General features: G+C 68.3%; 189 protein-coding genes and 2 pseudogenes (1 of these 191 running past the window's edge). 98 read left to right on the top strand and 93 right to left on the bottom strand.

The window, feature by feature from the left end; genetic code table 11:
- The first annotated feature begins 106 nt into the window (after window positions 1-106).
- Window positions 107-1426, top strand: a complete 1320-nt coding sequence (locus TMO_RS19920; RefSeq protein ID WP_014747493.1) for an enoyl ACP reductase FabMG family protein — start codon at window positions 107-109, stop codon at window positions 1424-1426.
- A gap of 79 nt (window positions 1427-1505) precedes the next feature.
- Here TMO_RS19920 and TMO_RS19925 read toward each other — a convergent pair whose 3' ends face one another.
- The 7 genes from TMO_RS19925 to TMO_RS19955 form a co-directional block, all read right to left on the bottom strand.
- A complete protein-coding gene (locus TMO_RS19925; RefSeq protein WP_014747494.1) occupies window positions 1506-2939 on the bottom strand; it encodes an amidase in 1434 nt (477 codons plus the stop codon).
- A 27-nt stretch (window positions 2940-2966) separates the two neighbouring features.
- On the bottom strand, window positions 2967-3659 hold the full coding sequence (locus TMO_RS19930) for an ABC transporter ATP-binding protein (protein WP_014747495.1): 693 nt from the start codon (window positions 3657-3659) through the stop codon (window positions 2967-2969).
- The gene (locus TMO_RS19935) at window positions 3653-4444 is read right to left on the bottom strand and encodes an ABC transporter ATP-binding protein (RefSeq protein ID WP_014747496.1); all 792 of its coding nucleotides are present in this window, start codon (window positions 4442-4444) and stop codon (window positions 3653-3655) included. Before TMO_RS19935 ends, TMO_RS19930 begins: the two co-directional genes overlap by 7 nt.
- Entirely contained in the window at window positions 4441-5439 is a 999-nt protein-coding gene (locus TMO_RS19940; protein ID WP_014747497.1) for a branched-chain amino acid ABC transporter permease, read from the bottom strand. The genes TMO_RS19935 and TMO_RS19940 overlap by 4 nt, the downstream gene beginning before the upstream one ends.
- A gap of 3 nt (window positions 5440-5442) precedes the next feature.
- Window positions 5443-6303 carry a branched-chain amino acid ABC transporter permease gene (locus TMO_RS19945; protein WP_014747498.1) on the bottom strand — a complete coding sequence of 287 codons (861 nt, stop codon included), beginning with the start codon at window positions 6301-6303 and terminating at the stop codon, window positions 5443-5445.
- Between the two features lie 90 nt (window positions 6304-6393).
- Window positions 6394-7614, bottom strand: a complete 1221-nt coding sequence (locus TMO_RS19950; protein WP_014747499.1) for an ABC transporter substrate-binding protein — start codon at window positions 7612-7614, stop codon at window positions 6394-6396.
- Between the two features lie 184 nt (window positions 7615-7798).
- A complete protein-coding gene (locus TMO_RS19955) occupies window positions 7799-8590 on the bottom strand; it encodes a FadR/GntR family transcriptional regulator (RefSeq protein WP_014747500.1) in 792 nt (263 codons plus the stop codon).
- Between the two features lie 695 nt (window positions 8591-9285).
- On the opposite strand from TMO_RS19955, the gene TMO_RS31765 reads away from it, so the two are divergent.
- From TMO_RS31765 to TMO_RS19970, 6 genes are all read left to right on the top strand, one after another.
- Window positions 9286-9450, top strand: a complete 165-nt coding sequence (locus tag TMO_RS31765; protein WP_187297844.1) for a hypothetical protein — start codon at window positions 9286-9288, stop codon at window positions 9448-9450.
- 155 nt (window positions 9451-9605) lie between these two features.
- On the top strand, window positions 9606-9737 hold the full coding sequence (locus TMO_RS32650) for a hypothetical protein (protein ID WP_267020364.1): 132 nt from the start codon (window positions 9606-9608) through the stop codon (window positions 9735-9737).
- Between the two features lie 55 nt (window positions 9738-9792).
- Window positions 9793-9945 (top strand): DUF5989 family protein, encoded by a 153-nt coding sequence (locus tag TMO_RS31770; protein WP_014747503.1) that lies wholly within the window; start codon window positions 9793-9795, stop codon window positions 9943-9945.
- Between the two features lie 44 nt (window positions 9946-9989).
- Complete coding sequence (locus tag TMO_RS31775; RefSeq protein ID WP_014747504.1) at window positions 9990-10136, top strand: hypothetical protein; 147 nt, start codon at window positions 9990-9992, stop codon at window positions 10134-10136.
- Window positions 10137-10183: 47 nt separating this feature from the next.
- Window positions 10184-11143: an SGNH/GDSL hydrolase family protein gene (locus TMO_RS19965; RefSeq protein WP_145978302.1), complete on the top strand. Its 960-nt coding sequence runs from the start codon at window positions 10184-10186 to the stop codon at window positions 11141-11143.
- Between the two features lie 16 nt (window positions 11144-11159).
- Window positions 11160-12515: an MBOAT family O-acyltransferase gene (locus TMO_RS19970; RefSeq protein ID WP_014747506.1), complete on the top strand. Its 1356-nt coding sequence runs from the start codon at window positions 11160-11162 to the stop codon at window positions 12513-12515.
- Here TMO_RS19970 and TMO_RS19975 read toward each other — a convergent pair whose 3' ends face one another.
- Window positions 12516-13547, bottom strand: coding sequence for an SGNH/GDSL hydrolase family protein (locus TMO_RS19975; protein WP_014747507.1), 1032 nt, complete (start codon window positions 13545-13547; stop codon window positions 12516-12518).
- A gap of 437 nt (window positions 13548-13984) precedes the next feature.
- Between TMO_RS19975 and TMO_RS31780 the strand changes: the two genes are divergently transcribed.
- On the top strand, window positions 13985-14128 hold the full coding sequence (locus tag TMO_RS31780) for a hypothetical protein (protein ID WP_014747509.1): 144 nt from the start codon (window positions 13985-13987) through the stop codon (window positions 14126-14128).
- A gap of 71 nt (window positions 14129-14199) precedes the next feature.
- Here TMO_RS31780 and TMO_RS19980 read toward each other — a convergent pair whose 3' ends face one another.
- Entirely contained in the window at window positions 14200-15231 is a 1032-nt protein-coding gene (locus TMO_RS19980; RefSeq protein WP_014747510.1) for a hypothetical protein, read from the bottom strand.
- 107 nt (window positions 15232-15338) lie between these two features.
- Here TMO_RS19980 and TMO_RS19985 point away from each other — a divergent pair, with 107 nt between their 5' ends.
- From TMO_RS19985 to TMO_RS20060, 17 genes are all read left to right on the top strand, one after another.
- Window positions 15339-15530 (top strand): DUF3008 family protein, encoded by a 192-nt coding sequence (locus TMO_RS19985; protein WP_014747511.1) that lies wholly within the window; start codon window positions 15339-15341, stop codon window positions 15528-15530.
- 19 nt (window positions 15531-15549) lie between these two features.
- Entirely contained in the window at window positions 15550-15816 is a 267-nt protein-coding gene (locus TMO_RS19990; RefSeq protein ID WP_014747512.1) for a hypothetical protein, read from the top strand.
- A gap of 7 nt (window positions 15817-15823) precedes the next feature.
- Window positions 15824-16345 carry a CinA family protein gene (locus TMO_RS19995; RefSeq protein WP_145978304.1) on the top strand — a complete coding sequence of 174 codons (522 nt, stop codon included), beginning with the start codon at window positions 15824-15826 and terminating at the stop codon, window positions 16343-16345.
- A gap of 92 nt (window positions 16346-16437) precedes the next feature.
- The gene (locus tag TMO_RS20000) at window positions 16438-17949 is read left to right on the top strand and encodes an acetyl-CoA hydrolase/transferase family protein (protein ID WP_014747514.1); all 1512 of its coding nucleotides are present in this window, start codon (window positions 16438-16440) and stop codon (window positions 17947-17949) included.
- Between the two features lie 33 nt (window positions 17950-17982).
- Window positions 17983-18111: a hypothetical protein gene (locus tag TMO_RS32655; RefSeq protein ID WP_267020375.1), complete on the top strand. Its 129-nt coding sequence runs from the start codon at window positions 17983-17985 to the stop codon at window positions 18109-18111.
- Window positions 18112-18328: 217 nt separating this feature from the next.
- Window positions 18329-19954, top strand: coding sequence for a GMC family oxidoreductase (locus TMO_RS20005; protein ID WP_014747515.1), 1626 nt, complete (start codon window positions 18329-18331; stop codon window positions 19952-19954).
- Between the two features lie 364 nt (window positions 19955-20318).
- Entirely contained in the window at window positions 20319-21341 is a 1023-nt protein-coding gene (gene dctP, locus TMO_RS20010) for a TRAP transporter substrate-binding protein DctP (protein ID WP_228382338.1), read from the top strand.
- Between the two features lie 61 nt (window positions 21342-21402).
- Window positions 21403-21909 (top strand): TRAP transporter small permease, encoded by a 507-nt coding sequence (locus TMO_RS20015; protein WP_014747517.1) that lies wholly within the window; start codon window positions 21403-21405, stop codon window positions 21907-21909.
- The gene (locus tag TMO_RS20020) at window positions 21906-23183 is read left to right on the top strand and encodes a TRAP transporter large permease (RefSeq protein WP_014747518.1); all 1278 of its coding nucleotides are present in this window, start codon (window positions 21906-21908) and stop codon (window positions 23181-23183) included. Before TMO_RS20015 ends, TMO_RS20020 begins: the two co-directional genes overlap by 4 nt.
- 31 nt (window positions 23184-23214) lie before the next feature.
- The gene (locus TMO_RS20025) at window positions 23215-24567 is read left to right on the top strand and encodes an MmgE/PrpD family protein (RefSeq protein ID WP_014747519.1); all 1353 of its coding nucleotides are present in this window, start codon (window positions 23215-23217) and stop codon (window positions 24565-24567) included.
- Window positions 24568-24593: 26 nt separating this feature from the next.
- Window positions 24594-25094, top strand: coding sequence for a MaoC family dehydratase (locus TMO_RS20030; protein WP_014747520.1), 501 nt, complete (start codon window positions 24594-24596; stop codon window positions 25092-25094).
- A gap of 26 nt (window positions 25095-25120) precedes the next feature.
- The gene (locus TMO_RS20035; RefSeq protein WP_041607176.1) at window positions 25121-26266 is read left to right on the top strand and encodes an acyl-CoA dehydrogenase family protein; all 1146 of its coding nucleotides are present in this window, start codon (window positions 25121-25123) and stop codon (window positions 26264-26266) included.
- 10 nt (window positions 26267-26276) lie between these two features.
- Entirely contained in the window at window positions 26277-26759 is a 483-nt protein-coding gene (locus TMO_RS20040; RefSeq protein WP_014747522.1) for a MaoC family dehydratase, read from the top strand.
- Window positions 26756-27991 (top strand): CaiB/BaiF CoA transferase family protein, encoded by a 1236-nt coding sequence (locus TMO_RS20045; RefSeq protein WP_014747523.1) that lies wholly within the window; start codon window positions 26756-26758, stop codon window positions 27989-27991. The genes TMO_RS20040 and TMO_RS20045 overlap by 4 nt, the downstream gene beginning before the upstream one ends.
- Window positions 27988-28911 (top strand): HpcH/HpaI aldolase/citrate lyase family protein, encoded by a 924-nt coding sequence (locus TMO_RS20050; protein WP_014747524.1) that lies wholly within the window; start codon window positions 27988-27990, stop codon window positions 28909-28911. Before TMO_RS20045 ends, TMO_RS20050 begins: the two co-directional genes overlap by 4 nt.
- Before the next feature lie 72 nt (window positions 28912-28983).
- On the top strand, window positions 28984-29736 hold the full coding sequence (locus tag TMO_RS20055; protein WP_014747525.1) for an IclR family transcriptional regulator: 753 nt from the start codon (window positions 28984-28986) through the stop codon (window positions 29734-29736).
- Between the two features lie 12 nt (window positions 29737-29748).
- Entirely contained in the window at window positions 29749-30927 is a 1179-nt protein-coding gene (locus TMO_RS20060) for an MFS transporter (protein ID WP_014747526.1), read from the top strand.
- A gap of 12 nt (window positions 30928-30939) precedes the next feature.
- Here the strand turns inward: TMO_RS20060 and TMO_RS20065 are convergent, their stop codons facing one another.
- The 8 genes from TMO_RS20065 to TMO_RS20100 form a co-directional block, all read right to left on the bottom strand.
- Complete coding sequence (locus TMO_RS20065; protein ID WP_014747527.1) at window positions 30940-31785, bottom strand: crotonase/enoyl-CoA hydratase family protein; 846 nt, start codon at window positions 31783-31785, stop codon at window positions 30940-30942.
- 101 nt (window positions 31786-31886) lie between these two features.
- Window positions 31887-32282 carry a hypothetical protein gene (locus TMO_RS20070; protein WP_014747528.1) on the bottom strand — a complete coding sequence of 132 codons (396 nt, stop codon included), beginning with the start codon at window positions 32280-32282 and terminating at the stop codon, window positions 31887-31889.
- A gap of 70 nt (window positions 32283-32352) precedes the next feature.
- A complete protein-coding gene (locus tag TMO_RS20075) occupies window positions 32353-32805 on the bottom strand; it encodes a hypothetical protein (RefSeq protein WP_014747529.1) in 453 nt (150 codons plus the stop codon).
- 99 nt (window positions 32806-32904) lie between these two features.
- The gene (locus TMO_RS20080; RefSeq protein WP_014747530.1) at window positions 32905-33384 is read right to left on the bottom strand and encodes a hypothetical protein; all 480 of its coding nucleotides are present in this window, start codon (window positions 33382-33384) and stop codon (window positions 32905-32907) included.
- Window positions 33385-33513: 129 nt separating this feature from the next.
- Entirely contained in the window at window positions 33514-34194 is a 681-nt protein-coding gene (locus TMO_RS20085) for a glutathione S-transferase family protein (protein ID WP_014747531.1), read from the bottom strand.
- Between the two features lie 51 nt (window positions 34195-34245).
- Window positions 34246-35391, bottom strand: a complete 1146-nt coding sequence (locus TMO_RS20090) for an acyl-CoA dehydrogenase family protein (RefSeq protein WP_014747532.1) — start codon at window positions 35389-35391, stop codon at window positions 34246-34248.
- Window positions 35392-35435: 44 nt separating this feature from the next.
- Window positions 35436-37430 carry an acetyl-CoA carboxylase biotin carboxylase subunit gene (locus TMO_RS20095; RefSeq protein WP_014747533.1) on the bottom strand — a complete coding sequence of 665 codons (1995 nt, stop codon included), beginning with the start codon at window positions 37428-37430 and terminating at the stop codon, window positions 35436-35438.
- An 80-nt stretch (window positions 37431-37510) separates the two neighbouring features.
- The gene (locus tag TMO_RS20100) at window positions 37511-39136 is read right to left on the bottom strand and encodes an acyl-CoA carboxylase subunit beta (RefSeq protein ID WP_041606923.1); all 1626 of its coding nucleotides are present in this window, start codon (window positions 39134-39136) and stop codon (window positions 37511-37513) included.
- A gap of 357 nt (window positions 39137-39493) precedes the next feature.
- On the opposite strand from TMO_RS20100, the gene TMO_RS31785 reads away from it, so the two are divergent.
- The gene (locus TMO_RS31785; RefSeq protein WP_187297845.1) at window positions 39494-39646 is read left to right on the top strand and encodes a hypothetical protein; all 153 of its coding nucleotides are present in this window, start codon (window positions 39494-39496) and stop codon (window positions 39644-39646) included.
- Window positions 39647-39708: 62 nt separating this feature from the next.
- Here the strand turns inward: TMO_RS31785 and TMO_RS20105 are convergent, their stop codons facing one another.
- The 6 genes from TMO_RS20105 to TMO_RS20130 all read right to left on the bottom strand — a co-directional run bounded on the left by TMO_RS20105 (window position 39709) and on the right by TMO_RS20130 (window position 44153).
- Entirely contained in the window at window positions 39709-40479 is a 771-nt protein-coding gene (locus TMO_RS20105; RefSeq protein ID WP_228382339.1) for a transglycosylase domain-containing protein, read from the bottom strand.
- 282 nt (window positions 40480-40761) lie between these two features.
- Entirely contained in the window at window positions 40762-41040 is a 279-nt protein-coding gene (locus TMO_RS20110; RefSeq protein ID WP_051045553.1) for a CopG family ribbon-helix-helix protein, read from the bottom strand.
- 281 nt (window positions 41041-41321) lie between these two features.
- Entirely contained in the window at window positions 41322-41507 is a 186-nt protein-coding gene (locus TMO_RS20115; RefSeq protein WP_014747538.1) for a hypothetical protein, read from the bottom strand.
- A 211-nt stretch (window positions 41508-41718) separates the two neighbouring features.
- A complete protein-coding gene (locus TMO_RS20120) occupies window positions 41719-43470 on the bottom strand; it encodes a hypothetical protein (protein WP_014747539.1) in 1752 nt (583 codons plus the stop codon).
- Window positions 43457-43750: a hypothetical protein gene (locus TMO_RS31325; RefSeq protein WP_145978309.1), complete on the bottom strand. Its 294-nt coding sequence runs from the start codon at window positions 43748-43750 to the stop codon at window positions 43457-43459. The genes TMO_RS20120 and TMO_RS31325 overlap by 14 nt, the downstream gene beginning before the upstream one ends.
- Window positions 43731-44153, bottom strand: coding sequence for a hypothetical protein (locus TMO_RS20130; protein ID WP_014747541.1), 423 nt, complete (start codon window positions 44151-44153; stop codon window positions 43731-43733). Before TMO_RS20130 ends, TMO_RS31325 begins: the two co-directional genes overlap by 20 nt.
- Before the next feature lie 250 nt (window positions 44154-44403).
- Here TMO_RS20130 and TMO_RS20135 point away from each other — a divergent pair, with 250 nt between their 5' ends.
- The 3 genes from TMO_RS20135 to TMO_RS20145 are packed head-to-tail and all read left to right on the top strand — an operon-like array spanning window position 44404 to window position 47933.
- A complete protein-coding gene (locus TMO_RS20135) occupies window positions 44404-45174 on the top strand; it encodes an enoyl-CoA hydratase-related protein (RefSeq protein ID WP_014747542.1) in 771 nt (256 codons plus the stop codon).
- A gap of 18 nt (window positions 45175-45192) precedes the next feature.
- Entirely contained in the window at window positions 45193-46047 is an 855-nt protein-coding gene (locus TMO_RS20140; protein WP_014747543.1) for a helix-turn-helix domain-containing protein, read from the top strand.
- A 50-nt stretch (window positions 46048-46097) separates the two neighbouring features.
- Window positions 46098-47933, top strand: coding sequence for an AMP-binding protein (locus TMO_RS20145; protein WP_014747544.1), 1836 nt, complete (start codon window positions 46098-46100; stop codon window positions 47931-47933).
- A gap of 10 nt (window positions 47934-47943) precedes the next feature.
- On the opposite strand, the gene TMO_RS20150 is transcribed toward TMO_RS20145, so the two are convergent.
- Both TMO_RS20150 and TMO_RS29785 read right to left on the bottom strand, forming a co-directional pair.
- Window positions 47944-48711 carry an SDR family oxidoreductase gene (locus TMO_RS20150; RefSeq protein ID WP_014747545.1) on the bottom strand — a complete coding sequence of 256 codons (768 nt, stop codon included), beginning with the start codon at window positions 48709-48711 and terminating at the stop codon, window positions 47944-47946.
- A 126-nt stretch (window positions 48712-48837) separates the two neighbouring features.
- Window positions 48838-50289: a CHASE3 domain-containing protein gene (locus tag TMO_RS29785; RefSeq protein ID WP_014747546.1), complete on the bottom strand. Its 1452-nt coding sequence runs from the start codon at window positions 50287-50289 to the stop codon at window positions 48838-48840.
- Between the two features lie 140 nt (window positions 50290-50429).
- On the opposite strand from TMO_RS29785, the gene TMO_RS20160 reads away from it, so the two are divergent.
- Entirely contained in the window at window positions 50430-50753 is a 324-nt protein-coding gene (locus TMO_RS20160) for a YnfA family protein (RefSeq protein ID WP_014747547.1), read from the top strand.
- On the opposite strand, the gene TMO_RS20165 is transcribed toward TMO_RS20160, so the two are convergent.
- Both TMO_RS20165 and TMO_RS20170 read right to left on the bottom strand, forming a co-directional pair.
- Complete coding sequence (locus TMO_RS20165) at window positions 50728-52386, bottom strand: AAA family ATPase (RefSeq protein ID WP_014747548.1); 1659 nt, start codon at window positions 52384-52386, stop codon at window positions 50728-50730. The two genes, TMO_RS20160 and TMO_RS20165, sit on opposite strands and share 26 nt — an antisense overlap.
- A 119-nt stretch (window positions 52387-52505) precedes the next feature.
- On the bottom strand, window positions 52506-52760 hold the full coding sequence (locus TMO_RS20170) for a hypothetical protein (protein WP_014747549.1): 255 nt from the start codon (window positions 52758-52760) through the stop codon (window positions 52506-52508).
- 263 nt (window positions 52761-53023) lie between these two features.
- Between TMO_RS20170 and TMO_RS20175 the strand changes: the two genes are divergently transcribed.
- From TMO_RS20175 to TMO_RS20195, 5 genes are all read left to right on the top strand, one after another.
- Entirely contained in the window at window positions 53024-56608 is a 3585-nt protein-coding gene (locus TMO_RS20175; protein WP_014747550.1) for an ATP-binding protein, read from the top strand.
- Window positions 56605-57570 (top strand): response regulator, encoded by a 966-nt coding sequence (locus TMO_RS20180; RefSeq protein ID WP_014747551.1) that lies wholly within the window; start codon window positions 56605-56607, stop codon window positions 57568-57570. The genes TMO_RS20175 and TMO_RS20180 overlap by 4 nt, the downstream gene beginning before the upstream one ends.
- Before the next feature lie 209 nt (window positions 57571-57779).
- A complete protein-coding gene (locus TMO_RS20185; protein WP_014747552.1) occupies window positions 57780-57962 on the top strand; it encodes a CsbD family protein in 183 nt (60 codons plus the stop codon).
- Between the two features lie 46 nt (window positions 57963-58008).
- The gene (locus tag TMO_RS20190; RefSeq protein ID WP_041606928.1) at window positions 58009-58494 is read left to right on the top strand and encodes an SRPBCC family protein; all 486 of its coding nucleotides are present in this window, start codon (window positions 58009-58011) and stop codon (window positions 58492-58494) included.
- Window positions 58495-58670: 176 nt separating this feature from the next.
- Entirely contained in the window at window positions 58671-59204 is a 534-nt protein-coding gene (locus TMO_RS20195; protein ID WP_014747554.1) for a GNAT family N-acetyltransferase, read from the top strand.
- Between the two features lie 21 nt (window positions 59205-59225).
- On the opposite strand, the gene TMO_RS20200 is transcribed toward TMO_RS20195, so the two are convergent.
- The 7 genes from TMO_RS20200 to TMO_RS20230 form a co-directional block, all read right to left on the bottom strand.
- Window positions 59226-63689 (bottom strand): hypothetical protein, encoded by a 4464-nt coding sequence (locus TMO_RS20200; protein WP_014747555.1) that lies wholly within the window; start codon window positions 63687-63689, stop codon window positions 59226-59228.
- Window positions 63689-71254: a LysM domain-containing protein gene (locus TMO_RS20205; RefSeq protein WP_014747556.1), complete on the bottom strand. Its 7566-nt coding sequence runs from the start codon at window positions 71252-71254 to the stop codon at window positions 63689-63691. Before TMO_RS20205 ends, TMO_RS20200 begins: the two co-directional genes overlap by 1 nt.
- A gap of 51 nt (window positions 71255-71305) precedes the next feature.
- Window positions 71306-72745 carry a hypothetical protein gene (locus TMO_RS20210; RefSeq protein WP_014747557.1) on the bottom strand — a complete coding sequence of 480 codons (1440 nt, stop codon included), beginning with the start codon at window positions 72743-72745 and terminating at the stop codon, window positions 71306-71308.
- Window positions 72745-76557: a hypothetical protein gene (locus tag TMO_RS20215; protein ID WP_014747558.1), complete on the bottom strand. Its 3813-nt coding sequence runs from the start codon at window positions 76555-76557 to the stop codon at window positions 72745-72747. The genes TMO_RS20210 and TMO_RS20215 overlap by 1 nt, the downstream gene beginning before the upstream one ends.
- Window positions 76554-79715: a hypothetical protein gene (locus TMO_RS20220; protein ID WP_014747559.1), complete on the bottom strand. Its 3162-nt coding sequence runs from the start codon at window positions 79713-79715 to the stop codon at window positions 76554-76556. The genes TMO_RS20215 and TMO_RS20220 overlap by 4 nt, the downstream gene beginning before the upstream one ends.
- A gap of 97 nt (window positions 79716-79812) precedes the next feature.
- Window positions 79813-81558 (bottom strand): Hint domain-containing protein, encoded by a 1746-nt coding sequence (locus TMO_RS20225; RefSeq protein WP_014747560.1) that lies wholly within the window; start codon window positions 81556-81558, stop codon window positions 79813-79815.
- A 224-nt stretch (window positions 81559-81782) separates the two neighbouring features.
- Complete coding sequence (locus tag TMO_RS20230) at window positions 81783-83015, bottom strand: MFS transporter (protein WP_014747561.1); 1233 nt, start codon at window positions 83013-83015, stop codon at window positions 81783-81785.
- Window positions 83016-83159: 144 nt separating this feature from the next.
- Here TMO_RS20230 and TMO_RS20235 point away from each other — a divergent pair, with 144 nt between their 5' ends.
- The 15 genes and pseudogenes from TMO_RS20235 to TMO_RS32660 all read left to right on the top strand — a co-directional run.
- Window positions 83160-84008, top strand: coding sequence for a metalloregulator ArsR/SmtB family transcription factor (locus tag TMO_RS20235; protein WP_014747562.1), 849 nt, complete (start codon window positions 83160-83162; stop codon window positions 84006-84008).
- A gap of 4 nt (window positions 84009-84012) precedes the next feature.
- The gene (locus TMO_RS20240; protein WP_014747563.1) at window positions 84013-85035 is read left to right on the top strand and encodes an ArsJ-associated glyceraldehyde-3-phosphate dehydrogenase; all 1023 of its coding nucleotides are present in this window, start codon (window positions 84013-84015) and stop codon (window positions 85033-85035) included.
- Window positions 85029-86279 carry an organoarsenical effux MFS transporter ArsJ gene (arsJ, locus tag TMO_RS20245; RefSeq protein ID WP_014747564.1) on the top strand — a complete coding sequence of 417 codons (1251 nt, stop codon included), beginning with the start codon at window positions 85029-85031 and terminating at the stop codon, window positions 86277-86279. Before TMO_RS20240 ends, arsJ begins: the two co-directional genes overlap by 7 nt.
- Window positions 86280-86375: 96 nt before the next feature.
- On the top strand, window positions 86376-87557 hold the full coding sequence (locus TMO_RS20250) for a serine hydrolase domain-containing protein (RefSeq protein ID WP_014747565.1): 1182 nt from the start codon (window positions 86376-86378) through the stop codon (window positions 87555-87557).
- A gap of 178 nt (window positions 87558-87735) precedes the next feature.
- Window positions 87736-87882, top strand: a complete 147-nt coding sequence (locus TMO_RS31790; protein WP_187297846.1) for a hypothetical protein — start codon at window positions 87736-87738, stop codon at window positions 87880-87882.
- A gap of 64 nt (window positions 87883-87946) precedes the next feature.
- Window positions 87947-88615 (top strand): cephalosporin hydroxylase family protein, encoded by a 669-nt coding sequence (locus TMO_RS20255; protein WP_014747566.1) that lies wholly within the window; start codon window positions 87947-87949, stop codon window positions 88613-88615.
- Window positions 88615-89442, top strand: a complete 828-nt coding sequence (locus tag TMO_RS20260) for a TylF/MycF family methyltransferase (protein ID WP_014747567.1) — start codon at window positions 88615-88617, stop codon at window positions 89440-89442. The genes TMO_RS20255 and TMO_RS20260 overlap by 1 nt, the downstream gene beginning before the upstream one ends.
- Before the next feature lie 178 nt (window positions 89443-89620).
- Window positions 89621-89773 (top strand): hypothetical protein, encoded by a 153-nt coding sequence (locus tag TMO_RS31795; RefSeq protein ID WP_187297847.1) that lies wholly within the window; start codon window positions 89621-89623, stop codon window positions 89771-89773.
- 24 nt (window positions 89774-89797) lie between these two features.
- Window positions 89798-90103, top strand: a complete 306-nt coding sequence (locus TMO_RS20265; protein WP_014747568.1) for a PqqD family protein — start codon at window positions 89798-89800, stop codon at window positions 90101-90103.
- A gap of 11 nt (window positions 90104-90114) precedes the next feature.
- A complete protein-coding gene (locus tag TMO_RS20270; protein WP_014747569.1) occupies window positions 90115-91050 on the top strand; it encodes a hypothetical protein in 936 nt (311 codons plus the stop codon).
- The gene (locus TMO_RS20275) at window positions 91044-92717 is read left to right on the top strand and encodes an O-linked N-acetylglucosamine transferase (RefSeq protein ID WP_014747570.1); all 1674 of its coding nucleotides are present in this window, start codon (window positions 91044-91046) and stop codon (window positions 92715-92717) included. The genes TMO_RS20270 and TMO_RS20275 overlap by 7 nt, the downstream gene beginning before the upstream one ends.
- 243 nt (window positions 92718-92960) lie before the next feature.
- Window positions 92961-93425: a MaoC family dehydratase gene (locus TMO_RS20280; RefSeq protein ID WP_041606933.1), complete on the top strand. Its 465-nt coding sequence runs from the start codon at window positions 92961-92963 to the stop codon at window positions 93423-93425.
- Window positions 93422-94339: an HpcH/HpaI aldolase/citrate lyase family protein gene (locus tag TMO_RS20285; protein WP_014747573.1), complete on the top strand. Its 918-nt coding sequence runs from the start codon at window positions 93422-93424 to the stop codon at window positions 94337-94339. The genes TMO_RS20280 and TMO_RS20285 overlap by 4 nt, the downstream gene beginning before the upstream one ends.
- 11 nt (window positions 94340-94350) lie before the next feature.
- Entirely contained in the window at window positions 94351-95274 is a 924-nt protein-coding gene (locus tag TMO_RS20290; RefSeq protein ID WP_014747574.1) for a 3-keto-5-aminohexanoate cleavage protein, read from the top strand.
- A 791-nt stretch (window positions 95275-96065) separates the two neighbouring features.
- Window positions 96066-96434 (top strand): annotated as a pseudogene (locus TMO_RS32660) (acetyl-CoA hydrolase/transferase C-terminal domain-containing protein); the annotation flags it as partial.
- Here TMO_RS32660 and TMO_RS20300 read toward each other — a convergent pair.
- The 5 genes from TMO_RS20300 to TMO_RS20320 all read right to left on the bottom strand — a co-directional run bounded on the left by TMO_RS20300 (window position 96424) and on the right by TMO_RS20320 (window position 101233).
- Window positions 96424-97404: a branched-chain amino acid ABC transporter permease gene (locus TMO_RS20300; RefSeq protein WP_014747575.1), complete on the bottom strand. Its 981-nt coding sequence runs from the start codon at window positions 97402-97404 to the stop codon at window positions 96424-96426. The pseudogene TMO_RS32660 and the gene TMO_RS20300 overlap by 11 nt on opposite strands.
- Before the next feature lie 164 nt (window positions 97405-97568).
- The gene (locus TMO_RS20305; RefSeq protein ID WP_014747576.1) at window positions 97569-98438 is read right to left on the bottom strand and encodes a branched-chain amino acid ABC transporter permease; all 870 of its coding nucleotides are present in this window, start codon (window positions 98436-98438) and stop codon (window positions 97569-97571) included.
- Window positions 98439-98451: 13 nt separating this feature from the next.
- The gene (locus TMO_RS20310) at window positions 98452-99165 is read right to left on the bottom strand and encodes an ABC transporter ATP-binding protein (RefSeq protein WP_014747577.1); all 714 of its coding nucleotides are present in this window, start codon (window positions 99163-99165) and stop codon (window positions 98452-98454) included.
- Complete coding sequence (locus TMO_RS20315; RefSeq protein WP_014747578.1) at window positions 99162-99953, bottom strand: ABC transporter ATP-binding protein; 792 nt, start codon at window positions 99951-99953, stop codon at window positions 99162-99164. The genes TMO_RS20310 and TMO_RS20315 overlap by 4 nt, the downstream gene beginning before the upstream one ends.
- A 47-nt stretch (window positions 99954-100000) precedes the next feature.
- Window positions 100001-101233, bottom strand: coding sequence for an ABC transporter substrate-binding protein (locus tag TMO_RS20320; RefSeq protein WP_014747579.1), 1233 nt, complete (start codon window positions 101231-101233; stop codon window positions 100001-100003).
- 204 nt (window positions 101234-101437) lie between these two features.
- Between TMO_RS20320 and TMO_RS20325 the strand changes: the two genes are divergently transcribed.
- The 4 genes from TMO_RS20325 (at window position 101438) to TMO_RS20340 (ending at window position 105773) form a co-directional block, all read left to right on the top strand.
- A complete protein-coding gene (locus tag TMO_RS20325; protein ID WP_014747580.1) occupies window positions 101438-103027 on the top strand; it encodes an AMP-binding protein in 1590 nt (529 codons plus the stop codon).
- 84 nt (window positions 103028-103111) lie between these two features.
- Entirely contained in the window at window positions 103112-103966 is an 855-nt protein-coding gene (locus TMO_RS20330) for a MaoC/PaaZ C-terminal domain-containing protein (RefSeq protein WP_014747581.1), read from the top strand.
- Window positions 103967-104021: 55 nt separating this feature from the next.
- Window positions 104022-104942 (top strand): SDR family NAD(P)-dependent oxidoreductase, encoded by a 921-nt coding sequence (locus TMO_RS20335; RefSeq protein ID WP_014747582.1) that lies wholly within the window; start codon window positions 104022-104024, stop codon window positions 104940-104942.
- 15 nt (window positions 104943-104957) lie between these two features.
- Window positions 104958-105773, top strand: coding sequence for an enoyl-CoA hydratase/isomerase family protein (locus tag TMO_RS20340; RefSeq protein ID WP_014747583.1), 816 nt, complete (start codon window positions 104958-104960; stop codon window positions 105771-105773).
- 49 nt (window positions 105774-105822) lie between these two features.
- Here TMO_RS20340 and TMO_RS20345 read toward each other — a convergent pair whose 3' ends face one another.
- The 5 genes from TMO_RS20345 to TMO_RS20365 all read right to left on the bottom strand — a co-directional run bounded on the left by TMO_RS20345 (window position 105823) and on the right by TMO_RS20365 (window position 109754).
- On the bottom strand, window positions 105823-106254 hold the full coding sequence (locus TMO_RS20345) for a MarR family winged helix-turn-helix transcriptional regulator (RefSeq protein WP_228382340.1): 432 nt from the start codon (window positions 106252-106254) through the stop codon (window positions 105823-105825).
- Between the two features lie 144 nt (window positions 106255-106398).
- On the bottom strand, window positions 106399-107322 hold the full coding sequence (locus TMO_RS20350) for an SDR family oxidoreductase (RefSeq protein WP_051045555.1): 924 nt from the start codon (window positions 107320-107322) through the stop codon (window positions 106399-106401).
- A 53-nt stretch (window positions 107323-107375) separates the two neighbouring features.
- Complete coding sequence (locus TMO_RS20355; RefSeq protein ID WP_041606935.1) at window positions 107376-108140, bottom strand: SDR family NAD(P)-dependent oxidoreductase; 765 nt, start codon at window positions 108138-108140, stop codon at window positions 107376-107378.
- Window positions 108127-108975: an enoyl-CoA hydratase/isomerase family protein gene (locus TMO_RS20360; RefSeq protein ID WP_014747587.1), complete on the bottom strand. Its 849-nt coding sequence runs from the start codon at window positions 108973-108975 to the stop codon at window positions 108127-108129. The genes TMO_RS20355 and TMO_RS20360 overlap by 14 nt, the downstream gene beginning before the upstream one ends.
- 23 nt (window positions 108976-108998) lie before the next feature.
- The gene (locus TMO_RS20365) at window positions 108999-109754 is read right to left on the bottom strand and encodes an SDR family NAD(P)-dependent oxidoreductase (protein WP_014747588.1); all 756 of its coding nucleotides are present in this window, start codon (window positions 109752-109754) and stop codon (window positions 108999-109001) included.
- Between the two features lie 113 nt (window positions 109755-109867).
- On the opposite strand from TMO_RS20365, the gene TMO_RS20370 reads away from it, so the two are divergent.
- Window positions 109868-111448: an AMP-binding protein gene (locus TMO_RS20370; RefSeq protein ID WP_014747589.1), complete on the top strand. Its 1581-nt coding sequence runs from the start codon at window positions 109868-109870 to the stop codon at window positions 111446-111448.
- A gap of 110 nt (window positions 111449-111558) precedes the next feature.
- On the opposite strand, the gene TMO_RS20375 is transcribed toward TMO_RS20370, so the two are convergent.
- The 3 genes from TMO_RS20375 to TMO_RS20385 all read right to left on the bottom strand — a co-directional run bounded on the left by TMO_RS20375 (window position 111559) and on the right by TMO_RS20385 (window position 115428).
- Window positions 111559-112743: an acyl-CoA dehydrogenase family protein gene (locus TMO_RS20375; RefSeq protein ID WP_014747590.1), complete on the bottom strand. Its 1185-nt coding sequence runs from the start codon at window positions 112741-112743 to the stop codon at window positions 111559-111561.
- Window positions 112740-113816, bottom strand: a complete 1077-nt coding sequence (locus TMO_RS20380) for an acyl-CoA dehydrogenase family protein (protein WP_187297848.1) — start codon at window positions 113814-113816, stop codon at window positions 112740-112742. The genes TMO_RS20375 and TMO_RS20380 overlap by 4 nt, the downstream gene beginning before the upstream one ends.
- A 70-nt stretch (window positions 113817-113886) precedes the next feature.
- The gene (locus TMO_RS20385) at window positions 113887-115428 is read right to left on the bottom strand and encodes an AMP-binding protein (protein WP_014747592.1); all 1542 of its coding nucleotides are present in this window, start codon (window positions 115426-115428) and stop codon (window positions 113887-113889) included.
- Window positions 115429-115794: 366 nt separating this feature from the next.
- Between TMO_RS20385 and dctP (TMO_RS20390) the strand changes: the two genes are divergently transcribed.
- From dctP (TMO_RS20390) to TMO_RS20400, 3 genes are read left to right on the top strand one after another with little or no spacing between them, the layout of a single operon-like run.
- Window positions 115795-116859, top strand: a complete 1065-nt coding sequence (gene dctP, locus TMO_RS20390; protein WP_014747593.1) for a TRAP transporter substrate-binding protein DctP — start codon at window positions 115795-115797, stop codon at window positions 116857-116859.
- A gap of 44 nt (window positions 116860-116903) precedes the next feature.
- Complete coding sequence (locus TMO_RS20395; RefSeq protein WP_014747594.1) at window positions 116904-117437, top strand: TRAP transporter small permease; 534 nt, start codon at window positions 116904-116906, stop codon at window positions 117435-117437.
- A 6-nt stretch (window positions 117438-117443) separates the two neighbouring features.
- A complete protein-coding gene (locus TMO_RS20400; RefSeq protein ID WP_041606936.1) occupies window positions 117444-118784 on the top strand; it encodes a TRAP transporter large permease in 1341 nt (446 codons plus the stop codon).
- A gap of 234 nt (window positions 118785-119018) precedes the next feature.
- On the opposite strand, the gene TMO_RS20405 is transcribed toward TMO_RS20400, so the two are convergent.
- Genes TMO_RS20405 through TMO_RS20415 form a run of 3 tightly spaced genes read right to left on the bottom strand, consistent with a single transcriptional unit; the run spans window position 119019 to window position 122703 of the window.
- On the bottom strand, window positions 119019-120179 hold the full coding sequence (locus tag TMO_RS20405) for an acyl-CoA dehydrogenase family protein (RefSeq protein WP_014747596.1): 1161 nt from the start codon (window positions 120177-120179) through the stop codon (window positions 119019-119021).
- Complete coding sequence (locus TMO_RS20410; protein ID WP_014747597.1) at window positions 120176-121378, bottom strand: acetyl-CoA acetyltransferase; 1203 nt, start codon at window positions 121376-121378, stop codon at window positions 120176-120178. The genes TMO_RS20405 and TMO_RS20410 overlap by 4 nt, the downstream gene beginning before the upstream one ends.
- A 29-nt stretch (window positions 121379-121407) precedes the next feature.
- Entirely contained in the window at window positions 121408-122703 is a 1296-nt protein-coding gene (locus TMO_RS20415) for a 3-oxoacyl-[acyl-carrier-protein] synthase III C-terminal domain-containing protein (protein WP_228382358.1), read from the bottom strand.
- Window positions 122704-123053: 350 nt separating this feature from the next.
- On the opposite strand from TMO_RS20415, the gene TMO_RS20420 reads away from it, so the two are divergent.
- The 3 genes from TMO_RS20420 to TMO_RS20430 are packed head-to-tail and all read left to right on the top strand — an operon-like array spanning window position 123054 to window position 126179.
- Window positions 123054-124163, top strand: a complete 1110-nt coding sequence (locus TMO_RS20420) for a CaiB/BaiF CoA transferase family protein (RefSeq protein WP_041606938.1) — start codon at window positions 123054-123056, stop codon at window positions 124161-124163.
- Between the two features lie 31 nt (window positions 124164-124194).
- Window positions 124195-125361 carry an acyl-CoA dehydrogenase family protein gene (locus tag TMO_RS20425; protein WP_014747600.1) on the top strand — a complete coding sequence of 389 codons (1167 nt, stop codon included), beginning with the start codon at window positions 124195-124197 and terminating at the stop codon, window positions 125359-125361.
- Between the two features lie 32 nt (window positions 125362-125393).
- On the top strand, window positions 125394-126179 hold the full coding sequence (locus tag TMO_RS20430; protein WP_014747601.1) for an enoyl-CoA hydratase/isomerase family protein: 786 nt from the start codon (window positions 125394-125396) through the stop codon (window positions 126177-126179).
- A gap of 133 nt (window positions 126180-126312) precedes the next feature.
- On the opposite strand, the gene TMO_RS20435 is transcribed toward TMO_RS20430, so the two are convergent.
- Window positions 126313-127119, bottom strand: coding sequence for a helix-turn-helix transcriptional regulator (locus TMO_RS20435; RefSeq protein ID WP_014747602.1), 807 nt, complete (start codon window positions 127117-127119; stop codon window positions 126313-126315).
- A 66-nt stretch (window positions 127120-127185) separates the two neighbouring features.
- Between TMO_RS20435 and TMO_RS20440 the strand changes: the two genes are divergently transcribed.
- The gene (locus tag TMO_RS20440) at window positions 127186-127725 is read left to right on the top strand and encodes a peroxiredoxin-like family protein (protein WP_014747603.1); all 540 of its coding nucleotides are present in this window, start codon (window positions 127186-127188) and stop codon (window positions 127723-127725) included.
- 76 nt (window positions 127726-127801) lie between these two features.
- Here the strand turns inward: TMO_RS20440 and TMO_RS20445 are convergent, their stop codons facing one another.
- Window positions 127802-129448 carry an AMP-binding protein gene (locus tag TMO_RS20445; protein WP_014747604.1) on the bottom strand — a complete coding sequence of 549 codons (1647 nt, stop codon included), beginning with the start codon at window positions 129446-129448 and terminating at the stop codon, window positions 127802-127804.
- A 277-nt stretch (window positions 129449-129725) separates the two neighbouring features.
- Here TMO_RS20445 and TMO_RS20450 point away from each other — a divergent pair, with 277 nt between their 5' ends.
- The 4 genes from TMO_RS20450 to TMO_RS20465 all read left to right on the top strand — a co-directional run bounded on the left by TMO_RS20450 (window position 129726) and on the right by TMO_RS20465 (window position 132721).
- A complete protein-coding gene (locus tag TMO_RS20450; RefSeq protein WP_041606940.1) occupies window positions 129726-130613 on the top strand; it encodes a crotonase/enoyl-CoA hydratase family protein in 888 nt (295 codons plus the stop codon).
- 83 nt (window positions 130614-130696) lie between these two features.
- Complete coding sequence (locus tag TMO_RS20455) at window positions 130697-131800, top strand: NADH:flavin oxidoreductase (protein WP_014747606.1); 1104 nt, start codon at window positions 130697-130699, stop codon at window positions 131798-131800.
- A 115-nt stretch (window positions 131801-131915) separates the two neighbouring features.
- Window positions 131916-132230: a hypothetical protein gene (locus TMO_RS20460; protein WP_014747607.1), complete on the top strand. Its 315-nt coding sequence runs from the start codon at window positions 131916-131918 to the stop codon at window positions 132228-132230.
- Window positions 132231-132325: 95 nt separating this feature from the next.
- Complete coding sequence (locus TMO_RS20465) at window positions 132326-132721, top strand: MliC family protein (protein WP_014747608.1); 396 nt, start codon at window positions 132326-132328, stop codon at window positions 132719-132721.
- A gap of 51 nt (window positions 132722-132772) precedes the next feature.
- Here the strand turns inward: TMO_RS20465 and TMO_RS20470 are convergent.
- Window positions 132773-133488, bottom strand: a pseudogene (locus TMO_RS20470) (SDR family NAD(P)-dependent oxidoreductase).
- A gap of 125 nt (window positions 133489-133613) precedes the next feature.
- On the opposite strand from TMO_RS20470, the gene TMO_RS20475 reads away from it, so the two are divergent.
- Together TMO_RS20475 and TMO_RS20480 are read left to right on the top strand one after the other, a co-directional pair.
- Window positions 133614-134534: a LysR family transcriptional regulator gene (locus TMO_RS20475; protein ID WP_014747611.1), complete on the top strand. Its 921-nt coding sequence runs from the start codon at window positions 133614-133616 to the stop codon at window positions 134532-134534.
- 104 nt (window positions 134535-134638) lie between these two features.
- Entirely contained in the window at window positions 134639-135250 is a 612-nt protein-coding gene (locus tag TMO_RS20480; RefSeq protein ID WP_014747612.1) for a gamma carbonic anhydrase family protein, read from the top strand.
- 16 nt (window positions 135251-135266) lie between these two features.
- On the opposite strand, the gene TMO_RS20485 is transcribed toward TMO_RS20480, so the two are convergent.
- Entirely contained in the window at window positions 135267-136637 is a 1371-nt protein-coding gene (locus TMO_RS20485; protein WP_051045556.1) for a tyrosine-type recombinase/integrase, read from the bottom strand.
- Between the two features lie 224 nt (window positions 136638-136861).
- On the opposite strand from TMO_RS20485, the gene TMO_RS20490 reads away from it, so the two are divergent.
- Both TMO_RS20490 and TMO_RS20495 read left to right on the top strand, forming a co-directional pair.
- Window positions 136862-139096: a sensor histidine kinase gene (locus TMO_RS20490; protein WP_014747614.1), complete on the top strand. Its 2235-nt coding sequence runs from the start codon at window positions 136862-136864 to the stop codon at window positions 139094-139096.
- Between the two features lie 28 nt (window positions 139097-139124).
- Window positions 139125-139838, top strand: coding sequence for a response regulator transcription factor (locus TMO_RS20495; protein WP_014747615.1), 714 nt, complete (start codon window positions 139125-139127; stop codon window positions 139836-139838).
- An 18-nt stretch (window positions 139839-139856) separates the two neighbouring features.
- Here TMO_RS20495 and TMO_RS20500 read toward each other — a convergent pair whose 3' ends face one another.
- From TMO_RS20500 to TMO_RS20515, 4 genes are all read right to left on the bottom strand, one after another.
- A complete protein-coding gene (locus TMO_RS20500) occupies window positions 139857-140822 on the bottom strand; it encodes a hypothetical protein (protein ID WP_014747616.1) in 966 nt (321 codons plus the stop codon).
- 14 nt (window positions 140823-140836) lie between these two features.
- Window positions 140837-142129 carry a TRAP transporter large permease gene (locus TMO_RS20505; protein WP_014747617.1) on the bottom strand — a complete coding sequence of 431 codons (1293 nt, stop codon included), beginning with the start codon at window positions 142127-142129 and terminating at the stop codon, window positions 140837-140839.
- A complete protein-coding gene (locus TMO_RS20510; protein WP_014747618.1) occupies window positions 142126-142656 on the bottom strand; it encodes a TRAP transporter small permease subunit in 531 nt (176 codons plus the stop codon). The genes TMO_RS20505 and TMO_RS20510 overlap by 4 nt, the downstream gene beginning before the upstream one ends.
- 163 nt (window positions 142657-142819) lie before the next feature.
- Window positions 142820-143827: a TRAP transporter substrate-binding protein gene (locus TMO_RS20515; protein ID WP_014747619.1), complete on the bottom strand. Its 1008-nt coding sequence runs from the start codon at window positions 143825-143827 to the stop codon at window positions 142820-142822.
- 265 nt (window positions 143828-144092) lie between these two features.
- On the opposite strand from TMO_RS20515, the gene TMO_RS20520 reads away from it, so the two are divergent.
- Together TMO_RS20520 and TMO_RS20525 are read left to right on the top strand one after the other, a co-directional pair.
- Window positions 144093-144875, top strand: coding sequence for an enoyl-CoA hydratase-related protein (locus tag TMO_RS20520; RefSeq protein ID WP_014747620.1), 783 nt, complete (start codon window positions 144093-144095; stop codon window positions 144873-144875).
- 131 nt (window positions 144876-145006) lie between these two features.
- Window positions 145007-147661 (top strand): M66 family metalloprotease, encoded by a 2655-nt coding sequence (locus TMO_RS20525; RefSeq protein WP_014747621.1) that lies wholly within the window; start codon window positions 145007-145009, stop codon window positions 147659-147661.
- 33 nt (window positions 147662-147694) lie between these two features.
- On the opposite strand, the gene TMO_RS20530 is transcribed toward TMO_RS20525, so the two are convergent.
- The 6 genes from TMO_RS20530 to TMO_RS29790 form a co-directional block, all read right to left on the bottom strand.
- On the bottom strand, window positions 147695-149368 hold the full coding sequence (locus tag TMO_RS20530; RefSeq protein ID WP_014747622.1) for an AMP-binding protein: 1674 nt from the start codon (window positions 149366-149368) through the stop codon (window positions 147695-147697).
- A gap of 64 nt (window positions 149369-149432) precedes the next feature.
- A complete protein-coding gene (locus tag TMO_RS32355) occupies window positions 149433-150077 on the bottom strand; it encodes a tetratricopeptide repeat protein (RefSeq protein WP_228382341.1) in 645 nt (214 codons plus the stop codon).
- Window positions 150017-150538, bottom strand: coding sequence for a DUF6817 domain-containing protein (locus TMO_RS32360; RefSeq protein ID WP_014747624.1), 522 nt, complete (start codon window positions 150536-150538; stop codon window positions 150017-150019). The genes TMO_RS32355 and TMO_RS32360 overlap by 61 nt, the downstream gene beginning before the upstream one ends.
- 146 nt (window positions 150539-150684) lie before the next feature.
- A complete protein-coding gene (locus tag TMO_RS20540; protein WP_014747625.1) occupies window positions 150685-151275 on the bottom strand; it encodes a nucleotidyltransferase family protein in 591 nt (196 codons plus the stop codon).
- A 287-nt stretch (window positions 151276-151562) separates the two neighbouring features.
- Window positions 151563-152432, bottom strand: a complete 870-nt coding sequence (locus TMO_RS20545; protein ID WP_014747626.1) for a sulfotransferase domain-containing protein — start codon at window positions 152430-152432, stop codon at window positions 151563-151565.
- The gene (locus TMO_RS29790; protein ID WP_014747627.1) at window positions 152429-153292 is read right to left on the bottom strand and encodes an Hpr(Ser) kinase/phosphatase; all 864 of its coding nucleotides are present in this window, start codon (window positions 153290-153292) and stop codon (window positions 152429-152431) included. The genes TMO_RS20545 and TMO_RS29790 overlap by 4 nt, the downstream gene beginning before the upstream one ends.
- Before the next feature lie 87 nt (window positions 153293-153379).
- Between TMO_RS29790 and TMO_RS30705 the strand changes: the two genes are divergently transcribed.
- Window positions 153380-154186, top strand: coding sequence for a sulfotransferase family protein (locus TMO_RS30705; RefSeq protein ID WP_081599047.1), 807 nt, complete (start codon window positions 153380-153382; stop codon window positions 154184-154186).
- Window positions 154187-155056: 870 nt separating this feature from the next.
- On the opposite strand, the gene TMO_RS29795 is transcribed toward TMO_RS30705, so the two are convergent.
- From TMO_RS29795 to TMO_RS20580, 6 genes are all read right to left on the bottom strand, one after another.
- The gene (locus tag TMO_RS29795) at window positions 155057-156181 is read right to left on the bottom strand and encodes a putative N-acetylglucosaminyltransferase (RefSeq protein WP_014747629.1); all 1125 of its coding nucleotides are present in this window, start codon (window positions 156179-156181) and stop codon (window positions 155057-155059) included.
- Between the two features lie 77 nt (window positions 156182-156258).
- Window positions 156259-157611 carry an MFS transporter gene (locus TMO_RS20560; protein ID WP_014747630.1) on the bottom strand — a complete coding sequence of 451 codons (1353 nt, stop codon included), beginning with the start codon at window positions 157609-157611 and terminating at the stop codon, window positions 156259-156261.
- Window positions 157612-157724: 113 nt separating this feature from the next.
- Complete coding sequence (gtdA, locus tag TMO_RS20565) at window positions 157725-158783, bottom strand: gentisate 1,2-dioxygenase (RefSeq protein ID WP_014747631.1); 1059 nt, start codon at window positions 158781-158783, stop codon at window positions 157725-157727.
- Between the two features lie 4 nt (window positions 158784-158787).
- Entirely contained in the window at window positions 158788-159102 is a 315-nt protein-coding gene (locus tag TMO_RS20570) for a non-heme iron oxygenase ferredoxin subunit (RefSeq protein ID WP_014747632.1), read from the bottom strand.
- A 16-nt stretch (window positions 159103-159118) separates the two neighbouring features.
- Entirely contained in the window at window positions 159119-159604 is a 486-nt protein-coding gene (locus TMO_RS20575; protein WP_051045573.1) for an aromatic-ring-hydroxylating dioxygenase subunit beta, read from the bottom strand.
- 5 nt (window positions 159605-159609) lie between these two features.
- Window positions 159610-160854 (bottom strand): aromatic ring-hydroxylating dioxygenase subunit alpha, encoded by a 1245-nt coding sequence (locus tag TMO_RS20580; protein ID WP_051045557.1) that lies wholly within the window; start codon window positions 160852-160854, stop codon window positions 159610-159612.
- A gap of 176 nt (window positions 160855-161030) precedes the next feature.
- Between TMO_RS20580 and TMO_RS20585 the strand changes: the two genes are divergently transcribed.
- Window positions 161031-162278: an NAD(P)/FAD-dependent oxidoreductase gene (locus TMO_RS20585; protein WP_014747635.1), complete on the top strand. Its 1248-nt coding sequence runs from the start codon at window positions 161031-161033 to the stop codon at window positions 162276-162278.
- Here TMO_RS20585 and TMO_RS20590 read toward each other — a convergent pair.
- Window positions 162238-163056: an IclR family transcriptional regulator gene (locus TMO_RS20590; RefSeq protein WP_014747636.1), complete on the bottom strand. Its 819-nt coding sequence runs from the start codon at window positions 163054-163056 to the stop codon at window positions 162238-162240. The genes TMO_RS20585 and TMO_RS20590 overlap by 41 nt on opposite strands.
- A gap of 102 nt (window positions 163057-163158) precedes the next feature.
- Here TMO_RS20590 and maiA point away from each other — a divergent pair, with 102 nt between their 5' ends.
- Both maiA and TMO_RS20600 read left to right on the top strand, forming a co-directional pair.
- Window positions 163159-163800: a maleylacetoacetate isomerase gene (gene maiA / locus TMO_RS20595; RefSeq protein ID WP_014747637.1), complete on the top strand. Its 642-nt coding sequence runs from the start codon at window positions 163159-163161 to the stop codon at window positions 163798-163800.
- A 44-nt stretch (window positions 163801-163844) separates the two neighbouring features.
- Window positions 163845-164534 carry a fumarylacetoacetate hydrolase family protein gene (locus TMO_RS20600; RefSeq protein WP_014747638.1) on the top strand — a complete coding sequence of 230 codons (690 nt, stop codon included), beginning with the start codon at window positions 163845-163847 and terminating at the stop codon, window positions 164532-164534.
- A 243-nt stretch (window positions 164535-164777) separates the two neighbouring features.
- Here TMO_RS20600 and TMO_RS20605 read toward each other — a convergent pair whose 3' ends face one another.
- Entirely contained in the window at window positions 164778-165698 is a 921-nt protein-coding gene (locus TMO_RS20605; protein WP_014747639.1) for a LysR family transcriptional regulator, read from the bottom strand.
- Between the two features lie 153 nt (window positions 165699-165851).
- Between TMO_RS20605 and TMO_RS20610 the strand changes: the two genes are divergently transcribed.
- From TMO_RS20610 to TMO_RS20635, 6 genes are all read left to right on the top strand, one after another.
- On the top strand, window positions 165852-167351 hold the full coding sequence (locus tag TMO_RS20610) for a CoA-acylating methylmalonate-semialdehyde dehydrogenase (protein WP_014747640.1): 1500 nt from the start codon (window positions 165852-165854) through the stop codon (window positions 167349-167351).
- Between the two features lie 342 nt (window positions 167352-167693).
- Window positions 167694-169859: a CHASE2 domain-containing protein gene (locus tag TMO_RS20615; RefSeq protein WP_145978315.1), complete on the top strand. Its 2166-nt coding sequence runs from the start codon at window positions 167694-167696 to the stop codon at window positions 169857-169859.
- Window positions 169860-169873: 14 nt separating this feature from the next.
- Window positions 169874-170248, top strand: a complete 375-nt coding sequence (locus TMO_RS20620; RefSeq protein ID WP_014747642.1) for a hypothetical protein — start codon at window positions 169874-169876, stop codon at window positions 170246-170248.
- A gap of 21 nt (window positions 170249-170269) precedes the next feature.
- Entirely contained in the window at window positions 170270-172054 is a 1785-nt protein-coding gene (locus tag TMO_RS29800) for a M48 family metalloprotease (protein ID WP_014747643.1), read from the top strand.
- Between the two features lie 39 nt (window positions 172055-172093).
- Window positions 172094-173056, top strand: a complete 963-nt coding sequence (locus tag TMO_RS20630) for a hypothetical protein (RefSeq protein ID WP_041606941.1) — start codon at window positions 172094-172096, stop codon at window positions 173054-173056.
- A 363-nt stretch (window positions 173057-173419) separates the two neighbouring features.
- Window positions 173420-173617: a hypothetical protein gene (locus TMO_RS20635; RefSeq protein WP_014747645.1), complete on the top strand. Its 198-nt coding sequence runs from the start codon at window positions 173420-173422 to the stop codon at window positions 173615-173617.
- 107 nt (window positions 173618-173724) lie between these two features.
- Here the strand turns inward: TMO_RS20635 and TMO_RS20640 are convergent, their stop codons facing one another.
- Window positions 173725-174897: a M20 aminoacylase family protein gene (locus TMO_RS20640; protein ID WP_014747647.1), complete on the bottom strand. Its 1173-nt coding sequence runs from the start codon at window positions 174895-174897 to the stop codon at window positions 173725-173727.
- A gap of 81 nt (window positions 174898-174978) precedes the next feature.
- On the opposite strand from TMO_RS20640, the gene TMO_RS29805 reads away from it, so the two are divergent.
- The 8 genes from TMO_RS29805 (at window position 174979) to TMO_RS20680 (ending at window position 183114) form a co-directional block, all read left to right on the top strand.
- On the top strand, window positions 174979-175512 hold the full coding sequence (locus tag TMO_RS29805) for a MarR family winged helix-turn-helix transcriptional regulator (RefSeq protein WP_051045558.1): 534 nt from the start codon (window positions 174979-174981) through the stop codon (window positions 175510-175512).
- Between the two features lie 132 nt (window positions 175513-175644).
- Window positions 175645-176793, top strand: coding sequence for a hypothetical protein (locus TMO_RS20650; protein ID WP_014747648.1), 1149 nt, complete (start codon window positions 175645-175647; stop codon window positions 176791-176793).
- Window positions 176794-177049: 256 nt separating this feature from the next.
- Window positions 177050-178069, top strand: coding sequence for a zinc-binding dehydrogenase (locus TMO_RS20655; protein ID WP_014747649.1), 1020 nt, complete (start codon window positions 177050-177052; stop codon window positions 178067-178069).
- Window positions 178066-179952 (top strand): AMP-binding protein, encoded by a 1887-nt coding sequence (locus TMO_RS20660; protein ID WP_014747650.1) that lies wholly within the window; start codon window positions 178066-178068, stop codon window positions 179950-179952. Before TMO_RS20655 ends, TMO_RS20660 begins: the two co-directional genes overlap by 4 nt.
- Window positions 179949-180803, top strand: a complete 855-nt coding sequence (locus TMO_RS20665; RefSeq protein ID WP_014747651.1) for a VOC family protein — start codon at window positions 179949-179951, stop codon at window positions 180801-180803. Before TMO_RS20660 ends, TMO_RS20665 begins: the two co-directional genes overlap by 4 nt.
- On the top strand, window positions 180800-181363 hold the full coding sequence (locus TMO_RS20670; RefSeq protein WP_014747652.1) for a TRAP transporter small permease subunit: 564 nt from the start codon (window positions 180800-180802) through the stop codon (window positions 181361-181363). The genes TMO_RS20665 and TMO_RS20670 overlap by 4 nt, the downstream gene beginning before the upstream one ends.
- Window positions 181360-182664 carry a TRAP transporter large permease gene (locus TMO_RS20675; protein WP_014747653.1) on the top strand — a complete coding sequence of 435 codons (1305 nt, stop codon included), beginning with the start codon at window positions 181360-181362 and terminating at the stop codon, window positions 182662-182664. Before TMO_RS20670 ends, TMO_RS20675 begins: the two co-directional genes overlap by 4 nt.
- A 15-nt stretch (window positions 182665-182679) precedes the next feature.
- The gene (locus tag TMO_RS20680; RefSeq protein ID WP_014747654.1) at window positions 182680-183114 is read left to right on the top strand and encodes a PaaI family thioesterase; all 435 of its coding nucleotides are present in this window, start codon (window positions 182680-182682) and stop codon (window positions 183112-183114) included.
- A gap of 39 nt (window positions 183115-183153) precedes the next feature.
- On the opposite strand, the gene TMO_RS20685 is transcribed toward TMO_RS20680, so the two are convergent.
- From TMO_RS20685 to TMO_RS20715, 8 genes are all read right to left on the bottom strand, one after another.
- Complete coding sequence (locus TMO_RS20685) at window positions 183154-183633, bottom strand: hypothetical protein (protein WP_014747655.1); 480 nt, start codon at window positions 183631-183633, stop codon at window positions 183154-183156.
- An 83-nt stretch (window positions 183634-183716) separates the two neighbouring features.
- Window positions 183717-186281 (bottom strand): TonB-dependent receptor, encoded by a 2565-nt coding sequence (locus tag TMO_RS20690; RefSeq protein WP_187297849.1) that lies wholly within the window; start codon window positions 186279-186281, stop codon window positions 183717-183719.
- A gap of 216 nt (window positions 186282-186497) precedes the next feature.
- On the bottom strand, window positions 186498-187427 hold the full coding sequence (locus TMO_RS20695) for a FecR family protein (RefSeq protein WP_014747657.1): 930 nt from the start codon (window positions 187425-187427) through the stop codon (window positions 186498-186500).
- Complete coding sequence (locus TMO_RS20700; RefSeq protein ID WP_014747658.1) at window positions 187427-187930, bottom strand: RNA polymerase sigma factor; 504 nt, start codon at window positions 187928-187930, stop codon at window positions 187427-187429. Before TMO_RS20700 ends, TMO_RS20695 begins: the two co-directional genes overlap by 1 nt.
- 173 nt (window positions 187931-188103) lie before the next feature.
- A complete protein-coding gene (locus TMO_RS31800; protein ID WP_187297850.1) occupies window positions 188104-188250 on the bottom strand; it encodes a hypothetical protein in 147 nt (48 codons plus the stop codon).
- Between the two features lie 76 nt (window positions 188251-188326).
- On the bottom strand, window positions 188327-188632 hold the full coding sequence (locus tag TMO_RS20705) for a PqqD family protein (protein ID WP_014747659.1): 306 nt from the start codon (window positions 188630-188632) through the stop codon (window positions 188327-188329).
- Complete coding sequence (locus TMO_RS20710) at window positions 188629-189585, bottom strand: HPr kinase (RefSeq protein ID WP_014747660.1); 957 nt, start codon at window positions 189583-189585, stop codon at window positions 188629-188631. The genes TMO_RS20705 and TMO_RS20710 overlap by 4 nt, the downstream gene beginning before the upstream one ends.
- Window positions 189585-191477 carry an asparagine synthetase B family protein gene (locus tag TMO_RS20715; RefSeq protein ID WP_041606942.1) on the bottom strand — a complete coding sequence of 631 codons (1893 nt, stop codon included), beginning with the start codon at window positions 191475-191477 and terminating at the stop codon, window positions 189585-189587. The genes TMO_RS20710 and TMO_RS20715 overlap by 1 nt, the downstream gene beginning before the upstream one ends.
- A 255-nt stretch (window positions 191478-191732) precedes the next feature.
- On the opposite strand from TMO_RS20715, the gene TMO_RS20720 reads away from it, so the two are divergent.
- Window positions 191733-194114, top strand: coding sequence for a penicillin acylase family protein (locus TMO_RS20720; protein ID WP_014747662.1), 2382 nt, complete (start codon window positions 191733-191735; stop codon window positions 194112-194114).
- A 206-nt stretch (window positions 194115-194320) separates the two neighbouring features.
- Window positions 194321-195142 (top strand): enoyl-CoA hydratase-related protein, encoded by an 822-nt coding sequence (locus TMO_RS20725; protein WP_014747663.1) that lies wholly within the window; start codon window positions 194321-194323, stop codon window positions 195140-195142.
- 23 nt (window positions 195143-195165) lie between these two features.
- Here the strand turns inward: TMO_RS20725 and TMO_RS29810 are convergent, their stop codons facing one another.
- The 4 genes from TMO_RS29810 to TMO_RS20745 form a co-directional block, all read right to left on the bottom strand.
- Window positions 195166-195798, bottom strand: coding sequence for a TetR/AcrR family transcriptional regulator (locus TMO_RS29810; RefSeq protein WP_051045559.1), 633 nt, complete (start codon window positions 195796-195798; stop codon window positions 195166-195168).
- A 191-nt stretch (window positions 195799-195989) separates the two neighbouring features.
- Window positions 195990-196484: an AAA family ATPase gene (locus tag TMO_RS20735; RefSeq protein ID WP_014747665.1), complete on the bottom strand. Its 495-nt coding sequence runs from the start codon at window positions 196482-196484 to the stop codon at window positions 195990-195992.
- 224 nt (window positions 196485-196708) lie between these two features.
- Window positions 196709-197731 carry a hypothetical protein gene (locus TMO_RS20740; protein ID WP_014747666.1) on the bottom strand — a complete coding sequence of 341 codons (1023 nt, stop codon included), beginning with the start codon at window positions 197729-197731 and terminating at the stop codon, window positions 196709-196711.
- Complete coding sequence (locus TMO_RS20745; RefSeq protein ID WP_014747667.1) at window positions 197718-199187, bottom strand: MBOAT family O-acyltransferase; 1470 nt, start codon at window positions 199185-199187, stop codon at window positions 197718-197720. The genes TMO_RS20740 and TMO_RS20745 overlap by 14 nt, the downstream gene beginning before the upstream one ends.
- 132 nt (window positions 199188-199319) lie before the next feature.
- Here TMO_RS20745 and TMO_RS31805 point away from each other — a divergent pair, with 132 nt between their 5' ends.
- Complete coding sequence (locus TMO_RS31805) at window positions 199320-199556, top strand: acyl carrier protein (RefSeq protein WP_014747668.1); 237 nt, start codon at window positions 199320-199322, stop codon at window positions 199554-199556.
- Window positions 199557-199567: 11 nt separating this feature from the next.
- On the opposite strand, the gene TMO_RS29815 is transcribed toward TMO_RS31805, so the two are convergent.
- Complete coding sequence (locus tag TMO_RS29815; RefSeq protein WP_014747669.1) at window positions 199568-200503, bottom strand: class I SAM-dependent methyltransferase; 936 nt, start codon at window positions 200501-200503, stop codon at window positions 199568-199570.
- A 104-nt stretch (window positions 200504-200607) separates the two neighbouring features.
- Between TMO_RS29815 and TMO_RS20760 the strand changes: the two genes are divergently transcribed.
- Window positions 200608-202644 (top strand): HAD-IIIC family phosphatase, encoded by a 2037-nt coding sequence (locus tag TMO_RS20760; protein WP_014747670.1) that lies wholly within the window; start codon window positions 200608-200610, stop codon window positions 202642-202644.
- A 29-nt stretch (window positions 202645-202673) separates the two neighbouring features.
- Here the strand turns inward: TMO_RS20760 and TMO_RS20765 are convergent, their stop codons facing one another.
- Genes TMO_RS20765 through TMO_RS20775 form a run of 3 tightly spaced genes read right to left on the bottom strand, consistent with a single transcriptional unit; the run spans window position 202674 to window position 204157 of the window.
- Entirely contained in the window at window positions 202674-203579 is a 906-nt protein-coding gene (locus tag TMO_RS20765; protein WP_014747671.1) for a LysR family transcriptional regulator, read from the bottom strand.
- Window position 203580: 1 nt separating this feature from the next.
- Window positions 203581-203871, bottom strand: coding sequence for a type II toxin-antitoxin system RelE/ParE family toxin (locus tag TMO_RS20770; protein ID WP_014747672.1), 291 nt, complete (start codon window positions 203869-203871; stop codon window positions 203581-203583).
- Window positions 203858-204157 carry a type II toxin-antitoxin system RelB/DinJ family antitoxin gene (locus tag TMO_RS20775; protein ID WP_014747673.1) on the bottom strand — a complete coding sequence of 100 codons (300 nt, stop codon included), beginning with the start codon at window positions 204155-204157 and terminating at the stop codon, window positions 203858-203860. Before TMO_RS20775 ends, TMO_RS20770 begins: the two co-directional genes overlap by 14 nt.
- A gap of 419 nt (window positions 204158-204576) precedes the next feature.
- Here TMO_RS20775 and TMO_RS20780 point away from each other — a divergent pair, with 419 nt between their 5' ends.
- Complete coding sequence (locus tag TMO_RS20780) at window positions 204577-208269, top strand: hypothetical protein (RefSeq protein WP_014747675.1); 3693 nt, start codon at window positions 204577-204579, stop codon at window positions 208267-208269.
- A gap of 1020 nt (window positions 208270-209289) precedes the next feature.
- On the top strand, window positions 209290-212949 hold the full coding sequence (locus TMO_RS20785; RefSeq protein WP_014747677.1) for a hypothetical protein: 3660 nt from the start codon (window positions 209290-209292) through the stop codon (window positions 212947-212949).
- Window positions 212950-213014: 65 nt separating this feature from the next.
- Here the strand turns inward: TMO_RS20785 and TMO_RS20790 are convergent, their stop codons facing one another.
- From TMO_RS20790 to TMO_RS20805, 4 genes are all read right to left on the bottom strand, one after another.
- On the bottom strand, window positions 213015-214283 hold the full coding sequence (locus TMO_RS20790) for a type II toxin-antitoxin system HipA family toxin (protein ID WP_014747678.1): 1269 nt from the start codon (window positions 214281-214283) through the stop codon (window positions 213015-213017).
- Window positions 214280-214522 (bottom strand): helix-turn-helix transcriptional regulator, encoded by a 243-nt coding sequence (locus TMO_RS20795; protein WP_014747679.1) that lies wholly within the window; start codon window positions 214520-214522, stop codon window positions 214280-214282. Before TMO_RS20795 ends, TMO_RS20790 begins: the two co-directional genes overlap by 4 nt.
- A gap of 197 nt (window positions 214523-214719) precedes the next feature.
- On the bottom strand, window positions 214720-216840 hold the full coding sequence (locus TMO_RS20800) for a catalase (protein WP_014747680.1): 2121 nt from the start codon (window positions 216838-216840) through the stop codon (window positions 214720-214722).
- 161 nt (window positions 216841-217001) lie between these two features.
- Window positions 217002-217490 carry a CBS domain-containing protein gene (locus TMO_RS20805; RefSeq protein WP_014747681.1) on the bottom strand — a complete coding sequence of 163 codons (489 nt, stop codon included), beginning with the start codon at window positions 217488-217490 and terminating at the stop codon, window positions 217002-217004.
- A 193-nt stretch (window positions 217491-217683) separates the two neighbouring features.
- Here TMO_RS20805 and TMO_RS20810 point away from each other — a divergent pair, with 193 nt between their 5' ends.
- Entirely contained in the window at window positions 217684-218394 is a 711-nt protein-coding gene (locus TMO_RS20810) for a UdgX family uracil-DNA binding protein (RefSeq protein WP_014747682.1), read from the top strand.
- Between the two features lie 208 nt (window positions 218395-218602).
- Window positions 218603-230686: the 5' portion of a non-ribosomal peptide synthetase gene (locus TMO_RS20815; RefSeq protein ID WP_014747683.1), read on the top strand. Its footprint extends 3564 nt past the window's final position; only the first 12084 of its 15648 coding nucleotides appear in the window; the start codon lies at window positions 218603-218605; its stop codon lies beyond the right edge, outside the window.

Raw genomic sequence — 230686 nt, forward strand, 5'->3', positions numbered from 1 at the left:
CGTGAATGTGAGCCCGGATCAATTCGACGTCGTCCTGTCATCCCAGGCGCCTGCGTCCGGGGCAGCAAGCTTTCGGCGTTCAGACGCCGGCAGACAGGATAAGATGATGGAACACCCTCTCGCGCTGAAATCGATCCCCGCGAACACCCTGTTCGGGGAGGGCGATGTCTTCGTGCTCTTCGGGGAAATGTTCGGGCGTGGCTATGCCACCGGCCTGATCGAGGCCGCGAAGGCGGCCGGCATGACGGTCATCGGCATGACCATGGGCCGGCGGGACAATGGCGGCGCGCTCAGGCCTCTGACCGACGAGGAACTGGCGGCGGCCGAGGCCGGGCTTGGCGGGCGGATCATCAATATTCCGCTGATGGCCGGCTTCGACATGGATGCCGCCCCCGGCGAGCCCACGCCCACCGACATGCTGGGCGAGATGACGCTTGAGAACTGGCAGGGCTTCAAGCTGGACCAGGACCGGATCGCCCGGGCCCGCGAGGTGGGCGTTGCCCGCTTCCGCGACGCCGTGACCCGGGTGATGGCAGAGCTGGACGGGATGATCCCCGCCGGCCGCAACGTGTTCTTTGCCCATACCATGGCCGGCGGCATCCCGCGGGCGAAGGTGTTCATGGCGATCGCCAACCGGGTCTATAAGGGCCGCGGCGCGCGCTACATGTCGTCTCAGGCGCTGATCGACAGCGATCTGGGCAAGCTGATCCTGCAGAATTTCGACGAGGTCACCGCCAACAGCTTCGGCCATCTGCTGGAGCTGAGCGGGCCCTTGCGCGCCCGCATCGAAGCCGAGGGCGGCCAGGTGCGCTATACCGCCTATGGCTATCACGGCACCCGGGTTCTGATCGACGGCGCCTATCGCTGGCAGACCTATACCAACTACACCCAGGGCTATGCCAAGATGCGGCTGGAAGGGCTGGCCCGGGCGGCATGGGACAAGGGCGTGAAGGCGGTGGTGTTCAACTGCCCCGAAATCCGCACCAATTCCTCGGACGTCTTCGCCGGCATCGAGCTGTCGCTGCTGCCGCTGCTGACGGCGCTGCGCCACGAGGGCGGCGGCGCCTGGGTCGACGACCTGTGGCAGTATTGCGAGACCCTGCTGCAGGACGGCATCAGCGTCGACACGGTGCTGCAGATGGTCCACGACTATCAGCACAACCCGGCCATGCAGCCCTATTACGATTTCGCCAGCTGGCCCAAGGCCAACAGCGCCGAGCAGGTGGAACAGACCGTCGGCACCTCGCAGGACATCGTGAACCTGCACAAGGACCGCAAGACCCTGGTCAGCGACGTGCTGAGCCAGCATGTGGTCGCCGCCACCGGCCGGCTGATCTTCGGCGCCACCAGCGCCCCCGAAGCGCCGGTGCTGTGGCTGGACCATGACATCGTGGCGCAGCAGCTGATCGCGATGCACGGCGCCTGACCACGGGTGCCCGATATGCGAAAAGGCCCGGCCGGGTAACGCCACCCGGCCGGGCCTTTCTTTTTTTTCCGGTCGCCTCTCAGCCCGGCACCACCGGTGCGGTGGGGAAGCGCGGCGGGCAGGTGAGTTCATAGGCGCGGGCCGCGCGCAGCACCAGCTCGTCGCGGAAGCGGGGGCCGACGATGTGCAGGCCGACCGGCAGCCCGTCATCGCCGAAGCCGCACTGAACCGAGGCCGCCGGCTGCTGGGTCAGGTTGAAGGGGTAGGTGAAGGGCGTCCACTGCATCCAGTGATCCAGCCCCGAGCCCGGGGGCACGTCGTGGCCGGCTTCGAAGGCGGTGATCGGCAGGCTGGGGGTGACCAGCAGGTCGTAGCGCTGGTGGAAGGCGGCCATGCGCTCGCCCAGCGCCACCCGGGCATCGACCGCGCGCATATAGTCGACGATGTCGATGCCCGTGCCCAGTTCCGCCACCCGGCGCAGCCCCGGATCGATCAACGCGCGCTGATCGGCCGGGGTATTGGCCAGGATCTTGGCGGCACCGGCGAACCAGTGGGCGTTGAAGATCTCGATCGGGTCTTCGAAGCCGGGATCGACCTCGTCCACGATCGCGCCGAGTGCCGCCAGGACCTCGACCGCCTTGCGGACCTCGCGCGCGACATCCTCGCGGACGTTCACGTAACCCAGGGTCGGGCTGAAGGCGATGCGCAGCCCGCGCACGCCCTGGTCCAGCCCCAGCCGCCAGTCGCGAGAGATCGGCGCACCCATATACCAGTCGCGGTCATCCGCCTGGCCGACCACCGTCATCATCAGCGCGACATCGGCGATGGTGCGGGCCATCGGCCCCAGATGCGAGGTGGTGCCCATGGCGCTGGCCGGCCATTGGGGGATGATGCCGAAGGTCGGCTTGATGCCGGCGGTGCCTGTGAAGCCGCAGGGAATGCGGATCGAGCCGCCGGCATCCGAGCCCTGATGCAGCACGCCCATATTGAGCGCCGCCGCCGCACCGGCACCACCGCTGGAACCACCTGCCGTGGTATTTACATTCCATGGGTTGCGGGTGATGCCGGTGAGCGCGCTGTCGGTGACCCCCTTCCAGCCGAATTCCGGCGTGGTGGTCTTGCCGAGCAGCACGGCACCCGCGCCCCGCATGAAGGCGGTGAAGGGGGCATCCACCTCCCAGGGGCCGTCGGCGGCGATGGTCTTCGATCCCTTGCGGGTGGGCCAGCCGCGGGTGAAGGTCAGATCCTTGATCGAGGACGGCACGCCGTCGACCGGCCCGATCGGCCGGCCGGCCATCCAGCGCGCTTCCGACGCCTTCGCATCGGCGCGGGCGCTGTCTTCATCGACCAGGACATAGGCGTTGACCGCGCCGTCGAAGCGGCGGATGCGATCCAGCGCCGCCTCGGTCGCCTCGACCGGCGAGGCCGCCTTGCGGGCATAGAGGCCGAGCAGTTCGCCCGCGCCGAGTTCGCCCAGATCTGTAGATGAGAGGGGGGTGGAGGACTGGGGCATGGGCTCTTATCCTTTTCTGAACGGCGTTCAGGCGTCGAGCGCCAGATAGCGGTCGCGGACGCTGCGGTCGGCGCGGAAATCGGCATTGCTGCCGGCATAGACGATACGGCCCTGTTCCAGGACGTAATGCCGGTCGGCCAGCTTCTCGCAGACCGCGAGGTTCTGTTCGACCAGCAGCACCGGCACGCCGCTTTCGCGGATCCGGCCCAGGATGCGGACGATTTCGTCCACGATCACCGGCGCCAGCCCCTCGGTCGGCTCGTCCAGCAACAGGATGCGGGGGGCGTTGACCAGCGCGCGGGCGATGGCCAGCATCTGCTGTTCGCCGCCCGAGAGCGCCTTGCCGCCATTGCGCCGCCGTTCCTTCAGCCGCGGGAACATGGTGTAGACGTCGTCGAGCGACCAGCGGCTGCCCTTGCGGACCGAGATCTTCAGATTTTCCTCGACCGAGAGCATGCCGAAGATGCCGCGATGTTCCTGCACCAGCGCGACGCCGCGGCGGGCGATGTCGTGCGAGGGGCGGCCGGTGATCGCGGTGCCGTCGAAGCTGATCGTGCCTTTCGTCTCCACCATGCCGGCGATGGATTTGAGCGTGGTGGTCTTGCCGGCGCCGTTGCGGCCGAGCAGGGTGACCAGCTCGCCGGGCCGCACCTCCAGCGACACGCCTTCCAGAACATGGCTTTTGCCGTAATAGGCGTGGACCTGATCCAGCGTCAGCATGCCCCGGCCTCCCCCAGATAGGCGGCGCGCACCCGCGGGTCGTTGCGCACGGTCCGGGGGTCGCCCTCGACCAGCACCTTGCCCTGATGCATCACCGTGATCGTGTCGCTGATCGACATCACGATGCCCATATTGTGCTCGATCAGCATGACCGTGTAGTCGCGGCCAAGCTCGCCGATCAGCTTCGTCATCACCGGAATGTCGTCGATGCCCATGCCCGAGGTCGGCTCGTCGAGCAGCAGCAGTTTGGGGCGCGCGGCCATGGCCATGCCCACCTCCAGCACCCGCTGCTGGCCGTGGGAGAGTTCGCCCGCCGCCACATCGGCGCGGGCGCCCAGCTGCAGCCGGTCGATGATCTCGTCCGCCACCTTCAGATGATCGGGCCGGGCGCCGACCGGGCGCCAGAAGGCGAGCGCCTTCGCCCCGTCGCGGCCCTGCGCGGCGAGGCGCAGATTCTCGCGCACGCTCAAGGTCTGGAACAGGCTGGTGATCTGGAAGGAGCGCGACATGCCGAGCCCGACCCGATCCTGCGACGGCTTGCGGGTGACGTCGCTGCCGTCGAACAGGATCCGGCCGGCGGTCGGCCGGCGTTCGCCCGTCAGGCAGTGGAAGGTGGTGGTCTTGCCGGCGCCGTTGGGGCCGATGATGGTGTGGATGGTGCCGCGGCGGATCCTGAGGTCGACCCCGTCCACCGCCTTGAAGGCGCCATAGGCGAGTTCCAGCCCGGAGGTCTCCAGGATCACGTCGCCGGTCTGCCGGGTGTCGGTCATCTGGCTGGTACTCATGCCTCGGGCCCTCCGCGCCGCTCGCGCAGTTTTGCGACCACGCCTTCGATACCGCCCCAGAGGCCGCCGCGCATGAAGATCACCACGCCGATCAGCGCGATGCCGAGCAGCATCAGCCAGCGCGGCCAGATGGCCGACAGCCAGTCGCCCAGCAGCACGATCGCGGTCGAGCCCAGCAGCGAGCCGAGCAGAGAGCCGGTGCCGCCGATGATGGTCATGATCAGGATGTTTTCCGACATCGGCAGTTCGATGTTCGAGAGCGGTGCGAAGTGCAGGAGCATGGCGTAGAGCGCGCCGGCGATGCCGGTGATGGCGCCCGAAAGCGTGAAGGCCAGGATCTTGAACTGGCGGGTGTCGTAGCCGACCGCGGCCGCCCGGTCGGGGTTTTCACGGATCGCGACCAGGGTGCTGCCGAAGGGCGAGCCGATGATCCGGCGCGCGGCCACGAACAGCAGCAGGAACAGGGCGGCGACGAAGATGTAGTACGAGACCGCCGGTTCCAGATCGGCGATGACCAGCCCGCCCAGCGCCAGCGGCGGCCGGGGCACGTCCAGCAGACCGTTATCGCCGCCGGTCCAGTCGGAGGCGGTATAGGCGATGAAATAGGCGAGCTGGGTGAAGGCCAGCGTCAGCATCACGAAATAGATGCCGGTCCGCCGGATCGCGAGCGCGCCGACCAGGGCGGCGGCAAGGGCACCGGCGATGGCGGCCACCACCAGCGCCGTGATCAGCCCGGCGCCCAGATGGATCATCACCAGCGACGACAGATAGGCGCCGATGCCGAAGAAGATCGCCTGGCCGAAGGAAAGCAGGCCGGTATAGCCGAGCAGCAGATTGCAGGCGAGCGCCGCCATGGCGAAGATCACGATCTCGGTCGCGAGCGTCGCAGACGGCAGGATCAGCGGCAGGGCGATGAGGGCGGCGAGTGCCGCCAGCGTGATGCCGCCGAAGAGAGAGGAGGAGGAAGCGGAGGCGGGAGAGCGTGTCGTCTGCATGGCTCACGCCCTTCCGAACAGGCCATAGGGGCGGAGCAGGATGACCGCGGCCATGGCGCCGTAGATCATCAGGCTGGCACCCTGGGGCCAGATGCTGGTCATCAGGCTCTGCACCAGCCCGACCAACAGTCCGCCGACCAGCGCGCCCCCGAACGAGCCCATGCCGCCGATCACCACCGTGACGAAGGCGATGCCGAGCACTTCGGTGCCGACGAAGGGATGGGCGCCGCGCAGGGGCGCCGAGAGCACGCCCGCCAGCCCGGCCAGTGCGACGCCCAGCGCGAAGGTGGCCGAAAACAGCCGGTAGATGTTGGTGCCGAGCAGGGCCACCTGTTCCGGGTTCTCGCTGCCCGCGCGCACCTTGGCGCCGAAGGTCGTGCGTTCAAGCAGCAGCCAGAGGGCGAAGCCGACCAGGGCCGCGAAGCCGATCATGAACAGCCGGTATTCCGGATAGGCGAAATTGCCGAAGCGGACCACGCCCTTCAGCATGTCCGGCGGCGGCACCGACTTGCCGACCGGACCCCAGATCATGATCGCGCTTTCCTGGATGATCAGCGCGATGCCCAGCGTGATCAGGATCTGGAAGGTGTGCGGCAGGTGATAGACCCGGCGCACCAGCACCCGTTCGGTGACCCAGGCGATGGCGCCGGCGATCAGCGGGCCTGCGACCAGCGCCGCCCAGAAATTGCCGGTGGCGGCGACGACCGTGAAGCAGAGATAGGAGCCGATCAGGAAAAAGGCGCCATGGGCGAAGTTCACGAAGTTGAGCAGGCCGAAAATGATCGTGAGCCCCACGGAGGTGAGGAAATAGATCATCCCCAACCCCAGACCGTTCAGGATCTGGAAGAGGTAGACGTTGAGCATGGGTGACCGGTCTCCGTCCCGTGACGTCGAGGCGGCAGGGCCGGCCCGTCAGACGGGCGCGGCCCCGCGGGGGGCGCGAAGAGTGTGTGGTCAGGCCATCTTGCAGGCGATGGCATCGCCCTCGGGGAAGGACTTGCCCGACGAGATCAGCTCGGCCAGATCGTCTTCGTCGGCCTTGGCGGAGGCCGCTTTGCCCTTCAGCAGGTAATAATCCTTGATCACCTGATGGTCGGCGGCGCGCACGGTTTCAGAGCCGGTCGGGCCGTCGAAACTCATGCCCGAGAGGGCGGCACGGACCGCGGCACCGTCGGCCGAGCCCGCCTTGGCGATGGCATCCAGGATCACCTTCGTGCCGATATAGTCGGCCGCCAGCGGATAGTTTGCGGTGATGCCATAGGCCTCGCGCACCCGGGCGACCAGCTTCTTGTTCATCGGGCTGTCGACCTGGTGCCAGTACTGGGCGCCCAGATACACGCCCTCGATCACGTCGGAGCCCAGTTCCTGGAACTGGTCGAGACCGGCCGACCAGGCGAGCAGGATGGTCATCTGGCTTTTCAGGCCGAAATTCACCGCCTGACGCAGGGCGTTGGACGACTGGCCGCCGAAATTCAGGATCAGCAGCACATCGGGTGCCGCCCCCATGGCATTGGTCAGATAGCCCGAGAATTCCTGTTCCTGCAGCGAATGATAGCTGTTGCCGACATGCTCGATGCCCTTCTCTTCGAAGATGCGCTTGGCATTGGCCAGCAGCGCCTCGCCGAAGACGTATTGGGGCGTGATGGTGTACCAGCGCTTCGCCTCGGGCATGCGTTCGATCAGCGGCCGGACGGTCTGTTCGATGGCGCCGTAAGTGGGCACCGACCAGCGGAAGGTGCCGGGGTTGCAGTCGGTGCCGGTCAGCTCGTCGGCACCGGCCGGGGTCATGAACACGCCGCCGGCCTTGTCGACCTCCTTGCCGACCGCCAGCGCCGAGGACGAGAGCGTGCAACCGTTGAAGAAGCGGGCGCCGTCCTGCTGGATGGCTTCCTGCACCTTGCGCACCGCCTTGCCGGCATTGCCTTCGGTGTCGATCGCCTTGTAGCCGACGGGGGCGCCGAGCAGGTCGCCGTAATCCTGAATGGCGAGCTTCGAGCCCATATCGGCGAATTTGCCATAGCTGGCAAAGGCGCCCGACAGCGACTTGACGCCGTGGATGGTGACCGCATCGGCGGCGAGGGCGCGCCTGCGGATGATGGCGGGGGCGGCGAGCAGCGTGCCGGCGGCAAGGCCGCCCTTGAGCAGCGTGCGGCGGGTGGTGGTGATCATCGTCATCGAGCCTCCATGTCACGTCCGGGGCGTGTGTTCCGCCCCTCGGACCCTTTTTTGATCGGAATACAGCGATTCCTCGGGTCATCCTCCGGTGCCGCCCGGTTCTGGTTCTGACATGCCGCCGCGCGCTCTCCCTGCGCGGGCCGCCGGTGCGGCAGGTGGTCGTCGTCTCGGAGCCCGCCGGGGGTCAGCCCGATCCGGGTTCCAGCAGGAAGCGGCGCGCGACTTCGGCCTCGAGCGCGTCGAGGTGATCTTCGGCGTCGCACATATGGTCCAGCATCAGCCGGCGGACCTCTGCCGCATCCTCGCGGCGGAGGGCGTCGATCAGCCGGCGGTGATAGTCGACATTGTTCAGGCCGAACTGCCGGCGTTCGGGCAGATAGACCTTTTTCAGCACGACGACGTCGCGCAGCAGCTCGTTCAGGAACCGGCCCAGAAAGCCGAAGATCGGGTTGGGGCAGACATCGGCGAGCACGTTGTGGAAATCGATCTCGGCGATGCGCTGGATCCGCTGTTCCTCTTCGGTCACCGGTTCATGGGCGCAGAGGGCGATATTGGCTTCCAGCACCTCGAAATCGGCGGGGCCGAGCCGGCCCACCGCCAGCACCGCCACCTCGGGCTCGATGAGCTTGCGCAGGGCGTAGATCTGGTGGCCGTCGGGATGTCGGAACTGCAGGAAATTGCGCAGCGCCCGCGAGGCATGGTCATGGGTCGGCCGGGCCAGCCAGGCACCGCCGCCGGGCCCCGTGCGGCTGACCACCAGCCCCTCCACCTCCAGCCCCTTCAGGGCCTCGCGCACCGTGCCCTTGGAACAGCCATGCAGCCGGATCAGCTCCGCCTCGCCGGGCAGCCGGTCGCCCGGTTTCAGCTGCTCGGTGACGATCCGGCGCTTCACATCCTCGACGATCAGCTCCGACAGCTTGGGGCGCCGCCGTGTGGGGGCGCCACGCCTGCCGCCTGCCGATCGCCCCTCAGCCATATGCCCCGTCTCCGCATCGATCCTATTTATTATGATAATTAGGTGCCGGGAAAAGACGCCCTGTCAAGCGGCTCTGACGGCTTCAGGCGCCGCCTGGGCGAAAGCGACTGCAGGCTGATAGCGTGATCGCGTGGTTTTTTGCTCCCGTATACTTTGGTAGAATTAAAATGATGTCGGCGGGTAAGGTGCAGTCGACGACCTTGGCATGATGGAGCCTGATGATGCAGATGGATAACTTGACTCCGGCCGTGGAAACGGCTGCGGTCCCTGATCGGGGCGCCTGGACGCGGCCGGTGCTGGAGGTGCTGTCGGCGGGTGAGACGGCGGGCGCTTTCGGCCCCGTATATGATGGGAGCGGCCAGTCCTGATCGTTTCCGGGACGAGATGATCACTCCCGAAACAACCATAGGAGGCATAGCCATGCGGGATAAAATCGAACGCCATCGTCGTCGCTTCCGGCCGGCTGCCGGTACCGGCTGGGCGCGGCCCGTGCTGACCGTGGTTCTCTACGAAGAAACCGCGGAGAATCCTGGCGCAGGGGGTGACGGCTCGGGACGATCCTGAGATCTCCACCGGCGGGCGTGCAGATGCGGCATCCTCGCGCATAAATCTGGTGTCCGACGTGTTTTGCCTGTTATGGTTGTGGTCTTTCAGGGGGGCCTTCCGGCCGCCCGGGTGGATAACACGGCCGGCAGATGCAGGATATCGACAGGCAAAAGCCCGCCCCCGGGGTGGCGGCCACGACCGACAGGATCAGTCGCCGGCACAAGCGCTGGAGCCGGCCCGTGTTCGACATCCTGTCGCTGAACGACACGGCGATCAGCGGGGCCACGATATCGGACTACTACAGCCTGTCCTGATCTGGTCCTGGCCTCTCCACCTGAGGGAGCACAGCTGCAGGTAAATGAACGTGAGCCTGTGGTTGCTGATCAGTGCCTGATGCGGTATGACCGAAAAAGATCGGTCGGCATGTGTCGCCGATCGGTCGCCGTTGTACTGGAGCGAGATGATGCAGATGAACGCCAAGCCGGTGACGACCGCCGCTTCAGTTCGTGGTGTCTGGAGCCGGCCCGAGCTTGAGGTGCTGTCGATCGACGAGACCGCGATCGGTGCTGGCGTCGTGAATGACGGTTCCGGCCAGTCCTGATCTCCGTCCCCGATCCATCGGGAAAGATGCCGGGCTGATCGGGGGGACCGCCTGCATGGGCAGCCTGATGGAAGTGTTACGACTTCTGTTCTCGCCGCGCGCACGGCTGGTGCTGATCCCCTTCGTGCTGGTGCTGCTGCTGTTTGCGGTGGTCCTCGTGGCCACCCAGGGGACCGCCTGGTCGCCTTTCCTGTATGCCGTGTTCTAGGCCGGCAACCCTGTCGAAAACCAATCGGACCCGGAGTTGGGCATATGCAGGACATGGACATGCAGAAGACCGCGCCGATGGCGACTGACGAGGACCGCAAGCTGTGGGGCCGGCCCGTGCTCGCGGTGTCGGCTGCGAACGATACGGCCTTCGCCGTTGCCGGTTCGGATGACGGCTCGGGACTTTCCTGAGCCCGCCCGTGCCGACCTGAACACCGCCGTCTGACCGGGGTGCGTCGATGCGTCGCGTGATGCGTGCCCTGGTGCTGGTGCTGGTCGGCATCATCTTCGGCTGCCTGGCTGGGGAAGGGCTGGTGCGGCTCGGCACCGCCAATCAGAAGAACTACGTCATCGAGATGTGGCGCTATGCAAAGCTGCTGAAGCGCCCGAGCGACGACCCCGCCATCGGCCATGAACATGTGCCGGGCGCATCCGCGCGCCTGCAGGGCGTCGAGGTCTCGATCAATTCCCTGGGGCTGCGCGGGCCGGAACCGGTGCCCGGTCGTCCGGCCGTGGTACTGGCGGGCGACAGCATGACGCTGGGCTGGGGTGTGGCGGAAAGCGGCACGCTGGCCGGTCAGCTTGCCCGCCGGCTGGGCGACGATGTTCAGGTGGTGAATGCCGGCGTCGGCAACATGACCGTGCCGCAGATCGTGGCCCACTGGCTGGAGATCCGCCGGCGGATCGGCGACGCCTTTCCGGTGCGGACACTGGTGCTGCTGCCCTCGTCGCGCGCCGGGCTGCCGCAGCCCGCGGGTGATGCCGGCTGGCTGGTGCGCCACAGCGAGCTGGCGGCGCTGATCGCGACCTTCTGGGCCCAGGCGACCAGCGGCGCCGCCGGCCGCGACGAGATGGTCGCCGCCTATCGCACCGCCTGGACCGGCCCCGAGGGGCAGGCGCGCATTGCGCAGGCCTTCGACCGGCTGGCCGCCGAAACCCGGGCCGACGGCATCCGGGTGATCGTGGCCCAGATGCCCGACACCAATGATTTCCGCGACTATGCCTTCGGCTTCGTGACCGGGACCACGGGGCGCGAAGCCGCCGCGCATGGCTGGGACTTCGTCGATCTTTACCCGCTGTTCGCCGGCGAGACGGCGGCGGACTTCTGGACGATGCCCGGCGACATCCACCCCAATGCCGCGGCCTATGCCCGGATCGCCGACCGGCTGGCGCCGCTGCTCGCCGCGCCGGCCTCGTGACCCCCGGCCAGGCCCCATGCTGTTCCAGCTGCCCAGCTTCTTCGTCTTTCTGGCGGTCTTCGCGGCCGGGCTGGCGCTCTGCCCCCGGCGGCTGGTGCTGGCCTATGTCTTCACGGCCAGCCTGGTCTTCTATGCCTGGTGGTATCCCCCCTATACCGCGCTGATCCTGGGCTATGTGGCGGCCGCCTGGATCGGCGGGCGGCTGGTCCGGGCGCATCCGCGGCTGCTGCCGGTGGTGGTGGTGACGGTGCTGCTGCCGCTGCTGCTGTTCAAATACACCGATTTCGTGATGACGACGCTGGAAGAGCTGACCGGCGCCGGGCTGCCGCATCTCGGTTGGGGCCTGCCGCTGGGCGTGTCTTTCGTCACCTTTTCGGTGATCAGCCTGCTGGTCGATACCGCGCATCACCCGAAACGCCCCTTCCCGCGTTTCGGCATCGTTGCGGTCTATGTCACCTTCTTCCCGCATCTGATCGCCGGGCCGATCCTGCGCCTGCACAAGATGGTGCCGCGGCTGTCGGATATCCGGATCGATCGGGAGGCGTTCACGGCGAATGCCGGGCTGTTCGCCATCGGTATGATGAAGAAGGTGCTGATCGCCGACCCGATCGGGCTGTGGATCGACGGGGTGATCACGGAACCCGGACAGCTGGGCCTCATCGAGGCCTGGTTCGTGATGCTGGGCTTCGCGGTCCAGATCTATTGCGATTTCAGCGCCTATTCCGATATGGCGATCGGGCTGGCCGGCATGTTCGGCGTGGCCTTCCCCGAGAATTTCCACAAACCCTATGCCGCGACCTCCATGACCGAGGTCTGGCAGCGCTGGCATATGACCCTCAGCTTCTGGTTGCGGGATTATGTTTATAAATACCTGCGCGAGCCGCTGGGGCGGGTGCTCGCCATCCTCGGCACCATGGCGGTGTCGGGGCTGTGGCATGGCGCCGCCTGGACCTTCGTGGTCTGGGGGCTGATCCACGGCACGATCATGATGGCGGAGGCCCTGACCGGCCATGCCGTCAGGGCGCGCCAGTCCCGCGGCCTGGCCCGGGCGGGCTTCATTCTGGCGACCTTCCTGACCTGGGCGGTGGTCACCACCTTCTTCCGCGCGCCGACGCTGGAGGTCGCCGCATCGGTGATCGCCGGCGGCTTCGGCGCGCATGGGCCGGGCCTGCTGCCGGCGGATGCCCCGCTGCTGGCCGGGCTGATCCTGGTGACTCTGGCCCTGCACCCGCTGGATACGATCAACCGCATCCGCAGCGCGACCGCCCGGGTGCCGGCGGCGCTGGCCCTGCCGGTGATCCTGGTCCTCGTCGCCGGCTGCGCGATGATCGCGGCCGGCCGGCCGCAGGCGTTTTTCTATTTCGACTTCTGATCAGTCCGGGAGGGGCGCGGGCGGCAGCTGCCGGTTCAGATCCTCTGCGATCCGCCGGGCCAGGAGCTGATTGCCCGCATCGCTGAGATGGCCGTAGAAGTCGGAGAACAGCCCCCGGCCGTCGGAGGGGAAAGCCTCTGAGAGATCCAGAACATCGGGCAGCCCTGCCGCCGCCAGCTTCTGTCGGAAGGCCGTGAGGGCGGGCCCGAGCGCCGTCGCATAGGCGCCCACCGCCGCGGGATCGCGGACCACCTCGGCCTCTGCGGGGGTGCCGAACGGCACCGGGGGGAGCACGAATGTGACCCGCACATTCCGGCGCTGCGCGTAATCGAGCAGGCCCCGCAGGTCTTCAAGCACGCGGGTCGCGGCGGTTTCGCGACCATCTGCCGTGGCACAGGGATCCTGGCGCAGGCCGTCTTTCCGATGCCGGCTGCCCGAGGACGTCAGCTGCCGGGCGATCTCTGCAATCACCGGCCGCGTGGCGGCGGGCGGCGGCAGCCTGGCGGCCAGCACGCAGACGCGGACAAGATCGACCGATCCGTTGACCACGATCACCCGATCATACGCTTCTCCGGCGGCGAGCCGGGCGTCGAGCATCATGACATTCGCAGGGATCGTGTGCCCGGGCATGCTGAAATTGCGCACCAGCGTGCCGGGCAGCTGGCGTTCCAGCGCAGCCGCGAGCGTCTCGTCATCGTCATTGGAGAAGCCGAAGGACTGCGAGGCCCCGAGCAGCAGGACCCGGCGTCGGGCGTCTTCGGGCGCGACCAGATGCCGATGCAGGCGCTCGCCCTCGGGGCCGATGGTCACGCCCGGCACTGCGGCCGGCAGAATGACGTCACCCAGGCCAGGGACGTATCGTTTGGGGAGCCCCCCGATCCGGGCCAGGCGGGTGGCTGTCGCATTGCCGTCGGTGCCGCCTGCGATCACCCCTTTCAGCCTGCCGGCGATACCAGACCCGATATCGAGCACGCCGTCGATCAGACAGACGACCAGGAACAGGCCGAAGAGCAGGGAGACGATCTTTTTCATCAGGTCGGTCGGTCCGGTATCGGAGGAGATCAGTCGGGGGCGAAAGCGCGGGGAACGGCGCGGGATCCTGATCGGATATGTCGTGTGTGGCCGGGGCCCGGCGGTCATCCCTTCCTGTCCGGTGCCTCATGCCCGGTGTCGGGCCAGTCTGCCCGCAGGGCTGCATCAGATCCAGTTGAAGCGCGCGGCCGTCTGGAAAAGCCTCGACCAGATCTGCGGGCCGACCAGATCTGCGGGCCTCTGCCGTGAACGCCGACGTCTTACCGGAGTTGCGCCGGAACGGGTGATGTGCCGGAAGGGGGGCAGCACATCGATGACGTGCCCGGATTCTCGATTGGCGACCATCATGACAACGGCTATGGTGTGATGCATGTGTGGAGGTGGTTTCACGGTCTGTCGTCGGATCGCCTTCGAGCGTCAAGCGGAGACGTATTGAAATGGACACGCAGATGAATGAAGACGTCGCCGTCGGCCGGCGGCCGGGCGGTATCTGGTCGCGGCCTGTGCTGGAGGTGATGCCGGCGGCTGAGACCGCAATCGGCATCGCTACCACTCTGGATGGCGGCGCCGGCCTGTCCTGACCAGCAGCGGCGGGCCGTGCGTCAGGCTGCTTGCGGTGGCGTTGGTCAGAGCACGGCCCTGAGAGACCCGATCAGTCGGGACGGGGCGCGGGCGGCTTCTGCCGGTTCAGCGCCCCGGTGAGCAGCGGGGCCAGGGCCTGATTGCCGGCATCGGTGAAGTGGCCGTGGAGGTCGATGAACATGCCGGGCCGGCCGGTGCCGAAGCCCTGCGTCAGATCGACGATCCCGTCCATATCCGCGATCCGCGCCCGCAGAGCGGTGTTCAGCGGATCGATGACCCGGCGATAGCGCTGAAACTGCGCCAGATCTGCGAATGTGCCGTCACCGGCATCGGCGACATAGGGCATGGGCACGATCGCCAGTATGGCCGGCAGGTTGTGGCGCCGTGCCGCCGACAGCACCTCGTTCATATCGGCCATCAGCCGGTTCAGCACGGCGGCCCGGCCTTCGGGCGTGGTGCAGCCGTCGTGGGATGCGGCAGCCGGACGGTCTGACGCTCCACCGGTCAGCCGGGCGGCGATTTCGGCCAGGACCGGCCGGGGGCGGGGCGCCGGATAGGCCTGCGGCAGGCAGTACATGATCAGGTCCAGCGTGCCGTTGACGATCAGCACCTGATCGATCCGGTCACCCGCGGCGATGCGCTGCTCCAGAACCATGGTGTTGCCGGGCAGCCGCTGGCCGGGGCTTGCGAAATTGCGGACCACCGTGCCGGGCATCGCGCGTTCCAGCGCCGCCGCCAGGCTGGCATCGTCCTGATTCAACGATCCGAAGGCCTGAGAGGCGCCGAGCAGCAGAACATGGCGGGTGGCCTCGTCCGGTGCCGTGACATGGGTATGCAGCCTCTCCCCATCCTCACCGATGGTCAGTCCCGGCACGGCGCCCGGCTGGTAGATGCTGCCGGTTCCCGGCACATAGCGCTGCGGCAGGGCATCCAGACGGGCCAGTGCCTCTTCCCTCATCTCTGCATAGGGGTCGGCATTGCGCGCGGCCTCGGCCATCCGGTTTCGCAGCCCATAGGCCAGCCCCAGCCCGATATCGAGCACGCCGTCGACCAGGGCTATGAGCAGAAACAGCCCGAAGATCAGGGAGGCGAGCTTTTTCATGGGGGGATCGATCCGGGAGGGGATGAGGGCCGGCCGCCATGAATACAGGGAGCAAATCCTGCCGTCGATGGTTAAGGGGGCACAGTCTTCGATAAAGGAGCCGGCTCATGCCTGCCAAATCCAAGGCCCAGCAGAAAGCCGCCGGAGCGGCGCTCTCCGCCAAGCGCGGCGAAACGAAGATGAGCGATCTTCAGGGCGCGTCGAAATCGATGGTTAAGTCGATGAGCGAGAAGGAGCTGCACGACATGGCCGCCACCCGACGCAAGGGCAAGCCAGAGCACGCCTCCAAATCCGACTGAGGGGAAGGACGACACCACCATGGCCAATGCGAGCAAAAAACATATCGGCATCGGATCCCAGGGCAAGGGCAGTGGTGCAGGCGCCATGACCGACCTGCCCGGGGATGTGGAGATGGGCGACAACGAGGTGCTGTCGAACCGCGACAAGGCCCAGGGTGCGAAGACCCGCGGCTTCGACGGCAAGGCCACCCGGACCGACCAATACCAGGACCACGAAGCTGACCGCCGGACGCGGGATGTCGGGGAGGGCCGGGGCGGGGGCCAGAGAGATGGGGACCACAGGTGACGGCGCCATGACCGACACGCTCTCCCCCGCCTTGCCGGCCGATCTGGACCGGAGGATTCACGAGGTGATGGGCCGGATCTGCGCGCGTGGATACCGCCTCGCCACCGCCGAGAGCTGCACCGGAGGGTTGATCGCATCGGTGCTGACCGACGTTCCTGGCTGTGCCCATGTCTTCGAGCGCGGCTTCGTGGTCTACAGCCCCGAGGCCAAGCGCGAGATCCTGGGGGTCTCGCAGCTGCTGCTCGACGGCCCCGGCCCGGTGTCGGAACCGGTGGCCCGGGCCATGGCCGAGGGCGCGCTGGCGCGGTCGATCACCGAGATGGCGATCGCCGTCACCGGCTTCGCCGGCCCGGGCGGGCCGGGCGATGAACCGGGGCTGGTGCACGTGGCCGTGGCCATGCACCGCCGCCCGACCCTGCACCGGGTCGCCCGCTTCCAGGACGGCAGCCGCGGTGCGGTGCGGCTGGGGGCGTTGAGCGTGGTGCTGGAGCTGATGGAGGCCCAGCTGGAGGGAGCGCCTGCGGCATAACGACCATGCATCCCGGACGCAGTGGTTGCCGGGCTCCCATCGGTGATATACCGTTCTGCGGAATTCGCCCTAACCGCAGACGGACAGTACCCGTGAGCACTGAGCAGACCATCCGCGCCGCCGCGTTTCGATCCAAGATCATGTCGGCCGATGATGCCGCGGCGCTGGTGCCGCCCGGCGCCAATGTCGGCATGAGCGGCTTCACCGGCTCCGGCTATCCGAAGGCGGTGCCGCAGGCGCTGGCGCGGCGGATCGAGGCCGAGCATGCCGCCGGCCGGCCGTTCAAAATCGGGGTCTGGACCGGTGCCTCGACCGCGCCCGAGCTGGACGGCGCGCTGGCAAAGGCGAAGGGGATCGAACTGCGCCTGCCCTATCAGTCCGATCCGGTCTGCCGGGAAGAGATCAATAGCGGGCGGATGGAGTATATCGACATCCACCTGAGCCATGTTGCCCAGTTCGTCTGGTTCGGCTTTCTGGGCAAGCTGGACGTGGCCGTCATCGAGGTGACGGAAATTCTGGAGGACGGCACGCTGGTGCCGTCGACCTCCATCGGTAACAACAAGACCTGGATCGACCTGGCCGACAAGGTGATCATCGAGGTCAATTCCTGGCAGAACCCCGCCCTGCGGGGCATGCACGACATCTATTACGGCACCCGCCTGCCGCCGCACCGCACGCCGATCCCGATCCTGGCCGCCGGAGACCGGATCGGCCAGCCGGTGTTCTCGGTGGATCCGGCCAAGGTGGTGGCGGTGGTGGAAACCCACGGCCCCGACCGCAACACCGCCTTCTCTCCGCCCGATGCCACCTCGCAGGCGATCGCCGGCCATATCCTGGAATTCTTCGAGCACGAGATCGCCCGCGGCCGCCTGCCGCGCGGCCTGCTGCCGCTGCAATCGGGGGTGGGCAATGTCGCCAATGCGGTGATGGCCGGGCTGGGGCAGGGCAGCTTCGAGGGGCTGACCGCCTATACCGAGGTGCTGCAGGACGGCATGCTGGAGCTGATCCGGTCGGGCAGGATGACGCTGGCCTCGGCCACCGGCCTGTCGCTCAGCCCCGAGGCGACCCGGATCTTCAACGACGAGGCCGAGGCGCTGAAGAAGCATGTCGTGCTGCGCCCGCAGGAAATCTCCAACCACCCCGAGGTCATCCGCCGGCTGGGCGTGATCGCCATGAACGGCATGATCGAGGCTGACATCTACGGCAACGTCAACTCCACCCATATCCGCGGCACCCGGATCATGAACGGCATCGGCGGCTCGGGCGATTTCGCCCGCAACGGCTATCTGTCGATCTTCATGACCCCGTCGACCGCCAAGGGCGGCACGCTGTCGGCGATCGTGCCGATGGCGACCCATGTCGACCATACCGAACACGATGTGCAGGTGATCGTCACCGAACAGGGGCTGGCGGATCTGCGCGGCCTGTCGCCCAAACAGCGGGCGCGGGTGATCATCGACAATTGCGCCCATCCGAGCTTCCGCCCGGCGCTGGACGACTATTTCGCCCGGGCGCGGGCGCGGGCGGCCGGCCAGCATACGCCGCATCTGCTGGATGAGGCGTTCCATTTGCTGACCCCGATGCCGTCTTCTGATAAAAGATGACATCAGGCTTGAGCAATGGGAGGGGAAACGATCATGAGTGAGCGCGCCGACGAAATCATGCAGCAGCCCGTCTGGCAGCGGCCGGTTCTGGAGATGATGCCGGCCGAAGACACCGCCAGCTCGTCCGGCGCCGTTGGGGACGGCAGTCTGGGCCTGTCCTGACCTTCTGTCTTTCCGACGGTTTTCAAACGCCCGGATGTCCGCCCGCATCCGGGCGTTTTCGTGCGCAGAAGCGGCCCCATGCGCATGTTTCGCGATCGCTGTGCGGGTTTGCAGGGTCCGGATGTTGCAATACTCATCTGGAAAACCATGCCCGGGGGGACTATTCCTGGGTCAGGAGTGAGACGCCCCCTAAGAACGCCAGGCCGGAAAGAGACGCATGACCACCACCCCCGCCTTCGACACGATCATCGTCGGTGCCGGAACGGCCGGCTGCCTGCTCGCCAACCGGTTGAGCGCCGATCCCGGCCGCCGGGTGCTGCTGATCGAGGCCGGCGGCAAGGACGACTATATCTGGATCCATGTGCCGGTCGGCTATCTGTACTGCATCGGCAACAAGCGCACCGACTGGTGCTTCCAGACCGAGCCGGATGCCGGGCTGAACGGCCGGGTGCTGCGCTATCCGCGCGGCAAGGTGCTGGGCGGCTGTTCCAGCATCAACGGCATGATCTATATGCGCGGCCAGGCCCGCGACTATCGCCAGTGGTCGGAAATCACCGGCGAGGAGGCCTGGGACTGGGACCAGGTGCTGCCCTATTTCAAGCGCCATGAAGACCATCACAAGGGCGGCGACGATCTGCACGGCCATGGCGGCGAATGGCGGGTGGAACGCCAGCGCCTGCGCTGGGACATTCTGGACGCCTGGGCGGAAGCGGCGGTGCAGGCCGGGCTGCCGGCGACCGGCGATTTCAATCGCGGCGACAATGAAGGCGTCGGCTATTTCGAGGTCAACCAGCGCAATGGCTGGCGCTGGAACGCCGCCAAAGCCTTCCTGCGCCCGGCGCTGAACCGCCCCAATCTGACGGTCTGGACCAAGGCCCAGGTCGCCCGGCTGCTGACCGGCCGCGATGCCGACGGCCATCTGCGCTGCACGGGCGTCGAGCTGGTTCAGGATGGCCAGCGCAAGACCGTGACGGCGAAATCCGAGGTGGTGCTGTCTTCGGGCGCCATCGGCTCACCCCAGATCCTGCAGCTGTCGGGCATCGGCCCGGCGGCCCTGCTGGCCCGCCACGGGATCGAGGTGGTGCATGATCTGCCCGGCGTCGGCGCCAATCTGCAGGACCATCTGCAGATCCGCTCGGTGTTCAAGGTGAAGGGCACCCGCACGCTCAACACCATTGCCGGTAATCTGATCGGCAAGGCGACGATCGGTCTTGAATATGCGCTGAAGCGTACCGGACCGATGAGCATGGCCCCCTCGCAGCTCGGCGCCTTCACCCGCTCGTCCCCTGAGAAGAACGCCGCCAACATCCAGTTCCATGTTCAGCCGCTCAGCCTGGATGCCTTCGGCGAGCCGCTGCACGGCTTCGATGCCTTCACCGCCAGCGTCTGCAACCTGAACCCCACCAGCCGGGGCAGCGTCACCATCCGCAGCGGCCGGTTCGAGGATGCGCCGCTGATCGCGCCCAATTATCTGTCGACCGAAGAGGACCGCAAGGTGGCGGCGGATTCCCTGCGCGTCACGCGGCGGATCTGCGGCCAGACGGCGCTGGCGCGCTTCCAGCCGGAAGAATGGAAGCCGGGCGTGCAGTACCAGACCGACGAGCAGCTGGCGAAGCTGGCCGGCGACATCGCCTCGACCATCTTCCACCCGGTCGGCACCACCCGCATGGGCCGCGCCGACGATCCGGACGCCGTGCTGGACCCGCATTTCCAGCTCCGCGGCATGCGTGGCCTGCGCGTGGTCGATGCCGGCGCCATGCCGACCATCACCAGCGGCAACACCAACTCGCCGACGCTGATGATGGCGGAAAAGGCGGCGGAGTGGATACGGGCGGGGGTGTGATCCGCCGCCTCTGACCCGAGACCGACCGACTGTCCTTACGACCCGCCCCGGCGCATGCCGCGGCGGGTCGTTGCGTTTCGTTCGCCCGCCATTTCATCACATATCTGATACCGTCTTCACATCCACGATGAATATCTGGACGCCCCGGCATGGTGGCGCCTACAGTTCTTTCTGAACGATGCGGGGGCCGCAGCGATGCGCCGCCGGCAGGCATGTCCCTGAAAATATGGATCATATCATCCCGGCCGCGCCAACGGCCGGGCAGGGAGAAGTCATGCCAATGCATGTGTCCGCCGTCTCGTGGCGGCGGGCGAGCATCAGCACCAGACGCCGGTTCACGGCGCGGTCATGCCAGGAGGAAATGATGACGTTTTCACGCTGGGGAGCGGCCGGTGCCGGCGCCGTGCTCGCCTGGACGGTTGCCATGGGGGCCGCGTCTGCGGCGGATACCGTCGACTTCCGGATCTCGCTCGACACCTCGCCCACCCATGTCCGCACGACCTGGGTGCAGGAATTCGCCGAGCGGCTGAAAGACCAGTCCGGTGGTACGCTCAACGCCACGGTCTATCACAGCGGCCAGCTGTTCAAGGATGTGAATGTCGCCAAGGCCCTGCGTCAGGGCAGTGTCGAGATGGCCGTGCCCGGTACCTGGGTGCTGGGCGGGTTCGAGCGCCGCTTCGACACCGCGACCCTGCCGATGCTCTATGGCCGCGGGCCCGACGACTATCACGCCATTTCCGACGGCGAGCCCGGCCGGCTGATCGCCGAAGGGCTTGAGGAGAAGCTGGACGTCAAGGTGCTGGGCAAGTGGTTCGACCTCGGCGCCAGCCATACCTATTTCGCCAGCCGCAAGGTCGAGACCTATGCCGATATGAAGGGCGCCAAGGTGCGCTTCCCCGGCGGTGCCGGACTGTCGGCGCGGCTGGAATATCTGGGGGCGACGCCGGTCCTGGTGCCCTGGCCCGATGTGCCGCTGGCCATGTCGCGCGGCAATTTCGACGGGCTGATCACCACCAATGAGAGCGTGAAAAGCGCCAAGCTTTGGGAATCCGGGCTTAAATACGTCTTCGAGGACTACCAGACCTTCGGCCAGTACATCCCGATGGTGGCGGGCGGCTTCTGGAAGAAGCTGACGCCCGACCAGCAGCAGATGATGACACGGATCTGGGACGAGGTCACGACCGAGGAACGCGCTGCCGCCCTCACTGCCCAGGAAGAGGCGGGGGACGAGGCGAAGCGCCAGGGCGTGATCTTCATCACCCCGACCCCTGAAGAACGCGCCGACATCCGCCGGCAGATGATGCAGGCGCAGGACGAGATCGCGAAATCGATCGGCATCCCGGCCGATTTCGTGACGCTGGTTCAGGATACCCTGCCGCCCGACTGACGGTCTCCCCCTCTCGCCCCCGCATCCGCACCGAGAGACGATCGTCAGCCCGGAGGCGCCCTTGAACCGCGTTCTGAAGCTCGTGGAACACGAGCTGGTCGGGCTCGTCGCGACCATCGCGATGCTGCTTGCGACCTGGCAGCTGCTCAGCCGCTATCTCTACCCGCCCGCATCGACCCACTGGATCGACGAGGTGGTCATCTACCTGATCATCTGGGCCTCGTGCCTGAGCTTCAGCGGGCTGGTGGCGGGCAATGCCCATGTCCGTGCCGATCTGGTGCTGCGCCTGCTGCCGCCGCGCATGCAGCGCGTGGTGGAAGGCTTCAACACGCTCGCGGCACTCACCCTCTGCGGCCTGCTGGTCTGGTTCGGCGGCCGGATCGTGTTCGACGCCTGGGATATCGGCGAGACCAGCCTCAGCGAATTGCAGTTTCCGATGTGGATCTACTACCTGGCCCTGCCGGTGGGGGCGGCGCTGATGGCGCTGCGCTATCTCGCCCGCCTGGCCGGCCTGATCACCGGATCCGTTGCCGGGCAGGACGTGCTGGATGGGGGAGGCCATCTGTGAGCCAGGCGCTGTTCGGACTGTTCTTCGTCTTCCTCGGCGCCGGCATGCCGATCTTCGTGGTGCTGGGGCTGACCGCCGCGGTACTGCTGGCGGCCGACGGATCCTCTCTGCTGCTGCTTGCCCAGAAGGTACTGGACGAGCTGAATTCCGAGCTGCTGATGGCCTTGCCCTTCTTCGGCATGGCGGCGGTGTTCATGCAGCGCGGCGGCATCGCCCGCGCCCTGATCGACGTTTCCGCCGCCTGGATGGGCCGCCTGCCCGGCGGCCTGGGCGTTGTGGCGGTGGCCGGCTGCACGATCTTTGCCGCCATCGCCGGGTCGAGCGTGGCCACGGCGCTGGCCATGGGCACGATCCTGGTGCCGGCGATGATCCAGCGCGGCTATCCGGCCTCGTTCTCCACCGCGCTGATCGGCACCGGGGGCACGCTCGGCATCCTGATCCCGCCCAGCCTGCCCCTGATCCTGTTCGCGATCATCGCCGAGGAATCGGTGCCGCGGCTGTTCCTGGCCGGCGTGGTGCCGGGCGTGCTCCAGGCGCTGATGCTGATCCTGTTCGTGATCTGGACCGCCCGCCGCAAGGGCTATCCGCCCGAGCCGCGGATGAGCCGGGCGGACTTCGTCCGGGTCAACCTGAAGGCCCTGCCGGCCTTCGCGGTGCCGGTGATCGTGGCGGTCGGCATCTATGGCGGCTTCGTCACCGTGACCGAGGCGGCGGTGCTGGCGGCGCTGGTGGCGATGCTGGTGGGCATGACCGTCTATCGCGGCTTCACCCTTGCCCAGGCGCCGGCAGTGATGGGCCATGCGGTCAGGTCCGCCGCCAGCATCATGGTGATCATCGCCATGGCGCTCGCCTTCGGCCATTGGGTGACGGAAAGCGGCGTGCCGGCGGCGGTCGTCGATTTCGTCACCCGCAACGACCTCTCGGCCTGGCAGTTCCTGCTGGCGATCAACCTGCTGCTGCTGGTGCTGGGCATGTTCCTGGAGGTGGCCTCGATCATCCTGATTGCGGTACCGATCCTGATGCCGGTGGTCACGGCACTCGGCATCGACCCGGTCCATTTCGCGATCGTGATCGTGGTGAACATGGAGATCGCGCTGCTGACCCCGCCGGTCGGGCTCAATCTCTACGTCCTCTCCAGCATTTCCAAGGTGCCGATCGGCGAGGTGATCCGCGGCATCTGGCCGTTCATCGCCCTGTTTGCGGTCTATCTGGCGCTGATCACCTATGTGCCCGCCCTGTCGCTCTGGCTGCCGACCCTGGTCTATGGCGGCTGAGCTTCATCCCATTCCCTGTCGAGGAGACGAGATGATGACCTCGATCGATGGTTCCGGCGGCATCACCGGAGCGTTCACCCGCCTGCTGGCCGGGCTCGGCACTGCAGCGATCGACGAGGAGGCGGCGACCGTTGCCCGGCAATGCCTGCTCGACTGGATCGGTGTGTCGCTGGCCGGCCGGCATGAGCCGCTGGTCGACATTCTGGTCGAGACGGCACGTGAGGAGGGCGGCGACGGCCATCTGCCGCTGCCCGGCCGGCCCGAGACCCTGCCGCTGACCCAGGCGGTGACCGTCATCGGCGCCATGTCCCATGCGCTGGATTATGACGACGTCCATCTGGCGATGCAGGGCCATCCGAGCGTGGCGGTGATCCCGGCAGCCTGGGCCCTGGCCCTGGCAGAGGGCCGGGACGGCGCCGCCCTGATCCGGTCGATCGTGGGCGGGTTCGAGATCGCCTGCCGGACAGGCCTGCTGATGGGACCGTCGCATTATGCCCGCGGCTGGCATGCCACCGGCACGGTCGGCACCTTCGGTGCGATGGCGGCCTCGGCCCTGCTGCTGGGGCTTGACGAGGACCGCATGGCCCATGGTTTCGGCATCGCCGGCACCCAGGCCGCCGGGCTGAAGGCGGTGTTCGGCACGATGAGCAAGCCGCTCCATGCCGGGCGCGCCGCGGCCAACGGGCTGACGGCGGCCCGGCTCGCCGCCCGCGGCTTCACCAGCCATACCGACATCCTGGGCGCGGCCCAGGGCTTCGGCGACACCCAGTCCGACGGGCTGGATCCCGCGGCGGCGCTTGCCCCGGCGCCGGGCTTCATGATCCGCGACACCCTCTTCAAGTATCATGCCGCCTGCTACCTGACCCATTCCGCGATCGAGGCGGTGCACAGCCTGGGCCGGATCGACCCCGAGGCGGTGCGGCGGGTGACGGTCCGGGTCGATCCCGGCCATCTCAGGGTCTGCAACATTCCGGCCCCGGCGACGGGGCTGGAGATGAAGTTCTCGCTGCGCATGACTGCGGCGCTCGCCCTTGCCGGCGAAGACACCGCGCGCGAGGCGCTGTTTGCCGATGCGACCGCCGCCCGGCCCGATCTCGTCCGGCTGCGCGATGCGGTGACGGTCGAGCCGCGCGCGGCGCCGAGCAGCACACTGTCTGAAATCGAGGTCGAGCTTGCCGACGGCGCCACCCGCCGCGCCGCTTTCGATGTCGGCGTGCCGGCGGCCGATCTCGACCGGCAATGGCAGCGGCTGTCGGCCAAATTCCTCGGCCTTGCCCGGCCGGTGCTGGGCGAGGCCCGCAGCCGCGAGGTGCTGAGCCGGGTGCGTGAACTGGATGCCCGCACCGATCTCGGCACCCTGGCCGGGCTTCTGGCCGCCGCCTGACTTATCCCCAAGGAGTACCGAACGATATGAGTGACAGCACCGACAAGAGCGGGGATTTCCGGGAGAGGGCGATCCTGCTCGCCCGCGGCAACCGCTACGAGGATTTCGAGCCGGGGCGGGTGTTCGAGCATCATCTGGGGCGCACGCTGACCGAGGGCGACAACATCGCCTTCACCACGCTGACGCTTCATTACAACCCGCTCTATTTCAACGAGGCTTTCGCCCGGGCCAACGGCCATGACGGGCTGGTGGCCAACCCGCTGCTGGTCTTCAACATCGTCTTCGGCCTGTCGGTCGAGGATCTGAGCGAGGGCGGTGGACCGTTCCTCGGCGTCGACGACCTCAACTTCCTGCGCCCGGTCCGGGTCGGCGAGACGCTGCTCGCCCGCAGCCGGGTGCTGGACCGCCGTCCGTCGGACAAGTTCAAGGGCTACGGCATCGTGAGCTGGGCGACCGAGGGCTTCACGCCCGAGGGCCTGACCGTCGTCACCTTCCAGCGCTCCAACCTCGTGAGGTACCGGCAGTGAGCACGCGTCCCGAAACCGGCGGCTATATGACCGAGGACCGCCGGATGATCCAGCAATCTGCCCGCGATTTCGCGATGCGCGAGGTGCTGCCGGTCGCCAACCGGCTGGACCCCGAACAGGGCGACATCCCGATGGCGCTGCGCGACAAGATGGCCGAGATGGGCTATTTCGGCATCACCATCGACGAGAAATACGGCGGTCTGGGCCTCGGCTGTTTCGAATACTGCCTGGTGGCCGAGGAACTGGCGCGGGCCTGGATGAGTGTGGCCAGCATCATCGCCCGCGGTAACGGCATGATCGGCTTCGATGCGATGAGCGAGGCGCAGCGGGCGGAGATCATGCCCCGGGTCGCCTCGGGCCAGTATCTCGGCGCCTTCTCGATGTCGGAACCGAATGCAGGATCGGACGTCGCCAATATCAGCTGCCGGGCGCGGCGCGACGGCGACGACTGGCTGATCACCGGCAACAAATACTGGTGCACCTTCGCCGACGGTGCCGACTACATCATCGTCATTGCCCGCACCGACCCTGATGTCGACCCGAAGCGTCGCCACAAGGGGCTGTCGATCTTCCTGGTCGACAAGCCGCGCGGCCAGCTGCCGCCCGGCTGCCAGGGTAACCCGATCCCCAAGATCGGCTATTTCGGCTGGAAGACCTGGGAACTGGCCTTCGACGACTGCCGGGTACCGGCTTCGGCCATGGTGGGCGAAGAGGGCAAGGCCTTCTATGCCGTGACCCATGGGCTTGAGAAGGCCCGCGCCCATACCGCCGCCCGTGCCATCGGGCTTGCCCGCGCGGCGCTGGAAGATGCCACCGCCTATGCGCAGGAGCGCATCCAGTTCGGCCGGCCGATCGGCGATTTCCAGGCGATCCGCTTCAAGCTTGCGACCATGGCGACCGAGATCGAGGCCGCCCGCCAGCTGATGTATTTCGTCTGCACCGAGATCGACAGCGGCCGGCGCTGCGACAAGGAGGCGGCGATGGTGAAGTATTTCGCCTCGGAAATGGCCGAGCGGGTCACCAGCCAGGGCCTGCAGATCCTGGGCGGCGCCGGCTACACCAAGCTGCACGCCATGGAGCGCCACTGGCGCGACGCCCGGCTGACCAAGATCTTCGAGGGTACCTCCGAGATCCAGCAGCGCATCATTTCCGACCATCTGCTCGGACGCTGAGGAGGCGGACATGTTGAGCACGCTCACCGCATCTTCGAAATATTTCGAGGATTTCACCCCCGGCGAGGTCTACCGCCATGCCCGCGGCAAGACCGTCACCGAGATGGACAACGTGATGATCACCAACATGGTGATGAACACCGCCGAGGGCCATTTCAACGAGCATCTGATGAAGGGCAACGAGATCTTCGGCCAGCGCGTGGTGTTCGGCGGCATCAACATCTCGATGGTGATCGGCCTCGCCGCCCAGGACACCGCCGCCAATGCCGTTGCCGAACTCGGCATGGATAAGATCCGGTTGCGCCATCCGGTCGTCCATGGCGACACGCTCTATGCCTATAGCGAGGTGCTGTCGGCGGAGGCCGCCGCCGACCGCGACGATGCCGGCGTGGTGACCTTCCGCCATTGGGGCGTCAATCAGGACGACAGGCTGGTCTTCCAGGGTGAGCGGCGGGTGCTGATCAAGCGCCGCAGCCATTGGGGGGAGAAATGAGCACCCCCCCGGGCGGCAGCCTTCCGGGTGCGCTCGCCGGGCTGAAGGTCATCGATCTGACGGTGATGCTGGCGGGGCCGTTCTGCACCATGCTGCTGGCCGATCAGGGCGCCGACGTGATCAAGGTGGAACCGCCCGAGGGCGACCATACCCGCACCGTCGGCCCGTTCATGCCCGATGACGGACTGCGCGCCTTCGGCGGCTATTTCCAGAGCGTCAACCGCAACAAGCGCAGCATTGCGCTCGACCTGAAGAGCGCGGCCGGCCGGGCCGATTTCCTGAAGCTGGTCGCAGGCGCCGATGTGGTGGTGGAGAACTTCCGCACCGGGGTGATGGACCGGCTGGGCCTGGGCTACGAGACCCTGGCCGCGGTCAATCCCCGGCTGGTTTATGCCTGCCTGCGCGGCTTCGGCGATCCGCGCACCGGTGCCAGCCCCTATGTCGACTGGCCGGCCTATGACGTGGTCGCCCAGGCGATGGGCGGGGTGATGGGCATCACCGGCCCCGCCCCCGACCAGCCGCTGAAGGTGGGGCCGGGCATCGGCGACACGGTGCCGGCCACCATGCTCGCCTTCGGCATCCTGGCGGCGGTGCGCCATGCCGACCGCACCGGAAAGGGCCAGTTCGTCGACATCGCCATGTACGACGCCATTCTGGCGCTGTGCGAACGCATCGCCTTCCAGCATTCCTATGCCGGCGTGGTGCCGCATCCGGAAGGCAACGGCCACCCGCTGCTCTGTCCCTTCGGCCTGTTCCGCGCGGCCGACGGCTGGGTGTCGATCGCCTGTCCGCAGGACCGGTTCTGGCGCGACCTCTGCACCGCCATGGGCCGGCCCGAGCTTGGCACCGATCCGCGCTATGCGCTCAACAACGACCGGGTGGTGCATCGCGCCGAGGTGATCGAGGCGGTGACCGCCTGGACCACGACCCGCAGCAAGGCGGAACTCGGCGCAGCGCTTGGCGGGCTGGTGCCGTTCGGCCCGGTCAACGATGCCGCCGACATCTTTGCCGACCCCCATGTCGCGGTGCGCGAAATGCTCCAGCCGGTCGACCATCCGGGCTCCGCCCGCCGGGGCATGATTGCCGGCGTGCCGCTGCGCATGACCCTGACCCAGGGCCGGGTGCGCGCCCGGGCGCCGCTGCTCGACGAGCATGCCGACGATATCCGCGCCGAATTCACACGCGCCGCGCCCTCCCTTCAGAAGACCTCGAACCAGGACCAGACATCATGACCGACAGCCTGAAGACCCGCCCCCGCCGCCTGCGCCGCAGCCAGCTGAGCGTGCCCGGCAGCAGCGAAAAGATGATGGCCAAGGCGGCAGGCTCGGCCGCCGACCATGTCTTTCTGGATCTGGAAGACGCGGTGGCACCCAATGCCAAGGTGGCGGCACGGTCGAAGATCGTGACCGCGCTGCGCGACCTCGACTGGGGAAACAAGACGCGCTGCGTGCGGATCAACGACCTCGGCACCGAATATGCCTATGAGGACGTGATCACCGTGGTCGAGGGCGCGGGCGCGCATCTCGACACCATCATGGTGCCGAAGGTGAAGACCGCGCATGACGTGATGTGGATCGACATCCTGCTCGGCCAGATCGAGCGCAAGCTCGGCCTCACCCGCCGGATCGGGGTCGAGGTGCTGATCGAGGAGGTGGAGGGCATGATGAACATCGATGCCATCGCCGCCGCCTCGCCGCGCCTGGAATGCCTGATCTTCGGCATGGGCGACTATTCGGCCTCGCAGGGCATCGATATCGGCAGTGCCTTCGGCCCCTCGGGCTATCCGGGCGACATCTGGCATTATCCGCGCTACCGGCTGGCGATCGCCGCCCGCGCCCATGGGCTGGATGCGGTCGACGGCCCCTTTGCCGATTTCCGCAACCCGGAGGCCTATCGCGAGGAATGCCGCCGGGCGATGACCCTGGGCTGCGTCGGCAAATGGGCGATCCATCCGGCCCAGATCGAGCCGGCGCTGGAGGTCTTCTCTCCCTCCGCCGAGGCTGTCACCCGAGCGCGCAAACTCGCCGCCGCCTATGCCGAGGCCCAGGCCCGTGGCGAGGGTGCGGTGCAGGTGGACGGGGTGATGGTCGATGTCGCCTCGATCCGCATCCTGCAGAACGTGATCGACAAGGCGGAGATGATCGGGATGTGATGCGGGCGGGGCATGCCGGTCGGCATGCCCCTGCCTGCGCCACCGCATCATCCTGAAGGGGGAGCCTCATCCATGGCCGAAGGCGATGGTGTCGTCAAATCCGCGGGCCGGGTGCTTGGCCTGCTTCAGGTCTTCGCCGAACATCGCCGGCCGATGCGGGTGTCCGAGATCGCCCAGGCCATGGGCATTCCGCAATCCAGTACCTCGATGCTGCTGAAGACGCTCACCGCCATGGGCTATGTCAGCTTCGATGCCGAGGCCAAGGCCTTCCGGCCGACCCTGCGCGTGGCCCTGCTCGGGGCCTGGCTGAACGAGGAATTCGCGACCGAAGGCAGCGTCGACGAGATGATGGTCGAGATGGCCCGCGCCACGGCCGATGCGGTCATTCTGGCGGTGGAGAACGGTGTCTGGTCGGAATACATCCATGTGGTGCAGTCCGAGCAGGATCTGCGTTATGCATTGCGGCCGGGCACGAAGCGGCCCTTGCCCGCGACCAATCTGGGCCGGGTGCTGCTGGCGGCCAAGCCCGATGACGAGATTGAGCGGATCGTCCGCCGGATCAATGCCGAGGCGGCAGCGGGTGACCGGCGTTTCGATGTCGCGACAACGCTTGACGCGGTGCATGCGATCCGGCGCGACGGCTATTCCTTCGCCCATAATCTGATCTCGTCCGGGGCGAGCGTCATCGCGCTGCCGATGCCGGTTCCGCCCGGCTACAAGCCGATGGCGATCGGCATCGGCGGCCCCACCGACCGGCTGGAGCGGGGGCAGGAGATGATCCTGGCGGAGATGCGCCGGCTGCTGTCGCAGTATCTGGGGGGCTGAGCCTTGTCCGCGATGCTGCCGCCGCTGCTGGTGACGCTGATCGCCCATACCGTGCTGTCGCTGTCGGCGGCATCGGTGCCGGTGCTGATGCCGATGATCGCCGGCGCCGATGCCGCGGCGGTAATCGGCTCGTTCACCGCGGTTCTCTATGCGAGCGCGGCCCTCACCTCTTTGTCCACCGGCCATCTGATCCAGCGCATCGGGCCGGTGACCGCCATCCAGATCGCGCTCTTCGCCTGTGCGGCCGGCGTGCTGCTCTGCCAGATCGGCAGCCTGCCGGCGCTGATCGGCGGGGCGGTGCTGATCGGCATCGGCTATGGCCCGGTGACGCCCGCCGGATCGTTGCTGCTGAGTTTCACCGTGCCCGTGCGCCGTTTCGGGCTCGCCTTTTCCATCAACCGCACCGGTGTGCCGGGCGGCATTGCGCTGGCCGGCCTCATCCTCCCCCGGACCGGCCAGGCTTTCGGCTGGCATCTGTCGCTGGCCGGCATTGCCGGTGCCGCCCTGGCAGCCGCCCTCGCCCTTGGGGCGGGGCGGTTCCTCGACCGTCCCATCCGCCGTCCGCCCCCCTCCGGAGGGCGGATGGGGCGGTCTCTTGTCTCAGGTCTCGTGGCCAATCTGGCCCATGTCCTGACCGATCGGGCGGTGGCGCCGCTCTCGCTCGCCTCGGTCGTCTATCTGGGGGCGCAGAGCTGCCTTGCCGCCTTTCTGGTCGCCTTCCTGATGGGGCCGATGGGGATGGCAGCAGTGGAGGCGGGCGCCCTGCTGGCGGCAGCCCAGGCGGTCGGCATCGGTGCCCGGCTGGTGCTGGGCATGATGTCGGATCTTCTGCCCTCGCGGCTGGTCATGGTCGGGTTGATCGGTCTGGTGATCGCGCTGGCGGCCGGGCTCACCGCGGCGATGTCCCCCGGCTGGCCGGGGATCATCGTCACCGCGGTGGTGTTGCTCTACGGCGCCTCCGCACTCGGCTGGAACGGGGTGGTGCTGGCGGCACTCGCCCAGGCGGCGCCCCGGGAGCGGGCGGCGGAAATCTCCGGCGCCTCCACGGCGGTCGCTTATGCCGGCGCGGTGGCCGGCCCCGGTCTCTTCGCCCTGGTGCTGGAGGCGGCGGGCTTCGCCGCCGCCTTTGCAACCGTGGCCGGGATCGCGGTCCTGGCCGCGCTGGTCATTCTGCGGCGGGCCACGGCGTAACCTTTGGCACGTTCAGTCGCGGAAGCTGGCCGGCCGCTTTTCGAAGAAGGCGGTCATCGCTTCGGTCAGGTCGTCCGACAGCAGCATGGCGGCGTTCCAGGTGGCGATGTAGTTCAGCCCGTCGGCGACGGAATGGTCGCGGACATAGGTGATCATCTCCTTGGTGCCGCGGATGGCGAGCGGCGATTTGGCGGCGATCCCGGCCGCGATCGCCTGCACGCCCTCGTTCAGTGCGTCGACGGTGGGGAAGCGGCGGTTGATCAGCTGCATGGCCTCGGCTTCCGCCGCGGTCACCTTGCGGGCGGTATAGGCCAGCTCGCGCGCCATGCCTTCGCCCACGATCTTGGGCAGGCGCTGCAGGGTGCCGACATCCGCCGCCAGGCCCATATCGACCTCTTTGACCGAGAACCAGGCGTCTTCGGCGGCATAGCGCATGTCGCAGGCGGTGATCAGGTCGATGCCGCCGCCGACGCAGGGGCCGTTGACGGCCGCGATCACCGGCTTGCGGCAGCGTTCGACCGAGGTGACGGTGTCCTGAATGTCCAGGATCTGGCGGCGGAGCTTTTCACCCCGCCTTCCGTCGCAGCCGTCGGCCACCTCGTCCTTCATCGCGCCCAGCATGGCCAGATCGATGCCGGCGGTGAAGAAGCGCCCGGCGCCGGTGATGATGCCCACGCGCGCTTGCGGAGTCTCGTCCAGCCATTCCATCGCCGCCTTCAGCTCCACCCACATCGGCGCGTTCATGGCGTTGGCCTTGTCCGGCCGGTTCAGCGTCACGCGGGCGACGGCATTCTCCAGCGTGACGGTCAGGGTGGTGAAGTCCGGCGGCGTGACGGCGGCGGGGCGGGAGGCGGACATCGGGGCGTTTCCTCGTCAATCAGACGTTCGTTTCAATTTGCCCGATTGTCCGTCATACCCCCCGTCAGTGCAAGGGCGTGCGCGCAAGGCTGCGCGCCCTGTCAGCGGCTTCCGAACAACTTGCCGACAACCGACCCCATCACCGGCATCAGGGTGGAGAGCAGGGACCCGAAGAGGCCGACCCCGCCGGCCACCCCCTCCAGATCGGCATCGCTCAAACTATCCGTGCCGGCAAGCGGCGGCACCGGCAGGACCAGATGGTCGACGGTGCTGCGCGCCGCGACGGCGGCGGCCTCTGCGGGGGCGGTGATTTCGGCGGTGACCTGCACGCCCTCGGCCAGGATGAAACCGGCGCGGGTCAGCTCGGCCTTCGGGTCGGCCAGGAGGCGGTGATGATGTGCTGCATCGCGGCTGGCCGCCGCCAGCAGCCGGGCCAGATCTTCAAGCGTCGCGGCCTGCGGCGCGGCCGGTACGGGGGCGTGATGCGGGGCGGCCATTGGGGGGCTCCGGGCGTCGTATCGGAAAGAAGGGGGGTCGGGACGGAGGAGCCCGGGGAGGGGGGCGCCGCTACGAGTTGTAGACGGCGGAGATGTCGTTGATCGTCTTGGCCGCCGCCCCCTTGACGGAATGGCCTGTGAACAGCCCGACGGCGAACAGCACGCCGGCGCCCATGGCCATCAGATGGGCCATGAACCGGCCGGCCGCACCGCTGCCGGCCACGGCCTCCAGATCCGCATCGCTCAACTCGCCGTCCGACAGCGGCGGCAGGGGCAGCACCAGGCATGACGGCGTGGTGCGGGCGAGCACGGCGGCAAAACCGGCGGGGAAGGTCACCTCGGTCGTAACCTCTACCCCCTCGGCGATCGGCAGGCCGGCCTCGGCCAGGACCGCCCGCGGGGCGGTGCGCAGCCGACCATGCAGATCCGGATCGCGGCCGGCGGCTTCAAGCAGCCCGGCCAGCTGTCCCAGGATCTCGGCCTGACGGGCGTCCGGCACGGTGGGGTGAAGGGTGTCTGCCATGAGGGATCTCCCGGCCTGCATGCATGTCCAGGCGACAAGAATAGCAATGGGGCGCGCGGCCCGACCTGACGCTGCGTCTCGACTAACGTGCCGGGCGTCTCAATCCGGCGCGAAGCGGCCGGCGCTTCGGGCGCGCGTCAGCCCCCGCCCTGGGCGGCCTGCGCATCGGCATTGTGCTGGGCGACCGCCCCGGCTATGTCGACCTTCCGGTAAAAAAATCTGGTTGAAGGCTGCCCGTGCGGCCCCGAACAGGCTGCCGAAGAAATTGGCGAGCGCGCCGCCACCGGAGACGCCGTCCAGATCGGCATCGCTCAGCTCGCGGCCGTCGACCAGCGGCGGCACCGGCAGGACCAGACGGTCGGGGGTGGTGCGGCCCGCCACCGCCGCGGCCCGGGCGGGCGGGGTGATCTCTGCCGTCACCTCGACGGAATCGTCGACCGGCAGGCCGGCTTCGGCCAGTGCGGCGCGCGGATCGGCCAGCAGGCGCCCATGCAGCTCCGGATCGTGGGCGGCATGGTTCAGCAGCCGGGCCAGGCGGTGCAGGGCATCGGTGTCGGTGGCGGCAGGTGTGTCGGACATCGGGACAGTCTTCCGCTGGCGTGCAGTCATGTCTGCAGCATAGCGGGGATGGCCGGGCCGGACTTTTCACTGCGTCTCTAAAACCCGGCCGCCCGTCTCATTCGTTTCGGCGTCTCGTTCGTTCCGGGGCTACTTCGCCACCCCGATCTTCGGCACCGGCACACCCTGCTCTTCGGCCGCTTTCAGCTGCACCGCCTTGGCGCGCTTAAAGCCCTCGCGCCCCGACAGCCGCTCCCAATAGGCCCGGACATTGGGGCCGAGTTCCCCGGCGAGCCCCACCGAATGGGCAAGCAGGATGGCATAGCCGACCGAGATGTCGGCGGCGGTGAAGCGGTCGGCGCAGAGATATTCCTGTTCGCCGGTCATCTGCTCGATCAGCCGCAGCCGGGCCAGGAACCATTTGGCATAGTCGTCCGCGGCCTGGGGCAGCTTGCGCTCGTCGGGTTCGAAGAAGCGATAGCGCAGCACCAGGGTCTGCGGAAAGGTCAGTGTCGCCTCGCCGAAATGCAGGAAGTTGAGGAAGGGGCCGTAATCGGCCTCGTCCGGCGACACCGCCAGGCTGGTCGGGCCATAGCGGGTGACGAGATACTGGCAGATCGCCGCCGATTCGGTCATCCGCTTACCCTCGTCGAACAGGGCCGGGATGGTGCCGAGCGGGTTGATCTCCAGATAGCTCTTCTGGAACACCCGGGGCGGGAAGGGCAACATCTTCAGCTCATAGGCCGGGCCGCCGGTCTCCACCGCCAGCTCCTCCAGCGTCCAGAGCGGGCGGAAGGAACGGGCGTCGTGGCAGTGATAAAGCGTCAGCAAGGCGTCTGATCCTCCCGGGTGCTGTCCGTCCGGCGTAGACGACTGCGGGGCTTACAGCCCCATCTGCCGGCTCGCCAGATCCTTCATGATTTCCTCGGCGCCGCCGCCGATGGCATTCACCTTCACTTCGCGGTAGATCCGCTCCACCGCCGCCCCGCGCATATAGCCGGCGCCGCCGAAGATCTGCACGGCTTCCGAGGCACAATACGCCATGGTCTGCGTGGCCTGGTTCTTGGCCATGCAGATCTGGGCAACCGGATTGTCGCCGGCTTCCAGCGCCCAGACCAGTCTTTCGATGAAGGCTTCGGTCACTTCCACACGCTGGGCCATGTCGACCAGCTTGTGGCGGATGACCTGATGGCCGGACAAAGGCTTGCCGAAGGTGGTGCGCTCGCGGGCATAGGCGGCCGCCTCGTCGACGCAGACCCGGGCGAAGGCGCAGGCGGTGGTGGCGAGCGAAATCCGCTCGTCGTTGAAATTCAGCATGATGGTCCGGAAGGCTGAGCCTTCCTCGCCGATCAGATTGGCGACCGGCACCCGCACCTCGTCGAAATGCAGCGTCGCGGTATCCGATGCCCACCAGCCCATCTTCTTCAGCGGCGTGCGGGCGAAGCCGGGGCTTCCCGCCTCGATCACCATCAGGCTGATACCGTCGCGGCCGGGGCCGCCGGTGCGCACCGCGACCGTGTAATAATCGGCGCGCATGCCCGATGTGATGAAGGTCTTCTCGCCGCTGACCACGTAATGGTCGCCCTCGCGCCGCGCCTTCGTGCGGATGCTGGCGACGTCGGAGCCGCCATTCGGTTCGGTGATCGCCAGCGCCGAGATTTTCTCGCCCGCCAGAATGCCCGGCAGCACCCGGGCCTTCAGCGCGTCCGAGCCCGCCTTCAGGATCGGCGGCGCGCCGATGGTGTGACTGAGCAGGCTGGCGGGCACGCCGCCCGCCCCGCAGCGCGCCAGTTCCCGGCCGGCGATCATGGCCATGAACCGGTCGGCCGGGATGCCGCCATACGCTTCCGGATAGCCGAGGCCGAGCAGCCCGATCTCCGCCGCCTTCAGGTAGAGGTCGCGGGGGAATTCGCCCGCCTCGTCCCAGTCGTTGACGAAGGGGGTGATCTCCCGCGCCACCCAGCGGCGGAGCGTGTCCTGCCACTCCAGATGATCGGGGGAGAGATAGGGGGAGCGCAGGAGGTTCATGGGGGGCGTCTCCGTCTGGTTCAGCCTGCGGCAGCCGGGCCGGTTCAGCCTGCCGCAGCCGGGGCCTCGATCTCGACCAGGATCTGGCCGGCGCCGACCTGGTCGCCTTCGCCGACGGTGACGGCGGTGATCCGGCCGGCGAGGTCGGCCTTGTGCACATGCTCCATCTTCATCGCCTCCAGCGTCACCAGCGGCCGGCCGGGTTCGACCTCGTCGCCGATGGCGGCCAGAACCGCGACCACGCGGCCGTTCATCGCCGCCCGGATCCGGCCGTCACCGGCGGCCTCCCCGGCGCGATGGGCCGGTTCGAACGAGCGGTCGTCGATCCGGACCGGCCGGCCGTCCAGATGCAGATGCAGCACATGGCCGTCGCGGGCGAAGCGCAGCCGGGTGGTGGTGCCGTCGATGGCGGCGACCAGCGCGCCGGCCACGCCATCGGCTTCGGGCACAAGCTCGACCGGCGCCAGCGCCACCGTCTCGCCATCGACCTCGGCGGTGAACTGGCCGGGGCCGGACCGGGCGATGGAGACGGCCGCGGCAGTGCCGTCGATGGCAAGCAGCACCGGCACGGGCAGGGTATGGGCCAGGCTGCGGCCGGCGACCTTCCGCCCGTCGCCGGCAATGCCGTGGAGCAGCAGGGCCGCAACCGCGGCGGCGCGGCGATCGGCCAAGGCGTCGCGGGCCAGCAGCTCGTCGCCATGGGTGCCGATGAAGGCGGTGGTCGCCTGGCCGGCTGCGAAGACCGGATGGGCCAGACAGGCGGCCAGGAAGCCCTGATTGGTGGCGATGCCCAGCGCCACCGTGTCTTCCAGCCCGTGGATCAGCTTGCGGCAGGCATCGGCGCGGCTGGCGCCATGGGCGATGACCTTGGCGATCATCGAGTCGTAATAGGGCGAGATTTCCGGGTCGCCGCCCAGCGCATGGTCGACCCGCAGCGCCGCCGTCGGCTCCCAGGCCCGGAAGCGGCCGCTCTGGGGCATGAAGCCCTTCGCCGGATCCTCGGCACAGAGCCGGACCTCGATCGCATGGCCCCGCACCTGCACCTGGGCCTGGGTGATCGGCAGCGCTGCGCCTGAGGCGGCGATCAGCTGCAGTTCGACCAGGTCGAGCCCGGTAACGGCCTCGGTGACGGGATGCTCCACCTGCAGCCGGGTGTTCATCTCCATGAAGTAATAGCGGCCCCGGGCGTCGAGCAGGAATTCGAGCGTGCCGGCGCCCTCATAGCCGATGGCCCGGGCGGCCTGGACGGCGGTCTCGCCCATCCGTGCGCGCAGATCTTCGTCGACCGCGGGCGAGGGCGCCTCTTCGATCACCTTCTGATGGCGGCGCTGAACCGAGCAGTCGCGCTCACCCAGATGCAGCACATTGCCATGACGGTCGGCGATGACCTGGATCTCGACATGGCGCGGCGACAGGATCGCCTTTTCGATGATCACATCCGGGTTGCCGAAGGCGCTCTGCGCTTCCGATCGCGCACTTTTCAGCGCGGCGGGAAAATCGGCGGCGTTCTCGACCAGCCGCATGCCGCGGCCGCCGCCACCGGCGGTGGCCTTGATCATCACCGGAAAGCCGATCCGGCCGGCCTCGGCGGCGAGCCGGGCCTCGTCCTGGTCTTCGCCCTGATAGCCGGGCACGCAGGGCACGCCGGCCGCTTCCATCACCCGCTTGGCGCCGGCCTTGTCGCCCATGGCGATGATGGCGGCGGGCGAGGGGCCGATGAACACGATCCCGGCCTCGGCGCAGGCGCTGGCGAAAGCGGCATTCTCGGCCAGGAAGCCATAGCCCGGATGGATGGCATCGGCGCCGCTGGCTTTGGCGGCGGCGATGATCGCGTCGATCTTGAGATACGAGGCGGCGGGTGCGGCTTCGCCGATGCGCACCGCCCGGTCGGCCTCGCGGACATGGGCGGCGCCGGCATCGGCATCTGAATAGACCGCGACCGTGCGATAGCCCAGGCGGCGGGCGGTGCGGATCACCCGGCGGGCGATCTCGCCGCGATTGGCGATGAGGATGGTGGAGAAGGGGGTAGGTTCGGCCATGACCCTGACACTCTGACGGAAGACGGGAAGGGGTGGGGCAGGCCGCAGGCGCATCATGCAGGCGCGCCGCGGCCCACCGGTCACGGCCTGGCGACCGAGAACTGCATCCGGCGGGGCTGGCGGGCCTCGGCCTCGCGGCAGATCGCCAGCACCTCGGCCAGCACCGCGCGGGTGTCGCGCGGGTCGATCACGCCGTCGTCCAGCAGGCGGGAGCTGGTGGCGAAGACGCTCATCTGGCCGTCGAAGATGTCGATGATCCGCTTCTGAAGGGCATCCAGCTGGGCCTGATCCGGCTCCACGCCCTTGCGCTTCGCGGCCGCGGCCGTGACGATCGCCATGGTTTGGGCCGCCTGCTCGCCGCCCATCACCGCGGTGCGGGCATTGGGCCACGAGAAGCAGAAACGCGGGTGGAAGCCGCGGCCGCACATACCGTAATTGCCGGCACCGAAGGATGCGCCGCAATAGATGGTGATCTGCGGCACGGTGGCGCTGGTCACCGCCTGGATCATCTTGGAGCCGTGCTTGATCATGCCGGCCTCTTCATAGGCGCGGCCGACCATATAGCCGGTGGTGTTGTTGAGGTAGATGATCGGGGTTTCCGACTGGCAGCAGGCCTGGATGAAATGGGTCGCCTTGTTGGCGCCGGCCGGGTCGATCGGGCCGTTATTGGTGATGATGCCGACCGCGAAACCCTCGATCCGGGCATGGCCGCAGACGGTGGCAGGGCCATAGCGCTCGCCGAATTCCAGGAAGTCGCTGTCGTCGACGATCCGGGCGATGACCTGCTTCATGTCCACCGGCCGCTTGTGGTCGACCGGCATCAGCCCGACCAGCTCTTCCGGATCGAGGCGCGGCGGCAGCGGGGCCTGTTCCGGTGCGGCGCGCACCAGGCCCGCATCCCAGTCCAGCCCCGCCACGATGTCGCGGGCGATGGCGATGGCATGGCGGTCGTCCTCGGCCAGATAGTCGCCGAGGCCCGAAATGCTGGTGTGCATCACCGCACCGCCCAGCTCCTCTTCGGTCGCGATCTCGCCGGTCGCGGCCTTCAGCAGCGGCGGGCCGGCCAGAAAGGCGCGGGTGCGGTCGCGGACCATGACGATATAGTCCGACAGCCCGGTCTGATAGGCGCCGCCGGCCGTCGACGAGCCATGGGTGACGGTCACCACCGGCAGACCCGCGGCCGACAACCGGGCCAGGTTGCGGAACATGCTGCCGCCATGGACGAAATCCTCCACGCGGTAGTTCATCAGATTGGCGCCGGCGCTTTCGACCAGCTGGACATAGGGCAGCTTGTTTTCCAGCGCCAGTTCCTGGGCGCGCAGCTGCTTGGCCAGGCCCATGGGCTGCAGCGCGCCGGCATCGATGCCGCTGTCGGAGGCCGACACCATCACCCGCACGCCCGAGACGAAACCGATGCCGGCGATGACGCCGCCGCCCGGAATGCTCTTCTCGGGGTCGGTGCTGTCCATCAGATAGCCGGCCAAGGTCGACAGCTCGACGAAGGGCGTGCCCGGATCCAGCAGCAGGGCGACCCGTTCGCGCGGCAGCAGCTGATGGCGCTTCTCGAACCGCGGCTTCGACCGGGCAGAGGCCGCCCGCGTCCGTGCCTCCAGCGCCCGGACGCGGTCGATCAGCGCCGTCATGTCCCGGCGGTTCGCCTGGAAGCTCTCGGCTCCGGTCGAGATGGAGGACGTTATCTGCGTCATGGGCCGGGCACCTCTGCCGTGCGGATGGAATGGTCGTGTCTGGTCTGGTCCTGCGGGGGCGGTCGCCGGCCTCGGGAGGAGAGCATTGGGGGATGCAGCCGGCAACCGCCCGGACCACAGCCTATCGGGCCCGGGGGCGGCGCGTCTTGCGTTCAGTGGCTGCGGGGAAGGGGCGAATCAGAGGCGGGCCGATCAGGGGCGGGCCGATCAGAGGCGGGCGTGAGTGCGACATGGCGCCGCGCCGGCAGATGTGCCGGCGCCCTCCGACCCGGAAGACCATGGCGTCCGACTGTTGAATTCCGTAGAATACAGATGTGAAAATCGCAGGGCGTTGCCCCGAACTGGAAAGCTCATCAAGTGATGAATACGATTGTCGAAGACAAGGGGATTGAAACGATGGCGGCCGCCGCCGCGCGGCCGGCCTGGCGCAGCCCGAAGCTGGACATGCTGGATGCGGCAGAGACCCTTGCCGGCTCCGATGGCACCACTGACGGAGGCATCTTCAGCTGACCGCATCGGGGCGGAGGGCCGGCGAATACGGGGGCGCCGGTCCTTCGCACGAATGTTCAGGTTTACCCCTGATTGCCGATTGCGGCCGTTCCGCAGGGGCGCGGGTCGTCGAGGCGGGCGAGGATCCGCGACGTCGAACCGAAGGCCTCGCTGCCCGTCTTCGGCGCTTTCGACCCCTGCCGGCACCCGTCGAGCCAGACATCGGAAAAGCCCAGAGGCGCACAGGCTCCGGCTGCCAGACGCCGAATGCGGGCGGCGCGTTCGTCCAGCCTGACGTCGTTTTGGGTGAGATCATAGGATGCCGGCGCTATCAGTACAGCGACCAGCCGGATAAATTCGGCGTCGGTCAGTTCGGCTGGAGGCCGCCCATAGATCGTCGAGCTTGCCGAATGGAAGCCGACCATCCAGCCATCGGGGCCGTTGCCCATTTCCAGCGTCGCCAGCCACAGGGCGAGGATCTGCTCCTTGGACAGACGGCTCTCCAGCCCAAGCGCATAACCGGTCTGGCGGATCTTGCCGATGCCGGGTCGAAATTCTTCAAAGGCGAGCCGCTTGGCTGCGGATTGGGTGATGGTGGTCAGGCCGGCGCCCGGAGTCGAGAAATCGACGCCGGAATGTGTCGTGAAATTCGGGTCTTCGACGGCGAGCAGGATAGCCAGATGGGCTGTCCCCAAGGCGTTGCCCCCGCGGCCTTGAGCAATCAGCGCGTCGGCACGAGCACGCAAACCCCCGGCATCCGATCGCGCATCCCAGTATCCCCTGGCGCCATACCCAATGAGTCCGATCAGCAAAAGAGCAATCAGACCCCCGATATATCTCAATATCCGCATCATTCTGTCTTCTTATGTTCGGATTCTTGCGTCGAGAATTCCCTTAATATATGCAAGGCTGTGATCTGGATGTGATAAAGCGATGGTCGAAATATTTAAGGGATATGGGCCATTCCAAGGCAGAATGCGAGGAATGGCCTGGGCAGGTCGGCAATAGCGCTGGTATCAGGCTCAACGGGCCGGTCAGCATCCCGGATGCCGGGCGAGGATCTTCGCGCCGGTTCGGATCGCCTGAACAGCTGGGGCTGCCGCTATCGGCGATCATGTGGCGAGACAGCGTCGTAATCAATCGTGGCACGCCGGCGGCTCCGGATCTTCACCGACTTGAAGGCGGGCGAGCCAGGCATCGGCTTCCTCTGCGGTCAGATGCAGGCCTGTGCGCTGATAACGGTCCCAGGCGTGCCGGGCATCCTGATGGAAGGCATCTCGCTTCTCGGCCCGATCGACATAGTCGGCCACGGCCTCACGCACGATGTCTTCGGCCGGCTGCCGACGGGCCGAGGCGAGGCGGTCCAGACGGTCCTTCAGGTCCTTGTCCATCCTGACGGCAGTGTGCGTCATCATCGCCTCCCTCCAGTCACAGATCTCAAGCACAGATCTGTCGCATGCCCGCATGTCATGACTCTGAATATGGATGTCGTGGCGTGTCTATAGTAAGGCAAACGGCGACCCGTCAGCCAACGGGCTGCGCAATGCCCCGCCTGCCTGAAGAAGAGAGCGCGTCAGCCGATCCAGGCGCCGATGGATGCCGTTGACAAGGGCATCTGCCGCTCCCGTAGCCTCGTTGCCGACATAAAGCCAAAGGTTCAGAAGGCCTGTGCGCCTGTGGTACGGTGACCGCATGGTCAATCGTGTCGGGCCCTGAGCAGCCGGGCCTTCAGCAGCCGTCGCCCCTCGTGGCTGATGTTCTCCGGATCGAAGGGGGTTGCGGGGCCGCTGTCGATGCCGTCCTGCACCAGCGCGCGCAACTCGGCAAGGGTGTGGCCGAAAAGGATATGCTCCGCCCGCGGGGGATGTCGATCGGTCGGCATCAGGTGCGCTCTGTAGCCGTGAGGTGCAAGGCATTCAATTATTGCACACTGGCGGCTCCGCGTCTTCCCCCGCTTCCACCCGGGCGGGCCGGGCATCAGCTGTCTCGGCGGTCAGATGCATGCCTGGGCGCTGGTTAAGTGTCCCAGGCATGCCAGACGACATCCGGATGGCATCGCCCCGTCTCGTGCCAGAACACTGCAAGTTGCGTTCTCAGGCGAACATGAAGTTGGCGGCCGAGAGATCTGAGATGCGGATGTTCAGCAGAGATAGTGACCCGGTATCGTCGAGCGCGAGGGTTGCATCGCTGTCGGTATCGATCAGCTTCCTGCGGACATCTTCCAGCTTGCGCAGGTTGGTGCGCGTGAGGTCGATGATGTCCGCCTCAGGGCCATGGGCGGTGAAGTCTGCAATGACGTCATGGCCCTGGCCGGCTTCCCAGACGAACAGGTCACGGCCGCGGCCGCCCAGGAAGATCTGATCGGTGTTGCTGCCTTCCAGCCGGTCGTCGTGCCGGCCGCCCAGGACGACCCGGGACGAGGTGACGACGTCCATGGGCTGGTCCGGGTTGCTCCGGAGCCGGGCGAAATAAACATCGGCGATTTCTCCGAAGCTGCCATCATCACGGAGAAAGCTGCCCGACAATGGCAGCCAGTTGCCCTGATCGTCGATGTCCTGCAGACGGGCATCCAGCCGGATTGCGGTGATGCCGTGCGTAGACAGGCCGGTTATCTCACCTGCTTGTGATGTCCCGTCACCGTCGATGTCCATCCAGACCTTGAGGTCGGCGAAGATTGCATCGGCAGCGTCGATGACGCCGTCCATATTGTCGTCATGATCCGCCAGAATGGAGAAGCCGTCACGATCACGACTGCCGAACAATTCGGACAGATCATCGATCCGGCCATTGCCATTGCGATCGACGGCAAGGAATCCATCTTCGGCGGATAGCCAGCCATGGGCGTTGGTGTTGCCGTCACCGAAATCGAAATCGGCATCCGAGTCGAGCATGGAGATGGTATGGAGGCCGTCGCCGTTCAGGTCCAGGACAAGTGGGGTCATGTGTTCCGCCGACTCGCGCATGAAGTCACCGACGTTATCCAGAGCTTTTTTGAGTTGCTCCCCGAATTCCGGTTTGATTGCGTCGAAGATGTCCTTCTTGCTTTCGTAAAGATCTGCCAGCTTTTTCATGCTTTCGAATATATTGTTCGCGGCGTTGAGCGTGTCCCTGTAATCTTGTGGGCTCTTTGAGAGATCCACCAGGGTTCGCTCCATCATCTCCATGGCTGTCGTAAAATCAAAATCGTTGCCTTCCATCTGAATGAGCTCATGCGCGTCAAATTCAACACCATAGCGTTCGAACAGAGAGTTAAACGTGCCAATATCTGCGTTCAGCCCGTTCAGCAGATCACGAGCCTCTTCAAGTGCAGCAAAATCCTCGTTGGGTGTCACAATTATCTCGGGTAGAAGGATAGTTCCATCGGATAGCCTGATCGGGCCATCCTGAGATCGCGTGTAGTCGTTCAGGTAATCGACCATGTCAGCTATGCTACCGGTCAAGTTGCCGCCTGTTGCCCAATCGATGCCGTAGGAGATTCCAACTCCGACGATCACGCCCGTTCCAAGGCCGACCATCAATGATGCGCCTGCTGAAAGTCCCATGGCGCTCGCACTTGCGACAGCCCAACTGGTTGCGGCCTCCATGGCATATGATGTTGCTGTATTGGTGGCATAAGCGGCTAATACGCCACGGATTCCATCTTCTTGATACGTTGCATAATATTGCGCCGGCGTCAGTGTCATTCTACTTGCGAGACTAAACGCACTTCTGATTGCGGCAACTTCTTCGACGCTCCAGGTGGGCAGGCTGGCTGAGGCATCTGCCAGGCTGTCAAATACCGTTGAAAGATGCCCGACCCAGTAATTGAATTCCTCGTAACTGATCTGTGAATTATTTTCGCTCATGATCTCTTTTCCTGTTTCTCTTATCCCAGGCATGGCGGATATCACCCTGGAACTCCCCCATCAGTGAGACGCCTGCAACGGCGAACACACCCACGATCCAGATGTCGCCGAACAGCGCCCAGAGGCCGATGCCGATCAGCACGAGCGCGAAGCCGATCGTCAGACGCGGCACGGATCGCCGGTAGATCGGGGTATGCCGGCAGAGGAGGTCGACATAGCCCCGCCAGATGCGGCCGATCCTGGAAGCAGGCCGGCTCGTTTCAGTATGTTTTGTAGTCACGAAACAACTGCTCCCCAATCAGCACCAGGACCAGTGCCGCCGGCCCGCCGATCACCACGCCCATCAGGCCGGATCCTGTCAGCATGCGGGCCAGGGCGACGCCCAGGATCAGCAGCAGGCCCAGGCTGAAGCCCAGCCCTGCGGCGCGGCGGGCCGGGCTTCGGCGGGTGATGCGGACCAGACGGGCGGTCATCAGCCAGAGGGCCAGGAACCACAGGAAGGTGACCACGGCGCCCGCAATCAGCGTGTCCCTCGGGTAATCCGTCTGCATCGCCAGGAACGGCCCCTGGCTGAGCGGCAGGACGATCAGCGCAGTGGCACCGGCCGCGAACAGGATCGCCAGCAGGATCTGGCCGGCAAGCCGTGCCGGCCTGCGAGGGTCGGGAAGGGCCGGAACGGGCATCCGTTGCATCTCCTCTCAGGTCTCCTCGGGGATGGGAATCAACCCTAAAGCGGATACCCGGCACGATAGGAACCAGGTGCCTCTCCGGTCAATATGCAAATGAGAATGAATCGCGTATAAATGGGCCATGCATGCATGCGGCTGACAGATGTCAGCCCTCATTGCCTAAATACCTAAACACAGGCATTATACCCCGACCCACAAGAACGCGCCCCGCCCATGCAGGCGGTGGCCAGGGAGGAAATGCCTGATGCCCATCGCCGTCGAGCGTCGCGGACGTGTCGCGCAGATCGTGTTCAACCGGCCCGAGACCGGCAATCTGATGAATGCGGCGCTGTTCGCGGCGCTGCGGGATGCCCTGCGCGCCGCGGCAGCCGATCCGGCGGTGCGGGTGGTGCGGCTGGGGTCGACCGGCGATGCCTTCACCCGCGGCGGCGATCTGCATGAATTCGTCCAGAACCCGCTGAAAGGCGGCTGGGAGCAGTCGGCGCTGTATGAATGCACGCTGGAGCTGGCGCGGTTCCAGAAGCCGATCGTGGCCTCGGTGCAGGGGCCGGCGATCGGGGGCGGGTCGACGCTGATCCTGAATTGCGACATCGTCATTGCCTCGGACCGCGCCGGCTTCGTGTTCCCGTTCTCAAGCCTCGGCATCTGCCCGGAAATCGGCTCCAGCTATCTGCTGCCGCTGGCGGTGGGGGAGCGGCGGGCGCGGGACTGGATGCTGACCAGCCGCAAGATCGGCGCCGAAGAGGCGCTGGCCGCGGGGCTCGTGACCGAAATCGTGCCCCATGACATGCTGGAGGCCCGCGCCGATGCGGTCGCCGACCAGATCGCCGGCTACGCCGGCGAGGCGGTGCGGGCCACCAAGAAACTGCTGCAGGACGTCCATCTGGCGGCGCTTGAAGGCGCCATCCAGGCCGAGATGCGCGCGCTGGCCACGCTGATGGAAGGCCCCGCCGTGCGCGAAGCCGTGGGTGCCTTCTTCGAGAAGCGCAAACCCGATTTCTCGGGCCTCGCCTGAGGGGGAGGGTGGGGCGCCATGGCGATGTGTGACGGCGGCAATCCGCGGGTGATGCTGATCGGCCCGGAGCGGCTGTTCTATGCCGGTCTGCTGGGCCGTCCCACCACCCGCAATCTGGGCGGGATCGGCATCTATGTGGCGCCCGAAGGCCGGATCGCGGTGCAGGTGGCGGACGGCCCCGACCGCGTCGGCAGCTGCGCGGTGGTGCCCGCCTACACCCCCCACACCATCCGCGCCGAAGGCCGCGACATCCTGGCGGTCAAGATCGAGCCCGAGACCGTCGATCCCGACGGGCTGCCCGGCTTCATCCGCCGGGCGCTGGCCACGCCCGAGGCCGCCGGCATCGTTGAAGCGCCGGAAGCGGTCGCCCGCATCCGCACAGCCCATGCCGATCTCGCCGCCCGCCCGGGCGGCGCCTGCCCCGACAGCCCCGATTTCGATCGCGCCTTTTTCGGCGCCGCGATCGCCCCCCGCCCGATGGACCGCCGCATCCGCGCGGTGGTGCGCCAGGCCCCGGCGGACATCCAGGCCTTCCCCTCGGCCGAGGCCTGTGCGGCGCTGTGCGAGCTGTCGGTGTCGCGCTTCCTGCACCTGTTCCGTGACCAGACGGGGGTGAGCTTCCGCAACTGGCGCGCCTGGAAACGGGCGCGGATCTCGCTCGCCCATGTCAACCGCAATCCCAATCTGGCGCATCTGGCGCTGGATTTCGGCTATCCCGACCAGACCCATTTCAGCCGGTCGATCCGCAACATCTTCGGCCTGCGCCCCCGCGACATCGTCGCCGGCTCCCGCCGGCTCGACATCCGCCTGACCGACGGTGTGCTGCCGCCGGCCATGCAGCCGCCCGCCGTCGCAGGGCTTTCCCGAAGCTGATCCCGACCGGTCGGGATGGGCGGTCCCTCGACCAGAGGTGACGTGACCCCATGACCCGGACCGACGCTTCCACCCCAATTTTCACCGACCGGCTGGCCACCGACCAGCTGGCCGCCGACCTCACCGCCGCCCATCCGCGGGTGATCGATCTGGTGGCGCGTGGCGCCCGCCTGAACCCGGACGGCGTGGCGCTGGTTCATCTGCCGACCCCCGACCATCCGGGCACGGACCCCGTCAGCCATGACCGGATGATGGGGCTGGTGGCGGCTGCCGCTGCGCGCTTCCGTGCCCTGGGTGTCGGCCCGACCGATGCGGTCGCGATCCTGCTGCCAAGCTGCCCGGCGCTGATGGTGTCGCTCTGGGCGGCGATGTGGGCGGGGGTGGCACAGCCGCTGAACCTGCTGTTCACCCGCGATGCCATCGCCGCCCAGCTGAGGGCGGCGAAAGCGAAACTGCTGATCGTGCCGCCGGAAGGGGCGCCGGCGGGGCTTTATGAAAAGGTCGCGGGGCTGGAGGCGGAGATCCCCGGGTTGCGGATCCTGACCGCGCCGATCGATGGCAGCGTCGCCCTGGACGGCGAGGCGCTCAAGCCCGATCCCGACTGGCGCACCCGGCTCGACGAGAGGCGCGTCGCGGCCGATCCCGACCGGGTGGCGGCGCTCTATCCCACCGGCGGCACCACCGGCGCGCCCAAGCTTGCCCGATTGACCGAGCGCAGCATGGTCGCCTCGGCCCTGGGTTCCATGCTGTCGATCGACTATCGCAGGGACGACCGGCTGCTGGCCGGCCTGCCGCTGTTCCATGTCGGCGGTGCCTTCGTGGGCGCGCTGGCCGCCGCCGCCGCCGGGGCCGGCATGTGGTTCCCGACCATCGCCGGCTTCCGCAACCCGGCCGTGGTCGCGGCCTTCTGGCAGATGGTCGCCCGCCACCGGATCACGGTGGGCGCGCTGGTGCCGACCAGCCTGGGGGCGGTTGCCGGCACGCCGACCGACGGCGCCGATCTGTCGTCGCTGCGGGTGGTGCTGACCGGCGCCTCGACCTGCCCGCCGGAAGTGGTGAAACGCTTCCTGGCCGCCTGGGGCGGCGATGCCGTGCGGCAGGTCTATGGCATGACCGAGTTTTCCGGCGCCATCGCCCAGGTTCATCACGACGTGATGCCCGACGGCGCCGCGGTCGGCCTGCCGCTGGCCCAGGTGGAGGTGGCGGTTCTGGCCGACGGCGTGCTGCACCGCACGGCGCCGACGCCTGCGGGCGAATTGCTGGCGCGCGGCCCGCAGGTCTTCGCCGGCTATATCGACCCGCGCCAGACCGAGGCGGCGTTCTACGACGGCTGGCTGCGCACCGGTGACATCTGCCGGATCGGGGAGAGCGGCCAGCTGCACATCACCGGCCGGATCAAGGATCTGATCATCCGCGGCGGCCACAATATCGACCCGCTGATCCTGGAGGATGCCGCCATGGCCCATCCGGGCGTCGCCATGGCCGCGGCGGTGGGCCTGCCCGATACATATGCGGGCGAGGTGCCGATGCTGTTCGTGGTGCCGGCCGAAGGTGCCGATCTGGCCGATCTGGCGGGCTTCATGGAGAGCCGGATCACCGAGCCGCCGGCGCGGCCCAAGCGTATCGAACCGCTCGCCGAGATGCCGGTGACGCCGGTCGGCAAGATTTTCAAGCCGCGGCTGCGCGAGCTGGCGGCCGAGGCCGCTGCCCGCGCGCTGCTGGCGGCGATCGATCCGGCCGCGGCCACGGCCGTGAGCGCCGCCACCGACGGCACCAACGGCCTGCATCTGCGGCTGGACCTGCCGCCCGACTGGCCTGCCGCCAGCGCGGCGCGCATCCGCGCCGCGCTGGGAGAACTGCCGCTGCCGGTGGTGGAGGCCGGCTGAGCCGGGAGAATCAGACCTCCGCCGCGCCGCCGTCGCAGGGGATGGTGGCGCCGGTGGTATAGGCGCCGGCGCGCGAGGCCAGGAAGATCGCGACGCCGGCGATGTCCTCGGGCTGGCCGATGCGGCCGAGCGGCACCTCGCCGACCACCTCGTCGCCGCGTTCGGCCAAGGTCGCCGCCATCATCTGGCTGGGGAAGGGGCCGGGGGCGATGGCGTTGACCAGGATGTTCTCGGCCGCCAGCCGTTTCGCCAGATGGCGGGTCAGCATGATGCAGCCGGCCTTGGACGAGGTATAGGCATAGGTTTCAAGGAAAGTGGGGTTGATGCCGTTGATCGAGGCGATGTTGATCACCCGGGCCGGCGAGGCGGCCGAGGCCGAGGCCCTGAGCAGCGGCAGCAGTTGCTGGGTCATGAAGAAGACCGACTTCATGTTGAGGTCGACCACCTTGTCCCAGCCGCTTTCCGGATAGTCGTCGATGGCGGCGCCCCAGGTGGCACCGGCATTGTTGACCAGGATGTCGAGCTTCTGTTCACGCGCGGTGATCTCGGCGACCAGGCTTTCGATGCCGGTCAGGGTCGACACATCGGCCGGCAGTGCGATGCAGGTGCCGCGTTCCGACAGCTTGTCGGCGATCTGCTGGCACACCGTCGCCTTGCGCGACGACACATAGACCTTGGCGCCGTTCTCGACGTAGCCGGTGGCGATCATCTCGCCGATGCCGCGCGATCCGCCGGTGACCAGCGCCACCTTGCCGGAAATGTCGAACAGGTTCTGCATGGGCCGCAGCCTCCCTTGGATACGGTTCTTGTGGTTCCGCGGGAGCATAGGCGTGTGCGGGGCGGCTGGACAAGGGGCGGCGGCATCCGGTTCGCTCTGCGGAGCGTGGGGCGGCCGTTCTGCGGATCAGAGGGCGATATCGACCGTGGTGCCGGCGCCGGGGGCGCTGTCGATCTGGAACCGGCCGCCATGCAGTTCCACCAGATGGCGGGTCAGCGGCAGGCCGAGCCCGGTGCCGGCATGGCGGCGGCCCATGGCGTTGTCGACCTGGCCGAAAGGGGTGAGCGCGATCTGCACCTGATCGGGCGTCATGCCGATGCCGTCGTCGCGGACCCGGATCCTGATCAGCCAGGGGGTGCCTGCATCGACCGGCACGGCGGCGAGTTCCAGCCGCACCTGGCCGCCCTCGGGCGTGAACTTCACCGCATTCGACAAAAGGTTGAGCAGAATCTGGCGCAGCCGCAGCGGGTCGGCGATGATCCGCTGCGGGGCATCGCCGGCATCCAGCACCAGCTCCACCCGGGCCTCGTCGGCCATCGGGCGGATCATGTCGATACAGCCCTCGGCCACCGACACCGGATCCAGTGCCTCAAGTTCCAGCTCCAACCCGCCGGCCTCGACCTTCGAGAAGTCGAGGATGTGGTTGATCATGTCGAGCAGGTGGCGGCCGCTGAAGGTGATGTTGCGGGCGAAATCGACATAGCGCTCATGGCCCACCGGGCCGAGGATCCGGCTTGCGATCGCGTCGGCATAGCCGATGATCGCATTCAGCGGCGTGCGCAGCTCGTGGCTGACATTGGCGAGGAAGCGCGACAGGATGGTGTTGGCGCGGGCCAGTTCCGCCGTGCGTTCCTCCACGCGCCGTTCCAGATCGGCCTTGGCGGCCTTGAGCCCGTCGGTCAGCGCCAACTGCCGGCGCTGGGCCTGTTCCTGCGCCCTGAGATAGACGAAGGTCAGGATGATCAGGCCCAGCACCGAAATGCCGGCCAGCAGCCCACCGGCGCGAAAGCTGGTGAGGACATCGGCGGTGTGGGTGTCCAGTTCCTGCTGTTCGCCGTTGCGCAGATCGATCAACAGGCTGCGGATCTCGTCCATGGAGGCGGCGCCCTGGCCCTCGCGGACCTGATCGACCGCGGCGGCGAGCCCGCCCACCCGGCGCAGGATGATGGTTTCCTCAAGCTCGGTCATCTTGCGGAAGACGAGCCCGGGCAGCCGGTCCAGCAGGGCGCGCTGGCGGTTGATGCCGCTGAACAGCCGGTCCAGCTCGTCCAGATGGCGGTCGACCAGGGGGCGGGCGCTGTAATAGGGGGCGAGATAGGCTTCGTCGCCGGTGAGCAGAAAGCCGCGCTGGCCGGTTTCGGCATCGGTCAACGCGGTCAGCAGCCCGTCGGCGGCGGCAATCACCGCCCGGGTCTCACGCACGCGATCGAAGGCATCCGCCATGCGGGTGCCGGCAATGGCGAAGGCGCTGCAGATCGCCAGCGCCAGGATGGCGGCCACGGCAACCGTACTGCGGAACGTCCAGCGTCGTTCCGACGTCTTCAGATCCTCGTCCTCTGCCACCCGATCATCCGACATGAGGATCATCCGTCCACAGGCAGGCGCCGCTCCCCTGCCACCTCCGGCATGGACACCCATCCCCTTGTTGCATGATCATCACGAAGAAAGTGTAAACAAATCGCCTCTGTTCCCCTGTTTGTGGTGCAAAGCCGCGCTGAATGATCAAGACCGTCGGATTGTTCGTGATAACCGCGCTTGCCGAGATTATCGGATGCGTCCTGCCCGCGCTATGGTTGCGTGGCGCGGCCGGGGCCTGGGTGCTGCTGCCGGGGGTGGCGGCGCTCGCCCTGTTCGTCTGGCTGCTGACCCTGCATCCGGCGGCGAGCGGCCGGGTCTTCGCGGCCTATGGCGGCATCTATGTCGCCACGGCGCTGGTCTGGCTGCGGGTGGTCGACGGCGTGCGGTTGAGCCTGTCCGACTGGGCCGGGGCGGGGCTGGTCTTCGCCGGCGCGCTGGTCATTCTGGCGCAGTGGCAGCGGTAGGGATGGGGGCAGAGGTAGAGGCGGGGGAAGATAGGGGATCGGCGGCGAGCCCCAGCGTCCCCCGTGCCCGCGCGGCCCGGTCGTCCGGCGCGCCATCCGCCGCCAGATGATGCCAGTCCGTCGGGCCGGCGCTGCCGGCGGCGCGGGCCAGCTGGGCGCGGACGACATCGGCATCGGCATCCGACGGGTCGCCCCGCCTTGCGGTCACACGTTCCACCAGCACCGCCTCGGGCGCTTCCAGCCACAGCCCGTCGAAGGGCAGGTCGGCGGCTTCCGCCACGGCACGGATGCGCGCGCGGGTGTCGGCGCGGTCGAAGACCGCATCGGCGATCACCGAATGGCCGGCGGCCAGCGCCGCCGCCGCCTCTGCCGCCATCTCTGCATAGATCCGTTCGGACACCTGGGGCGTGTAGGCCTCGGCGGGCAGGCGGGTGGTGGCGGCCTGGCCGAAGGCACGCTTGCGCAGCCGGTCGCTGGCGATGATCCGTGCCCCCGGTGCGGCGCCCAGATCGGCCGCAAGGGCTGCGGCGATGGTCGATTTGCCGCTGCCGCTGAACCCGCCCACGGCCACCAGCCGGGGCGGGGCGGGGGCCAGCAGCCGGCGGGCCAGATCCAGATAGGCGCCGGCCTCGGCCGCGATCCGGTCGCGATCCGCGCCGCTCGCATCCATCGCGGCGGCGGCCCCCACATGGGCGCGCACCACCGCACGCATGGCCAGGAACAGCGGCATCAGCGCCAGCCCCGGGCCCCGGTCATGGGCGGCACCGGCATTGTCTTCCGGGGCGGCATCCAGATAGCGGTTGAACACCGCGGCGGCGGCGGCCGGGCGGCCCCGATGCAGCAGGTCCATGATCAGAAAGGCCAGATCATAGAGCACATCGGTGATCGCCAGATCGTCGTCGAATTCGATGCAGTCGAAGGCGGTGGGGCGGCCGTCGATCAGCACGATGTTGCGCAGATGCAGATCGCCATGGCCATGGCGCACCCGGCCGATCCGCCCGCGCGCCTCCAGCAGGGCGGCATTGGCGGCGAAGGCGGCCTCGCTCGCCCCGATCACCGCGCGCGCGACCCCGCCATCCAGCAGCCCGGCGGCGATGCCCGCCTCCAGCCCCTGGCGGTTGATCTCCAGCACCCGCCGCACCCGGTCGGCACCGCCATCGGGCCCGATCACCCGGGCGGCGGCATGGAAATCATACACCGCCTGGCCCAGCGCCTCGATCAGGCCGCGGTTCAGCCCATCCTGCCCGGCCAACCCGTCCCGTTCCGCCAGCCGGTCCAGCAGCCCGTCCTCGTCGAAGCGGACCATCTCGACCACGGCATCGACCAGCGGACCCGCCCCCTCCATCTCCACCCGGCCGTCGGGGCCGGCGGTCAGCCGCCGGACCCCCAGATAGATCCCGGGCGCGGTGCGCCGGTTCAACGCCACCTCGCGCCCGCAGGCGGCCGCACGCAGCGCCGCGGTGCCGAAATCCAGATAGGGAAACCGCACCGCCTTCTTCAGCTTCAGAACGCGCGTGCGGCCGATGAAGACCAGCGAGATATGGGTCTCCACCAGCCGCGGCGGCACGCCGTCGCCTGCCGCCAGATGCTCTTTCACGCAGGCGATCGCAGCGCTCTGGTCTTCGGTGTGCATCGGATGTCCATCCCCTCGCCGGACCATCGGGCAGCGCCATCATAACGCAAGGCGCGGGCGGGGTGGGGTGGGGATCGGGGGGTGCGGCGACAGGTCCGGGGTGCTGGGCAGGCCGCCGCTCAGAACATCAGCAGATACACGATGATCATCGCCAGCACCGCCAGCGACAGGCTGATCCACAGCACATGGCGCATGCGGCCGGTGGTGCGGGCCTGGCGGGCGGCGGTGCGGTCTTCGACCGGGGGGTGGCCGGCCGGGTTGACCGGGGCGTCGGGGCCGGGGGTGCCGGGGGCGTCGGCGCCCGGATGGGGGCCGGGGGTGATGCCCTGGCCCTGCTGGCGGGCGCGTTCCTGGGCGGGGGTGGGCTCGTTCATTGCGGGCCTCCGCGTCATGTCGCTTCGGGCGCCCGGTTGGGCGTCCGCTTGACCTCGGAACTGCCGGGCCGGGCACAAGGTTCCGGACAGGGGTTATGTTGCGGGGCAGCAATCCGCCTGCCGCATACGCAAAATAACGTATGGGAGCCGGCCCCCGGCGCCGCTAGGCTGATGGTTCACGGGCGTTGAACCGCGGGGAGGCGGCAGGCGGGCGTATGGCGGATGCCGGGAGGGTCAGCAGCGGGCAGGCAGGGGGCGGCGGCGTGTCCGGCGGCGGCGTGTCCGGCGTCAGGCCGGGCACGGCCGCGCCGCAGCGCATCGTTCGCGTCCGCCGGCAGTACAATCAGTGGGTCGCGAACCAGACGCTGGAAGACTATGCGCTGCGCTTCACCGCCAAGAGCGCCCGGCGCTGGTCGCCCTGGCGGGTGGCGAATACCGCGCTCGGCTCCATCTCGTTCCTGGCGCTGGAGGCGATCGGCGGCGCGATCACGCTGGCCTATGGCTTCGACAATGCGGTGGCGGCGATCCTGACCGTTTCGGTGCTGATCTTCCTGACCGGCCTGCCGATCGCCGCCTCGGCCGCCAAATGGGGGGTGGATATCGATCTGCTGACCCGCGGCGCCGGCTTCGGCTATATCGGGTCGACGATCACCTCGCTGATCTATGCCAGCTTCACCTTCATCTTCTTCGCGATCGAAGCCGCGATCCTGGCCATGGCGCTTCAGGACCTGTTCGGGGTGCCGTTCTGGATCGGCACCATCGCCTCGTCGCTGGCGATCATCCCGATCGTGACCCACGGCATCACCCTGATCAGCCGGGTACAGAACCTGACCCAGCCGGTCTGGATCGTGCTGCAGCTGCTGCCCTTCATCGCGCTGGCCCTGGCCGATCCGGGCATTTTTACCCGCTGGCAGGGGTTTGCCGGCACCGAGACCGGCGGCGGCGCCGGGATATCTGCGGGCGGCTTCGATCTGATGGCTTTCGGCGCGGCTTCGGGCGTGCTGTTCGCGCTGGTCGGGCAGATCGGCGAGCAGGTGGATTTCCTGCGCTTCCTGCCCCGCCGCCGCGGCCGGCGCGATCTGCGTTGGTGGGCGGCGATGACCGCGGCCGGGCCGGGCTGGATCATCCCCGGCGCGCTGAAGCTGCTGGGCGGGTCGCTGCTGGCGGTTCTGGCGCTGGAGGCGGGCGTTCCCGTCGCCCATGCCGACGAGCCGACCCGGATGTATCTGGTCGCCTTCGGCCAGATGGTCGGCACCGATCAGGCGGCGCTGGCGCTGGGGTTGACCGGGGTGTTCGTGCTGCTGGCCCAGGTGAAGATCAACGTCACCAACGCCTATGCCGGCTCCATCGCCTGGTCGAATTTTTTCTCCCGCCTGACCCACAGCCATCCGGGCCGGGTGGTCTGGCTGATCTTCAACGTCGCCATCGCCGTGCTGCTGATGTCTTTCGGTATCTATGAAGGGCTGGAGCACATCCTGGGGCTGTATTCGATCGTCGCCATCGCCTGGGTGGGGGCGATCACCGCCGATCTGGTGATCAACCGGCCGCTGGGTCTGGCGCCGAAGCGGATCGAGTTCCGCCGCGCCCATCTCTACGACGTCAACCCGGTGGGGCTCGGCGCCATGGGGCTGGCGGCGGCGGGCGCGATGCTCTGCCATTTCGGCGCCTTCGGCGCGGCCATCCAGCCCTTCGCGGCCTTCATCGCGCTGGGCGTGCCGATGATCGCCGCCCCGGCCATCGCGGCGGCCGGCGGCCACCGCTTCTATCTGGCCCGCCCGCCTGCGGCCATGGCCGAAGATACAGATGGGGGTGGGGCAGCGCCCGAGCCCTGCGTGATCTGCGAATACAGTTTCGAGCCCGAGGACATGGCGCAATGCCCCGCCTATGGCGGGCGGATCTGCTCGCTGTGCTGTTCGCTCGATGCCCGCTGTCACGACGTCTGCAAAACCGATGCCCGGCTGACCGACCAGTTCGCCCAGCTGCTGCGCCGGGTGATGCCGGCGGCGGCGCGCAGCCGCACCCTGCATCCGCTGGGGCTTTATCTCACCATCCTGACGGTCTCGCTGGGCGTGATCGGCGCAGCACTGGCGCTTGTGGGGGTGCAGGCGCATCTCGACGGCGGGCCGCCCGGGCCGGGTGCGGCGGCGACGCTGTGGAAGGCCTTTGCGGCCATGGCGATCATCGCCGCGGTGGCGGCCTGGCTGTTCGTACTGGCGCGCGAAAGCCGCCAGGTCGCCCAGCTGGAAAGCAACCGGCAGACCCGGCTGTTGCTGGAAGAGATCGAGGCCCACAAGGCGACCGATGCCGAGCTGCAGCGCGCCAAGGAGGCGGCGGAGGCCGCCAACCTCGCCAAGACCCGCTATGTGGTGGGGATCAGCCATGAATTGCGCGCGCCTTTGAACGCCATCTTCGGCTATGCCCAGATCCTGGAACGCGATGCCGGCATGCCGCCGGCCAGGCGCGATGCCGTGCGGGTGGTGCGGCGCAGCGCCGAACACCTGGCCGGGCTGATCGACGGGCTGCTCGACATCTCGCGGATCGAGGCGGGGCATGTGACGCTGGCGCGGGAGCGCATCCGGCTGGGCGATTTCCTGGACCAGCTGGTCGGCATGTTCTCGCTCGCCGCCGCCGAGAAGGGCATCGGCTTCGTCTACGATGCCGCCCCCGACATCGCAACCGTCCAGGCCAGCGGTGCCCCGGTCGAGGTCTGGACAGACGAGAAGCGGCTGCGCCAGATCCTGATCAATCTTCTGTCCAATGCGGTGAAATTCACCGATCGCGGCCAGGTGACCTTCCGGGTCCGCCGCCGCAGCCAGGTGGCGGAGTTCGAGGTGATCGACACCGGCATCGGCATCGCGCCGGCCGATCTTGCGAAGATCTTCGAACCCTTCGAGCGTGGCGGATCGGCCCGGGCGCGGGAATTGCCCGGCACCGGGCTGGGCCTGACCATCGCCAAGCTGCTGACCGAGATTCTGGGCGGCGAGATTTCCGTCACCAGCACCCCCGGCCAGGGCAGCCGCTTCCGTATCCGCCTGTTCCTGTCGGATGCGGGCGTGCACGATACGGGCGAGCCGGCGGCCCCGCCCCGGCCCGCCCGCGACGTGACCGGCTATGCCGGCCGGCGGCGGATGGTGTTGGTCGCCGATGACGACCCCTCGCACCGGTCGCTGATCGCCGATGTGCTGGCGCCGCTGGATTTCACCCTGCTGTTCGCGGCCGATGGCGAAACTGCCCTGGCGCTGGCCGAACGCTTCCGCCCCGATCTCGTGCTGCTCGACATCTCGATGCCCGATATGGACGGCTGGACGGCGGCCAGGGAGATGCGGCGGGCGGGGTTGGATCACACCGCCATCGTCATGGTCTCGGCCGATGCCCAGATCGACCGCGACCTGATCGATCATGCCGCAAACGGCGGTCCTCCGCCGCCCCATGACGCCTTCGTGCCGAAACCGGTGGATCTGGACCGGCTGGTGGAGACGGTGGGCCGGCTGCTGGCGCTGCGCTGGCTGCATGCCGACCCCGAAGCCGAGCCCGAGGCGGCGGCAGACACGACGCCGCCTCTGCCGCGGCAGGGGCCGTCTCTGCCCCGGCAGGGGCCGGGCGCGGTTCTGGCGCCGCTGCCGGCGGCGCTGGTTCAGGATCTGCGGCGGCTGGCCGCCATCGGCTATGTCCGCGGCCTGATCCAGCGGCTGGAGAGTGCGGCGGCGGACATGCCTGAACATGCAGCGACCGCCGGGCGGCTGGTCGCCATGCTGCAGCGGTTCGAACTGGCGGGGTTCGATGCGGTGCTCGACGGCTGGGATGCCGAGACCGGCCGTGCGGAAAGCCAACGGGAGAGCGGGGGATGATGATGACCAGGCCGCGCGATATCGTGCTGGTGGTGGACGACCGGGCGGAGACGCTGGCCCTGCTGACCGATGCGATCGAGGCGGCGGGGTTGACCGTGCTGGTCGCGGCAGAGGGCGCCCGCGCGCTGGACCTGGTGGAGCGGGTGACGCCCGATATCGTGCTGATGGATGCGGTGATGCCCGGCATGGACGGGTTCGAGACCTGCCAGCGGCTGAAGACCCGGCCCCATCTCGCCCATGTGCCGGTGATCTTCATGACCGGCCTCGCCGAAACCGAGCATGTGGTGCGCGGCTTTGCGGCCGGCGGGGTGGATTACGTGCCGAAGCCGATCGTGCCCGACGAGTTGATCGCCCGCATCCGCACCCATCTGGCCAATGCCCGGCTGGCGCAGAGTGCCCGTGCGGCGCTGGATGCCACCGGCCGTCATCTGCTGGCGGTGGATGGTGCTGCACGCCTGCTCTGGTCCACGCCCCAGGCCGAGGCCCGGCTGGCGGCGGCCTTCCCCGCGCGCTGCGGCGGGGCCGGGGCGGGACTGCCGGGTAGGGGCCAGCCTGGTGGGAGCCTGCCGGCAGGCTTCCGGCTGGGGGCCGAGGCGACGGCCTGGCTTGCCGTCCCGGGGGCTGCGGAGGCGGCCCCGCTGACCCTGGCCGTGGAGGTCGGCCTGCCGCTCTGCCTGGCGCTGATCGGCCGGCTGGGGCCCGACGAGATCCTGCTGCGCCTGACCGAAGGCCGCGAGGTCCGCGACGAGGATCTCCTGCGCGAGGCCTTTGGCCTGACGGCGCGCGAGGCCGAGGTGCTGCTCTGGGTCGCCAACGGCAAGGCCAACCGGATGATCGCCGAGATTCTGGAACTGGGCCCGCGCACCGTCGACAAGCATGTCGAGCGCATCTTCGCCAAGCTTGGGGTCGAGAACCGCACCGCGGCGGCGGCGGCGGCACTGAAAGTCCTCGCCGGGCGGTGACCGCCCGCAGGGCGAAAACCGGCGCAGGCGGCACCGGTCCGTGGCCGAAACCGGACCTTCCGGCGTTATTTGCGCCGGGCTGTGACCTCATGATGGTCGCTTCGTGGCTTCTGCCGTCACCGGCTTGTGCCTGTTCCTCTCCATGCCGATGTCTGAACCAGGACGGCGGATACGAGCCTCCGCCGCATCGACAGCAATGGAGACCGAGAATGGACAAGGATCGCGTTGAAGGCGCCGCCCGCCAGGTCACCGGCAAGATCAAGGAAGTCGCCGGCCGTGCCACCGACGACCCCGCCACCGAGGCCGAGGGCCGCACCGAAAAGACCGCCGGCAAGGTGCAGAAGGAATACGGCAAGGCCAAGGACGAGGTCCGCGACGCGCTCAGGAAGTGAGCCGCCGCACCGCCGACCCGTCCCACCCCGTTACCGGAGACGCATCATGAACGTTACCGACAGGATCATTCGCCTGAAGGTCGATCTCGCCGCGGACCGGCAGACGGTGTGGGAGGCCCTGACCGGCGCGCAGCATGTTCAGGCGTGGTGGGGGAGGCATGTCTCCCTCATACCTCGCGCCGGGGGCAGGTTGTTCGTCCGGGGCGACGGGCGGGAGCAGTCGCGCCAGGTGCGCGGCCGCGTGCTCCGCTGGTCGCCGCCTTCCGCACTCGAGCTGGCCTGGGCAGATGCCGCCTGGCCTGCCGAGACGCGGGTCAATATCCGCCTGATGCCCACCCCCGACGGCGACACCCGCCTTCAGCTGGACCATGTCGGCTGGTCGGGCTTCGAAGACAAGGCCCGCCTGCATCTGATGCAGGCCGCAGAACGCGACTGGACCGCCCGGCTGGACCGGCTGGAAGACTATCTCCGCGCCGGCGACATCGCAGGCACGGTTTCCCAGGCCCAGAGCGGCGGGGCACGTGCCTGGTAGGGCACAGCCCCGACCTGCATCTATAAGACGACGCGCCGCCGCCGCCCCACATTCAAGGGTTGCGGCGGCGGTGTGCGCCGGGGGGTGCGCGTCTGGGCTCTGGCGATGAACCGCCATCCGGGCTATGCAGAACCGGCTGGCCCGCATGGCGGGGCCCAGGCTGCCGGAGAGGATGCATGGAGCCTGTCGAAACCGACCGCTTGATCCTTAGAAACTTCCGCAAGAGCGATGCCGCCGGCCTGTTCGCCTATCTGCAGGCGCCGGTGGCAGGCTGTTTTCTGTCGCTGCGGCTGGAGAGCCTGGCGGCCGCAGAGGCCGAGGCGGAACAGCGCGCGGGCAGTGACGAGTATCTGGCGGTCTGTCTGAAGCAGACCGACAGCCTGATCGGCGATGTGTTCGCCATGCAGGAAGACGATACCTGGTCGGTCGGCTGGAACTTCAATCCCGCCTGGGGCGGCAGAGGCTACGCCCTGGAAGCGGCCCGCACGCTGGTCGCATGGCTGTTCTCCACCGGAAGGGCTCGCCGCCTCTATGCCTATGTGGAAGACCACAACCTGGCGTCGCAGCGCCTGTGCGAACGGCTGGGCATGCGCCGCGAGGGGCTGTTCCTGGACTTCGTCTCGTTCAGAACTGATGCCACGGGCGCGCCGATTTACGAGAACACGTTTCAGTACGCCCTGTTGCGCAGGGAATGGGAAGCCGGCCGCTGAAGACCGGCCTCCCGCCCCTCGTCATCCGATCGCCGAAACCAGCTTCTGCAACTCCAGCAGCGGCCGGTCCAGGTCCGGGTCGGTGGTGGAATAGAGGCTGATCGAGAAGCCCCAGACCGCGCCGGTGGTGACGGGCTGGGTTGCCTGCTGCCACTGGCCGACGGCCTGGATGATCCCCGACACGGTGCCGTTGGTATAGTCGTAGCGCGGGTGCAGCAGCACCGGCAGCAGGGTTTCGATCGAATCGGCCCCCGCCTGGACCAGCGTGTAGCCATAGCGGATCGACACCGCGATCTGCTGGCCGGCCGGCTGGCCGTCGAACATTTCGTTGAACACCGCGGTCAGCGGGTTGGTGGCGGGGTCGGTGGTCCAGGCGCCGATGTCGATCCGCTCCTGCACCGTGATCAGCGGCACCAGCGGTTCGGGGAAGCCCAGCTGCGGCGTGCGGTAGACGAAGGCCGAGCTGGTCTCGGGCCCCTCGGCGCCCAGCAGCCGGGCATTGCGGATCACCGAAACGCCGGCGGTGGCGTTCTGGAAGGCCGCGATGTGCAGCCCGCCGATGGTGTAGCGGAAGGAGAGCCGCGAGAAGGCCGGCATCAGCGTGGCGCCGTCGCCCAGCGGAAAATCATAGATCCGCATGGCGCCGGTGGGCTCGCGCCCGGTAAGGGCGGCGGTGGCGCCGTCGTCGCGGATCACCAGGATCTCCGGCCAGTCGAAGGGCACCGCCTCGTCGCCCAGCTGCTGGAGGGTGAGGGTGGCATAGACCTGCACCGGTTCGGTGATGCCGACCATGGTGGTGTTCAGCGTCGCCAGATAGTGGAAGAAGCTGTGTACCGGCCCGTCGGAGCCGTCGAGTGCCCGGCCGAGCAGGGCGGCCCGGCCCCTGGTGGTGCGGTGGGCGGGGACCAGCCCTTCATGGGCGGGGCGGACCAGGCTTCGTGCCGCCACCAGATCGTCGCAGCTGCCCACCCCCCACCAGGCCGACCAGCGCGCCGCCACCTTGCCGGCCAGTGTGGCATAGGTGTCGAGCGTGGCGGCCAGCACCGTGTCTCCCGGCCCGGCGGTCGGCGCCTGGAGCCCGGCCAGGATCTGCCAGAAGGTGTCGGCGGCGGAGGCATACTGGGCGAGCAGGGCGAAGAGGGTTTCATCCTCGTCCGCCATGGCTCGCAGCGCCGGGTCCGGCTGGCGGTTGAATTCCAGCTCGATCCGGATCTGGTCCTGATCGGCGCTCTGATGGGTGTAGGTGAAGACATAGGCCCAGTGCACCGCCTCTGCCACGCTCTGCGGATCGTCGGGCGTGGTCGCGGTCTGCGAAATCAGCGCCGGCAGGTCGGGATAGGCGCGCAGCGGCACCGGCACCTGGGGCGTCTCCAGATCGGCCGAGAAGGCGGGCGGCGCATCGGTTTCGAAGGGCAGAACGAAGGTCAGCCAGTTGGAGGCGTCATAGCCGCTGTCGACGGGCGTGATGCCGAATTCGATCTCGTTGACCGCATAGACCGGCTTCAGCCGCACCGAGCGGTGCAGCGCCGGCTGCGAGACGTCGAGCGTGAACGAGACCGGTGCTTTGGCATCGGCGGGGGCCGTCTTCAGCGGCAGCTTGGCGTTGCCGAGCTGGGAGACCTTCCAGGCATTGGGATCGCCGTCGCCGGGTTGTCCGCTGCCCCCGCCATCGACCGGCACCTCCGAAAGCTTGCCGGCGCCGGAGAGGCGCGCGGTCGCGGCCGCGGCGGGGGCCGTGACCTCGGCTGCGAATTGCAGCACGGCGGTGGTGTCGTAGCCGGCGCCCAGCGTGCGCAGCAGGCGCTGATACAGCACCTCGCGCGCCGCCTTCCAGCCGGCTCCGTTGATGGCGCCGGGGCCCGTATCCTGCTCGGCCAGGATCGCCGACAGCCCGTCGGCCACCGCACAGGCGGTGAGTTTCTTGGCGCCCAGGATCGACTCCAGCGCCGTGGGGTTCACCCGATAGGCCGGCGCGGCATAGGGTGCTGTGCAGATCAGATCCAGCCCGGCCAGCCAGGACCGCGCCCAGACCTCCAGATCAATCCCCTGAAAGTCGTAGGTTTGGGATTTTCCCCAAGTTCCGGTTGCAGGATCCAGGGTGCTGATCGTGACCCCGCTTTCCGCCTCCAGCGTGTTGGACAGCGGGCGGAGACCGAAGCTCCAGGGCTGGGGGGAGGGGTTCCAGTCGACCGTCAGCGGCGGCGCCAGATCGACCTTGGTGATGCCGCCCGGATCGACGAAAGACACCGCCCAGACATCGGTGGGCGCCGGGTCGCGTTCGGCCGAGAGCACCTTGCCGGTCGCGATCTTCAGCCCGTCGATCGCGGCTTCGATGGCCGCGGCGAAGACGTCGAGGGTAACGGCGCCCTCTTCCTCCCGCTCTGGCGCCGCACTGCGGGTGACGGCGATCGGGCTCGCCACCTGTGCCACGGGACCCGGATCGGTTCCCTCGTGGAGAAAGGCGGGGTCCACCAGACGCGGGTCGCGCGCCAGCGTGATCCAGGTCCTGAGCGGGAAGATGACGTCGGGGAACTGCCAGCCGCCGGCGCCGAAACCGGCCTCCAGCCGGGTATCGGCCGGCGGCAGCAGCAGTTTCGCGGCCGCCGCGATCCAGGCCTGATCGGCATTGCCGGTGACCACGTCGCCGATGGTGACCGCGATGCCCGCCGCGGCGAAGCGGCGGATGATGGCGTTCAGGCTGTCTTCCGTCGCCGTGGTGATGGTGGGTGTGGCGGCAACGGGTGAGGGGCGGAGCGTCAGCCCCGCTACGATCACCCCGGGTGTTGCGGCATTGGCCGACAGGATCAGGGTCGGGTCCAGCCCGTAGCGCGCGCCCAGATCGGGCGGGGTGAGGGCGGCATCTCCCGTCAGCGCCGGGCCGCAGAGCAGCAGCCCGCCGGTCGCCAGCGCATCCGGATCGTCGGCGATGGCGGCGGCGAAGGCATCGATCGTCACCGGCGGATCGGCGCGGGCGATCACCGCATCGAAACTGTCGCCCGCTTCGGTCGCCAGCGCCTGGCCGTCGACGGTGATGGTGCGTCCGCCCGCCACCGTGCCGGGCATGGCGCGGTTGGCCTGGGTCAGCGCCACCTCTGCATCGCTGCCGAGGGGCACGAAGCGTGCGGCGATCGCCGTCATGGTGGCACCGCCCAGGATCCGCCAGGGGATACGGATCGTGGTCGGATCCTGGGGCCAGGCAGAGAGGCCGGGGATGGGCAGACCGCTGCCGTTTGAAGGGGGCTGTGGGGCCAGCCCGGCATTGTGGCGCAGCAGGTCGCCCGGCTCCACGCCATAGGCGCGGGCGGTGGCGCCGAGCGGTGCATCCGCCAGGCCCGTGACGCTGGTCGTTTTCAGGAACAGCGGCGCGCCGGCGGGGAAGAGATCGATGGTGTCGATGTTGAGCCCGGCCAGCGTTGCCGCGGTCTGGCCGGTGTCGTTGTCGTCGAGCGTCCAGCCGTCGCGGATCAGCTTGCGGTCGACCGTCAGCGTCACGCCCGTGCGGAACATGCCCCCGGCCGCGGCATTGGCACCCACCGTCATCACCGCATCATAGGGCACGCCATTGTCGCGGAAGGTGGCGGCGATGTCGTCGAGGGTGGCATCGGCGCCGGGTTCCCCCGTTGCCGGCACCTCCACCTCGATGCCCTGGGCGCTGAACACGAAGCCCGGGGCGAGCAGGGCGGGGCGGTCCATATTGGCGGTGGTCAGGCTGGCAAGCGTTACGCCGAAGGCCTCGGCCAGCTCACCGGCCGAGAGACCATCTGCCGGCTGGGCATGTTCCGCCGCCGGGATCACCAGCTCGGTGCCGGGCAGCAGCGGCAGCACGATGTTGTCGTCATCGCCCAGCACCGTGGCGGGATCGAGCCCCGTGGGCACCAGGTCCGTCACCGTGCTGCCGGCGGTGAAGACCACGTAGTCCGGCACCGCAAGCCCCGCCTCGGGCAGGGTGACCAGCTGCCCCACCGGCCGTTCGCCGGCCGCCAGGCCCAGCGCCTGCCAGTCGAGCCCGTAGCGCGTCACAACATCGGCGAGGGTGGGGGTGACGGTGGGATCGGCCAGGCTGGCCCCCATCAATGCGGCGGCGGTTGAAAAGGCATAGCAGGCCGAGACATGGGCGCGCAGCCCGTCCATCGGCACCGGCAGCGCCGTGGGGCTGGCGGCGGCCGGCTGGTCCAGCGAGGTGGAGAGTGCCGCGGTGACGTCGGGCTGCATGATCTGGTACCAGATCGCGCCGAAGCGCGCGCCGATATCGGCCGCGGTCGCCGCCGCGGCGTCGCCCGCGACCGTGCCGCCGGCGGTCAGCCCCCCCGGCTGCATGGCGATGCGCAGCTGCAGCCGGGCGCCGACCTGGCCCTCCGCCGCCGAGGTGACCCCCCAGGCGACGCTGGTCACCGGCCAGGAGGTGACGCCGATCATCGGGTCGGTATAGCCGACCACCATGTCCACGGTGCCGGAGGCGGCGTCGAACGAAACTGCGGCGCTCATCATGCGTCTCCTTCGGCGGTGGCGTTGCCGTAGACGTCGTGGAAGCCCAGCTCCACGGTCGCGACCGGCGGTGCGGTGCGCCCGCTTGCCGAGATGCCGGCGTAAGGGTCGCCCGCCTGGGGCGGCAGGCCCGGAATCGCCGGCACCGTCGGCGTCTTCGCATAGCGGTGGATGGGGATCACCTGCGACAGGGTCTGGTCGTTTTCATCCGCCGCATCGGCCGTCAGCCGTGGCGTCATGCGCATCCGGTCCACCGCCGCGGCGCTGCCGTCGACCCGGGGCCCGACCGGGCTGCCGGCATTGCTGGCGGCGAAGGCCTCGGTCTCGGGCAGCTGATAGCCGGCCAGGTTGTACAACCGGCGGGCGCGCAGATCCGGGTCGTCGCCCGCATCCGGCGGGTTCACCAGCCCCATGGTGAAGCCGACATTGCCCTGGGCGACGGTTGCCTGGCGGGTCTGGTCGCGATCATCGGGGGCCGCCACGAACAGCGCGGTCGCGGCGGGATCGATCGGGTCGGCGACCAGGGCGGCGGTGTTGAAGGAATGCAGCTGCCGGTCGGGATCGGCCGCCGACTGGCTGGCCAGCAGGGTGATGATCGTGACGGTGGCGGTGCCTTCCTGGCTCCAGATCTCGTCGCCATAGCCGTTGCCGTCGCCATCGGTCAGCTCCAGCCAATAGCCGCCGCCGCCCACCACGCTCGCCTCCCACACCAGTTTCAGGAACATCTCGGCATCGCCGACCGGGGCGAAATAGGGGCTGGAGGGCGGCAGGTCGCCGTCCGCCAGCGCCAGCCGGTTGGCCGAGAGATTGCCCGAACGGGTTTCGGTCGACAGATTGGTGCGCACGATATAGCTGGCGCCGCGATCGATGCCGGTGGTGGTGAGCCCGCCGGGCAGGCCGGCGGCCGGCGACAGGCGGAAGCCGAAATACAGCACCGCATTGTCGTCGGGATGGGTTTCCAGATAGCGCCAGAGTTCCAGCAGCAGCTGGCGGCCCGCCGTATCGGCGCCGGTGACGCTGGCGGTGTTCGGCCGGCCGGGAATGCGGCTGATGCCGATATCGATCAGGCTGGCCCAGATGGAGCGGTGGACCGGCAAAGCGGGGCTGTCGGGCCCCTTTTCCGGATCGGTGCGATACAGCTGCCAGGGGCCGCCATCGGCCGCGGCGGCAATCGCGGCCAGATCGCTGCCGAAGGGCCAGAAGGACGGCATGCCGATGCTCGCGGTCCCGGCACCCTCGCCCAGCGCCGGCAGATTGATCTGGTTCGGCGTCTGCCAGATCACCATCTGCGACAGGCCGTGGCGCACCGGCACGTCTTCCCAAAGCTGCAGCGGCGCCGGCGGCGCGCTCAACACGGGGGTCAGCGTATCGGCCGGATAGCCGTCTTCCAGCATCTTCTCGGTGACCTGGATGACCAGCTGGGTGGTGTCGTCCACCTCCAGGATCATGCCCGGGCGGATGCGGCCCGCGGCGGCGGCCGGGTTGCGGGCGGCCAGACCGGTGTTGCGGGCGGTGAAGGCGGCGAGCCCTTCGGCGGGCGGCGCGGTTTCGGTCGCAACCAGGGTCAGCCAGGGCACCTCCACCGTTTCGGTGACGGTCAGGGTCAGGCGCACGGTTTCGGGCGGCTGGGTGGTGTCGGGGGCGGGGCCGGTGACCTGCTGGCCGATCAGGTCGTAGAGACCGCTCAACTGGCTGTTGTCGCCGGCGGGTACCGGCAGACGCTGGCCATGGAGCATGAAGCGCGAGACCTGGCCCGCGACATCGCGCACCGGCGCATCGCCGGTCAAAGCCGGCATCAGCCGGTCCAGCCCGATGGCGGCAAGATCGGGCACGATCAGCGGCAGCGCGGCATCCACCGCGAAGACCCCCGGCACATCGGCCACCACCATGCCGGTGGTTTCGATCGCCAGATCGTAAGAGGTGGCGAAGGCGCGCAGCGTCTGATTGTCGATGGTGGTCAGCCGGCAATCGGTGACCACCACCGGGGCCAGCGGCGCCAGAAGATCGGTGGTCGCCACAACCGTTCGGAAGTTCGCCGACGGTGTCGCCGGAATTGTGGTTGCATCCGCCACCATCAGCAGCCGGGCCGCCAGCGCGCGCAGGCTTTCATCGGGCAGGAGGGCGGTGGTCGCGGCGGGCAGGATGACCGGCCCGCCAGCATAGCCGGGGTTCAGTTCGCCAACCGCGGCCGCCCAGGTGGCGAAGGCCGGATCGACCTCGGGGTTCTGCCACAGCATGGTGACGGCGGCGAGCATCGGCAGGGTGTCGCCGGCCAGCCGCGTCCAGTCGACCGGGTCGGTCAGCACGTCGAAGGCCGAGGGCAGCTTCACCACCGCCGGCAGGCTGCCATCGGCGCCGATGCTGTCGCCGTTCAGGCTGGTGATCGCTTCCGCATACCAGCCGGTTTCGGGCAGCAGGGTGACGGCGGGGGTGCCGGCATTCAGCCGGACGTAATAGAGCGCCGCCGCCTGGGTGATGGTCAGGCCCTGAAGCGCCACACCGGCGCCCTGGGGCAGGGCGACCGGCGCGCCCTCGCGGGTGATCGCCGGCACGTCGAGGGCAGCCGCCGTCTGCAGCCAGGCATCGACCGAGGCACCCAGCCGGGCGCAGAGCCGGTCCGGGGTGTCGCCGGTCCGGATCTGGGTTTCCAGGGCCGCGACCCGGGCGGTCTTGCCCGGGGTCAGCAGCCGCTCGGGGTTGGCGGCGGCGATCGCCGCCGGGGTCACGCCCAGCGTCACGCTCAACACCGTGCCCGGTGCGGCATCGTCCAGGGTTTCGACGATGCCGGGATTGAGCGCCACGATCTCGTCGGTGTCGTAGCCGTAGGTGGCGGCAAGCTGGGCGACGGTATCGCCCAGATGCACCACATAGGGCATCTGAACGGTCGGGAAGCTGCCGGCCAGGGCGGCGAGGGTGGTGTCGGCGTCGATCTCCACGGGGAAGCGCGTGAACAGGCCCTGGGCCGCCTGGACCATGTATTTGGCGACCAGCAGCATGTATTCGCGGAACACCACCGAGGCGAGCGGCTCGTTCGCCTGGATACCGGTCGAGACGGAGCCGCCATCGCCCATGGGCTGCGGCGACAGCTGGCGGAAATAGGCCGCGATCCGGTCGGCATAGGCGTCGTCGACCGGCTGATACAGCGCGAAATTGCGGTCGTTTTCCGGCGGCGGCAGGTCGGGGCTGGTCCAGCCCAGCACCGGCGGGATCGGGAAGGCGACGCCGGGCAGGGCATCGGGATCGTCCCCCGAGGGTGGGCCCGAGAGGTGGAAATCGACATTGCCGCCCAGGAAGCCGCTCAGATTGTCGAAGCCGAAACCTTCGGCAAAGGTCTGCGGGCAATCCATCTGTGCGGCCAGTTCGGCCAGATCGCCGGCGGTGAGCGTGGCGGTGACCGGATCCAGCCCCAGCGCCGAGACCGCCCAGCGGAACATCGCCTCGGCCAGCAGGGCGAAGGGCGTCTCCGCCTGGTCTTCCGCCCGCGCGGTGGCGGTGAAGGCGGCCGTGCGGCGGGCTTCCAGCGTTTCGGCATCCACCGCGACCGGGCCGTCGATCGCCAGCATCATCACCATCCGCCGGGCCGGATCGGCGGCCGGCGGGGTGCTGCCGCCGGGCCAGGCCACCGTCATATCGGCGATGGTGAAGCCCGGGACCATGCGCAGATCCAGGGTCTGCGTCTCGGCGAAGACCTTCGCATCGGGCGAGAAGTTCAGCCGGTAGACGCCTTCGGCGCAGGGATCGAGGACGGCGGCGGCGGTCTCTGCCAGCACCGCCATCTGGCGGGCGATCGGATGGGTCAGGCCATGGGCCGCATCGCTGCGCAACCGGGCGCGGGTCAGCATCCGGGTCATGCGCGCCATGTCGCCGGGCCGCCGGCGGAACCGCTGGCCCTGCCCGCGCGAGGCATTGGCGAGCGGCACCACCCCGATGGCGGCATAGCGGCCGAGGGCAGCGCTGCCCAGAGCCGCAGAATTCCGTTGATCGAGGCTCCGCCCGGACTGGTCGGCCGACAGGATCCAGGGTGTGGTCGAGGCCGAGCCCACGGTGAACGAGACGTCGAGGCTGGTGGAGAAGGAGAAGGAGAATTTGACGAACACGATCTTGATCGAGGCATGGACCCGCACGCCCACGCTCATCGCGATCACGGTCGGCCGGTAAGCGGCCAAGGTCAGGGTCGCCGAGGCATAGGCTTCGAAGCTGACATCGACCGCGATGACCTTGAAATCGACCTTGCCATAGACCTTGCCGACCAGGGCGGCGGTGCCCTGCGCCCAGTAATACATCGCCTTGGAGGCGGCGGCATCGTCGGGGTGGAACCAGGCGAGCACGCCTTCGAACACCACCTCGACCTGCAGATAAAGCCCGGCCTTCAGCGGCCCCTTGTTGAATTCGCGGCCGATGCCGACCGCAAGCCCGAGGCCCAGTTCCAGCACGGGGGAGAAGGTGCCGTTGGTGATGGCCGGCACCCGGGTGGAGGTGGCGCCGTTGAGCAGGCCGAAATAGATGCCGCCCTTGCCCAGGAACGGCCCGTATTGCAGACCGAAAGAAACCGAGAAATCCCGCTTGTGCGGGAAGCCCAGATCGACCTTGAAATTGCCGTTGGTGAAGACGTCGACGGTGATGATGCCGAGCGTGATCGCGACCGCGCCGAAATCCAGCTGGCGGAACATGTCCGGCACCTGAAGGCGGGCATGGAACACGCCGATATCGTCGGTGACCTTCTTGTAGAGCAGTTCGAAACTGAAGCCCGACAGCGTGCCGGCCTCGGGCCCCTGCAGCGCGATCAGCACGCCATAGAGAATGGGATCGTTCATCACCAGCTTGACGGTCGCCGTGCCCATCAGGGTCACGTCCAGACCGATCAGCCACTGGCTGGATTCCTGGAAATGCAGCTGGTTGCCGCTCGGCTGGTCCAGCGGGTTGCGGTTCGGATCATCCACCGGCCTGAGCTGGGCGCGCATCAGCCGGATGACGTCGGCCAGCGAATCCGGCCGGGTCAGCCCTTCCAGCGTGACATGCTGGCCGAAGCCCATATAGCGCAGATCGACCAGCGAATTGCCCTTGCCCGGCACGGCGGGCGGGCTGTCGTTCAGGGCATCCCAGCCCAGCGGCGACATGCCCGGCTCGCGGCCGTAATCCTTGCCGAGGAAATTGCCGGTGATCTCGATATTGACCTGCGGCTCGCCGGTCTTGCGGTCATAGCGGATGCCGACCGTCTTGATGGTGATGAAGCCGAGCGTCAGGTTGATGGCGTAATTGAGCGTCACCGACTGTTCGGTGGGGTCGATGATCAGCGTGAAGCTGCCGAGATTGATGTCGTTGAGGAAGGTCCAGGGCGCGGAGAGCCGGTAATTGGCATTGGGGTTGGCCAGCGCCGCGAAGCTTTCGACCATGGCGCCGAGCGTGACGCCCTTCATCTCCACCGTCAGCACCTGATGGCGCTTGGCCCCTTCGCCGGTCCACGAGGTGCGGGCCTCCAGCGAGAAGCGGTCGAGATCCAGGCGGAACAGCCAGGTGAGTTCCTGGGCGAGGAACGAGAATCCGAGCGTGACGATCAGATTGTTGATCTCGAAGGCGCCTTTGACATTGCCTTCATAGATCATTTCGGGCGCATCGCCCGCGGCGGCGTCGCGCAGGACCACCGCATGCAGCTGCGGGCGGGCGCGCGACAGCCCTTCAAGGCGGATGCGATCGCTGATGGCGAGCATGCCGGTGCCGGCTTTGGGGCGGCGCTCGATGCTGGCCTCGGCCAGCAATGCGAGTTTCAGGCCCAGAACCTCGGGGTCCCAGCGGACGGCCACTGCGGCGTCCACCTTGTAGGGGTTGCCGGTGGAGGTGGCATAGCGTGCCCAGAGCCGGGTCAGTTCAAGATCCGGGAGCCAGTCGGGCGGAGTTTCGCCAAGAAAGGCGTAAACGAATTCAGTGAGGTTCAGCTGTCCGGTGGCAAGACCACCCTGGAAGGCCCAGCTGCCGTCACCGGGATAATAGGCACCGGCGGCAAGCTGGGTTGCTGTCTCGCCATCGACCGAGACGCCGACGATGCCCGACAGGCCGCCCCAGATCTGCGAGGGACCGACCGTCACCTCGAAATCGATCGCATCGAGCGTGAAGGTGACGTTGCCGATCGGAATTGCCCAGGTTCCGTGCGCAGACAGGGTGGCGCCATAGGTCTTGGCAGAGATATCGGCGCTCATGGTCATGCGGTCGACCACCAGGCCGGGGCCGGTCTGCGGCTGGGTGCCGGGGAAGAACACCGACATTGCCGCGGCGAGGTCGATGGCAAAGGCCCCGCGTGTTTCCGCCTCGATGCGCATGCCGGGCAGGGTGACGGTGACATCAAGATAGACCGGATTACCCGACTGATCGGTCGGCGCATTGGCCAGGATGGCCGGGCCGGTTCCTTCGGCCGTTTTGGCACCGAACCTCATGGTGCCGAACAGGATTGCGGTCCAGCTGGCCGTGCCGCCGGTCCAGTTCATCAGCCAGTTCACCCCGACCTGCTCGATCAGGATGAACGGGATTGGCGGATCCCATGCCGTCGTGGAGACGATGGTCGCACCGGTATAGCTGGTGCCCGAGGGAAGCGGCGGTGAGCCGGTTGTCTGCAGACCGTAACGCAGGGCCGCCAGACCGAAGGCATCGAGGGCCGCCGTACCCGGTGGCAGGCTGAAGGTCGAGGCTTCGGCGCCCGGGAAGAGGCGCATCAGAGCGATGATGCCGTCGCTCAGCGTCAATGGCGGATCGATTTGCCCGGCCAGATCCCAGAGTGATCCGGGAACGAGAAGCGGCATCGTGACGGTCACGTCGTGCGGCCGGCCGGTATCGACCGACAGCGTCAGCGACAGCAGGACGCTGGATGAGTTCGGCTGCGGTGTCTGAAGACTGTAAGTGTCGATCGTGGCTGTGGTCAGGACAAGGGATACGGCTTCGGTGGGGATCTTTTCCCAGACACCGCCCGGATCGGGAGCCGTGGCCGAAAGCGTCACTTTCTGTGCCGCCGACGCATCAGGGCGCGGATCAATCTGCCCTGATATGGACAGTCTTTCGGCGCCGACCAGCGGGATATAAGGCGCAAGGCTTGAGTCGGGCAGGACCAGCCAACCGCCGATGGCGGGCGGATCGGCCGGCAGGTCCGCCGCGTCTACGGCGGTCACGGCAAGGGTTGCCTGCTCCGGCCCCAGATCGGCCAGGACCGACGTCCCCAGAGACTGAGCGCCGGCGGCCACGGTGGATGGCCGGCGGGATTTGGGGAGGTCGGGAACCAGGGTGGCGAAGCTGACGAAGCCGCGTTCGGTGCGTGCGGTCAGCATCATGGCGATGACGTCCCGCCCGGCTTCGTCGACCGTTCCGGTCAGGACCGCCGACCAGGAAGTGTCGTCTGCCCAGACGATGTCGCCGGTCAGCTGGGCCGAGGCGGGGAAGCGCGTCGCCCGGCCCTGCGTCAGCGGCAGCGTCTCCACACCCAGTGCCGCCGTCAGCTTGCCCATCAACGGCAGGATGTCGGCACCGATATGACCGGCACCCGCGGCCCGGACGAAAGCGTCATACAGGCTGTTCACGGACATGGGTTGCTCTCCGACGGGCAGATGACGGGAATGGGGCAGCGTGCGAAATGGTCAGCGAAGGGTGACCTTCACCCGGCGCACCGGTCCGGATCGCCGGGGCTCTGGTGCGGCATTCGCCGTCGGTTGCGGCGCATGAGACGCGGCAGGTCTGGCGGGGTTGGAGACCATCCCGCCGGACTCGACTTCCTGTTCCGGAAAACGGCCTGTGAAGCTGCGTTCCCCCGCCCAGATCACGGGGCTTCTGGCATAAGCCGGATCCGGCCGTGCCGTTGCCAGTTCGCCGAACGTGCTGCCGAACTCGCCGTCGAACAGGCTCCCGTCCAGAGCCTGTTGCTCCGTGGCCCGCTGCGCGGCCAGCTCCATCTCGTTTACCTGCGGTGCGGACAGGATCCCGGGAACACCCGCGTTGAACACCTGAACGCCGGTATCGTGTGTGGTGGGCGTGATGCTGAAGATCCAGTTGGCCGTCACGACCGGTTCGGTCAGGCTCAGCACGGTCGTGTAGACATTGGCATCCTCGCTCGGAATGATGCCGAACCTGTCGGTCGGTGTGTCGTAATAGACGATGGGGCGTGCCTGGAACTGCAGCTTGCCGACATGGGCGCCCATCGTCCTCAGAATGATCAGATGCGGGTGGCTGTGCGTGTTCTTGTGCCCCGCACTCGCAAAGATCGAATAGGGGCGCATGTAGTTGGTCAGCCAGATCAGATCCCTGAGATCGGGCGTGTCGGTCGACGTGCTCCGGTTCATCGTCCGCAGGGCGCCATGATGCGGGACGGATGCGGCGTAGACGGCGGGGATCGGGTTCTTTTGCCAGACCGACATGATCTGTTCCAGGCGGGCAAACGTCTCCCAGGTCGCATCACCGGGCAGAAAGAAAGCGAGCTGGCCAAGCTGGAGCAGGAAGACTCCCGAAGAGCAGTTCCGTTCGATATCCTCGGACGTCTCATTGGTCGCGACATTGGTGATGAGCGTCCATACGCTCATATCGCCCACCTTCAGCGGATCCGGCATATCAGTCGGGTCGACGTAATCGCTCCATTCATCGCCGAATACGAAAACGTCCTTGTCGGCATCGGCGGTCCGGTCTTCAAATTTGGCGACCGCTTCCTTGGAACTCTGACGCCAGTTCTCTCCGCTCAGCATCATGTACTTGACGGCGACAGGCTGTCCCCAGGCGACGATCTGCTTGTCCAACTCGTTCAGAAGCGCCCAGTGGTCCCTGTCCTGATGGCTGATCGCCAGAACGTCGATACGAGCATCCTGTCCTGCCGCCACCTGCAACTTCAGCTGTTCCATGATGAAGGCGACCGGTGGCGTGACACCCAGGGCTTCCCTGGTCTTGCTGAGCCCGCCGCTGCCGAAGTCGAACAGGCACAGCCAGTCGGCGGGTGTCGTGGCGGGATCGACGGTCGAATCCTTGTAGACCCTGACCATGTTCGCCATACCCTGGCCGCACCAGAGCCCGTCCAGAATGACGCGCTGGACCATCACCGGGTCTCCTTCTGCGTATCATGATTGCGGGCGGATCTGGTCAGCCGGATCGGCCGGCGGGCGGCGGCAGCACGCGCTTTCACTGCCGGCGTCGCCGTTTCGCTCACCGCCTTGCCGTCGTCATAGGCGGCATACCAGCCGAGTTTGGTGTTGGATGTCTGGTCGGGATTGCCGAAGACGGTGATGTCGTTCTTGCCGGGCGGGAAGGACAGACCCAGCACATGCAGGCCGAAATCCCTCAGCCGCATCAGGTATTGCCGGCCGCTGTCGGCATCGTCATAGGTGGTGAACTGCACCGTGCGGAAGCCGATATCCAGAATGCCCTGCAGGGGCAGGCTGACGCCCAGCATCTGTTCCACACCCGGCAGCGCGACGCCGAAATAGAGCGAGGTCTTCCCGTCCGGATCGTTGGCCGGGCTCCAGCCGGCCAGCAGGCGGATGGTGATGCCGACCGATCCCGCCAGTGCGCCCAGCGTGCCGAGATCGACCTCATAGACCAACCCGTACCAGGGCTGGCGGAGTTTTCCCTGCTGGATCGGCGCCGAGATCGAGACGAAGCCGGCGGATTCCGGCGTGCGGGTCGAGGGGTCTGCCCCGGTCACGGCCGGGTCGGGCGTCGTCATCAGACCGGCGAGCCTGAGCGGGAAGCGGGCGAAGAGGGAATTGGCGCGGGCCTGGCTGTTGGCGGCGTTGAGGGTGAGGCCGCCGTCCTGGACGGTGAAGGTCACGGCTGTGGGATCCGACAGCGAGAAGCTCATCGTGATCGCATAGTTGGAATAGGCGAGCCCCGCCGCTGACTTCGCATCGGTGCCGTCGGCAGCGTCCGACAGAGAGGGGCCCCAGCAATAGGGGTCGAATTTTTCCGGCTCCGCGAAACGCAGCCTTCCCGCCATCTGGAAGGCTGCGGTGACCGTGGTATTGCCGGTCTGGGGGGCGGCTGCCCGCGCCGTCGCCATGCGCATCTGGTCGACCGCCATCTCGGTCAGCTGGCTGAGCTGCAACTGAAACGCCCCTGCCTCGCGCATCGCGAAGACATAGGTGTCGCGCCGGTCGCCGCCATCGGCCGCTTCCGACTGATAGACGCCGTCCAGGATCAGATTGTTGCCGTGGTCGGTGGGGAAGAGCCGGGTCTGGGCGCCGAACACCCGGTTCACCATCAACTGCGCCGAGCTGGTGAAGCTCGCCAGCCGGCCGTTTTCGAAGCCGACGGTCAACTGCTGGACCTTGAAGGCGAAGGCGATGTCGCTGGAGAAATACTGGTCGATCGGGTCCTGATAGTCGATCAGGCCGAAGGTGGAGGTGGTGTCGAAGGTGAGCGTGCCGTTGTCCGAGGTGAAGGAGGTAGCGGTCAGCCCCAGGTGATGGGCGTAGAAACCGGCCGGGTCGATGCCGGCGGCCAGCGGTTGCAGCGGCTCTGGCAGGGTGTCGAGCGGCACCTCGACCGACAGCGCCAGCACGCCCGCCCAGTCGGGATCGTCGATCACCTCGACGAAGCGGTCATAGGGCGAGGCGGTGTTCTTCAGCCGGGCGGTGGCGACACTTTCGCGCGCCGTGCGGATGATGGCCTGAATGTCGCTGCGCGCGGTTTCGGCCTTGCCGTCGTCTGAAGACGCCTCGGGCCAGTTCCAGGCGGCGGTGTCGGAAACCAGATCGGCCAGCGAGCGGCCGCTGACGAATTTGAAGATCAGCCGGGCGTTTTTCGGTCCCTGGCGATCGGGGGCGGCCCAGTTGCGCGGGCTCATCCGGAACAGCCAGTCGCCGATCACCGGGGTCAGCAGCCCGGCGAAGCGCTGGAAGACCAGGGTCTCTTCGGCGGTGATCGTGCCCGATGTCGCCTCGGTCAGCATCTGGTCGAAGGCGGTTTCGGTGTCGTAGACCGGATAGCCGGCGCGCGAGACCGTGGCCGAGACCTGGTTCCACACGGTTTCCGACACGCCCTTGCCCGGCGGCAGGGCCTTGATCAGGTTCATCGACGCCTGGGTCAGCTGATAGGCGACCGAGCCCGACGCCATCACGGTCGCGGCCGAGCCCAGCACCATGAACAGCCGGTTGGACAGCAGCGCCTGGCGGAAGGCACCGTCGATGGCGGTGAAGCGCAGATCCGGCAGGCCGTCGCTGCTGCCCATATTGCCGATGCCGAGCCAGGCCCAGGGCTGATTGTCACCGGCATAGCCGATGGCGATGCCGGGCGGTGAAACCGCCGGGGTCACCGTGCCGACCGGGGGGGCCGATGCATCCGCAGCCCTGGTGACGTCCCATTGCGTGCCGGTGGCGAGCCCGATCCGCCGCCGGCGTTCGGGTGCGATGCCGCGGGCCTCGATGTCGCGCGCGAAGACCGCATCTTCCGCGGCAAGCCCGGCATAGCCGACCATGGGGAAGGCCGGGGCGGGATCTTCCGTCACCAGATCGGTGGCGGCCATTTCCAGATAGGACAGAAAGCCCGAATAGCCGCCGGCATAGAAGGGCGCATCCTCGGGCTGGGCGTAATAGCGCGGCGCGCTGCCGGCCGAAATCCAGCTCCAGGCGGTGGTGCCGAGATCGGTGAGGGCCGGCGGTGCCGGCGCGTCGTCCTGGGTGAGCACCGGCGCCTCGTCCTCGGCGCGGGCGGGCGGGGCATAGGCGGCGCGGCCGGCGCGGAAGCTCAACACATTGCCGTCGGCCGTGTTGAGCCCGACATAGTCGAGCCCGGTGGTCCCGCAGAGCACGCGCACCGCCGGGGCGGTGGCGGCGATGTCTTCCGACAGCTGCGCGGTTGCCAGCTGTCCGCCCTGGTCCAGCCCCAGCAGGGTGAAATCGCCGTCCGGCGTCAGGTAATACGCAACCGGCACATCGCCCGGGGCGCCGCCGGTGGCGCCGGTGGTCAGCGGCTGCACCGCCAGCACGAAACCGGGCTGGGTCTGGCTGGCGATCTGCACCGGTTTCAACTGCACGCCATAGCCAAGGGCGGTGACATAGCCGCTGTCGAAGACCGGCTCGTCACCCGAGGCCGTGGCGCCGAAGGGGGCGAGGCCAAAGCGGGTGCGGGTGGGATCGAGCGGTGCCAGCGGGTCGAAGGCGCAATAGAGCGTCACCGTCGCGCGCTGGCGCAGCGGCACCACACGCAGGCTGCGGATGCCGCCGGTCGGGACCGGTGGGGCGTCCAGGGTCATGAACGGATCGATATCGGGCGCGAAGAAGCGCAGGCTGGCGCCCATGGACGTGAGCACCGGCACCTCGTCCACAGCCGGCGCCGCCAGATCCAGCGTCCAGACCAGCGCGCCCGGCCGGAGCGGGTTGTAGCTGACACCCCAGAGGTTCTGGCTGGCGGCAAGGCTGGCATCGCCCGCGAGCAGGGTGAGGGCGGCACCGTCATGGACGCGGAACAGCCAGCTCTGATCGCTGGACGCCTGCTCCACCATCACCTGGCCACCGGCGGGTGCCACCACGACGATGCCGCCGGCATCGAAGGTCTGGCCACCGGTGACGGCGGTGACGTCGCCGCTGCGGGCCATGTTGACCGCAGAGCCGGTCCAGCCGTTGATGCCCAGCGCCACGCCCGCGATCCACAGGAAACGCGGGCCCCGGGCCGGCGGCAGCAGGGTGAGAAAGGCCTGAAGCGGGCCGACGAACCCGGCCGGGTCGGCGGGCGCCTGGTCCAGCCAGAACCACAGCCCCCGGGCATCGGTCCAGCTGGTGGAGAGCGTGACGGTGTCGCCGAAACCCGCGGCATCCGAGGCGAGGAACCCGGCCCGGTTGCCGCCATCCGTCAGCCAGTAGAGCGGCGAGCCCGCGGCCGCCCGGTTGAAGGCGGGCTCTGCCCCGCCGCTCATGCGGCACCTGCGGGCCGGGTGCCGATGTCGATCCTGTCGCCGGCCATCAGCGGCAGGGCGGTCATCGCGGCATTGGCCGAGGGCGCCCAGTCGACCCTGAGCGGCTGGCCGCCGCCGGCATCATAGCCGGCGGGCGTGCCGGCGGGCGACGGGCCGGTGCCGCGGGTCAGGCGGATGCCGGTCAGCGGCAGGCCCACCGTCGCCGGCTCCTGCGCGCGGGTGGCCAGCACATCGCTCAGCGTCGTGCCCAGCGGCACCAGCTGCTCCACCCCGTTCACCAGGATGCGGATCTCGGCCACCAGCGTGGTGCGGCCGCGGAAGTAAAGCACCGCCGCCCGGGCGCTGGCATCGGTGCCGTTATGCGCGGCTTCGGTCGCGGCCTCCAGATCCGAGAGTTTCGACGCGGCGAGCAGCACCGCATTCAGTTCCGGATAGGGCGTACCCGGCTGGGCGCAGGACGGGAAGGCCTGGGGATAGACCAGGCGGAGCAGCGGCTGCTGCATGGTCGACCAGCCGGTATCGATCAATCCGCCGGCACCGGCGACCTTGCGGTTCGACGGCAACGGCCGCGGTACCGTCGTGCCGCCCTGGCTGGTGACCAGGCCCACGAATTCGTCCAGCACCGTGCAGGTGACGCCGTTCTTCACGATCCGCCCCACCTGCCAGCGCGCGACCCCCGAGGTCACGAAACCATTCAGATAGGCCTGATCGGGGGATCCGGCGGCCATGGTGGTATAGGCTTCGAATTCCGCGCGCAGCACCATGCCCGGCAGCAGATCGACATGGCCTTTGGTCGGATCGAAGCTGTAGCCGAAGAGCAGGGTTTCGGCGAAGGTCTGCGGCATGGCGCGGGCGATCGCCGCCTGCACCGTCTGGATGGCGAGTGGCGTGGCGGTGGCCGTTTCCAGCGCCGTCAGGAAACCGTTCCAGGCGGTCACCAGATCCGGGCGCACCGCCTCGGCGGTGAAGGTCCAGGGCAGGGCATTCGCATCGCCCGCGATGGTCAGGGCATAGGTGTAGGGGGCCGTGCCCTCGACAATCGCGAAGGGGGCGACGGCCGGCAGATCGGCCGTGGCCGGCGGGGTGGTGAACAGCTGCGGCAGGCCGATGGTGATCTGATAGGCGGTCATGGCCGGCGCGGTCGCGGGAATGATCGCGGCCGCGGTGTCCTGGGCGAAGGTCGGATAGAGACCGGCGGCGAAGACCGGGGCCGAGGTGGCCGGGCCGGTGGTGACGCCGGTGATCGCCTGGACGCTGAGGGTCGGGTTCTGGTCGCTTGCATAGGCGATCGCGACCGAGAGTTCGGGTGCGGTGGTCAGCACGCCGCTGGAGCCCGGAATGCCGGTCACCAGATAGGCCGAGGCCCCGTCGACCGCCCGCCAGGAGAGGCTGGCGGTCGCACCGTCATAGGCGATGGCAAGCCCTGCGGGTGCAATACTGCCAAGCGGTGTGAAGGCGCTCCACGGCCCTTTGACGCTGGCGCCGGAGCGGGTGGCCCGGCCGCGGACGGCATAGCTCGCCGGATCGGTCAGCGCCGAGGCCGGCACGGTGACGGCGGTGGTTCCGCTGGTCAGGCTCTGGCTGAGCGTGCCGTTCTTCCACAGCTCCAGCGCATAGCCGTCTTCCCCCTGGCCGGCGGCGCTGAGGGTGACGGTGACGTCGCCGCCGGCGGCGGGGAAGGCGATGCCGGTCACGGCCACCGCCTCGCTGATCAGCGCCAGTGCGACCGAGACCGGCCCGGTGGTGCTGCCGGTGGTGCCGGAACCGATGGGGGTGACGACCAGAGACGGCGCCGCCCCCTGGCCGCCCGCCGGCAGCTGCGGCACCGGCAGGCTGCCCGAGCCGCCGCTGAAGCTGCCCGAGGCGGCAACCCCCGTGCCCGCGACGAGATCCAGCCGATAGCCGGTGACCCCTGCATCGGTGACGGTGTTCCAGCCGGCGGTGACCACGCCGCCGTCGAGCGTGGCGGCGGTGAGCGCCGGGGCGGATGTCAGCACCGGCAGCCGGGTGGTGGTATAGGGTCCGGTGGACGAGCCCCGGCAGGCGGCGGCGATCACCGTATAGGCGTCGCCGATGGTCAGGCCCGCCAGGGTGACGCTGCGGGTGAGGCCCGTTCCGGACGCCTGGCCGCCGGTGACGGGCTGGCCGTCGGGGGCGAGCACGCTGATCGCCGAACCGCTGATCCGCCAGTCGCCGGCTGGCGGCAGCACGGTGACCGTGACCGTGCGGTCGGTGCCCGAGGCGGTGGTCACGACATCGATCATCGGGGGCAGCAGCACCAGCCCCATGGCGCTGCCCTCGGGGCCGGTCGCCGTGCCGGCGGTGGCCGACGACAGCGCCGCGGTGACGGCATAGTCGTGGGCGAGGTCGGCGGCGATGCCGAAACCCGCGGCGAACTGCCAGGTGCGCGTGCCGGTCCGCGTGCCGGCAATCGGGGCGGTGGTGGCGATTGCCCGCCCGTCCTGCATCAGATTGGCGATGAACCAGACATCGCCGCTGTCGGGCAGGCCGGCGCCAGAGACGGTGATGGTGGTGTTGACCGTCTCAAGCGGGATGATCACCGCAACCGCGGTGACATCCGGCCGGGCGTAATACACCGGGGCAGGATCGCTGACCGGGCCGCTGGAGATGTCGAAGACCGGCGTGACCTTCACGGTCCAGCTGCCGCCGGCCGCGCGCAGATTGGGGGCGACGACGAATTGCGCGACCGTGCCCGAGGTGACCGAGGCGACCTGCGATCCGCCGCCGGTGGTCAGCCGGATCTGGGTCTGGCCGGCCGGCATGGCCGAGGCGGCCGCCGTCCAGCCCACGGACAGGGTGATGCCGTCATAGGCGGTGGTGATGTTGGTGACCGGTGCGAAGAGCAACGGTACCCGGTCGGAGATGATGGTCGGATCACTCTGAACGGCGACCTGGACGTAATACATCGTGGTCTGGGCGTTCATGTCCTCGCCCGCCGTCCAGATACCGCCATTGGGCGTCATGCCCGATGCGGTGCCGGTGATGGCGGCCCCGCCGGCGGTCGTCACGATGATCGTGAACGGGCCGGTATATCCCTGCTGGATAAGCCAGGCCAGGGAGAAGACCGGGCGGGTGCCGCCGGTGGTGCAGGAAACCGACGAGATGACCGGCGCGGCCGGCGTGGTGGCGGTGGACATGCGCTCTTCCCCCGATGCAGAAGCCCGCGCACCCCGCCGACCCTTGAACGGGGCCGGGCGGGATGCGTCGTCGTCCGTCGTGATCTGTGGGTTGGGATCAGCCGTCGATGCGGGCGATCGGCGCCAGGCCGGCGGCGATCCGGCGGGCATTGGTCACATCCAGCCGCCAGTCGTCGCCCAGGGTCTGGCCCAGGATCTCGACCGGATCGGGCAGATCGGCCGGCAGCGCCGCGCGGGCGGCATGCACCGCCTGCATGCGGTTGTCACCGACCAGGATGCCGCCGGCGATGAAGCCGGTGATGGCGTCGTCGTCGATATCGGCCAGGCTTTCGGCACCGTCGGGCAGCAGATCCAGGTTGAAGACCTGGCCGTCATGGGACACCCGCTCGACCAGCGTCACCCGGGCGGGGCCGTGATCGGTGGTGACCAGGGCGCCGGTCTCCAGCGCCTCGGCCACCACCACGCCCGCCGCCGTCGGCACCGGGTGGTTGTGGGTCAGCAGCACCTCGGCGCCGGTGTCGGTGACGACGCGGACCATGGGCTTGTCTTCGGTGCCGCGCCAGACTTCGGCGATACGCAGGCTGCCGCCCATGCCGTCGGCCACCCGTTCGCCCGCGGTCAGGGTCTCGATCGCCCGGCGGGTGCCGTCGGCCAATTCCACCAGGCTGCCCTCGGCGACACAGCCCCAGACGAACTGGATCGGCGCGACCATGCCGATATTGGCGGGCGGCGTGGTCACACCCAGCGGCACGCTGGTGACGCGGATGAAGGCGGTCTCGCCGGTCGACAGGCTGAAATTCAGCAGGAAGTCGAGGTCAATGGTCTGGCCCTGATCCCAGGGCGCGCCCTGCAGCCAGTCGGGGCCGATCGCCCAGCTGATCGCGCCGCCGGCACCGGTGCACAGCGGCGGAATGTCGGCCGACGGAAAGGCCAGGGTGGCGCCGTCGCCCTGGCCCGAGCGGCGGAACAGGATGCAGTTGCCGTTGAAATTGGGATTGGCGGCAACCGTATAGCCCTGCAGCAGGGTCGCCGAGCCGTTGACCGCCAGGCCCACGATCGGCTTCGAGCCGTCATTGCCGTATTGATAATAATAGTCGCAATCCCCGACCTGATTGTCGGTCCGGTTCAGGCCGACCTTGATGTAATCGCGGGTGGGGTGCGAATTGTGGTTCGGGTCGACCACGGTCAGGGTGTCGATCGCGTCCACGCCGCGCAGATCGGCGGTGGCGACCACCGTTTCCAGGGCCGTGGCGCCTGCGGGCATATAGGCGGCCGACAGCGTGGCGGTGACGTCCAGCTTGCCGTCGACCACCGATGCGGCCGAGGTCAGCTCCACCACCTGGGTGGTGCTGTTGTACTGCTGCGGGATCGAGCTGCTGCCGATCTGCTGACCGGTGTGGTTGTCGACCAGGATCAGGTTGAGCGCCGTGACCGTGGAGATGCCGGTCAGCGTCACGATGCCCTGGGCCGAGACCTGATTGCTGTTCGGCTCCACCCCCAGATAGGTCAGGGTCACCGCAGGCACCCAGCTGCCGGACTGGGGATCGTCCATCTCCAGCAGCGTGGCCTTGCGGGGCCCGCCGGTCGCCTGGTGATGGGCTTCCGTCAGCTTGATCAGCCGGCGGGTGCTGGGAAAGTAGCGCTCCAGATAGTCGTCGCCGCCGAAGCGATCCAGGATGAAGCGCCGATGCGTTTCATTGCGCATGTCCAGCGACATCACGCCATTGGGGGTGGCCGCGGCCTCGGCAGTCACCGTCTGGAAAACCTCGGCCTCTTCCTTGCTCATCGGGCTTGCCATCCGGCCGAACCGATCGACCCCGATTTCGCGCATCCGCCTGCTCATGATCCGATCCCCTTCCCCTGTTATCCTTCTGCGGGAAGACGAGCATGCCCGTTCACGCCCATTGGAAGGGCGCGTCTGTCGGTTTGCTCGTTCCCACTTATAGGATTGTTGCGTGAAAGGTTAGATTTGAGCCGAAAGGGTGTCAATCACCCTTCTATGAAAACCAACGGTCGTTAATCTATTGCATATTGCAGTGTACAATTGCCGCGCGGTCGTGACGGGTCTCAGCGGCGGTTGTGGAGATGCTCGCGAAAGGCGAACGCCGCACCGGCGATCGAAATCAGGCCGAACAGGGCAAAGGTGGTGGCATAGCTGCCGGCCAGGCCCTGAATGGCGCTGAAGCCGGCCGGGCCGATCACCACGCCGCCGAAGGTGAGGATCAGCACGCCGCCGGTGACGGCGCCGACCAGCCCCGCCGGCGCCCGGCGAGCGGTTTCGGCCAGCATCACGCCGTTCCAGCCATTGGTTGTGTTGCCGATCAGGCAAAGCAGGGCCAATTGCACCCCCGGCCCGGCGGATGCGGCCGGGCCGATGGCGAGCGCGCCGGCGCCAGAGACCGCGCCCACGATCGCCAGCACCAGGAAGCCTGCCCCCAGCCGGTCGGCCAGGAAACCCCAGATCACCCGGCCGAGTGCGCCCGAGGCCTGGATCAGCGCCAGCGCGCTGCCGGCGGCCACCGGCGACCAGCCATGTTCGGTCACCAGCATCACCACGGTGAAGGTCGACAGCGACAGCTGGAGCATGGAATAGAGCAGGCCCAGCAGCCCCAGCGCCCTGAGCGGCGCCTCGCGCAGGGTCAGGCGCGGGCCCTGCATCCAGTCCTGTCCGATCCGGGCCCCCGGCTCGCGATCGGCATCCCAGGCCGGACGCAGGCGCTGCAGCACCAGGATGAGCACGAGCGGCGCGAGGGCGGCGATCCACAGCCCCGCCTGCCAGCCCATCGCCACGGCCATCGCCGGGAAGGCGAGCCCCGCCGTCACGCCGCCCAGCGGCACGCCCGCCTGTTTGAGGGAAAACACCGTGTTGCGCCGCCGTTCGGGCGTTACCCGGATCAGGATCTGAGAGGCGGCCGGGTTGTTGAGCCCATAGCCGAAACCGGCGATCAGGGCGGCGGCGGCCATCAGCGGCAGGCTGCCCGACCCGAAGGCGGGCAGGGCGATCACGAAGGTGGCCATGCTGATCTGCGAGGCCCGGGCCGGACCGAAGCGGCGCACGATGCCGCCGGCCATCACCGAGGTGATGGCGGCCGCCAGATAGACCAGGCTGACCTGGAAACCGACCAGAGACGGCGCGACGCCAAGGGCAGCCCCGGCGATGGGTGCGATGGTCGACAGCGCCAGCGCGCCCCCGGTCGAGACCATCTGCACCGCCATCGTCACCAGCAGGGCAGTCAGAAGCCGCGGCGGCCCCGGGATATCGGCAGGTGTGGAAGGGTGGGGGGCGTCGGCTCGGGCCATGGACGGATCCGTTCGGTCTGGTGATCCTGAATTGTACGGACAAATTATCGATTTGGGCCAGGCGTTTTCCTGCAAGGGTGTCCTGCGGCCATCGTCATAAAGGTTTCACGAGCGTGGCGCTCATATTTCCTATATTCCGGAATCATGGAAAACGAACTCGCCGCCTATGCCTTCGCCACGCTCGGCCATCCCGGACGGCTTGCGGTCTTCCGCCTGCTGATGCGCTTCGCACCGCAGGGGGTGCGGCCGACCGAGATCGCGGCGGCGCTGGGCCTGAAACAGAACACGCTTTCCCACCACCTGGCCGATCTGGCGGGTGTGGGGCTGATCACGGCCGAACGCCGGGGCCGGTCGCTGCTCTATGCGGTCGATCTTGAGGCGACCGAACGGCTGATCGGCTATCTGGCGCTCGATCTGGGGCGCGCCCGCCCGGATCTGCTCGGCTCCATTCTGGGGCCTCAAAAGGACACCCCCGCCATGCGCGACACCGGTTTCAACGTGCTGTTCATCTGTTCGGCCAATTCCGCCCGGTCGATCTTCGCGGAGGCGCTGCTGCGTGATCTGGGCGGTGGCCGGTTCACCGCCTTTTCGGCCGGCACGGGCGGTGGCGGGGGTCTGAACCCGGTGGCGCTGGAGGTTCTGGCCCGCAATGGCCACGACATCGCGGGGCTGCGCTCCAAACATATTTCCGAGTTTCAGGCGCCGGACGCCCCGGTGATGGATTTCGTCTTCACCGTCTGCGACACGGCAGCCGCCGAGGACTGTCCGTCCTGGCCTGGCCGGCCGATCACCGGTCATTGGGGCCTGCCCGACCCGGTAAAGGTTCAGGGCACCGAGAGCGAAAAGGCGCTCGCTTTCGCCCGCACCTATGGCGCGCTGCGCCGCCGGATCGCGATCTTCACCGCTTTGCCCTTCGCGGCGCTCGACCGCCTGGCCCTGCAGGGCCGGGTGGATCGCATCGCCACCGAGGCCGCGATCAGTGACGAGGTCTGACCCCATGTCCTCCCCTGGCACCCGCCCCCGCATCGCGCTCAACGGCCTCGGCCGGATCGGCAAGCTGGTCCTGCGCCGGCTGATCGATACCGGCGCCGGCGGCGACATCATGCTTCTGAACGATGCCGCGGGCGATGCCGCACAGCATGCGCTGCTGATGGAATTCGACAGCGTCCACGGCCGCTGGCCGACGCCGGTGCAGGCGGCGGACGGCGCCCTGATCCTGGGCGGCCACCGGGTCCGCCTCACCCACGAGAAGACCATCGCGGCCCTGCCGCTCGACGGGATCGATCTGGTGATCGACTGCACCGGCGTGTTCAAGACTGCCGCGGCACTGGCACCCTATCATGCCGCAGGCGTGAAGACGGTGGTGGTCAGCGCGCCGGTGAAGGATGGCGGCGCGCTCAACCTGGTCTACGGGGTCAATCACGGGCTTTATGACCCGGCCGTGCACCGCCTGGTGACGGCCGCGTCCTGCACCACCAACTGTCTGGCGCCGGTGGTGAAGGTGATCCACGAGGGCATCGGCATCCGCCATGGCTCCATCACCACCATTCACGACGTCACCAACACCCAGACCATGGTCGACCGTCCGGCAAAGGATATGCGCCGGGCGCGATCGGCGCTCATGAACCTGATCCCGACCACGACCGGCAGCGCCACCGCCATCGGGCTGATCTACCCCGAACTTGCCGGGCGGCTCGACGGTCATGCGGTGCGGGTGCCGCTGCTCAACGCCTCGATCACCGACTGCGTGTTCGAGGTGGCGCGGCAGACGAGCGTGGCCGAGGTGAACGCGCTGTTCGAGGCGGCCGCTGCCGGACCGCTGACCGGCATCCTGGGCTACGAGACCCGGCCGCTGGTCTCGGCGGATTTCGTCAACGATCCGCGCTCGGCGATCGTCGATGCCCCCTCGACCCTGGTTGTCGGCGGCACGCAGGTGAAGATCTATGCCTGGTACGACAATGAATGGGCCTATGCCTGTCGTCTGGCAGACATCGTGCGCATGGTGGCATCGGCATGCTGAGACAGGCCGCCCCCGCCAACCCCTTGCGCGCCTATGCCGCCGTCACCGCCGCCTATTGGGCCTTCATGCTGTCCGATGGCGCGCTGCGCATGCTGGTGCTGCTGCATTTCAACGCGCTGGGCTTCACGCCGGTCCAGCTCGCCTGGCTGTTCCTGCTCTATGAACTGGCGGGTATCGCCACCAATCTGGCCGCCGGCTGGCTGGCGGCGCGGTTCGGGCTGGCGGCGACGCTCTATGGCGGGCTGGGCCTGCAGATCGCGGCGCTTCTTGCCCTCACCCGGCTCGATCCGGGCTGGAGCCTGGCGGCCTCGGTCGCGTTCGTCATGGCGGTGCAGGGCGCATCGGGTGTCGCCAAGGATCTCGCCAAGATGTCGTCCAAATCGGCGGTCAAGCTGCTGGCGCCGGCCGCCGATGGCGGGCTGTTCCGCTGGGTGGCGCTGCTGACGGGCTCGAAGAACGCGGTCAAGGGGCTGGGCTTCTTCCTGGGTGCCGCCCTGCTGGCGCTGGCGGGTTTCGAGGCCGCCCTCTGGGCCATGGCGGCGGTTCTGGCGGTGATCCTGGCGGCCGTGATCCTGTTCCTGCCCGCAGGGCTGCCGGGGCGGATCAAGGCATCCGAAAGCTGGTCCGGCTGGCGGTCGAAGGATGCGCGGATCAACCGGCTGTCGCTGGCGCGGATGTTCCTGTTCGGCGCCCGCGATGTCTGGTTCGTGGTCGGCATCCCCGTCTATTTCCAGGCCGTGCTGTCGGACGGCACGGCCGAGGGGCGGCGCGAGGCATTCTTCATCGTCGGCGGCTTCATGGCGGTCTGGATCATCGCCTATGGCCTGGTTCAGGCGCTGGCGCCGCGCATCCTGAAGGCCGCCGGCCGGCTGGAGCGGGAAATCGTGCGCAAGGCGGTCGTCTGGGCGGGGCTGCTGGTGCCGGTCCCGCTCGTCCTCGCCGCCATGGTCTGGCTGGCGGGGGATCCGGCGCCCTGGCTCACCCTGCTGCTGGTTGCCGGCCTGCTGGTCTTCGGCTTCGTCTTCGCGATCAATTCCTCGGTCCATTCCTATCTGATCCTGGCCTTCGGCGATGCCCGGCGGATCACCCGCGATGTCGGCTTCTATTACATGGCCAATGCCGCCGGCCGGCTGATTGGCACCCTGTTGTCGGGGGTGAGCTATCAGCTGGGCGGGCTTGGCCTCTGCCTTGCGACCGCGGGTCTCATGGCCCTGTTCAGCTGGCTGGCCGCCCGGCGGCTCTGACGCAAAACCAGCGCTCCATGTTGCGTTATGCAGCGTGCTAGACTTTGCCCTGACAACGGCCGGGCAACACGGCCGGGATCACCGGAGGAACGTCTGATGAGCGTGAACGCGCAGGAATTCGGCCCCAGGGTGCAGGCCCTGCTGGACCAGGCGGCCGCGGCCGGCGATGTGCCGGGTGTGGCGGTGGCGATCGGCGATGCCGACGGCCAGATTTTCGAGGCGGCGGCCGGCAGCCGCACCGCGGGCGGTGACCAGGCGATGACGCCCGACACCGTGGTCTGGATCGCCTCGATGACCAAGGCGGTCACCGGCACCGCCGCCATGCAGCAGGTGGAACGCGGGGCGCTGTCGCTCGACGGCCCCGCCGCCGATGTCCTGCCCGAACTCGGCCGGGTCCAGGTGCTGGACGGGTTCGACGAAGCCGGCAATCCCCGGCTTCGCGCCCCGCAGCGCCCGATCACGCTCCGCCATCTGCTGACCCACACCTCCGGCTTTTCCTACGACTTCTGGAACGCCGATGTGGTGCGCTGCCAGGAGGTGATGGGTCTGCCGCCGGTGGTCAGCTGCCAGCTGGCGGCGCTCGACGTGCCGCTGATGGCAGATCCGGGCACGCATTGGGATTATGGCGTCGGCATCGATTTCGCCGGTCGCATGGTCGAGGCGGTGACCGGCCGCCGGCTGGGCGCATATCTGGCCGAAGAGGTGCTGGGGCCGCTGGGCATGACCGATACCGCCTTCCGCATCCGCGACGACATGCGCGCCCGGCTGGCGCCGATCCATGCCCGCGGCGCCGATGGCGGGCTGACCGCCACCGACCTCGAAATCCCGCAGGAGCCGGAATTCGAAATGGGCGGCGGCGGGCTTTACGGCACGGTGCGCGACTATCTGCGCTTCTGCCGCCTGTTCCTGAACCAGGGCCGCGCCGATGGCGGGGGTCAGGTTCTGAAGCCCGAAACCGTCGCGCAGATGAGCCGCAACGCCATGGGCGATCTCCGCGTCCGCCCGCTCAAGGCCGTGCTCCACGACCTGACCAATGATGCCGAGTTCTTCCCCGGCCTGCCCAAGAGCTGGGGGCTCAGCTTCATGATCAACGAGGACGACGCCCCCACCGGCCGCCCTGCCGGCTCCCTCGCCTGGGCGGGGCTCGCCAACAGCTATTACTGGATCGACCCGAAGACCGGCCTCGCGGGGGTCTATGCGACCCAGATCCTGCCTTTTGCGGATGTGAAATCGCTGCCGCTTTATCTGGCGGTGGAGGGGGCGGTTTACGGGCGGTGACGGCTCGCCTTCCTGACGACGGCACCGCCGGTCGGCGCGTGGCGGTCGGGCAGAATCAAACATATACAATCGTGTGCTTCATGCCGTCTTTTGGTATGAAGAAGCGGGCAGCCTGAACCGGGCTGCCCGCCGGTCTGTCTGTGCCGGCTTCCCCCCCCTTGGCAGGGAGACTGCGAAGATGTCTGACCGCACGATCGTTTCCGACGTTGAGGATGTGTCCGCCGAGGACCGCGAGATCTGGGTGAAGCCGGTGGCACGGACGCGGAATCTGACCGTCGCGGAGTCCGCTCCCACCGGGAGCGCAGATTTTTCCGGGGGTTCCTGATTAAAGAGCGGCCTGCCGTCTTAAAGTCTGGCGTCCCTGCGAGGAACTCGGGAACACCACGGTCATGACCGATCGCAATGACGCGACCGTGCAGTTCATGCGCGCCAGTTTCGACGGCTTCATGGCCGGCCGGGGCACCTACAACCTGTCCTGGCTGGGCCATGAGACGATCAAATATCCCACCGACCTGATCATGTATCAGGAGCTGATCTGCCGCCGCCGGCCGGCGCTGATCGTGGAGACCGGCAGTTTCAAGGGCGGCAGTGCGCTGTTCCTGGCGTCGGTCTGCGATCTGATCGGCGTGGGGGAGGTGATCAGCATCGATGTCCGCAATGACGAGCGGCGGGCGGTGCTGCCGGTTCACCCGCGCATCACCTTCCTCGCCGGCAGTTCGACGGCGCCCGAGATGGTGCAGGCGGTCCATGACCGCGCCGCGTCCCTCGGCCCCGATGCCGAGGTGATGGTGATCCTGGACAGCGACCACCGGCTGCTGCATGTGCTGGCGGAGCTGGAAGCCTATGCCGGGCTGGTCCGGCCGGGCGGCTATCTGATCGTCGAGGACGGCCATGTCAACGGCCGGCCCAACTGGCCCGATTACGGGCCGGGGCCGAGCGAGGCGATCGCCTTCTTCCTGCCCCGGCATCCGGAATTCGAAGTGGACCCGGCCTGCGAGCGCTTCATGATGACGCTCAACCCTGGCGGCTATCTCCGCCGTCGCGACGACCCGGCCTGATGAGCCCGACCCGGCTGTATCTGGATCTGCTGAAGCAGGTGCTGCTCAACCAGACCGGGCTTGAGGCGGAGCTGCGCCTTGCCCATGTCGCGGCCTGCCATGTGGCCGGGACCGACCCCGACCCGTATCATCTGCGCGACATCCGCTTCACCGAGGCGGAGACTTTCGCGGCGGCGGCCGCGCGGCGGGATGACGGGCGCTGGACGGCGGCCGATCGCCCGGGCCTGGGGCTTGCCTATACCATGACCGGCCGGCAGCGGCTGGATCATCTGGAAGCCTGCCTGGATGACATCCGCACCGAGGGCGTGCCGGGGGATCTGATCGAAACCGGGGTCTGGCGGGGCGGGTGCGGCATCTTCATGCGCGGCTATCTGGCGGTGCATGCCATGGCCGATCGCCGGGTCTGGCTGGCCGACAGCTTTGCCGGCGTGCCGGCGCCGTCGCATGCCATCGATGCCGGCGACACCCTGTTCCAACAGAACGACCTGCTCGCGATCTCGCGGCCGCTGGTCGAAGACGCCTTCCGCCGCTTCGATCTGCTCGACGATCGGGTCCGCTTCGTCGAGGGGCTGTTCGAAGAGACGCTGCCCGGGCTGGATACCGGGCCGCTCGCTCTGCTGCGCCTGGATGGCGATCTCTTCACCTCCACCTGCGCCGCCCTGGAAGCACTATACGACCGCGTGGCGCCGGGCGGCTGGATCATCATCGACGATTACGGCGCGGTGCAGGGCTGCCGGATCGCCACCGACATGTTCCGGCATGTCCGCGGCATCACCACGCCGCTCGACCGGGTCGACTGGACCTGCGTCGCCTGGCGCAAGAGTTGAACGGAGCCGTCGGCCTTGGGGTTGCCCTTGATTACTCTGGCGATAAGACGCGGGGCAGCGCTATATTTGCCCCGTGGTGCCCGTTCCCCGTGTGGCGGGCCACGCATTCGAGTGTTGGCCCCCCCCCCCCCCGCCGACCTGTGGTGTGCGGATGAGCAGGCTGACGTGCATGATGCAGATGGTTGCTGAATCCCTTGCGGCGGCACCGGCAGAGGCGGGTGCCATGGACAGGCTCGACTGGGTGGCGCCGGTCGCCAGCCGGCACAGCATGCTGGAGGCGGAGACCTCGTTCACCAGCAGCGGTGCCGATATGGGCTGCTCGCCATCCTGAGCCTATGTGTTGAACGAGGCCGTTATGACCCAGCCCGCGCCCGCCTCTTCGGTTCTTTCGCCCGAAACCCTGGTTCGCATCCGCCCCGGCATCCTGACTGCCGAGATGGATGGCGAGACGGTGCTGCTCGATGCCGAAAGCGGGGCCTATTCGGCGCTGGGCAGCACCGGCAGCCGGATTGCGGCGCTGATCGCCGAGCCGGTGTCGCTGGGCGATCTCTGCCGGCAGCTGACCGGGATCTATGCCGTCGATTCCGAAACCTGCCTGGCCGACGTCACCCCCTTCCTCGAAGGGCTGATCGGCGACGGGTTGGTGGACGTCGCCGGCTGAGCCGGCCCCGCATGGCCTGGTTCCACACCGCCGCCGGGCTGGTGATCGCATCCGACCGCCCATTGCCGGCCGGCCCGGCCCGGCCCGAAGCGGTTATCGCTGATCCGGCCACCGCCGACCTCGTCATCGCCGATGCGGCCGATCCACCCGAGATCGGGAGCGACGGAGATGCGTCCGGGCCGAACTGGTGCATCCGCCGCTGGAACGGGGCGCGCGGGCTCTGGATGATCCACGAGCCCGACGGCCGGGCGGTGTGGATGACGCGCCCGGACCGGCTGAACGTCTATGCGCCCGATCCGGTGTTGCGGGACCAGGCCTGGATGACCGCCGCCACCTCGGGCCTTGCCGCCGCCCTGCTGCTCCGCGGCCGGCTGCCGCTGCACGCCGCCGCCGTGGTGATGGCGGGGCAGGCGATCCTGATCGCGGGCGCCAGCGGCCGCGGGAAATCGACCCTTGCCGCAGCACTCGTCGGGGCCGGCGGGCAGGTGATCGCCGACGACATGGTTTCGCCCATGGTCACCGGTGGCCGGGTGGTGGCGGCACCGGTTCTGCCGCGGCTGCGCCTGATGGCCGATGCCGCCGGGCATTTCGGCCTGACGGGGCCGGTCGCGCCGGATGGCAAGATCCTGGTGACGCCCGCTGCCGACCCGTTGCCCGATCCGGTTCCGGTGGCGGCGCTGCTTCTGCTGGGCGACAGAGGCGATGGCCCGGCCCGGTCGGGCCGGCTTGCCGCCCTGGCGGCGGTGCCGGCGATCCGTGGGCAGATCACCGGCGGGGCCGCGACACTGCCCCTCTATGATCGGACGGCGGCGTTTTCGACCGCGTTGCTGGATCTGGCGCGCCATATGCCCGTGCTGACCCTCTCTCTGCCCGAGGGGTTGGGCCGGCTGGACGAGGTGAGCCGGACACTGCCGGCGCTGATCGACCAGGCGCCGGCCGCATGTTGACCGGGGCCGCCGCGCTGATGGCCGAAGGCCGCCGCCGCGCGCTGGCCGGCGGGCTGGAAGAGGGGGCCGAACTGCTGCGCCGTGCCCTGGCGCTCGACCCGGCGCCCCTCGTGCGGGAGGCGCTGGTGCGCGTCCTGCTCTGGCTCCGACGCTTCGACGAGGCGGCAGAGCTGGTCACAGCCGGGCTTGTGGACCACCCGGCTCATCCGGGGTTGCGGGCGCTGGCCGGCGATGAGGCCATCCGCCGCCGCCGCCCCACCGAGGCCGCGGCCCATATGGCGGCGGCATCGGCGATGACGCCCGATCTCTGGCGCATCGCCGGCAATGCCCGCCTGCTGCTGACCGATATCGACGGCGCGGTGGCGGCCTGGGACCAGGGCCTGCGGCTCGATCCGACCGACTGGCGGCTGGCCGGCAACATCCTCTACGCCGCCAGTTGCGACCCGGCCATGACCACGGCCGGGCTGGCCCGGCGGCAGGCGGCCGTCTTCGCCGGGCGGGATTTTCCGCCCCGGCCGGCGCCGCGGCCGCGGGCCGCCGACGGCCGGCTGCATATCGGCTATGTCGGCGGCTGTTTCGCCAGCCATGCCGCGGCGCGCGTGGTGCTGCCGATGATCATGGGCCATGATCGCAGCCGCTTCCGCATCACCTGCTATCCCACCCGGCCGGCGCCGGTCGATCCGGGCCTGCTGCGGCTGCGGCTTGCGGTCGACGGCTGGTGCGGGCTGGCCGGGCTGGACGATGCGGCGGCGGCCGACCGCATCCGCGCCGACGGCATCGACATCCTGGTCGATCTGGACGGCCATGTCGGCGGCAACCGGATCGGGATCTTCGCCCGCAGGCCTGCCGCGCTGCAGATCCAGGCCTGGGGCTATCTGCCGGGCACCGGCCTGCCGGTGATGGACGGGCTGGTGACCGACCCGGTGCTGCTGCCGGCGGCCGAGCGACCGGCGATCGGGGCCGCCACCCTCGACGTGCCCTGTCCGACGCTTGGATGGCCGCTTGCATCGCCGCCTGCGGGGGATCCGCGAGAGGCAGGCGGACCCGTGCGGATCGGTTGTTTCGCCCGCGGGGAAAAGCTGCCCGACATGTTTCTGGATCATCTGGCCGGGATACTGACCGCGCGGCCATCCGCGGTGCTGGTGCTGAAAGACGAGCTTTTTGCCGATCCGGCCGTCAGGTGCCGGCTCGATCGCTGGCGGAGCCGCCACCGCCTCGCGCCCGATCGCATCGAGATCCAGGGGCGCAGTTCCGGCGATGCCTATATCCACAGCCTGCGTTCGCTCGACCTCGCCGTGGACAGCTGGCCCTATTCGGGCGGGGTGGTGACGCTGGATCTGCTGTCGCAGGGCGTGCCGGTGGTCACCATGGGCGGCCGTCAGGCCTGTTCGCGGACCACGGCCTCCATCCTTGCCTGCCTTGGGCCGCAGGGGCTGGCCGTCGACGGTGTCGATGCCCGGGGCGGGCGGGTGCTGGCCCTGATCGACGACGCCGCGGCCCGCAGCACCCTGCGTGCGGAGATCCGCGCAACCCACGGCCCCCGGGTGGCGGCGGCCATCCCTGCGACCATCCGCGCCTTCGAGACGCATCTCTTCAGTCTGGCTGCCTCTTTGACCGTGTGCCCGGCTTCGTCTTCGCGGTCAAAGTCCCGACCCGGTCCTATCTGATCCTGGCCTTCGCGGACGTGAAATCGCTGCCGCTCTATCCGGCGGTGGAGGGGGGCGAGTTTACGGGCGGTGAGGCGGGACGGGCGGCACGGCGCCGTTTCGCTTTTTCAGGTGTCATACTGCGGTTGTCCCGTCCCGCAGCCAGCCATGTGCGGGTGGCGGCGGGTTTCAAAAAATTAGAATGCTCATATATGATAATCTAGTGTACCATATATCCGGTGTCATACATCAGCGGAGAAGGCAATGTCAGGATTGTATTTTGACGACATGCAGGTTGGACAGACATTTCAACATGACATCCGGAGGACCGTGACCGAAGCAGACAATGTGTTCTTTTCGGCATTGACCCATAATCCCGCGCGGCTTCATTTGGACGAAGAATACTGCGCCCAGGAAACGGAATTTGGATCAAGGCTGGTTAATTCTGCTTTCACTCTCGGGCTGATGGTTGGTATTTCAGTGGGAGACACGACGCTAGGGACGGCCATCGCCAATCTTGGTTGGGACGAGGTACGTTTCCCGAAGCCCGTCTTCCACGGTGATACCCTTCGGGTGGAGACGGAGGTCATCGATCTGCGTGACAGCCGCTCGCGGCCAGACGCCGGTATCGTGACCTTCCTGCATCGCGCCTATAACCAGCGCGGAGATCTGGTGGCCAGCTGCAAGCGCTCGGGTCTTCAGCGCAAACGGCCGGAGAAGACAGCATGATCGGGCTCCGTTCCTGGTTATTCGTCCCCGCCGACAGCGACCGCAAAATTGCCCGATCCGCCGACAGCGCGGCAGATGTGCTGATACTGGATCTGGAAGATGCCGTGGCCCCCGGCCGCAAGACCATCGCTCGCGGGCTGTTGCGAGACGTCCTGACCGCGCGGCCGCGCGAGACACGGCGCAGCCGGCTCTGGGTCCGGATCAACCCGCTCGATGATGCGGCTCTCGATGATCTGGCCGCCGTCATGCCGGGTGCGCCCGACGGGATCGTGGTGCCCAAGGTGGACCATCCCCGCGACGTCGTCCGGCTCTCGCACTGGCTGGACGCTTTCGAAGCAGCCGCAGGATTGAAGGCGGGTTCGACATCGATCCTGCCGGTCGCGACCGAGACGCCGGCAGCCCCCTTTGCGCTGGGCGACTATGCCCGACAGCCTCTCCCCCGCCTTGCCGGCCTGACCTGGGGGGCAGAGGATCTGAGCACGGCCGTCGGTGCCTCGACCAATCTGGATCCCGCGGGCGGCTGGGCCTTCACCTACCGCATGGCCCGCAGTGCCACGCTTCTGGCGGCGAGGGCGGCTGGTGTCATGGCGATCGACACCCTCTATGCCGATTTCCGCGATGCGGACGGCCTGCTTGCCAGTTGCCGCGCCGCCGCGGCGGAAGGCTTCGACGGCCGGATCGCCATCCATCCTGCCCAGGTGGATGTGATCAATGCCGGCTTCGCGCCATCGGACGACGCGGTGCACCATGCCCGCCGTGTCGTCGAAGCCTTTGCTGCGTCTCCCGATGCGGGGACGATCGGACTTGATGGCCGCATGCTCGACATACCGCATCTTCGCCAGGCCGAACGGGTGCTGGCACGGCATGCCGCCGCGGTCCATCGCGGCCTCTCATCCGATGACATTTCCGAGTGACGGAGCCCGCTATGGACAAGATTATCATCAGCTGCGCGGTGACCGGATCGATCCACACGCCCAGCATGTCGCCGCATCTTCCGGTGACGGCGGAAGACATCGCCGATCAGGCCGTGGCCGCGGCGGAGGCGGGCGCCGCGGTGCTCCACCTGCATGCCCGTAACCCTGCCGATGGCCGTCCGTCCCAGGATCCGGCATTGTTCGCGGCTTTCCTGCCGGCGATCCGCGACCGGAGCGATGCGATCATCAACATCACCACCGGCGGCGGGCTGGGGATGAGCCTGGATGAGAGGCTGGCGCCGGCGAAATGGGCCGCACCGGAGATCGCCTCGCTCAATATGGGTTCGCTCAACTTCAACATTTCGGGCGCGGCTGCGCGGGTGCCGCAGTTCCGCCACGACTGGGAACGGCCCTATCTGGAGATGACCCGCGACTTCATCCTGTCCAACACCTTCGCCCAGATCGAGCGCGGCCTGACCGAACTCGGCGCCCTCGGCACCCGCTTCGAATATGAATGCTATGATGTCGGCCATCTTTACAATCTGGCTCATTTCGTCGACCGCGGCCTGGTGCAGCCGCCATTCTTCGTCCAGGCGATCTTCGGCATCCTGGGTGGTATCGGAGCCGATCATGCCAATCTGATGCATATGAAGGCGACGGCGGATCGCCTGTTCGGCAGGGATTACCGCCTGTCGGTGCTGGCCGCCGGCCGCCATCAGATGCCCTTCGTCACCATGGGGGCGATCCTCGGGGCCAATGTCCGGGTCGGGCTGGAGGACAGCCTGTACATTTCCAGGGGCCGGCTCGCCACCTCCAATGCCGAGCAGGTGGCGAAGATCCGTCGCATCCTGGACGAGTTGTCGCTGGACGTGGCGACACCCGACGAGGCCCGGGAGATGCTGCAGACCAAGGGTGCCGGCAATGTCGCCTTCTGACACAGGAAGGCACCCATGCCCCGCATGCTGAAACCCGGTGAGCTACCGGATCATCTGCCGCAGGGCGGGCTGGTGTGGGTGCAGGGATGTTCGGCTTGGTCGTCGGTGGTCGAGACGGAGATTGCCATGGCGGCCGACCGGCTTTCCGGCACCACCTTCACCGGTATCTTCGTGCCCGGCCTGAATCCCGCCTCCCGCCTGCTTGGCGGGGGCGGCGACTGCATGGCTTCTTTGCCACGCCCGAGATGGAGGCGGCCGGGCCTGCGGCCGACATGCTGCCCCTGTGCTACGCCGACCTGTCGGATCATCTGCAGGGGCTGACGATCGATGCCGCCTGTTTCATGGTCGCGCCGCCCGACAGCCGGGGCATCTGCAGCTTCGGGCCGGTCTGCGACTTCCTGCCCGATCTCTGGCAGCGGATTCCGGTCCGGATCGGGGTCATCAACCCATGTCTGCCACGGACCCTGGGGACGGCCGGCATTCCGCTGTCGGATTTCTCCTGCCTGATCGAAGACGACCGGGATCTGCCGGCGGTTCGGTCCGGCAGCGACGAGTCCACCCGCGCCATCGCCGCCCGACTGGCCGGCCTGGTTCCGGACGGCGCCACCCTGCAGATCGGGCTTGGGCGAACGCCGGAAGGCGCCCTCGCAGGGCTTCACGGACATCGCGGGCTGGCCATTCATTCAGGTCTGGTCGGTGACGCCGTGATCGACCTGCTGGAAGCCGGCGCCCTGCGGCCGGGCAGGTCGGTGACCACCGGCGTGGCGATCGGTACACGCCGGCTCTACGATATGGCAGGGGATCCCGTCTTCAGCTTCCGGCCGGTTTCATATACCCACGCACCCCGCGTGCTTGCCGGGATCGAGGGTCTGGTGACCGTCAATGCGGTCAACGAGATCGACCTTTTCGGCCAGGGATATGCCGAGATGCGCGGCGGGGGATTCGTATCGGGGCCGGGCGGGGCGACGGACTTTGCCCGGGGGGCAAGGTGGGCGGGCGGATTGCGGGTGGTCGTGCTGCCGGCTGCGGCATCCGGCGGCCGCGTCAGCCGGATTGTGCCGCCCGGTGCCGGCCAGGGGCCGGTGTCACTCGGGCGGTTCGATATCGACGTGGTCGTGACGGATCACGGCCTGGCGGATCTGCGCGGCCTCACCCACGACCGTCGCGCGGAGGCGCTGATCGCGGCAGCGGCGCCGGCTTTCCGGGTGGCACTGGCAAAGGGATGGGATGACTGGCGCCGTGGCGGCCGGCCAGGCGGCGCCAGCCTCGGGTGATCAGCCCCCAGCAACCTTCGGGCAGGGCATACATGAAGACCACGACAAATACGCCGAAGATCACACCGGTCGCGGCGGTCGAGATCTGTGTTGCCAGATTGGGGGCGAGGACGATGAAGGCGGCGCCCAGCACGCCCCCCGGGATGGCGCCCACGCCCCCCACCACAAGACCGACCAGAAGGAAGACCGACAGATATACCGAGAAACTCTCAGGGGCCACGAACTCGATGGCAAGCGCGCTGACGCCGCCCGCCAGCCCGGTCAACAGGGCGCTGATGCCGAAGGCGGCACATTTATAGAGGTGGATGTTTATTCCCATCGCTTCGGCGGCGAGGGGGTTGTCGCGAATGGCCGTCAGGGCCCGGCCGATCCGGCCGGCAAGCAGGTTGCGCGTGGCCAGAAACGCGAGCACGGCGGCGAGGAGGGCCAGATAGTAGATCCAGCGGTCGGGATCGATCCATGCCGGCGGCTCGGGGCGGGTGACGTAGAGGCCGGCCACGCCCCCCGTCCAGCTTTCCAGCGTCTCATGCTTCAGCAACTGAGGAACGGCGATGGCGAGCGCAAAGGTCGCGAGGGCCAGGTAGTGGCCCTCCAGGCGCAGAGCCGGCAGGCCAAGGACCATGCCGGCGACGAACGCCATGGCCGCGGCGGCAGGTATGGCTGCCCACCAGGGCCACGCGCCCTGCATCATGAGAATGGCCGTGCCATAGGCGCCGATGGCATAGAAGGCGCCGTGCCCGAGCGAGATCTGGCCGCTGTAACCGATCAACAGGTTGAGCCCCAGTATCGCGATCGCATAGATCAGGATCTGGGTCGCCTGAAAGATCTGAAACCCGGCCAGGCACCAGGGCAGCACGATGGCTGCAAGAACGGCGGCAGCGTACAGGCGGGACGCGGCCCTGGGAGACGCGGCCCTGGGAGATGGGGCCCTGGGAGACGGGGCTGGGCGACGGAGCATTGGGGATGGCTTTCCGGAAGGGGTGATCCAGGGGCGGGAGACCGGCAGATGCAGGCCGGCGGTCAGACCCGTTTGACGTCAGGCCGTCCGAACAGCCCGTTCGGACGGATCACCAGCACCGTGACGACCACCGCCAGTGCGAAACTCAGTTTCAGGTCGTTGCCGATCAGATAGGTACCGGCCAGGTTTTCGAGAACGCCGAAAAGCAGCCCGCCCAGGACCGCGCCGCCGGGGCTGTTCATGCCGCCGAGCATGGCGGAGGCGAATGCATACAGCAGGACACTCATCATCATGCCGGGCTCCAGATAGGTGACAGGCGCGATCAGCAGTCCTGCAACCGTCCCGAGGATGCTGGCGAGCCCCCAGCCGAGGGCAAGCATCCGCTCCACCCGTATGCCGAGCAGGCGGGCCGATGCGGGATTGCGGGCAGCGGCCCTCATCGCGAGGCCGAGGAGGGTGAAGCGGAAGAACAGGAACAGCAGGCTCAGAAGACCCAGTGATACGAGGATGGCGAACAGGCTGTGGGCACCGATCAGGATGGTGCCCGTGGAGAGGCCACTCACCGGGCTGGGGAAGTCCTTGATCGTGAACCCCCAGATCCAGCCTGCGGTGGCGTTGAAGGCCAGGAGCAGACCGACGAACACCACGACCAGTGCCAGATGTGGCGCATTGCGGAAGCGTCGGATGACCAGTCGATCGACCGAAACGCCAAAGATGAAAGCGGCCACCACGGTGATCACGAAGGCGAGCCAGTAGGGGAGCCCGGCTGCGAGCAGCGTCCAGGCGATGTAGGTGCCGAGCAGCGCCATTTCGCCCTGGGCGAAATTGATATGACCGGTGGTGTTGAAGATCATGACCAGGGCGAGGGCCAGCGCGGCGTAGATGGCACCATTGGAAATGCCGGCGAGGGTCTGCTGGAGGAAGAGGTCCATCGGCGGTCGTCCTTCAGTTGCCCAGATAGGCGCGGCGGACGCTGTCGTCGTTCCGCAGCAGGGCGGCCGATCCCGACAGGACCACTCGCCCGCTCTCGATCAATACCGCAGTGTCTGCCAGTTCGAGCGCCAGGGCGGCGTTCTGCTCGACCAGCAGAAGCGCGATGCCCTCCACCTCGTTGATCCGGCGCATGATCTCGAAGATCTCGGCGACCACCAGCGGCGCCAGCCCGAAAGAAGGTTCGTCGAGCAGCAGAAGCCGGGGGCCGCTCATCAGGGCGCGGGAGATGGCCAGCATCTGTTGCTCACCGCCGCTGAGCGTGCCCGCCATCTGTCCGCGACGTTCGCGCAGGCGCGGGAAATAGCCGAAGACGCGGTCGAGATCGCGCGCAATCCCGGCGGCATCCCGGCGTATCCACGCGCCGAGGCGGAGATTCTCCTCGACCGTGAGGTCCGTGAAGGTGCCACGGCCATCCGGAACATGGCCGATCCCCTGGCGGATCCGGTCTTCCGTGGCGCGCCGATCGATCTGCACCCCGGACAGGAAAACCTCGCCCATGGTCCGGATCGTTCCGCAGATCGCCCGCAGCGTCGTGGTCTTGCCCGCGCCATTGGCACCGATGATCGTGGTGATGCCCCCGGCGGCGACGGTCAGGTCGATGCCGAACAGGGCCTGGGTACTGCCATAAAAGGCTCTGAGACCCCTGACGTCGAGGAGCATGGTCATGAGCTGCCGGCCCCCAGATAGGTGCGAACCACTTCAGGATCACGTGCAATCTCTGATGGCAGGCCCTCGGCGATCTTGCGGCCGAAATTCATGGCCACCACCTTGTCGGACACCGACATGACCAGGTTCATATGATGCTCGACCAGCAGGATGGCCGTGCCCAGCCGGTCGCGGATGGCGCGGATCTGGTCCTTCAGCACGTCGACCTCCTCGTGGTTGAGGCCCGCGGCCGGCTCGTCGAGGAGCAGGAGATGCGGCCGGGACATGAGCGCGCGGGCGAGTTCCACACGTTTGCGCAGGGGAAAGGGAAGATCCGTCACCCGACGGCCTTCCGTTCCCGAAAGTCCCATGAACGCGATCAGCTCACGTGCCCGGTCGCGCAGCTCCGCTTCCTCCCGGGCGACCCGTCGGATGCGCAATGTATGTGCAAGGAAGCCGGCCTGGCCCGCCACATGTCCGCCGACCAGAACATTGTCCTGCACGTCGAGATGATCGAAGAGCGAGACGTTCTGGAAGGTGCGGCCGATCCCCTCCCGGGCGATGCGGTGGCGTGGCACGGTCGAGAGGGATCTGCCGCGGAACAGGATGTCGCCTGAACTGGGCTGGCAGAGCCGGCTCAGGCAGTTGAAGAGCGTGGTCTTTCCGGCGCCGTTCGGCCCGATCAGCCCCAGGATCCGGCCGGCTCCGGCAGTGAAACTGATCGAATCCACGGCCAGGATGCCGCCAAACCGAACGACAAGCTCTCGAACGTCGAGAATGGTCATGGATGTGTCGGAAGCGTTCGGCATGGCAGATCCTCCCTGCGACATATGCCGTTGGCGCCGGACGGACAGGGTCACCTCGACGCCGAGATCGGCGCGCCGAAGCTCTGCCACTGCAGGCCATCGAAACGGATCATCTGAAAGGTCTTGATCGGGTCGAGATCCTGCGGCGTCACCGTATAGCGGACACCGTCGATATACATCTCGGGCTGAACATCGATGTTGCGGGCAATGTCCCGGATGTTCGCCCGTGTCAGGTCATCACCGGCACGGCGCAGGATCTCGACCAGGACTTCCGTGGTCGCATAGGCGAGCACATTCGACAGGCTCGTAACCTCTCCCGATGGGAACCAGGTTTTCATGAAATCCAGGTAGCGCGCCACGCCTGCATCGTCTTTCCAGCGCGGATCATCGGGATGCTTGGCGACCGCGGTGCTGATGACCCCTTTGGCATGATCGAGACCCGCGGGTTTGAGCACGTAGTCGATGCTCGTCGATGCCCAGCCGAGATACACCGTCGGATGCCACTGAAGGTCGCCGATCTTGCGGATCGCCTGCGCAGCATGTTTGGCCAGTGCGGCGACGATGACGACGTCGACGTTGCGTGCCTTCAGGTTCAGGATCTGCGTGTCGACCGTCGGATAGGCGAGGTCGAAGGTTTCGATGGCGACGATTCGCTTCTCTGCCTCCGGTCCGAAGCCCTCGCGCAGCCCCTCGACATAGTCCTTGCCGTAGTCGTCGGCCTGCTGCAGAAGACCGACCCTGGCATCCGGCATGGTTTCCAGGATGTGCCGGGCAAAGATCACCGCTTCGGTGCGGTTCTGCGGCAATCCGGTGGTGACCCAGGGGTTCTCGGCAGGCGCCAGCCATTTAGATGCGCCGGAATTGATCAGAACCTGGGGGACTTTGCGCGCGGCAAGGTAGGGTCGCACGGCGGTATTGGCTGAGGTGCCGAGTGCATTGTACAGGAACAGGACTTTGTCCGATTCGACCAGCTTGCGGGTCTGCTCGATCGCGCGCGGCGGCGAAAAACCGTCATCCTCGCAGAGCAGGGTCAGTTTGCGGCCGTTGATGCCGCCGTCCTGGTTGGTCCTGGCGAAAAAGGCCCGGGTCGCGGCGCAGGCGATCCCGTAAGCCGAGGCGGGCCCGCTGAGGGGGACCGTCATTCCGATCCGGATTTCGTCGTCGCTCGCGCCCGGATCGTAGGTCGCCGCCTGAGCCCGGCCGATACCCGCCAGCCCCATACCCGCCAGCCCTATGCCCGACAGGACGGCCATGGCCGCCAGTGGTGCCAGAAGTCGCTTCATCCGTCATTTCCCCCCGATGGTCGCCTGATCCGCGGTCTTTGCCGCATGTGATATGCAAGCATATTATCATAAACAGTACGATATGCGTCGATGCAGAGCAACCCGCCGCGCAATAATTATGTGCTTGCGTATGGTACGCAATATTATTAAATATGGACAAAAGACGCAGACGCGGCGAAATCGCGATCCACCGGGGAGGCAGAGATGGAGCAACCGACCACATCCGGCGCGGCGGTGCCCGGGGGCATCGTTGCGAGCCCGTGGCATCATGCCCGGCAGCGGCCGGACCAGCCGGCGGTGATCGTGGCCGATACCGGCGAGGTGGTGAGCTTTGCTGAACTGACCGACAGAGCGAACCGACTCGCCAATCTGTTCGTCGATCTGGGATTGCAGCCCGGTGACTGTGTGGCCTTCTACCTGGAGAACCACATCCGCTACGCTGAACTGGTCTGGGCGGCCAAGAGTGCGGGCCTTTATTATGTCTGCATCGCCCGGCAGTCGGCGGTCGATGACCTGCGCTATGTTCTGGAAAACTGCGGGGCCCGGGTTTTCATCGCGTCGGCGGCGGTCGCCGACACGGCGGTGGCGGCCATCCGACACTTCCCCGAATTGCGATCGTTCATGATCGACGGGACGGCGCCGGGCTTCGCCTCTTACGAAGCCGCGGTCGCAGGGCAAAGCGACCGGCCGGTCGAGGACCGGCCGCGTGGTGCGTCGATGCTCTATTCCTCGGGCACCACGGGGCGGCCGAAAGGCATACGGCATCCGCTTCAGGATGTTTCGCCGCATGTCGCGCCGCCACGCCACCGGTTGATGATCGACACCTACGGCTTTGGCGACGACATCGTGTTTCTCAATCCGGGGCCGCTCTACCACACGGGTCCGCTGCGGTTCATGATGCATGCCCATCGCGCCGGCGGCACCGTCATCGTGTTCCGCAAGTTCGATGCCGCGGCGGTGCTTCGGGCGATCGGCCGCTACGGGGTCACACATGGCCTGTTCGTCCCGACCATGTTCGTTCGCCTGCTGGCCCTGCCCGACGAGGTCAAGGCAGCGGCGGAGCTTTCCAGCCTGCGGATGGTCCTCCACATCGCGGCGCCGATTTCCATCCCGACCAAGCGGCGGATGATCGACTGGTTCGGGCCGATCATCCACGAGATGTATGGCGGGACCGAATCTGTCGGGACCACCGTCATCACCTCAGCCGAATGGCTGGCGCATCCGGGGTCCGTGGGCCGGCCATCGCCCGGTACGGAACTGCACATCGTCGACGAGCAGGGCGAGGAATGCCCGGCCGGCGTGCCGGGCCTGATCTACATGTCGAGCGGCCGCCGTTTCGAATATCACGGCGAGGCCGCAAAAACCGCGGCCAGCACTCATCCGAAGGGGTGGTACACCCTGGGAGATGTGGGATATGTCGACGAAGAGGGCTACCTCTACCTCACGGACCGGCAGTCGAACCTGATCATTTCGGGCGGGGTCAACATCTATCCGCGCGAGGTGGAAATGGTGCTCGCCGACCATCCGGCGGTGGGCGATGTTGCAGTGCTGGGCGTGCCCGATCCGGATTTCGGCGAGGCTGTCAAGGCGGTGGTCGTGTGCCGCCCCGCGGCCGTCGCCGACGACCGGCTGGCGCATGATGTCATCTCGTTCTGCCGCACCCGGCTCAACCCGGTCAAGTGCCCGAGGACGATCGATTTCGTGACCGAGCTGCCGCGCAGCGAGGCCGGTAAGATCCTTCGCGCCGAACTGCGGCGGCACTATTGGCCCGAAGGCGCGTTGCTGGTCGTCTGACCGGCGTTTCGTCCATATAGTGTGCTTTAGTATAATATGCACATGTACCGCGATCCCTGCGGTCCGTTTCACGGGAGTCGTCGCATGCATCTGGCGAAGGTGAAGGATCACTGCTTCGCACCGGTCGAACACCGCTTCGATTTCAGGGATACGATCCTCTACGCCCTGGGCCTGGGCTTCGGATCGGACCCCGTCGATCCTGCGGAGCTGCCCTTTGTCTATGAAGACGGGCTGAAGGCGGTCCCTTCCCTCTGCGTCGTCCTGGCCCATCCGGGTTTCTGGGCGAAACGTCCGGAATTCGGGATCGACTGGCTGCGCATCCTGCATGGCGAGCAGAGTTTCGAGATCCACAAGCCGCTTCCCGCGGCGGGGGTCGTTCATGGCGAATATGAGATCGAGGCGCTTGAGGATAAGGGGGCCGGCAAGGGCGCGATCCTTCATCAGGCCAAGCGCCTGCGCGACGACACCGGCGATCTGGTCGCCACCGTGCGCAGTGTGCTGTTCCTGCGCGGGGATGGCGGATCGGGCGGTTTCGGAACGCCGCCGGCCACCCCGGGCGTTCTTCCCGACGGCCTGCCCGATGCGGTGGTCGACCTGCCGACCCTGCCACAACAGGCGCTGATCTATCGGCTGAGCGGCGACTACAACCCCATTCATGCCGATCCTGCAGCGGCGTATGCCGCCGGCTTTGACCGGCCGATCCTGCACGGATTGTGCACCATGGGTATCGCCACGCGGGCGCTGCTCCGGGCACGGGCCGGCAATGATCCCGCCCGTCTGACGTCGATGTTTGTCCGGTTCAGCCGGCCGGTTTTCCCCGGCGAGACCATCGTCACCGAAATCTTCGACCAGGAGAGCGGCGTGGTGCGCTTCCGCTGCCGGTCGAAGGAACGCGACGTCGTCGTCCTGGATCGCGGCCATGCCGTGATCACGGGCTGACATACGTCCCTGAAGGCCGCCGCGATGGCCTTCCTCCCATCAAGGATATATCGGAATGACCGACAATACGCTTCTCGCGGGCAAGGTCGTGCTCGTGACCGGTGCCGGCGGTGGCATCGGATCGTATATCGCCAAGCTGGCGGCCAGCCGTGGTGCCAGGGTGGTCGTTAACGATCTGGGCGGCTCCCCCCATGGCGATGGCAATGACACCGGGCCGGCGCGTATCGTGGCGGGCGAGATCAATGCGGCGGGCGGCGAGGCCATCGCCGACACCGGCAACATCGCCGACTGGGATGACGCTCAGGCCATGGTGCAGCGGGCGGTTGACACGTTCGGCCGGATCGATGTCGTGGTGAACAATGCCGGCATTCTGCGTGACCGCATCTTCCACAAGATGAGCCAGGAAGACTGGGACATTGTCGCCCGGGTCGACCTGGACGGCTATTTCTACGTCTCGCGGGCCGCGGCACCCTTCTTCAAGGATCAGCAGAGCGGCTGCTATGTCCATATGACGTCGACGAGTGGTCTGGTCGGCAATATCGGCCAGGCGAATTACGGCGCCGCCAAGCTGGGCGTTGCCGGACTGTCGAAGATCATCGCCCTCGACATGCGCCGCTTCAACGTGCGCTCGAACTGCATCGCCCCCTTCGCCTTCACCCGCATGGTCGGTACCATCCCGCCGAACGACGAACGCAATCGCAAGCGGCTGGAGGTGGTGCGCCGCATGACGCCCGACAAGATCGCACCGCTGGCCGTTGCCCTGATGTCGGATGCGGCCGCGGACATCAATGGCCAGATCTTCGGGGCGCGCAACAACGAGCTGATGCTGTTCAGCCAGCCTCGCCCGATCCGTACCGTGCATACTGCGGAGGGTTGGACACCCGAGACGGCAATCGAAACGGCGCTGCCGGCCATGCGAGGCAGCCTGGTGTCCGTCGACGCCTCTCCCGACGTGTTCCGCTGGGATCCGATCTGACGGAAGGACCCGTCCATGAGCCCGACCACCGTTGTTGAGGGGCTGTCCTCGTCACTTGATGATGGCGTCCTGCGTATCACCTTCGATCGTCCGGAGGCCCGCAATTCCATCACCCGCGAGATGACGGTACCCCTTACCCGAATCCTGACGGATGCTCAGGCGGACGAGCGGGTGCGCTGCATCGTCTTCGGAGGTGCAGGCGGGGTCTTCTCTGCCGGCGGCGACGTGGCGGGCTTCCGCCGCGCGCTCGCCGAGCCGGTGGCCGGGCGGCAGGCGGAGTTTCGCGCCCGGCTGGATGCTGCGGCGGATATGGTCGAAGCGCTGCTCCGGATCGACCGGCCGGTCGTGGCGGCGCTGCGGGGCCCGGTGGCGGGGGCCGGGCTGGGCTTCGTACTTGCGGCCGATCTGGTCATTGCCGACGAGACGGCGAAGCTGATCTTCGCCCATCGCGCCATCGGGCTGACGCCCGATGGCGGCGTGACCTGGCTGTTGCCGCGTGTGGTGGGGTGGCGGGTCGCAAAACGTCTGACACTGACCGCGGCGACGGTCGGGGCATCCGAAGCGTTGAGGCTCGGTCTCGTCGACCGGATCGTCGCGGGCGGTGATTTCGATGGAGAAGTGACGGCGGCGGCCAGGGCCCTGGCCGGGGCACCGCGCGACGCCGTCGCCCGCACCAAACGACTTCTGGATGCTGCCATGACCGCTGCTCCGGATGCCCAGCTCGGGCGGGAGCGCGATGCGATCGTGGAGAGCGTCGCCACGGCAGATTTCGAGGAAGGCGTCTCGGCATTCCTCGACAAGCGTCAGCCCCGCTTCCCCTCGGCGCGATGACCGCAAGCCCGGTGCTGAAGCCGGCGGACCTGAATCGAGGACCTTGGCCTCAGTCGGGACCGTCGGCGGGCCCGCCGCCTTCGGAGTCGATCAGCTCACGCAGATTTTCCTTCATCTGCGCCAGCACCGCCTCGGCGACGGCAATGTCTTCGGGCGAAATATCCTTCAGGATCCTGGTATTCAGCTGCCGGCCGACCGAGGTCATGGTTTCGAGGATCCCGTAGCCGCGCTCCGTGATGATCACGCGCTTCGCCCGGCGATCCCTGCCGTCGGGCAGACGCTTTACGAATCCGCTGATTTCCAGCCGGTCCACCAGACCTCCGACCGTTACCTTGCCCACGTCCAGGATCCGTGCGAGATCCGTCTGGAGCATGCCGTCCTGGCCGTGAGAGAGGCTGCGGGAAAGCTGGGCGAGCACCCACCATTGCGATCGGGTAAGCCCCAGAGGCTTCATTTCCGCATCAAACACGGTCCGCCGCATCCGCGAAACGTCATGTACATAGAAGCCGATCCGGAAGTCCGACGGTCCGGTCAGACCGGGTGGCGGCGGAGCGACGGGTTCGGGGGTGGATTGCGGCTTTGCCTGCTTACGCTTCATTCGTTACTCCGAAGTCTGGCATATTAATCACGAGCGTATCACATCACCGGGGATCGCCGCATCCTGCGGGCGGGCCGGTTGATCGGGGTCGGGCAGCTGCTCGCGGACCGGCACGAAGACCGGGCGGCGGATCGACCGGTTCAACCGGTCACCGCCGTCGATCGTGAAGACGTGACCGGTGACATAGGCGGCATAGGGCGAACAGAGATAGGTTGCGGCCCAGCCGAGTTCACGGACCCGGCCGACCCGAAGTGCCGGTATCCTGTTCCATTCAGCGTCATAGCCTTCGGGACGCCGTTCCCGCATCGCCGGCGCGTGATCCGCATGCGGGAAGAGACCGGGAGCAATGGCGTTCACGCGGATGCCGTCGGGCGCCCATTCCACCGCAAGCGTGCGGGTCAGGTTGGCGACCCCGGCTTTGGCTGCGGCACTATGGGCGTGGCCCGGTGCACCCCGGTCGATATAGGTGGCCAGGATGTTGAGTACGGCGCCTTCGGCTCCGGCGGCGATCCGCCTTCGGGCGAATTCCCGGGCGCAGAGGAAGCTGCCGGTGAGCACGATGTCGATCACCGCCTGCCAGCCGCGCGGACTGACGGCCTCCGCACGGACCGGAAAGTTGCCGGCGGCGTTGTTCACGAGAACGTCGACCGGCCCCAGAGCAGCCTCTACCGCGTCGAAGGCGCGGCGGACCGCATCGGCATCGCGGACATCGAGCGCCACGGCGGTCGCTGCGCGGCATCCGGCCGCTTCGAGTGCCGCCAGACCGGCGGCGCGATGTTCGGCTTTCCGGCTGGCGATGGCGATCGAGGCGCCTGCGCGTGCGAATTCCAGAGCCATTGCCAGGCCGAGCCCGGTACCGCCGCCGGTGATGAAGACGCAACGTCCGTCATAGCAGCCGGGCAGCATCGTCCGGCCCGCGGGGGGTGGTTCCGGCAATCCCGTCACGGGCATTTCCGATCCTTTAAAAGGTGAGGGCCGGCTCAGAGGTGAGGGCCGGCCGCGGGTCAGAGCTGGAGGCCGCCATCCACCGCGAGGCTCTGCCCCGTGATGTAGCCGGCGGCATCGGACAGGAGAAAGGCGACCGCGGCGGCAACGTCTCCGGGCGTGCCCATGCGGCCGAGCGGCGTGACGGCCAGAAGACGTTCGAGCTTTGCGGGCGTGAACTGCTCCGCCACCACCCGGCGGCCCATGCCTCCGTCGATCCAGCCGGGGCCAACGCAGTTGGCCCTGATGCCGTGACGGCCTTCTTCCTTGGCGATACCACGGAACAGGGCCTCGATCGCACATTTCGGTGCGGCGGACAGAATGTCCATCCGGGGCACACGTTCCACGGCGGCGGTGATCACCGCGACCATGGCGGAGGACGGCCGGCGGCGCAGATGCGGGAGGGTCGCCGCGACCAGATGAAAGGCGCCTTTCACGTCCACGTCGATCACACGTGACCATTCCGCGGGGTCCAGCGCCGAAATCGGCGCAAGAGAGAGGTTCGGTCCCGCGGCATAGACCACGGCGTCCACACCGCCCAGCGCCGCGGCCGCATCATCGGCAAAGGCTGACACGGCGGCTGCATCTTCGAGCGCGACCGCACGAAAGAAGCTGCCGACGCCGGCTGCGGCCAGTTCGTCGGCAAGCGTTGCCGCCCCGTCATGGTTGCGACCATAGGTGAAGGCCACGTTCAGCCCTGCGCCTGCAAGGGTGGTGCAGATGGCACGGCCTATGCCGCCCGTGCCGCCGGCAACGAGCACGGATTTTCGATCAGCTGGCGTCATGTCCGGGGGACCTCGTCATTCGGTTGAGACCATCTTCTGCGTTGCGGGATGACAGCCGGGCCCGGATCGAGGCGACGTGTTCACGGTATTCCGGTCCCATGACCAGGCTGCCGACTGCCAGTCTTTCGACGTTGCGCCCCTGCGCGCGGTCCAGATCCGTCGCAAGTTCGATCGTCAGCTTGCCGGCGGCCACAGCCTCGGGTGGCAGAGCTGCCAGATGCCGGCAGAAACGTGTCGCCGCTCCGTCCAGGAGATCGTCGTCGTGAACCTCGTGGACGAGACCGGCGGCGAGCGCCTGTTCCGCAGTCATCTGCATGTTGGCAATGACGAGCCAGCGCGCCCAGTGGGGACCCACGATGCGGGTCAGCCGGCTTATGCCGCCCGATCCCGGCAGGCCGCCCAGGGCGATTTCGGGCAGGCCATAAAGGGCGCTGCGGCCGGCGATCCGGAAGTCGCAGGCGAGCGAAAGCTCCAGCCCGCCACCCAGGCAGGGCCCCTGATGGACCACCACGACCGGCTTTTCCACCGCCTCGATCGCATCGAAGAGAGGATGCAGACTGCCGCGGCCCTCCCGGTACCAGCGCCGGAACGCGGCAGCACCAGGGAGGCCGGGATCCGGAAAGAGCGGGCTGTGCAGATCGGCGCCGGCAGAGAAGTAGGGGCCCTCTGACCTGATGGCCATGACCCGCATCGCCGGATCGGCGCCAAAGGTCCGGACGGCCTGACACAGACCATCGGCGACCGCGAGGTCGATGGCGTTGTGCTTTGCCGGACGGCGGATGGTGGCAGTCACGACGCCATCGGATATGTCGGTCGTTACGATACCACTGGTCATGGATGTCCTCTGCTGGCAGGGCGTCAGCGGGCGGTGAGGCCGCCATCGACGGGCAGTGCTACGCCGGTTACGAAGGAAGCCCGATCCGACGCGAGCCACAGGGCCGCCTCGGCGATTTCCTCGGGGCGTCCAAGGCGGCCCATGGGAATGGAGGCGAGCAGCCGGTCTCCGATGTCCCTGCCGTGTTCACCGCCGGTCAGTGCCCGCAGCATCGGCGAATCGACCGGTCCCGGACAGATGGCGTTCACCCGGATGCCGTCCGGCGCGTAGCGGATCGCAAGGGATCTGGTCAGCCCCACCATGGCCGATTTCGCCGCTGAATAGAGCGGGTTCTGGATTGACCCCACAAGACCGGCGACCGAGGAGGTGAGCAGGATGGCGCCGCGACCGGCAGCACGCATCAGGGGCACCGCCTCGCTGCAGGCCAGGACCGTGGCGGTGAGGTTGAGCGCCATCATCCTGTCATAGGCGGCGAGGTCCAGCAGCTCGAAGTCCGGGCCGTTAATGCCGGCGTGGTTCCACAGGACATCCAGCCCCCCGAGCGATCCGGCGATCCCGGTGACGAGGCCATGTACCCCGGCAGGGTCGGACAGATCCCGTCGGATGGCGATCGCATGGCCGCCGCGGTCCCGGATCCCCGCGGCGAGAGCCTCGACGCCCGGGCCGTCGACATCCACCAGGGCGAGCCGGGCGCCTTCACGGGCAAAGGCCAGCGCACCGGCATGGCCCATCCCCGAAGCGGCCCCGGTAATCAGTACGCGCCGCTCCAGCATGTGCATCCGATCGTCCTCCTGTTGTTGTATAGTAAACTAGCATACGGTAAATTTACATACCTGATGCAAGAAGACAATGTGCAGATGCACGAGATCAGCGACACAGGGGGAGGATCGCCATGCGTGTGAGTGGCCCGCCGATCGATCGGGAACGGGTTGAGTGGATCGCCGATCTGCCGGCACGTTTCGCCGCCGAAACGCCGGACAAGCCGGCCATCATTTTCGATAGCCGTGCGACCTGCTTTCAGGCCCTCGAAGAGGGAAGCCGGCGTCTGGCCGCCGGATGGCAGGCTGCCGGGCTGGAGGCGGGTGCCACGATCGGCTATTTCGGCCGCAACAGCGAGCTGTTCTATCAGACGCTGTTCGCCTGTGCCCGCGGTGGCTATGTGCTGGCCAGTTTCAACTGGCGCTATGCGGCGGCGGAACTCGCCTATGTCCTGGAAGACGCGCGACCGGCACTGCTGATCCATGATCCGGATTTTGCCGGCCTGGTGGCGCAGGCGCTGGACGGGCGGCCGTCACGACCGATCCTGTTGCCCACCGTGGCCGCCGGGGGGCCAAGCCTGGCGACGGCGCTGCACGGCCCGTCGGGGCCCCTGGTCGAGGCACCGCGACGCTACGAGGATCCGCTGCTGCTGATCTATACGAGCGGCACGACCGGGCGACCCAAGGGGGTCCTGTTCAAGCATGGCGCGGTCAGTGCCTTCCAGTCCGCCTATGACGCCTCGCCGCAGTGGGACGACTGGCGGCGCGATGACGTCGGCCTGTCGGCCATGCCCAATTTCCATATGGCCGGCATCGGCTTCATGATGATGGGGCTCGCGGTCGGCGCCACGATGGTTCACACCGCAGATCCGTCGCCGGCCAATCTGATCGCCCTGTGCAACCGCCACGCCGTGACGCGGATATTCATGGTGCCGACGGTGATCCGCATGGTGCTGGACGACATCCGGCGCACCGGTGCGCAGGCGCCGAAGCTGACCGGGCTCTATTACGGCGCGTCACCCGTGGGCTCGGCTCTTCTGAAGGAGGGTATGGCCACCTTCGGCTGCGGCTTCACCCAGTTCTACGGCATGACCGAAGCCTGCTCGACCCATGTTCTGGGCCCGGCGGAGCATGATCCCGCACGGCCGCAGCTGATGCGCTCGGTCGGGCGTCCGCTTGCCGGCGTCGCCTGCGAGATCCGGCGGGCGGACGGCGGCGTCTGTCCGCCGGGTGAACATGGCGAGATCTGGATCCGCAGCGACATGCTCATGGCCGGATATGCCAACCGGCCCCGGGATACCGCCGAGGCGATCATCGATGGCTGGTTCCGGACCGGTGACGGCGGCTATGTCGACGAGGAAGGGTATCTGTACCTGACCGACCGTCTGAAGGACATGATCATCACGGGTGGTGAGAACGTCTACCCGATCGAAGTGGAGGACGTGATCATCGACCATCCGCAGGTTGCCGCGGTTGCCGTCGTGGGGATACCGGATCCCGTCTGGGGGGAACGGGTGACGGCGGTGGTGGAGCCTGCCGCTGACGGGACCGCGCCGGAACTCGACCAGCTGCGTGACTTCGCCCGGGGTCGGCTGGCCGGCTATAAATGCCCGCGGGCGCTGGTCGTCGTCGATACGCTGCCTCGCACGGCATCGGGCAAGATCCAGCGCGGGGTGGTCCGCAGCATGTTGGAAACCATGCGGACGAACGCCTGAGCCCAGACGATCCACCCCGTCTCCACCAGTTGGATGGAGACGGGGTGGCTGGTGCCGCCGGCGGGCCGAGGGGGCCTGCCCGCCAGGCGGTTCCGGGCGGGCCAAAGCCGTCAGAGGAGGGCTTTGGCGATGATGTTCCGCTGGATTTCGTTTGTGCCCCCGAAGATGGACCAGCACCGGCCGTAGAGATAGTGATGCGCCATGGCGGAGGCGTCCCGCGCAGCGGTCTGCGGCAGGTCCAGGCCGTCATGCAGGGCTGCCGGATCGTGAACCGTGCTGTAGGGGCCCGCCAGATCGAGAGCGACCTCGCTCATGGCCTGAAGAACTTCCGTCCCCCGGATCTTCAGCATTGAGCCATCGGCACCGGCCGGCCGACCGGCGGCCCAGGCCGCGACCAGCCATGCCTCGAGCGCGACCAGGGTCCGCAGGCGGACCGAAAGGTCGAGGACCCGGTCCGCGAGCCGGGCACGCAGACCCGCCGGAACGGCCGGATCCGCCTGAACGGCGGCATTCATGGCACGGATGCGTTGCATCAGGCGCAGTTTGGGGCCGGTGTCCGCGATCGACATGCGCTCGTGGCCCAGAAGGAATTTCGCGATGGACCAGCCCCGGTCTTCCTCTCCGACCAGGTTTCCGGCCGGGACGATCACGTCATCGAAGAAGATCTGATTGGTATGGTGTTGACCGTCGATGGTGACGATGGGACGGATGGTGATGCCCGGGGTGGTCATGTCGATCAGCAGGAAACTGATCCCGTCCTGCTGCCTGCCGGCATCGGAGGTGCGCACCAGGCAGTGCATCCAGTCCGCCCAATGGGCTTCCGTGGTCCACATCTTGGTGCCATTGACGCGGTAGACGTCTCCTTCACGCGTGGCCCGCGTCCTGAGCGCGGCGAGGTCCGAGCCGGCGCCGGGCTCGGAATATCCCTGGCACCACCAGACATCCGACGTGACGATGCCCGGAATGTGCCGCGCCTTCTGGGCGGGAGAGCCGAAAACCTGGATCACGGGCCCCACCATGTTGACGCCATAGGGGATGATCATCGGGGCCCCGGCCAGCGCGCTCTCCTGCAGGAAGGCGAGCTGGCGGGCGGCAGACCAGCCGCCGCCGCCCCAGGCTTCAGGCCAGGCGCCGGTCAGCCAGCCTCGCTCGTTGAGGATCTTCTGCCAGCGGACATAGTCGGACTTGCCGAGTTCCCGGCCTCGGGCGACCTTTTCGGCGATGTCGGCCGGCAGCGTCTCCCGGACGAAGGTGCGGACATCGGCGCGGAAGCTGTGCAGATCGTCGGTCGTCATGTCCGGGCCTCCAGTTCGAGCAGCCTTGCCGCACGGGCATCATGAGTGCCTGCCTGGCCGCGAATGGCTGCGACACGGCGGAGATAGTGGCTGACGACCAGCTCGTCGCTCACCCCCATGCCGCCATGCAGTTGGACCGCATCGTGGGTGCAATGCCGGGCGGCGGTATCAGTGACCAGGCTGGCGGCCAGGATGATCTGCGCGCGATCCGGGCCCGACGGCCGGTCCAGAGCGGCGATGGCCTCGCCGGCCATGGCCGCGGCTTCCGTGGCCGCGATCTCCATGTCCGCCACCCGGTGCTGGAGGGCCTGGAAGGTGGCGAGCGGTCGTCCGAACTGCTCACGGATCGTCAGATAGGCCAGCGTGGCATCGGTGGCGGCCCGGGCGAGCGCTGCCGCCTCGACGGCCAGGCCTGCGAGCGTCCAGTCGAGCGCATCATGGATGGCGGCATCGGCCGCAGCCCCCTGAAGCAGGACCGCCGGGGCCGGCAGGGGCGTATCCGTGAAGACGAGATCGGCCGCGCCGGCCCCGTCGATCAGGCGCAGCGCCGTTTGCCCGATCCCCGGCGCCGTCGCCGGACACAGCAGAATCATCGTACCGGCTGCCGCGTCCCGGGCGGTGACGAGAAAATGGGTCGCGACATCGGCATGGCGGGTGGCGGGCTTGCGGCCGTTCAGTCGCAGGCCTTCAGGCGCGGGCGAGACGTCGAGCCGCGGCGGCTGCCAGGGATCGAACCCTTCCGCATGCGCAAGGACCGGGATCATCTCGCCGTCGAGCACCGCCGTGATCGCGCCGGCGGCACCGGCGGCGGACAGGATGCGACCGCAGGTGACGGCGGCCATGAGCAGCGGCTCAACCGGCAGGAAAGGCGCCAGTGCCATCTGCATGGCGGCGAGATCCGCGGGGCTGCCACCGCAACCGCCATGGACATCGCTGAAGGCCATGGTCGGCGCTCCCGCTTCCAGCAATGCCGGCCAGGCGCCGAGACGATCGGGATGGTCCGCAGCCATCCGCGCCCGTCTGACCTCGAAGTCGTTCGTCCTGGCCATCACGCGTTCCAGCGCGGCGGCCATCAGGCGGTGATCTTCCGTCTGGTTCGCTATGAACATCCGGGCACCCGTCAGATCATGAGGAGGGAGAGGGTCAGGACCCGCCTTCCGCTTCGGCACGGAGCTGGTCACGCAGCACCCGGCGCAGCAGTTTTCCGACGTCCGAGCGTGGCAGGCGGTCGACCACGCGGATCTCGCGCGGCTGTTTGGTTCGCCCGAGCCGGGTACGGCAGAAATCGATAATCGTTTCGACAAGGGCGGTCTCGTCGGTGACGTCCCGGGACGGGACCACGAAGGCGACCGGCGTTTCGCCGTAGTCGGCATGCGGCTTTGCGGCCACCGCGCACTCTGCAACCAAAGGCAGTTCCTCAATGGCGTATTCCAGCTCTTGAGGGTAGATGTTTACCCCGCCCGAAATGATCAGATCTCCCTGGCGGTCCGCGAGGAACAGGTAGCCGTCCTCGTCGACCCGGCCGATCTCACCCAAGGTCTGGAACCCCTGACGGCTGGTCTGACCTGCGGTCTTCGCCGGGTCCTTGTAGTATTGAAACGCGCTGATTCCACTGAAGAAGACCCGGCCGGTCCGGCCGGGAGGCAGTTCCTGATCATCCTCGTCGAGGATGTGGAGCACACCCTTCACGGCGCGTCCCACCGATCCGGGCTTGCGCAGCCACTCTGCCGTGTCGAGGCAGGTGAGGCCGACGCTTTCGGAGCCGGAGTAGTATTCGACCAGGATCGGCCCCCACCAGTTGATCATGGCCCGCTTCAGTTCGGGCGAGCAGGGGGCGGCAGCATGGATGGCGGTGCGATGCCAGGGCGCGTGAAACGCCTCCCGGCGTCCGGCTGGCAGATCGAGCAGGCGCCGGAACATGGTCGGCACCCATTGCGACATGGTGATGCTGCGGGTTTCGATCAGGTGGAGCGCGTGTTCCGCATCGAATTTGCGCATGATGACGGCGGTGCCGCCGGCGGCGGTTACGGCCAGTGACCAGCGAAGCGGGGCGGCATGATAGAGCGGCGCCGGCGACAGGTAGCGCAGATCCGATGACAGGCCAAAGATCTGGATCAGGTCCCGGGCGAAGACCGGCGGGCCATCGCCTGCATCCTCACGCGACCATAGCGGCCGCCAGATGCCCTTGGGTGCGCCGGTCGTGCCCGACGAATACATCATGAGGGCGCCCGGCGTCTCGTCCGCAACCGGTGTTGCGGGCATTCCGGCAAGCACGGGCTCCAGAGGCGTGAAGCCCGGTATGTCTCCGATGGCATAGTGCTGCCGGCCCGGCGAGGGTACCGCCGCCAGCGGTGCCACGGTGCCGGCGTAACGCGCGTCGGCCAGTACCAGGCGAGCGTCGCAGTTGTCGACGATATACGCGATTTCGGGTGCCGAGAACGTGTTGGCGACCGGTGTGTAATAGAGCCCGCATCTGTATGCTGCCCAGGCAAGGGCGAGCGGATCTGCCGTATTGCCGAGGATGGCGGCGATGTGGTCGCCCCGGCTCAGGCCGTGATGGCGGAAGAGTTGAGCATATCGGTTGGCAAGCCCTTCGAGCTCCGCGTAGGAAACGCTCCCGTCGTCAAATTCGAGCGCCGGGCGCTCCGGCTGGCGGCGCGCCCAGTCCCTCAGTCCGTACTGCATCTCTGCTGCCCTCTTCGTGCGTTTCCATCCCGTTACGGTCTGTATGCCGCTGATCTGTTCATAACATATAGTACGCATGTTTACTAGATGGCGATGGTGGGACAACATAGTGGGACAAACGGCTTGCGCCGGGGCCGGCACATGATAGTCTTCATTATGATACGCTAGTGTACAATATGGCCCTGCCGGAAGCTCGGTCCGCCTCCCGGCACGTGCCGCCATGCGATCGACGCGGGCTGCCCATGACGGGCCGGTACTGTCGAAGAACGGTTCGACAGACCCCCTCGCGCCGATCGGCCGGGCCGATCGACCGGACCGCATACCAAAAAAACCACGACACACAGAAAGTCAGGGAGGAATATCCACATGACCGGTTCCTTTGAGATCAGGGCGATCCTGCCCACCGGTATCGTGGCGCTTGCCGTCGCGATGGTCACCGGCATCACGGCCGCCGCTGCACAGACCACTCTGCGATTCGCAGATTACAGTCCCAACCGCGGCATCCGTGCCGAGATGGTCGAGGATTTTCTGACGCAGATCGAAACCGCATCCGATGGCCGCATCAAGATCGAGCGCTACTGGGCCCAGTCCCTGCTTGCGGGTACCAAGATCCTGGAAGGCGTACGCAATGGCGTGGCCTCCATCGGCACCGTCACCGCCGACTATACGCCCAACGAGCTCTTCGCATATCGTGTCGGTGACCTGCCCGTGCGCAACCCGCACGAGGTGGCGGGAGCACTCGCCCTCTATGATCTCGCCACCACCAACCCGGTCTTGCAGGCGGAATTCGACCGTCTGGGGGTGGTCTACATCGCGAACTACAGCGTCGGCCCCATCCAGATGGTGTGCAACAGGACCGATCTCACCTCGGTCGACGATTTCGCCGGCAAGAAAGTGCGCGCTGTCGGTGACTGGAGTCAGATCTTTGCCACGCTCGGTGCGATCCCGGCGCTGGTGCCGTTGTCGGAAGCCTATCAGGCTCTCGGGTCGGGGATGGTCGACTGTTCGCAGGCCTATGGATACACGACCGAATCCTACAAGCTGTACGAGGTCGGCACCAGCTTCACGGTGATCGATGGCGGGACCATCCAGGCCAACGGCCTGTTCTTCAACAAGCGCGAATTCCAGGCCCTTGATCCCCGCGATCAGGAGATGATCCGCCGGCTCGGGCGAGAGATGACCGAGAAGATCGCTGCCGCGACCCGCGCACGCAATCAGGATGTCATCGCCCGGCTGGAAACCGGCATCGACGGTCATGTCCTCAAGGTCCATCACTTCGACGAAGCGGACCTGACCAGGATCGATGAGGCCAGTGCGCCGTTCCTCGACGCCTTCTCTAAGGATGCGGCCGCACGCGGGATCGATGGCGCCGCTCTGATCGCTTCTTATCGTGCGCAGATCGCAGCCCATCTCGAGGCCCTGAAGCCCTGATCGACGATCCCCCTCCGATCGTGGCCCGGAAAGGCCCCTGTCTCATGCTTCATAACGTCATCTCCGCCGGGCACCGTGTGCTCGGCGGCATCGAACGCGGTCTGCTTGTCGTCGCCTCGATCGCGCTGATCCTGATCGCGGCGCTGATCCTGATAGAGATCGTCAGCCGCTGGCTGCCGGTCCTGAGAATTCCGGACAATGTCATCATCGTCCGGCAGCTCATGGTTGTGTCCATCGCCTGCAGCCTCGGCTGGGTTACCGGGCGCGACGGCCATATCGCCATCGATCTGCTCTTTCAGCATATGACGCCGCGGCAACAGCGTGCCTGCCGCGGCCTCGCGCTCGTTTGCGGGTTGGTCATGGCGGTGCCGCTCGTGGTCTGGATCGCGGGGGATGTCGGCGCACTCTACGCGTCGCAGAGCTTCTATTTCGGCGAACTGAAACTGCCGGAATGGCCGGTCCGGACAGCTTTCCTGTTCGGGTTGCTGTCGCTTACGGCCAGGCTGTGCCTGCAGCTCGCCTCCCTGCTGGCGGGATCGGACGATCCCGTGCCGTCCGATGCCGGGCACAAGGGGTGAGCGACCATGGACCCTTACCTCCTCGGACTTGTCGGACTCGGCATGTCGTTGGTGCTTATCGCCCTCCGGGTACCGATCGCCTTTGCCCTGGGCGTCGTCGCGGTCGTCTGCATCTTCCTGTTCTTTGCCTTGTCGGGCGGCGGTGAGCCGCGCTTCGCGATGGCGGTCGTGCCGGCGATGACGCTGGCATCGGGAACGGTGTTCGAGCTTTTCCACAGCTACGAACTGACGGCGATCCCGATGTTCGTGGCGCTTGGGCATGTCTGCTTCCGGGCGGGTATCACCAGCGACATCTACTTCGCGGCCCGTGTCTGGCTCGCCCGGATTCCGGGAGGGCTGGCGATGGCATCGGTCCTGGGCTGCGGCGGCTTTGCCGCGATCTCAGGGTCGAGCCTCGCCTGCGCGGCAACCATGGGTCGGGTGGCGGTGCCGGAGATGCTCCGCTTCGGCTATGACCAGCGGCTGGCCGCAGGCTCCGTCGCGGCGGCCGGCACGTTGGGCTCCCTGATACCCCCCGGTATCCTGTTCATCCTCTATGGTCTCTTCGCAGAACAATCCGTCGCGAAGCTGTTCATGGCCGGCGTCATGCCGGGCCTGATCTCGCTGGTGGGCTATTGGGTGGTGATCGGGATCTGGACCAGCCTGCGTCCGGGCCATGCCCCGGCAGCCGAAAGACAGTTCACCATCTCGGAACGTGTCACGGCAATGCTGCGTGCCTGGCCGGCGGCCATGATCTTCGCCATCATCGTCGGTGGCATCTACGGCGGCATCTTCACCGCCACCGAGGCGGCTGCCGTCAGCTTCGCGACCGGTACCGTGATCGCCTTCGCCACCCGCCGTATCACCATGGGCGGGTTCATCGCCGCGCTGGGCGAAACCGCCAGTCAGACGGCCGCGATCTTCCTGATTGCAGGGGCTGCGAAGATCTTCGTTTCGTTCGTGTCCCTGACCGGCATTGCCCATGTGATGGTCGATCTGGTGCAACTCGCCGATCCGGGGCCGGTTCTCCTGCTGGTGGGGGTGGCCGTGGTCTATCTGGTGCTCGGTATGTTTCTCGACCCGCTGGGCATCCTGCTGCTGACCCTGCCTTTCGTCCTGCCTCTCATCGAACAGAACGGCTTCGATCTGATCTGGTTCGGCGTGATCCTGGTCAAGCTCCTGGAGATGGGACTGATCACGCCGCCGGTGGGTCTGAACGTCTTCGTGCTCGCCAGCGTCACGGAGCCGAAGGTCGCAATCGAAAAGGTGTTCGCCGGCGTGATGCCCTTCTTCCTCATGGACATCGTGGTCCTGGGGCTGCTGCTCGCTTTTCCGGTCCTGTCGCTCTGGCTGGGCGGGGCGATCTGATCATCATCACCGGTCAAAAAAAGACGCCCCGCAGAACCGACTGCGGGGCGTTCTTCCGCGGGCCATCCCGAGGGAGGCAACGGGTGGTCATGGCGGAAAAGTGACGTCTGAGGAGAGCCGGATCGGCATCCCGCCGCGGGTCTGTCCGCCTTGCGGCCTCAGGGCCCCGGCAGTTGACGGAGGGCGGGCTCCGGGGCGAAGACCGCCCCGGGACGGAGCGGGACGCCCCGTCGGTCACCAGCGATCTTCGCGCGTGAACAGGTCGCGGCCGATGATCTGCTTCATGACTTCGGCAGCACCGCCGGCAATGCGGGTGATGCGCGCGTCGACATAGGCGCGGGCGATGGGATATTCCTCCATATAGCCATAGCCGCCGAAGAACTGCAGGCACTGGTCCACCGTTTTGCAGTGCAGGTCCGTCGCCAGCAGTTTGACCTTTGCCGCGTCGACCGGATCCAGATCACCAGCCATGAAGCGGGCGATGCACCAGTCGACGAACACCCGCACCCCGGTCACCTCGGCATCGAGCGCTGCCAGCACGAACTGCGTGTTCTGGAAATCGGCGAGGGTGTGGTCGAAGGCCTTGCGTTCCCGGGTATAGTCGACCGTCCAGCGGATGGCGCGTTCGGCCACCGTAACGCTGCGGATCGCCTGGGTCAGACGTTCCTGGGCGAGCTTGGTCATCATCATCGCGAAGCCGCGGTTCTCGTCACCCAGCCGGTTGGCAACCGGCACCCGGACATCGGCATAGAACAGTTCCGAGGTGTCCTGGGCTTTGAGGCCGATCTTGTCGAGATTCCGGCCTCGCCTGAAACCGGGCGTATCGGTCGGAACCACGATCAGGCTGATGCCTCTGGCCCCGGCCTCGGGATCGGTTCTGCTGGCCGTGACCACCAGATCCGCGTTCTGGCCGTTGGAGATGTACACCTTCTGGCCGTCCAGCACGTAGTGATCGCCGTCACGCCGTGCCCTGAGGCGAATGTTCTTGGCATCGCTGCCGGCGCCCGGCTCGGTTATCGCAATGGCGCCGATGGCCTCTCCGCGCGCCATGCGCGGCAGCCAGTGGCGCTTCGTCTCTTCGGTGCCCCAGGCCAGGATGTAGGGGGCCACCATTTCCGAGTGGACCATGAAGCCCGGACCGGACATGCCGGCACGCGCCAGCTCCTCGATCACCACGACGTTGTAGAGCCAGTCTGCGCCGGCCCCGCCATAGGCTTCGGGGAGATTGCAGCACAGCATGCCCATCTCGCCGGCCCGCCGCCAGATGTCGCGCGGAACGATCTTTGCGGCTTCCCACGCGGCATGATGGGGAACGAGTTCCGTTTCAACGAAGCGCCGGACGGAGGCCCGGAACTGGTCGTGCCCGGAAGAGAAGAGGGTCCGTGTCATGGTCATGCGTGCAGCCCCAGGATCGAGATCGCCGCGATCCCCTGATACGGCACCCCCCCCAGATTGTGGGAAAGGCCGAAGGCGGGGGCGGGAAGCTGCCGGGGCCCCGCACGGCCGAGCAGCTGGTTGTAGTTCTCGTATGCCATCCGGAGGCCCGACGCGCCGATCGGATGACCGAAGCATTTGAGGCCACCATCGACCTGGCAGGGCACGCCACCACCCTCGCGGTCATAGAAGCCGTCGAGCACGTCATGGACCGCACGGCCTTCCTCGGAGATAAACAGGTCCTCCATCGTCACCAGTTCCGTGATCGAGAAGCAGTCATGGACCTCCATCAGCCCGATCTGCCGGCGAGGATCGGTGATCCCGGCTTCTTCATAGGCTCGACGGGCGGCAACGCGGGTGTTGCGGACATGGCTGCCATCCCAGCCGCTGGTGGCGGTCTCGATCCCCGAGCTGATCGAGAGCTGGATTGCCTTGATGGTCACCATGTCCCGGCGGCCGAGCGACCGGGCGATTTCCGGCGTGGTGACGATTGCGGCCGCGGCACCGTCGCTGACGCCGCAGCAATCGAACAGGCCGAGCGGTTCGGCAATCATCGGGGCCTGGAGAATGGTATCCATCGGCACCGGCTTGCGCAGATGCGCCTTGGGGCTGAGCACGCCGTTCTGATGGCTTTTCCAGGAGACATGCGCGATGCCGCGTTTCAGATCCTCCTTCGAAATGCCGTGGCGCGCACGATAGCCGGCGGCGAGCTGGGCGAAGCCGGCCGGCGCCGACCCCATGGGCAGCCAGAGATCGTTGAAAGTGCCCTTGTATGGCGGCGGCAGTCCGCCGTAGCCGGTATCCTTCAGCTTCTCGGCGCCGACCGCGAGAGCGATGTCGACGGCACCCGAGGCGACCGCATAGGCGGCGCCGCGCAGTGCCTCGGTGCCAGTCGCACACATGTTCTCCACCCGCGAGACCGGGATGCCGTCCAGGCGCAGCGCCATGGAGGCGGGTATTGCGGAGTTGCCGACGTTGACCTGATCGATGCAGGCGCCGAACCATGCCGCCTCGATGCGATCCTTCTCGATGCCCGCATCGGTGAGAGCTTCGTCGAAGGCTTCGGCGAGAAGGCCGTCGGTCCCGACGTCCCAACGCTCACCGAACCTTGAGCACCCCATTCCGATGATTGCGACCTTGTCTTTGATGCCGGTTGCCATGTTTTCCTCCCCGGGCGTGCCGCCCGACCTCAACCAGGAAGGGCGACGGGGGTCGCCTTCCAGAAATAGCGCCGGAACCCGCGGACCGTGTCGGTCTGCTTGATCCGACAGACCATGCGCAGCGGCATTCCCGTGTCGAGCACGCCGGTGGGAACGTCCACGATCTCCATCAGCAGACGCGCGCCGTTGCGGAACTGGACGAAGCCGACATGGAGCGGTGGTGCCGGATGGTAGGACAGCCAGTCGGCGGTGCAGGTCATCAGTTCAGCGGGTTCGTCGGCCAGGGATACCCGGCTGAAATCCCGGGCAGGCGTACCGCAGCCGGGTGTCACGCAATAGGCGAGCTGCGGGAACTGCACCGCGCCGCAGGCCGGACAGCGGCCGGCGGTAAAGGCCGCGAGCTGATCGGCGGTGCGATAGGCTTCCGTCAGGGCCGGCTTGTCGTTCTTCTCGCCACGCATGCCCCAGTCCGGACGGATTTCGCCGTAAAAGGACAGCATGCGCAGATAGTCGTCGGTCGGCAGACGGTCGGACAGAGCGCCGCTGACCCCACGCGCACCGGCCATCGCGGGTGTGCGGCCGCTCGCCTCCAGGATGAGGGCATCTGCACCCTGGCCGAAGCCCACGAGCAGGATCCGGTCACCGGGGGCGGCGGTTTCGAGCACGGCACCCAGCATCAGCAGGGCGTGGGCGGTGCCGGTGTAGCCACAATCGTCGTCGAGCGGATCGGCGACGTCGCCTTTGAAGCCCAGCGTCCGCGCGACCGATGCTGCCGCACCGCGGATCGTCGCCGGCATGACGAAGTGGTGGATATCCCCGATGGTCAGCCCTGCCGAAGCGAGGGCGGCATTGACGGCCTTTGGCACGATCTTTCCGAAGCCCTCGTCGCGGATCCAGCGTTCCTCCCAGACATAGTCATGGGGCTGGTCCGAGGGGCGGAAGTGATCGGCAAAGGACGTGCTGATGCCGGCGGATCCCAGAAGACGGGCGATCACGTCCCCGCTGCCGAAGGCGACCGCGGCGGCTCCTGCACCGCAGATCTGTTCCAGCGCGCTGGCGGGCTGCGTCCGGGGGCGGTCGGCGGCGATGAGCAGCATGCCGTCCTGTTTCCGCGCAAATGCATCGATCAGTGCGGTGGTGGCTGCACGCTGCGAGCCCGTGCGATCGTCGCTGCGGACGGAAGGATCCAGATCGAGCGCCGCGGCGACGAGCCCCGCATTTGAGAAGTCGGCGTAAGGCAGGGTTGTGGAGGCGAGGGTCAGGGACGTCACTGCGGCGCGGCTTTCGCCATGGCCGAGGGCATCCCTGGCGGCCTCCACCGCCATCGTCACGCTGTCTTCATCCCAACTGCAGAAGGCCCGGTAGCCTTTCCCTTTCGGGGAAGCGCCGGTCATCCATCGGTGAGCCGTGCCGATCGCCTGCCGCGACAGCCTGAGGCGCGGGACACAGGCCCCGAACGCGGTGATGCCGAAGGTCATTTTTCCTCCCGGGATGATGGACTGGGCCGGTGGCCCTGAGGCCGCCGCATTCCGGCCGGGCCACATGAAGTACACAAGCTAACTATTAGCTAGCATTTTCCAACGCGGGCTGCCACCATAAAACATGAACGGACCGGCGACGGGCGGCAGCCCGCTCGCGGTGAATGCGGATCCATGACAGAAGGACATACGAGGTGATGCCGTATCCGGAGGCGACTGCTGGCGGACCTCTCCGCGGTGTGCGCGTGGTGGAATTCGCCGGGATCGGACCGGCGCCGTTTGCAGCGATGGTGCTGGCGGATCTGGGGGCAGAGGTGGTCAGGATCGGCCGTCCGGGAGAGCCGGCGCGGCCTCATGACTTCATGTCGCGTGGCAAGGGCCTCATGACGCTTGATCTCAAGGATCCGGCGGACCGGGAGACGGCGCGGGCACTTGCCCTGACGGCAGAGGTGCTGATCGAAGGCAATCGCCCGGGTGTGATGGAGCGCCTGGGGTTGGGCCCGGACGATCTGCTCGCGAAGGCGCCGCGGCTGGTCTACGGTCGGATGACCGGCTGGGGACAGGCCGGGCCGCTGGCCTCGACTGCCGGACATGACATCAACTACGTCGCCGTCACCGGGATGCTCGATGCCCTGGGCGCCGAGGGGCGCAAACCCGCGATACCGCTCAACCTGATCGGCGACCTGGGCGGCGGGGCGATGTTTCTCGTCGCGGGCATTCTGGCCGCGCTGTTCGATGCCATGCGCAGCGGCCGTGGCCAGGTCGTGGATGCGGCGATCGTCGACGGGGTCAATCTCTTCGCGGGCGTCTTTCATATGCTTCGGGCCCAGGGGCGCTGGCCGGGGCGGCCGGGGACCAACCTCCTGGACGGTGGCGCGCCCTTCTACGACACCTATCGCTGTGCCGACGGGAAGTATGTCGCGATCGGCCCGCTCGAACCTCAGTTCTATGCCGAGCTGTTGCGACGGCTCGATGTCTGTGATCCGCGCGCCTTCCAGCGCGACGACAGGACGTCGTGGCCGGAGCTGAAAACAATGTTCGCGCGCCTCTTTGCCACCCGTGACCGGGATGCCTGGTGCGCCCTGCTGGAAGGCAGCGATGCCTGTTTTGCGCCGGTACTCGAACTCGATGAAGTGCCGGACCATCCGCATCATCAGGCGCGTGAAGCGTTTCATCAGACTGACGGCGTCCTGCATCCCGCACCGGCGCCGCGCTTCTCGGCAACCCCCGCGGCGCGCCCGGCGATGGGGGAACCGGTCGATCCGGACGACCTTCTGACCCGCTGGTCAACCGCCGCCGGCGCCTGATCCTTTTCATAATTCCCCCGGGAGGACATCAATGGACATCGCTCTGACGGAAGAACAGACTGCAATTGATGCGGCAGTGCGCAAAATATGCAGTAACTTCAGTGACGAGTACTGGACGGAATGCGAAGAAGATCTGCGCTTTCCTGAAGAATACTATCAGGCCATGGCAAACGCGGGATTCCTCGGCATCACGATGCCCGAGGAACTGGGAGGCTCCGGGCTGGGCGTGACAGAAGCCGCGATCATGATGCATGCCGCTTCATCGAGTGGCGGCGGATATTCGGCGGCGTCAGCCATCCACATCAACCTGTTCGGCCCGCACGCCATTGTCGTCCACGGGACAGCCGAGCAGAAGCAGCGCTTCCTGACGCCGCTGATCCGGGGAGAGGAGAAGGCGTGTTTCGGCGTCACTGAGCCGGATGCCGGTCTCGATACCACCAGCATCAAGACCTTTGCGACGCGGGTCCCCGGCGGTTATCGCATCACCGGCCGCAAGATCTGGACGTCGACGGCACAGGTGGCATCGAAGATCCTGATTCTGGCACGCACCACGCCGAAAGACGCGTGCCGCAGGCCCACGGACGGGATGTCCCTGTTCTTCACGAACCTCGACCGGTCGAAGATCGAGGTGCGCCGGATCCACAAGCTGGGTCGGAACGCGGTCGATTCTAACGCGGTCTTCATTGACGATCTGTTCGTCTCCGAGGAAGACCGGATCGGTGAGGAAGGGCGCGGCTTCCACTACCTGCTCGACAGCCTGAATCCCGAGCGGATCCTGGTTTCGGCGGAATCGATCGGCCTGGGCCGGGATGCGCTGGCCCGCGCCGCCCGCTACGCCCGCGAGCGGATCGTCTTCGGCCGGCAGATCGGGCAGAACCAGGGGATCCAGCACCCGTTGGCCGAATGCTGGATTCAGCTGGAATCCGCTTGGTGGATGTGTCTGCGCGCCGCATCGCTTTACGACGCCGGAAAGCCCTGCGGCGCCGAAGCGAATGCGGCCAAGTTCCTGGGCGGGCGCGCCGCATTCGATGCCTCGACCCGTGCGGTGCTGACCCATGGCGGGATGGGGTATGCGCGGGAATATCAGGTGGAACGCCTGTTCCGTGAATCCATCCTGCCGCGCATCGCCCCGGTGACGGAACAGCTCATCCTGTCGTTCATCGCTGAAAAAGTGCTGGACCTTCCGAAATCCTATTGAGCGGCATTCGTCCGCCCTGCGGGAGACCGATCATGACCACCCCCGACTGGACCACCATTCAGGCAGAGATAGCCGACAGCATCCTCACGCTGACGCTGAACCGGCCGGACCGCCTGAATGCCTTCGACCGGGTCATGCATCACGAATTGGGCGAGGCGATCGCCTATGCCGCCACGGCGCCTGGTATCCGGGTGATCGTCCTTACCGGAGCCGGACGCGCGTTCAGCGCCGGCGGGGACATGTCGCAGCCGCCGCCGGACATCGCGGCGTTTGCGGAAGAGGCTGAAGACGCCCGCAGGATCGTGTCCGGCATGCTGGATTGTGGCCGGCCGATCGTCTGCCGGATGAATGGCGATGCCATCGGCCTGGGTGCCACGGTCGCTCTGCTGTCCGACGTGGTCATTGCCGCGGACACTGCCCGGCTGGCTGACCCGCATGTGCGGGCGGGTCTGGTTGCCGGCGACGGCGGTGCGCTGATCTGGCCCCTGATCTGCGGGATCATGAAGGCGAAATACTATCTTCTGACCGGCGACATGGTGGCGGCTCCCGAAGCTGAACGTCTGGGGCTTATCACCCGTGCTGTTCCCCCGGACGACCTCGACCGCGAAACATCGCGCATCGTCTCGATGCTCCTTGCCAACGCGCCTCTTGCCCTCAAATGGACCAAAAGAGCCATCAATGCGCATATGGACGGCTATGGCCGCCTTTTGTTTGAAACCTCTCTTGCCTGTGAAGGACTGACCATGATGTCGAAAGATCATTCTGAATTCCGGCGCGCGTTCATGGAGAAAAGAAAAGCAGGCTTTCTGGGGGCATGAGATAAACCGGCATCGCCACGGGCCGTGCGACCCGGATCCTGCCCGCGGCCCGGCTGAGCCTGACGGGTGCCGGCGACCGGATGGTGGCGGGCCGCCATTCCCGCCACCATCCGCGCCTTCGAGACGCATCTCTTCAGCCTGGCCGGCGGCTGAGCGGCGGCGCGGCCTGGCCCATCCGGCGGCGATGGGCATGGGCCAGGGCTTCGGCACTGCCGAAGCCGACCAGACGGGCGGCCTCTTTGACCGTGTGCCCGGCATCCAGATGGCGGCGGGCCTCGGCCAGGCGCCAGGCCGTCAGCCAGGCGGCAGGGCTGGTGCCGAGGGCGGTGCGGAAGGCGGCCATGAAGGCGCTGCGCGACATGCCGGCGATGTCTGCCATGTCTTCCACCCGCCAGGGCCGTTCCGGCGCCTCGTGCAGGGCCGCCAGCGTGCGGTGCAGCCGGGGGTGGGACAGGCCGGCCAGCAGGCCCGGGCCGTCGGCGCCCCCGGCGACGGCGCTGCGCAGCAGGCGGATGACCGCGGCCTCGACCAGCCGTTCGATCATGCCCGCGGCCCCGCAATGGGGATCCTGCCATTCGGCGACCAGCGCCCCCAGGATCGCCGCCAGCCGCGGATCATGGCCGGCGGGCAGCAGGATCGTCCGGTCCAGCGCCGCCAGCAGCGGATTGCCGGCGCCGCCGAAGGCGATCCCGGCCAGCAGCAGTGGGGGGCGGTCGGCGAGGGCGGGGCGGACATCCACCGCATCGAACAGCGCCAAGGGTGCCGCGGCATCGCCCGCCAGCGCGAACTGCGCCGGGGGCCCGTCCAGCGCGGCCGCCTCGCGCAGCGCCGTGACCCGCAGCGGAAAGCGGCGCAGAAAAGCCGACAGCCGGTCGATGCGCAGGGCGCCCGGGGCTGTGATGTCTTCCGGACTTTGGATCAGACCTTCTGGACCATTCATGTCCAGAATTCTGGAAGGATGATTTCACCTCGTCAAGACATCCTGCCTATCCAAGGAGGCCGACCCATGCCGCTTACCCCCCGCGCGCCGGTGCCGGCGCTGGCCGTCGACACGCTCGCCCATGGCCGTTTCGACATCGCCGCCGCCCGACCGGAACGCATGACCCTGATCGCTTTCTATCGCGGCCTGCACTGCCCGATCTGCATCACCCAGCTGAAAGAGCTGGAGCGGCTGGTGCCCGACTTCGCCGCCCGTGGGGTGGAGCTGATCGCGATCTCCTCCGATGATGAAGACCGCGCCCGGCAGATGGCCGAACGCGCGGGTGTTTCGGCCCTGCGTCTGGGCTATGGGCTGGACCTCGCCACCGCCCGGGCCTGGGGGCTGTACATCTCGGCCGGGCGCGGCACCACCTCGATCGGCATCGAGGAACCGGCGCTGTTCTCGGAACCCGGCCTGTTCCTGGTCCGTGCCGACGGCACGCTCTACTACATGGCGATCCAGACCATGCCCTTCGCCCGGCCGCCGGCGAAAGAACTGCTGGCGGCGCTCGATTTCGTGATCAAGGCCGACTACCCCGCACGTGGCGAATATCAGGGCGCGCTCTGAACGGAAGCGGTCTGAATGGAAAGCGGCCCGGCCCCTGAAAAAGGAGCCGGGCCGTATCAGGGATGCGCCGATGCCGTCAGGCGCCGGCTTCTGCTTTCGCCTTTTCCTGGTTGCGCAGGATGAAGCGCTGCAGCTTGCCGCTCGGCGTCTTGGGCAGTTCGTCGACGAATTCGATCTCACGCGGATAGGCATGGGCCGACAGCCGGGCGCGGACATGGCGGCGCAATTCCTCCGCCAGCTCGGGCGTGGGCTCATAAGCCGGCTTCAGCACCACGAAGGCCTTCACGATCTCGGTACGCTCGGGGTCGGGCTTGCCGACCACGGCGGTCTCCACCACCGCCTTGTGCTCGATCAGCGCGCTTTCCACATCGAAGGGCCCGATGCGATAGCCCGACGAGGTGATGACGTCGTCCGACCGGCCGACGAAGGAGATGCTGCCGTCCTCGTTCAGCTCCACCGTGTCGCCCGACAGGTAATAGCGGCCGCGCAGCGACTTCGTCGGCATGTTCCAGTAGCCCTGGAACCAGAATTGCGGCGAGGCCTCGCGATCCACCGCCAGGATGCCGGGCTGACCCACGGGCAGTTCTTCCAGCGTGTCTTCATCCACCACCACGATGCGGTGGCCGGGCACGGCGAAGCCCGCGGCGCCGGCCTGAACCGGATGGTCCAGGTCATGATGGTTGCACAGCACCATGCCGAGTTCGGTCTGGCCGTAATGATCGTGGATCACCGTCCCCAGATGTTCGGCGAACCAGCGGATCACCTCGGGGTTCAGCGGCTCGCCGGCGCTGGAGACCGCGCGCAGCCGGCCCTTCACGCCTTCCGCCAGTTCGGGGCCGGCGGCCAGAAGCAGGCGATAGGCGGTTGGGGCACCCGCCAGATTGGTGACGCCCAGCTTCCCGATCAGACCATAGGTGCTCTCGGCCGTGAACGGCCCGTCATAGAAAGTGGTGGCGACGCCGAGCGACAGCGGGCCGGTGACCGCGTAATACAGGCCATAGGCCCAGCCCGGATCGGCGATGTTCCAGAACACGTCGTCGGCGCGCAGCCCCACCGCCAGCTGCATATAGCCCTTGAAGGCGGCGATTGCGCGCAGCGGCACCATCACCGGCTTGGCCGGGCCGGTGGTGCCCGAGGTGAACATGATCAGGAACGGATCTTCGCCGCGGCGCATGATCGGCGCGAAATCCGGGCTCTGCGCGGCGAGTTCGGCCTCGAAATCCAGATCGCCGGCACCGGCACCGCCGCGGATGACGGCGATGGTCGCCGGCACGCTCAGCTCGTTCAGCTTGTCGCGGTTCTGGGCGTCGGTCACGATCAGCTTCGTGCCGGCGGTGGCCGTGCGATGCTCGATCGCCTTGGGGCCGAAGGCGGTGAACAGCGGCTGATAGACCGCGCCCGCCCGCCAGGTGCCCAGGATGGTGACCAGCAGTTCCGGCACCCGCGGCAGCAGCCCGCCGACCCGGTCGCCGGGACCGATGCCGCGGGCGGCCAGCAGATTGGCGAAGCGGCCGGCCGCTTCTTTCAACGCGCCGAAGGTCATTGTGCCGCCATGGCCGTCGCGGCTTTCATAGCGCAGTGCGATCCGGTCGGGATCGGCGGCGGCATGGGCGTCGCAGCACTCCACGCAGGCATTCATCGCGGCAAGATCGCCGGCCAGCGACTGGCGCAGCATCGCTTCGAAATCGAAGCCCGCAGCCGCATCGGCCCAGGACTGGGTCATCGGTTATGTCTCCCCCGGTTCACGAGTGACGGTCCGCCGCTTGTTCCGCAGCGTGACGTTCCGGGCGAAGGTATGCACCGGGCCCGCGGTCGGCAATGGCCGTTCGGGTCACGTCATGCGATATGTTGCGTCATGTGGACCTTGGTCGGGGGGCGCGGGCTGCGGGGCCTGCTCTGCTCCGTGGCCATGAAACGACCGTTCGAATTATGTTGCCGCGGACGGCGTCGCGGGCGAGGATATGTGCCACGACAAGAAACAGACCGGAGGATTGCGCCCGATGTCCGCTTCGCCGAAGCTGCCCGAGTTCCGGACCCTCGATTATGCGGTCGAGGACGGGGTCGCGATCGCGACCTTCAATCGGCCCGAGAAGATGAACACCTTCACCTCGGCCATGATGTACGACCTGCTGCACCTCTTCGACGTCACCGATGCCGATGACGATGTGCGGGCGGTGATCGTCACCGGGTCGGGCCGGGCCTTCTGTGCCGGTGCCGATCTGGACAGCGGCGGCGACACGTTCGATTTCGACCGTCATGCCGGGCGCAAGAACCAGATCGCGGGCGTGCATCGCGACGGCGGCGGCCAGGTGACGCTGCGCATCTATGACAGCCTGAAGCCGGTCATCTCGGCGGTCAACGGCGCGGCGGTGGGCGTGGGCGCCACCATGCAGCTGGCGATGGACATCCGGCTGGCCTCGACCGCCGCCCGCTTCGGTTTCGTCTTCGCCCGCCGCGGCATCACGCCCGAGGCCTGCTCGTCCTGGTTCCTGCCGCGGCTGGTGGGCATGCAGACCGCGCTGGAATGGGTTTATACCGGCCGGGTCTTCGGCGCCGACGAGGCGCTGAGCCGCGGGCTGGTGCGTTCCCTGCACGAACCCGACGATCTGATGCCCGCCGCCCGCGCGCTGGCGCGCGAGATCGCCGACAACACTGCGCCGGTCTCGGTGGCGCTGGCCCGCCAGATGATGTGGCGCCTGCACACCGCCGATCATCCGATGGAAGCGCACCGCGTCGACAGCCGTGCCATCGTCTCGCGCGGCAAGACGGAAGACGTGACCGAGGGCGTGACCGCCTTCCTGGAAAAGCGGCCCGCCGCCTTCCCGGCGAAGGTGTCGACCGACATGCCCGATTTCTATCCGTGGTGGCCAGATCCCCGTTTTCGGTGATCCGCGCTTTCGCTGATCCCGACTTCCACTGATCAGGCCCCACGACCCGACACCTCACCCCGAACAAGAGCGACGCCTGCCCGATGGCCGATACCGAGATCCTGTTCCGCCCCTTCGACCTGGGGCCCCTGCACCTGCCCAACCGCATCGTCATGGCGCCGATGACCCGGTCCTTCTCGCCGGGCGGCATCGTGAACGAGGATGTCGCGGCCTATTACCGCCGCCGCGCCGAAGGCGGGGTGGGGTTGATCATCTCGGAAGGCACCGGCGTGGCGCGGCCGGCCTCGCTCAACGATCCCGCAGTGCCGCGCTTCTGGGGCGAGGCGGAGCTTGCCGGCTGGAAGCGGGTGATCGACGAGGTTCATGCCGCGGGCGGGCTGATGGCGCCGCAGCTCTGGCATGTGGGCTCGGCCCGCAACCCGATGACCGACTGGAAGGCCCCCGGGCCGATCGACAGCCCCTCGGGCCTGTCGTCTCCCGGCAAGCGCTTCACCGAGCCGATGACCGAGGCGGCGATCGCCGACACCATCGCGGCCTTCGCCCAGGCCGCCGCCGATGCGCAGCGCCTGGGTTTCGATGCCGTCGAGCTGCACGGCGCCCATGGCTATCTGATCGACCAGTTCTTCTGGTCGGGCACCAACGAGCGCAGCGACGGCTGGGGTGGCGCCACCCTGCCGGAACGCAGCCGGTTCGCGGTCGAGATCCTGAAGGCGGTGCGTGCGGCGGTGGGGCCGGACTATCCGGTGATCATCCGCCTGTCGCAGTGGAAGCAGCAGGATTTCACCGCCCGCCTCGCCAACACCCCCGACGAGATGGCCGCCTGGCTGGAGCCGATGGCCGATGCCGGCGCCGATGTTTTCCACTGCTCTCAGCGCCGCTTCTGGGAGCCGGAATTCGAGGGCTCGGAGCTGAACTTCGCCGGCTGGGCGCGCAAGCTGACCGGCAAGCCCACCATCACCGTGGGCTCGGTCGGGCTCTCGGGCGAGTTCGTCGCCGCCTTCCGCGGCGAGGGCTCGGAACCGGCGTCCCTCGACGGATTGATCGAGCGTTTCGAGCGTGACGAGTTCGACCTGGTCGCCGTCGGCCGGGCGCTGCTGAAGGATCCGGACTGGGTCGCCAAGATCCGCGACGGTCGCAGCTCAGAGCTGCAAGCGTTCACGCGTGAAGCCTTGGGCACACTCTATTGATCTCGTCTTGATTGGTTTTTCACGACATTTTCTCGGAAAGGACGCTGGCGGTGGTGGCAAAAAGGGGGTTTCGTGAAAGAGCCCCCTGCGTTCCGTTTGTTACCGGAGGTCGTCCGTGCCCAGGACCGCCGTCTTCGCCGTCACGTCCTGCATGATTCTTGCCGCCTGCGGAGGGGGCCCTTCCGAGACGTCCTCTTTTGCCCAGCTGTCCGGGCCCTGGTCGGCGCAGTTCAGCTGTGCCGATGGCTCGGCGCTGAAGGTTCGCTACGAACCCGATCATGCCGTCATCCGCACCAGCGATGGCGAAGGGCTGATCCTGCCGGCGGTGGAGCCCGGCCGGTACGAGACCAATCGCAACGCCCTGCTGCTCAGGGGCACAGGGGCGGCCTGGATGGTCGCGGGGCGGGTGACCGACTGCACGGCGGCCTGATCGCCACCTGCCGCCGTGAGCATTTGCGGGCCGCGCTTGCGCTTGTGCCCGGGACGGGATCTGCTGGCCGGAGACCACGAGGGAGGTTTCCGGTCATGTTATCCCTGATCCGGGGCCGCCTGGCCCCGTCCGTCATTCTGGCCTGCATGATTGCCGGCTGTGCCGCCGAACGCGACCTGCCGCCGCCCCCGCCGCCGGCACCGGATCCGGTGGCGGCGTCGCCTTCAGAAGATGTAAACAGCGTCTATACTGCAACCTATGTGTGTGACGACGGCACCCGTCTCGACGTGCGCTTCATCAACGGCCCGACGCTGGAAGACAGCCGCGCGGTCGTGTCGACCGGCGAGGGGGCGCCCCTGGTCCTGCCCCAGAAGATCGCCGCCTCGGGCATCTGGTATGCCACCCCGCGCCACGAACTCCGCGGCAAGGGCCGCGACGCGACCTGGACCGCGGGCCGTCGCGCCGCCGCCCATTGCCAGGCGACGGACTAGTCCGCGATCGCTTCCCACGGCCCGCGATCCACTACCAGGGCCCACGATCCACTACCAGGACACCGTGTCGCCAAACCGGTCGATGAAGCGCAGCCCGGGCCTGCCCTGCTGCGCGATCAGGGTGTCGACCAGGGTCGGAATGGTCTCCTCCATGCTGAACGGTGCGCCGGGCCCGCCCAGCCCGGTGCGGATCCAGCCCGGCGCCATCAGCACCATCGCACGCGGGTCGCCGGCCTGGCGGGCGGCATAGCTGCGCATGAGCTGATTGAGCGCCGCCTTGCTGGCGCGATAGACCTCGAAGCCGCCGCTGGTGTTGTTGGCGATGCTGCCCTGGCCCGACGACATGACACCGATCAGAGACCATCGGACTTGACCAGGTCCTCAAGCCCTTCGACCGCCCGCATCACGCCCAGGGCATTGGTCAGCATCACCTGCATGAAGTCTTCGGTTGCGACCCGGGCGGCCGGCGCGGCAGCGTCCCGATTGGCGGTTCCGGCATTGACGAACAGGATGTCCAAAGCGCCTGACGGCATCCGCTCGCGCAGCGCCCTGATCTGTGCGGGTTCGGTGATGTCGAGTGGCTCGATGGTGATCTGATCGGGCCAGGCATCGGCCAATGCGTGCAGGTCTGTCCGGCCGCCGTCGCGGACCGTGCCGATGACATGCCATCCCTTCGAGACGAACGCGGCTGCCATGGCCTGACCGAGACCGCGAGAGGCGCCGGCGATCAGGATCGTCTTCGGCGTTTCGGTGGGCAGGTTGCTCATATGTGGCTCCTTTCATCCGTGCCGTCCGATTATGCCGGCGGCCATGACATGCACCACATGCATCAGATACAAACGATCATTGCAGCAGACGCCTTGCGTCCTGCCGCGCCGGGGATGAGCCTGCCATGACCGCGATCGATCTGAACCTGCTGACCGCCCTCGACGTCCTGCTGGCGGAGCGCAGCGTAACCCGGGCTGCCGGGCGCCTTGGTCTCAGTCCCTCGGCCATGAGCCGCACATTGGCGAGGCTGCGGGCGGCGACGGGCGACCCGCTGCTGGTGCAGGCCGGGCGCGTGCTGGTGCCGACCCCCCATGCCGAGCACCTTGCCGGACGTCTTCATGTCCTTGTCCGCGAGGCGCATGCCGTGCTGACGCCGGCGGCGGGGGATCTCGATCCGGCGTCATTGGCGCGAACCTTCACGATCCGCGCCAATGAAGGCTTTGTATCGCTCTTTGCGGCCGGGATCGTCGCTGCGATCACGCAGGAAGCGCCACTGGTCCGGCTCCGTTTCGCACCGAAGCCCGACAAGGATGTGCGCCCGCTGCGGGAGGGGCTGATCGACGTCGAGGTCGGCACGACCGGCGCCTCGGCGCCCGAGATGCGCAGCCAGATGATCTTTCGCGATCGCTTCATCGCCGCGGCCCGCCACGGCCACCCGGTGTTCGACGGGGTGATGACGCCCGAGCGCTATGCCGCCTGTAGCCATGTCGTGGCGTCGCGCAGGGGGGCCATGACCGGCCCGGTGGACGAGGCGCTTCACGAGATCGGCCTGAAACGCCGGATTGTCGCGGTGGTACCGGGCTTTCTCGATGCGCTGACGGTTGCCCGCCGGTCCGACCTGGTCGCTCTGGTACCGCAATCCTGCCTCTTGCACGGGCAGATGGCGCACGGGCAGGGGGCGGCGCAGGGCCTGCAGGGGTTCGACCTGCCCTTCACCACACCCGAACTGGCGATCAGCCTGATGTGGCACCCCCGTCTCGACGCGGACCCGGCACACCGATGGTTCCGGCAGGCACTGATGGCGGTGTGCCGGAAGATGACCTGACGCTGATCCCCACCCCTCCCGGCTTGCAGATCATCGTCGGCAGCGGCAGAGTGGCCGGCGGGGATGGAGACGGGCATTCAGCCGCGACAACAAGGGACAAGGGAATGATCAGTGGTGCGGATATCGCCGCCGGCAGGGCGGGCGGGCTCAGGATCGGGCCGGAGGTGGTCGTGGATCCTGCGGCCAGGATCGATCGCTCGGCGGCGATCTTCGGCAAGGTAACGTTGAAGGCCGGCGTGTCGGTCTGGATGAATGCCGTTTTCCGGGCTGAGATGTTCGATGTGGTGATCGGCGAGAACACCAATATTCAGGACTTCGTGATGGTCCATGTCGGCAACCGGACCGGCACCCATGTCGGCCGCAACTGTTCCATCACCCATCATGTCACCATCCATGGTTGCACGATCGGCGACAACGTGCTGGTCGGCATCGGCGCCACCATCATGGATGATTGCGTCATCGGCGAGAATTCGATCATCGCGCCGCAGAGCTGCCTGAAGGAAGGCACGGTGATCCCACCCAATTCGATCGTGGTCGGCACGCCGGGCAAGGTGGTGCGCACCCGCGACAATGCCGCCGCCAACCGGCTGAACGCCTTCCTCTACCGCCGAAATGCTGAGGCCTATGCCGAAGGCGACGACCGGTTGTGGTCGCGCGAGAGCTTCCATGCCGAGATGGAGGCGGAAATCGCCCGGATCGCCCGCGAGGCAGACTGATCGGGGCGTCGGCCGATCAGAGATCCGATGCCTTGGGCCGCCGCGGTGCGGGCGCCGGCGGATCGGCCAGCAGGCGGGCGCCGCGGCCACGGGCGGCGGCACTTTCGTCGTAATAGCGGGCGGCGACCGCGATCGACCGGTGCAGCGACTGGGCCATGGCCTGCTGGATCGGCACGTCGCGGTTGGCCGCCTCGGTCATGAAGCCGGACCTCAGGCCATGGGCGCTGATCTGGCGCGGGTCCAGCCCGGCCTGTGCCGCGCGGGTCTTCACGATCCGCGCCACGGCCTGGCCGCTCAACCCATCCAGGCCGCGCCGGCCGAAGCCGCGGCCGTCGGGGGTGATGCGCGGATTGCCGTGGCGGTCGATCGGCACGAAAACCGCGCCTGAGCGGATGCCCGAGGCCTGGAGCCAGGCATCCAGCAGCTCCACCGGCCGGCCGATCAGCCAGACCCGGGCGCCGTCCACGGCGCGGGTGGTTTTGGTGCGGGGCAGGGCGATGGTCATCGCGGGCAGCCAACCCGCCGCCGTGCCCTCGGGCGTCAGCGCGCCGTCGGGGGCGATCTCGGCCGGCTGCGGCCGTTCCCGGCGCAGATGTTCCATCCGGATCATGCCGGCCTCGCTGCGCCGCCGCCCGCCGGACGCCCACATCACCGCCAGAAGGGCGGCATCGCGCGCCGCGCGCAGCGGCTCGCGGTCGATATCGATCTCGCAGGCCTGAAGCAGGGCTTCCAGCGTGTCGGCCAGAACCGGCGCCTGGGCCTTGCGGCCGGGCATGTAGGTGGAGGCACGCATCAGCTTGCGCCGCACCTCGCGCACGCCGGGGTCTTCGGTCGGGGGTTTGAGCCCGCGCATGCGGTGCAGCGAGGCCCAGCTGGCCAGGCGGCGGGCGACGGTGGCCGGGGCAGCCGGCCCCGCCTCGCGTTTCAGCCCGGCGGCCAGCAGCTTCTCTTCCACCGCCCGCGGCATGCCATGGTCCGGATTGCGGGCGCGTTCTTCCGCATCGTAAAGGTGATGGACCATGAAGCGGACTACCGCCGAAGGGGGGGCCGGCCAGGGCAGATGCTGGCCACCATTGGCCGCCGCCCACCAGCCGGCCAGATAGCGGGCGTCCTTGATCAGCGCCAGGCGGCTGTTGGCGGCGATGCCCGCGCCCAGCAGCACATGCAGGGTCTCGCGCTCGGCCTCGTCCAGGTCGCCCAGCCCACCGGTTTCAACGGCCCCCGGCAGCCCGGCTTCGACATGATCCTGGGTCGCAACCAGGCGCGCGGCCGGCCGGATCGGCTCGTCGGTCAGCACGACCTTGCGGCGGCCCCGCCGTGGTGCGGCGCCGTTGCCTGCACCACCCCTGGCCCCACCGGTCCCACTGCGCCCGGACCCTGCCGCCATGCCTTATGCCTCCATCTTCAGCCATCCGCACCGCTGCGGATCCGTTCCGGCTTCAGGCTAGGCGTTCCGCGGCGTCCGGTCAAATCGGCGGGGGCGGGAGAGGCCGGCCGGTATGCATGGAGTGTCACGAATTGGGGCGCTTCGCAAAAATTGCGATGGGGCATTGTAAAGATCATGTTAGTTTCCAGTCATCGACCGGAACAGAACGGATCGGCGCACCCCCCGTGTCCAGATGGTCCCCCAGCCTCGTTATCCTCTGCGCCTTCTTCGTCGGGCTGGTCCTGGCCGGGGCGGCGACCTTCCTTGCCGTCGACCAGCCCTGGACGGGGCTGCGGCTGGTGGATGACGGCGACGCCGGCCCGGCGCGAGAGCCGGGCGTGCGCATCGCGGCCGTCGCCCGCAACGGCCCCGCCGCAGCGGCGGGGGTGGCCCAGGGCATGCGCCTGGTCGCGATCGAGGCCGGCGGCCGGCGCGAGGAGGTTCTGCCCGGCGATCTGATCGAGGAAAGCGACATGCTGCCGGGCTTCCCAGCGATCATCGCCTTCCAGGACCGCCAGACCCGGCTGGCCGCCATTCTGGCCGCCGACTGGGTTGAGCTGCATCTGGTCGACCCCGAGGGAGAGCCGATCCGGCTGTGGATCGCGCCCGCCGATGCCCGGCCGATCCTGGATCTGCCGCTGCTGTTCTGGGTGCAGATCATGACCGGCGTCGGCGCGATGCTGATCGGCGGCTGGGTTCTGGGGCTGCGCCGCGACGGCTCGGGCCCGCTGATGTTCTTCCTGAGCGCGCCGACCCTTGCCGTTTCGGCCTTTTCCGCCGCGGTCTACGGCACCCGGGAACTGGCGATCGACGGCATGCTGTTCCGCGAGCTGTCGGCGCTCAATCACCTGGGGGCGATCGGCTTCGGCGCCGCCATGATTTCGCTGTTCCTGGTCTATCCCAAACGGCTGGTGTCGAACCTGGTGCCGGTTGCGGTCGGCATAGCCGTGGCGGTGCTCTGGGTGCTCGACACCCTGCGGCTGACGCCCGGCCCCGGCTATGGCGGCTATTACGCCACGCTGATCGAGATGATCCTGATCGTCACCCTGATCGGGGTGCAGTGGCGGAAGAACCGCCACGATCCCACCGCGCGGGCGGCGCTGCGCTGGCTGGGCCTGTCGATCGTGCTGGGGGCCGGCGCCTTCACCATGGCGATGATGGTACCGCTGACGCTGGGCACCGAACCGCTGCTCTCTCAGGGCATGGCCTTCGGCTTCTTCCTGCTGATCTATATCGGCCTGGCACTCGGCGTGCGCCGCTATCGGCTGTTCGAGCTGGACGAATGGGCCTTCAAGGTCATGTTCTACACCCTTGGCGCCATGCTGCTGCTGGCCATGGATGGGGTGTTGATCTGGCTGATCGGGCTGGACCAGGCGCCGTCGCTGGGGCTGTCGCTGATCGTGGTCGGTTTCGGCTATCTGCCGCTGCGCGAGATCTTGTGGCGGCGCATGGTGCTGCGCCGGCCGATCGCCGATCACGAGCTGTTCCGCCAGGTGATCGAGGTCGCCTTCACCGCGCGCCCGGCCGAGCGCGCCGAACGCTGGCGCCAGCTGATCCGCACCGTTTTCGACCCGCTGTCGCTGGAGCCGGCCCGGGGCGAGGTGTCGGTGGCCCGGGCCGATGCCGATGGTGTGATGCTGCTGCTGCCGCCCACCGCCGACGCGCCGGCGCTGGAGGTGCGCTATCCCTGGCGTGGCCGCGGCCTGTTCGGCCCCGCGCATCTGCAATTGGCGCGCGAGATGACCCAGCTGATGCGCCATGCCGACGAGGGCCGCGCCGCCTATGAACGCGGCGCCACCGAGGAACGCCGCCGGATCGCCCGCGACCTGCACGACGATGTCGGCGCCCGCCTGCTGACCGGGCTGCACAAGGCCGATCTGGGCGAGACCCGCAGCCTGATCCGTAGCGCGCTCGCCGATATCCGCACCATCGCCGCCGGCCTTGCCCGCGGTTCCATGCCGCTCGGCCGGGTGATCGCGGATCTGCGCCACGAAACCTCGGGCCGGCTGGAGGCGGCGGGCCTGGCGCTGGACTGGCCGCTGGACGACGGTGCCCATGACGAGCTGCCGCTCGATTATGCGGTCTACCGCAACCTGTTCGGGGCATTGCGCGAGATCATCAGCAATGTCATTCGTCATGCAGCGGCCACCACCGTCCGGATCGAGATCCGGGTCGAGGATGGTTCGCTGTACCTCTCGGTGGCGGATGACGGGATCGGCCTGGTGGCGGCCGCCGCTGCGGATGCCGACGGCCGTGCAGACGCCGATGGGGAACGGCCATCCGGCGGCCTCGGCCTCGGCAATCTGGCGCGGCGGGTGGGCGATCTGGGTGGCCGGATCGCCTTCCCCGAACAGCCGAGGGGCACGCGGGTGGATCTTGAACTGCCGCTGGAGGGCACACGTCCGGCGACAGCCGGCTGACATCGGCATCCAAGCTTGAGGACACGGAATGAGCGGCAGCAGCACCGAACAGCGTATCGGTCTCGTGATCGAAGACCTGGCCCCCACCCGTGCCTGGCTGGTCGAGATGCTGACCCTGACCTTCCCGGGCATCCGGGTGGTGACGGCCGACAGCCTGGCCTCGGCCCGCACGGCCATGGCCGGGTGTTTCGGCCCGGTGGATGCCGCCCGCAGCGTGCCGCATCTGGCCCTGGTCGATCTGGGCCTGCCCGACGGGTCGGGGATCGAGCTGATCCGCGAACTGGCCTGCGCCCGGCCCGATGTGATGCCAATCGTCACCACCATCTATGACGATGACGGCCATCTGTTCGACGCCATCACCGCCGGCGCCCAGGGCTATCTGCTGAAGGATCAGGATGCCGGGCTGCTGGCGCAGTATCTGCGCCGGATCGAGCGAGGCGACCCGCCGCTCTCGCCCTCGATCGCGCGGCGGATCCTGGCCCGGCTGCGCAGCCCGGCCGCGCCCGTACCGACCGCCCCCGGCGCCACGCTTTCCCCCGCCGATCCCGACGTCACCCTGACGCCCCGGGAAATAGAGGTGCTGTCGCTGCTTGGCCGCGGCCTGCGCAATGCCGAAGTCGCGCGGCTGCTGTCGCTCAGCGAGCACACCATTGCCGGCTATGTGAAGGCGATCTACGCCAAGCTCAGCATCTGCTCGCGGGCGGAAGCCGCGCTGGAGGCTGCGAAGCGGGGGCTGGTCTGACCGCCCCCCTCAACGCAGTCAGCGCCCGGCGCGCAGCCGCACCCGCCGGTAGAGCGGCGCCACGATCAGCGGCGAGAGGTAAAGCGGCAGCTGCCCCGCCGCCATGATCAGCTCAAGCGGCCGGTCGCCCTGGCCGGAAATCGCCGCCAGCAGCAGGATCATGTTGCGATTGCCCGAGACCAGCGCCGCCGACAGCCGCGCCTGCACCGGGACCGGCCCAAGGATCGCGAAGCCGAAGACCGCGAAGCCCGTGGCCTGCAGTGCCAGGTTCAGCGCCAGCGTCGACAGGATGGCGAGCGTCATGAAGCCGGGGGCCGCGACCAGCGCCGGCCCCACCCCGTGCATCACCGCAAGGCCCACCGCCGCCACCAGCAGGGTGATGCCGGTGTCGATGGCGGGGGCCGCCCGCCTGATGCGCGGTCGGCCGATCAGGGCTGTGACCAGAAAGGCGCCGCCGAAGCTTGCCCCGATCATCACCGCCAGACGCAGCGCCGTCACCACCGGATCGATCGCCGCCCCGCCGCCCAGCAGCAGCGCCACCGCCGGCAGGATCACCGGCGCCAGGATATTGGTCGGCAGCCCGACCAGGGTGAGCAGGGCGACATCGGTCCCCAGCAGCACGCCATAGGCCGCCGCCGACATCATGCCCGGTGTCGCCGCGATCAGGGTCATGGCGCGCAGGAAGACGTCGTCGGCCGGCAGCACCAGCCGCCCCAGGCACCAGACCAGCACCGGGCAGGCGAGCAGGATCCAGAAAATCACCACGATGCCGAGCCCCGGCCGGCGCAGCACGGCGACGAAGGCCGCCGGCTCCACCCGAAGCAGGGCCAGGAACATGGTCAGGCACGACAGCGGCAGCAGTGCCGGATTGGCCGCGGCCGCCAGATCCGGCAGCAGAATGCCGAGCCCGGCGCCCGCCGCCATCAGCCAGGCGCCATGGCGGCGGATCAGGGCGGTCAGGGCGCCGGGTGCGGGGAGGGGCATCGGTGGTGATCGCCCTATGACAGCGATTTCGGCAGCGCCGTCACCACCTCGGGCACCAGCACCATCAGCATCACGAAGGCGACCATGATCAGGCAGAAGGGCAGGGCGGCGCGGGCCAGTTTCAGGATGGGCGTGCCGGTCAGGCCCTGGATGACGAACAGGTTGAAGCCGACCGGCGGGGTGATCTGGGCCATTTCGACGGTCACGATCAGGAAGACGCCGAACCAGATCGGGTCGAAGCCGGCGGCGGTGACCAGCGGCAGGGTGACCGGCAGGGTCATCACGATCGCCGACAGCCCGTCGAGGATGCAGCCCAGCATCAGGTAGAAGACCAGCAGCACCGCGATCAGCATATAGGGGTGCAGACCCAGCGCCTCGATCTGGCCGGCGATTTCGACCGGCAGGCCCAGCCGTGCCATGGCCTTGGACAGGAACAGGGCGCCCGAGATGATCAGCCCGATCATCGAACAGGTGCGGACCGTGCCGAGCAGGGCATCGAACAGCTTGCGCCAGGTGAGCGTGCGCTGGCCCAGCGCCACCAGCAGGGCGCCGAGCACGCCCATCGCCGCCGCCTCGGTGACGCTGGCGAAGCCCAGATACATGGAGCCGATGACGAAGAGGATCAGGAACAGCACCGGTGCCAGCGACAGCAGGGCGCCGAATTTCTGCCCCCAGGACAGCCGCGGTTCTGCCTCGGGCAGCAGCGACGGGTCGATCGTGGTCCGCAACCCCAGATAGCCCATATAGAGCAGCGCCAGGATCAACCCCGGCACGATGCCGGCCATGAACAGTTCCAGGATCGAGACATTGGCGAGCACGCCATAGACGATCATCGGGATCGAGGGCGGGATCAGGAAGCCGAGCGTGCCGGCACCGGCCAGCGAGCCCATGGCGAGGTTGCGGTCATAGCCGCGGGCCAGGAGTTCCTTGAGCGTGATCCGCCCGACGGTCGCGGTGGTGGCGGCGGAGGATCCCGAAACCGCGGCGAACAGGGTGCAGCCCAGCACGTTCACATGCAGCAGCCGGCCGGGCAGGCGCCGCGTCCAGGGGGAAAGCCCTGAGAACAGGTTCTCGGAGAGCCGGGTGTGGAACAGCAGCTCACCCATCAGGATGAACAGCGGCAGGGTCACCAGCTCGGCCGAGGTGGCCGTCGACCAGAGATCGCCTGCGAGGAAGCGGTCGACCCGCATGTTGCGGAAGACTTCCAGGCTGACCAGGCCGATGGAGGTAAGGGTGATGCCCACCCAGACGCCGGCGGAGAGCAGCCCCACCAGCATGCCGAAAACCAGAAGCAGGGGCAGGCTCATTCGATCCCTCCGGCATGTCGGCCGGCATCTTCCACCGGATCATTAACCAGCGCGCGCAGCACACGGGCGAGGAAGGCGAGGGCGAGCAGCACGAAACCGGCGGCAAGCAGACCCTGCGGGATGATCAGCGGCGTCGCCAGCGGATAGAACGACCGCGAACCGATCTCGGCGGTGCGGATCGCCTGCGAGACCATGGCGACGGCGATGAAGCCGGTGACGCCCAGGCCGAAGACGCTGCCGGCCAGGTCCATCAGCCGGCGTGCGGCCGGCGGCAGGGCCTGGGTCACCGCCGCGACCCGGATATGGCCGCCGGTACGCAGCGTCCAGCCGGTGCCGCAGAACAGCACGAAGGCCAGAAGATAGGTGCTGAACTCGATCGCCCAGGGCTGCGACCAGGCGAAGGCCGAGGTGGTGATCACCTCGACGATCAGCAGCAGGGCGAGCAGGGCGGCGGCAAGGGCCGCCACGACCGCGCCGACATAGTTCAGGCGGTCGATGAAGCGGGTAAGCAGGCGCAGGGCCGTCATGACGCCCCAATCCAGTTTGGGTGGTGACCGTGAAGGGGTGGGGGCGGGAGGTGTGGAGGTCCGTCCGCCGGCGCCCGGCCTGAAGGCCGGGGCCGCCGAGGGGGAGGCAGAGACGACCCAGGTCCAAGGGGGAGACAGGGTGCCCGGGCGCCGGCGGTCCGGATCAGTGGCCGACGGCCTTGTGATAGGCGTCGAGCAGGGGGGCGGCGGCGGGGTTCGCCGTCACGAACTCGCCTTCCATCGAGGCGGTGGCCTCGCGCATTGCGGTTTTGAGCGCGTCGGAGGCGGGCTCGACGGTCATGCCGTTGGCGCGCAGCTCGTCCATGCGCTTGGCGTGTTCGGCCTTGCTGATCTCCCAGAACTGGGGCTCCAGCTTATGGGCGGTGGCCTCGATCATCTTCTGCTGCTTGGGATCGAGCCGGTTCCACTCGTCCAGGTTCACCACCATCAGGTTGGACGCCCACATATGGTTGGTGTTGTAGGCGTGCTTCAGGAACTCCCAATATTTCTGGGCGACCGCGGTGGTGCCCGAGGTCATCACCGCATCCAGCTTGCCCGAGGCGAGCGCCGGCACGATGTCGGGATTGTTCATCTGCAGCGCCACCATGCCCAGCCGCGTGACCATGTCGGCGGTCACCCGGTCATAGGTGCGCATGCGCACGCCTTTCAGGTCGTCCAGCGTCGCGACCGGCGTCTTGGTGAAGAAGTTCTGGCTGGGCCAGGGCACGACATACAGCACCTTCTGGCCGCGCTTCTGCAGTTCCGCTTCCCAGACCGGGCGCACGATCTTCATCAGCGCCGCCAGGTCGTTATAGTCCGAAATCAGGAAGGGGATGCTCTCCACGCCGAGCAGCGGGATTTCGCCGACATTCTGGAAGGCGGCGTATTCCGCCATCGGCACCGCGCCGTCTTCCACCGCGCGCAGCGACTCGTTCGCCTTGATGCCCAGCGCGCCGCCGGTGTGGATGGTCATCTCCACCGCGCCGCCGGTGACCGCCTTCACCTCTTCGGCGAATTTCTGCGCATTGGTGGAATGGAACTCGGTCGGGCCCCAGGGCAGCGACACGTCCCATTGGACATCGGCCGCCCGTGACGCCACGGGCTGGAAAAGGGTGAAGGCCGCAGCCGCGGCGATCGCCGCGAAACCGCGGCGCAGCGTCGGATGATGCATGATGGTCGGGCTCCCTGAAGCCTGGGTCTCTGCCGTCCGTGCCCGCTAGGGCCATCCCCGATAGGGCGCGCCCCGCCGGCCGGACCGCCAGGTCCGGCACGGCGGCTCCCGACACGCCGTCGCAGGTTGTTATGCCCTTGAGCAAAGCACGGGCAGCCGATCCTGACAAGAAATATGTACGGACAAATTTTAAAATGTCTGGACAAATATCACAGCGATCGCGCTAAGCTGCGGCGACCGCAGGCAGGCAATCGGGAGAGGCCGAATGGAGCAGGAGATCTATCTGGAACGGCAGGGGCCGATCGCGCGCATCGTGCTGAACCGGCCGGCGAAACGCAATGCCATGACCGCGGCCATGTGGCGGGCGATCCCGGCGCTTTGTGCCGAGATTGCAGAGGATCCCGAAGCCCTGGTCGTGGTGCTGACCGGCGCCGGCGGCAAGGCGTTCAGCGCCGGCGCCGACATCGCCGAATTCCCCGAGGTCTATGAAACGCCCGAAAGCACCCGCGCCTATAACGAGGCGGTGGAGGCGGCACAGGAGGCGATCGTGGCGCTGGACCGTCCGACCATCGCCGCGATCAGCGGCGCCTGCGTCGGCGGCGGCTGCGGCCTGGCGCTGGCCTCGGATTTCCGCTTCGCCACGGAAGATGCCCGCTTCGCGATCCCGCCGGCGACGCTGGGGCTTGCCTACAGCTTCAACGCCACCCGCCGCCTGGTCGGCAAGGTCGGCCCGTCGCGCGCCAAGGACATGCTGTTCTCGGGCCGCCTGATCGCGGCCGACGAGGCGCTGCGCATCGGCCTGGTTGACCGCGTCGTCCCGGCCGGGGCGCTGGACCAGACGGTCGCCGCCTATGCCGAACGCCTGGCCTCGGTCTCGCAATACACCATCCGCACCATGATGCGCATGGTCGACGCCATCACGCTCGGCGCCGACGAGCCCACGCCCGAGCTTGCCGAGGCCTGGGCCGCTTCCTTCACCGGCACCGATTTCGCCGAAGGCTACCGGGCGTTCATGGAGAAGCGGGCGCCGGTCTTCCGGTGGCGATGACGGAGGCACAACATCTAAAGGTCATTTATATAGAAACAAAACAACCTGGACTCGATAATTCTGCTAAAGGGGCCTACCGTCGTCTCCCATGCATGTCGCCGTCGCAGCCTGCGTCATCCCGGAGACATCCCATGCCCCTGGACGAACCCCCTGCTGCCGACGAGCATGACCGCATCGTCGGTGCGGCGCTGGCTGATCTGCAGCGCAAGGGCCTGGCGCCCGATCACGCCATCCTGCGGGCGCTCGCCGGCCCGGAATCCGAGGCGGCGATTGCCCGGGCGCTGGCCGCAGCGCCGGCCTCTGCGGCACCCGAGGCGCGGATCGCCCCGGGCACGATCGGGTTCACCGACGGCCGGGCGCTGACCATCAACGTGACCGGCGCCCTGCGTGGGGAGGCGTCCTTCGTGCAGCATCACACGGTTGCGGCACGGGGCAATGCGGGCCTGGAACTGCCGACCCTGGTCACCGGCCGTGCCGGGCTGGTGCTGTTCATGCCCGAACAGGCGGCCGGTGCGATCAGCGTCTTCAGGACCGGCCGCCCCGATCAGGCGATCGTGCTCGTCCCGCCCGGCGGGCTGGTGACCTCGGATCAGCCGGCGACCGACAGCCGCGCGCCGCTCGACTACACCACGCGCGCCTGGAGCGCCCGCCTGCCTGCCGCCTGGATGGCCAGCGGGCTCGACCTCACCTTCCGCAGCGATGACGGACGGACCGGCAACCTGCCGGCATCGGGGATCGATTTCGATGCGCCGGCAGAGTTGGTGCTGCAGAACATCCGCATCGGCATGCTGACCGATTATGGCGATCATCACTGGTTCGAGCAGGACCCGGCCATGGCCGGGCTGGACTATTTTCAGAAGATCCCCGTGCGCCGGCTGATCGTCGCGGCCTATCTGCCGGTACGCCTCCAGCCGATCCGGATGCCGGATGGCCGGCTTTACACCACCGCCAGCACCGATCAGGGTGGTGTCTATGATGGCGACATGCGCGAGAACATCGGCAAGGCGATGATCTCGATCGGCATCAACAACGCCAATTTCGGCATCGTCGACACCGCCGGTGCCGAGCAGGTCCAGCCGCAATATTACCGGCAGGTGGTCGTCCACACCAATGTCGGCGTCTATGCCAACGGCGTCCAGGTCCATGGCCTGAGCGGCGGCAACGGCATGGCGACGTTGATTTCGACCGACGGCAACGAATTCTCGCACGAGCTGGGCCATAATCACGGCCTGGGCCACTATCCCGGCGGCGGGCAGTGGTCGGCGCAGAATCCTGCCAGCGGCTGGGGTTATGACGACTGGCGCAGCCGCTTCATCGGCAATCTGTGGTGGGAGGCGGCCCCCCAGGACACCGTCATCGAAGGGGTGACCACGCCGCCCTTCGCCGGCAGCTATACCTTCAACGCCGACCCCATGGCGGGCGGCCGGCCGAGCGGTGCGATCACCCGGCTGACGCTGCACACCGGCTACAGCATCCGGCGCGTTCAGCAGGCTTTTGCCGCCACACCCGTGCCCGATCCGTCGAGTGCGACCGGCTATCGCAAATGGAACCCCGCCAGCCACAGCATGGAGCCCTTCGCACCGGGCGGGCCGAAACCGGTCCATTCCGGCGTGCCGGTGGTCACCCTGGTCGGCTTCTTCGATCCCGATGCCCGCTTCGATACCTTCCTCTGCCCGCTTTACGGCAATTACGGCCAGGTCTTCGACCTGCCGCCGCCGGCATCGACCAGCGGCACGGCGTGGCTGGAAATCTCCGGTCCTGCCGGCACGCGGCGGATCGCGCTCGGCAATGCGCGTCACGCGGCCGGGCAGATGAATAAGTTCCACATCAATCTGCGTCAGAGCGACCTGCCGGTCACGGCGACCTTCGTCGACCGCACCGGGCGCCGGCAGTCCTTCACGGTGCCTGTGCCGCCCGCGGCCCTGCCCGACCCGGTGGTGATCGGCGGCGATGACGGCTGGGAGACGGCGGTGGTGCCGCGCCTGCCCGATTTCACCCGCTGGGCGCCAGAACCGCCAGTGCTGGACAGCGAGCAGGAACTGGAGCGCCAGCTGGCCGACACCTATGGGCCGGTGCACGCCTGGCGGAGCGATGCCCGCAGCGGCCGCCGGCCCGGCGAACTCTATGGCTACGACAATCCCTACAATGGCCGACGGCAGTATTTCCTGCTCAAGGCCGACACCTATTGGTATTTTCCGACCGAGAGTACCGACAACCAGTGGTGGCGGTATCTGGGCGACGCCAATGCCTTCGTCGACCACCGTCCAAACCCGCTGCGGGCCCGCGCTCAGGCTGCCAGCGCCACGCTCGATGCGGCCCTGAAAACCTATTACGGCACGACCCAGCTGGTGACCTGCCCGAGGAGTCGGGCAGAGGCGCCGTCACCCCCGGTGCGGGCCGGCGTCGTTGGGGCGCTGTGGTACGCGGCGGCCAGCCGCCGCTATTTCCTCCAGCGGGTGGCGAGTGCCGGATGCGGGGACCTGCCCGGGACGGCCACCGACAACGCCGCCTTCTGGTATGTTGGGGAGGCGGATGATCTGACGGCCCTGTTCATGCGCCCGATGGCCCGCAGCGAGGCAGACCGCCACCAGGCCGCGTGGTACAGGGTCGACCGTTTCCTCGAATGGGGCGAGCGTGGCGAGGGCACGGTCGGACGCCTGTTCCACTACGAAAATACCTACCGCAACACGCTGGACTATTTCGTTCAGCAGGAAGGCGGTGCCTATTACTTCCCGACCGACCAGGCCAGCGGCGGCGGCTGGCTGTATCTCGGCAGCTTTCGCTGACCCGGCGGTCATGGCGGGGGAGGGGAGGGCGGCTCAGATCGCCGCCCCCTCTTCCTCGGCCTGGCGCATCAGGAATTTCTGGATCTTGCCGGTGACGGTCATCGGCATGTCTTCCACGAAGCGGATGCGGCGCGGGATCTTGAAATGGGCGATGCGGCCTTCGCAGAAGCCCAGCACCGCGGCCTCGGTCAGGCTGCTGCCGTCGGGATTGTCGGCGCGGCGGATCCAGGCGCAGACCTGTTCGCCGTATTTGGCGTCGGCGATGCCGAACACGGCGACGTCCAGAATGCCCGGATGGGTGATCAGGAAGTTTTCGATCTCGACCGGATAGATGTTCTCGCCGCCGCGCAGGATCATGTCCTTCGACCGGCCGACGATGCGGCAGCGGCCGCGTTCGTCGATCACGCCCAGATCGCCGGTGCGCATCCAGCCGCCCGGGGCGATGGCATCGCGGGTGCGGGCCTCGTCGTTCCAATAGCCGGCCATCACGCTGTAGCCGCGGGTGTGCAGCTCGCCCACCGTGCCGACCGGCACCACCCGGTCGTCGCCGTCGACGATACGGACTTCGACGAAGGGATGGATGGTGCCCACCGTCTCGGTGCGGGTTTCAAGATCGGCATCGGCGCGGGTCTGGAAGCTGACCGGGCTGGTTTCGGTCATGCCATAGCAGATGGTGACCTCGCGCATGTTCATCTTCGCGATGACTTCGCGCATGGTCTCGATCGGGCAGGGGGCGCCGGCCATGATGCCGGTGCGCAGCGTCGAAAGGTCGAAGCTCTTGAAATCGGGCAGGGCCAGTTCGGTGATGAACATGGTCGGTACGCCGTGCAGGGCGGTGCAACGCTCGGCCTGCACGGCTTCCAGCGTTGCCCGAGGCTCGAAGGCTTCCGAGGGGAAGACCATGGTCGCGCCATGGGTGATGCAGGCCAGAACCGACAGCACCATGCCGAAGCAGTGATAGAGCGGCACCGGAATGCACAGCCGGTCGGCCTCGGTGAAGCCCATGATCCGGCCGACGAAGAGGCCGTTGTTCAGGATGTTGTTGTGGGTGAGCGTGGCGCCCTTGGGCGATCCGGTGGTGCCGCTGGTGAACTGGATGTTGATCGGGTCGTCCGGACGCAGCGTCGGGATGATCGCGTCCAGCGTCGTCCGCGCCGCCGCATCGGCAAAGCCGGTCAGCGTCTCGAAGCCGATCATCGCGCCGCGGCTCTTACCCAGCGGGATGACGAATTCCAGGTCGGGCAGGCGTGCAGAGCGCCCGCCCGCTTCGGCAAATTCCGGCGCGACCTCCAGCAGCATGTCGACATAGCGCGAGGTCTTGAAGGTCTCGGCCAGCACCAGCGCCCGGCAGCCCGACAGCTTCAGCGCGTGTTCCAGTTCGAAGGTGCGGTAGGCGGGGTTGATGTTGACCAGGATCAGCCCGGCGCGTGCGGTTGCGAACTGGATCAGTACCCATTCCACCCGGTTCGGCGACCAGATGCCGATCCGGTCGCCCGGCTCCAGCCCCAGCCCGATCAGCCCGGCGGCAAGCTCGGTGACCCGGCGGTCGAACTCCGCCCAGCTCCAGCGGACATTCTGGTGCACCACCACCAGCGCATCCCCCTCGGGCCAGGTTTCGGCCGTGCGGGCAAGGGCGGTGCCGATGGTCTCGTAGCGCAGCGGCACATCGCTGGTGCCGCAGACATAGCTCATGGTCAGCTCGGACATGGGAGTATGCCGTCTCGATTTCGGAAAGCGGAATGACGTGATGACGAAGGGCGGCGGGCGGCGCTCAGCTCACCATGCCGAGGGCGATCATGCCGCCCAGGTTTTCGGGCCAGCTGCGCGTGCGGCCGGCCTGCAGCAGCACCCGCGCCCAGGCCACCCAGCCCGACCAGGCGATGCGCTTGTCCCAGGCCGTGCCCCAGGCCGACAGGATGTCGAGCCCGATGCGGGCATGGGCGGCGGCGGTGTCGTAATCGCCCTGGGTCAGCGCGATTTGCGCCAGAACCAGATGCGGTTCTGCGATGTCGGGATTGTGCGCGATCGCGGTTTTCAGCAGCGAAACCGCCGCGACCGGGGTCGAAATCGCATGGGCGCGGGTGACGACCTGCCAGTAGAGCGCCACCGCCGCCATCTCGTCGGCCTGGGTCAGGATGCGGGTGCAACGGTCGAAAACCGGCGGCACGGGCAGGCCGAGATCGGCCGGCAGGTCGCGGAGCGGTCGCGCCATGCGCGAGGCCAGGCTCCAGGCCTCGTTGCTCGGCATCAGCTGGCCGGGCCAGAGCGAGGCGGCCCAGTTCTCTTTCACCGGCTGGCGGGTCTGCCAGGGGAAGCCCTGGAACACGTCGTCCACCCAGCTGTGCCATTGTTCGGTCAGATCGGCGATCGAGACGATCGCGAAGATCGCCGCGTCCTTCTGCGACAGATGCAGCATGCTGCCGTCTGATTTTTCAAGATCGAGCCCCCGGCCGGGATGGCGTCGATCTCGGTCAGCTTCTGCACGAAGCGGGTGCGGGGCATCACGCAGAAGGTGTGGATCAGCCGCTCGGCCTCCTCGCCCACCGCGGCCGCCAGCTCGGCCCGTTTGGCCGAGGCGTCGAACAGCTTCAGGGCCACGAATTCATTGGAATAGACGCTGTGGAACAGGCCCAGCACCCGCACATCGCGCGGCTGGTCCCAAAGGGCCAGGGTGCGGTAGACGTCCAGCAGGTGGTTCTTGAAGGTGCCGGCCTTGTGCCAGGCCTCGCCGGCACTGCGCGAGAACAGAAGGTCGAGCAGGGCGGGCAGCTCGGCATCCACCTTTTCCCAGTCATCGGCCAGAAGGGCCGGCAGCAGCGGGTGGAGCCCGGCGCCGGCCGGTTCAGAAGCAGGGGCGGGGGCAGTCTGGGCGGTCATCGGTCATTCCCTCCGGCGCCGCGTGCCGGCTTCAGGCCGCGGTCATATCTGTTCTTCCAGCAGCAGCCCTCATCCCCAGAGGCCTGCCTGCGTCGGGTATGACACACCCGTTGGCGTTTCGCTGCAAGTGATGTTTGAAAATGCAATCAATTCAGCGGCACGCAAGCCTCCGGCTGGTCGCCTGCCAGCCGCAACAGCGGCCAGCGGTCGCGCCAGCCCTTGTCCTTGACCCGCTGAAGGTGAACCGCATGGCGTGCGGGTGTCATGAAGGCCGGGGTCGGGCGTGCGATGATCGCGAACAGATCCTCCAGCCCATGCGGGGCCGCCACACGCAGCTGCCCGCCTGCTGTCAACTGCACCGCAACGGCGGTCGCCGTCTCGGGCCAATGGCGCATCGCATCCACCGCCGAGGCATAGGGCGGATCGTCATTGCGCAGATGCATGCGCGCCTGATTGTCGACCGACCATCGCACATTTGGACGTATTGCGGACAACTGCGCCTCCAACATCTTGTCCTGTTCGCGATGCGGCCGCAGCGCATCGAACCAGATCACATCGATATCATTGCGGGGCAGTTCCGGATGTCGGCCGTGCAGATGATCCCACACCAGATCACGCACGAAGCCGGCCGCAACCCAGCAATCGGGGAGGCCACATGCGGCAACCTCGCCCAGGATCGACAAATGGGCGGGGGATGCGGTTACAATGGTGATCAGGCGCTGTTCCAGCGTGTCCATGCCGCCCTCTTCTCCGCCCGTCTCAATTTTTCTTTCAGAATCAATGTATTGGAGGCTACCGCATACGAGGTTGCAGGCGGCCGGGCCGCCCTGCCCCGTGCAGCGATCATCGCATGATCACCGGCCTTTCAACAGCCTGAAATCTCCTCAATAAAGTCGATAAGATATAATTATCGGACTTTGATATAAAAGACTATAAAGGCTTCATGACTGAAGAGCTTGCAGCTCCGCCTGATTACAATCATCCCAGAGCCGACCCCGCATCCTTCGCCAGCCAAGATAGAGGTTCAGCCATCCCATCCACCATCGGCCCGATAGCCGAAGCGCTGCATCATATCCGCCGACCGGTCCGCCAACTCCCGTAGCAGGGCCGGATCCGCCGCCTGCCAACCGATACCGCTCCGTCCCGCACGAAAGAACGCCGGCGACCTGCCAGGGCGTTCGCGAAAACCCACACGCCGTTCCTCTGCCTGGAGGCGATCGAAGCGGCAGAACTCGACCGCCTGTGCGATCACCCCGACATCTTCCGTCAGCCCGGCCATCGCTGCGGCCCGGGCGAAGCCGGCGATTGCATCCGCGCGCAGATCTTCATAGCGCAGGCTGATCACCGGCCAGGGCAGATCATCGGCGGTCCACGACGCCGTATGACCGGCCCAACTGCCGACGGTTTCAGGCATCGGCAGCTGCAGCCGGTCCTTGTCTCCGCCGATGCGGTGTGCCGGGTCCAGCAGCGCGCGAATGGTGTCGTCGATCGTCCAGCCCCGATGATGGGCATAGGATGCCGCCACATCGAAGGGATGCCGCACCAGATGGATGACACCGCGCACGATCTCGGGCGGATAGAGCCAGGCGCCGGCATCCGTGCGCCGGGCCGCCTCATGGGTCTTCAGAACCAGCGGCGCATCCGCCGGCTGCCCCTTCACCAGACTCCGAAACACCTCGGGCCAGTAGCGGTCGATTTCTGTGACGGTCAGATCCGACGCTTCGACCGGCCCGAACCGGTCGAAAATCATCCGGCGCTGCACATAAAGGCCGGTTTCGATGTCGTTGATCGAGATCGGCGCCCGAGCGCGGCGGATCAGGTGATCCAGCACCAGCCTCGTCCAGGTGTTACCCGATTTCGGATAACTCGCAATCAGCACCAGCGCCGCCGTCACCGACCGGCCTCCGCGACCCGAGCGGCCAGCCGGTCACAAAGTTCGTCTGGCGATGGCCTGTGCGCAACACCGACGCGCCATACCTGAAGTTGTGCCGCAAGCCGCGTCATCATCGCCATATGCGCCGCCTGCCGGCCCATCGCCCGCACCTGCCGGGGGCGGAACACCTCGGCCGCCAGGGTTTCGAGCCGGTCGACCCCGCTCAATACATCCGTATCCCCGGCCCGGTGCAGATCAAGCAGCACCACATGACCCAGCGCCACCGGCCCCGACATCGGCATCGCCTGGTGCAACACCCGGCCGTGTTGCGGCCGCGCCATGGGCAGTTCCGTGGGGGTGATGCCAAGCATCCGGGCCGCATCCGGCCAAAGCGCCACGATCGGCGTGCCCGGCCAGGCAAGCGGCCGCCCCCGGCCGTCCAGCGTGACCCGAACCACCTCGTCGGCCACGAACCGCCAGCCGCGCCCCAGCAGCATTGCCGCCAGCGTCGACTTGCCGGCCCCCGATGCGCCGCTGATGGCGACCGCCGCCTTGCCCCCGGGGGGCAACAGGCAGGCAGCATGCAATGGCAACTCCCCCCGCTGATGGATCAACCCGGCAAGCGGCGTGCGGACGGCGAAATAGTCCAGATCTGCGTCGGACGCCCCGGCCTCGCCGGCGATCAGAAGCCGCCGCCCCTCCTCGGCCAGGAATCGGCCAATGCCGGGCATGCGGACCAGCAACCGGTCGGCCGTCGCCTCGACGAACCCGTTCACCGGCACCGCCCCGGCCAGATGGTCGGGAAGAGCCTCGACCCGGCGGATGTCCACATCCGGAAGGTCGGGGCAGGATGTGATCGGCGGCGTCGACGAAGCGGGCATAACGATCCTGAGCTGACTGACTGCGATTTTGCCGTTATACAATGACACCTGCCCGGTGGTACAGCCGCCGCCAAAACCGAAGTTGCCATGTTTATAGTCCGCGATTTTATGCGCTCCCGGACGCTTCCTGACCTGCTGATTCTTGGTGCCCAGCGATCCGGCACAACTTGGCTGTATAATATACTTGCCTCGCATCCTGAGGTTGCCGTCGGCCAGGTCAAAGAGTCACAGGCTCTTACCTTGTTCTGGCCAGAGGCATATGATGTCTGGTCCCGCCTGCTGCCGCCACGCCGCGGCCACCACGACCGGCGGTTGCGGATCGATGCCAGCCCCTACATGCTCGCCCATCCGCTTGCCCCGGTCCGAGCGGCACAGATTTTCCCCAAGCCGCCGAAGATGATCGTGCTCCTGCGTGATCCGGTCGTCCGCGCCTGGTCACATTACTGCCATGAATTGGCTGCCGGCCGCGAATTTCTGGGGTTTACGGAGGCGTTGCAGACGGAGGCGGAGCGGCTTTCAGGCGAGGCTGAACGCTTCGACCGGATCGTTCGTGGGCTTGAGCGAGACAGGCCGGATATGCCGCATCAATGCTGGTCCTATATCGAAAGAGGCCGCTACGCCCCCCAGCTGGATCGATGGCGCCGTCATTTTCCGTCTGGATCTCTGCTGATCCTTCGATCGGAAGATCTGTTCAAAGCTCCAGGGCCCACCCTCGCCACGGTTGGCGCCTTTCTCGGTCTTGATGGGCTGTCACTTCCCACAAACGAACTCAAACGCAATGCCGGGCCCGTCCATCCGATGCCTGATGCAGCTCAAGCCCTGCTTCGACAACACCTGCCCGACGGCCCGGCATGGCATGATGCCTACAATAATATGATGACGCCCACTCCATGATGGACAAGCCAAGATCGTTTATCTATCCTGGAGGAGATTACTCTATAACTTGCACAGGAGGGCAACCAAATGACCGATCGGATTTCTCCGCCCGCGCACACGAATGCCGCGGACAACACCTCACAGGGCCAATCGGTCTGGGCGCGCCCGGTATTGCGGCCCCTGATGATCGCCTCCGAGACGCTGACTGGCGTTGCTTATGGCAGTGATGGCAATTGTGGGTCTTGATTGAAAAACTGACGCCATCACCCGCCGGACCTGTCTTCAGGCATCATGGGAGTGCCTGTGCGCAGGCAGGTGCGGCCGAGGATGTGCCCCCGACTCGTCCCACCTCTCCAGCACCAAAGCCGGTAATATGCGCCCGGGATGGGCATCGATCGGGATAGTCGGGTTCCTGGCGCAATGGTCCGACCTCGTCGGCGTCTGGCTTCCGTAGGGCGCCGTAGCCCTGAACTGCATTAGAGTTTCGCTTATTCCTTGCACATACAGGCACTAGCGGATGCCCCGGAGAATCCCTCCTCAGACCTCATGCAACATGAGAAGCAACGATATTTCTGATTGAAACGATCACTGCTGTCGGCTTCCGCAGCCAGATGTTTGTGCAGTGCAGCGATATCCGTGATATGCTAATTACCTCTCGCTCATTGATCGGACTCTCGACATGAAAAGCTACATCTCATCCACCTCGCATCATCAGTCGGTTGGTGGTCATGGGCATGAGGACGGGGCGCAGCCCAGCTGGTCACGGCCGGTTCTGCGACCGCTGGCGATCGCCTCGGATACGCTGAACAACTACTCGAACTCAGGCGGTGACGGTATCGGCTGCGTGTCGTAACTGCCGCGACCGGGCCTGCTGTTCAGGCCTGGCCCTCAGACGTGATGTGACTGCCCGATCGGCGCTGCCCCCGCCGCATCGCGGCGGTGCATGATCAGCCGCCGGACCCGCCGCGCCACCGCTTCCAGCGCCAGAGCCGGCAACAGAAGCGGTAGCACGCGCCCGAAATGGCGATCGATCCGGGCAATCCGTGCATCGGGCTGCCGGCTGGTCGATCGCCGGGCAGCGTGGTTGCGCAGGATGCCCCGCGCCAGCCGGCCGCGGCCAACCGCCGGTTCCACCGGCGCCCCCGCCTCGGCCAGGCGGGTCATCAGCCGGCCGATATCCGCCGGCACCGGCCCCTTCGGCACCTCGGCATACCACCAGCCCTTGTGATGCATGCCATGGGTGCGGCAGCGCTCCAGATGGTGCGGATCGGTGGTACGGTTTGTGGCCAGATCGGCATGGGCGAACCGGCGGAATTTCCAGGCCGGACGCGCCGACGGATCGACATACGAGAAATGCCGGCCGGCGCCCGGAATGACCGGCGCGGCATGCAGCCCCCTGCGCAGGGCCTGCATCGATCGCGGCGGCAGGCCGCGGGCCGGATCGCCCAGAATATCCATCACCCGCACGACCACGCCCGGTGCACAGAACCACATCGGGTCCAGCGCCTCCCAACGCCCGGGCTTCAGCCGCGGCAGCGCCGTCGCAAAGGGCAGCGTCGGATCGGCACAGCAGGGCGAACGCGGCCCCAGGCGCAGCGGATGCTCGTAATGGCGGGTCATGCCCAGCCGCATCGGCCGCTCCAGCCCGTCGCGTTTCAGCCGGCGCAGCACCGCCGGATCGGGGATCTCGTCCACATCCAGGATCAGCACCAGATCGTCGGGACGCGCATCCTGCAGCGCAAAAACCGCCGCATTGCGCTGAAAGGCCTCGCGATCCCAACCCGAACTGTCGGCCGGCCCCAGCCGGGGCAAGCCGACATGGCGGATGCGGGCGGCCAGATCCGGCCGCGTGGCCCGCGCTTCCGCCCAGGCGAGCGGTTTGGATGCCCCCTGCATGGTCTGAGCCCCTTCGACCAGAATATGCTGGTCGACCACGCCATCGAGTTCCGCGATGCGATGCGCCAGCATGACGAATTCGCCGTCGAACAGGAAGCAGTCATAGATGCGGCGCATCGGCCATCCTTCGGAACACGGCAGGGCCGGCCCGTCATCCGGGCCGACCCATTCTTAGCCGATGATCCGGCGGGTGATCAATGCGCCAGCGTCGGTGCCGCTGCCGGAGCGCCTGCATGGCCATGCCGGCGCAGTGCGAAGACGGCAGCCGAGGCGAGCAGGGCCGGCACCACGGCGGCCATCACCACCCATTCGGTGCTCCAGCCCGCGCCGATCAGCAGGCCGCCGGCCACCGGGCCGATGATCGAGCCGATCCGGCCGACCCCCAGCGCCCAGCCGACACCGGTGGAGCGGATCGCAGTCGGGTAGACGCCGGCCGTCAGCGCATTCATGCCGATCTGCGCGCCGACCACGCCATAGCCCGCCAGGAAGGTGGCCGGCATCAGGATCCAGAGATCCGAGGCACCGAGTGCCACCAGCGCGATGAAGCCGGCCGAGGCGGCATAGGCCGAACCCAGCACCAGATGCGGGTTCAGCCGGTCGATCATCCGACCAAGGGTGATGGCGCCGACCACGCCGCCGAAATTCAGGATCGCGGTCGACAGAATGGCGATCTGGAGCGGCAGCCCGGCGCCGCGCAGCAGCGAAGGCAGCCAGTTCACCAGGAAATACATCACCAGCAGGTTCATGAAGAAGGCGACCCAGAGCAGCAGGGTCACCCGGGCGCGACCGTCTTCGAACAGCTTGCGGACCGGAAAGCCCATGGCCTTCGGCTCGTTCAGCACATAGCTCCGGGGGCCGCCGGCCGCGATCGCGGGGTCGAGCCGGCGCATGATCCGGTCGATCTTTTCGGCCGGCGCCCCGCGCGCAACCAGATAGCGCACCGATTCCGGCAGCATCACGATCAGCAGCACCAGCACCACCAGCGGCGCGATGCCGCCCAGGATGAACACCGAATGCCAGCCGAAGGCGGCGATCATCGGCGCCGAGAGCACGCCGCCGATGGTGGAGCCCAGCGGAAAGCCGCAGAACATCACCGTCACCAGCGTGGCGCGCAGCCGCGCCGGGGCATATTCCGAGGTCAGCGCGATGATGTTGGGCATCGCCCCGCCCAGGCCCAGACCGGTCAGGAAGCGATAGAGCAGCAGCTCGTTCATCGTGCCGGCCCAGGCAGTGATCAGCGAGAACACGCCGAAAATCGCCATCGAGACCAGGATCACGCTCTTGCGCCCGAAGCGGTCGGCCGCAGGGCTGAGTACGAAGGCGCCGACGGTCAGACCGGCGAGGCCGGCGCCGAAGATCGGCCCGAAACTGGCCATGCTCATCTGCCAGTCTTCGGCGATGACCGGTGCGACATAGGCGATCGCCTGGGTGTCGAAACCGTCGAGTAGTGCGATTAGCGCACAAAGTGCCGTGATTGCGAACTGGAACCTGCCGAACCGCGCGCGTTCGATCACTGCGGTCACGTCTATGGTCTCTGGCCGGGACATAGCCCCCTCCTCCCATGTCTACCCACGTCTTCTGTCATATCGCCCGATTCCGCGGCGCCCTGGCCGGCGCCGCGCCCGGATCTTCGCCGTCAATCTCATCTTCGCCTTTGATGTCAGGCGTTTGTGACCGCCTCGCGGTAAAGGCCGAGCTTTTCCTGCGCGGCCCGGTCGGAGTAGCCGAACAGCACCAGCCGGCTGTCCGCCCTGATCGTCACCTCGCGCCAGGACGGCACGACCAGCAGGTCGCGTTCCGCCAGCGTGAAGACCTCGTCGCCTACCTTCGCCTCGCCCCTTCCTTCGACCACCACATAGATCGTGCCGTCGGACGACCGCCGCGGCCTGGTCTCGAACCCCGCCGGCAGCAGCCGGACATGGGCGGCGATGGTCGGCATCACCGGCCCGCCGGTGGCGGGGTTCAGGAATTCGAGCGCATGGCCCAGCACCGGATCCGGCGCCTCGGCCGCCGCCAGATCGGCGAGCGCCGCCGACCACTCGGCATAAGGGTAGTGAAACAGCGGCTGTGCCGCCGGCCGGCGATCGGCGGTGCTGCCGCGCAGCGGCCGAAGATTGCGGCCATAGCGGCGCGTGCTGTCGCCCGGCGCCACGGTCTCGGGATGTTCCGCAGCCTCCAGCCGCTCCGCGAAACTGGCGTCGAAATGGCGCACGGTCGGGATGTCGAGCCCGTCCAGCCAGATCATCGGCTGGCCGGAATGATTGCCGTGGTCATGCCACTGCCAGTTCGGCGTCAGCACCAGATCGAAGGGCCGCATCACCGCCTTTTCGCCATCGACCGCGGTATAGGCGCCATCGCCTTCCATCACGAAACGCAGCGCCGACTGGCTGTGGCGATGACAGGGCGCCACCTCCCCCGGCAGGATCAGCTGCAACCCGGCATACAGGCTGGGGGTGATGCCGGACGATCCCGGCAGGCCCGGATTCTCCAGGATCAGCACCCGGCGTTCGGCCTGTTCGGCGCTGATCAGATCCCCCGCCCGCAACAGATGATCGCGGGCCGAGGCATAATCCCACTTCCACGCCTGCGCGGGTGAGCGCGGCGTGGGCGTCACCAGCGCCGACAGCACTTCCCACAAGGGATACAGGCTCTTGGGCCGCATCTCCTCGTAAAGCCGGTCCAGCTGGGCGCGGGCGTCATTGGGCAGGGGAGCGGTCATCGGATCAGCCCTCCTCGACCATCACATGCAGCACGCCGTCTTCCACCCGCACCGGATAGGTGCGGATGGCTTCGGTGCAGGGGGCGCCACACGGCGCGCCCGTGCGCACATCGAACAATCCCTGATGCAGCGGACATTCGATCATGTGCCCGTCCAGATAGCCGTCGGACAGGAAGGCGCGGCCATGGGTGCAGAGATCGTCGGTGGCGAAGAATTCACCCTCGACCTCGTAGAAGGCGATGCGGCGCCCGGCCGCTTCGGCGCAGGCCACGCCCTCATCGGCGAGACGCGCGGTCTCGATGGTCTTGATCCAGCTCATTCTGGCTCGTCCTTGCTTACGCCGGATAAATCAGGCTGTTCGGGATCATCTCGCTGTCGATCACCACGATCCGCTCGGCGAAGTACAGCCGGCCGTCCTCCTCGACGATCCGGTCGTGGCAGACCGCCGAAAGGACGATTTCCGACTGTCTGTCGATCAGCGTCTGCACGATCAGCAGATTGTGGCGGGTGCGGATGCCCTCGGGCCCGGCGCTGATCCGGAGCGGCCCGGGGAAGCGGCGGTAATAGCGCGGCGCATACATCTGGGTGGTGGTCAGCCCTGTCACCCGGTCCTGCAGCATACCGCGGCTTTCCGCCTGCATGGTCGACAGCGTGTAGCCCCGCTCGAAATTCTCCCGCGGGATCACCCGGTAGAGGCAATCGGCCATGAAGAAGTCGGGCCAGTCCGTCAGCCGCACATCGTCCAGCGTGTCGTAATAGGCGTCGTAGAGGTCGCGGACCCGGCCGCGCAGGGCGATATCGGTCTCAGCAGTCCTGATCATCGCGGTCACAGCCCCATCACCTCCCGCCAGTAGCGATACATCGACCGGATCGCGGTTTCGGTGACCATGTAATCGGTCGGCGCAATCTCGCGGCCGCCCATCATCACCAGCGCCTCTTCCATGTCCGAGGGCGTGAAGCCCTGCTGGCTCATCTCGATGATCTCGCCGTCATCGGCCGAGACGAAGCCGGCCGGGCCGAACAGATTGGCCTGGCGCGTGCGGCGCAGCTTCATTTCCGGCGTATCGTCGGCATAGCACCAATGGGTCCAGTGGAAATCGAACCCGGCCGGCCCCTTGGGCACGATCTGGCGCGAGGTCAGCGAATTGACCTGCTGCTGCAGGATCACGCTCGGGAAGACGGTGATCATGCCGACCGTGTCCTCGCCCGGGAATTCCTTCACGACATCCAGGATGCGCGGATCGGCCAGTTTCAGATCGCCCTGGAAATTGCGCAGATCCGCGGTGACGTCGTTCACCTCCTGCTCGCCCTTGCGGCTGATCAGGATGCCGTGACGGCCGGTCTCGTCGATATCGACCGCGGATTTCTGATCGGCGCGGAACAGGCCGAAGGTGACGAAGAATACATGCAGCAGACCCGCATGGTACGGGTCCTTGATGTTTTCCATCATCAGCTTCCAGTTCGCCGGAATGTGCTGGCGGTTATAGCCCAGCACCTCCAGCTTCCGGCCGTCATAGACCCGGGTGTAATGGGCCCAGAACTTCTCGCCCAGATACTCCCGGAAGGGCGGGGTGTCGTCGGAAAAGGTCGCCCAGACCACGCCGTTCACCACTTCGACGCGCAGCCGGTTCAGGCCGTGATTGCCGGGGTCGAAATCCCGCGGCATGCCGCCCTGGCGCTTCACGCCGCGGCGGAAGGGCACGCCGATCAGATTGCCCCTCAGGTCATAGGCCCATTGGTGATAGGGGCAGAGCAGATCCTTGGTATGGCCCTGGCGCGCCTGGCAGAACTTTACGCCGCGATGCGCACAACGGTTCTCCACCACGCTGATCTCGTCTTCGGCAGAGCGCACCACGATCACCGGGCGTTCGCCCAGCGTGGTGGTCTTGAAATCGCCGACATCGGGGATCTCGCATTCCAGCGCGCAATAGAGCCAGTGCGGCCCGTACCAGATGCGCTGAAGCTCCCGCTGATAGACGTCCTGATCGGTATAGACCCAGTACGGCACCTTGCCGGCATCGCCGGTGTCCCACACGCGGCCGTTCCGGGCGCAAGCGTTGGTCTCCGCCATTCCCGCCTCCCTTGGGCGGCGCCCCCTCGTCCCGGGTTGCCGCCTGTTGTATTGCATATCGTGTGAGACTTAGTATGATATGCAACAACGCGACGTCAAGACGGTTCGTCGAAAATGGAATGCCGGCCATGCCGGATCGTCATGAACCGGCACCGTCCTTCAGGGAGTTGAATGGAATGAGCGCAGGCGTGGTCATCATCGGCGCCGGCCAGGCCGGCGGCCGGGCGGCACTGACGCTCAGGGAGAAGGGCTATGCCGGGCCGGTGACGCTGATCGGCGATGAACCGGTCCCGCCTTACGAGCGCCCGCCCCTGTCGAAAGACATGCTGATCGACCCGGAGACCCGCCCCACCTGGCTGGTGCCGGCGGAGGCCTGGGCGGCGCAGGATATCCGGCTGATGACCGGCCGGGCGGCGATGGCGGTCGATCGTGCCGCGCGGCAGGTGCGGCTGGATGACGGCAGCCTGCTCGACTATGACCGGCTGATCTTCGCAACCGGCAGCCGGCCGCGCCGTCTGCCCTTCCGGGTCTCGCGCCTGGCCGATCTGCGCACGCTGGGTGACGTCGAATCGCTCGCGGCCCGCGCCGTCGGCGCCCGATCCGTTCTCGTGATCGGCGGCGGGGTGATCGGGCTGGAGGTCGCGGCGACCCTGGTGCAGAAGGGGCTGGAGGTGACGGTGGTCGAGATCGGCTCGCGCCTTCTCGGCCGCAACTTTCCGGCACCGGTGGCGGCGGCCCTGGCCCGGCGCCATGCGGCCGAAGGCGTCACCCTGCTGACCGGCCGCCGGATCCGGGATCTGGCCGACACGGCCGCGGGCATCCGCGCCGTGCTGTCCGACGGGCAGGTGATCACCGCCGATTTCGCCGTCGCCGGCATCGGCGTCGTCCCCGAAACCGGCCTCGCCCAGGCGGCCGGACTGGTGGTCGATGACGGCATCGTGGTCGATCAGGACATGCGCACGGCCGATCCCGCGGTGTTCGCGATCGGCGATGTGGCGGCACAGCCGGGGCCGGATGGCCGGTCCCTGCGCTGCGAAACCTGGCAGAATGCCAACATCACCGCCGAACGCGCGGTGGCGGCGATTCTGGGCAGCCCTTTGCCCGCCCCCGAAACGCCCTGGTTCTGGACCGATCAATACGATCTGAACGTCCAGCTCGCCGGCGTCACCGGGCCCGAGGCCGACACTGCGCGGATCGTCGAACAGCGGGCCGGCGCCGGCCGGCTGTTCCTGGTGCTGGACGGCGACCGGCTGATCGGGGCGGCGGGCATCAATGCCGGCCGCGACATGGCCGCCTGCCGGCGGCTGATCACCGCCGGCATTCACCTGCCGCCCGGGATGACCGCGTCCGACAGCTTCGATGCAAAGGCGGCGCGCGGCCTGCTCAGCCCGGCTGCGGCCAGCGCCCGCCCAGCCTATGCGTAACCTCGCGCGCGGCCGCAATCAGCATGTCGCGGGCGGCGGTATCGCCGTCGCGGCCGAAATTCGGCGAGGCGATGATCGACAGGGCCAGCACCAGCTGGCCCTGAAGATTGAACACCGGCGCCGCGAAGGCCCGCAGCCCCGGCGCGGTGGTGCCGTCCACCGCGGCCGACAGCTCACGCCTTGTCTGCGCCCGCATCGCATCGATGTCGACCGGCCCTTCGGAGCGGTCGCGCGCCAGTTCGCGCTGCAGCAGGTCGGACACGAACCCCTCGTTCAGGAAGGCGAGGAAGATCCGGCCGGTGGCAGATTGGGTGAGCGAGAGATGCGAGCCGATGGTGAGCATGGTGTAGACCGGCGGATTGCCGGGGTACCAGCGGATGATGGTCGGGCCGGTTTCGGCCCAGACCGCAATCAGCACGGTGCGGCCGCTGGCGGCCACCAGCTCCTGCGCCGCCCGGCTCGCCTCTTCGAACATGTCGAGCCGGCCCATGGCGGCCAGCCCGAGGCGCAGCGCGCCGGTGTGCAGATCATACAGCGCCGTCGCCGGGTCCTGGCGCAGGAAGCCGGTGTTCACGAAACTCGCCAGATAGCGATGAGCCTGACTGACCGACTGGCCGCTGGCCCGGGAGATATCAGTCAAAGAGCTGGGCCGCCCCAGCCGGACCAGGGCATCGAGCACGCCCATGCCGATTTCGACCGACTGGATGCCCTTGCGCTTGGTGTCGCCGCCGGCACCTCGTCTGCCGCCGGACCTGGCTCCCGCCTGCTTCGCCTCCATCGCCCGCCCGTTCTCCTGCTGACGGCTGCCGCCTGATGCAGCGCACCATAGCCCCCGCGCCCCGGCCGGGCAACGGGGCCCAGCGACATCCGGAGTTGCATCTTGAAGGTCTACGGCTATTTCCGCTCCTCCGCCTCGTACCGGCTGCGCATCGCCCTCAACCTGAAGGGGCTGGCGCCGGATCAGGCCTTCGTGCATCTGCGCCGGGGCGAGCAGCGCGCCCCCGATTATCTGGCGCTCAATCCCGAAGGTCTGGTGCCGGCCCTCGTCACCGATGACGGCCAGGTGCTGACCCAGTCACTCGCGATCATCGAATGGCTGGACGAGCGTTTCCCCCTGCCCCGGCTGCTGCCCGAAGATGCCGACGGTCGCGCCAGGGTGCGCGCGATCGCGCTCGCCATCGCCTGCGACATCCACCCGATCGACAATCTGCGCGTGCTGACCTATCTCCGCGACCGGCTGGGGTTGGACCAGGCCGCGCGCGACGCCTGGTATGGCCATTGGGTCGCCGAGGGGCTGACGGCGCTGGAAGCGCGCCTCGCCCGCGATCCCGCAACCGGCCGCTTCTGCCATGGCGATGCGCCGTCGCTCGCCGATATCTGCCTGGTGCCGCAACTGGCCAATGCCGCCCGCATGGGCTGCCCGCTCGACGCTTACCCGACGCTGACCCGCATCGCAGACGCCGCCGGCACCCTCCCCGCCTTCGCCGCTGCGGCGCCGGGGCGGCAGCCGGATGCGGAATGAGGCGTGACGGCCCGAACAGACCACCCCACGTCAAGGACACCCCGATGACCACCTGCCTCTTCGACCCCGCCCCCACCCCGCTCGCCGACGTCAAAGGCACCGAGGCGCGCTATCCCGTCCGCCGGATCTTCTGCGTCGGCCGCAATTATGAAGCCCATGCCCGCGAGATGGGCGTGGTGGTCGATCGCGAGGCGCCGTTCTATTTCACCAAATCCGCGCTCGCTTACGTGCCGTCGGGATCCACCATCCCCTACCCGCCCGGCACGGAGAATTATCATTACGAAATGGAGCTGGTGGTGGCGATCGGCAAAGCCGGCTTCGAGATCGCGCCCGATGACGCCCTTTCCCATGTCTTCGGCTATGCCTGCGGCCTGGACATGACCCGGCGCGACCTGCAGCTGGCGGCGCGCGCGAAACAGCGGCCCTGGGATCTGGGCAAGGATTTCGAGCAGTCGGCCGTGCTGTCGCCGATCGTGCCGGTGGCCGAAAGCGGCCATCCGACCGGGGGCCTGCTGGAACTGCGCGTCGACGGCGAGACCCGCCAGTCAACCGATCTGTCGCTGCTGGTCTGGTCGGTGGCCGAGCTGATCGCCCATCTGTCGCGCTTCTACCATCTGGAGCCCGGCGATCTGATCTATACCGGCACGCCCGAAGGCGTCGGCCCGGTGGTGGCCGGCCAGACCATCGAAGGCTCGATCGAAGGCCTGGGCGGCATTTCGCTGACCATCGCCTGATCGCCCGGGTTGAGGGCGAGCGGTCGCACGAGCGGGGTGGCACAGGGCTTGCCACCCCCCTGCCCTGGCTGGCTTACCGGCCGTAGATGACATGTCATGCACCTCGCCGCAGCAACGCTGCGAGTCTTTCTTTGTCTAAGGACGATAATGTTGCCGCAAGCTGCCGCATCGGCCGGGCTTGACGGTTGCCGGTGATTTTCAGCCAGATCTTTCAAGATTGCGCAATCTGGATGAAAAGCCGGATCAGCCGCCGCGCACGAAGCGGTCGCGGGTTTCGCGGAAGCGCCGGACCAGGAAATCGCGGCAGACCGCGATCCGCGCCAGATGATGCGTGTCCGGATGGGTCAGCAGGTGATAGCGACGGCGGAAGGTCAGCCCGGGCAGGATCGGCACCAGATCGGGGGCGTCGCGCACCGCGAAATCATGCAGGATGCCGATGCCCACCCCGGCGCGGATCGCCTCCATCTGCCCGACCACGCCGGCGCAGCGGAACTCGCGTGGCCCCAACTCCCGCGATCCATACTCGCGTGATCCATACCGTGTCAGGGCCCGGCCGTAATCCAGCGACGAGGCATAGGCGTAATCCTCCACCCCCGTCACCACCACATGGCCGGCCAGATCCTCGGGCGTCTCCGGCACGCCGGCACGTTCCAGATAGGACCGGGCGGCATAGACGCCCAGCGTATAGTCGCCGAGGGCGGTCACCAGCAGCCGCCCCTCGGCCGGCGGGTCAAGGCAGACGGCCAGATCCGCCTCGCGTTTCGACAGCGAGAAGGTGCGGGGCAGCGGTACCAGCTCAATCACCAGATCCGGATGCATGGCCCCCAGCCGGCCGAGTTCGGCGGCCAGGAACCAGGTGCCGAGCCCGTCGGGCGCCCCCACCCGCACCACGCCCGACGGCGCGGCACCCTGGGCGCGAGTCTCTTCGGCGATGCCGAAAATCTCGGTCTCGACCCGCTCCGCCGCCGCCAGAAGCCGCTCTCCGGCCTCGGTGAGCGTCGCGCCCGAGGGCCGGCGCTCGAACAATGGCTGGCCGAGCGAGGCTTCGAGCGCATCGAGCCTGCGGGCGACGGTCGCATGGTTCAGCCCCAGCCCCCGCGCCGCGGCCAGAATCTGGCCGCGCCGGGCGATGGCGAGGAAGACGCGGAGATGGTCCCAGTTCATTGGATGCGGAAACTCCGTCAGGATCAGGCTTCAAATATCGCACAACAGCTTCTCGATATCTCCGGTTTCTGTGCACCGGATCATCCACCATCATCACCCCATCAGAGGGGGCCGGCCCCCCGGACGGCGTCATCCATGCGAAGGTGAGCGGAGATGGTCAGGAAGATCGGGCATTACATCGGCGGCCGGCAGGTGCCGGGTGCGGCGGCGCGGACCGTGGCATCGTTCAACCCGGCGACCGGTGAGCAGAGCGGCGAGGTGGCGCTGGCCTCCGCAGCCGAAGTGCGCGCCGCGGTCGAGGCCGCGAAGGCGGCCGCCCCCGACTGGGCCGAGACCACGCCGCTGCGCCGGGCGCGGATCCTGAACCGCTTCCTGCACATCCTGGAAGAGCGCATCGACGAGCTGGCCGCCGTGATCACCGCCGAGCACGGCAAGGTGCTCTCGGATGCCAAGGGCGAGATCCAGCGCGGCATGGAGGTGGTCGAATTCGCGACCGCAGCCCCCCAGCTGCTGAAGAGCGAGATGACCGAGAATGTCGGCACGAAGGTCGACAGCCATGCGCTGCGCCAGCCGCTGGGCGTCGTGGCCGGCATCACGCCGTTCAACTTCCCGGCCATGGTGCCGATGTGGATGTTCCCGGTGGCGCTGGCCTGCGGCAACACCTTCATCCTGAAGCCGTCGGAGCGCGACCCCTCGGCGGCGCTGCTGCTGGCCGAATGGCTGACCGAGGCGGGGCTGCCGGCCGGCGTGTTCAACGTCGTCCAGGGCGACAAGGAAGCCGTCGACGCCATCCTGACCGATCCGGATATCGAGGCGGTGAGCTTCGTGGGCTCCACCCCCATCGCCCGCTACATCTACCAGACCGCCACCGCCGCCGGTAAGCGCTGCCAGGCGCTGGGCGGCGCCAAGAACCACATGATCGTCATGCCCGATGCCGATATGGACCAGGCGGTCGATGCGCTGATGGGGGCCGCCTATGGCTCGGCCGGCGAGCGCTGCATGGCGATTTCGGTGGCCGTGCCGGTGGGCGAGGCCACGGCCGATGCGCTGGTCGAAAAGCTGGTGCCGCGCATCCAGGCGCTGAAGGTCGGCCCCGGCACCGATCCCGAGGCCGAGATGGGCCCGCTGGTCACCCGCGCCCATCGCGACAAGGTGGAAAACTACATCGATCAGGGCGTCGCCGAAGGCGCCGAGCTGGTGGTCGACGGCCGCAATCTGCGCCTGCAGGGCTATGAGGACGGCTATTTCACCGGCGCCACCCTGTTCGACCGCGTCACCACCGACATGACGATCTACAAGGAAGAAATTTTTGGCCCGGTGCTGTCGGTGGTCCGTGCCGAAAGCTACGAGCAGGCGGCGGGCTGGATCAACGCCCATGAATACGGCAACGGCACCGCGATCTTCACCCGCGACGGCGATGCGGCGCGTGAATTCGCCCACCGGATCAAGGTCGGCATGGTCGGCGTGAACGTGCCGATCCCGGTGCCGATGGCGTTCCATTCCTTCGGCGGCTGGAAGGCGTCGCTGTTCGGCGACCACCACATGCACGGCCCCGAAGGCGTGCGCTTCTACACCCGCCTCAAGACCATCACCACCCGCTGGCCGACCGGCATCCGCGCCGGCGCCGAATTCGCCATGCCGACCATGAAGTAACCGCGGCACGGCACATCCGACCCCGGGCAGCGACCGCACCCCCCCGCACCTCCCCCCTTGCGGTCCGCCCGGACCGGAACGGCCCCCGGCTCCCGACCGGGGGCCGTTCTTCGTTTCGCGGCGGGATCCCCTGCATCGGGCACCCGTACGGACACTGGAGTTACCACTTGTTTTTATGACCGGACCGCCGATTTTTCGCATAACCTACTGATAAATATTATTTTATAGGGAACGCTCCGCGGCGGTTATGTAGGTACTGGAAACGTGACTCATATCGTTTGCGTTTCTTATGACTCACGCCTTACCATTAATGGTAGGAGCGGACATCATCCGGATCGCGATATGAGGGCAAGATCACTCGCAACACGCGCGCGCCGCTGGCAGTCGCTCCTGACGGGTGACCGGCCGGCAAAGCGCGTGTTCCTGATCGTGACCCTGGCCACGCTGGCCTTCGAAAGCGGCCGGATCTTCAATTTCAACTTCGCCGAGGAAACCTGGAGCACGTCCACGGCGATCGCGGTCGGAATATGGGCGCCCTGGTACGACATGCGTTTCCCCGCTGCCCGACAGGCGGCAGAGCGCATCGGCATCGTCATGATCGATGACGACGGACTTCCCTTTATCGGCGACAGGTTCCCGATCCCCTATGACCGCCAGGCCCGGATGATCAGCGAGATCATCCGCCCCTCCGGCGCGCCGGACACCCCGCCGGTCGCCGTGTTCATGGACTTCCTCTACGCAACCAACCGCCACACACTGAGTGGCGGCCGGCGACCCTCCATGCCGGTCCAGGCCGTGGATCTGCAGACGCTCGGCGCAGACATGGATTATCTGGCCGAAGAACTGGCGCTCAACCGCCGTGACGGGCAGATCGATACCGATGTCGCCGATGCGATGGGCGCACTTTTACCGCCGCTGCTTGTGCGGCGGGCCGGTATGCTGGTTGCCGACCAGCCTGTCGCCCTGCGCCAGGCCACCCGTCCGCAAGAGGCGCGCAACCCCGAACGGCGCAATACCTTCGGCATCGTCAATCAGCTGGCGGTGCCCGCTGCGCCGGGAATGTTCCTCACGCCGCCGCTGCGCTATGCGCTGGCGCCGGACGGCCTTCCCTCGCCGGCCCTGCTGCTGACGATCTGGAGCTGCGCCGTCGAGGCGGGCCTGCCGGGCTGCTCGCTCGACGAACCGGTGGTGAGCCTGTCCGAGATACGGGAGGCTGCACGGGCGGCCGCCATCGCCGATGTGACCGGCGCCTGTGCCGATCGTATCGATGCGGAACTGCGGACCGCGAGCCTTACTGGAGACAACAGCCATCGCCGCAGGCCGCCTCCGACGGCAGATCCCGACATCGTCGACAGGCTGACAATTCATTGCCGCGATATTGCCTATGACCATGCGGCGAATGCCGGCTGGATCCCCGATCCACCGGCATCGACGGCGATTGCCCGCACCACCATGGCCCTGCTGCCGGCCTATGCCGCGGCCCGCCGTGACGGCCGCTTTGCCGGCAGCTTCGAGGCCCTGACATGTCTCGACGGGCTGGTCCCCCGCCCGGCAGGCGGAGACATAGTGCCACAACCACCCGTTGCAAACGTCACCCTGGCCCGCCTGCGCCAGGCATCGGCCGACTGTCACGGCCTGTCGGATGCCATGGCCGACCAGCGGATCGGACCGACGATGACCGTGCTCTGGGGGGCCGGCACAGATGACGGCGGCCCGCCCCGTGATGCGACGCCGGCAGACCGGCTGGCCTTCCGCCAGAGCGGTCAGGCCGCAGCACCCTATGCCTGGGCCGAGGTGGATCATCATCCGGTCGAGGATGTCTGCGCCCCCTTCCGGCTGTCGCGGGACATCCTGTCCCGCCTGTCGGAGTCGAGCCGACTTCTCGCCTTTACCCTGTATCAGGGGGAAAACACACATCAGGATCTTTGCGCCTATCACCGGACCGTCCGCGTGCCCTGGCTTTCTTCCACCCATGACCGGACCCGGGCCTATGTCGCCTCGGCCCTGTCGAACCGGGTGGTGATCCTGGGGGCGACGGTCAGTGGAGCCGAAGATCTCCATCCGATGCGCGGGGTCTATGCCCCCGGCGCCTGGGCCCATGCCATGGCCCTCGACAACCTGCTCGCCATGGGGCGCGACTACCGTCCGGGCGCCCTCGACGGCATCGGTTTCAGCGCCGGGACAGGCTATGAAGCTGCCCGCCTGATGCTTCAGACCCTGCTGGCCGGCCTGATCGCTCTTGGTCTGCACAACATCGTCCGCCCCTGGCAGATCGAGGCCCTGGTGCATCGCAACCTGCCCGGCTGGATCGCCCCCACCCTGCCCGCGGTGCTGGTCGATGTCGTGGTCGCCGGCTTCGCCACCAGCATCCCCAGCCTGCTCGTCGCCCTGATCCTGCTCACCCTGCTGCCGATCCAGCCGCTGGACTGGATCGCCGTCGCCGCCTTCGCCGCCACCGCCTGGATCGCGGCCGGCGACGGCTCCACAAACCCCTCTTCATCACGCTGACAGGGAGAATGCCCATGTCGCTCATCGCATATGCACCCGCCCGTCATGTCGTCATCGGCCCGCGCGTCACCGCCGCACTGACCGTCACCGCCGCACTGGCCGCGGCCGCCTTGCTGATCATCCCCACCCCTGCTGCCGCCCAGGCCTGCCCGGGCAACGGCACAGACATCCGGGTGGTGAGTGTGTCGGGCAACATCGATCCGGCCCTTGTCGGCAGGTCGGGCAAGGAAGTGTCGCTGAAAGAGGTCTGTATCGACGGGGTCAACTACTCCCGCCGCTTCGTTCGGGTCGAACGGGTGCAGACGGACGTCGTCTCGAAGGTCTGCGGTGCCACGCTGGCGCAGAACGGCGCACCACGGACGGGTTCCAACCTCGGCAACGGCTGCTGAACCCCGGAAAGGGCAGGACCGATGACACGCATCCGACGTCCTCTTCTGGCCCTGAGCGGCAGCGCCCTGCTTCTCACCGGCTGCGTGACCGGCGGCATCCCGGTCCCGGGCCTGTCCGACGACAGCATCGCCGGGATGAAAGCGCCGTTGATCGCAAGCGCGCAGTTCGATGCCACCCTGCCCAGCAGCGCCGGCGATCCGCGCCCCCCTCGCACCCTCTATTTTTCAGGGGCGGCCGACGACGTCGGCACCAATTACTGGCGCCAGGAACGGGACAAGGTGCCGATCCCCGAAGCATCGCGCGTCATCCCGGATGCGAAGATCCAGGCATATCTCCGCGGCATTCTGCTGCGGCTTCTGGCCGTCGCCCCGCCCGGGGCCCCGGATGTGCAGGTCCACCTCCTGGCCAGTTCAGGCTATCAGGCCATGGCGCGGCCCGACGGCGACATCTATGTCAGCATCAACGTCCTCGCCCAGGCTGGGTCGGAGGACGAAGTGGCCATGATGCTCGGCCACGAACTGGGCCATCTGCTGCTCCGGCATCACGACAAGGACAAGCTGTTCAAGGAACAGCGTGACGCCACCACCATGGCGGCCGGCGCCTTCGTTCTCGGCACCGTGCTGAAAAGCCAGATGGACGCCGGAGGTGGCAACCTGGCCGGCAACCAGAAGGCGGGGCTGCAACAGGACGCCAACACGGTGATGGCGACCAAATTCGCACTCGATTTCATCGGCAAGGATGTCGTCGGTGCCGCCTGGAACCGCCAGCAGGAAAACGAGGCCGACCTGCTCGGCATCGATCTCATCTCCCGCGCCGGCTATGCTCCGCTCGTCGCACAATACGGGCTGGAGAAGATCGTCGCGGGCGAGAAGGCGCGCGGCACCATGACCGAGCGCCTGCAGAAACTCTCGGACGAACGCACGAAGCGGGTCGAGGCAGAGATGCAGGCCGCCTGGTCGTCCGGCAATATGACCGTCACACCGGTGGTCGGTGCCATGCTGGATGCCGGCACGGATGTCGGGCGGGAAATCGTCGATGCCGTTTCCGGCCGCTATGCCTCCGGTGAGGAACGCCTGCAACGCAGCTGGGACTATAATGACAAATTTTATGCCGACGCGCCGGGGGCGCCGCATGAAGGATATGAAGAGATCAAGACGTCGCTCGGTATCAAAGACATGAACAACGCCTATGCCGGGGTCATCGAGGCCCTGTTCGCGCTGCCCGAAAACAGATACGACGACGCTGAGGCCCGGTTGAAGGCGGGCTATGGCATTGACCGGATCGGCGATCATCCCCTGCCGCGGATGGTCGAGGCGCTGATCCATCAGGGCCTGGGCCGGGATGCTGCCGCTCTTCAGGCACTGCAGCAGATCGACCCCGACCTGCCGATGCCGATCGAAGGCTATACCATGAAGGCGACGCTCGAAGCTTCGAAACCCGCCGGCATGAACAGGTGGCAGGCGATCACCGCGGCCCCGTCCAAGGGCAAGGCGAAGTCGAAACCGCAGCCTGCCGGCAATCCACTCGTCACGCTGGAAACCGCCCAGGCGATCTATGGTCTCGAAGCGGTCCAGCCGACCAGAATCGCCGTCCTCGCCCGGATGGGCGACAAGGCCCAGGCGCGCGCCGCCTATGACGCCTGTCAGAATCTGTCGGAGATCACCCGGAAGCAGTGCAGCACCACGGCCGTCGCCGTCCAGGTCGCCGAGGCGGAACAGCCGGTCATCCCCCTTCCCGACGTCAACGCCACCCCTGCCGAACCAAAGAGCCCGAGCCTGCGCAGCCTGCTGGGCTTCGGTGGCTGAATGACGCCCGGACGGATCCGCGCATCGGGGGCGCGGCGGTTGGCCATCGCCGCACTGCTCCTGGCCGCAGGCTTCACGGCCACCGCCCGGGCGGAAGACCCCGCCTACATCACCATCGCAACCGCGGCGCCCGACGGCGCCTATCACCGCCTGGGGCTCGACACCTGCCGCATGATCAATCGCCGCTGCGCCGGTCGCGGATTGCGCTGCGTGGTGGAGCCGACCAACGGGACCGGCGACAATCTGCTGCACATCGCGGCCGGCCATGTCGATCTCGCCTTCGCCCAGCTGGATGGTGTGGTGCGCGACCAGCCGGACGCCATCCTGGTGTCGGAACGCGGCCGGTGCACCACCCATGCCGACGGCGACGCGCCCGGGGACGACCGCGTCCTGACCGGCACCGAAGAAGCGCTCTTCATCCTCCGGCGGGCCGAGGCGGGGGACCGGGCCTCTCCGGCCGATCTCGCCGGCCTGCTTCAGATGCCAGGCACGCTGGTCAGCCTCGGCCCCGCCGGCTCCGGCACCCGCAATCTGGCCGAGGCGTTGCTGGCCTATCTCGGGATCGACCTGCCGGCCGGTCGCGAGGTGGCACTGCCGGCCGATCTCCAGCTCCCCGCCCTCTGCCGCCAGGATGTCGACATCATCTTCCGGATGCTCGCTCCGGCACGCGCCGCCCTCCTGCTCAATGCGCCGCGGGACAGCTGCCGGCTGCAACTGATCCCGGTCCCCGCCGACGATCCGCCGGGCGCACCACCACTGACGCGTGCGGTCGGGGTGGAGCGGCGGGTGATCACACTCTCCGATCTGCCCGAGGGCGATATGACGGTCATGACCGTCACCGCACCGATGGTGGTACTGGCCTCACCAGGCCTCTGCGCGGCAGGCGGGGGAAAGCTTCCACCGCTGCTCCGCAATGCCCTGTTGGCAGCCATAAAGCCCGATCCTTTGCCCGAGACCACATTGCCGGCCGCAACGCCGGCCGGCTGTGCGGCAGGACCATAATTTCACAGTTTTTATACGGTATATAATACTATTATTGACTCATTTTATGGACTAAACATACTTGATCCATGGCCGCCGGACAGGGCGGCCATCGCGGAGTTTGAAGAGCAGCTTGCGCCGCGTCACCAACCGCTAAAGCGCCACGATCGCCGGTCGTGGCCTCGCATCCTCGTATCCCGTCGGAGAGAGCCCCCCATGATCCAGCGATCGCACACCGCGCTCCGGTGTCTCCTGTCGATCTCCTGCCGGTTGCAACCCCGCACCGGCCACTGTCCCTGCGGGCCGCGCGCCTTCGGGTGATGCGGCCCGACCTTTTCCCGGACAGCACAGATCGTTTCAGACCTGAATGGAGGGCCATCCGCCATGTCTGCCATCCTGCCGATCGAGGTTGCCGGCGAGGCGACCGGTTTCGTCACGCCGGAGCCGCGCGGCTTCCGTTTCCACGCCGCCTCGGGCCGCTATCGCCTGCTCGACGGCTCGCGTTTCCCGTCTCCTGAAACCGCCCGTGCTGCAGCCCAAAGGCTGCGGGCGGCCCAGGACGACCGGCGTCAGCGGTCGTGACGTCGCCCGCCGCCGGCCCCACGGCCGGGGGAGGCCGGATCGGCGGCAGAGGCGACAGGCGGCGGCTGCGGAAATCCGGCAGCCGCCGCCGTCTTCGTTCGGGCAGGTCAGCCTGCGGCGGGCAGCCGGTTTTCGACCAGGCGCACCAGAGCCGTTGCAACCATTGGAATTAGTCGATCATCGAAATCATAGTTTGGGTTGTGGACCATGCAGCCCCCCTCCCCGCCCTGGCCGAAGAGCAGATAGGCGCCGGGCCGCTTTTGCAGCATGAAGGCGAAATCCTCGGCCGCCATCAGCGGCGGGAAATCGGGGCGGAAATTCCCGCCATAGAGATCCGCCAGCACTGCGGCCGCGCGCGCCGTTTCGGCCGGGTCGTTGACCAGCACCGGATAGCCGCGGCGATAGTCGACCGCCGCAGTCACCCCGCGCGCCGCCGCCACGCCGGCCACGGTGCGGGCAAGCCCGGCCTCGACGATCGCGCGCGCCTCCTCGTCCAAGGCCCGCACCGTGCCGCCCAGCCAGCCCTGATCGGCGACCACGTTGTGGGTGGTGCCGACATGGATCTGGGTGACCGACAGCACGGCGGCACTGTTCGCGTTCACCTCGCGCGACACCAGGCCCTGCAGGCTGCAGGTCGCCTCGGCCAGCGCCAGCGCCGGATCGCGGGTGGTGTGCGGCATGCCGGCATGGCCGCCTTGCCCGGTCATCGCCACCTTGAATTCATCGAACGACGCCATGGCCGGCCCCGGCCTGACGCTGGCGGTGCCGAGCGGCAGCAGAGGCATGTTGTGGAATCCGAACACCGCGTCTGTGGGGAAGCGGTCGAACAGCCCCTCCTCGACCATCCGCGCGCCCCCGCCCAGCCCCTCTTCGGCCGGCTGGAAGATCACGGTCAGCGTGCCCTGAAAGCTGCGGCTCGACGCCAGATGACGGGCTGCCGCCAGCAGGCAGGTGGTGTGGCCATCATGGCCACAGCCATGGAACAGGCCGGGATGACGCGACGCCCAGGGCCGCTCGTCCACGCCCGGACCCTCGTCCATGGGCAGGGCGTCCATATCGGCGCGCAGCCCGATCGACCCGCCCGCACCGGTGCTGATCCGGCCGACCACGCCGGTGCCGGCGATGCCTGTGGTCACCTCGAACCCGGCTTCGGCCAGACGGTCGGCCACGAAGGCCGCCGTGCGGTGTTCCTGAAAGCCGATTTCGGGATGTGCGTGCAGATCGCGCCGCCATGCGGTATGCGTCTCGTTCAGATCGGCCAGGTCGCGGATGATCTGCATGGCCAGGGGCGTCCTCCGTTGCGGGCATGGGATATGGTCAATATAGTTTACTATCTTCCGGCAAGGGACAAGATGGGAAAGATGGCAAGCGGACGGGATGGCGATCGTGAAGAGCGCGTGGTGCTGCGCGGCGACGAGTTGGAGAGGTTCCGGCAGGTGAATCTGGGCCGGCTGCTCGACGAGGTGCATATGGGCTTCGACCGCCGCGCGCTGCACTATCTGCGCGAGAGCGGCTATCCGATGCTGAATGCCGCCCACACCCATGTCCTGCGCACCATGCGCTTCGAGGGCTCGACGATCACCGACATGGCGGCGCGTGCCGGCATCTCGAAACAGGCGATGAGCAAGCTGGTCGCCGCTTTCGAAGAACAGGGTTTCGTGGCGCTCGCCCCCGATCCGGCCGATGCCCGCAGCCGCATCGTCACGGTCACCGAAGACGGCCGCCGGCTGCTGTCGCTGGGCATCCAGGCCCTGAAACGCGCCGAGGCCGATATCGCCCGGGTGATCGGTGGCGACCGTCTGGACCAGCTGATCGAACTGCTGGCAGCCGCGCGCGAGGCGGGCTCTCCCGACGACGAGGCGCCGGCATCGGCATACCGGCGCCGTCGGAGCTGAGCCGGATGTTCCCACGACGGGGCGCTCCGTCACGAGATAGTCAATATTGTTGACTTCCTTTCCGACCGCCCGCAGACTGGATCTCACGAGCCGGAGAGAACCGGCCGCTCTCCTCGACAGGGAAGATCCATCATGCGCCGATATGCATTTGCACCGCGCAGGGCGACGCGCGCCCTGATTTCGGGCGCGGCCCTGGCCGTGCTGTCCCTGGGCCTGCCCGCCGCGGGCCCCGCCACGGCCGCCACCTTTACCTACGGATCGGGCGTGCCGGAACGGTCCAGCGCCAATCAGCAGGGTGTCCTGCCGATCCTGGCCGACATCACCCGGGCGACCGATGGGCGGGTGGCGTTCACGCCGATCCTGGGCGGACAGCTGGTCTCGATCGCCAACGGCTTCGACGGCATCCGCGACGGGGTGGTCGATGCCGGCTTCTTCATCGGCCAGCTGACCGGCAGCCAGCTGCCCTATTCCTCGCTGATCGCCGAGATGACCGGGCTTGGCGGCGACCCCTATGCCACAATGGGCGCCATCAACGAGATTTTCTTCGTCGGCTGCCAGAACTGCCGCGACGAGGTGAAGATGGCCGGGATCGTGCCGATCCTGATGCAGTCGGCCTCGCCGCTCGCCATGATGTGCACGAAGCCGGCCCAGGCCGCCGCCGATCTCGCCGGCCGCCGGGTCAGCGTGGTCGGCTCGCCCGAGGCGCGCTGGGCCGCAGCACTCGGCATGACGCCGGTACGTAGCAACATCACCGACATCCTGCCCGCCCTGCAGCTGGGCCAGAGCGACTGCACCCTGCTCGGCCTCGCCTGGATCCGCAGTTACGGCCTTCAGGATACGGTGAAATCAGTGATCGAGATGCCCCAGGGCATCATCGCCGGTGCGGTGCCGATCGCCTTCAACCGCAAATCCTGGGAGAAGATCTCGAAAGAAGACCGGGCGGCGATCGTGAAGCTGATGCCGGCGGCGGTCTGGAACTATGTCACCGAAGCCTACGTCGCCCAGGATGCCCGGGTGAAGGCGGCACTTGCCGACAAGGTGACCTTCAGCCCCGGCGACGAGGCGATGAAGACCCGCTGGACCGGCTTTCAGGATGGCGAGGTTGCCGCCCTGAAGGCACTGGCCCGCGATCGCGGCCTCGCCGACGGCGATGCCGTGGTCGACCGGATGGTCGCGACCTTCCGCATCTGGCACGAGCGGCTGCTGCCCAAATTCCAGGGCGACCGCGCGGCGTTCGAGCAGATCCTGACGGAGCGCGTCTTCTCCAAATATCCTTTCTGACCTTCTGACCCCGCCCCCCCCTGGCGGCGCATCGGCTCCGTACCGTCTCCCCTCCTGACGGTCGGGCCGCGCCTGCCGGCGTCCGGATCCTGCACCCTGGCGGCGCTGCCGGATCCTCCTCCCCCCGTGCGACAGGACCTACTGGCCAGGTCTCCGGCATCCCCCTGCCGGCGGCGCACGGCCGGCTGCGTCCGATCGTGCGGGATCCGGACGTCTTTTCCGTCTGACGCACACCCTCTGCCCGGAGTCGCCCGCAATGAAAGCCGTATATTTCGACACCCACGGATCCCTCGATGCCCTCACCTATGGCGAGATTGCCGATCCCGTCCCGCCCGCAGGCTGGGTGAAAGTGAAGGTCGGTGCCTGCGCGCTCAATTATCTGGATGTCTTCTCCCGGCGCGGCATGCCGGGGATCAAGGTGGAACTGCCGGGCATCACCGGCGGCGACTGCGCCGGCACGGTGGCGGAGACGGGTGAGGGCGTCACCGGCTGGGCGCCGGGCGACCGGGTGCTGATCAACCCGGCCTTCGTCGACGACCGGAGCGGCCATTTCGAGATGATGGGCGAAACCCGGCGCGGGGCGATGGCCGAATACTGCATCTGCCGCGCCGATCAGCTGATCCCCGTGCCGACCCATGTCTCCGACGAGGCCGCCGCCGCCCTGCCGGTCGCCTATGGCACCGCCTATCGCATGCTGTTCACCCGCGGCGGGCTGAAGGCGGGCGAGACCATCCTGATCCTGGGTGCCTCGGGCGGTGTCGGCACCGCCTGCCTGCTGCTGGCGAAGATGGCCGGCGCCCATGTCGTCGCGGCCGCCGGTTCGCCCGACAAATGCCGGCGGCTGACCGAGCTTGGCGCCGACGAGACCATCGACTATTCGGCCGAGGCGATCGACGCCTATACCCGCAAGCGCACCGGTTCTCTGTTCCGGGGCGGCGGCTGGGATGTCGTGGTCAATTTCACCGGCGGCGACAGCTGGGTGCCGTCGCTCAGGGCCGTGAAGCGCGGCGGCCGGCTGCTGACCTGCGGCGCCACGGCCGGCTTCGACCCCAGGACCGACATCCGCTTCATCTTCATGGCCGAGATGTCGATCCTGGGATCGACCGGTTTCACCAAAGACGACATCGCCGCCTGCCTGGATCTGGTCGCGGAAGGCCGTCTCGATCCGGTGATCGACAAGGTGCTGCCGCTGTCCGAGGGCCGCGAGGGCGTGCGCCTGCTGGAAGACCGCGAGGTCTTCGGCAAGGTGATCGTCAAGCCGGGGCTGGACGCATGACCGCCGATGCCCATGGCGGACGGCCGCGCCATCTGCCGCCCTTCCGGAGCCTCGCCGATGTCGAGGCGCTGGAACGCGACCCGATCGACAGCCATCTGACCGGGCGCACCATGACCGGGGTGCTGGCCCATGCCGCCCGGACCCATGGCGACCGCATCGCCGCCTGCTATCTGGCCGATCCCGCCGATCCGGAGGGGATGGCCGAGGAGATCGGCTTTGCCGCCTTTTTCAGGCGCGCGATGCAGGCGGCCGTCCTGTTCCGCAGCCTGGGCCTGACACGGACCGAAGCGGTGGGCTGCCTGCTGCCGGCCCTGCCCCAGACGGTGGAAATCGGCTGGGGCGCCGCCCATGCCGGCCGGATCATGCCGGTGAACCCTTTCCTGGAACCGGCGATCATCGGTGCGATGCTGGGCCGGGCAGGCGCCGCCATCCTGTGCATCGAAGGCCCGTCGGGCCGCGACGGCACCTGGGAGAAGCTGCCGGCAATCCTGGCCGCCGCACCGGCCATCCGCCATGTGCTGGTGGTGGGCGAGCCGGCCGCCCCGGATGGTGTTCTGCATTACGAGACCTTGCGCGCCGCCGCCGACCCGGCCGAAGCCGGCCCCGAGCCGGCGCCGGGCGACATCGCCGCCTGTTTCCACACCGGCGGCACCACCGGCCTGCCCAAGATCGCCCCGCTCACCCATTACAACCTCGCCTGCATGAGCCTGATCGCCGGTTACGGGGCCGGGCTCCGGGCCGGCGACACGCTGACCAACGGCATGCCGCTGTTCCATGTCGGCGCGCTGGTGATGGGGGCGCTGGCCCCCTTCGCCCATGGCTGCCGGGTGGTCCAGCTGGGAAGGCGCGGCTATCGCGATCCCTCGGTCATGGCCGGGCTCTGGGACATCTTCGGCCGGGTGCGGCCCGACATCGCCATCGGCCCGCCGACGGTGGTCGCCGCCGCCACCCAGAGCTTCGCCGCCCCCCCCGGCGACACGGGTCTGCGGGCCTGGATCTCGTCTGCCTCCTCGCTTCCGGCCGAGGTGCACCGGCGCTTCACCGACCGCACCGGCGTGCCGATCAAGGAAGCCTGGGGCCTGACCGAGGCGACGCTGGTGCTGACCTATATGCCGCCCGACGGCGAAAGCCGCCCGGGCTCGGTGGGGCTGCGCCTGCCCTGGTGCGAAGTTCGGGTCGCGCGGGTGGCGGACGGCCGGGTGGTGGAGCTGCTGCCCGCCGGGACTGCCGGTGCGATCATCGCCCGCTCGCCCTCGGTGTTTCCGGGCTATCTCGACCCCGCCGCCAATCGCGGCGTTCTACTCGAAGACGGCTGGCTCGACACCGGCGATATGGGGGTGATGGATGCCGACGGCTTCCTGACCATCACCGGCCGGGCCAAGGATGTGATCATCCGGGGCGGCCACAACATCGATCCGGCCCTGATCGAGGAACCGCTCAACGCCCATCCCGATGTGGCGCTGGGTGCCGCGGTCGGCCTGCCCGATGCCCGGCTGGGCGAGGTGCCGGTCGCCTTCGTCACCCTGAAGCGTGGCAGCAGCCGGAGCGGGGCCGACATCCTGGCCGAGCTGGCCCCGACCATCGCCGAACGCGCCGCGATCCCGCGCTGGATCGAGGTGCTGCCCGCCCTGCCGATGACCGCGGTGGGCAAGGTCCACAAGCCCGGCCTGCGCCGCGAAGCCTGCCGCCGTGCCGCGGCCGCCTGTCTGGGGCTCGATCCCGACCGGATCGGTGCGGAAGACCTGCCCGGCGGGCGCATTGCCGTGATCCTGCCCTTCGCCGCCGGCAGCGCCGCCTTCGACCAGGCAGCCGCCACACTTGCCGGGCTCGGCCTCGACGCCCGGCCCTCCCCCGCTCCCGCGCCTGAGGAACCCCGTCCTTGAGCATCCTCGACATCGACCATCTGATGATCAAGACCGGCGACCTCAGCGCTGCCGGCGACCGGTTCGCCGAACTCGGCTTCACGGTCACCGCCCGATCGGAGATGCCCGGCCTCGCCAACCGGCTGATCTGCTTCGACGCAATGATCCCGGGCGCCTGCAACTACATCGAAATCATGCAGCTGACCGATCCGGCGTCGGCGCCGCCGCCGATGCCCCGGGTGCTGGATGCCCCCGACGGCCCGGTCTCCACCGTCACCGCCACCAGCGATGCCGATGCGACCGCCGCCCGGCTCAACGCCGCCGGCATCCGGGTGCCGCCGCCGGTCTCGATCCGCCGCGACTGGCCGCTCGGCACCGGCGAGGTGATCTCCCCCGCCTTCCGGGTCGCCATCCCGCTGACCGGCCAGGCGCCGTTCTACTGGAATGCCTGCCAGCATCACACGCCACAGCACTACACCCGGCCGGAATTCACCCGCCATGCCAATCATGCCCGGCAGATGATCGGGGTCGTTGCCGTGGCCCCCGATCCCGCGGCCGTGGCCGCGGCCTATCGGCAGCCCTGGGCGGCGCGGATCGAGGGCGAGGCCCCCGTCCGGGTGACGGCCGGCCCCGGCCGGGTCGCGCTGCGCATCCACACGCCCGACCAGCTGATCCGCGCCTGTCCCGGCATGATGGCGGGGGCGGATGATCAGCGGCTGGCCGGCCTGGTTTTCGCCACCGACGACATCGACGCCGCCTTCGCCCGGATCGATGCCACCGACGCCCGGCCGGTGCGCACGGCGCCCGGCCGCTTCCATGTCCTGCCGCACCAGGCCAATGGCTGCCTGATGATCTTCGAGGGGATGGCATGACCGCGACACCCGATCGCCTGAACGACCCGCCCGCACCGGCCGCGGCGCCGCTCCATGGTCTGCGCCGCCTGGTCGACGGCGCCGGCATCGCGGGCGGGCTTGCCGTCGCCCTGATGGCGCTGCATGTGGTGCTGGACGTGGCGGCCCGGAACCTGGCCGGGCTGCCGCTGTCGGGCACCACCGAATTCGTCGCCGGCTGGTACATGGTCGCGGTGGTGTTCTGTGCGCTGGGCAGCGTCCATGCCCGCGGCGACCATATCCGGGTCGATCTGATCGACATGATCGCCGGCCCACGGCTCGACGGCCTGCTCACCCTCTTCACCAGCCTGGTCTTTCTGGCAGCGGCGGCGGCGATGACCGTCTGGGGCATCGATGATGCGCTCGACGCCACCCTGAGGGGCGAAAGGGTGGAGTTCGCCACCTGGGCGCTGCCGGTCTGGCCGGGCCGCTGGCTGGTGCCGGCGGGCTTCGCGCTGACCGGTCTCGTCGCCCTGCTCGATCTGGGGCGCGGCCTGCACCGCCTGACCGGTCGCCGCCCGCCCCGGGGAGACGCCGCATGAGCCCGGTGCTTCAGGGATGCCTCACCCTGGCCGCGATCCTGCTGCTGATCGGCCTGCGCCTGCCGGTCGGCCTGGCGCTGGGTGTCGCCGCCTTCATCGGCACCGCCGCCCTGCTGCCGCTGCCGGCCGCGATCAGCGTCATGGCGCGGGTGCCGTATGAATTCTCGGCCAGCTGGGAATTCTCGGCCGTGCCGCTCTTCCTGCTGATGGGCAATGTCGCCTGGCGTGCGGGCATGACCGACGGCCTGTTCCGCATGGCCGAGCTTGGTCTCGCGCGGCTGCCGGGCGGGCTTGCGGTTGCAACCAATTTCGCCGCAGCGGGCTTCGGCGCCGCCTCGGGCTCCAGCCTCGCCACCACCGTCTCCATGGGCCGGATCGCGATCCCCGAGATGCTGAGGGCCGGCTATCACCCGTCTCTGGCAACGGCGGTCTGCGCCTGTGCCGGCACGCTCGCCGCCCTGATCCCGCCTTCCATCCCGCTGATCGTCTACGGCATTCTGGCCGAACAGTCGGTCGCGAAACTGTTCTTCGCCGGCATCGTGCCGGGCCTGCTCACCGCCCTCGCCTATACGGTGATGATCGTGCTGCGCTGCCGCTTCAACCCGGCGCTCGCCCCCCGGGTCGAGGTGAAGGCGGCCCCCGGCGAATGGCGGCACCTGCTCACCACCTCGTGGCCGCTGCCGCTGCTGGCGCTGGTGGTGCTGGGCGGCATCTATGGCGGCTGGTTCTCGCCCATCGAGGCCGGCGGCATCGGTGCGCTGGCCAGCATCGCCTTCGCCGCCCTGCAGGGCCGGATGGGGCCGCGCCGGCTCTGGCAGGTCTGTCTCGATGCCGCCCGCACCACCGCCGCGATCCTGTTCATCGCCATCGGCGCCTTCATGCTCACCCGCTACATGACCCTGACCGGCCTGCCGGCGGCGGTGGCGACGGGGGTTGCCGCCCTCGACCTGCCGCCGGTGCTGATGATGGCGGCGATGGCGGTGGTCTTCCTGGTGCTCGGCATGTTCCTCGACCCGTTCGGGGTGATGCTGATCTCGATCTCTGTGCTGCTGCCGCTATTCGAACGCATGGGCTACGACCTGATCTGGGTCGGCATCATCGTGGTCAAATACATCGAAATCGGCCTGATGACCCCGCCGGTCGGGCTCAACGTCTTTGCGGTCAAATCGATCGCCCCCGGCATCGGCCTGCCGACCATCTTCCGCGGCGCGCTCTGGTTCCTGCTCGCCGAGGCGGTGGTGATGGTGCTGCTGCTGGGCTTCCCCGACCTCACCCTCTGGCTGCCCGCGCAGCTGCTCTGAAGGAAGCGATCCCCGATGACCTTCGACGATCTGAAATCCCTGGTCGCCTCGGCCGAATACCACAAATTCCTGAAGGTGGAGCCGGTGGAGGCCGATCCGGAGAAAGGCGTGGTGGTGCTGAAACTCGCCTTCGACCCGGCCTATACGATCTTCGCAAAGGCCGGCAACTATCATGGCGGCGTCACCGCGGCACTGATCGACGTGGCCGGTGCCATGGCCTGTTCGGTGATGACCGGCTATCCCACGCCCACCATCAACCTCCGGGTCGACTATATGCAGGCGCCGCGCAGAACCGGCCTCACCGCCCGGGGCGAGGTCCGCCGGATCGGCAAGGCGATCGGCGTCGCCGACGTCACCATCACCGATGATGCGGGCGAGATCTGCGTCATCGGCCGCGGCACCTTCTCGACCGTCGACCCGCGGCCGAAGCTGATGACGCCCGAGGCCTGATCACCTCAGACCCCTGAACACCCCAGCCCCCTGAACACCTCAGACCCCCGGCAGGGGCACGTAGATCGTCACCAGTTCCAGCCCGCCCGTGGCGCCGAATTGCAGATGCAGGATGTCCGCGCCCAGATCATACGAGATCCAGCGCGGCACGGTGCGGCGGAGCGTGCGGCTGAACGTGCCGCCGCCCTGGTTGCGGATGTCGCCGAGCGCGGCGCGGATCGGTGCCTCTTCGGCGCCGAAGGTGAGACCAGCCGGCAGGCTGCCCGCGAAACCGGCCGAATTCTCATAGCCGGGGCTGTAGAAATGGACGGCCTCGACATGCAGCGTCTCGCCCTCTTCGCCGGTCACCCAGGGGGCGGTCTTGAACATGACCGCCACCCCGTGGCGCTGCAGGCGGATGAAGCCGGTCCAGTCCACCCGCTCCAGCCCGTCGGGGGCGACGCGTATCAGTGCCTGCACCGCCGGATCGTCGACCGGGCGGCGCAGCAGGCGGCGAAAGGTTTCGGCGTCGGTGGACATCGGCAGACGGGACCCGCAGGGTGCAGGGGCACGGAACCGGCCTTGCGGCCGGTTCCGGCATTATGCACCGGATCGCCCCCGGATCAGAAGCGGAGCGTCGCCGAGGCATAAAGCGTCCGGCCCGGCCCCGGCTGGTTCACCAGCCCCAGCGGGTCGATGTAATAGCGGTCGGTCAGGTTCATCACCGACAGGCTGGTGGTCAGGTTCTCGTTGATCTCGATATCCGCAAACAGATCCACCAGGGTATAGGGCTTCCAGTTCACCTGAGAGATGAACTGCGATGCGCCCTGGGCGGTGACGTCGCCATGGCCGATCGCCCGGGGTCCGATGTGCGAGACCCGGCCGCCCAGCGTCAGCATGTCGTCGAACAGCAGCTGCGAGAGCGTCAGGTCGGCCGAATATTCCGGCGGCACATGATTGGTGGCATAGTCGCCATAGAGCGATTTGTCGATGCAGCTGCCCGAGGTGCGGCAGAATTCGACGTTGAGATAATAGTTGGCGGCAAACTCGGCGGTGAAGCCGCCCTGGCGATAGCGGCCCGAGATTTCGAGACCCTCGAACTTCGCGCGGTCCAGATTGTAGATGTGCATGCTCCAGTAATTTTGCTCCGTGTTGTGATACCATTCGCGGGCGATGTAATCGGTCACATCCCAATTGAAGTAGCTGAGCTTGACCATGGCATCGTCGGCAGGGTCGATCACGCCGCGCAGGCGCTGGTTGACGCCCAGCTCCCAATTCCGCGACCGTTCCGGCGTGACGTCGGGGTTGACGCCCATGGTGAAGGCCGATGCGGTCTCGATCAGGCTGGGCGCCCGCATCACGTTGGAATAATTGACATAGAGCTGGGTGCCGTCGAAGGGCTCCACCGTCACGCCCAGCGACGGGCTGAAGCCGCCATCGCTGAAGCGCGTGTCGTAGTCATAGCCGCGTTCAAGATAGGGATCGTTGCGATCCTGGGTCCGGAAGTGCATGTAGCGCAGGCCGCCATTCACCGTCAGCCAGTCGGTCGCCTCCCACGCGGCCTTGACGAACCCGGCCGCCTCCTCGCGCTTCGCGTCGCGATAGTCCAGCCAGGTTTCGGCCTCGCGGGTGCCGTCGCTCGGCCGCGTGTCCTCGCCGCGATAGGACAGGCCATAGGTGAAGGTCGTATCGCCGAAGCCGGTCGCCACCCGGCTGATATTGGTGATCTCCGCCCCCCACATATCGGTGTCGGAACCGGCGCGGAAATCGCCCGGCTTCGGCAGCTGCCAGCCGGTGCGGAGCGGGTTGCGCAGTTCCAGATGCGACCAGTAGAGATTGGCCTTCAGGTCGATCAGCGGTTCGCCCTCGGGCTTCCAGCGATAGTTGAAGGTGCCGGTATCCAGCCAGGTGCCGGCGGTCTGGCCCAGCTGGACCGCCTGCGAGTTCTCGCCGGTCAGCCGCGAGGCGATGCGGTCGCCGGCCTCGCTGCGGAATTTGGTATAGCCCAGCTGCACCGCATGGCCGTCGCCGAAGCGCAGCCCGGCCTTGCCCAGCCACGAGCTGGTTTCAAGCTCGGTGTTCAGCACCTCTTCGCCCGCGCGGTAATTGGCGATGCCGTCATTCTGGTAGCGGGCATCGACTTGGGCGCAGCTGCCCCAGCTGGTGCAGTATTCGCCCGGCCCCAGATTGGTGACGGTGGCCGCCGGGCCATGGCTGCCGGCATGGTAATTGCCTTGTTTGCGATAGGCATAGGCGGCGAGCAGATCGATATCGGCATCGCGATAGGCGGCGACCGCGCTGCCCGACCCGCTGGTCGGCTCCGCCCAGCCGGGCCGGTCGAGGCCGGTGGGGCTGGCGGTCGGTGCCGCCGGCGAATTCGACGGCCAGGCATAGCCCGATGTATCACCCGCCTTGGGCGACGAGGTGTTGGTGCCGAATCCGCCCTTCAGCCGGACGCCGAAATCCTCACCCTCCTGCACGATGTCCCGGGCCGAGAGCGTGCGCATCGCCACCGTGCCCGCCGTGCCGAAGGACGACACGTCGGAGCCCTTGGTGATGTCCACCTCGGCCAGCAGGTCGGGATCGACGAAGGTGCGGTTCGACGCGCCCTGATAGCCCTGATAGACGGTCACCAGATTCTCGGCCCCGTCGATCGTGGTCGCCACCCGGCCCATGCCCTGCATGCCCCGGATGTTGACGTCGACCGATCCGGCGCCGTTGCGCGCCTCGCCCGACATCACGCCGGGCACGCCGCGGAAGATGTCGGCGGGGCTGCTGCCGCGGAAGCGCTGGATGGTTTCGCCCGAAATATGCGCCACCGGCGCCGCCGTCTCATAGGGTTTGTCGGTTGCAGGTATGGCGCTTGTCACCACCAGCGGCTGCAACTGTCGGGCATCTCCGGTCTCCGGTGCCGGCTGGATGATCACCGCCTCGCCGCTGAACCGCCAGGTGAGCCCCGTGCCCGCCAGCAGCCGGGCCAGCGCCATATCGTCGGTATAGCGGCCGGCGAGCCCGGCGGTGGACCGGCCGCGCAGCAGTTCGCCATCGGCCACCACCTGCCGGCCGGTCACCTCGGAAAACCGCACCAGCGCCCCGGCCAGCGGCTGGGCCGCGATCTCATAGGCCCGCACCGCGGCCACCTCGGCCGCCACCGGTGCCGGCGCCACCGGCAGCATCGCCCCGGTCATGAGAAACACCAGCGTCGCGGCGCCCCATCCCGCCCCGTGAGCCCGTCCTGTGCCGTGCCCTCGTCTCGTCATGTGATCCGGCATTCCCGGCCGTCCTTCCCTGTCGGTCATGTCCCACGATCGGCCGCCTGCGCGCGGCCCTCATGATCCAGACACCCCAGGGGCGAGGGGTTATGATCCGGCCTGTGCTTTTTTTTGCGGGACAGCGGCTTTTTTTCAGCCCGCCCGTGTGACCAGGGCGAGGCCCGCCAGGCGGCGGATCCTGAGATCCAGCGTCTCGGCCAGGATGTCGAGCGCCTGATCGGGCCGGGTCAGGTCGAAGACGGCGGTCACCTTCAGACCTGCGACCCGGTCGCCGCCGAGCAGGATCCGGCCCGGGCGGTAGCGGTCCAGGTCCTCGACCACCGCCGCCAGCGTCTCGTCCTCGAAAACGATCCGGTCGCGGCGCCAGGCCAGCACCTCCTGCGCGCGGCAGGGGCGGGGCGCTCCGGCGGCACGATCGTCGAAGGCCGATCGGTGGCCCGCCGCCAGATCGACCGGCGCCCCGGCGGCGGGATGCAGGCGAAGCCCGCCCTCCAGCGCCGCCGCGATGGTCACGCCGCCGCGGCGCTTCACGTCGAACGCGGCGCCCGCGGTGGCGGTCATCAGCCCCTGGCCGGTGCGCAGCACGAAGGGGCGCGGATCGGCCGCCGGGCGAAACCAGGCCTCGCCCGCCTCCAGCGTGACCAGCCGCCGGCTGCCGTCGAGCCGGGTGGACAGGGCCGAGCGCCCGCCCAGCTCCACCCGGCTGCCATCGGCAAGCACCAGCTGGCGGCGTTCGCCGGTGCCGGTCGTCTCGTCGGCCAGCAGCCGGCCGGGGGCCACCAGCTGCGATGCGGCCGCACCCGCCATCAGCGCCACGCCACCGGTCAGCACCGCCCGCCGGCCGACCCGCCGCCGTGTCTGCATCCGCTGCCAGGCGGGTTTCACCGCACCGAACCGGTCCCACAGCTCTTCCGCCCGGGCATAGGCGGCAACGCGCCCCTCGCCGCCGGCCAGCCAGCGGGCGAAGGCGGCACGATCCTCTGCCGCCACCGGTTCCTCGTTCAGCAGCAGGAACCAGCGCATCGCCGCGGCGCGGTCATCCTCGTCGATCATGGCCGCCATCAGCCGAGCGCCCGATCCAGATCGGCCATGGCCGAGGCGATCTGCGAGATCACCGTGTTGCGCGAGATGCCCATGCGCCCGGCGATCTGGGCGTAGCTCAACCCCGCCAGCCGGCTGAGCACGAAGACCTGCCGCCGCCGCCGGGGCAGGGCCTCGATCGCCTTCAGCAGCCGCCGCAGCTCCGCCCGGTGGATCACGGTGTCTTCCGGGCTCGCGACCGGCGCCGGAATCGCGGCCATCGCCGCATCGTCCAGCGCCACCTCGCCATGGCGTTTCGCATTGCGCAGATGGTTGAGGGTCAGATTGCGCACCGCCGCGGTGATATAGGCCTGGCTCACCGGCGGCGGCTCGGCATGGCTGCTGCGGCCCAGCAGGTTGACGAAGGCCTGCTGCACGAGATCCTCGGCCGTGACCGGATCGCCCAGAATCCGCCGCGCGATCGCCCGCAGACGATCGCGTTCATGGCCATACAGCCTGGATATGGAGAGTGCGCGCGTCGCCACCCCTCCCCGCCTCCCTGATCGGTGATCTGCGGTGGATGATGCTGGCGGCTGGCTGACGGCAGTCTAACGGGCGGCGCAGATTATGACAATGCGTCTCATTCTCATATTGTCACGAAGAAGAGGGCGCCCGGTTGTCCGAGGCGCCCTTTTCCGGCAGCGGGTACCGGCCGGGATCAGGGCGGCGGCAGGGACACGGTCGCCCCGTCAAGGAACGGGCCGGCTGCCCCTTGCGCCTCATTGAGATTGAGCCGGATGACCTCAGGCTCGATCCAGCTTTCCCGGCCATCCGGCCGGTCGCCGGCGATGTCGTGATCGATCATATGATCCGTCCTTTCCTCTGACAGAGTTCGTCGCGTGTATCGTCAATATCTGCGCGATGCAGATCTCTGACGGCCATCATGTCACGACCAGCCCGGCCGCGACCAGATCGCCCAGCACCTTCTCCACGGCCGCAAGGCTGGTCGCCTCGTCGACCGCGAAGCGGGCACGAAGTCTTGCCGCCAGATCGCGGCCGCTCTTCGGGGTTTCGAGCCCGTCCCAGACGGCCGCCGCACTGCGGTTGAGGCCCAGAATATCGCCGGTCTCGGGGTTCATCAGCACGACATCGCCATTGAGCGGCGTTGCCATCACGCCGGGGGCGCGGGTGTACACGCGGTCGGGATCGATGGTGGCCGGACTGGTCAAAGGGGTCTGGCTGGTCATGAGGTCGGAACATCCTCGGAAACGGCAGGGACGGCGGCGGCGAGATGCTGGCGGATAGTCGCCACCACCGCCGGCAGGGCGTCGAAGCGACGGGGATAGTGCAGGCGATGGACCGGCACGCGCTGCACCAGCCGCAGAACCGCGGCCTGGATCGCCGGTTCCCGGCCGAGCGGCCCCATCACCCAGCCGCCATAGAGATTGCCAAGCACCAGCTTCAGCGCGGCAAGGCCGGACAGCCGCTCGATCCGGATGCCGGGCGTCTCTGCGGTCGCCGCCAGCCCGAAGATGCCGCGGAGCGGCAGCAGGCGGTCGGCCGCCGCGGTCGGCACCAGATCGTCGAACCGGAACTTGTCGACACCGGCGGCGACGGGGCGCTCCCCCCGCCCCGCCCAGGCCAGCCCTGCTACCGAGCTGTCCCAGAGCCTGAGTTCGCGTTGCAGGGATCGCACGCGGGTCTCCCCCGCCACCTCCTGCAGATGGCAGACGTCATCGGCCACCAGTTCCGTGCCGGCATCGGTGAAGGCGGCGGCCAGCGTCGACTTGCCGGCGCCGGAATCGCCACAGAAGGCAGCCACCCCGTCGCCCAGCACCAGCCCGCTGGCATGCAGCGGCAACAGGCCGTTGCAGAAGGAGAGATGCGTATACACCGCCACCCGCATCATGTGATCGACATGCTCCGGCGCGTCGGGGGCAAGCACGACCTCGCGGCCCGCCACGATCATCAACCGGCCGAGCCCGGGCAGGATCTGGATGTAATGCGTGGCATCGATCCGGGAATGCGGGCCCGTGAACAGCGGCGCCGGCAGATCTTCGGGCACGGGCCCGAGGCGGATGGTCGCCACCGGATCGCCCGCCTCGGGTCCGGCCGGCTCCAGCCCGCCGAGCGGCACGGCGCTCGCCAGCACCAGGCCCAGCATCCGGTAGCGATAGGGCAGATCATTCCCCGCCATCATCAATCACCCGCCTTTGCCGCATCCTCGCGGCCGGTCTGGTTGCTGCCCGAAAACCGTCGGGCGAAGCGGCCGACATTCAACGCCTGGGTCAGGGTCACCTGCAGGGCGATCATCATCTCGCGGCTCTCGTCCGGACCGTCGATCTCTGCGGCCAGCACCTTCAGCCGCTCGATATCGAACAGGCCGGCGGTGTCGGGGCAGGCGGCGAGCGCATCGATCTCGCGCAGGATCTCGTCCCGCGCCGCCGACATCTGACGGCGCCAGGTCACTGCCTGGGCGCCCTGCCGCCGGTTCTCCACCACCGCCGGCGGCAACAGGCCGGCCATGGCCCTGCGGATCAGCCCGCGCGGCGTGCCGCCGGCCAGAAAGGCTTCGGGCGGCAAGCCCCAGCAGTATTCCGCCACCCGCCGGTCGGCGGTGGGATCGCGCAGCGACAGCCCGCAGCTCGCCTCGTAATAAAACGTGAGAAAGGCGAGGTCGTTATTGGCGAAGGCCGCGACCCGCCGTCCGCCATCGGCCAGCCGATCGGCACCGGGCCAGCGCCACACGGCCGCTTTCGCCAGACCATCGAGCCCGCCATCCGGCAGGGCCTCGGGCCGCAATGCCGCCGAAGCGTTTTCCAGCACCCGCCGGCCGATCCGGCGCCGCAAACCGGCCGGCACCGGCAGCCGGCGGCGGACCGCCATCGCCGTCTCCGCGACCAGCAGCCGGCGCTCGATCCGATTCAGATCGCGCAGCCGCCAGCCATGGCGGGCGAGCGCCAGGAACCGGCCGCGCAGGACCATGTCCGCCAGCCCCTCGAACCCCTCGGCACTGATGGTGAGATTGCCGTACCCGGCGTGAAGCAGCACGCCGGCCCCCCGACGGCCGGCCGCCCGGGCGATGTCGTCGAACCAGGGCATGTTCATGGCGTTGACCGGCGGCAGATCGGCCCCGGCGGCGATCCGGTCGAACAGCTCCAGCTCCAGCGCCGGGGTTTCGCGGATCACATGATGGCGGATATTTGGGAAGCGGGCCGCGGTTTCGGCGGCAACACCGCTTTCGTCATGGCGCAGCAGCGGATGGACCGGGGGCGTGCCCTCGGGCGGGGCGGCGGTATAGGCGTCCAGCACGTCATTGCGGGCGGCCAGCACGCCCGCCGCCAGGGCGGTGACGGCGCTACTGTCCAGCCCGCCGCTCAACTGGCTGGCGACGCCCCGGGCGCTGCGGGTCTGTGCGGCCACCGCCGTCTCCAGCACCGCACGCAGCCCCTCGGCATAATCATCCGTGCGGGCGAAGCGCAGCGGGGCCACGTGATCCGGCCGCCAGTGATGATCCACCACCACCCGGCCGGCCTGCATTTCAAGGAAGCAGCCGGGCGGCAGGGCCTGAATGTCCTGATAGATCGTCCGGTCGGCCGCCACCCGCCAGCGGATCGAATGGCGGGCAAGGGCAACGGGATCCAGCGCCCGCGGCACCGCCGGATCGGCGAACAGGCCCCGGGGCACGGTGGCGAAGCGCAGAAAATCGCGCGCCAGATGATAGACCAGCGGCCGCATGCCCAGGGCATCGCGCGCCAGCAGCAGCCGGTCCTCGCCCTCGTCGAACAGGGCCAGTGCGAAGGCCCCGCAGAACCAGCCGAGCGCATCGCGCCCCGCCGCCTCGAAACATCTGAGCGCGATCCGCCCGTCGGGCATGGACGCCGCCTCGGGCCCCGTCCGCCCCAGCCGGGCCAGCAGCTCCGCCCGATTGTCCAGCCGCCCGTCGAACACCATCACCAGCCGGCCGCCGCCGCCGCGCATCGGCTGACGATCGACGCGATCCTCGGGCAGATCGACGAACTGCCGCCAGGCCAGCGCCGCACGGTCCCCGCGCACCACCCCGTCGGTGCCGCCCCCATCGGTGCCGCCCATGGGCAGCATCGCGCGAAGGCCCCGCGGCTGCCAGTCCGGGTCAACAGGACGTCCGTCACGGCTTGCGATACCCAGGATGCAGGACAAGCGTGCGGGCTCCGCGTTGCGGGGGAAGGAGGCCGGAAGATACACCACGGCAGGTCGCCCTTCCATCCCGGTTGACGCCACCCCCCGCTTCATGCGCCCCTTTCCCGTCACCCGCCTTTCCCGTCACCCGCCTTCCCGCCACATTCGACTGCGAGGATCCTTCGCCCCATGGCCGCCGATCGCATGCCCGACGATATCATCCTGGCCGGTCTCGACGGCCCTGCCGAGATCCGGATCGATGGCCACGGGCTGGCCCATCTGCGGGCGGGGTCGGAGGCGGATCTGTTTATGCTGCAGGGGTTCAACGCCGCCCGCGACCGGCTGTGGCAGATCGATCTCTGGCGCAAGCGCGGGCTGGGGCTGCTCTCGGCCGATTTCGGGCCGGGCTATCTGGCGCAGGACCGCGCCGCGCGGCTGTTTCTCTATCGCGGCGACATGGCCGCGGAATGGGCCGCCTATGGGGTGCCGGGGCTGGAGGGGATCGTTGCCGCCTTCACCCGCGGCATCAATGCCTGGATCGCGCTGACCGAGGCCGATCCCGGGCTGCTGGCGCCCGAATTCCACGCGCTGGGTACCCGGCCGGCGCGCTGGGCGCCCGAGGATGTGGTCCGCATCCGCAGCCATGCCCTGGTGCGTAACCTGACATCGGAAGTGATGCGTGCACGCCTTCTGGGGCGTGCCCGGGCGCTCGCCCGCGAACAGGGCCGGGCGGCCGACGACGCCGCGGCGCTGGCGCTGGATCTCGTCCGCCGCTCGATCGCGCCGGCGCATGAAATCCGGGTGCCGGACGGGCTCGACCCCGAGGATATCGGCGCCCGGGTGCTGGATGATTTCCTGCTCGCCACCGCCCCGGTCAGCTTCGAGCCCGCCCGGCTTGCCGCGAACCTCGACGAGGCGCCACGCTGGTCCCGGGTCGATGCCGAGGGGCGGGTGATGGCGGTGATGGCGGCGGCCGAAGGCTCCAACAACTGGGTGGTGGCGCCCGGGCGCACGGCCACCGGCCGGCCCCTGCTCGCCAGCGATCCGCATCGCCATTACGCCCTGCCGTCGTTGCGCTATGCGGTCCATCTCACGGCACCCGGGCTCGACGTGATCGGCGCGGGCGAGCCCGCCATTCCCGGCATTTCGCTCGGCCATAACGGCCATGCCGCCTTCGCGCTCACCATCTTCCCCGCCGATCAGGAAGATCTGTTCGTCTGCGAAACCGCGGCGGAGGACCCGCTGCTCTACCGCCATGGCGACGGTTATGTGCCGATGACGGTGGTGGAAGAGACCATCCCGGTGAAGGGCTGCCCGGATCAGACGGTCACGCTGCACTTCACCGTCCACGGGCCGGTGATTTTCCGCGATACGGACCGCCGCCGCGCCTTCGCGGTGCGCACCGTCTGGTCGGAGCCCGGGGCGGCTCCCTATCTGGCGGGGCTCGGCTGTATGCGGGCACGCACCCCCGAAGCCTATGCCGCCGCCCTCGGCCACTGGTCGGTGCCCTCCACCAACCATGTCTATGCCGATATGGACGGGCGGATCGCCTGGATCGTGGGCGCGAAACTGCCGCTGCGCCCGGCCTCGGACGGGCTGCTGCCGGTGCCCGGCGACGGCCGCTATGACTGGTCGGGTTTCCAGGACCCCGCCGGCCTGCCGCGCGAGATCGACCCGCCGCGCGGCTTCATCGCCACCGCCAACGAAATGAACCTGCCCGAGGGGCCGCTCCGCGCGCGCGGTTTCGGCTTCGAATGGCTGGAGCCCTTCCGTGCCGACCGGATCAAGGCGGTCCTGGCCGACGGCCCGCCGCACGACCCGGCCGCGGCCGAAGCCCTGCAGGGCGATGTGTTCTCGATCCCGGCCGCGCGGGTCTGCGGCCATCTGCCGGCGCCCGAAACCACACCCGCCGGCGACCTCCAGGACGGCCTGGCCCTGCTCGCCGGCTGGGATCATCATCTGCGGCTGAAAACGCCGGCGGCGGCGCTGTTCGAGATCTGGTGGACCCATCATCTGCGCCCGGCGCTGCTCGACCGCATGACCGATGATCCGGCGCTGCGCCGGATGCTGGAGCCGGGCGATGTCGAAACCCTGCTCGACCGGCTCGACACCGACCCCGCGGCCCGTGCCTGCCTGCTGCCGACGCTCGGCCAGGCGGTCGCCGATTGCCGCCGTCGCTTCGGCGCCGACCCGGCCGGCTGGGATTGGGGGCGGTTCCACCACGCGCTCTTCGTCCATCCGCTGGCCGAGGCGGGTATCGGGGGCTTCCCGCAGCTTGGCCCGCTGCCGGTGGGCGGGTCGGGCATGACGGTGATGAACACCACCTATCGCCCCACGGACGGGCGGCTGGTGATCGGCGCCTCGTTCCGCATGGTGATCGATGTCGGCAACTGGGATGCCGCACGCTTCGTCAACGGCCCCGGCCAGTCAGGGGACCCCACCAGCCCCCATCTGGCCGACCATGCCGAAGACTGGGCCCGCGCCGCCACCCTGCCCATGCCCTATAGCCGGGCCGCGGTCGATGCCGCCACCGTCACCACCATCCGCCTGCGCCCGCAGGCGCGGGCTTGACCGGCGCAGTCACTGCCGTAGACTTCAGAAATCGATGCGAGCCCTCTCGCCAAGACAAAAAGCCGGCGCCGCCAGATCAAACCCCGTTCCAAACGCTGTATCCGCCTCCCGATCTATTTGGCTCACCTGATCGAACGAGAGGGTGAACACTGTTTGATCTGGAGGCCGACGGCCACGGAACCCGCCACAAGAAGGTTTCCCCCCAGATGACTGCCCAGACCACCCCGGCCTACACCGACATCCTCTACGAGGTCGACGGCCCGCTTGCCGTCATCACCCTCAACCGCCCGGATCGTCTCAATGCCTGGACCCAGGTGATGGAAGACGAGATGCACGCCGCCATGCTCCAGGCCGAGGCCGACGAGGCGGTGCGCGCGATCATCGTGACCGGTGCCGGGCGCGGCTTCTGCGCCGGTGCCGATATGGGTCTGCTTTCGGGCGCCGCCGAAAGCCAGGGCACGCGTGAGCCGCGCGCGGCCGAAGCGGTGTCGGACGACAATTTCGACCAGAAATTCAGCTATATGCTGAAGCTGAAGACCCCGGTGATCGCGGCGATCAACGGCCCGGTCGCCGGCATCGGGTTGTGCATGGTGCTGTTCACCGATCTGCGCTTCATGGCCGAGGGGGCGAAGCTCACCACCGCCTTCGCCCGCCGCGGGCTGATCGCCGAACACGGCAGTTCCTGGATGCTGCCGCGGCTGATCGGCAACATGAACGCGCTGGAACTGCTGTTCTCGGGCCGGCTGGTCGGCACCGCCGAAGCCGAGCGCCTGGGCCTGGTGCGCAGCCTGCCGGCCGAGGGCTTCCTCGATGCCGTCAAGACATACGCCCGCGAACTGGTCACCACCTCGTCGCCGCGCTCGATCGGCGTGATGAAGGGCCAGGTCTACCGGGCGATGTTCCAGAACCTGTCGACCGCCTGGGACGAGGCCAACCGGCTGATGGTGGAGAGCTTCGAAAGCGAGGATTTCCGCGAGGGCGTGAGCCATTTCGTGGAAAAGCGCGCCCCGGCCTTCACCGGCCGCTGAACCGCACGCAGGCGAGGCGCACGTCAGACCAGGCCGGAAAAGCGGAGCCGTTCCAGCACCGCCCCGGCCTCGGCCTCGGCGCCGACCATGGCGAGCGCATTGCGCACCATGCCTTCGGCGATGCGCGCCCGGGTCAGCCGGCCGTCGGGGCGGTACCAGTTGTGCACCCAGATGATCATGCCGGCGAGGGCAAGCGCGGTGACCCGCGGATCGGCGACCGTCAGCCGCCCCGCCGCTCGGCCGGCCTCCAGCATCTCGACCAGCAGCGCATCGAAGGCGCGCTGGGTGGCGATGATCCGCTCCTGCCCCGCTTCGGGCAGATGGGCGAATTCGCGGGCATGGATGGCGATCTGCTGGTGGTTGTCGATCACCACCCCGGTGAAACCATGGGCCACCGCACCGATCTGCGCCACCGGGTCGAGCCCGGCACCCGCCACCCGCCGCACCACATCCAGCGAGGCATCGACCGAGGCTGCGCAGATCGTCGACAGGATCTCGGCCTTGCCCGAGAAATGGTCGTAGATCGAGGCCTTGGACATCTGCAGCCGCACCGCCAGATCGTCCAGCCTGGTGCGGGCATAGCCCTGGGTGAAGAACAGCTCCGCCGCCGCCTTCAGGATCAGCGCCCGCTTGAATTCCCGGACGTCGTCGCGCATCCGCCCCTCTCTTAAACTCCGCCCCCCGCCCGCCCGGCGGGTCAGGCGGCGGATGGTACCCGCAAGCGGTCCGGCTGTCGCCTGTGCTGACCCGCCGGGCGGCATTTGGCGCGGGCGCGTCAGAGCGACGCCACCACCCGGGGCGGACCGGCGCATCAGGGCATCGCTCAGGCGCCGGCGCAGGGCCGGGGTCATTGCGGCAGCCGATGCACCACCACCCGGAAACCCTCCTCGGGTGCCGGGGGGACGAAATGCGCGGTGATCTGGTCGAACTGGGCATCGGTGGCGGCGAAATCATGGCCGCCTGCGGCATTGCGCTGCCGCAGCCGGGCCCGGCAGACCTCGTCGGGCAGGTCGATCAGATGCAGGCGATGGTCGGCACCGGCGGCCTCGAAGATCCCGCGCATCCAGGCGCGGTTGGCAAGGGTGTTGGCGGGGAAATCCAGCACCACCGACAGGCCGGCGCGGAGCAGCCCGGCGACATGCGGCCCCATGGCGGCGCGCAGCCGGGCCGAATACCGCACATAATCGGCGACGCTGGTCATTTCAGGGCCATAGAGCCGGGCGAGCCAGGCGTCTTCGGCGATCAGCACCGTGGCGGGGGCGGCGGCAAGGCGGGCGGCAAGGGTGGACTTGCCGGCCGCGATCTTGCCCGAGAGCAGATGAAGGACGGGTGTGGAGGACATGGATCAGAAAACTTCCGGACAACGCCCCGGCCTCGCGAGACATATCCCGCAGAGCATACCGACGGCGGATGGCTGACAGAATGGCGCGCGCGATTGTCCCGGCCTGAAAGGTCAGGCCGGGCAGCTAATTCGACGGGTGCCACACATCATCCACATGTCGTCAGCTGGCCTTGTCGTTGATGGATTGCGCCAGCATAGCCCGGCCGGGCCATGGCGGGAAGCCATCAGAGATCGCCCAGCCTTTGCAGCAGCAGCCGCGACCAATGCGGCTGCGCCGTCTGAAGGGCATGGATGCCGTCGACGAATTCGTCATCGGCGATCTCGTCCCCGAAATCGATATGCGGGATCCCGGCCTCGTCGAGCGCCCGCGCCTCCAGCCGCCTGAATGCCGCCAGCTGCGGCACCGCCTTGCGCAGCGCCCGGCTTTCGACCGACTGGTACACCGTCACCCGGATACCGGCCGCCTGCAGGCGATGCACGGCCCGGATCAGTGCGTCCAGCCGGGCCAGGCCGTCGGGGGCATCGGCGGCACGGCCGCCGGCATTCCGTGCGACACTGTCGATCATGCCACGGCGTGCATTCTCCCTGACCTCGGGCGACGGGTCCGCCGTCGGATAGCGCCGGGCATGGATCCGGCGCCAGGCGGCCACGCCCACCGTACCCGCGGCAAAAACCGGCCGTTCGATCAGGCGCAGCACCGGCCCGGTCACCGGCGCCGTCAGCCGTGCCGCCACATGCGGACCGTCGGGCCCGATCTCGAACGCGCCGGTGTTTTCCAGATAGCGGCCAAGGGTGGGGATGCTGGCAAGCAGCGGGATCGGCGGCAGATACGACAGATAATGGGTGGCGATGACCAGCCGGGTTCTCGCCGCACGGTCGGGCGGCAGGCAGTTCACCAGGGTGTCGGCAATGGTCGCCATCTCGTCGATCGGCGCCCCCGCCATGTGCATCAGATGATGCCGCGGCCCCGGATCCAGCGCCGCCCGATCGGCGGGGACGAAGGCCCGGGCGCTGGACGGGCCGATCACGATAAGCTGATCCCCGAGGCTGGTATCGGTACAGATCCAGTAGAGCGCGCGGGCCGTGTAGGCGCGGTTGTCCAGGGTACGGTACAGGGCGCTGTCAGCCGGCAGCACCGGGACCAGAAACGAGGCGGCGATCAGCAGCGCCCAAATCGCCGCCGCCAGTGCGGCGACCGCCGTCAGCGGATGGCGCCGCAGCCATGTCATCCGGTCAGAAGCCCGCATAGATGAACTCCGGGATCGGCTCGGACTTCAGCGCCGCCACCATCGCCAGGGCGCAGATGGCGACGGCAAGCCCGAAACAGGCACGTGGCGAAACCCGGCGCGGCACGAACCGGCCGTCCATCCAGGCCGAGCCCGCCCGCCAGACCAGCCCGCCCGCCAGCACCCAGAGCGCTGCCGGCAAAAGTGCCAGCACCGCCAGCGGCCCGGGGGCGATATCCGGCATCGGCGCCCCGCCATACAGCCAGGTGAAGGCGGCGACGAAGCCCGACAGGAACAGATAGGCCGACACCGCCGAGACGGCACGATACCAGCCCCGCGCCTTCAGCCGGCGCCAGCCGCCGGTACCGAGCGCCGCGCGCAGGCCCCACCGCCAGCCCCGGTTCCAGATCATGCCCAGGCCGATGAGCAGGCCGATGGCCAGAAAGCGCAGGCTGACGTCGTGCCAGAGCCCCACCGCCAGGAAGGTGACGAAGGTGCCAGCCATCGCCTGCAGCTCCATCGCCCGGGGCGAGGGCCAGCGCCGATGCAGGGCGGTGACCAGCGGCGTGAACACGTAATCCTGGTACCAGCGCGACATGGTGATATGCCAGCGGGTCCAGAAATCCAGCAGGCAATCGGCCCGGAACGGGTGGTCGAAATTCTCAGGCACCCGCAGACCGGCCAGCCGGCCGATGCCGATCACGATATCCATATAGGCCGAGAAGTTCAGATAAAGCCGGATGGGGAAGATCGTCGCCGCCATGAGGTGGAAGCTCACCACCACCACGCCCGGCCCCTCGGGGCCGAGCAGCCGGGCCGCGAGCGCCCCCAGGTCGACGCCCGCAACCACCGGCGCCGTCGCCTGCAGCACCAGCCAGTCATGCAGATCGTCGCAGAGCGGCAGGGCGATCAGGATCTTGGCATAGCCGGCGAGGATCCGGCCCAGCGCCGCCAGCCGCGCCGCCTCCCCTGCCGGCTGCCGGTCTGCCATGGCCGCCAGATGATCCGGCCAGCGCTGCAGGGGGCCCGACAGAAAGGTGAGGAAATTCAGCGTGAAGAGCAGATAGCGCCCCGCTGTCACCGGCGGCGTGCCGCCGGGATCCGAGGCGGTATCGACCAGCAGATGCACCATCCGCGCCAGCACATAGGCAAGCCCCAGAACGCCCGCCACCCCGGCCAGATCCACCGGCAGCGGCAAGAGCCCCGCGGTCTTCACCAGGGCGAATTCGGCCAGGATGACGACGAGCCCCGGCCCCGCCGCCCGCCAGCCATGCCGGCGGGCCAGATATGTGGCGACGAAGCCCGTGGCCACGAAACCGCCGAGCAGGCCGATCTGCGCCGGGCCGAGGCACAGCGCCAGAAAGGCCAGGCTGAAGCCGCCCAGCACCAGCCGGAACCAGGCTTCGGGCATCGGCCGTGCGGTCACCGCGATGAAGGCGACGGCAAGCGCCAGGAAGGACGGTTCCAGAAAGATCATGCCATCGCCTTGCCCGCGGTTACCCACGCATGGCGCTGGTCGTCGCCGGACGACGGGCGGATCCTTGCCGGGTCATGGGGTGACCACTATCATGCCACCCCTGACCGGTCCATACGGGAGATGCCCAGCACCATGTCGCGCCTTGCCCGCATTGCGGAGATCCTGCAGGAGATCCTCGACCTCCCCGACCTGGTGGTGACCCCGGAGCTGTCGGCCGCCGATGTCGAGGACTGGGACAGCCTGAACCACATCCGCTTCATCGTCGCGGTCGAGGCCGAATACGGCGTGAAGTTCACCACCCGCGAGATTGCCGGCATGCGCCATATCGGCGACCTGCTGGCCATATTGGACGCAAGGGCGGGCGACTGACATCAGCAGTGTCAGTCGGGCGCACGGGCGATGATCACCGCCGAGATGGTGGCCGCGATCTTTCGTGCCCGGTCGAGCGTCAGGCCGGTCGAAGGCAGGAAGGCCGTATGTTCGATGGCAAAGCCGGCGGCCCGGGTCATGTCCACCACGGCTTCCGGGGTCTCGAACAGGAAGATGTGATCGGGGGCCGGGCTGTTGACCGGCACGTTCAGGAACAGCCGCGCCCCCGGTGCCGCCAGCCGGCAGAAGGTTTCCAGCGCCAGATCGGGCCGTTCCAGATGTTCCAGCACCTCGCTCGCCACCAGGCTGTCGAAGCTTGCGCCCGAGAAGGCATCCCGATCGGCCACATCCACCGCACGCAGATCCGCGACCCGGCCGATGCCGAGGCGCGCCAGGGCATCGGCCGTGCGGCCGAGGCTGGTCGCGCTCACATCCCAGCCTGCCGCCGCGGCACAGGCCGGGTCGGCCAGCGCCAGGGCCAGCAGCAGCCCGTGGCCGGGGCCGATTTCCAGATGGCGATAGCCGGGCCGGTTGCCGCCCAGAAAGCGCCGCCGATAGAGGCCGATCGCATCGGCGTGGTTGCGCCACAGCAGCTGCGACAGCAGGATGCCGTCCAGATAGGGCGCCATGCAGGCCGGATCGGCATAGATCGCCGCCTCGACCTCGGCGAAGCTCGACAGCCGATAGCGGCCGGTGCGGCGGAAATGGATCTCTTCGTCATTGATCATGCCGCACATATGGCGATAGCCGTCGATCACCCGGCCGAGGTCGTCGCCCGCGATGGCTGCGACCAGCCCGGCCAGGGTCTCGGCCGATGCCAGGCCCTCGGGGGTTTCGTCGCGGAAGCGCCGGTCCAGATAGCCGCGGTGCTCCGGCCAGCGGTCCAGCACCGCCGCCACGATGCGGGCAAGCACGGGGGCGGCGGCAGGCAGGTCTGGCAGGATCATGGCGGCAGCTTCCGACGAATGGTACAGCAGGCGGGGATGGTACAGCAGGCGGGGCGGGTCCGGATCTTAATCGGGCCCCGGCCTGAACGAAAGGCGGCAGCCGCATGACCGATATCCCGATCGACCAGCTGCCCTGGCTGCCGGTGCTGACCGACAGGCTCCGCGACCGGGTCCGGGCGGTGGCGGAACTGGCCGCAGACGACCGCATGGCCGGGCTGCAGGGGCTCAGGCATCTGGCCGGGCACCGGCTGGATCTTGCCCAGGCCGGGCCGGTGGCGAAGCTGGCCGATCGGGTGATCGGGAAAGCCGGGGGCGCACCGCTGTTCAGGACGGTGCGGCTCTGCATCCTGTCGGACACGACCACGGCGCTGCTGCCGCCGGTTCTGCGGGTGGCGGGGCTGCGCCACGGGCTGGATCTTCAGATCACCACCACCCCCGACGACCAGATCATGAGCGTGCTGGAGGATCCGGGGGGCCCCCTGACCTCGCCGCCCGTCGATCTGGTGCTGCTGGCGTTGGACCGACGCCGCCTGCCCCACTGGCCGGCCACGGGCGAGGACGATGACGGCCGGGCCATGGCGAGGGTCGGCGAGTACATCGCCGGGATCGCCCGACGGATTGCCGGGGCGACCGGCGCCACGCTGATCTTCCAGACCCTGCCGCAGGAGCCGATCGCCCTGTTCGGCCATCTGGAGCGGCGGATGGCAACGTCACTGCGGGGACAGATCGACCATGTCAATCGGCTGATCCTGGATCAGGCGACGGCGATGGATGCGCTGGTTCTGGATGTCGATGCCCTGGCCGGCCAGGTCGGCACGACCCGCTGGCACGATCCGCGCCACTGGCACTGGTCGAAATCGGCCGTCGCTCCGGCCATGCTGCCGCTTTATGCCGACCATCTGGCCCGGCTGATCGCGGCCTGGGCCGGGCTGGCCCGCCGCTGCCTGGTGCTGGATCTGGACAACACGCTCTGGGGCGGGGTGATCGGCGATGACGGGCCGGACGGCATCATCCTCGGCCAGGGCGATGCCGAGGGGGAGGCCTTCCTGGCCGTCCAGCGCCAGGCGCTGGACCTCCGCCGCCGCGGCATCGTGCTGGCGGTGGCGAGCAAGAACGACGCGGCCACCGCCCGCCTGCCCTTCCGCGACCATCCCGACATGCTGCTGGGTGACGACGACATCGCGGTCTTCATCGCCGACTGGCGCGACAAGGCCAGCCAGCTTGAAGAAATCGCCCGGCGGCTGGGCTGGGGCCTGGATGCCCTGGTCCTGCTGGACGACAACCCGGCCGAGCGCCGCCAGGTGCGGGACGCCCTGCCCCAGGTGGCGGTGCCCGAACTGCCGGCCGATCCGGCCGGCATGCCGCTGGCGCTGATGGCCGGCGGCTGGTTCGAAACCGTCGCCGTCTCGACCGAAGACCGGCTACGCGCCGACCATTATACCCGGCAGGCGCGCGCGGCTGCGGACGATACCGGCGCCCCGGACAATCCCGACACCCGGCAGGCGCCGGCCCGCCGCGAGGATTTCGAGGCCTATCTGCGCGGGCTGGAGATGCGCCTCACCCTGGCGCCGATCGATGCACGGTCAAGACCCCGTGCCGCACAGCTGATCGGGCGGTCGAACCAGTTCAACCTTACCACCCGCCGGATCGACGCCGCCGGCCTCGCCGCAATCGAGGCCGACCCGGCCCGGCACTGTTTCGCCATCCGCCTGGCCGATGTCTTCGGCGATGCCGGCATCATCTCGGTGGTGATCACCCGCGAGGTGACGGCGCCCGACGGCAGCCCGGCCGGGGCGGCGGGACATATCTGGGCGATCGATCTCTGGCTGATGAGCTGCCGGGTGCTGAACCGGCGGGTGGAGCAGGCCGTGCTCAAGGCCCTGGCCGACCGGGCCCGGACGCGGGGCATCGGGCAGCTGATCGGCCTCTATCTGCCCTCGGGCCGCAATGCCCTGGTCGCCGGCCATTATGCCCGGCTGGGCTTCACGCCCTGCCCGCCGGAGGTCTGGCCCCACGCCGCCCCCTCCCCTTCCGACGGTTCCGGCATCCCGGCGCTTCCCGAGGAGGCGACGGTCTGGAGCCTCGCCCTTGCCGGCTATACCCCGCCGGAACTGCCGATCCGCATCGACGGGCCGGCCTGATCCGTCCGCCGCCGGAAGCCGGCGCGCCATCACCCCTGCCGCAGCCGCTCGCGCAGGCGCGGCGTGGCATGATCCAGGAAGGCCTCGATCCGCCGCGGCGCGCGCTCGCGTCCCAGATACACTGCATGCACCACCTCGCTGTCGGCCAGGCAGTCGTCCAGCACGGTGACCAGCCGGCCGGCGGCGATGTCGTCGCGGACATGGTATTCGGCAAGTCTCGCCAGCCCCAGCCCGGCGCGGGCCATGTAGCGCATGGTCTCGCCGTCGCTGACCTGGATCCGGCCCTCCACCTCGCGCGCGACCCTGCGGCCATCCACCGTCATCGGCCAGACCGCGGCGGCACGGCGGAAATTGAAGCCCAGACAGTCGTGATCGACCAGATCATCGGGCCGCTGCGGCACGCCGCGCCGGGCCAGATAATCGGGCGAGGCCACGATCCGCCGCCGCACCTCGCCCAGATGCACCGCGCGCAGGCCCGAATCGCCCAGCTTCCCCACCCGGAAGGCGATGTCGACCCGCGCCAGATATAGATCGACCACCTCGTCGGTGAAGGTGAGGTCCAGCCGGATCTGCGGGTATCGCGTGGTGAACTCGGGCAGCAGTGGCAGCAGGCAGTGCCGGCCGAAGGGGATGGAACTGTTGATCCTGACCAGCCCCGAGGGCACCACCGCCTGACCGGCGACTTCGGCCTCCATCGCCTCCAGCTCGGCCAGCAGCGCCTCGGCCCGCTCGCGGTAGACCTCGCCCTCGGGCGTCAACCGCAACCGCCGGGTCGACCGCTCCACCAGCCGCACCCCCAGCCGCGCCTCGATCCGCGTGATCAGCCTGGCGGTCGCCGACGGCGTCATCCCCAGCTCCCGCCCGGCCGCACTGAAGGCCCCGCGCGCCGCGACACGCAGAAAGACACGCATTTCCCAGGCGCGGGCGTCGGTCATCTCAGCTTCCGGATACCGGTGGCCACTGTTGGGCACCATGAAGCACGCGTAGAACAATCACCGCACGGGGTGTTTCCTGATAAATCACCAGATAATTCGATCGCACGAGCATTTCCCGGGTGCCTGGAACAGGCCCGACCCTGTAAAGACGCGGATGCATCGGGAGCTGGGCAACCCTGGCCTCGATATCATCCTTCAGACGCTGCGCAGCATCCGGATTGTGATCCGAGATGTAATCGACGATCGCCAGAAGGTCCGCCCGCGCGGTCTCCCGCCATTCAAGACCGGGCACGGCGCTTCCTGTCGATCAGTGCCTGAGCCTCGTCCATCACCCGGTCGTGCGACACCGCCGGCCGATCGTCGTCCAATGCCTCCAGAACCTTCGCTCGGAACCAGGCATCATAGGCCTCCGGGTTCGCGGTCAGGCTGGCGGGGAGCGCCTTGTCGCGGACCACACGGGTCAGCAGAATCCGAACGGCATCAGAGACGGTCAGGCCCAGATCCGCAAGCGTTTCGGTCGCCTCGGCCTTCAGCTGCTCGTCAACACGGATATGGAGCATGGTGGTTCGGGCGGGCATGAGCGTGTCTCCTCCTGTCGCCCAAGAATGCATCTCAATTGAGATGCGCTCAAGAGCCGAAAACCATGTCGGACGGATGCCGTCGCCGGTCAATCGCGCGCCATCAGGAAGGCGGCGACGGCCAGGCCACGGGGTTACCAACCGATCTCGCCCCGAAGTGCGTCAGCGTTGAATAATCCTCGGTTGTATCCGTTTGATGACCCGCCTTCTGGTGCCCCTGCGGCAACCCGATGGCGCCGCCTTCTTGTCAAGTGCATATTCCAGGCCAATTTTTCGCCATAAAATGAAATGATTCGACTCCCTCTTCGCACATAAATTGCGCTACCGTCTCTGTGACGGGCATCACATCCGCCCGCTTTCCACAGTCTTCCTGACAACATCATACAACTATTGATAGTGTATCGATCCGGGAGGGACGGATGCCCCAGGATGACCCGATGGCGGGGCTCGCCCGCCTTTTGCCGGGCCTGAAGGCCGATCGGCGGACCGCGGCGGCAGATCTTGATGTGCTGGCCGGAAAGATCGAGGCCGCAAAGATCGAGGGCCGAAAGCCCGAAGCCGGGGAAGCGGGCGTCCTGACGGCGCGGCCGCAGGATGCGTTTTCGGTGCTGGCCATGGCCGGGATCGGGCCGGCGGCGGATCTGCGCGGGCTGGCGCCGTCCAGGGTGGCCGGGCCGTTCATCGATCTGGACGGGCGGCGGCTGTTCGTCGACGTGTTCGAGGCGGGCAAGCTGACGCCGATCACACCCAAGGGCCAGGCGGCGCCGCTGATGCTGGTCTCGGGCGGCTCGGCGCGGCGCACGCGCGATCAGGTGTCGATCGGCATCGATGCCGGCACGGTCTGGATCGCGGCCGGGCTGTTTTCGAACAAGGCGCCGGCCGATGGCTGGGCGGGGCTGCCGGTCCGGCGCGGCACGGCGCGCTTCGCCGCCGCCGCTGCAACCGGCACGACCATCGCCGCCCCGCCCAAAGGCGAAATCGTGCTGGAACTGGGCTATGCGCCCGACCCGGCCAATACCTGCCCGGATGCCGCGATCACGGCGCCCGCCAAACTCACCATCACCATCGACGGCAGTAAGGCCGCGGTGGCGCTCGATGGCGGCGAGGCGCGGTTCGGCGGCACCACCCATACCGTCGCCCCGACGGAGAAGGTGGTGTGGAACGCGGCCGAAAACGGGCTCTGGTTTCCGGCCGATATCGATCCTCTGGCGATCGATGCCGCCGGGATCGACTGGCGGGTGGCCAGCTTCGATGCCGGGTTTCGCATCGCCCGCGGCGGCTGGCTGATCCCGGTGGTGGTGAGCACCACCCCGCAGACCCTCCCCCAGGCCAGCACCAGCGGCCATTGGTGCTTTGCGCTGAAGGGCGATCCGCGGGTCGGCTGGGTGGGGCTGGATGGCCGGGTGCGGATCACCGACCCCACCCTGTTGATCGGCCAGGGCATTTTCATGCTGGTCGACCGCAACGCCGCCGCCGATCCGGGGGCCGTGACCCGCTTCGATCTCTGGGCGCTGGGGGCCGGGATCGCCGGGCGCCAGAGCGTCACCGCCACACTCGCCGCCGCCGGTGCGGTGGTGATCGGCTGCGCCGGCGCCGGGCGGCATTTCGCCATGGCTGAGGCCCGCGTGGCCGAACGCCTCGCCTGCCCGCGCGACCATGCCGGCCGGCCGGTAACGACCCGGCCGGTGACCGCCATGGTGATGATCGCCGAAGAGGCCGGGCGGCTTCAGGCCGATCTGATCGCCACCGGCTTTGCCGGCGATCCCCCCGGCAGCCTGCGGCTGGTGGTCGAAAACGCCGTGCTCGCGACCGGGCTGCCGGCCCTCTATCGCGTGTCGGGCACGGTGGATGCCGACGGCGTGATCCGCGCCGGCACGCTGGATCTGGTCTTCGGCCTGCTGAACTGGCTGCCGACCCTGCCCGACCCTTATGTCTCGTCCTGTGCGGGCGGGCTGCCGCTGCCCCAGGCCGGCGCCGCCGCATCGGGAGGCGTGCTGCGCGCCGCGGTCAGCTGGTCGGGCGACGGCCCGCCGGCCCTCGCCTTCGCCGGCGACCTGCCGCCACCCCTGCTCGGCTGCGACAATCCCTCCAAGCCCGATCGGCGGCCGGCACGCCTGCCCGATCGCGAGTTGACCGGCCAGACCGCCCAGGGCACAGGCCTGCGCGGCAAGGCCGAACTGGCCGCGTGGGAGCGCGCCCGCCGCGCCGCAGAGGGCTTCCAGGGCAACGAGTCCTGGCCCAAGGCGCGGGCGACCTTCGCCGACCGGGTGGGCACGCTGGGCCGCCGGCCGGGGGTGTCGCTGCTCGACGTCTCGACCCGGCGCCATCAGATCGGCGTCGCCTTCGACACCAGGGTCGACCAGCCCCTGACGCATGCCGTGCCCATGCCCGATACCGCCGCACGGATCGAGGGGCTGCGCTTCAAGACCGGCCTGCGCGTCTTCGCCCTGCCCCAGATCCAGTGGGAACCGGTGCGCACGTTGGATGCCGACCAGGATCTGGTGACGCTCGGCTGGTTCCCCACCCCGCTCGCCTCGGCCGGCGATGGCGGGCCGGCGATGATCCGCGGCGCCGCGAAACTGCGGCCGGCCATCCCCGATCTCGCCCTTGAAGAGATGGTTGCGGGCTTCAACAGCGGCGACCCGCTGGAGGTACTGACCACCCTGCCCTTCGGCATGATGGCCAAGATCGAGATGAAGGGCGCCGCCGATGCCGATGCGGCAGCCGATACCGCGACCATGCTGCGGCCGCGCTTCGACCGGGGCGGGCCGCTTGAAGGCGGCCATCAGCTGAGCCTGCGCGCCGGCACGCCCACGGCCGCATCGCCGCGTCAGAGCGCCGGCTTCCGCGGCCTCGCCACTCAGACGCCCAATGGCGTCGACCTGGCCTCGGGCGCACCGCTCGACATCTCGGTGCTGGGCGCCACCGCCGGCCCCGAGGGCGCGGTCGAGGCGATGTTCAACAATGAATTCACCCTGTTCCGCCCCCGGGTGCCGGTCACCCGGCTCGATCTCTCGGGCTATGGCAGCAGCACCTTCAGCGACTGGGGCAACCCGTTCGCCGCCTTCGCCGAGGCCGCCAAGGTCCAGTTCCAGGTGATGGTCGGCCGCACGGCGCTGGAGGTGGTGAAATTCGTCAGCGTCATCTACCCCTGGGGGATCAGGGCGACGCGCACCGTCACCATCGAACGCCGCGGCGGCGGTGGTGTCCTGCGCCGCGACAGCGGCTGGCAGGCGGCCTCGGCCGGGCTGTTCGATTTCCGCCATGTGCCGGAAGGCGGCGGCGCGCCGGTCTCGCCCGATTACGAGGTCCATCCGGGGCTGATCCGCGGGATTTACGACGTCACCCGCATCCGCCCATCCGACAGGCCGGCGATCGATCTGCCCTCGGGCGGGCGGGTGCTGCCGATGTATTTCGATGCGCTGGCCGAGGTCGGCACCGATGCCGCCCATGCCCGCACCCCCGTCCGCGGCATGCTGGGCTGGCTGCATCTGCTGCCGGTGGGCGACCCGATCACCCCCGCCGATCTGGACCAGCTGCTGCGGGTCTATGGCCCGGCAGGCGGGCCGATAGAGGTATCGCTGCCGCTGGATGCCTCGGGCTTCCGGATGCGGCTGAAACGGATCGAGGCCGCACCCGCCTGGAACGGCCCCCACCCGCCATCGTCGGCGCGCTGCGCGGCGCACCGCAATTCGGCGCCGGCAACGGCGCCTGGTCGGTGGCGGCCTTCCCCGGCCCCGCCCATCCCGACCAGCCGGGAGAGGCGGTGGCCGCCCCCGACGGTGTGGCGGTGCTGCGCGCGGGTGAGGCCGGCACGCCGCTGGCCGACCGCATCCGCGTGCCGGCACCATCGCCCCTCCTCACCTTCCAGGACCCGCAGGATCTGTTCGCGGGCGCCAGCCCGCGGGCCGATTACGCCTTCGTCCAGACCACCCCCACCCATGCCTTCGCCTTCCGCCGGCCCAGGATCCAGATCGGCAGTTCCGACATCACCGCCGGCCTGCCGGCGCTGTTCGCCGACGTCTTCGCCCGCACCACCGGCGCCGGTGTCTTCCCGCATCCCGATGCGGCCATCCCGCTCGGCGGGGCCGGCAGTCACCGCCTGCGGGTGAACCCGGCCAATGGCCGTTTCCGGCTGATGCCGCCGGTCGCCATGGCGCCGGGGCCGGTGCAGATCGTGCTCTCCGACGACGTCGATGCCGGCAGCCGGATCGACTATGCCGCAAGCTCGATCACGCTTGCGATCGAGGAAGACGGCTGGTCGCTGACCATGCCCCGGGTGAAGGTCTGGACCGACATTCTTGGCCTGACCGACGTCACCGGCATGCAGACCGACATCATCGGCGGCAGCACGCTCAGGCCGAAGCTCACCGCCATCAACTCGCTGATGCATCCGGTGCTGGAAGACATCATGACCTTCCTGCCCGGCTTTTCGTCACGGCCGGAAATCGCCCCGATCGATCTGGCGGCGACCAATCTGAAATACAAAGTGAAGCTGAAGACGGTGGCCGAAAAGGAGGTCGAACTCGGCCCCCTGCATCTGAAGGTCGGCGCGGTGTTCGAGGCCGGCACCGACGAGGTCGACGTGCCCCCCGATCTGCTGCCGCCCGGCAGCCCGCGGACCGAGGCCGAGGTCGAATTCGTCGGCGGCGGCATCTCGGTCGCGCTGGAGGGCGAGACCCCGACCAGCCCGTGGAAAGTGGTCTATGGCGCCGAATTCGGGCTCGGCGGCAAAACCTATATGCCGCAGCTGACCACCGACCCTTCGGGCGGCGGTGCGGTGGTGGGCAGTTTCTCCAAGGCATCGTTCGAGCTGAAGGCCTATATCGGCATCGGCGTCGGCGGCCATCTGGGGCCATTCAAGGCCGAGGCCTCCGTCGGCATCGGCCCGGTGATCGTCTATGAAGGCGACTGGGGCTTCGGCGGCTTCGTCTTCTTCGATGCCAAGGTCGACGTCAAGATCGTCACCGTCGGCGTCTATGGCGAATTCTCGCTGATGATCGTGAAGAAGGTCGATGGCGACTATGCCGCCTATGAGGGCGAGGTCGGCATCTACGTGAAGATCATGTTCTTCTCGATCAAGGCCAGTATCGGATTTTCCAAGGAAGACAAGATCTGAGGAGGCCCCGGCCATGGCCGCACCCCGCCTGTCCATTCTGCCCTTCCTTCAGTCCTGGGATGCCGCCCAGGGCCGCCTGACCGTGAACCTGCTGCTGGTGCCGGTGGGCGACCCGGCCCAGCCGCTCGGGCCCCCCACCGCCCCGGCCTTCCAGGGCACGGCGCTGCGCCTTGCCGCCCATATCTCGGATGATCCGGGGCGGGTGGCGACCCTGGCCGATGTGCCGGCCGGGCCGCAGCTTGTCGATCTGGCGCCGCCGCCCGATCAGGCGGCGCTGCTCGACTGGCTGCGCGCCGAATTCAAGCTCACCCGGCCCGAGACGGTGCATGTCCGCAGCGACGACTTCCGGCTGCGCAAATACCTGCCGCTCAGCTATCGCCGCGCCCATAGTTTCGTGGCGCCGAAAACACCGCTCGCCTCGATCGACGACACCTATCACTGCCTGCTGAAATGCCCGCCGCCATCGGCACGCCCTACCCCACCCGCAACCGACGAGATGAGCTGGGGCGAAGGCTTCGCCGTGCTGCTGCGCCAGCCGCCGGTCGCCCGCGCCGCCGGGCTGATCCACACCGTCACTATCGATCTGCCGGAACCGGCGCCGGGCCAGGCCCATCCGGGCGGCTGGCTGTTCTTCTCGCTGGCGGCCGGCCATCCCTTCGCGGCCGAGGCCGCCGCCGATCCGGGCTGGGCGAATCTCTACGCCACCCGCCTGCCCCGGCTGGACCGGGCGGAACCGCGGCCGGTCTTCACCGCCACCCTGTTCCCGGTGGCGGCGGATGCCGCGGCGGCGGCCGGTCTCGGCCCGCTCGACCAGGTGTTTCCGGAAGCCACCGTTTTCGACGACGGTTTCGCCAAGATCGTCCATGCCCGCCAGCCGATCCATGCCGACGGCAGCGCCGAGGATGCCGCCGGCGGCCCGCCGCTCCGGCTCGACCCCGGCATTCAGCTGGCCTGGGACGACGAGGACACGCTGGTCGCCACCAACCGCGCGATCGGCACCGAGATGGACGGCTCGCTGCCGCCCGAAGCGCCGAGTGCGGTCTTCGGCTACCGGGTCGATGTGCGCGCGGCCGGCGATGCCGGCTGGACCTCGCTGCAGGCGGTCACCTCGCCCGGTTTCGCGGTCGGCGCGGCCACGATCCCCGGCTTCGATGCCGAAGGCATCGTCGAGGTCCACCCCATGACCGTCGCCGGCCAGTTCTGGCTGCCGGTGTTCTTCGCCCGCTGGGCCGGCGGCTCGCTGGTCGCCCCCTCCGATGACGAGGTGCTGCTGCGCGGGCCGGCGCGCGCCCGCGCCCTGCCCTATGCCGGCACCGGCGCCGGAGCGGTGCCGCTGCGCTATGGCCACGACTATGAATTCCGGGTGCGGCTGGCCGATACCACCGGCGGTGGCCCGGCGGCGGATACCGATCCGGTGAACCCGGCCGCGGCACCGGTGGCGCGCCAGGCCTTCCGCCGGATGATCCCGCCCGGCGCGGTGCGTAGCCGCGACCTGGACGGCACCGGCGCCCACACGCCCCGGCAGTTCCAGATCCACCGGCCGCGGATCGGCTATCCCCAGGCGGTGTTCACCGGCTTCCCCGGCGCTTTCGACCATCTGGCCGCGATCGGCCGCGCCAATCAGGGCCGGCCGGCGGCCGCCTGGGTGGTGCCGGACATGCCCGACCCCGATGCCGATCTGCTGGAGATCCGCGTCCTGGTCCAGGCGCCGCGCTTCGACCCGGCCGGCGGCGATGCCGGCTTCACCCAGCTGTACCGCACCACCCGCGCCTTCCCGGCGCTGGTCGATCCGGCCGCACCCGCGGTGCTGGACCTCACCCTCGACTGGGTGGATTGCGCGCGCCTTTCCGACATCGCCTGGCCGATGGATGGCGGCCTGCCCGGCACCGGGCCGGTGGTGGTGCCGCGCGGCCGCAATGTCCGGGTGCTGGTGCGGGCGCTGGGGCGCGCGGATCCGGGCTATTTCGGGTCCGAGGCCGCACGTCTGGGCAGCCCGGGAGAGCTGTGGCCGGGCACGGTGACGGTGCCGCTCGCGCCCGAACCGCCGCTGTTTGCGCCCACCAGCGATCAGGAGCGTCTGGCCTCGGTCTTCCTGCAACCGGAAGTGCCGCGCGCGGCCGAAACCGCGGTGGCGGCCGCCCAGGCGGGGGCCACGACGCTGATGGTCACGCGGCTTGCCGCCGCCACCGGGCTGGTGGCAGAGGACGGCACGCTCTACGGGGCCCCCGGCCGGCGCACGGTTTTCGGCTGTGCCGGGCTGAAACATCACCTGGCGCCCGATGGCGGCGCGCTGACCCTGACCAGCCCGGTGGAGCTGGACCGGGTCTGGCTGAACCTGGTGCGGCTCAGGCTGGATCGCGACTGGAGCTGGACGGGGCTTTCCAGCCCCTCGGTCACCGTGTCGCGGCGGGTGGAGCTGCTGCCGATCGGCCAGATCTCGACCCGCGCCCTCGGCAGCCTGCAGGTCGATCATGCGATCAACGGCCAGGCGCTCAGGGCCGCCCCCGACCGCGAGAGCCTGGATCTGGTCTTCCTCGACGCGCTGGAACCGCCCACCGGCCCCGACGGCCACCCTTACGAGGTCCGTCTGACCTATACGCTGACCGCGCGTTTCGACGATGGCGGCACGCAATCGGTGGAGGTAGAAACCCGGCTGCCGGTCGCAACCGCGCCCAAGGTGGCGCCGAAACTGGTCTCGGCCGGCCATGCCTTTTCCGACTACACCATCTTCGGCGATTACGAGGCGACCGGCCGGCGGCGGCGCATGCTCTGGCTGGAATTCGAACCCGACCCCGCGCGCGACCCGCGCGACATCATCTATGCCCGGGTGCTGCACCAGACCCCGGACCCGATGCTGATGCCGGGCTGGGAACCGGCGGCCGACCCCGCCCCCTATGCCGGGCTCGATCTCGACCCCGAGGCGGTGCGGGTGATCCGCCCCGGCCAGGGCGACGACCATGCCGGGCTGAACGCCATGCAGCCGCTGATCAAGGCGGTGGACAGCGACGTGCACTACGCCCTGCCGCTGCCGGCCAATCTCTCCAGCCAGTCGCCGGAACTCTTCGGCTTCTTCACCTATGAATTCCGGGTCGGCCACCCCCAGGGCACCGAGGCGGCGCCCTTCTGGTCCACCGCCCAAGGCCGTTTCGGCCCGGCGCTGGTGATCGAGGGGGTGCAGCACCCGACGCCGGACCTCGCCTGCGCCATCCGCCGCACCCGCGCCGGCATCACCGCCAGCGCCGGCTATGCGGTGGCGGTGCAGGATGGCCGGGTGATGCGCATCCAGCCGCCCAACACCGAAATCTGGTTCGTGCTCTACGGCCGGGTGATGCAGGCCGACGGCCAGAGCTGGCGCAACATCCAGCTCGACCTCCGCCGCGCCCAACCGGCCATCCGCCGCCCGACCCACGGCCGCCCCGTCGCCGGGTACCTTGGCACCCGCCATCTGCCGCCCACCGGCCACGCCGCCTGGACCACCGCCGACATCGAAGCCCGCCTCGCCGCCTTCGGCTTCGACGACGCCACCCCGCTCACCGCGCTCGCCATCGAACTCCTGCCCGAACCCAACGGCGCCTTCGACGCGCCGCTGGCGGGAGATCTGGGCCAGGTGAGGATCCTGCGCACCTCGCCGCTGGTGGCGGTGGGTGGGGGGTGTTGTCCGCCGGAGGTATGATCCGGAAGATCATGTAGAACAGCCACTTCGCCCGCGACACCACGGGGTTGGGTCACCCCTGGCTCTCACCGGGCCCTCCCCCCGACCGTCAGGGCACAACGCTCGGCACGGTCACGGATCATGTCGGCAAACTGCTCACTGGCCCGTCGGTCCAAGCCGGACGGCGAAAGCTCCTCTGCAACGGCGGTTGCCTTCTCAAGCACGCCCTTGCTGATCTCCGCAACCCGTCGCCGGATCAGCGGCAGGCCGAGACCCGTCTCAGCTGCGAAGGTTGCCCAGCCCTTGGCATCCAGCTCGGCGAGCGTCGCCCGTTTCCCGATCTTCATGGCGAAATTCGGCGAGAGGTCGGGATAGGCGACAGTCGCCAGCAGGTCGTAGAGCGGGGCGAGGCGCGGGCCTCCGGTGTCATAGAGGATCGAGAAGTTCTTGCCGTGCGCATCGGCATTCCCGGCGATCACATTGAAGATCACCGCGTCGAGAAGCTTCAGCACATCGACGGCGGGCCTGGCAGCGACACGGCGGAGCAGCGCGAAGCAATCCTTGAAGGTCGGGCCACCTTCGCTGGCATATTTGATCTCCGGTGGTACACCGAGCGCCTGGCAGAAATCTTCCTGATGGATCCGGTGCACAGCCCCATCACCGCCGATGTCGCGGTCGTAGCGCTGGACCAGCAGAAATGGGCGACCCTGCACGATACGCGCCTCTACCGGCGCGACATCGAGACCGATTGCCGCGGCAAGGCACATCACAAAGGCCTCGTTCTCGGTCGTGGCCGCGAAGCGCGAGATCGGCGGTTTGAGAATATGCGTCGTCGGCTGGCCCGGCACAGGCAACGCCACCGCGCCATCCACCAGAACGACCGGCACCTTCGACTGCGCACCGGCCAGCGAGAGCCGCAGTCCGCGCTCGCCCGCCAGCAGCGGGCGAAGGGGCAGCGCCTCCAGTACCCGGATCAGGGCCGCATCATCGAGCGGGCTCGCCTGCCGCTCGTCGGCAAGACCCATCTGTGGTTCGCCGGGCGGCAGAAGCTGGAGCGCGCCCGCGACATCGCCACCGAGACGATCGAGAAGGGCAAAATCATTGGCCCGTGAAACGCCGAGCGCCTGGGCCACAGCGTCGCGCTGGCCTTCTTCCGGCAAGAGGCCACCGAAAAACGGCCGACATTCGCGACGACTGAACGGCTCCGCCCGCTTCGGCAGCGAGGCGGACAAGGGCGGCATCTCTGCATCGCCCAGCCACTCCGGCGCATAGGCGAAGCCGAGTTCACCGTGCGGGTTCTGTGTCAGCTGGCCCACCAGGCGCCCGTCCCACCAGACATCGAGGGCGCGCGTCATGCCTTCCGCCCTCCGTTGATATCCGGCGGCGGCATGATGTCGAACGAACATCCAAGGGCCGCCAGGACCTGAAGCGTCTTGCCGATCTGGGCGGTCGGCTTGCCCGCTTCGAGATCGACGATGAAGCGCAAGCCGACCCCGGCTGCGCCCGCAAGCTCGTCCTGCCGCAGGCCTGCGGCCTTGCGGGTGGCGCGGACAATGTCGCCGATCTCGGCAGGGGTGAGCGTGCGTCTGGCCATGATCTTTCCCGATCGGGAAATTATGATCGAACCCCGAAGATTATCCATCAGAATTTCCCGCTCGGGAAAACGCTTCGCGAGCATCATGACGGCGGATCGTCTTAAAGAGACATAAAAAGTAGCCTCGGTCTCGGCAAAAAGAAGCCCCGACAGGCCCAAACCCGCCGGGGCAATTCTCCCTCACAAAAGGCCGCCGCTCACACCGCCGCGATCACCTTCTCCCGCGCCCAGAAGCGCAGGTCGCGGCAGGTTTTCAGGAAGGCCGGGGCGTCCGACGGCGCTCCGAGTTTCACGAAGCCGGCATCGCGTTTGGGCGGGGCCACGCCCGCTTCGGTCATCAGCGCGTCGGCGTCGGGGGCCCAGGCGATGAATTTGCGGTGGGCATAGGCGTCGCCGATGAAGTCGAGCGCGGCCGGGTGGGTTTTCAGCCGGTCGGCGCCTTCGGCCGAGGTCAGGATGGCGACGGCGTCGTAGAGCACCGAGGGGCCGCCGTCGATCTTCTGGGCCGCCGGCACCAGCATGCCGTCGCTGAGGGTGACGCCGGCGATTTCGGGGGCGATCACCTCGATCATCGCGCCTTCGGCCGAGACCGCCTTTTCGAGCGCGGCATAAAGATCGGCATCGGCGCCGTCGGTCAGCAGCACGCCGAGCTTGCGGCCGCGGAAGCTGTTCGGGCCGTTGAGCACGATCGACAAGGCCGGCGAGGGCGGCAGATCGGTGCGGGTGGGTTTCGCCGCCGGGGCCGGGTCGGGCATGTCGCGCACGCCCAGCCCCGCCGCCACGGCATCGGCCAGATCCTCGTGCACGTTCTGAAGATGCGACAGCATGCGCAGGCGGATATCGGGGCGTTCCACCTTGCTCAGCTCGAACACCAGCGCATTCGCCATATGGGTGCGTTCCTCGGGCGTCTGGCTGATGTAGAACTGCCGCGCCTGGCTGTAATGATCGGCGAAGCTTTCCGGCCGCATGCGCAGCTTGTCGGGCTCGTGCTCGGTGACCCGCAGGCTGGAGAAGCCGGTCTTCGGGTCTTCGCGCGGCCCTTCCTTCCAGGAATTGGGCTCGTAATTGGCGCGGCCCTTGCGGACATCCATGCGCATATGCCCGTCCTGCTGGAAGTGATGCATGGGGCAGCGCGGCCGGTTGACCGGGATCTCGTTGAAATTGGGGCTGCCCAGCCGCTTCAGCTGCGTGTCGAGATACGAGAAATTCCGTCCCTGAAGCAGCGGATCGTTGCTGAAATCGACCCCCGGAATGATGTTCTGGGTGCAGAAAGCGACCTGTTCGGTCTCGGCGAAGAAATTGTCGACGACGCGGTCGAGCACCAGCCGGCCCACCCGGCGCACCGGCACGATTTCTTCGGGGATGATCTTGGTCGAATCCAGAATGTCGAAATCGAAGGCCTGAGCGAAGCTTTCGTCGAACAGCTGAAGCCCCAGCTCCCATTCCGGCGCGTCGCCCTTGGTGATCGCATCCCAGAGATCGCGGCGGTGGAAATCCGGATCGGCGCCGTTGATCTTCACCGCCTCGTTCCACACCACCGACTGCATGCCGAGTTTGGGCTTCCAGTGGAACTTCACGAAGGTCGATTTGCCGTCGGCATTGACCAGACGGAAACTGTGCACGCCGAACCCTTCCATGAAGCGGAAGGAGCGCGGGATCGCCCGGTCCGACATGATCCACATGACCATGTGCATGCTCTCGGGCGTCAGCGAGATGAAGTCCCAGAAATTGTCATGCGCCGTCTGCGCCTGGGGGAAGCCGCGATCGGGTTCCTGCTTGGCGGCATGAATCAGGTCGGGGAACTTGATCGCATCCTGAATGAAGAAGACCGGGATGTTGTTGCCGACGATGTCCCAGTTGCCGGCCCCGGTGTAAAGCTTGACCGCAAAGCCGCGCACATCGCGGGCCAGATCGAACGAACCCTTGTTGCCGGCAACCGTCGAGAAGCGCACAAAGGCTTCGGTGCGCCGTCCCGCTTCCTGAAACGGATCGGCGGTGGTGATGTCGGCCAGCGATTCATACGCCTCGAAAAAGCCGTGCGCGCCCATGCCGCGGGCATGCACCACCCGTTCCGGGATCCGCTCGTGATCGAAATGGAAGATCTTGTCGCGGAAATGCACGTCCTCCATCAGCGTGGGCCCGCGCGGGCCGATCTTCAGCGAGGACTGATCATCGGCGACCGGCATGCCGTGCGAGGTGGTGAGCACCGGCGTATCACCGCCGGCGGTCTGATGCAATTCCCCGCCAGGGCCGCGAAGCGCCTCCTGGTCGTGGATCTTCACGGGCGTGCGGGCATCGGGATCGGTGGTATTGGCCATCTGGTCGGGGCTCCGCTGGCGGGATCAGGCGATCCGGGGCTGGCTGAGTGAAGGGAGAGAGGGAGAGAGGGAGAGAGGGAGAGAGGGAGAGAGGGAGAGCGGGCGGCCCGGCCGGGGAGGCGGGGCGGAGCGGCCGGGCCGCCCGCCGACGGGGGCAGGGCTCAGCGCCCGCCGCCGCCATTTCCGGCCGAGCCGTGCCCGGCGCTGCTCTGACCGGCGCGGGCCTGGTTGTGCGCACCACCGGGCACGACCACGCCGGTCATCGCGGTACCGGTGGATGGGGGCGAATAGCCGAGGGCGCTGTCGGCCAGCGACAGCACACCGACCAGCCGGTCCTGCCGGTTCATCACCGGGATGCGGCGGACCTGGATGTCGCCCATGTTCTGGACGACATGTTCCACATCCTCGTCCTCGTAGCAGTATTTCACGTCGCGGGTCATGACCTCGGCGACCTTGGCGGAACCGTCGCGGCCGGCACCGACGCCGCGGATCGCGATGTCGCGATCGGTGACCGCGCCGATCAGACGGTCGTTCTCGCCCACCGGCATGTAGCCGATGTCGCAGTCCGCCATCCGCTCGGCGACCGCCCGCAGGCTTTCATTCGGCGTGGCGAGCTGGATGTTGCGGTTCATGAGTTCCTGGACCTGCATATCTCGATCCTCCGTCACGGTGCCCGGCCGGAAAGACGGGCGGCCGGGCCTGGGTTCGGGTGTCTCGGATTCGGGTGCCCCGGTTGTCGGGCCGCATCGGGCGTTCGGGCGCTCAACGCGCACCGGCAGCGATGGTTCCGGAACGGATCGCCCGAAGAGGCGATTAAGGGGCCGCATCCCCAAGGAGCCCGCCATGCCCGCCCCCTCTCTCGACGGCCACCCCGACGGCCAGACTTCCATCCGCTCGCTCGACGAGGCCCGCCGGCAGGCGGAAGGCTGCCGGCGCTGCGATCTCTGGGCCAATGCCACCCGGACCGTGTTCGGCGAGGGCCCGCCATCGGTGGAAGGGGCGACGGCGGAAGGGGCGACGGCGGAATGGACGGCGGCGGAATGGACGGCGGGGGGGCCCCGGCTGATGCTGGTCGGCGAACAACCCGGCGACCGCGAGGACCGGGCCGGCCATCCCTTCGTCGGCCCGGCCGGCGCGGTGCTGAACCGGGCGCTGGCCGAGGCGGGCATCGATCGGGCGCGGGTCTATCTCACCAACGCGGTCAAGCACTTCAAGAACGAGCCCAGGGGCAAGCGCCGGCTGCACAGGCGCCCGGATGCCGGCGAAATCGACCGCTGCCGCTGGTGGCTGGAGCTGGAACGCCGCTTCGTGCGCCCGCAGGTGATCGTGGCGCTGGGGGCGAGCGCCGCCCGGGCACTCACCGGCCATGCGGTCACCATCTCGCGGGTCCGCGGCCGGGTGCTGACCCTGGACGCGACCGGGGTCGCACCGGCGGCCCGGCTGCTGGTCACCACCCACCCGTCCTACATCCTCCGCCAGCGCGACGACGACGCCCGCCGACGGATTTTAGAGGCGATGATCACCGATCTGGTTCTGGCCGCCCGCCAGAAATGAGGCCCCGTTTCCGGCCCATATGCCGGATCTCTGATGCGCAGTGTGCAACGAGCTTTGAAGGTGGACGGCTCCGGGGTCAATGAACATCCATAAACCCGCCGGGATGACTTGCAGGTGACACAACCTGCACTCTACTCTGCTCGAAAATCAGGGTCATGCCGGCGGTCGAACCGGCAGGCCTGGGGTAATCGGGCAGCGGGAGGCTATCGTGAGCGTGATCGGTCGGGCAGGTCCGGGCGGGCGGCAGGATGCGGCGGCAGAGACCATCGCAGAGGCCGCACCTGTATCACTGCTGCCGCTGTCGGGCGCGCAGGCGGGCATCTGGGCCGATCTGACGTCGGGCGGGGTGGGGCCTGCCGGCTACAACATCGCCGACCGGATCGATCTCGACGGGCCACTTGCCCCCGCAGCCCTCTGCACCGCCATCCGGCTGACCGATCAGGCGACGGAGGCGGTACGGCTGCGCTTCACCACCGACGAGACCGGCACCCCCTGGCAGTGGCTCGCCGAAGCGCCCGGCCGGTTCGATTTTGCCGTGGTCGACCTGTCGGACGCCGACGACCCCGACCTGCTTGCCCAAGAGGCCTTCGAGGCGCTGCAGGCCCGCCCCTTCGACACCGCCCAGGGGCCGCTCTGCCGCCATCAGCTGCTGCGGCTGGCGCCCGATCGCCATCGCTGGATCCGCTGCTATCATCATCTGATCCTGGATGGTCAGGGTGGCATGATCCTGGCCGGCGCGGTCGGGCGGATCTACACCGCGCTCATCCGTGGCGAGCCGGTGCCCGATCCGGATCTGCCGGCCTTCACCGACCATCTGGCGCGTGAAGCCGCCCATGCCGCCGGCACCGGTGCCGGGGCCGATGCCGCCTGGTGGCGCAGTCGTCTGGCCGGGCTGCCGGCCGCGGCCCGCTTCCGGCCGGCCGCCACCGCCGCCGCCCGCTTCGACGGGCGGATCGCGTCGGTGACCCGCCCGCTCGGCGCAGCACGGCTGGCGGCAATGGACCGGGTGGCGCGGGCGCATGGCCTCGCCTCGCGCAGCAGCCTGGCGCTCGCGCTGTTCCTGGTGCTGCTGGGCCGGGTGGCCGGCACCGATACCCCCGTCTGCAACACGCCGCTCGGCAATCGCATGGGGCGTGCGGAACGGCGCACCCCGGGCGAATTCGCCTATACCGTCCCGACCGGCACCCGGATCGACGGAACCGAAAGCCTCGCCGGGCTCGCCCGGCGGCTCGATGCCATGACCCGCCGCGACCTCCGGCACATGCGCCTCGCACCCATGCGCTGGCCCGAGGCCGGCTTCATCCCCGACAGGCCGGCCAGCCGCGGCGCGCTGTTCAATGCCATGGATCTGCCGGCGACCTATGGTTTCGACGGCCTGCAGGTGAGGGTGGCGGACTCGATCTTCGGCGAGTTGCACGACGTGATGGCCTGTCTGCGGACCTATGGCGCCGCCGATGCCTCGGACATGCAGTGGAGCTTCCCGCCCGCCCGCATCGACCGGGCCCGGGTGGAAAGCCTGGCCGCCGCGTTCGAGGCCATGCTCGATGCCGCCCTCGCCGATCCGACGCAGCCGGTGGATCACCTGCCGGCAGGCGATCTGCCGTCACCCGCCGACACCGCCGGGCCGGTCCCGCCGCAGCCGGCCGTGCCGCTGATCGATACCACCACGCGTACGGCGCTGGAGGCCGAGGTCACCCGGCTGTTCGCGGGTCTGCTGGATGCCCCGCAGCTGACCGCCGATGACGATCTCACCGCCCACGGCCTGCAATCCCTGCGCGCCATCCGCGCGGTGGCGCCGCTCACCCGGCTGATCGGCCGCGAGGTGACCGTGGCCGACATCCTGGGCCACCCCTCGGCCGCGGCCCTGGTCGGCCATCTCTTCGGGCGGCTTGAGACGATGGCCGCGGCGGACGAGAGTCGACATGCAGAGGTTGATTCACCCGCAGAAATAACCTCATTCAGATTGCCGGCCCGGCTGGAGGGGCAATGGCTTGCCCGGCGCGATGCCGGCCCCGGCACCAGCTATTCCATCGGGCTGGTCTGCGACCTGCCGGCCGGGACCAGGGCAGCGGCGCTCGAAGAGGCGCTGCACCGGCTGCTCGACCGGCATCCGGCCCTGCGCTCGACCTTCGCCGAGGGCGTGGACGGAGAGGTGATGCAGCGGATCGGTCCGGTGCCGCCGATCCGGCTGGCCGGCTATGACGATGCGGCGGAAATGCTGGCGCCCTTCGACCCGGCGACCGGGCCGCTGATCCGCTTCGGCTGGGAGGCGGACCAACCCGAGCGGTTGCGGGTGGTGGTCGATCATCTGGTCTTCGACGGCGAAAGCCGCACGGTGTTCCAGCGGGAACTGACCGCCCTGCTGACCGGGCAGCCCCTGCCCCCGGCGCCGCCGGTGGATGCCGGCGGCCTGGACGAGGCCGCCGAGGCGGCCGCGCGCGCCTTCTGGGCCCCGCGCCTCGCCCGGCTGCCCGAACGCGCCCTTGCCGCCGAACCGGATCCGGTGCCGTCGGGAGAGGGGCGCCGGGCGATGATCCGGCTCGCACCGGAAACCACCCGGGCGCTGCACGGCCTGACCGGCCGGGGCGCCACGCCGACCGCGGTCTGGACCGCCATTGCAACCACCGCCCTGTGGCGAATTCTTGAAGACACGCAAAGGTTGTCGGCCGGCATCGCCTTTGCCGGGCGCAGCCGCCGCGACACCACCGATGCCATCGGATGTTTTGTGAATCTGCTTCCTGTGGTTGTCGAGCCGACCGCAGGCGAGGCCCTGCCCCAGCTGGCCCGGCGGATCGGCCGGGACATCTCTCAGGTGCTGACCGTCCAGGACTACCCGCTCTCCCGGCTGGCGGCGGACTGGGCGCAGGCCGTGCCCGCCCGCGGGCCCACGCCGGTCGATCTGGTCTGCACGCTGGAAAACGACCTCTCGGCGCTGGAAGCGGCCGACATCTCCTTCGCCACCGGCAAGTTCCCGCTGCTGATCGGGCTGATGTGGCAGGGCGATGCGGCGGCGCTCAACATCGAATACGACCCGTCCCGTTTCGGCAGCGCCTGGATCGGGCGGCTGCAGACGGTCATCACCCGGCTGATCGCCGCCGCCGCCGCCGATCCGGCAACCCCGATCGACCGGCTGGACCTGCTGGATGCCGGGGATCGCGCGGTCATCGCCGCCGCCAATGCCACGGAATTCACCTGGCCGCGCGACGGCGGCCTCGGCCGGCAGCTCGACCAGGTGCTCCGCGCCGATCCGGACCGCATCGTCCTTGCCGACGATGCCCGCGCGCTCACCGCCCGCGATCTGCGCGCCCGACTGGGCGGGGTTGCCGCGGCCCTCGCCGCCGTGGGCGTTGAGCCCGGCACGCCGGTGGCGCTGGCGGTGGAGCGGGATCCCGACGGCCTGACCGCGCTGATGGGCATCATCTGGGCCGGCAACGCCTTCCTGCCGCTCGCCGCCACCTTCCCGGTGGCGACCGCGCGGGAGCTGCTGGCCACCGCCGGCTGCACGGTGCTGGTGGCGGATGATGCCGGCCTGGAACGCTGGGCCGCACTCGCCCCCGGGATCACGCTGATCCCGCTGCCGACCGGCCGGGCCGACCTGCCCCCCGCCCCGCGCGGGCCCGAAGATCCCGCCTGCCTGCTCTATACCTCGGGCTCGACCGGCATGCCCAAGGGCGTGGTGGTGCCGCATCGGGCGATCCTGCGCCTGGCCTATGGCGACTTCTGCACGCCCGGCGGCTGCATGGCCCAGGCGGCCCCCATGGCCTTCGATGCGATCAGCCTGGAACTCTGGGCGCCGCTACTCAATCACGGCCGGGTGCGGATACTGCCGGCAACCACCATGTTCGACCCGCCGCTGCTGGAGCGCAGGATCCGCGACGACGGCATCGATACGATGTGGGTCACCGCCAGCCTGTTCAATCAGATCGTCGACGAACGGCCCGGCACCTTCGCCGGCCTTAAACGGCTGATGACCGGCGGCGAGGTGATCAGCCCCGATCATGTCCGCCGGGTGATGGCCGCCTGCCCGGGCGTTGTGCTCTACAACGGCTACGGTCCCACCGAGAACGGCACCTTGACCACCATCCACCGGATCACCGCCGCCGATCTGGAAGGTGGTCCGGTGACGATCGGCCGGCCGGTCCCCGGCACGCGGGTGCATATCGTCGACGGCCGCGGCCAGCCGCTTCCGATCGGCGTCTGGGGTGAGCTGGTCACCGCCGGCGACGGGCTGGCCACCGGCTATGCCGGCCGGCCGGAGCTGACCGCCGCCGCCTTCGTCACTCTCGACGGGCTGGACGAGCCGCTGGTCTATCGTACCGGCGACCGGGCGCGCTGGCGCGCCGACGGCAGGATCGATTTCGGCGGCCGGCGCGACGGCCAGCTGAAGATCCGCGGCCAGCGGATCGAGACCGCGGCGGTGGAGGCGATCCTTGCCGCAGCCCCGGGCGTGCGGGATGCGGTGGTGGCGGGCATCGGCCACGGCGCCGATCAGATCCTGGCGGCGCTGGTCGCCGCCGACGAGGCCGACGAGGCCGGCTGGCGGGCCGCCATCGCTGCACGGCTGCCGGCCTATATGGTTCCCGAACGCTTCCGGCTGGTCGATCGGCTGCCGGTCAATGCCAATGGCAAGGCCGATCGCCGGCAGGCGGCCGCAATGCTCGCCGAAGCCGCCCCCGTCGCCCGACCTGCCGGCACGGGCACGGGTTTCGAGCGGGCGGTGATCACTGCCTTCGAAAGCCTGTTCCCCGGGGTCCGGATCGGTATCGAGACCGATTTCTTCGACCTGGGCGGCCACAGCCTGGCCGCCATGCGGCTGTCCGCCCTGCTTCAGGCATCGACCGGCCGACGGCCCGGGCTGGCGCAGATCATGGCCGCGCGCAGCGTGCGCGGGATTGCTGCCCTGCTCGACCGCCTGCCCGCGGTGGCGGCGCAACCGGCCATCCCGCGCGCCACCGGCAATGAGCACCCGCTCTCCCCCGGGCAGCTGCGGCTCTGGGTGCTGCACCGGCTGCATCCCGGGCTTGCGACCTATTCGGTGCCGATGCTGCTGGCGCTGGACGGCCCTCTCGATGCCGATGCGCTGGATCGGGCGCTGGTCGGGCTGGAAACCCGCCATCACGCCCTGCGCACCCGTTTCGTCGCCCGCCCGAATGATGGCGACGGCGTCCGCCAGATCGTGGCCGCACCGGGTGCCCTGACCGCCCGGCGGCTCTGCCTGGATGCGACCGGGGCCGACCAGGCGATCGCCCGCGAGATCGCGCGGCCCTTCGACCTCGGCGCGGAGCCGCTGGCCCGCGCCGTGCTGATCCGCATCGACGCGCACCACCACCGCCTGCTGCTGGTCCTGCACCATGCCATCGCCGACGGCTGGTCGCTGCCGGTGCTGCTGCGCGATCTGGGCCGGCTTTATGCCGGCGCGGTGGACGGCCGGCCGGACGATCTACCGCCGCCCGCCCGCCAGCTCGCCGATATCGCGGTCTGGCAGCGGGCCCGCGCCGCCGGCGCCGAAGGCCGCGCCCTGATCGACCGCTGGCAGAGCCGGCTGACGCCGCCGCCCCAGCCGCTCCGCCTGCCGGCCGATCACCCGCGGCCGGCGGTGCGCAGCTTCGCCGGAGACATTCTGAGCCTGACCCTGCCCATGGCCGCCACCGCCGCGGTCGACCGCATGGCCGCAGCCGCCGGGGTGACGCCGTTCACCGTGCTGACCGCCCTGTTGCAGGCCCTGCTGCACCGGCTGACCGGTGCCCGCGACATCGCCCTCGGCCTGCTGGTCGCCGGCCGCGGCGCGCCGGTGCCGGACGATCTGGTGGGCTTTCTGGTCAACACCGTCGTGCTGCGCCAGTCGGTCGATCCGGGTGCCCGCTTCGCCGATCATCTGGCGATCACCACCGATCGGCTGGCCGAGGCAAGCGCCGATCAGGACGCCCCCTTCGAAGCCGTGCTTCAGACCCTGGCGCTGGACCGCGACCCGGCGCGCAACCCGCTCTTCGACGTGCTGGTCACCTGGCAGGACGACATGCCGGCCATGCCGGCGATGGCCGGGCTGACGGTCAGGCCGCTGGACTGCGTGCTGCCCTTCGCCAAATTCGACCTCTCTTTCCATTTCCAGCGCGATGGCGGCCGGATCCGCCTGCATCTGGAATATGCGACCGAGCTGTTCGAGACCGCGACGGTGCGCCGGCTGGCCGACCGGCTGGCGGTGCTGGCCGCGGCGCCGGGGCTGGAGGGCAGCGCGATCGGCGCGCTGCCGCTGATGACCGATATCGATCGGGCGGCGCTGGCGCGCTGGAACGACACCGCCCGGGCGCTCGACACCACCCGGCCGCTGCCGACGCTGCGTCATGCGGGCGATCCCTCGGCCCCGGCGCTGATCGCGCCGGGTCTCACCCTCGACAATCAGGGCTTCGACCGGCGGGTCGGCGGCCTGGCCCGCCGGCTGCTGGCCGCCGGTGTCCGGCGGGGCGATGTGGTGGCGCTGGTCCTGCCGCGCAGCCCCGATCTGCTGATCGCGGTGCATGCCGTGCTCGCCGCCGGTGCCGCCTGGTGCCCGCTCGGCCCCGACCTGCCGCCGCAGCGCCGGGCGCATATGATCGAGGATCTGGGCGACCCCTGGTTTCTGAGCGATGCGGCGCATGGCACGGATCTGCCGGCCGACCGGCTGATCCTGATCGGAGACGACCTCGCCGATGCGCCGGTGGTGCCGGCGGGGCCGGACGCGCTTGCCTATGTCCTCTTCACCTCGGGCTCGACCGGCCGGCCCAAGGGGGTGGAGATCACCCGGGGCGCGCTCGCCAACCGCATCCTGTGGATGCAGCAGACCTTCCCCATCGGCCCGGCTTCCATCGATGCTGGGGACGTGATCCTGCAGAAGACCCCGGCCGGTTTCGACGTCTCGGTCTGGGAACTGGTCTGGTGGGCCTGGAGCGGGGCCGCGGTGGCCGTGCCGCCGCCGGGCATCGAACGCGACCCCCAGGCATTGGCGGCGGCGATCCGCGATCATCGCGTCACCGTGATCCATTTCGTGCCGGCGATGCTGCGCGCCTTCCTGGATGCGCTGGACGACGGCCGGATCGAGGGGGCCCACCTTGCCACGCTGCGCCTGGTCTTCGCCAGCGGCGAGGCGCTGGATGCCGCGACCGCCGCCCGCTTCGACCGCCTGCTTCATGCCCGCTTCGGCACCGCGCTGCACAATCTCTACGGGCCGACCGAGGCCACCGTCGACGTCACCTGGCAGCCCTGCACGCCATGGGATCCGGCGGCGAAAACGGTGCCGATCGGCCGACCGGTCGCCAATACCCGCGTGCTGATCCTGGACCGGGCCGGCCGCGCGCTGCCGCCCGGCGTCGCGGGCGAAATCGTGCTCGCCGGCCCCCAGGTCGCCCGCGGCTATCGCGGCCGGCCGGATCTGACCGCAGACCGCTTCCGCCCCGACCCCGAGATCGCGGGCGCCAGGGTCTATCACACCGGCGACCTGGGCCGGTGGACGGCCGACGGCGTGGTCGAGTATCTGGGCCGGATCGACGATCAGGTGAAGATCGGCGGCGTGCGGCTGGAACCGGCCGAGGTCGAAGCCGCGCTCGATGCCTGCCCGGGCGTGGTGCGCGGCCTGGTGCGGGTCGGCCGGCGCGACGGGCTGGCCGAACTGGAAGCCTGGGTGATGGGCGCAGCCGATCTGACGCCTGCGGGGCTGCGCGCGGCCCTTGCCGACCGGCTGCCGGCGGCGATGATCCCGACCCGCTGGTTCCGGATCGATCAGGTGCCGCTGTCGCCCAACGGCAAGGTCGACCGCAAGGCGCTCTCGGGCGTGCCGCTGGCCGGCCGCCCGGCCGTGGCCGCCGCCCCCGCGGGCCATCCGGCCGAGGCCGAGATCGCCCGGATCTGGCGCGAGGTGCTGCCGCCGGAAGCCGTGTTCGGCCCCGAGGACGGGTTTTTCGAGGCGGGCGGCAGTTCGCTGATGCTGCTGCGGCTGCATGACCGGCTGGAGGCACGCTGGCCCGGCCGGTTCAGCCTGGCCGGCCTGTTCGCGGCATCGACCGTGGCCGCCCAGGCCGCCCTGCTGGATGACGGCGATACCGCAACCGGCGCCACCGCAACCGCCGCAACCGATGGCGCGATCGCCATCATCGGTATCGGCCTGCGTGTCGCCGGCGCCGAGGATCTGGCCGGCTTCTGGCAGGATGTCGCCGCCGGTGCCGACCGGGTCGGGCCCCCTGCCGCCGCACGGCTCGGCAGCGCCCGCCATATCGCCGCCGCCGCCGGCATCGCCATGCCGGCCACGCCGCGCGACGCCGCCTGGCTGGACGGTATCGACGGTTTCGATGCCCGCCGCTTCCGCTTCTCCCCCGCCGATGCCGCCCTGCTCGATCCCGAACAGCGGCTGTTCCTGGAAACCGCGCAATGCGCGTTGGAAGATGCGGGCCTGGGCGGTGCGGCGCTGAAGGGCGCCCGGGTCGCCGTGCATGTCGGCGGCAATGCCAACCCGCTGCACCGCCAGGCGCTGCGCCACCTGTCGGGCGCGCGACTGGAACAGGCCTTCGCGCTCAACGTGCCGTCGAACATCGCGACCCGTCTGGGCTTCCTGAACGACTGGCACGGCCCCGCCAGCCTGGTCGACACCGCCTGTTCCTCGGGGCTGGTGGCGGTGGATGCCGCCTGCCGCGATCTCGTCCGCGGCACGGCCGATGTCGCGATCGCCGGCGCCGCCCGGTTGATCCTGGTGCCGCAGGGCGATGATCAGCGCATGACCATCGAAAGCAGCACCGGCCGCACCCATGCCTTTGCCGACGGCGCCGATGGCACCGGCGCCGGAGAGGGCGCGGTCGCCCTGGTGCTGAAGCCGCTGGCCCGGGCGCTGGCCGATGGCGACCCGGTGCATGGGGTGATCCTGGCCACCGCCGTCAACCAGGACGGCGCCTCCAGCGGTGCCGCCGCTCCGAACCCGATCGCCCAGGCCGATGTGATCCGCACCGCCTGGGACCGGGCGGGCGTGCCCTTCGCCAGCGTTTCCTACATCGAAGCCCATGGCACCGGCACCCGCCTCGGCGATCCGATCGAGATCGAGGGGCTGACCCGCGCGGCAGGGACGGTCGCCTTCGCCGAGCCGGCGATGATCGGCTCAGGCAAAGGCAATTACGGCCATCTGGACAATGTCGCCGGCGCGCTCGGCCTGGTGCGCGCGGTGGCGGCGCTGGCCCACGACACCGCCCCGCCGCAGCCCTTTTTCGACCGGCCCAACCCGGCGATTGATTTCGCCCGCGCGCCGGTCAGGGTCGCCGCCCGCGCCACCCGCCTGCCCGATCGCGGCACCCCGCGCCGCGCCGGGGTCAGCTCTTTCGGCCTCAGCGGCATCAATGCCCATGCGGTGATCGAAGCCGCCCCGCCCCGGCCGGCGGCGGCGATGGATCCGGACGGCCATGCGGTGATCGTGCTCTCGGCCGGCGACCGCGCGGCGCTCGGCCGCTATGCCCGCGCCCTGCACGACCGGATCACCGCCGATGCCGGCCTCGATCTTGCCGGCATCGCCTGCACCCTGACGCAGGGCCGCAGCCATCTGGCCTGGCGGTTCGCGGTCGCCGTGCCCGACCGGGCGGCGTTGCTGGCGGCGCTCGACCGGCTGGCCCGGGGCGATGACCAGGACACCGCCGAGGTCGCGACCGGTCGTCAGGTCCGCCATCAGACCGTCGCCGCCTGGCATGCCGATCCGACCGCAGCCGCAGCCGCAGCCGCAGCCCGCGCGGTTCTGGATGGTGCCGTGCCGGTCTGGCCCGACTTCCTGCCCGCCCGCCGCCACCACCTGCCGCCGGCACCGTTCAGCCGCATCCCCTGCCGGATCGATCTACCCGCAAAGGCTGCAAATTCTGATATCGATACAACTTTCAGCATGGGGTGGACCGCCTTCCCCGGCGGCCGGGCGCTGGCCCTGCCGCTGGCCGATCCCGCGTTCTGGCCGGTGGCGGAGCACCGCCTGGCCGGCCGGCCGACCCTTGTCGGCATGGCCATCCCGGCGCTGGTCGCCGCCGATCGCGGCCCCGGAACGGTGCTGCACGATCTGGTCTGGCGCCGCCCGCTCCATGCCGGATCGCGCGAGGCGAGCCTGGTGATCGCCCGCGACGGCAGCGTCACCGCCGGCCATGCCACGGCGGAGGGCGGCTGGGCGGTTGCAGCCGAGGCCCGGGTTGAGACGTCATCCGCACCGCATCCCTCAGCCGTGGACCTGTCGACCGACGGCCTGATCGCGCTCGACCTCGCCCCCTTCGACGGGGCGGAGGGGGTGATGCAGGTGGGCCCGCGCTGGGATTGCCGGCAGGCGATCTGGCTGGCACCCGATCGGCGCCGCGCCGTCGCCAGGCTGGCCCTGCCCGCCGCGGCCGCCGCCGATCGCCGGCTCTGGCCCTGGCATCCGGCCCTGCTCGACATCGCCGCCAGCCTGCTCGCGGGGGTGGGAGAGGTCCCGCGTGAGGTGGCGGCCATCCGCATCCTGGCGCCCCTGCCCGACACCGTCATGGCCCGCGCCGACCGCCGCCCCGACGGGCTGGTCGACATCCGCCTGGCCGACGCGGCCGGCCGGCCGTGTCTGCTGATCGACGGCCTGCGCTTCGTGGCGGCAGACGGCCGGGCGGCGCCCGAGCTTCTGGCGCCGGTCTGGGTTCCCGCACCCCTGCACCCCGCCCCCCTGCCGGCCGGGGGCTGCCTTGTCCGCAACGCCGACGATCTGGCGGCGGCTCCGGCCGATGCCGCGCTGATCCTGCAGCTGCCGACCGGCCCCGATCTCGTCCGCCGGACCGCCGATCTGCTGAAGATCGCGCTCGCCCGCCCGGGTACCAGGCGGATCGCCGTCACCGGTGCCGGCACCGAGACTGACCCTGACCGCGCCGCGGTCGCCGGGCTGGTGATCGCCGCCGCCCATGAAACCCGGCACCAGAATCTGCGCTATCTGGACGTCGACGACGATGCGGCGCCGGCTGCGGTCGCCGCCGAATGGGCGGCGGCGGTGCCAGAGCGCTTCAGCCTCTGGCGCGACGGTCTGCGCCATGTCCGCCGGCTGGATCCGATTGCCCCGGAAACGGCACCCGTCTGGCCCGATCACGGCGTGGCGGTGGTGACCGGCGGCACCGGCGGCTTCGCGGCCGCCCTCGCCGAGGCGCTCAGCCATGGCGGTCGGGTGGCCCTTGCCCTGCTTGCCCGCCGTGCCACCGCGGATGACACGCTCGCCACCGCCATCGCCCGGATCGAGGCCCGCGGCGGCCGCGTGCAGCTCTATGCCACCGACATCACCGATCAGCCGGCCCTTGCCGCGACGCTCGCCCAGGTGCGCGCCGATCTGGGGCCGGTCACCGCCGTGGTGCACATGGCCGGCATCGCCGACGGCGCCATGCTGGCGGTGCGCGACATGGCCGGCTTCGACGCGGTCATGGCGCCCAAAATCCAGGGTGCGCGCAATCTCGACGCGCTCACCCGCAACGACCCGGTCACCGCCTTCGTGGTCTTCGCCAGCCTGACCGGGCTGGTGGGTGCTGCCGGTCACACCGCCTATGCGGCGGCCAATGCCTGGCTCGACGGTTTCGCCCGCCGCCGCCGGGCCGCCGGCCTGCCGGCGCTGGCCATCGACTGGTGCGCGCTGGCCGACCAGGGCATGGCCGCACGCGCCGGGGCCGATCGCGCCCCCGGCGCGCCGGTGATCTTCCCGGCCCAGGCGGTCGGCGCCATGACCGGCGCGCTCTCCACCGGCGCCGTCCAGGTGGTGGTGCTGCCGGCGGGGCTTGCCGCAACGTTGAATGCGCCGCCGGCCCCTGCCCGTCCGGAACCCGCGGCCACGGCCATGCCCGCCGAACCCGCCGACCTCACCACCCGCATCGCCCGCATCTGGGCCGAGGTGCTGGGCCACGACACCGTCGGCGCCGATGACGATTTCTTCGACCTCGGCGGCGATTCGCTCGCGGGCCTCGACATCGCCGAGCGGCTGACGGCGGAAACCGGCCAGCCGGTCACCCTGCAACTGCTGTTCGACCACACCACTCCGCGCGCCCTGGCCGCACTTCTGGCGCCCGAGGCCGCCGAACCTGTTTCCACCACCATCCCAGCTCCCACCCAGACGTCTCCCACCCTGGCCCACCAGATCGCCGCGATCTGGGCCGAGGTTCTGGGCCACGACACCGTGGGCATCACCGATGATTTCTTCGATCTGGGCGGCGATTCGCTTTCGGGCATGGAAATCGCCGATCTGATCACCGCCCGGCTGGGCCAGACCGCCACGCTCGCCCTGCTCTTTGACCACACCACCCCGGCGGCACTC

Origin of the sequence: Tistrella mobilis KA081020-065 (assembly GCF_000264455.2) — a bacterium.
Classification (GTDB): Bacteria; Pseudomonadota; Alphaproteobacteria; order Tistrellales; family Tistrellaceae; genus Tistrella; species Tistrella mobilis.

Coding starts and splice junctions, on each gene's coding strand:
- TMO_RS19920 (WP_014747493.1), top strand. CDS start 107: ATGGAACACCCTCTCGCGCTGAAATCGATCCCCGCGAACACCCTGTTC.
- TMO_RS19925 (WP_014747494.1), bottom strand. CDS start 2,939: ATGCCCCAGTCCTCCACCCCCCTCTCATCTACAGATCTGGGCGAACTC.
- TMO_RS19930 (WP_014747495.1), bottom strand. CDS start 3,659: ATGCTGACGCTGGATCAGGTCCACGCCTATTACGGCAAAAGCCATGTT.
- TMO_RS19935 (WP_014747496.1), bottom strand. CDS start 4,444: ATGAGTACCAGCCAGATGACCGACACCCGGCAGACCGGCGACGTGATC.
- TMO_RS19940 (WP_014747497.1), bottom strand. CDS start 5,439: ATGCAGACGACACGCTCTCCCGCCTCCGCTTCCTCCTCCTCTCTCTTC.
- TMO_RS19945 (WP_014747498.1), bottom strand. CDS start 6,303: ATGCTCAACGTCTACCTCTTCCAGATCCTGAACGGTCTGGGGTTGGGG.
- TMO_RS19950 (WP_014747499.1), bottom strand. CDS start 7,614: ATGACGATGATCACCACCACCCGCCGCACGCTGCTCAAGGGCGGCCTT.
- TMO_RS19955 (WP_014747500.1), bottom strand. CDS start 8,590: ATGGCTGAGGGGCGATCGGCAGGCGGCAGGCGTGGCGCCCCCACACGG.
- TMO_RS31765 (WP_187297844.1), top strand. CDS start 9,286: ATGCAGGATATCGACAGGCAAAAGCCCGCCCCCGGGGTGGCGGCCACG.
- TMO_RS32650 (WP_267020364.1), top strand. CDS start 9,606: ATGAACGCCAAGCCGGTGACGACCGCCGCTTCAGTTCGTGGTGTCTGG.
- TMO_RS31770 (WP_014747503.1), top strand. CDS start 9,793: ATGGGCAGCCTGATGGAAGTGTTACGACTTCTGTTCTCGCCGCGCGCA.
- TMO_RS31775 (WP_014747504.1), top strand. CDS start 9,990: ATGCAGGACATGGACATGCAGAAGACCGCGCCGATGGCGACTGACGAG.
- TMO_RS19965 (WP_145978302.1), top strand. CDS start 10,184: ATGCGTCGCGTGATGCGTGCCCTGGTGCTGGTGCTGGTCGGCATCATC.
- TMO_RS19970 (WP_014747506.1), top strand. CDS start 11,160: ATGCTGTTCCAGCTGCCCAGCTTCTTCGTCTTTCTGGCGGTCTTCGCG.
- TMO_RS19975 (WP_014747507.1), bottom strand. CDS start 13,547: ATGAAAAAGATCGTCTCCCTGCTCTTCGGCCTGTTCCTGGTCGTCTGT.
- TMO_RS31780 (WP_014747509.1), top strand. CDS start 13,985: ATGGACACGCAGATGAATGAAGACGTCGCCGTCGGCCGGCGGCCGGGC.
- TMO_RS19980 (WP_014747510.1), bottom strand. CDS start 15,231: ATGAAAAAGCTCGCCTCCCTGATCTTCGGGCTGTTTCTGCTCATAGCC.
- TMO_RS19985 (WP_014747511.1), top strand. CDS start 15,339: ATGCCTGCCAAATCCAAGGCCCAGCAGAAAGCCGCCGGAGCGGCGCTC.
- TMO_RS19990 (WP_014747512.1), top strand. CDS start 15,550: ATGGCCAATGCGAGCAAAAAACATATCGGCATCGGATCCCAGGGCAAG.
- TMO_RS19995 (WP_145978304.1), top strand. CDS start 15,824: ATGACCGACACGCTCTCCCCCGCCTTGCCGGCCGATCTGGACCGGAGG.
- TMO_RS32655 (WP_267020375.1), top strand. CDS start 17,983: ATGAGTGAGCGCGCCGACGAAATCATGCAGCAGCCCGTCTGGCAGCGG.
- TMO_RS20005 (WP_014747515.1), top strand. CDS start 18,329: ATGACCACCACCCCCGCCTTCGACACGATCATCGTCGGTGCCGGAACG.
- dctP (WP_228382338.1), top strand. CDS start 20,319: ATGACGTTTTCACGCTGGGGAGCGGCCGGTGCCGGCGCCGTGCTCGCC.
- TMO_RS20025 (WP_014747519.1), top strand. CDS start 23,215: ATGATGACCTCGATCGATGGTTCCGGCGGCATCACCGGAGCGTTCACC.
- TMO_RS20030 (WP_014747520.1), top strand. CDS start 24,594: ATGAGTGACAGCACCGACAAGAGCGGGGATTTCCGGGAGAGGGCGATC.
- TMO_RS20035 (WP_041607176.1), top strand. CDS start 25,121: ATGACCGAGGACCGCCGGATGATCCAGCAATCTGCCCGCGATTTCGCG.
- TMO_RS20040 (WP_014747522.1), top strand. CDS start 26,277: ATGTTGAGCACGCTCACCGCATCTTCGAAATATTTCGAGGATTTCACC.
- TMO_RS20045 (WP_014747523.1), top strand. CDS start 26,756: ATGAGCACCCCCCCGGGCGGCAGCCTTCCGGGTGCGCTCGCCGGGCTG.
- TMO_RS20050 (WP_014747524.1), top strand. CDS start 27,988: ATGACCGACAGCCTGAAGACCCGCCCCCGCCGCCTGCGCCGCAGCCAG.
- TMO_RS20055 (WP_014747525.1), top strand. CDS start 28,984: ATGGCCGAAGGCGATGGTGTCGTCAAATCCGCGGGCCGGGTGCTTGGC.
- TMO_RS20060 (WP_014747526.1), top strand. CDS start 29,749: ATGCTGCCGCCGCTGCTGGTGACGCTGATCGCCCATACCGTGCTGTCG.
- TMO_RS20065 (WP_014747527.1), bottom strand. CDS start 31,785: ATGTCCGCCTCCCGCCCCGCCGCCGTCACGCCGCCGGACTTCACCACC.
- TMO_RS20070 (WP_014747528.1), bottom strand. CDS start 32,282: ATGGCCGCCCCGCATCACGCCCCCGTACCGGCCGCGCCGCAGGCCGCG.
- TMO_RS20075 (WP_014747529.1), bottom strand. CDS start 32,805: ATGGCAGACACCCTTCACCCCACCGTGCCGGACGCCCGTCAGGCCGAG.
- TMO_RS20080 (WP_014747530.1), bottom strand. CDS start 33,384: ATGTCCGACACACCTGCCGCCACCGACACCGATGCCCTGCACCGCCTG.
- TMO_RS20090 (WP_014747532.1), bottom strand. CDS start 35,391: ATGAACCTCCTGCGCTCCCCCTATCTCTCCCCCGATCATCTGGAGTGG.
- TMO_RS20095 (WP_014747533.1), bottom strand. CDS start 37,430: ATGGCCGAACCTACCCCCTTCTCCACCATCCTCATCGCCAATCGCGGC.
- TMO_RS20100 (WP_041606923.1), bottom strand. CDS start 39,136: ATGACGCAGATAACGTCCTCCATCTCGACCGGAGCCGAGAGCTTCCAG.
- TMO_RS20105 (WP_228382339.1), bottom strand. CDS start 40,479: ATGATGCGGATATTGAGATATATCGGGGGTCTGATTGCTCTTTTGCTG.
- TMO_RS20110 (WP_051045553.1), bottom strand. CDS start 41,040: ATGATGACGCACACTGCCGTCAGGATGGACAAGGACCTGAAGGACCGT.
- TMO_RS20115 (WP_014747538.1), bottom strand. CDS start 41,507: ATGCCGACCGATCGACATCCCCCGCGGGCGGAGCATATCCTTTTCGGC.
- TMO_RS20120 (WP_014747539.1), bottom strand. CDS start 43,470: ATGAGCGAAAATAATTCACAGATCAGTTACGAGGAATTCAATTACTGG.
- TMO_RS20130 (WP_014747541.1), bottom strand. CDS start 44,153: ATGCCCGTTCCGGCCCTTCCCGACCCTCGCAGGCCGGCACGGCTTGCC.
- TMO_RS20135 (WP_014747542.1), top strand. CDS start 44,404: ATGCCCATCGCCGTCGAGCGTCGCGGACGTGTCGCGCAGATCGTGTTC.
- TMO_RS20140 (WP_014747543.1), top strand. CDS start 45,193: ATGGCGATGTGTGACGGCGGCAATCCGCGGGTGATGCTGATCGGCCCG.
- TMO_RS20145 (WP_014747544.1), top strand. CDS start 46,098: ATGACCCGGACCGACGCTTCCACCCCAATTTTCACCGACCGGCTGGCC.
- TMO_RS20150 (WP_014747545.1), bottom strand. CDS start 48,711: ATGCAGAACCTGTTCGACATTTCCGGCAAGGTGGCGCTGGTCACCGGC.
- TMO_RS29785 (WP_014747546.1), bottom strand. CDS start 50,289: ATGTCGGATGATCGGGTGGCAGAGGACGAGGATCTGAAGACGTCGGAA.
- TMO_RS20160 (WP_014747547.1), top strand. CDS start 50,430: ATGATCAAGACCGTCGGATTGTTCGTGATAACCGCGCTTGCCGAGATT.
- TMO_RS20165 (WP_014747548.1), bottom strand. CDS start 52,386: ATGCACACCGAAGACCAGAGCGCTGCGATCGCCTGCGTGAAAGAGCAT.
- TMO_RS20170 (WP_014747549.1), bottom strand. CDS start 52,760: ATGAACGAGCCCACCCCCGCCCAGGAACGCGCCCGCCAGCAGGGCCAG.
- TMO_RS20180 (WP_014747551.1), top strand. CDS start 56,605: ATGATGATGACCAGGCCGCGCGATATCGTGCTGGTGGTGGACGACCGG.
- TMO_RS20185 (WP_014747552.1), top strand. CDS start 57,780: ATGGACAAGGATCGCGTTGAAGGCGCCGCCCGCCAGGTCACCGGCAAG.
- TMO_RS20190 (WP_041606928.1), top strand. CDS start 58,009: ATGAACGTTACCGACAGGATCATTCGCCTGAAGGTCGATCTCGCCGCG.
- TMO_RS20195 (WP_014747554.1), top strand. CDS start 58,671: ATGGAGCCTGTCGAAACCGACCGCTTGATCCTTAGAAACTTCCGCAAG.
- TMO_RS20200 (WP_014747555.1), bottom strand. CDS start 63,689: ATGAGCGCCGCAGTTTCGTTCGACGCCGCCTCCGGCACCGTGGACATG.
- TMO_RS20205 (WP_014747556.1), bottom strand. CDS start 71,254: ATGTCCGTGAACAGCCTGTATGACGCTTTCGTCCGGGCCGCGGGTGCC.
- TMO_RS20210 (WP_014747557.1), bottom strand. CDS start 72,745: ATGGTCCAGCGCGTCATTCTGGACGGGCTCTGGTGCGGCCAGGGTATG.
- TMO_RS20215 (WP_014747558.1), bottom strand. CDS start 76,557: ATGAGCGGCGGGGCAGAGCCCGCCTTCAACCGGGCGGCCGCGGGCTCG.
- TMO_RS20220 (WP_014747559.1), bottom strand. CDS start 79,715: ATGTCCACCGCCACCACGCCGGCCGCGCCGGTCATCTCGTCGGTTTCC.
- TMO_RS20225 (WP_014747560.1), bottom strand. CDS start 81,558: ATGAGCAGGCGGATGCGCGAAATCGGGGTCGATCGGTTCGGCCGGATG.
- TMO_RS20230 (WP_014747561.1), bottom strand. CDS start 83,015: ATGGCCCGAGCCGACGCCCCCCACCCTTCCACACCTGCCGATATCCCG.
- TMO_RS20235 (WP_014747562.1), top strand. CDS start 83,160: ATGGAAAACGAACTCGCCGCCTATGCCTTCGCCACGCTCGGCCATCCC.
- TMO_RS20240 (WP_014747563.1), top strand. CDS start 84,013: ATGTCCTCCCCTGGCACCCGCCCCCGCATCGCGCTCAACGGCCTCGGC.
- arsJ (WP_014747564.1), top strand. CDS start 85,029: ATGCTGAGACAGGCCGCCCCCGCCAACCCCTTGCGCGCCTATGCCGCC.
- TMO_RS20250 (WP_014747565.1), top strand. CDS start 86,376: ATGAGCGTGAACGCGCAGGAATTCGGCCCCAGGGTGCAGGCCCTGCTG.
- TMO_RS31790 (WP_187297846.1), top strand. CDS start 87,736: ATGTCTGACCGCACGATCGTTTCCGACGTTGAGGATGTGTCCGCCGAG.
- TMO_RS20255 (WP_014747566.1), top strand. CDS start 87,947: ATGACCGATCGCAATGACGCGACCGTGCAGTTCATGCGCGCCAGTTTC.
- TMO_RS20260 (WP_014747567.1), top strand. CDS start 88,615: ATGAGCCCGACCCGGCTGTATCTGGATCTGCTGAAGCAGGTGCTGCTC.
- TMO_RS31795 (WP_187297847.1), top strand. CDS start 89,621: ATGGTTGCTGAATCCCTTGCGGCGGCACCGGCAGAGGCGGGTGCCATG.
- TMO_RS20265 (WP_014747568.1), top strand. CDS start 89,798: ATGACCCAGCCCGCGCCCGCCTCTTCGGTTCTTTCGCCCGAAACCCTG.
- TMO_RS20270 (WP_014747569.1), top strand. CDS start 90,115: ATGGCCTGGTTCCACACCGCCGCCGGGCTGGTGATCGCATCCGACCGC.
- TMO_RS20275 (WP_014747570.1), top strand. CDS start 91,044: ATGTTGACCGGGGCCGCCGCGCTGATGGCCGAAGGCCGCCGCCGCGCG.
- TMO_RS20280 (WP_041606933.1), top strand. CDS start 92,961: ATGTCAGGATTGTATTTTGACGACATGCAGGTTGGACAGACATTTCAA.
- TMO_RS20285 (WP_014747573.1), top strand. CDS start 93,422: ATGATCGGGCTCCGTTCCTGGTTATTCGTCCCCGCCGACAGCGACCGC.
- TMO_RS20290 (WP_014747574.1), top strand. CDS start 94,351: ATGGACAAGATTATCATCAGCTGCGCGGTGACCGGATCGATCCACACG.
- TMO_RS20305 (WP_014747576.1), bottom strand. CDS start 98,438: ATGGACCTCTTCCTCCAGCAGACCCTCGCCGGCATTTCCAATGGTGCC.
- TMO_RS20310 (WP_014747577.1), bottom strand. CDS start 99,165: ATGACCATGCTCCTCGACGTCAGGGGTCTCAGAGCCTTTTATGGCAGT.
- TMO_RS20315 (WP_014747578.1), bottom strand. CDS start 99,953: ATGCCGAACGCTTCCGACACATCCATGACCATTCTCGACGTTCGAGAG.
- TMO_RS20320 (WP_014747579.1), bottom strand. CDS start 101,233: ATGAAGCGACTTCTGGCACCACTGGCGGCCATGGCCGTCCTGTCGGGC.
- TMO_RS20325 (WP_014747580.1), top strand. CDS start 101,438: ATGGAGCAACCGACCACATCCGGCGCGGCGGTGCCCGGGGGCATCGTT.
- TMO_RS20330 (WP_014747581.1), top strand. CDS start 103,112: ATGCATCTGGCGAAGGTGAAGGATCACTGCTTCGCACCGGTCGAACAC.
- TMO_RS20335 (WP_014747582.1), top strand. CDS start 104,022: ATGACCGACAATACGCTTCTCGCGGGCAAGGTCGTGCTCGTGACCGGT.
- TMO_RS20340 (WP_014747583.1), top strand. CDS start 104,958: ATGAGCCCGACCACCGTTGTTGAGGGGCTGTCCTCGTCACTTGATGAT.
- TMO_RS20345 (WP_228382340.1), bottom strand. CDS start 106,254: ATGCGGCGGACCGTGTTTGATGCGGAAATGAAGCCTCTGGGGCTTACC.
- TMO_RS20350 (WP_051045555.1), bottom strand. CDS start 107,322: ATGCCCGTGACGGGATTGCCGGAACCACCCCCCGCGGGCCGGACGATG.
- TMO_RS20355 (WP_041606935.1), bottom strand. CDS start 108,140: ATGACGCCAGCTGATCGAAAATCCGTGCTCGTTGCCGGCGGCACGGGC.
- TMO_RS20360 (WP_014747587.1), bottom strand. CDS start 108,975: ATGACCAGTGGTATCGTAACGACCGACATATCCGATGGCGTCGTGACT.
- TMO_RS20365 (WP_014747588.1), bottom strand. CDS start 109,754: ATGCACATGCTGGAGCGGCGCGTACTGATTACCGGGGCCGCTTCGGGG.
- TMO_RS20370 (WP_014747589.1), top strand. CDS start 109,868: ATGCGTGTGAGTGGCCCGCCGATCGATCGGGAACGGGTTGAGTGGATC.
- TMO_RS20375 (WP_014747590.1), bottom strand. CDS start 112,743: ATGACGACCGACGATCTGCACAGCTTCCGCGCCGATGTCCGCACCTTC.
- TMO_RS20380 (WP_187297848.1), bottom strand. CDS start 113,816: ATGGCCGCCGCGCTGGAACGCGTGATGGCCAGGACGAACGACTTCGAG.
- TMO_RS20385 (WP_014747592.1), bottom strand. CDS start 115,428: ATGCAGTACGGACTGAGGGACTGGGCGCGCCGCCAGCCGGAGCGCCCG.
- dctP (WP_014747593.1), top strand. CDS start 115,795: ATGACCGGTTCCTTTGAGATCAGGGCGATCCTGCCCACCGGTATCGTG.
- TMO_RS20395 (WP_014747594.1), top strand. CDS start 116,904: ATGCTTCATAACGTCATCTCCGCCGGGCACCGTGTGCTCGGCGGCATC.
- TMO_RS20400 (WP_041606936.1), top strand. CDS start 117,444: ATGGACCCTTACCTCCTCGGACTTGTCGGACTCGGCATGTCGTTGGTG.
- TMO_RS20405 (WP_014747596.1), bottom strand. CDS start 120,179: ATGACCATGACACGGACCCTCTTCTCTTCCGGGCACGACCAGTTCCGG.
- TMO_RS20410 (WP_014747597.1), bottom strand. CDS start 121,378: ATGGCAACCGGCATCAAAGACAAGGTCGCAATCATCGGAATGGGGTGC.
- TMO_RS20415 (WP_228382358.1), bottom strand. CDS start 122,703: ATGGCGGTGGAGGCCGCCAGGGATGCCCTCGGCCATGGCGAAAGCCGC.
- TMO_RS20420 (WP_041606938.1), top strand. CDS start 123,054: ATGCCGTATCCGGAGGCGACTGCTGGCGGACCTCTCCGCGGTGTGCGC.
- TMO_RS20425 (WP_014747600.1), top strand. CDS start 124,195: ATGGACATCGCTCTGACGGAAGAACAGACTGCAATTGATGCGGCAGTG.
- TMO_RS20430 (WP_014747601.1), top strand. CDS start 125,394: ATGACCACCCCCGACTGGACCACCATTCAGGCAGAGATAGCCGACAGC.
- TMO_RS20435 (WP_014747602.1), bottom strand. CDS start 127,119: ATGAATGGTCCAGAAGGTCTGATCCAAAGTCCGGAAGACATCACAGCC.
- TMO_RS20440 (WP_014747603.1), top strand. CDS start 127,186: ATGCCGCTTACCCCCCGCGCGCCGGTGCCGGCGCTGGCCGTCGACACG.
- TMO_RS20445 (WP_014747604.1), bottom strand. CDS start 129,448: ATGACCCAGTCCTGGGCCGATGCGGCTGCGGGCTTCGATTTCGAAGCG.
- TMO_RS20450 (WP_041606940.1), top strand. CDS start 129,726: ATGTCCGCTTCGCCGAAGCTGCCCGAGTTCCGGACCCTCGATTATGCG.
- TMO_RS20455 (WP_014747606.1), top strand. CDS start 130,697: ATGGCCGATACCGAGATCCTGTTCCGCCCCTTCGACCTGGGGCCCCTG.
- TMO_RS20465 (WP_014747608.1), top strand. CDS start 132,326: ATGTTATCCCTGATCCGGGGCCGCCTGGCCCCGTCCGTCATTCTGGCC.
- TMO_RS20475 (WP_014747611.1), top strand. CDS start 133,614: ATGACCGCGATCGATCTGAACCTGCTGACCGCCCTCGACGTCCTGCTG.
- TMO_RS20480 (WP_014747612.1), top strand. CDS start 134,639: ATGATCAGTGGTGCGGATATCGCCGCCGGCAGGGCGGGCGGGCTCAGG.
- TMO_RS20485 (WP_051045556.1), bottom strand. CDS start 136,637: ATGGCGGCAGGGTCCGGGCGCAGTGGGACCGGTGGGGCCAGGGGTGGT.
- TMO_RS20495 (WP_014747615.1), top strand. CDS start 139,125: ATGAGCGGCAGCAGCACCGAACAGCGTATCGGTCTCGTGATCGAAGAC.
- TMO_RS20500 (WP_014747616.1), bottom strand. CDS start 140,822: ATGCCCCTCCCCGCACCCGGCGCCCTGACCGCCCTGATCCGCCGCCAT.
- TMO_RS20505 (WP_014747617.1), bottom strand. CDS start 142,129: ATGAGCCTGCCCCTGCTTCTGGTTTTCGGCATGCTGGTGGGGCTGCTC.
- TMO_RS20510 (WP_014747618.1), bottom strand. CDS start 142,656: ATGACGGCCCTGCGCCTGCTTACCCGCTTCATCGACCGCCTGAACTAT.
- TMO_RS20515 (WP_014747619.1), bottom strand. CDS start 143,827: ATGCATCATCCGACGCTGCGCCGCGGTTTCGCGGCGATCGCCGCGGCT.
- TMO_RS20520 (WP_014747620.1), top strand. CDS start 144,093: ATGGAGCAGGAGATCTATCTGGAACGGCAGGGGCCGATCGCGCGCATC.
- TMO_RS20525 (WP_014747621.1), top strand. CDS start 145,007: ATGCCCCTGGACGAACCCCCTGCTGCCGACGAGCATGACCGCATCGTC.
- TMO_RS20530 (WP_014747622.1), bottom strand. CDS start 149,368: ATGTCCGAGCTGACCATGAGCTATGTCTGCGGCACCAGCGATGTGCCG.
- TMO_RS32355 (WP_228382341.1), bottom strand. CDS start 150,077: ATGCTGCATCTGTCGCAGAAGGACGCGGCGATCTTCGCGATCGTCTCG.
- TMO_RS32360 (WP_014747624.1), bottom strand. CDS start 150,538: ATGACCGCCCAGACTGCCCCCGCCCCTGCTTCTGAACCGGCCGGCGCC.
- TMO_RS20540 (WP_014747625.1), bottom strand. CDS start 151,275: ATGGACACGCTGGAACAGCGCCTGATCACCATTGTAACCGCATCCCCC.
- TMO_RS29790 (WP_014747627.1), bottom strand. CDS start 153,292: ATGCCCGCTTCGTCGACGCCGCCGATCACATCCTGCCCCGACCTTCCG.
- TMO_RS30705 (WP_081599047.1), top strand. CDS start 153,380: ATGTTTATAGTCCGCGATTTTATGCGCTCCCGGACGCTTCCTGACCTG.
- TMO_RS29795 (WP_014747629.1), bottom strand. CDS start 156,181: ATGCGCCGCATCTATGACTGCTTCCTGTTCGACGGCGAATTCGTCATG.
- TMO_RS20560 (WP_014747630.1), bottom strand. CDS start 157,611: ATGTCCCGGCCAGAGACCATAGACGTGACCGCAGTGATCGAACGCGCG.
- gtdA (WP_014747631.1), bottom strand. CDS start 158,783: ATGACCGCTCCCCTGCCCAATGACGCCCGCGCCCAGCTGGACCGGCTT.
- TMO_RS20570 (WP_014747632.1), bottom strand. CDS start 159,102: ATGAGCTGGATCAAGACCATCGAGACCGCGCGTCTCGCCGATGAGGGC.
- TMO_RS20575 (WP_051045573.1), bottom strand. CDS start 159,604: ATGATCAGGACTGCTGAGACCGATATCGCCCTGCGCGGCCGGGTCCGC.
- TMO_RS20580 (WP_051045557.1), bottom strand. CDS start 160,854: ATGGCGGAGACCAACGCTTGCGCCCGGAACGGCCGCGTGTGGGACACC.
- TMO_RS20585 (WP_014747635.1), top strand. CDS start 161,031: ATGAGCGCAGGCGTGGTCATCATCGGCGCCGGCCAGGCCGGCGGCCGG.
- TMO_RS20590 (WP_014747636.1), bottom strand. CDS start 163,056: ATGGAGGCGAAGCAGGCGGGAGCCAGGTCCGGCGGCAGACGAGGTGCC.
- TMO_RS20600 (WP_014747638.1), top strand. CDS start 163,845: ATGACCACCTGCCTCTTCGACCCCGCCCCCACCCCGCTCGCCGACGTC.
- TMO_RS20605 (WP_014747639.1), bottom strand. CDS start 165,698: ATGAACTGGGACCATCTCCGCGTCTTCCTCGCCATCGCCCGGCGCGGC.
- TMO_RS20610 (WP_014747640.1), top strand. CDS start 165,852: ATGGTCAGGAAGATCGGGCATTACATCGGCGGCCGGCAGGTGCCGGGT.
- TMO_RS20615 (WP_145978315.1), top strand. CDS start 167,694: ATGAGGGCAAGATCACTCGCAACACGCGCGCGCCGCTGGCAGTCGCTC.
- TMO_RS20620 (WP_014747642.1), top strand. CDS start 169,874: ATGTCGCTCATCGCATATGCACCCGCCCGTCATGTCGTCATCGGCCCG.
- TMO_RS29800 (WP_014747643.1), top strand. CDS start 170,270: ATGACACGCATCCGACGTCCTCTTCTGGCCCTGAGCGGCAGCGCCCTG.
- TMO_RS20635 (WP_014747645.1), top strand. CDS start 173,420: ATGTCTGCCATCCTGCCGATCGAGGTTGCCGGCGAGGCGACCGGTTTC.
- TMO_RS20640 (WP_014747647.1), bottom strand. CDS start 174,897: ATGCAGATCATCCGCGACCTGGCCGATCTGAACGAGACGCATACCGCA.
- TMO_RS29805 (WP_051045558.1), top strand. CDS start 174,979: ATGGCAAGCGGACGGGATGGCGATCGTGAAGAGCGCGTGGTGCTGCGC.
- TMO_RS20650 (WP_014747648.1), top strand. CDS start 175,645: ATGCGCCGATATGCATTTGCACCGCGCAGGGCGACGCGCGCCCTGATT.
- TMO_RS20655 (WP_014747649.1), top strand. CDS start 177,050: ATGAAAGCCGTATATTTCGACACCCACGGATCCCTCGATGCCCTCACC.
- TMO_RS20660 (WP_014747650.1), top strand. CDS start 178,066: ATGACCGCCGATGCCCATGGCGGACGGCCGCGCCATCTGCCGCCCTTC.
- TMO_RS20670 (WP_014747652.1), top strand. CDS start 180,800: ATGACCGCGACACCCGATCGCCTGAACGACCCGCCCGCACCGGCCGCG.
- TMO_RS20675 (WP_014747653.1), top strand. CDS start 181,360: ATGAGCCCGGTGCTTCAGGGATGCCTCACCCTGGCCGCGATCCTGCTG.
- TMO_RS20680 (WP_014747654.1), top strand. CDS start 182,680: ATGACCTTCGACGATCTGAAATCCCTGGTCGCCTCGGCCGAATACCAC.
- TMO_RS20685 (WP_014747655.1), bottom strand. CDS start 183,633: ATGTCCACCGACGCCGAAACCTTTCGCCGCCTGCTGCGCCGCCCGGTC.
- TMO_RS20690 (WP_187297849.1), bottom strand. CDS start 186,281: ATGACCGGGGCGATGCTGCCGGTGGCGCCGGCACCGGTGGCGGCCGAG.
- TMO_RS20695 (WP_014747657.1), bottom strand. CDS start 187,427: ATGGCGGCCATGATCGACGAGGATGACCGCGCCGCGGCGATGCGCTGG.
- TMO_RS31800 (WP_187297850.1), bottom strand. CDS start 188,250: ATGATCGATCACGACATCGCCGGCGACCGGCCGGATGGCCGGGAAAGC.
- TMO_RS20705 (WP_014747659.1), bottom strand. CDS start 188,632: ATGACCAGCCAGACCCCTTTGACCAGTCCGGCCACCATCGATCCCGAC.
- TMO_RS20710 (WP_014747660.1), bottom strand. CDS start 189,585: ATGATGGCGGGGAATGATCTGCCCTATCGCTACCGGATGCTGGGCCTG.
- TMO_RS20715 (WP_041606942.1), bottom strand. CDS start 191,477: ATGGGCGGCACCGATGGGGGCGGCACCGACGGGGTGGTGCGCGGGGAC.
- TMO_RS20720 (WP_014747662.1), top strand. CDS start 191,733: ATGGCCGCCGATCGCATGCCCGACGATATCATCCTGGCCGGTCTCGAC.
- TMO_RS20725 (WP_014747663.1), top strand. CDS start 194,321: ATGACTGCCCAGACCACCCCGGCCTACACCGACATCCTCTACGAGGTC.
- TMO_RS29810 (WP_051045559.1), bottom strand. CDS start 195,798: ATGCGCGACGACGTCCGGGAATTCAAGCGGGCGCTGATCCTGAAGGCG.
- TMO_RS20735 (WP_014747665.1), bottom strand. CDS start 196,484: ATGTCCTCCACACCCGTCCTTCATCTGCTCTCGGGCAAGATCGCGGCC.
- TMO_RS20740 (WP_014747666.1), bottom strand. CDS start 197,731: ATGCGGGCTTCTGACCGGATGACATGGCTGCGGCGCCATCCGCTGACG.
- TMO_RS20745 (WP_014747667.1), bottom strand. CDS start 199,187: ATGATCTTTCTGGAACCGTCCTTCCTGGCGCTTGCCGTCGCCTTCATC.
- TMO_RS31805 (WP_014747668.1), top strand. CDS start 199,320: ATGTCGCGCCTTGCCCGCATTGCGGAGATCCTGCAGGAGATCCTCGAC.
- TMO_RS29815 (WP_014747669.1), bottom strand. CDS start 200,503: ATGATCCTGCCAGACCTGCCTGCCGCCGCCCCCGTGCTTGCCCGCATC.
- TMO_RS20760 (WP_014747670.1), top strand. CDS start 200,608: ATGACCGATATCCCGATCGACCAGCTGCCCTGGCTGCCGGTGCTGACC.
- TMO_RS20765 (WP_014747671.1), bottom strand. CDS start 203,579: ATGACCGACGCCCGCGCCTGGGAAATGCGTGTCTTTCTGCGTGTCGCG.
- TMO_RS20775 (WP_014747673.1), bottom strand. CDS start 204,157: ATGCCCGCCCGAACCACCATGCTCCATATCCGTGTTGACGAGCAGCTG.
- TMO_RS20780 (WP_014747675.1), top strand. CDS start 204,577: ATGCCCCAGGATGACCCGATGGCGGGGCTCGCCCGCCTTTTGCCGGGC.
- TMO_RS20785 (WP_014747677.1), top strand. CDS start 209,290: ATGGCCGCACCCCGCCTGTCCATTCTGCCCTTCCTTCAGTCCTGGGAT.
- TMO_RS20790 (WP_014747678.1), bottom strand. CDS start 214,283: ATGACGCGCGCCCTCGATGTCTGGTGGGACGGGCGCCTGGTGGGCCAG.
- TMO_RS20795 (WP_014747679.1), bottom strand. CDS start 214,522: ATGGCCAGACGCACGCTCACCCCTGCCGAGATCGGCGACATTGTCCGC.
- TMO_RS20800 (WP_014747680.1), bottom strand. CDS start 216,840: ATGGCCAATACCACCGATCCCGATGCCCGCACGCCCGTGAAGATCCAC.
- TMO_RS20805 (WP_014747681.1), bottom strand. CDS start 217,490: ATGCAGGTCCAGGAACTCATGAACCGCAACATCCAGCTCGCCACGCCG.
- TMO_RS20810 (WP_014747682.1), top strand. CDS start 217,684: ATGCCCGCCCCCTCTCTCGACGGCCACCCCGACGGCCAGACTTCCATC.